181 protein-coding genes, 20 pseudogenes and 1 riboswitch (1 of these 202 cut by a window edge) are annotated in these 218,493 nt (G+C 68.6%); of the genes and pseudogenes, 84 read left to right on the top strand and 117 right to left on the bottom strand.

The window, feature by feature from the left end; genetic code table 11:
• Positions 1-185: pseudogene (locus AB0N66_RS16555) on the bottom strand (transposase); the annotation flags it as partial.
• A gap of 232 nt (positions 186-417) precedes the next feature.
• On the opposite strand from AB0N66_RS16555, the gene AB0N66_RS16550 reads away from it, so the two are divergent.
• Positions 418-1,029: an MBL fold metallo-hydrolase gene (locus tag AB0N66_RS16550; RefSeq protein ID WP_365434476.1), complete on the top strand. Its 612-nt coding sequence runs from the start codon at positions 418-420 to the stop codon at positions 1,027-1,029.
• Positions 1,029-1,598, top strand: a complete 570-nt coding sequence (locus tag AB0N66_RS16545) for a tyrosine protein phosphatase (protein ID WP_365434473.1) — start codon at positions 1,029-1,031, stop codon at positions 1,596-1,598. Before AB0N66_RS16550 ends, AB0N66_RS16545 begins: the two co-directional genes overlap by 1 nt.
• Before the next feature lie 221 nt (positions 1,599-1,819).
• Here AB0N66_RS16545 and AB0N66_RS16540 read toward each other — a convergent pair.
• The 6 genes and pseudogenes from AB0N66_RS16540 to AB0N66_RS16515 all read right to left on the bottom strand — a co-directional run.
• A pseudogene (locus AB0N66_RS16540) lies at positions 1,820-1,998 on the bottom strand (transposase); the annotation flags it as partial.
• A gap of 620 nt (positions 1,999-2,618) precedes the next feature.
• On the bottom strand, positions 2,619-3,539 hold the full coding sequence (locus AB0N66_RS16535; protein ID WP_365434471.1) for an alcohol dehydrogenase catalytic domain-containing protein: 921 nt from the start codon (positions 3,537-3,539) through the stop codon (positions 2,619-2,621).
• Between the two features lies 1 nt (position 3,540).
• The gene (locus tag AB0N66_RS16530; RefSeq protein ID WP_365434468.1) at positions 3,541-4,446 is read right to left on the bottom strand and encodes a BadF/BadG/BcrA/BcrD ATPase family protein; all 906 of its coding nucleotides are present in this window, start codon (positions 4,444-4,446) and stop codon (positions 3,541-3,543) included.
• Positions 4,447-4,507: 61 nt separating this feature from the next.
• Positions 4,508-5,542, bottom strand: a complete 1,035-nt coding sequence (locus AB0N66_RS16525) for an SIS domain-containing protein (RefSeq protein ID WP_365434465.1) — start codon at positions 5,540-5,542, stop codon at positions 4,508-4,510.
• Between the two features lie 250 nt (positions 5,543-5,792).
• Positions 5,793-6,563, bottom strand: a complete 771-nt coding sequence (locus AB0N66_RS16520; RefSeq protein WP_365434462.1) for a GntR family transcriptional regulator — start codon at positions 6,561-6,563, stop codon at positions 5,793-5,795.
• Between the two features lie 110 nt (positions 6,564-6,673).
• Positions 6,674-7,837 (bottom strand): NAD-dependent epimerase/dehydratase family protein, encoded by a 1,164-nt coding sequence (locus AB0N66_RS16515; RefSeq protein WP_365434459.1) that lies wholly within the window; start codon positions 7,835-7,837, stop codon positions 6,674-6,676.
• Positions 7,838-8,029: 192 nt separating this feature from the next.
• On the opposite strand from AB0N66_RS16515, the gene AB0N66_RS16510 reads away from it, so the two are divergent.
• Entirely contained in the window at positions 8,030-8,344 is a 315-nt protein-coding gene (locus tag AB0N66_RS16510; protein ID WP_365434457.1) for a hypothetical protein, read from the top strand.
• Positions 8,345-8,349: 5 nt separating this feature from the next.
• On the opposite strand, the gene AB0N66_RS16505 is transcribed toward AB0N66_RS16510, so the two are convergent.
• Genes AB0N66_RS16505 through AB0N66_RS16490 form a run of 4 tightly spaced genes read right to left on the bottom strand, consistent with a single transcriptional unit; the run spans position 8,350 to position 12,710 of the window.
• Entirely contained in the window at positions 8,350-9,090 is a 741-nt protein-coding gene (locus AB0N66_RS16505) for a ThuA domain-containing protein (RefSeq protein ID WP_365434454.1), read from the bottom strand.
• Positions 9,091-9,141: 51 nt separating this feature from the next.
• The gene (locus AB0N66_RS16500; RefSeq protein WP_365434451.1) at positions 9,142-10,791 is read right to left on the bottom strand and encodes an extracellular solute-binding protein; all 1,650 of its coding nucleotides are present in this window, start codon (positions 10,789-10,791) and stop codon (positions 9,142-9,144) included.
• 12 nt (positions 10,792-10,803) lie between these two features.
• Positions 10,804-11,700, bottom strand: coding sequence for a carbohydrate ABC transporter permease (locus AB0N66_RS16495; RefSeq protein WP_365434448.1), 897 nt, complete (start codon positions 11,698-11,700; stop codon positions 10,804-10,806).
• The gene (locus tag AB0N66_RS16490) at positions 11,697-12,710 is read right to left on the bottom strand and encodes an ABC transporter permease subunit (RefSeq protein ID WP_365434445.1); all 1,014 of its coding nucleotides are present in this window, start codon (positions 12,708-12,710) and stop codon (positions 11,697-11,699) included. The genes AB0N66_RS16495 and AB0N66_RS16490 overlap by 4 nt, the downstream gene beginning before the upstream one ends.
• Positions 12,711-12,813: 103 nt before the next feature.
• Here AB0N66_RS16490 and AB0N66_RS16485 point away from each other — a divergent pair, with 103 nt between their 5' ends.
• The 3 genes from AB0N66_RS16485 to AB0N66_RS16475 are packed head-to-tail and all read left to right on the top strand — an operon-like array spanning position 12,814 to position 16,852.
• Complete coding sequence (locus AB0N66_RS16485; RefSeq protein WP_365434442.1) at positions 12,814-14,490, top strand: beta-N-acetylhexosaminidase; 1,677 nt, start codon at positions 12,814-12,816, stop codon at positions 14,488-14,490.
• A 26-nt stretch (positions 14,491-14,516) separates the two neighbouring features.
• Complete coding sequence (locus tag AB0N66_RS16480; RefSeq protein WP_365434439.1) at positions 14,517-16,220, top strand: glycoside hydrolase family 9 protein; 1,704 nt, start codon at positions 14,517-14,519, stop codon at positions 16,218-16,220.
• Positions 16,217-16,852 carry a GNAT family N-acetyltransferase gene (locus tag AB0N66_RS16475; RefSeq protein ID WP_365434436.1) on the top strand — a complete coding sequence of 212 codons (636 nt, stop codon included), beginning with the start codon at positions 16,217-16,219 and terminating at the stop codon, positions 16,850-16,852. The genes AB0N66_RS16480 and AB0N66_RS16475 overlap by 4 nt, the downstream gene beginning before the upstream one ends.
• Positions 16,853-17,067: 215 nt before the next feature.
• On the opposite strand, the gene AB0N66_RS16470 is transcribed toward AB0N66_RS16475, so the two are convergent.
• Both AB0N66_RS16470 and AB0N66_RS16465 read right to left on the bottom strand, forming a co-directional pair.
• The gene (locus AB0N66_RS16470; RefSeq protein WP_365434433.1) at positions 17,068-18,996 is read right to left on the bottom strand and encodes a primary-amine oxidase; all 1,929 of its coding nucleotides are present in this window, start codon (positions 18,994-18,996) and stop codon (positions 17,068-17,070) included.
• Positions 18,997-19,033: 37 nt separating this feature from the next.
• Positions 19,034-20,443: an APC family permease gene (locus AB0N66_RS16465; RefSeq protein ID WP_365434430.1), complete on the bottom strand. Its 1,410-nt coding sequence runs from the start codon at positions 20,441-20,443 to the stop codon at positions 19,034-19,036.
• A gap of 229 nt (positions 20,444-20,672) precedes the next feature.
• Here AB0N66_RS16465 and AB0N66_RS16460 point away from each other — a divergent pair, with 229 nt between their 5' ends.
• The 4 genes and pseudogenes from AB0N66_RS16460 (at position 20,673) to AB0N66_RS16445 (ending at position 26,069) form a co-directional block, all read left to right on the top strand.
• A complete protein-coding gene (locus tag AB0N66_RS16460) occupies positions 20,673-22,076 on the top strand; it encodes an APC family permease (RefSeq protein ID WP_365434427.1) in 1,404 nt (467 codons plus the stop codon).
• Complete coding sequence (locus AB0N66_RS16455; RefSeq protein WP_365434423.1) at positions 22,073-22,699, top strand: helix-turn-helix domain-containing protein; 627 nt, start codon at positions 22,073-22,075, stop codon at positions 22,697-22,699. Before AB0N66_RS16460 ends, AB0N66_RS16455 begins: the two co-directional genes overlap by 4 nt.
• Before the next feature lie 701 nt (positions 22,700-23,400).
• Positions 23,401-24,279: pseudogene (locus AB0N66_RS16450) on the top strand (chitinase); the annotation flags it as partial.
• A 14-nt stretch (positions 24,280-24,293) separates the two neighbouring features.
• Positions 24,294-26,069: a coagulation factor 5/8 type domain-containing protein gene (locus AB0N66_RS16445; RefSeq protein WP_365434420.1), complete on the top strand. Its 1,776-nt coding sequence runs from the start codon at positions 24,294-24,296 to the stop codon at positions 26,067-26,069.
• Positions 26,070-26,252: 183 nt separating this feature from the next.
• Here AB0N66_RS16445 and AB0N66_RS16440 read toward each other — a convergent pair whose 3' ends face one another.
• Positions 26,253-26,645 (bottom strand): hypothetical protein, encoded by a 393-nt coding sequence (locus AB0N66_RS16440; protein WP_365434417.1) that lies wholly within the window; start codon positions 26,643-26,645, stop codon positions 26,253-26,255.
• Between AB0N66_RS16440 and AB0N66_RS16435 the strand changes: the two genes are divergently transcribed.
• Positions 26,571-26,729, top strand: a complete 159-nt coding sequence (locus tag AB0N66_RS16435; protein ID WP_365434414.1) for a DUF6082 family protein — start codon at positions 26,571-26,573, stop codon at positions 26,727-26,729. The genes AB0N66_RS16440 and AB0N66_RS16435 overlap by 75 nt on opposite strands.
• Before the next feature lie 177 nt (positions 26,730-26,906).
• Positions 26,907-27,512 (top strand): HD domain-containing protein, encoded by a 606-nt coding sequence (locus AB0N66_RS16430; protein WP_365434411.1) that lies wholly within the window; start codon positions 26,907-26,909, stop codon positions 27,510-27,512.
• 18 nt (positions 27,513-27,530) lie between these two features.
• Here AB0N66_RS16430 and AB0N66_RS16425 read toward each other — a convergent pair.
• Positions 27,531-27,791 (bottom strand): annotated as a pseudogene (locus AB0N66_RS16425) (IS630 family transposase); the annotation flags it as partial.
• Between AB0N66_RS16425 and AB0N66_RS16420 the strand changes: the two are divergent.
• From AB0N66_RS16420 to AB0N66_RS16400, 5 genes and pseudogenes are all read left to right on the top strand, one after another.
• A pseudogene (locus AB0N66_RS16420) lies at positions 27,788-27,956 on the top strand (HTH domain-containing protein); the annotation flags it as partial. The pseudogenes AB0N66_RS16425 and AB0N66_RS16420 overlap by 4 nt on opposite strands.
• Positions 27,957-28,319: 363 nt before the next feature.
• Complete coding sequence (locus AB0N66_RS16415) at positions 28,320-28,880, top strand: dienelactone hydrolase family protein (protein WP_365434408.1); 561 nt, start codon at positions 28,320-28,322, stop codon at positions 28,878-28,880.
• A gap of 275 nt (positions 28,881-29,155) precedes the next feature.
• Positions 29,156-29,326, top strand: a pseudogene (locus AB0N66_RS16410) (TetR/AcrR family transcriptional regulator); the annotation flags it as partial.
• 539 nt (positions 29,327-29,865) lie between these two features.
• A pseudogene (locus AB0N66_RS16405) lies at positions 29,866-30,275 on the top strand (carbohydrate binding domain-containing protein); the annotation flags it as partial.
• Between the two features lie 675 nt (positions 30,276-30,950).
• Positions 30,951-31,401 (top strand): annotated as a pseudogene (locus AB0N66_RS16400) (M24 family metallopeptidase); the annotation flags it as partial.
• A gap of 265 nt (positions 31,402-31,666) precedes the next feature.
• Here the strand turns inward: AB0N66_RS16400 and AB0N66_RS16395 are convergent.
• The 6 genes from AB0N66_RS16395 to AB0N66_RS16370 all read right to left on the bottom strand — a co-directional run bounded on the left by AB0N66_RS16395 (position 31,667) and on the right by AB0N66_RS16370 (position 34,329).
• A complete protein-coding gene (locus tag AB0N66_RS16395; protein WP_365434405.1) occupies positions 31,667-32,242 on the bottom strand; it encodes a hypothetical protein in 576 nt (191 codons plus the stop codon).
• 433 nt (positions 32,243-32,675) lie between these two features.
• Complete coding sequence (locus AB0N66_RS16390) at positions 32,676-33,035, bottom strand: MerR family transcriptional regulator (protein WP_365434517.1); 360 nt, start codon at positions 33,033-33,035, stop codon at positions 32,676-32,678.
• A gap of 132 nt (positions 33,036-33,167) precedes the next feature.
• On the bottom strand, positions 33,168-33,329 hold the full coding sequence (locus AB0N66_RS16385; RefSeq protein WP_365434402.1) for a hypothetical protein: 162 nt from the start codon (positions 33,327-33,329) through the stop codon (positions 33,168-33,170).
• A 144-nt stretch (positions 33,330-33,473) separates the two neighbouring features.
• A complete protein-coding gene (locus AB0N66_RS16380; protein ID WP_365434399.1) occupies positions 33,474-33,677 on the bottom strand; it encodes a hypothetical protein in 204 nt (67 codons plus the stop codon).
• 268 nt (positions 33,678-33,945) lie between these two features.
• Positions 33,946-34,125 carry a hypothetical protein gene (locus AB0N66_RS16375; RefSeq protein ID WP_365434396.1) on the bottom strand — a complete coding sequence of 60 codons (180 nt, stop codon included), beginning with the start codon at positions 34,123-34,125 and terminating at the stop codon, positions 33,946-33,948.
• 36 nt (positions 34,126-34,161) lie between these two features.
• Positions 34,162-34,329, bottom strand: coding sequence for a hypothetical protein (locus AB0N66_RS16370; RefSeq protein ID WP_365434393.1), 168 nt, complete (start codon positions 34,327-34,329; stop codon positions 34,162-34,164).
• A gap of 194 nt (positions 34,330-34,523) precedes the next feature.
• On the opposite strand from AB0N66_RS16370, the gene AB0N66_RS16365 reads away from it, so the two are divergent.
• Together AB0N66_RS16365 and AB0N66_RS16360 are read left to right on the top strand one after the other, a co-directional pair.
• A complete protein-coding gene (locus AB0N66_RS16365; protein WP_365434390.1) occupies positions 34,524-38,333 on the top strand; it encodes a hypothetical protein in 3,810 nt (1,269 codons plus the stop codon).
• A gap of 522 nt (positions 38,334-38,855) precedes the next feature.
• Positions 38,856-39,434, top strand: a complete 579-nt coding sequence (locus tag AB0N66_RS16360; RefSeq protein WP_365434387.1) for a hypothetical protein — start codon at positions 38,856-38,858, stop codon at positions 39,432-39,434.
• 436 nt (positions 39,435-39,870) lie between these two features.
• Here AB0N66_RS16360 and AB0N66_RS16355 read toward each other — a convergent pair whose 3' ends face one another.
• A complete protein-coding gene (locus tag AB0N66_RS16355; RefSeq protein ID WP_365434384.1) occupies positions 39,871-40,185 on the bottom strand; it encodes a transposase in 315 nt (104 codons plus the stop codon).
• A gap of 109 nt (positions 40,186-40,294) precedes the next feature.
• Here AB0N66_RS16355 and AB0N66_RS16350 point away from each other — a divergent pair, with 109 nt between their 5' ends.
• The 4 genes from AB0N66_RS16350 to AB0N66_RS16335 all read left to right on the top strand — a co-directional run bounded on the left by AB0N66_RS16350 (position 40,295) and on the right by AB0N66_RS16335 (position 44,004).
• Positions 40,295-41,188 (top strand): hypothetical protein, encoded by an 894-nt coding sequence (locus AB0N66_RS16350; protein ID WP_365434381.1) that lies wholly within the window; start codon positions 40,295-40,297, stop codon positions 41,186-41,188.
• Between the two features lie 376 nt (positions 41,189-41,564).
• Positions 41,565-41,990, top strand: coding sequence for a hypothetical protein (locus AB0N66_RS16345; RefSeq protein WP_365434378.1), 426 nt, complete (start codon positions 41,565-41,567; stop codon positions 41,988-41,990).
• 107 nt (positions 41,991-42,097) lie between these two features.
• Positions 42,098-43,612: an alpha/beta hydrolase gene (locus AB0N66_RS16340; RefSeq protein ID WP_365434375.1), complete on the top strand. Its 1,515-nt coding sequence runs from the start codon at positions 42,098-42,100 to the stop codon at positions 43,610-43,612.
• Positions 43,576-44,004: a hypothetical protein gene (locus tag AB0N66_RS16335; RefSeq protein WP_365434372.1), complete on the top strand. Its 429-nt coding sequence runs from the start codon at positions 43,576-43,578 to the stop codon at positions 44,002-44,004. The genes AB0N66_RS16340 and AB0N66_RS16335 overlap by 37 nt, the downstream gene beginning before the upstream one ends.
• Positions 44,005-44,100: 96 nt before the next feature.
• Here the strand turns inward: AB0N66_RS16335 and AB0N66_RS16330 are convergent, their stop codons facing one another.
• Positions 44,101-45,102, bottom strand: a complete 1,002-nt coding sequence (locus AB0N66_RS16330) for a LacI family DNA-binding transcriptional regulator (protein WP_365434369.1) — start codon at positions 45,100-45,102, stop codon at positions 44,101-44,103.
• 319 nt (positions 45,103-45,421) lie between these two features.
• On the opposite strand from AB0N66_RS16330, the gene AB0N66_RS16325 reads away from it, so the two are divergent.
• From AB0N66_RS16325 to AB0N66_RS16305, 5 genes are all read left to right on the top strand, one after another.
• Positions 45,422-46,759 (top strand): ABC transporter substrate-binding protein, encoded by a 1,338-nt coding sequence (locus AB0N66_RS16325; RefSeq protein WP_365434366.1) that lies wholly within the window; start codon positions 45,422-45,424, stop codon positions 46,757-46,759.
• A 7-nt stretch (positions 46,760-46,766) separates the two neighbouring features.
• On the top strand, positions 46,767-47,726 hold the full coding sequence (locus AB0N66_RS16320; RefSeq protein WP_365434363.1) for a sugar ABC transporter permease: 960 nt from the start codon (positions 46,767-46,769) through the stop codon (positions 47,724-47,726).
• Between the two features lie 47 nt (positions 47,727-47,773).
• A complete protein-coding gene (locus AB0N66_RS16315) occupies positions 47,774-48,580 on the top strand; it encodes a carbohydrate ABC transporter permease (protein WP_365434514.1) in 807 nt (268 codons plus the stop codon).
• A 41-nt stretch (positions 48,581-48,621) separates the two neighbouring features.
• Positions 48,622-51,405, top strand: coding sequence for an alpha-mannosidase (locus AB0N66_RS16310; RefSeq protein WP_365434360.1), 2,784 nt, complete (start codon positions 48,622-48,624; stop codon positions 51,403-51,405).
• 361 nt (positions 51,406-51,766) lie between these two features.
• A complete protein-coding gene (locus AB0N66_RS16305) occupies positions 51,767-54,754 on the top strand; it encodes a glycoside hydrolase family 2 TIM barrel-domain containing protein (RefSeq protein WP_365434357.1) in 2,988 nt (995 codons plus the stop codon).
• 382 nt (positions 54,755-55,136) lie between these two features.
• Here the strand turns inward: AB0N66_RS16305 and AB0N66_RS16300 are convergent, their stop codons facing one another.
• From AB0N66_RS16300 to AB0N66_RS16290, 3 genes and pseudogenes are all read right to left on the bottom strand, one after another.
• Complete coding sequence (locus AB0N66_RS16300) at positions 55,137-55,592, bottom strand: DUF6069 family protein (RefSeq protein ID WP_365434354.1); 456 nt, start codon at positions 55,590-55,592, stop codon at positions 55,137-55,139.
• A 295-nt stretch (positions 55,593-55,887) separates the two neighbouring features.
• A complete protein-coding gene (locus AB0N66_RS16295) occupies positions 55,888-56,886 on the bottom strand; it encodes an RNA polymerase subunit sigma-70 (protein WP_365434351.1) in 999 nt (332 codons plus the stop codon).
• A gap of 89 nt (positions 56,887-56,975) precedes the next feature.
• Positions 56,976-57,128: pseudogene (locus tag AB0N66_RS16290) on the bottom strand (IS982 family transposase); the annotation flags it as partial.
• Here AB0N66_RS16290 and AB0N66_RS16285 point away from each other — a divergent pair.
• From AB0N66_RS16285 to AB0N66_RS16270, 4 genes and pseudogenes are all read left to right on the top strand, one after another.
• Positions 57,118-57,299, top strand: a pseudogene (locus AB0N66_RS16285) (IS982 family transposase); the annotation flags it as partial. The pseudogenes AB0N66_RS16290 and AB0N66_RS16285 sit on opposite strands and share 11 nt — an antisense overlap.
• Positions 57,300-57,433: 134 nt before the next feature.
• Complete coding sequence (locus AB0N66_RS16280) at positions 57,434-58,756, top strand: MFS transporter (protein WP_365434348.1); 1,323 nt, start codon at positions 57,434-57,436, stop codon at positions 58,754-58,756.
• An 81-nt stretch (positions 58,757-58,837) separates the two neighbouring features.
• Positions 58,838-59,431 carry a TetR/AcrR family transcriptional regulator gene (locus tag AB0N66_RS16275; protein ID WP_365434345.1) on the top strand — a complete coding sequence of 198 codons (594 nt, stop codon included), beginning with the start codon at positions 58,838-58,840 and terminating at the stop codon, positions 59,429-59,431.
• 255 nt (positions 59,432-59,686) lie between these two features.
• Positions 59,687-60,599, top strand: a pseudogene (locus AB0N66_RS16270) (IS982 family transposase); the annotation flags it as partial.
• A gap of 110 nt (positions 60,600-60,709) precedes the next feature.
• Here AB0N66_RS16270 and AB0N66_RS16265 read toward each other — a convergent pair.
• The 4 genes and pseudogenes from AB0N66_RS16265 to AB0N66_RS16250 form a co-directional block, all read right to left on the bottom strand.
• A pseudogene (locus AB0N66_RS16265) lies at positions 60,710-61,104 on the bottom strand (transposase family protein); the annotation flags it as partial.
• A 615-nt stretch (positions 61,105-61,719) separates the two neighbouring features.
• A complete protein-coding gene (locus AB0N66_RS16260) occupies positions 61,720-62,283 on the bottom strand; it encodes a GNAT family N-acetyltransferase (RefSeq protein ID WP_365434511.1) in 564 nt (187 codons plus the stop codon).
• 373 nt (positions 62,284-62,656) lie between these two features.
• Positions 62,657-63,115: a hypothetical protein gene (locus AB0N66_RS16255; protein WP_365434342.1), complete on the bottom strand. Its 459-nt coding sequence runs from the start codon at positions 63,113-63,115 to the stop codon at positions 62,657-62,659.
• 97 nt (positions 63,116-63,212) lie between these two features.
• Positions 63,213-64,100, bottom strand: coding sequence for a bacteriocin fulvocin C-related protein (locus AB0N66_RS16250; protein ID WP_365434339.1), 888 nt, complete (start codon positions 64,098-64,100; stop codon positions 63,213-63,215).
• A gap of 639 nt (positions 64,101-64,739) precedes the next feature.
• Here AB0N66_RS16250 and AB0N66_RS16245 point away from each other — a divergent pair.
• From AB0N66_RS16245 to AB0N66_RS16230, 4 genes are all read left to right on the top strand, one after another.
• Positions 64,740-65,282 carry a pyridoxamine 5'-phosphate oxidase family protein gene (locus AB0N66_RS16245; protein ID WP_365434336.1) on the top strand — a complete coding sequence of 181 codons (543 nt, stop codon included), beginning with the start codon at positions 64,740-64,742 and terminating at the stop codon, positions 65,280-65,282.
• Positions 65,283-65,643: 361 nt separating this feature from the next.
• Entirely contained in the window at positions 65,644-67,212 is a 1,569-nt protein-coding gene (locus tag AB0N66_RS16240) for an FMN-binding glutamate synthase family protein (RefSeq protein ID WP_365434508.1), read from the top strand.
• Positions 67,213-67,247: 35 nt separating this feature from the next.
• The gene (locus AB0N66_RS16235; protein ID WP_365434333.1) at positions 67,248-68,999 is read left to right on the top strand and encodes a thiamine pyrophosphate-dependent enzyme; all 1,752 of its coding nucleotides are present in this window, start codon (positions 67,248-67,250) and stop codon (positions 68,997-68,999) included.
• Between the two features lie 161 nt (positions 69,000-69,160).
• Positions 69,161-69,373, top strand: a complete 213-nt coding sequence (locus AB0N66_RS16230; protein WP_365434330.1) for a hypothetical protein — start codon at positions 69,161-69,163, stop codon at positions 69,371-69,373.
• Positions 69,374-69,943: 570 nt separating this feature from the next.
• Here the strand turns inward: AB0N66_RS16230 and AB0N66_RS16225 are convergent.
• Complete coding sequence (locus AB0N66_RS16225; protein WP_365434327.1) at positions 69,944-70,315, bottom strand: winged helix-turn-helix domain-containing protein; 372 nt, start codon at positions 70,313-70,315, stop codon at positions 69,944-69,946.
• Between the two features lie 167 nt (positions 70,316-70,482).
• On the opposite strand from AB0N66_RS16225, the gene AB0N66_RS16220 reads away from it, so the two are divergent.
• A complete protein-coding gene (locus AB0N66_RS16220) occupies positions 70,483-71,238 on the top strand; it encodes an anti-sigma factor antagonist (RefSeq protein ID WP_365434505.1) in 756 nt (251 codons plus the stop codon).
• A 6-nt stretch (positions 71,239-71,244) separates the two neighbouring features.
• Here the strand turns inward: AB0N66_RS16220 and AB0N66_RS16215 are convergent, their stop codons facing one another.
• Both AB0N66_RS16215 and AB0N66_RS16210 read right to left on the bottom strand, forming a co-directional pair.
• A complete protein-coding gene (locus AB0N66_RS16215; RefSeq protein WP_365434324.1) occupies positions 71,245-71,406 on the bottom strand; it encodes a hypothetical protein in 162 nt (53 codons plus the stop codon).
• 345 nt (positions 71,407-71,751) lie between these two features.
• A complete protein-coding gene (locus AB0N66_RS16210) occupies positions 71,752-72,669 on the bottom strand; it encodes a zinc-binding dehydrogenase (protein ID WP_365434321.1) in 918 nt (305 codons plus the stop codon).
• Between the two features lie 275 nt (positions 72,670-72,944).
• Between AB0N66_RS16210 and AB0N66_RS16205 the strand changes: the two are divergent.
• Positions 72,945-73,090, top strand: a pseudogene (locus AB0N66_RS16205) (IS5/IS1182 family transposase); the annotation flags it as partial.
• Positions 73,091-73,164: 74 nt separating this feature from the next.
• Here AB0N66_RS16205 and AB0N66_RS16200 read toward each other — a convergent pair.
• The 4 genes and pseudogenes from AB0N66_RS16200 to AB0N66_RS16185 all read right to left on the bottom strand — a co-directional run bounded on the left by AB0N66_RS16200 (position 73,165) and on the right by AB0N66_RS16185 (position 76,872).
• Positions 73,165-73,353 (bottom strand): hypothetical protein, encoded by a 189-nt coding sequence (locus tag AB0N66_RS16200; protein WP_365434318.1) that lies wholly within the window; start codon positions 73,351-73,353, stop codon positions 73,165-73,167.
• 64 nt (positions 73,354-73,417) lie between these two features.
• Entirely contained in the window at positions 73,418-74,329 is a 912-nt protein-coding gene (locus AB0N66_RS16195) for a helix-turn-helix transcriptional regulator (protein ID WP_365434315.1), read from the bottom strand.
• Between the two features lie 302 nt (positions 74,330-74,631).
• Positions 74,632-74,781, bottom strand: a pseudogene (locus AB0N66_RS16190) (site-specific integrase); the annotation flags it as partial.
• A 267-nt stretch (positions 74,782-75,048) separates the two neighbouring features.
• Positions 75,049-76,872 (bottom strand): serine/threonine protein kinase, encoded by a 1,824-nt coding sequence (locus AB0N66_RS16185; RefSeq protein WP_365434312.1) that lies wholly within the window; start codon positions 76,870-76,872, stop codon positions 75,049-75,051.
• 852 nt (positions 76,873-77,724) lie between these two features.
• Between AB0N66_RS16185 and AB0N66_RS16180 the strand changes: the two genes are divergently transcribed.
• Positions 77,725-78,168 carry an SgcJ/EcaC family oxidoreductase gene (locus AB0N66_RS16180; RefSeq protein ID WP_365434309.1) on the top strand — a complete coding sequence of 148 codons (444 nt, stop codon included), beginning with the start codon at positions 77,725-77,727 and terminating at the stop codon, positions 78,166-78,168.
• A 15-nt stretch (positions 78,169-78,183) separates the two neighbouring features.
• On the opposite strand, the pseudogene AB0N66_RS16175 reads toward AB0N66_RS16180, so the two are convergent.
• The 4 genes and pseudogenes from AB0N66_RS16175 to AB0N66_RS16160 form a co-directional block, all read right to left on the bottom strand.
• Positions 78,184-78,582, bottom strand: a pseudogene (locus tag AB0N66_RS16175) (transposase); the annotation flags it as partial.
• 212 nt (positions 78,583-78,794) lie between these two features.
• Entirely contained in the window at positions 78,795-79,049 is a 255-nt protein-coding gene (locus AB0N66_RS16170) for a hypothetical protein (RefSeq protein WP_365434306.1), read from the bottom strand.
• 161 nt (positions 79,050-79,210) lie between these two features.
• On the bottom strand, positions 79,211-80,032 hold the full coding sequence (locus tag AB0N66_RS16165) for a hypothetical protein (protein ID WP_365434303.1): 822 nt from the start codon (positions 80,030-80,032) through the stop codon (positions 79,211-79,213).
• Between the two features lie 557 nt (positions 80,033-80,589).
• Positions 80,590-81,513 carry an AraC family transcriptional regulator gene (locus AB0N66_RS16160; protein WP_365434300.1) on the bottom strand — a complete coding sequence of 308 codons (924 nt, stop codon included), beginning with the start codon at positions 81,511-81,513 and terminating at the stop codon, positions 80,590-80,592.
• Between the two features lie 101 nt (positions 81,514-81,614).
• Here AB0N66_RS16160 and AB0N66_RS16155 point away from each other — a divergent pair, with 101 nt between their 5' ends.
• Positions 81,615-82,610, top strand: coding sequence for a zinc-dependent alcohol dehydrogenase family protein (locus tag AB0N66_RS16155; RefSeq protein ID WP_365434297.1), 996 nt, complete (start codon positions 81,615-81,617; stop codon positions 82,608-82,610).
• Between the two features lie 636 nt (positions 82,611-83,246).
• On the opposite strand, the gene AB0N66_RS16150 is transcribed toward AB0N66_RS16155, so the two are convergent.
• Positions 83,247-84,743, bottom strand: a complete 1,497-nt coding sequence (locus AB0N66_RS16150) for a HEAT repeat domain-containing protein (RefSeq protein WP_365434294.1) — start codon at positions 84,741-84,743, stop codon at positions 83,247-83,249.
• Positions 84,744-85,210: 467 nt separating this feature from the next.
• On the opposite strand from AB0N66_RS16150, the gene AB0N66_RS16145 reads away from it, so the two are divergent.
• Complete coding sequence (locus AB0N66_RS16145) at positions 85,211-86,353, top strand: hypothetical protein (RefSeq protein WP_365434291.1); 1,143 nt, start codon at positions 85,211-85,213, stop codon at positions 86,351-86,353.
• A gap of 239 nt (positions 86,354-86,592) precedes the next feature.
• On the opposite strand, the gene AB0N66_RS16140 is transcribed toward AB0N66_RS16145, so the two are convergent.
• Positions 86,593-87,768 (bottom strand): epoxide hydrolase family protein, encoded by a 1,176-nt coding sequence (locus tag AB0N66_RS16140; RefSeq protein WP_365434288.1) that lies wholly within the window; start codon positions 87,766-87,768, stop codon positions 86,593-86,595.
• A gap of 246 nt (positions 87,769-88,014) precedes the next feature.
• Positions 88,015-88,758 (bottom strand): thaumatin family protein, encoded by a 744-nt coding sequence (locus tag AB0N66_RS16135; protein ID WP_365434285.1) that lies wholly within the window; start codon positions 88,756-88,758, stop codon positions 88,015-88,017.
• On the opposite strand from AB0N66_RS16135, the gene AB0N66_RS16130 reads away from it, so the two are divergent.
• The 5 genes from AB0N66_RS16130 to AB0N66_RS16110 all read left to right on the top strand — a co-directional run bounded on the left by AB0N66_RS16130 (position 88,748) and on the right by AB0N66_RS16110 (position 94,639).
• Positions 88,748-88,924 carry a hypothetical protein gene (locus tag AB0N66_RS16130; RefSeq protein WP_365434282.1) on the top strand — a complete coding sequence of 59 codons (177 nt, stop codon included), beginning with the start codon at positions 88,748-88,750 and terminating at the stop codon, positions 88,922-88,924. The two genes, AB0N66_RS16135 and AB0N66_RS16130, sit on opposite strands and share 11 nt — an antisense overlap.
• Positions 88,925-89,240: 316 nt before the next feature.
• The gene (locus AB0N66_RS16125) at positions 89,241-91,187 is read left to right on the top strand and encodes a sigma-70 family RNA polymerase sigma factor (RefSeq protein ID WP_365434279.1); all 1,947 of its coding nucleotides are present in this window, start codon (positions 89,241-89,243) and stop codon (positions 91,185-91,187) included.
• 172 nt (positions 91,188-91,359) lie between these two features.
• Positions 91,360-92,061, top strand: coding sequence for a 2-phosphosulfolactate phosphatase (locus AB0N66_RS16120; RefSeq protein WP_365434276.1), 702 nt, complete (start codon positions 91,360-91,362; stop codon positions 92,059-92,061).
• Positions 92,062-92,935: 874 nt separating this feature from the next.
• On the top strand, positions 92,936-94,147 hold the full coding sequence (locus tag AB0N66_RS16115) for a DMT family transporter (RefSeq protein ID WP_365434272.1): 1,212 nt from the start codon (positions 92,936-92,938) through the stop codon (positions 94,145-94,147).
• A gap of 201 nt (positions 94,148-94,348) precedes the next feature.
• A complete protein-coding gene (locus AB0N66_RS16110) occupies positions 94,349-94,639 on the top strand; it encodes a hypothetical protein (protein WP_365434269.1) in 291 nt (96 codons plus the stop codon).
• 312 nt (positions 94,640-94,951) lie between these two features.
• On the opposite strand, the gene AB0N66_RS16105 is transcribed toward AB0N66_RS16110, so the two are convergent.
• Positions 94,952-95,647, bottom strand: a complete 696-nt coding sequence (locus tag AB0N66_RS16105) for a TetR/AcrR family transcriptional regulator (protein ID WP_365434266.1) — start codon at positions 95,645-95,647, stop codon at positions 94,952-94,954.
• A gap of 147 nt (positions 95,648-95,794) precedes the next feature.
• Here AB0N66_RS16105 and AB0N66_RS16100 point away from each other — a divergent pair, with 147 nt between their 5' ends.
• A complete protein-coding gene (locus AB0N66_RS16100) occupies positions 95,795-96,919 on the top strand; it encodes an NAD(P)/FAD-dependent oxidoreductase (RefSeq protein ID WP_365434263.1) in 1,125 nt (374 codons plus the stop codon).
• 138 nt (positions 96,920-97,057) lie between these two features.
• On the opposite strand, the pseudogene AB0N66_RS16095 reads toward AB0N66_RS16100, so the two are convergent.
• Positions 97,058-97,216 (bottom strand): annotated as a pseudogene (locus AB0N66_RS16095) (dehydrogenase); the annotation flags it as partial.
• Between the two features lie 178 nt (positions 97,217-97,394).
• On the opposite strand from AB0N66_RS16095, the gene AB0N66_RS16090 reads away from it, so the two are divergent.
• From AB0N66_RS16090 to AB0N66_RS16070, 5 genes and pseudogenes are all read left to right on the top strand, one after another.
• The gene (locus AB0N66_RS16090; protein ID WP_365434260.1) at positions 97,395-98,474 is read left to right on the top strand and encodes an LLM class flavin-dependent oxidoreductase; all 1,080 of its coding nucleotides are present in this window, start codon (positions 97,395-97,397) and stop codon (positions 98,472-98,474) included.
• A 242-nt stretch (positions 98,475-98,716) separates the two neighbouring features.
• On the top strand, positions 98,717-99,625 hold the full coding sequence (locus AB0N66_RS16085) for a class I SAM-dependent methyltransferase (protein ID WP_365434257.1): 909 nt from the start codon (positions 98,717-98,719) through the stop codon (positions 99,623-99,625).
• 258 nt (positions 99,626-99,883) lie between these two features.
• Entirely contained in the window at positions 99,884-100,171 is a 288-nt protein-coding gene (locus AB0N66_RS16080) for a hypothetical protein (protein ID WP_365434254.1), read from the top strand.
• Positions 100,172-100,252: 81 nt separating this feature from the next.
• Positions 100,253-101,256: pseudogene (locus AB0N66_RS16075) on the top strand (IS5 family transposase).
• A 156-nt stretch (positions 101,257-101,412) separates the two neighbouring features.
• On the top strand, positions 101,413-102,195 hold the full coding sequence (locus AB0N66_RS16070; protein ID WP_365434251.1) for an aminotransferase class IV: 783 nt from the start codon (positions 101,413-101,415) through the stop codon (positions 102,193-102,195).
• 12 nt (positions 102,196-102,207) lie between these two features.
• On the opposite strand, the gene AB0N66_RS16065 is transcribed toward AB0N66_RS16070, so the two are convergent.
• The 3 genes and pseudogenes from AB0N66_RS16065 to AB0N66_RS16055 form a co-directional block, all read right to left on the bottom strand.
• Positions 102,208-103,230, bottom strand: a complete 1,023-nt coding sequence (locus AB0N66_RS16065) for a transposase (RefSeq protein ID WP_365434248.1) — start codon at positions 103,228-103,230, stop codon at positions 102,208-102,210.
• Positions 103,128-103,391: pseudogene (locus AB0N66_RS16060) on the bottom strand (helix-turn-helix domain-containing protein); the annotation flags it as partial. The pseudogene AB0N66_RS16060 and the gene AB0N66_RS16065, both read right to left, overlap by 103 nt.
• A 55-nt stretch (positions 103,392-103,446) precedes the next feature.
• Positions 103,447-104,688, bottom strand: a complete 1,242-nt coding sequence (locus AB0N66_RS16055; RefSeq protein WP_365434245.1) for a hypothetical protein — start codon at positions 104,686-104,688, stop codon at positions 103,447-103,449.
• 787 nt (positions 104,689-105,475) lie between these two features.
• Between AB0N66_RS16055 and AB0N66_RS16050 the strand changes: the two genes are divergently transcribed.
• Positions 105,476-106,006, top strand: coding sequence for a hypothetical protein (locus tag AB0N66_RS16050; RefSeq protein WP_365434242.1), 531 nt, complete (start codon positions 105,476-105,478; stop codon positions 106,004-106,006).
• 169 nt (positions 106,007-106,175) lie between these two features.
• On the opposite strand, the gene AB0N66_RS16045 is transcribed toward AB0N66_RS16050, so the two are convergent.
• The 4 genes and pseudogenes from AB0N66_RS16045 to AB0N66_RS16030 all read right to left on the bottom strand — a co-directional run bounded on the left by AB0N66_RS16045 (position 106,176) and on the right by AB0N66_RS16030 (position 108,034).
• Positions 106,176-106,349 carry an IS3 family transposase gene (locus AB0N66_RS16045; protein WP_365434239.1) on the bottom strand — a complete coding sequence of 58 codons (174 nt, stop codon included), beginning with the start codon at positions 106,347-106,349 and terminating at the stop codon, positions 106,176-106,178.
• Between the two features lie 11 nt (positions 106,350-106,360).
• A pseudogene (locus AB0N66_RS16040) lies at positions 106,361-106,636 on the bottom strand (transposase); the annotation flags it as partial.
• A 157-nt stretch (positions 106,637-106,793) separates the two neighbouring features.
• Positions 106,794-107,486, bottom strand: coding sequence for a metal-dependent transcriptional regulator (locus tag AB0N66_RS16035; protein WP_365434236.1), 693 nt, complete (start codon positions 107,484-107,486; stop codon positions 106,794-106,796).
• 8 nt (positions 107,487-107,494) lie between these two features.
• The gene (locus tag AB0N66_RS16030; RefSeq protein WP_365434233.1) at positions 107,495-108,034 is read right to left on the bottom strand and encodes a YbhB/YbcL family Raf kinase inhibitor-like protein; all 540 of its coding nucleotides are present in this window, start codon (positions 108,032-108,034) and stop codon (positions 107,495-107,497) included.
• 160 nt (positions 108,035-108,194) lie between these two features.
• Here AB0N66_RS16030 and AB0N66_RS16025 point away from each other — a divergent pair, with 160 nt between their 5' ends.
• The 6 genes from AB0N66_RS16025 (at position 108,195) to AB0N66_RS16000 (ending at position 112,043) form a co-directional block, all read left to right on the top strand.
• Complete coding sequence (locus tag AB0N66_RS16025; protein ID WP_365434230.1) at positions 108,195-108,899, top strand: GntR family transcriptional regulator; 705 nt, start codon at positions 108,195-108,197, stop codon at positions 108,897-108,899.
• 338 nt (positions 108,900-109,237) lie between these two features.
• Positions 109,238-109,876, top strand: coding sequence for a PASTA domain-containing protein (locus AB0N66_RS16020; protein WP_365434227.1), 639 nt, complete (start codon positions 109,238-109,240; stop codon positions 109,874-109,876).
• Positions 109,877-110,220: 344 nt separating this feature from the next.
• Entirely contained in the window at positions 110,221-110,508 is a 288-nt protein-coding gene (locus tag AB0N66_RS16015) for a DUF6355 family natural product biosynthesis protein (protein ID WP_365434224.1), read from the top strand.
• Positions 110,509-110,548: 40 nt separating this feature from the next.
• On the top strand, positions 110,549-110,914 hold the full coding sequence (locus AB0N66_RS16010) for a hypothetical protein (protein WP_365434221.1): 366 nt from the start codon (positions 110,549-110,551) through the stop codon (positions 110,912-110,914).
• A 42-nt stretch (positions 110,915-110,956) separates the two neighbouring features.
• Entirely contained in the window at positions 110,957-111,520 is a 564-nt protein-coding gene (locus AB0N66_RS16005; RefSeq protein ID WP_365434218.1) for an isochorismatase family protein, read from the top strand.
• Between the two features lie 115 nt (positions 111,521-111,635).
• The gene (locus tag AB0N66_RS16000; protein WP_365434215.1) at positions 111,636-112,043 is read left to right on the top strand and encodes a nuclear transport factor 2 family protein; all 408 of its coding nucleotides are present in this window, start codon (positions 111,636-111,638) and stop codon (positions 112,041-112,043) included.
• A gap of 299 nt (positions 112,044-112,342) precedes the next feature.
• On the opposite strand, the gene map is transcribed toward AB0N66_RS16000, so the two are convergent.
• Positions 112,343-113,110 (bottom strand): type I methionyl aminopeptidase, encoded by a 768-nt coding sequence (gene map, locus AB0N66_RS15995; RefSeq protein WP_365434212.1) that lies wholly within the window; start codon positions 113,108-113,110, stop codon positions 112,343-112,345.
• Positions 113,111-113,172: 62 nt separating this feature from the next.
• Here map and AB0N66_RS15990 point away from each other — a divergent pair, with 62 nt between their 5' ends.
• Positions 113,173-113,448 carry a helix-turn-helix transcriptional regulator gene (locus tag AB0N66_RS15990; protein WP_365434209.1) on the top strand — a complete coding sequence of 92 codons (276 nt, stop codon included), beginning with the start codon at positions 113,173-113,175 and terminating at the stop codon, positions 113,446-113,448.
• A gap of 90 nt (positions 113,449-113,538) precedes the next feature.
• Here the strand turns inward: AB0N66_RS15990 and AB0N66_RS15985 are convergent, their stop codons facing one another.
• The gene (locus tag AB0N66_RS15985) at positions 113,539-114,009 is read right to left on the bottom strand and encodes an Lrp/AsnC family transcriptional regulator (protein ID WP_365434206.1); all 471 of its coding nucleotides are present in this window, start codon (positions 114,007-114,009) and stop codon (positions 113,539-113,541) included.
• A 136-nt stretch (positions 114,010-114,145) separates the two neighbouring features.
• Between AB0N66_RS15985 and AB0N66_RS15980 the strand changes: the two genes are divergently transcribed.
• Complete coding sequence (locus tag AB0N66_RS15980; RefSeq protein WP_365434203.1) at positions 114,146-115,354, top strand: MFS transporter; 1,209 nt, start codon at positions 114,146-114,148, stop codon at positions 115,352-115,354.
• 219 nt (positions 115,355-115,573) lie between these two features.
• Here AB0N66_RS15980 and AB0N66_RS15975 read toward each other — a convergent pair whose 3' ends face one another.
• On the bottom strand, positions 115,574-116,926 hold the full coding sequence (locus tag AB0N66_RS15975) for an MFS transporter (protein ID WP_365434200.1): 1,353 nt from the start codon (positions 116,924-116,926) through the stop codon (positions 115,574-115,576).
• Positions 116,927-117,304: 378 nt separating this feature from the next.
• Between AB0N66_RS15975 and AB0N66_RS15970 the strand changes: the two genes are divergently transcribed.
• Entirely contained in the window at positions 117,305-117,574 is a 270-nt protein-coding gene (locus AB0N66_RS15970; RefSeq protein WP_365434198.1) for a hypothetical protein, read from the top strand.
• A 100-nt stretch (positions 117,575-117,674) separates the two neighbouring features.
• Here the strand turns inward: AB0N66_RS15970 and AB0N66_RS15965 are convergent, their stop codons facing one another.
• The 6 genes from AB0N66_RS15965 to AB0N66_RS15940 form a co-directional block, all read right to left on the bottom strand.
• Positions 117,675-118,139: a hypothetical protein gene (locus tag AB0N66_RS15965; protein WP_365434195.1), complete on the bottom strand. Its 465-nt coding sequence runs from the start codon at positions 118,137-118,139 to the stop codon at positions 117,675-117,677.
• A 223-nt stretch (positions 118,140-118,362) separates the two neighbouring features.
• Positions 118,363-118,875: a hypothetical protein gene (locus tag AB0N66_RS15960; protein WP_365434192.1), complete on the bottom strand. Its 513-nt coding sequence runs from the start codon at positions 118,873-118,875 to the stop codon at positions 118,363-118,365.
• Positions 118,876-118,968: 93 nt separating this feature from the next.
• Positions 118,969-120,099 (bottom strand): hypothetical protein, encoded by a 1,131-nt coding sequence (locus tag AB0N66_RS15955; RefSeq protein ID WP_365434189.1) that lies wholly within the window; start codon positions 120,097-120,099, stop codon positions 118,969-118,971.
• A gap of 559 nt (positions 120,100-120,658) precedes the next feature.
• A complete protein-coding gene (locus AB0N66_RS15950) occupies positions 120,659-121,399 on the bottom strand; it encodes a hypothetical protein (protein ID WP_365434186.1) in 741 nt (246 codons plus the stop codon).
• Entirely contained in the window at positions 121,386-121,934 is a 549-nt protein-coding gene (locus AB0N66_RS15945; protein ID WP_365434183.1) for a sigma-70 family RNA polymerase sigma factor, read from the bottom strand. Before AB0N66_RS15945 ends, AB0N66_RS15950 begins: the two co-directional genes overlap by 14 nt.
• Before the next feature lie 253 nt (positions 121,935-122,187).
• Positions 122,188-123,393 carry a hypothetical protein gene (locus tag AB0N66_RS15940; protein WP_365434180.1) on the bottom strand — a complete coding sequence of 402 codons (1,206 nt, stop codon included), beginning with the start codon at positions 123,391-123,393 and terminating at the stop codon, positions 122,188-122,190.
• A 453-nt stretch (positions 123,394-123,846) separates the two neighbouring features.
• Here AB0N66_RS15940 and AB0N66_RS15935 point away from each other — a divergent pair, with 453 nt between their 5' ends.
• On the top strand, positions 123,847-124,743 hold the full coding sequence (locus tag AB0N66_RS15935; protein WP_365434177.1) for a S1 family peptidase: 897 nt from the start codon (positions 123,847-123,849) through the stop codon (positions 124,741-124,743).
• Positions 124,744-124,871: 128 nt separating this feature from the next.
• Here AB0N66_RS15935 and AB0N66_RS15930 read toward each other — a convergent pair whose 3' ends face one another.
• The 15 genes from AB0N66_RS15930 to AB0N66_RS15860 form a co-directional block, all read right to left on the bottom strand.
• Complete coding sequence (locus tag AB0N66_RS15930; RefSeq protein WP_365434175.1) at positions 124,872-125,732, bottom strand: peptidase; 861 nt, start codon at positions 125,730-125,732, stop codon at positions 124,872-124,874.
• A gap of 325 nt (positions 125,733-126,057) precedes the next feature.
• Positions 126,058-128,706 carry a hypothetical protein gene (locus AB0N66_RS15925; protein WP_365434172.1) on the bottom strand — a complete coding sequence of 883 codons (2,649 nt, stop codon included), beginning with the start codon at positions 128,704-128,706 and terminating at the stop codon, positions 126,058-126,060.
• Positions 128,703-130,238 carry a cytosine permease gene (locus AB0N66_RS15920; protein WP_365434169.1) on the bottom strand — a complete coding sequence of 512 codons (1,536 nt, stop codon included), beginning with the start codon at positions 130,236-130,238 and terminating at the stop codon, positions 128,703-128,705. Before AB0N66_RS15920 ends, AB0N66_RS15925 begins: the two co-directional genes overlap by 4 nt.
• Positions 130,239-131,024: 786 nt before the next feature.
• On the bottom strand, positions 131,025-132,299 hold the full coding sequence (locus AB0N66_RS15915; protein ID WP_365434166.1) for an XdhC/CoxI family protein: 1,275 nt from the start codon (positions 132,297-132,299) through the stop codon (positions 131,025-131,027).
• A 4-nt stretch (positions 132,300-132,303) separates the two neighbouring features.
• On the bottom strand, positions 132,304-133,074 hold the full coding sequence (locus AB0N66_RS15910) for an Asp/Glu racemase (RefSeq protein WP_365434163.1): 771 nt from the start codon (positions 133,072-133,074) through the stop codon (positions 132,304-132,306).
• Between the two features lie 73 nt (positions 133,075-133,147).
• Positions 133,148-133,630, bottom strand: a complete 483-nt coding sequence (locus tag AB0N66_RS15905) for a MarR family winged helix-turn-helix transcriptional regulator (RefSeq protein ID WP_365434160.1) — start codon at positions 133,628-133,630, stop codon at positions 133,148-133,150.
• Positions 133,631-133,708: 78 nt separating this feature from the next.
• A complete protein-coding gene (locus AB0N66_RS15900) occupies positions 133,709-134,563 on the bottom strand; it encodes an alpha/beta hydrolase (protein ID WP_365434157.1) in 855 nt (284 codons plus the stop codon).
• A gap of 68 nt (positions 134,564-134,631) precedes the next feature.
• A complete protein-coding gene (locus AB0N66_RS15895) occupies positions 134,632-135,294 on the bottom strand; it encodes an isochorismatase family protein (protein ID WP_365434154.1) in 663 nt (220 codons plus the stop codon).
• Positions 135,291-136,004, bottom strand: coding sequence for an SRPBCC family protein (locus AB0N66_RS15890; RefSeq protein ID WP_365434151.1), 714 nt, complete (start codon positions 136,002-136,004; stop codon positions 135,291-135,293). The genes AB0N66_RS15895 and AB0N66_RS15890 overlap by 4 nt, the downstream gene beginning before the upstream one ends.
• A 3-nt stretch (positions 136,005-136,007) precedes the next feature.
• Positions 136,008-136,541 (bottom strand): (2Fe-2S)-binding protein, encoded by a 534-nt coding sequence (locus AB0N66_RS15885; protein WP_365434148.1) that lies wholly within the window; start codon positions 136,539-136,541, stop codon positions 136,008-136,010.
• Entirely contained in the window at positions 136,538-138,889 is a 2,352-nt protein-coding gene (locus tag AB0N66_RS15880) for a xanthine dehydrogenase family protein molybdopterin-binding subunit (protein ID WP_365434145.1), read from the bottom strand. Before AB0N66_RS15880 ends, AB0N66_RS15885 begins: the two co-directional genes overlap by 4 nt.
• A complete protein-coding gene (locus tag AB0N66_RS15875; protein ID WP_365434142.1) occupies positions 138,886-139,734 on the bottom strand; it encodes an FAD binding domain-containing protein in 849 nt (282 codons plus the stop codon). The genes AB0N66_RS15880 and AB0N66_RS15875 overlap by 4 nt, the downstream gene beginning before the upstream one ends.
• A gap of 119 nt (positions 139,735-139,853) precedes the next feature.
• Complete coding sequence (locus AB0N66_RS15870; protein ID WP_365434139.1) at positions 139,854-141,125, bottom strand: FAD-dependent monooxygenase; 1,272 nt, start codon at positions 141,123-141,125, stop codon at positions 139,854-139,856.
• A gap of 68 nt (positions 141,126-141,193) precedes the next feature.
• A complete protein-coding gene (locus AB0N66_RS15865) occupies positions 141,194-142,225 on the bottom strand; it encodes a hypothetical protein (RefSeq protein ID WP_365434136.1) in 1,032 nt (343 codons plus the stop codon).
• Between the two features lie 607 nt (positions 142,226-142,832).
• Positions 142,833-143,111 (bottom strand): hypothetical protein, encoded by a 279-nt coding sequence (locus tag AB0N66_RS15860; protein WP_365434133.1) that lies wholly within the window; start codon positions 143,109-143,111, stop codon positions 142,833-142,835.
• Positions 143,112-143,238: 127 nt separating this feature from the next.
• Here AB0N66_RS15860 and AB0N66_RS15855 point away from each other — a divergent pair, with 127 nt between their 5' ends.
• The 5 genes from AB0N66_RS15855 to AB0N66_RS15835 all read left to right on the top strand — a co-directional run bounded on the left by AB0N66_RS15855 (position 143,239) and on the right by AB0N66_RS15835 (position 148,571).
• Entirely contained in the window at positions 143,239-144,048 is an 810-nt protein-coding gene (locus tag AB0N66_RS15855) for an ATP-binding cassette domain-containing protein (RefSeq protein ID WP_365434130.1), read from the top strand.
• Positions 144,045-145,049 (top strand): ABC transporter permease, encoded by a 1,005-nt coding sequence (locus AB0N66_RS15850; RefSeq protein ID WP_365434127.1) that lies wholly within the window; start codon positions 144,045-144,047, stop codon positions 145,047-145,049. Before AB0N66_RS15855 ends, AB0N66_RS15850 begins: the two co-directional genes overlap by 4 nt.
• On the top strand, positions 145,046-146,119 hold the full coding sequence (locus tag AB0N66_RS15845; protein WP_365434124.1) for an ABC transporter permease: 1,074 nt from the start codon (positions 145,046-145,048) through the stop codon (positions 146,117-146,119). Before AB0N66_RS15850 ends, AB0N66_RS15845 begins: the two co-directional genes overlap by 4 nt.
• A gap of 141 nt (positions 146,120-146,260) precedes the next feature.
• The gene (locus AB0N66_RS15840) at positions 146,261-147,028 is read left to right on the top strand and encodes an SDR family oxidoreductase (protein ID WP_365434121.1); all 768 of its coding nucleotides are present in this window, start codon (positions 146,261-146,263) and stop codon (positions 147,026-147,028) included.
• A 31-nt stretch (positions 147,029-147,059) separates the two neighbouring features.
• Positions 147,060-148,571 carry a mannitol dehydrogenase family protein gene (locus AB0N66_RS15835; RefSeq protein ID WP_365434118.1) on the top strand — a complete coding sequence of 504 codons (1,512 nt, stop codon included), beginning with the start codon at positions 147,060-147,062 and terminating at the stop codon, positions 148,569-148,571.
• 46 nt (positions 148,572-148,617) lie between these two features.
• On the opposite strand, the gene AB0N66_RS15830 is transcribed toward AB0N66_RS15835, so the two are convergent.
• Positions 148,618-149,844, bottom strand: a complete 1,227-nt coding sequence (locus AB0N66_RS15830; protein WP_365434115.1) for a glycoside hydrolase family 88 protein — start codon at positions 149,842-149,844, stop codon at positions 148,618-148,620.
• Between the two features lie 403 nt (positions 149,845-150,247).
• On the opposite strand from AB0N66_RS15830, the gene AB0N66_RS15825 reads away from it, so the two are divergent.
• Positions 150,248-151,960, top strand: a complete 1,713-nt coding sequence (locus tag AB0N66_RS15825) for a xylosidase (protein ID WP_365434112.1) — start codon at positions 150,248-150,250, stop codon at positions 151,958-151,960.
• Between the two features lie 180 nt (positions 151,961-152,140).
• On the top strand, positions 152,141-152,929 hold the full coding sequence (locus tag AB0N66_RS15820) for an SAM-dependent methyltransferase (RefSeq protein WP_365434109.1): 789 nt from the start codon (positions 152,141-152,143) through the stop codon (positions 152,927-152,929).
• 32 nt (positions 152,930-152,961) lie between these two features.
• Here AB0N66_RS15820 and AB0N66_RS15815 read toward each other — a convergent pair whose 3' ends face one another.
• Both AB0N66_RS15815 and AB0N66_RS15810 read right to left on the bottom strand, forming a co-directional pair.
• Positions 152,962-153,504, bottom strand: a complete 543-nt coding sequence (locus AB0N66_RS15815; protein ID WP_365434106.1) for an FABP family protein — start codon at positions 153,502-153,504, stop codon at positions 152,962-152,964.
• Between the two features lie 228 nt (positions 153,505-153,732).
• The gene (locus AB0N66_RS15810; protein WP_365434103.1) at positions 153,733-155,010 is read right to left on the bottom strand and encodes an MFS transporter; all 1,278 of its coding nucleotides are present in this window, start codon (positions 155,008-155,010) and stop codon (positions 153,733-153,735) included.
• A 115-nt stretch (positions 155,011-155,125) separates the two neighbouring features.
• Between AB0N66_RS15810 and AB0N66_RS15805 the strand changes: the two genes are divergently transcribed.
• Positions 155,126-156,043 (top strand): LysR family transcriptional regulator, encoded by a 918-nt coding sequence (locus tag AB0N66_RS15805; RefSeq protein ID WP_365434100.1) that lies wholly within the window; start codon positions 155,126-155,128, stop codon positions 156,041-156,043.
• Between the two features lie 119 nt (positions 156,044-156,162).
• On the opposite strand, the gene AB0N66_RS15800 is transcribed toward AB0N66_RS15805, so the two are convergent.
• The 5 genes from AB0N66_RS15800 to AB0N66_RS15780 are packed head-to-tail and all read right to left on the bottom strand — an operon-like array spanning position 156,163 to position 162,191.
• On the bottom strand, positions 156,163-157,161 hold the full coding sequence (locus AB0N66_RS15800) for a LacI family DNA-binding transcriptional regulator (RefSeq protein ID WP_365434097.1): 999 nt from the start codon (positions 157,159-157,161) through the stop codon (positions 156,163-156,165).
• A complete protein-coding gene (locus AB0N66_RS15795; protein WP_365434094.1) occupies positions 157,158-159,005 on the bottom strand; it encodes a glycoside hydrolase family 36 protein in 1,848 nt (615 codons plus the stop codon). Before AB0N66_RS15795 ends, AB0N66_RS15800 begins: the two co-directional genes overlap by 4 nt.
• An 8-nt stretch (positions 159,006-159,013) precedes the next feature.
• Positions 159,014-159,868: a carbohydrate ABC transporter permease gene (locus AB0N66_RS15790; protein WP_365434091.1), complete on the bottom strand. Its 855-nt coding sequence runs from the start codon at positions 159,866-159,868 to the stop codon at positions 159,014-159,016.
• The gene (locus tag AB0N66_RS15785) at positions 159,865-160,803 is read right to left on the bottom strand and encodes a sugar ABC transporter permease (protein ID WP_365434088.1); all 939 of its coding nucleotides are present in this window, start codon (positions 160,801-160,803) and stop codon (positions 159,865-159,867) included. Before AB0N66_RS15785 ends, AB0N66_RS15790 begins: the two co-directional genes overlap by 4 nt.
• Positions 160,800-162,191 (bottom strand): sugar ABC transporter substrate-binding protein, encoded by a 1,392-nt coding sequence (locus AB0N66_RS15780; protein ID WP_365434085.1) that lies wholly within the window; start codon positions 162,189-162,191, stop codon positions 160,800-160,802. Before AB0N66_RS15780 ends, AB0N66_RS15785 begins: the two co-directional genes overlap by 4 nt.
• 242 nt (positions 162,192-162,433) lie before the next feature.
• Here AB0N66_RS15780 and AB0N66_RS15775 point away from each other — a divergent pair, with 242 nt between their 5' ends.
• Positions 162,434-164,428 carry a hypothetical protein gene (locus AB0N66_RS15775; RefSeq protein ID WP_365434082.1) on the top strand — a complete coding sequence of 665 codons (1,995 nt, stop codon included), beginning with the start codon at positions 162,434-162,436 and terminating at the stop codon, positions 164,426-164,428.
• 88 nt (positions 164,429-164,516) lie between these two features.
• On the opposite strand, the gene AB0N66_RS15770 is transcribed toward AB0N66_RS15775, so the two are convergent.
• The 7 genes from AB0N66_RS15770 to AB0N66_RS15740 all read right to left on the bottom strand — a co-directional run bounded on the left by AB0N66_RS15770 (position 164,517) and on the right by AB0N66_RS15740 (position 174,872).
• A complete protein-coding gene (locus AB0N66_RS15770) occupies positions 164,517-167,786 on the bottom strand; it encodes a S8 family serine peptidase (RefSeq protein WP_365434079.1) in 3,270 nt (1,089 codons plus the stop codon).
• A gap of 341 nt (positions 167,787-168,127) precedes the next feature.
• Complete coding sequence (locus AB0N66_RS15765; RefSeq protein ID WP_365434076.1) at positions 168,128-168,802, bottom strand: hypothetical protein; 675 nt, start codon at positions 168,800-168,802, stop codon at positions 168,128-168,130.
• Positions 168,799-170,286, bottom strand: a complete 1,488-nt coding sequence (gene xylB, locus AB0N66_RS15760; RefSeq protein WP_365434073.1) for a xylulokinase — start codon at positions 170,284-170,286, stop codon at positions 168,799-168,801. Before xylB ends, AB0N66_RS15765 begins: the two co-directional genes overlap by 4 nt.
• A 70-nt stretch (positions 170,287-170,356) precedes the next feature.
• Positions 170,357-171,973 (bottom strand): sugar ABC transporter ATP-binding protein, encoded by a 1,617-nt coding sequence (locus AB0N66_RS15755; RefSeq protein ID WP_365434070.1) that lies wholly within the window; start codon positions 171,971-171,973, stop codon positions 170,357-170,359.
• A 43-nt stretch (positions 171,974-172,016) separates the two neighbouring features.
• Positions 172,017-173,018, bottom strand: a complete 1,002-nt coding sequence (locus tag AB0N66_RS15750; protein ID WP_365434067.1) for a substrate-binding domain-containing protein — start codon at positions 173,016-173,018, stop codon at positions 172,017-172,019.
• Positions 173,019-173,142: 124 nt separating this feature from the next.
• Positions 173,143-174,150 carry an ABC transporter permease gene (locus AB0N66_RS15745; RefSeq protein ID WP_365434064.1) on the bottom strand — a complete coding sequence of 336 codons (1,008 nt, stop codon included), beginning with the start codon at positions 174,148-174,150 and terminating at the stop codon, positions 173,143-173,145.
• Positions 174,151-174,218: 68 nt separating this feature from the next.
• Positions 174,219-174,872 (bottom strand): SIS domain-containing protein, encoded by a 654-nt coding sequence (locus tag AB0N66_RS15740; RefSeq protein WP_365434061.1) that lies wholly within the window; start codon positions 174,870-174,872, stop codon positions 174,219-174,221.
• A 246-nt stretch (positions 174,873-175,118) separates the two neighbouring features.
• On the opposite strand from AB0N66_RS15740, the gene AB0N66_RS15735 reads away from it, so the two are divergent.
• Positions 175,119-176,063 carry a sugar-binding domain-containing protein gene (locus AB0N66_RS15735; protein ID WP_365434058.1) on the top strand — a complete coding sequence of 315 codons (945 nt, stop codon included), beginning with the start codon at positions 175,119-175,121 and terminating at the stop codon, positions 176,061-176,063.
• A gap of 85 nt (positions 176,064-176,148) precedes the next feature.
• Here the strand turns inward: AB0N66_RS15735 and AB0N66_RS15730 are convergent, their stop codons facing one another.
• Positions 176,149-180,360 carry a hypothetical protein gene (locus AB0N66_RS15730; protein WP_365434055.1) on the bottom strand — a complete coding sequence of 1,404 codons (4,212 nt, stop codon included), beginning with the start codon at positions 180,358-180,360 and terminating at the stop codon, positions 176,149-176,151.
• Positions 180,361-180,522: 162 nt separating this feature from the next.
• Here AB0N66_RS15730 and AB0N66_RS15725 point away from each other — a divergent pair, with 162 nt between their 5' ends.
• The 5 genes from AB0N66_RS15725 to AB0N66_RS15705 all read left to right on the top strand — a co-directional run bounded on the left by AB0N66_RS15725 (position 180,523) and on the right by AB0N66_RS15705 (position 185,995).
• Positions 180,523-181,524 carry a helix-turn-helix domain-containing protein gene (locus AB0N66_RS15725; RefSeq protein WP_365434052.1) on the top strand — a complete coding sequence of 334 codons (1,002 nt, stop codon included), beginning with the start codon at positions 180,523-180,525 and terminating at the stop codon, positions 181,522-181,524.
• Between the two features lie 182 nt (positions 181,525-181,706).
• Positions 181,707-182,441, top strand: a complete 735-nt coding sequence (locus AB0N66_RS15720) for an acetoacetate decarboxylase (RefSeq protein WP_365434050.1) — start codon at positions 181,707-181,709, stop codon at positions 182,439-182,441.
• 68 nt (positions 182,442-182,509) lie between these two features.
• Complete coding sequence (locus tag AB0N66_RS15715; RefSeq protein WP_365434047.1) at positions 182,510-183,472, top strand: 3-hydroxyacyl-CoA dehydrogenase NAD-binding domain-containing protein; 963 nt, start codon at positions 182,510-182,512, stop codon at positions 183,470-183,472.
• Positions 183,473-183,567: 95 nt separating this feature from the next.
• A complete protein-coding gene (locus AB0N66_RS15710; RefSeq protein WP_365434044.1) occupies positions 183,568-185,070 on the top strand; it encodes a CoA transferase in 1,503 nt (500 codons plus the stop codon).
• Between the two features lie 94 nt (positions 185,071-185,164).
• Positions 185,165-185,995, top strand: a complete 831-nt coding sequence (locus AB0N66_RS15705; protein ID WP_365434041.1) for an aldo/keto reductase — start codon at positions 185,165-185,167, stop codon at positions 185,993-185,995.
• 26 nt (positions 185,996-186,021) lie between these two features.
• Here the strand turns inward: AB0N66_RS15705 and AB0N66_RS15700 are convergent, their stop codons facing one another.
• The 11 genes from AB0N66_RS15700 to AB0N66_RS15650 all read right to left on the bottom strand — a co-directional run bounded on the left by AB0N66_RS15700 (position 186,022) and on the right by AB0N66_RS15650 (position 197,635).
• A complete protein-coding gene (locus AB0N66_RS15700) occupies positions 186,022-186,879 on the bottom strand; it encodes a DMT family transporter (protein WP_365434038.1) in 858 nt (285 codons plus the stop codon).
• Between the two features lie 122 nt (positions 186,880-187,001).
• Positions 187,002-187,781: a GntR family transcriptional regulator gene (locus AB0N66_RS15695; RefSeq protein WP_365434035.1), complete on the bottom strand. Its 780-nt coding sequence runs from the start codon at positions 187,779-187,781 to the stop codon at positions 187,002-187,004.
• 122 nt (positions 187,782-187,903) lie between these two features.
• Complete coding sequence (locus tag AB0N66_RS15690) at positions 187,904-188,866, bottom strand: SIS domain-containing protein (RefSeq protein ID WP_365434032.1); 963 nt, start codon at positions 188,864-188,866, stop codon at positions 187,904-187,906.
• A 4-nt stretch (positions 188,867-188,870) separates the two neighbouring features.
• Positions 188,871-189,767, bottom strand: coding sequence for a PfkB family carbohydrate kinase (locus AB0N66_RS15685; protein WP_365434029.1), 897 nt, complete (start codon positions 189,765-189,767; stop codon positions 188,871-188,873).
• On the bottom strand, positions 189,764-190,216 hold the full coding sequence (locus AB0N66_RS15680) for a secondary thiamine-phosphate synthase enzyme YjbQ (RefSeq protein ID WP_365434026.1): 453 nt from the start codon (positions 190,214-190,216) through the stop codon (positions 189,764-189,766). The genes AB0N66_RS15685 and AB0N66_RS15680 overlap by 4 nt, the downstream gene beginning before the upstream one ends.
• A gap of 50 nt (positions 190,217-190,266) precedes the next feature.
• Positions 190,267-192,357, bottom strand: coding sequence for an ADP-ribosylglycohydrolase family protein (locus tag AB0N66_RS15675; protein WP_365434023.1), 2,091 nt, complete (start codon positions 192,355-192,357; stop codon positions 190,267-190,269).
• Position 192,358: 1 nt separating this feature from the next.
• Positions 192,359-193,183: a carbohydrate ABC transporter permease gene (locus tag AB0N66_RS15670; protein ID WP_365434020.1), complete on the bottom strand. Its 825-nt coding sequence runs from the start codon at positions 193,181-193,183 to the stop codon at positions 192,359-192,361.
• Positions 193,180-194,109 carry a sugar ABC transporter permease gene (locus AB0N66_RS15665; RefSeq protein ID WP_365434017.1) on the bottom strand — a complete coding sequence of 310 codons (930 nt, stop codon included), beginning with the start codon at positions 194,107-194,109 and terminating at the stop codon, positions 193,180-193,182. Before AB0N66_RS15665 ends, AB0N66_RS15670 begins: the two co-directional genes overlap by 4 nt.
• Before the next feature lie 79 nt (positions 194,110-194,188).
• On the bottom strand, positions 194,189-195,547 hold the full coding sequence (locus AB0N66_RS15660; RefSeq protein ID WP_365434014.1) for an extracellular solute-binding protein: 1,359 nt from the start codon (positions 195,545-195,547) through the stop codon (positions 194,189-194,191).
• Positions 195,548-195,660: 113 nt separating this feature from the next.
• Positions 195,661-196,584, bottom strand: a complete 924-nt coding sequence (locus tag AB0N66_RS15655; RefSeq protein WP_365434011.1) for a nucleoside phosphorylase — start codon at positions 196,582-196,584, stop codon at positions 195,661-195,663.
• 130 nt (positions 196,585-196,714) lie between these two features.
• Entirely contained in the window at positions 196,715-197,635 is a 921-nt protein-coding gene (locus AB0N66_RS15650) for a PfkB family carbohydrate kinase (RefSeq protein ID WP_365434008.1), read from the bottom strand.
• 158 nt (positions 197,636-197,793) lie between these two features.
• On the opposite strand from AB0N66_RS15650, the gene AB0N66_RS15645 reads away from it, so the two are divergent.
• Positions 197,794-198,753 carry a nucleoside hydrolase gene (locus tag AB0N66_RS15645; RefSeq protein ID WP_365434005.1) on the top strand — a complete coding sequence of 320 codons (960 nt, stop codon included), beginning with the start codon at positions 197,794-197,796 and terminating at the stop codon, positions 198,751-198,753.
• Between the two features lie 30 nt (positions 198,754-198,783).
• Here AB0N66_RS15645 and AB0N66_RS15640 read toward each other — a convergent pair whose 3' ends face one another.
• From AB0N66_RS15640 to AB0N66_RS15625, 4 genes are all read right to left on the bottom strand, one after another.
• Positions 198,784-199,461: a response regulator transcription factor gene (locus AB0N66_RS15640; protein ID WP_365434002.1), complete on the bottom strand. Its 678-nt coding sequence runs from the start codon at positions 199,459-199,461 to the stop codon at positions 198,784-198,786.
• Entirely contained in the window at positions 199,458-200,789 is a 1,332-nt protein-coding gene (locus AB0N66_RS15635) for a histidine kinase (protein ID WP_365433999.1), read from the bottom strand. The genes AB0N66_RS15640 and AB0N66_RS15635 overlap by 4 nt, the downstream gene beginning before the upstream one ends.
• A 146-nt stretch (positions 200,790-200,935) precedes the next feature.
• Positions 200,936-201,760, bottom strand: a complete 825-nt coding sequence (locus AB0N66_RS15630) for an ABC transporter permease (protein ID WP_365433996.1) — start codon at positions 201,758-201,760, stop codon at positions 200,936-200,938.
• Positions 201,757-202,692 carry an ATP-binding cassette domain-containing protein gene (locus AB0N66_RS15625; RefSeq protein WP_365433993.1) on the bottom strand — a complete coding sequence of 312 codons (936 nt, stop codon included), beginning with the start codon at positions 202,690-202,692 and terminating at the stop codon, positions 201,757-201,759. The genes AB0N66_RS15630 and AB0N66_RS15625 overlap by 4 nt, the downstream gene beginning before the upstream one ends.
• A gap of 356 nt (positions 202,693-203,048) precedes the next feature.
• On the opposite strand from AB0N66_RS15625, the gene AB0N66_RS15620 reads away from it, so the two are divergent.
• A complete protein-coding gene (locus AB0N66_RS15620) occupies positions 203,049-207,113 on the top strand; it encodes a discoidin domain-containing protein (protein ID WP_365433990.1) in 4,065 nt (1,354 codons plus the stop codon).
• A gap of 51 nt (positions 207,114-207,164) precedes the next feature.
• Here AB0N66_RS15620 and AB0N66_RS15615 read toward each other — a convergent pair whose 3' ends face one another.
• Entirely contained in the window at positions 207,165-208,178 is a 1,014-nt protein-coding gene (locus tag AB0N66_RS15615) for a LacI family DNA-binding transcriptional regulator (RefSeq protein WP_365433987.1), read from the bottom strand.
• A gap of 144 nt (positions 208,179-208,322) precedes the next feature.
• On the opposite strand from AB0N66_RS15615, the gene AB0N66_RS15610 reads away from it, so the two are divergent.
• Together AB0N66_RS15610 and AB0N66_RS15605 are read left to right on the top strand one after the other, a co-directional pair.
• Positions 208,323-209,225, top strand: a complete 903-nt coding sequence (locus AB0N66_RS15610; protein ID WP_365433984.1) for an amidohydrolase — start codon at positions 208,323-208,325, stop codon at positions 209,223-209,225.
• Complete coding sequence (locus AB0N66_RS15605) at positions 209,222-209,722, top strand: cysteine dioxygenase family protein (RefSeq protein ID WP_365433981.1); 501 nt, start codon at positions 209,222-209,224, stop codon at positions 209,720-209,722. The genes AB0N66_RS15610 and AB0N66_RS15605 overlap by 4 nt, the downstream gene beginning before the upstream one ends.
• A 102-nt stretch (positions 209,723-209,824) precedes the next feature.
• On the opposite strand, the gene AB0N66_RS15600 is transcribed toward AB0N66_RS15605, so the two are convergent.
• The 5 genes and pseudogenes from AB0N66_RS15600 to AB0N66_RS15580 form a co-directional block, all read right to left on the bottom strand.
• A complete protein-coding gene (locus tag AB0N66_RS15600) occupies positions 209,825-211,384 on the bottom strand; it encodes a DEAD/DEAH box helicase (RefSeq protein ID WP_365433978.1) in 1,560 nt (519 codons plus the stop codon).
• Between the two features lie 284 nt (positions 211,385-211,668).
• Positions 211,669-211,872 carry a cold-shock protein gene (locus AB0N66_RS15595; RefSeq protein ID WP_126388790.1) on the bottom strand — a complete coding sequence of 68 codons (204 nt, stop codon included), beginning with the start codon at positions 211,870-211,872 and terminating at the stop codon, positions 211,669-211,671.
• 347 nt (positions 211,873-212,219) lie between these two features.
• Complete coding sequence (locus tag AB0N66_RS15590; protein ID WP_365434502.1) at positions 212,220-212,837, bottom strand: DinB family protein; 618 nt, start codon at positions 212,835-212,837, stop codon at positions 212,220-212,222.
• A gap of 2 nt (positions 212,838-212,839) precedes the next feature.
• A pseudogene (locus AB0N66_RS15585) lies at positions 212,840-213,190 on the bottom strand (transcriptional regulator); the annotation flags it as partial.
• A gap of 98 nt (positions 213,191-213,288) precedes the next feature.
• A complete protein-coding gene (locus tag AB0N66_RS15580; protein ID WP_365433973.1) occupies positions 213,289-213,450 on the bottom strand; it encodes a hypothetical protein in 162 nt (53 codons plus the stop codon).
• Between the two features lie 495 nt (positions 213,451-213,945).
• Here AB0N66_RS15580 and AB0N66_RS15575 point away from each other — a divergent pair, with 495 nt between their 5' ends.
• Complete coding sequence (locus tag AB0N66_RS15575; protein WP_365433970.1) at positions 213,946-215,019, top strand: lipocalin-like domain-containing protein; 1,074 nt, start codon at positions 213,946-213,948, stop codon at positions 215,017-215,019.
• Between the two features lie 205 nt (positions 215,020-215,224).
• On the opposite strand, the gene AB0N66_RS15570 is transcribed toward AB0N66_RS15575, so the two are convergent.
• From AB0N66_RS15570 to AB0N66_RS15560, 3 genes are all read right to left on the bottom strand, one after another.
• Positions 215,225-215,821 carry a dihydrofolate reductase family protein gene (locus tag AB0N66_RS15570; protein WP_365433967.1) on the bottom strand — a complete coding sequence of 199 codons (597 nt, stop codon included), beginning with the start codon at positions 215,819-215,821 and terminating at the stop codon, positions 215,225-215,227.
• A gap of 30 nt (positions 215,822-215,851) precedes the next feature.
• Entirely contained in the window at positions 215,852-216,643 is a 792-nt protein-coding gene (locus AB0N66_RS15565; protein ID WP_365433964.1) for a class I SAM-dependent methyltransferase, read from the bottom strand.
• A gap of 150 nt (positions 216,644-216,793) precedes the next feature.
• Entirely contained in the window at positions 216,794-217,543 is a 750-nt protein-coding gene (locus AB0N66_RS15560; RefSeq protein WP_365433961.1) for a YoaK family protein, read from the bottom strand.
• Positions 217,544-218,006: 463 nt separating this feature from the next.
• A riboswitch (SAM riboswitch) is annotated at positions 218,007-218,116 on the top strand.
• 370 nt (positions 218,117-218,486) lie between these two features.
• Between AB0N66_RS15560 and AB0N66_RS15555 the strand changes: the two genes are divergently transcribed.
• Positions 218,487-218,493, top strand: the 5' end (the start) of a protein-coding gene (locus AB0N66_RS15555; protein ID WP_365433958.1) for an ABC transporter substrate-binding protein. The gene runs 1,616 nt beyond the window's last position; 7 of the gene's 1,623 nt are visible here — the first part of the coding sequence; the start codon lies at positions 218,487-218,489; its stop codon lies beyond the right edge, outside the window.

Here is a 218,493-nt window from a genome sequence, read left to right as displayed (position 1 = left end):
CGGCGGTGTTCACCCACCAGCGACAGCTGGGCCAGCGACCTCACCGGCCCGTCGCCGCACAGAACAGCATCAGCCAGCTCGAACAACGCGTCCGAACGAGCGGTCAGGCAGGAGTAGAACTCACCCCGGAAGCATGACAGTTGCGCCAATGCCCCCGATCGGGCGTCGTGATGCAGCAGACTCATTTTCACGGCCTTCGTGCTGGACGTGTGTGTTCCTTGGTCGGAGCACATGTTCAGACGAAGGCCGCCTCCATGTATGGCAGTTACCGAACCGAGTGATCAAGTTCGACGCACCATTCGACGACGCACGTTAAAGATCAAGCTAGATATCGCTGCTCACCCCGGAACATCCCAAGGGTGCAATCGAGCGGTATTTCCAGCCATTCCCCGAGGGAATTCGCGCGGCCTCCCAGCTATGCTCACGCGGGTGCGGATTACCAAGTACACCCATTCCTGTGTCCGGTTGGAAGCCGACGGCGGCGGCACGCTGCTCATCGATCCCGGCGTCTGGAGCGAGCCCGAGGCCCTCGTCGGCGCGGACGCGGTCCTGGTGACCCACGAACACGACGATCACGTCGACCTGTTGCGACTCAAGGGGTTGGGCGTGCCCGTCTACGCACCCAAGTCGGCACGGATCCCGGGCCTGGACTTCACCGGCGTCGTCGCCGGCGTGGAGTTCACCGCGGCCGGCTTCCGGGTGACCGCCCAGGGCGGGCGGCATGCGCGCATCTACGGCGGCCTCCCGGACTGCGCCAACCTCGGCTACCTGGTCGAGGACGGCCTCTACCACCCCGGGGACTCCCTGCACCGTCCCGACCAGCCGGTGGAGACCCTGCTGGTCCCCCTGCAGGGGTCGTGGATGAAGACGGACGAGGCCATCGACTTCGTGCGCGCCGTCGCGCCGGATCGGGCGTACGGCGTCCACGACGGGCAGATCAACGAGCGTGGGTTGGACAGCCTCAACGGCTGGCTCACTGACGAGTGCGGTGGCTGCTACCGCTGGCTCCCGCCGGGCTCGTCCGCCTGATGACCGAGGCGCCCGCCCCCGTCCTCTTCACCGTCACCGGTCCGGGGCGACCGGGACGCCTGAGCACCATGGTCCGGCCCCACGGTCACGCGAACCTGGCAGCCGACATGGCAGCCCTGCGCGGCGTCGGCGCCGACATCTTGGTCTGCGCCCTTCCCGACGCCGAGCGCGCCGAACTCGGTCTCACTGACGAGCCCGGCCTCGCTGAGGCCGCGGGGCTGCGGTTCATCCCCCTACCCATCCCCGACTTCACGGTCCCGCCGATCCCCGTCGTGCTGCCTGTGCTCCGGGAACTCGCCGCGGACCTGCGGGCCGGAGCCCATGTCGTCGCGCACTGCCGCTGCGCCATCGGACGGTCCTCCCTGATCGCGGTCTCCCTGCTGATCCTGGACGGCATCACGCCGGAGGCCGCCTGGGTGTCCATGGAACGGGCGCGGGGGGTGCCGGACACCGAGGAACAGCGCGCGTGGACGCTGGAGCTGTTCCGCGTTGTCTCTTCCGGCGGACAGCGCCCTGGACAGGATCGCGCGGTACAGCCCTCGGACCGTCAGCCTCCGTCGGCCCTGTGATCACCGGCCTCCTGGCCGCCCTCGGCCGTGGCCCCGCGCGCCTGTCCTGCCGGAGCCGCCGCCGCGCGGAAGAGCCCGCCCGGGGATGCCTCTGAGCACAGTGAGGTCAACAACATCCTGGCCGCGTCGTACGCAGCGCAGCCTTACGCAGGCACGCTGCACCTCCCTAAGAGGATGTTTTCTCCTGCTGTTTCATTCAGGTTTGCCAGATTGAGGGTGGTTCAGGTGCCGCGCCGGCTCGGGGTGGATTCCGCGGTCGGTCGACGCGTCATGAGGTTGATCATCGCGAGGTGGATCACACTTCGGAGCGGTGCGGGTGTGCTTCGTAGTCGCAGGCCAGGCGTCGGTGGTTCATGAGCCAGCCCAGCGTTCTTTCGACCGTCCAGCGACGTGACAGGACACACGGGAGCGGCACGCGGGACTGAGACGGCCGGTGCCGCGCGAGCGGCACTCCCGAAGACTCAGAGCCCCTGTCCGAGAGTCGTGAAGACGAAACCGGTATTGCAGTCGGGCCGTCGTGGACAAAGCGGCCGACGGTGCACGTCTCTTGGCGAGACGTGGCATGACCGTCTTGGGATCACCGTCGGCGGTTCCGCTGGAGCCCTCGTAGCCATTGGTTGACCGAGATGCTGTACGGCATCGACGCGCAAGCGACGCCGTATACGGGATTCAGGATCACACCAGCGCCTTCGGCACGCCGTACCCCTCCACGGCCCACTCGGCCACGATCCCGCCGAACAGCTGAGAGATCCCGACACTGCGCCCACGGGGGTGCGGGAGAACTGAACATCGCACGAGGCAGCACCTGGTGGCACCTGGTGGCACCAAGGCAGGATGAATCCCGACGGCGATCTCCCGCCACACCGCTCTCACATACTCGTATACGTCGCGATGGTCTCCGGGACATACGCGCTTCCTGGGGCGGCAGGGTGAAGCGAGCAACGGCCTTTCATACTTGGCCGGTTGGCGTGCGAGGGCTTCACCCGTGACCGCTCGACAACAAAGGAGTACCGATCTGCGCTAGGTTCGGGTTCCGGGCCGTACAACGCACTTCACGAACCCGGCCGGTCTCTCAGCGAGTTGGCGGAATCCCTCGTCGAGGTCGTCCAGTCGGGCCTCGTGGGTCAGCAGCGGCTCCAGGGTCAGCCGCCGGGCGGACATCAGGTCCAGGCCGTCGCGGAGCGCCTGGAGCTGGCGGTGGCGCTGTGGGGTGAAGCCGTTGACGATGGTGACGCCTCGGTACCAGAGCTCGATGTCCAGTGTGCGTGGGCCGCGATGGTGGTAGCCGGCGACGCACAACGTGCCGTGTTCCGCTGTGAGTTCGCCGGCTCGCCGCAGTCCTGCCGCCGAGCCCGTGAACTCGACGACGATGTCGTAAGAGCCCGGTTCGGCGTCGGACGGCGCACACGCCTCGTGCGCGCCGAGACCGGTCGCGAGGGCACGGGCCTCGGGCCGCCGATCGACGCCCACGAGATGAACCGGCGCGGCGGCCGCGGCCACTTGGATGGCGATCAGGCCCATGAAGCCCAGCCCGACGACGGCCACCCGTCGCCCCGCAGTCGGCCCGCACCTGGACAGCGCCTCGACCACACAGGCCACGGGCTCGCCGAGGACCGTGTTGGCGTTCAGGTTGAGCGGCAACGGGAGCAGGTCCTTGGCCGGGACGTGAACGGTCTCGGCGAAGGCTCCCGAGGCGAATCCGGTGACCTGTTCCCCGACGGTCCAACCGTGGACCCCGGGGCCGATCGCGCTGATCTCGCCCGACAGTTCGTGGCCCAGGCGCAGTGGCGTACTTCCGTCATGTCCCGTCCAGGCAGGCAGTTCGGAGGTGCACAGACCGGACAGCGCCGTACGTACGACGACTTCGCCGGGGCGGGGCGGGGCGTCGGGGCCCTCGACCGTCTCACTTGTGCGGGCGGAGACCACCTGGGACCAGCGCATGTCAGTGACCTCCGTGAAGTGCCAGGTTCAGGGCTCCGCGTGCCGGCGGGGCGTCGAGCAGGTGCGGTGCGGTTCCCGGCAGATCGTAGGCGAGGCGGTTGGTGACAGAGGTCCACAGGCGCTGCTGGCCGGTGATGACGCCTCCGGCGAAGACGACCGTGTCGGTGCGGGCGCCGCGCTCGGCCAGCCGTGTCACCAAGCCGGCCAGAGCGTTTCCCCCCTCCGCGATGACGCCGCGGGCCAGTGCCGAGCCCTCGTCCGCCGCGGTGAAGACCGCCTGGGTGTGGCGCCCCCAGGTCTCCACGCCGCCGTCCCAGCTCATCGCGGCGGCCAGCTCGGGCAGGTCCGCTGCGCCGTAGGAGCCGAGCAGCGCCTTCGTCAAGGGGTCCGCGGTGAGGTCGGTGCCGGTGTCGGCGTGGGTGAGGAGCGCGCGTGCGGCCTCGCGCACGAGAGCTGAGCCCGATCCCTCGTCGCCCAGGACCCAGCCCCAGCCTCCCGCGGACAGCCGGACGCCGGAGTCGCGATGGCGCCCGACAGCTATGGAGCCGGTCCCGGCGACGACTCCGATGCCGTGCTCGAACCCGGCTGCCGGGACAAGCAGTTCGGCGTCGTTGACAACGGTGACCGGGATGCCGCCCAGTGCGGTGCCCAGGGCCCCGGCGAGCAGCGAACACTGCGCGGCCGTCTCGCACCCGTGAGCGCCGACGGCGATGCGGACGAGCTCCGCGTCGTCGGCGATGGCGCGCAGCCGGGCGATGAGCCAGTCCGCCGCCCGGCGGAGGTCGCGGGTCTGCCAGTCGGTGCTCCGCAGAGTGACATCGTCGGTAACGGTGTGGGCGACTGCGTCGGCGAGGAGGACGTGGGTTTTGGTTCCGCCGATGTCGACGCCTGCTACGACGGGCCTCATGCCGCGCGCTCCTCGGTCTCGGTGCTCCCGGTGCGGGCCTTGAACGGAGTCGGGGTCGGGCTCATCCGACGGGCTCCTCCGTCTTGGTGTCGGCATGGTGGAAAACGAAGTCCTCGATGTCGACGCCACGTGCCTGGGCCAGCGCACCCGCGAGTCGCTGCACGACGCTCGTCTGCAGGACCGTGCGGACCGGGAGGGAGAGGTGACCGGGGATCGGGGCGACGTACAGCAAGCCGTCGCTGGTGAGGGGGACGGCGGTGAGGGCGAGGGTGGGGTGGCCCGCCTCGGCCAGCGTGCGGGCGAGGTCGAGTTCGCGGCCGTCTCCGACGGTGACGTGCAGGGTTCGACCCGCTGACTCCATGGCGCCGTGCAGGTAGTTGCGGGTGACCAGAGCGGTGGCAGGGACCCGGCAGACCTCGCGCAGCAGAAGCGCTCCGGCCTCCGTGACGGATCGTGCAGCTCCCGAGGCGACGAGGTCCGCGGCGACCGTGTCGGCGGCTCGTGCCGCGAACTCGTCGACCGTGGTGCTGATCGCCCGCTCCTGTTCCTCCATCAGCCTCGCGATGCCCGCCCATTCGGCGGTGATCTGCGTCGAGGATCGGCCGGCGAGGGCTCGGGCGATCATCGTCAGCGCGATGAGCGTGCCCGTGTAGCCGACGGTGGAGGCGTAGCTGTCGGGTTCGCTGCCGAGGTCGATGCGATGGGCCGCGCTCGCGGCGAGCGGGGAGGGGGCCGCGTTGACCAGGGCGGCGCGGTGTTCGGGTGCGACATACGCGAGCGCGTCGAGCGTCTCGGTGCTGCGGCCGGACTGGGACACCCCGATGACAAGGTCCGCATCGGCGAAGACCGTCTCGGGTACGAGGTCACCGGCGAGTGTGCGGCGGGCGGGCAGTCCGTGCTCCTCCAGCAGTCGTACGGGCAGAGCGAGCGCGGCATGGCTCGCGCCGATGCCTGTGAAGACGGGACGTCGTGCTGTCAACACGCCGCCCAGTTCGTCGAGTTGAGCGGCGACGTGGGGCACGATCCGTTCCAGGGCGGCGGGCTGAGCCGCTCGGCCCTGGGAGTACGGAATGGTCCCTTCGGGAGCTGCGGGCACGGGAGTTCCTTTCGTGGGGGACGCCGATATCGGCGCCGGGATGTGGCTGCGGACGGCGCCGGGGGCGCTCGAAGCGGCGGGGCGACTGGATGTGGGTACGAGACCTGCGGCCAGCGGTATGAGACGTACGAGGAAACGGACACGGGGGAAACAGCCGCCCCACGCCAGGCACACGGGTGCCCGGTGTTGGAACGGAATTTCAGCCCCTGCGCGGGACTCTCGCGCTCTCACATCCCAGGAGGGCGTCGCCTCAGGCCGACCCGCCCCGCGCGAACGATGTGCGCAGCCGGTACCGGTCGCCCCGGTAGGTGATGGTCGTGATCAGCACGACCCGCCCCTTGGCGTCGGTCATCGCCGACTCCATGACGAGCACCGGCTCACCGGGAGCCATGTCCAGGTGCGGAGCCAGGTCGGCGGGACAGCCGCGCGACTCGACCATCGACTCGGCGTTGAGGGGTTCGGATCCGACCGCGGTCAGCTCGTCCAGCATGGATGCGTGGGCGAAGTCGATCTCCCCCAGGCCGGGCGCCAGGTTCAGCGGGACCCGCGAGGAGTCGACACCGATGGGCAGCCCGTCGAGCAGCCGGACCCGGTCCAGACGGAAGAGTTCCGTCCCCGCGGCCACCCCGAACTCGTCGCCCTCGTCGAGCGTGGCCGGGCTGACGTCTGCGCTCAGCACCAGCGAGGAGGGCGTCAGCCCCTTGCGGCGCGCGGTTTCGCTGAACGACTCCAGGAAGTTGGGCCATTCCCGGTCGGTGCCGCCGCGTTCCGCGACATACCAGCCGCGTCCGTGCGAGGAGCTGAGGACCCCCTTCTCGACGAGCTCACGCAGTGCGCGCCGCAACGTGACGCGGCTGATGCCCAGTTGCCCGCACAGCTCACGCTCGGCGGGAAGTCGTCGCCCGGCCGGGAGCGAACCGTCCTTGACCCGCTGCTCGATCGCCGAGACGGCCTGGACCCACAGGGGTTCGTGGTGGTCCGCGGCGATGGGCGCCAAGGTGTCCTCAGGCGTCGTGTTCACCGTGTCCTGACCTTCCCTTTTTCCTGCTGCATTTCGTGCGGTGTCGATGTGCGAGTGGGTTCCGCCCCGTCGTCCGGTTCCAATCCATTGTTCCATTGGGATGCCCCGTTTCATCCGGTCAGTCGGTCGAAGGCCGCATCGAGTTCCTTGTCGGTGACACGGCGCCCGGGCTCGGCGTCGAACCGATCGACGATGCCGACGGCGCCCTTGCGGAAGGGCGTTGCCGACGTGAACTGCGGGAGCAGCCGGTGGAGTTTGCTGTTGTCGTAGATGAGGGAATGGCGGAAGTCCTCCGTGAGTACGGTCCCCATCCAGGGGATCTCGCGGCCGATGTCCTCGCTGGAGCGGTGCACGAGCAGCGGCTCGACGCCTGCGGCGCGGGCGAGCGACGTGTGGATGCCGTCCCAGGTGAGGATCTCGTCCGAGGTGATGTGCAGGGACTCTCCGGTGAGGCGGTCGTCGCCGAGCAGCCCGGTGAGGGCGTGGGCGAAGTCGCGGGCGTGCATGAGGTTCCACAGCGAGGTGCCGTCGCCGTGCACGACGGCGGGCCGTCCGCGCCGCCAGCGGTCGATGACCGTCCAGCCCGCGAGGAGGGGCAGCACGGTCTCGTCGTAGACGTGGGCGGGCCGGATGATCACTGCGGGGAACCCGTCGCGGCGGTAGGCGCGTTCCAGGACCTCCTCGCACTCCAGTTTCAACCGGGGGTAGTCGAAGTTCCCGGCACGGCGGGCCGAGGACTCGTCCACGGGTAGGCGGGGCGCGGGACGGGCGTAGACCGATCCGGTGGAGATGAAGACGTACTGCCCTGTCCTGCCGGTGAAGCGGGTGACGTCGGCGGCTATGTCCTCGGGGTGGTAGCCGATGAAGTTGACGACGACGTCGAAGAGTTGGGTCCCAGCGAGGGCAGCGCTCATCGCGTCGGTGTCGCGGACGTCCGCATGGAGGGCCCTGACGTTCGGCGGGACGGGTCGCAGCGTGTCTCGGCCGCGCGTGACGACCGTCAACTCCACGTCCTGCTGGGCGAGTTCAGATACGCAGGCGGCGCTGAGCACTCCGGTGCCGCCGAGGAAGAGGACGCGCATCGTGGGACTCACCTCTTTCCGCGGGCCAGTTCGCGCCCGACCAGGTGCGTGTAACTCCCGGCCGAGCAGTTCGTACATGTCGTGGTGGGACCGGTCCATCTCCACGATGTTCCAGCGCACGGCCGGGTTCGCGCGGGCGGCGGCCTCCACATCCACGACACCGTCGCCGAAGGGCACCATGTAGTCGTCCATGCCAAGCGCCGGCCCATCCTTGAGGTGGACGGAGACAAGGCGGTCGCCCAGCGACGCGGCGAGTGCTGGTCGTACGCGGTACGGCCGTCGAAGACGTTGCGGAATTCCGCGAAGTGGTTGTGGTACGCGATGGTCATGCCGTGTACGGCGGCATTCGCGGCAGCGCGGTTGACACGGTCGGCACCCAGATAGATGGCATCGACACTCGTGAACTCCTCGGGCTCCAGGCTCCAGGCTCCATACGAGGGTGTCAGCACCCAACTCCTCGTGCGCGTCGAGGACGTTGTCGGCGTCGTCGTCGACGGGGAAGGGTGCATGGGCGCTGCACAGTGCGAGGCCGAGAGCATCCAACTCGGCGCGCACGCGTGCCGGTTGGTGCCCGTACAGACTGATGGTCTCGACGGCCGGATAGCCGAGGGACGCGACCTTGGCCAGGACGCCGAGCAGGTCGTCGGCTGCCTCGCTGTGCAGCGACCACAGTTGCGCCGCGATCACGGGCGGAGGTGATGTCGTCATGTGCGGTCTCCGATTGTGCGCCCGTTGCCCAGCGGCCAGCGGGTGGACCAGCTCTCCACGGTGTCCACGTCGTCGAGCCCGGCGGCCCAGAGCGCGGCCTGGCGCACCAGCTGCCGGAAGCCCGGGTTGCCCCAGGCCCGCGGGTCGTGGCCGAGAGCGCTGTAGCAGACTCGGCCCGCGCCGTGCTCGCGTACGTACACGAGTGGTTCGGTATAGCCGTCAGGTCGCTCGCGGTCGGCGAGGACCCGTACGTCTTCGGCGTATTCGAGGACGTAGTACTCGTCGTCGATGGCGAAGTCGTCCACATGGCGGGTGACGGGGTGACCTTCGCGGATCCGGACGTCGAACCTGCCCTCGGAGCCCGCGTCGCCGTGCGAGAGGTACCGGGACCCGATGAGTTCGTACGCCGTGCGGTCCGCGTCCAGGCCGCCCTCGCCGAAGCCGAAGAGGTTGCTGGCGTGCAGCACGACGAGGCCCTTCCCGGCGGCCACCAGGTCGGCCAGTGCCTTCTGCTGGCGCGGATCGAAGACGGTCGACGAGCGGTAGAGGACGTACACGTCGGCTTCTGCGGTGGCGGGCATCGGGTCGGTGAAGCGGTCGAGGCCGACGGCGCGCGCCGTGGACAGTCCGGCTTCGGTGACGATCTCCTGGAGCGCCAGGGCGGCGCCGATGAGGTCGTGGTGGAGGTCGGTTCCTTCTACCACCACCAGGGCCGAGGCGGAGCCTCGCAGTTTCATCCGGGTCCTTCCTGGGGACGGCCGCGTGCGGGGCGCGGCCGTGCGGTGCGGTTACGCCTTCTGTGCGGACTCGGCGTACTCCTTGGCCATCCGGTCGCCGCCGTTCTGCTTCCAGGTGCGCACGGCGTCCTTGAGGCTGGAGGCGGGCGAACGGCCCAGGGTGACGGCCGTGATGGCGTCCCTCATCTGCTGTTCCAGGGCGGAGCCCTTGGTGTTGAACGTCTCGGAGTAGAGGTGGACGGCCGGGTTGGGCAGCAGCACCGGGGCGGCCTTGCTCTGCCACTCGTGGTACATGCGGTCGACGCCGGGCGCGCCCTGCGGGTCGCACAGGACCTGCGGTCCGCCCGCGATGTAGGCGAAGCCGAGGTCCTGTTCGCGCTGGCCACGCGTGGAGAGGACGGGGACCTCGTCCTTGACGGTGTAGTCGTTGTCGCTGCCCTCGACGCCGTAGGTGAGGACGAAGGACTCCTGCGAGCCGAAGGGGGCTGCGAGATAGTCGAGGACGCTCAGGAAGCGGTCGATCTTCTTCTTGTCAGTGGTCTTCTTCAGCATGGTGATGGCATACGCCCCGGCACCCTGCCAGTGGGTTGCCTTGCCGCCGTCCTTCTCGAACGGATCGATCATGCTGAACTTCAGGTCGTGGTCGTCCGAGACGATTCCGACACCGCGGTTGCCGTCCGCGATGACGGCGATCTTCCCGGAGCGGAAGAGCGCGTCTCTCTGCACCTTGCTCATGGTCGCGGTATCGGGGTGGAAGTAGCCCGCCTTCTTCAGGTCGGCGAGGGCGGCGACAGCGGGTATGAACTGCTCGTGCTCGTAGGAGGTGACGAAACTGCCGTCGCTCTTCTGCGTCCACCGGTTGGGCACACCGAAGATCATCATCATCGATTCGACAGTGAGCATGTCGCCGACGCCGCTACAGAACGCGTAGACGCCGGCGCGTTTGTCGGTGACCGCCTTCGCCATCTCCTTGAGTTCGGCGAGGGTTTTCGGTTGAGGGTTGGCGCCGGCCTGCTGGAGTACGTCGGTCTTGGCGTAGAGCTGGCTGGTGAACGGCGGGTCCGACTTCGGGACACCGTAGATGCGGCCGTTGAGATAGCCGTTGAGCCAGTTCGCCTGCTGGATGCCAGCGAGGTTGGGGTACTTCTTCACGGCGTCGCCCGACAAGTACTCGCTGAGGTCGGTGAACTGGGCCTGGGCAAGCTGGGGCAGGCGGGCCACGTTCATGCCGATCGGCACGGACACGACCTCGGGCAGGTCACCGCCGGCGACAAGTGCGGGGAACTTCGTGGCGAAGTCGGCGTACGGCACCCGTAGCGGCTTGAGCTGGAGGTTCAGCTCCTTGTTGAGCAGCTGCCAGTAGACGTTCTCGTCCAGCGGCGGGGCGGGCTGTCCATAGGTCATGACCAGGAACTCGAACTCCTTGCCGTCGCCGGGCGCCTCCTTGACCGTGCGCGCGCCGTTCAGCGGGAAGGACTCATAGACAGCCATGACGCCCTCGGCGGTGCCGGGCAGCTGGGGCTTCGGCGTGTTCACGGGCTCGACGTACGTGGGTACGGGAACCGCCTTGCCGGCGGGGGCGGAGCTCACCCCTGAACCGCCCGAACACGCGGTCAGCGCGGACAACGAAGTGGCGCTCAGCGCGGTGAAGGCGGCGCCCTTGAACAGGGTGCGGCGGCTGAACTGGGGGTTGATCGGCATTCTGTCTGTCTCCTAGCCCTTGATGGCCCCGGTGAGCATGCCTTTGGACATGTGCTTGCTGAGGAAGGGGTACGCGCACAGGATCGGAAGCGTGGCGATGACGACGAGGGCCATCTGCACGGACTGGGCCGGCGGCTGGTCCTGGACCACGGCGCTCGCCGAGGTCGAGGTGACATTGCTCGCCAGCACGAAGTTCCGCATGACCAGTTGGAGCGGCCACTTGTTCGAGTCGTTGAGGTAGAGCAGCGGACCGAAGTAGTTGTTCCAGTAGCCGACCGCGATGAAGAGGCCGACGACCGCGATCACCGCTTTCGACAGCGGCAGCACGATGGACGCGAAGATGCGCCACTCCCCCGCGCCGTCCATCCGCGCGGAGTCGAAGAGTTCCTGCGGGATGGCCTGGATGAAGCCCCGCACGATCACGATGTTGAAGGCGCTCACGGCGCCGGGGATGATCAGGGCCCAGTAGGTGTCGAGCATGCCGAGCTGCTTGACCATCAGATAGACGGGGATCATGCCGGGCGCGAACAGCAGCGTGATCAGTACGAAGGACAGCAGTCCGCGCTGGAAGAGCGCCCCTCTGCGGCTGAGGCCGTAGGCGGCGAGGACCGTGCACAGGAGGCTGAAGGCCGTGCCCACCACGGTGACTCCGACGCTCACCACGATAGACCGAGCGACACCCGTGCCGTCGAAGATCTGCCGGTAGGCGTCGAAGGAGACGCTGGTGGGCCACAGCACGTAGCCGCCGTTGGCGTCGATCTGCTGCTTGGTGGCCAGGCTGGTGGAGACGACCGTGAGGAAGGGGAAGATCACCACGGCGGCGATCAGGACCAGTGCGAGGCCCTTGAGGACGAGGGCGATCGGCTTCGGCTTGCCCTGCCATACAGGGCGGTGGACGGAGGTGGTCATCGCCGGTAGATCCCTTCCTCGCCGAAGCGGTGGGCGAGCTTGTTCGCCGCAAGGACGAGGGCGAGACTGACCACGCCCTTCAGGAGGCCCGCCGCGGTGGCCACGCCCCAGTTGCCGTCCTGAACTCCGTTGAAGTACACGAATGTGTCGAGGACTTCGGCCGCTCCGGGGCCGACGGCGTCGCGCTGTAGCAGGATCTGTTCGAAGCCGACGGTGAGGGCGTCGCCCAGCCTGAGGATCAGCATCAGGACGATGATGGGGCGCATGCCGGGCAGCGTGATGTGCCAGAACCTGCGCAGCGCACCGGCGCCGTCCATCGCGGCGGACTCGTACAACTGCGGATCGATGGCGGCGATGGCGGCGAGGAAGACGATGGTTCCCCAGCCGGCGTCCTTCCAGATGGCCTGCGAGGTCAGCAGCAGTTGGAAGGTGCCCGGGTCCGACATGATGTCGAGGCCGCTTTTCCCGTGGGTGACGAGAATGCGGCTGATGACCCCGCCGCCGCCGAGCATCTGCTGGAACAGCGCGACGATGATCACCCAGGACAGGAAGTGCGGCAGGTAGATCACCGACTGCACGAAGTTCCTCACCGCCGGCATCGCCACCGAGTTGAAGAGCACGGCGAGCAGGATCGGCACGGGGAAGAAGAGGAGCAGTTGAACGAAGGTGATCTCGAAGGTGTTGGTCAGGGCGCCCCAGAAGAGGTCGTCCTGGAAGAGGGCCGTGAAGTTGTCCCAGCCGACCCACTGGGACTGGGTGAAGCCGAGGAACGGCACGTAGTCCATGAACGCGACGACGCTGCCGAGCAACGGTATGTAGGTGAACAGCAGCAGGACCAGGACTGCGGGGGCCGTCATCAGCAGCAACGGCGAATCCTGCCGCAGGCGTGTGACGAAGGACTTGGCGCGAGCCGTGCCCGGCTTCTTCCCGGTCTGCTTGTGCGGTGGTGGGTGAACCGGCGGGTCCTGCAAGGACTCGGCCGGGCGTTGCTGCGCGGCATTGACGGTCATAGGGACCTCTCGACAGTGGGAACTGCGCAGGTACCAGAAGAGTTCGGGGAACGTACCACTTGAACCAAAGCAATACAACAAGTAGCGTCGCCGCGGGACTTGAGTGACGAACCCTCCACACCGTCGACAGTTGGGACCCGTCTTGGACGCCTTTCAAGCTCTTCTGCCCCGCCCCGGACGAGCCCAAGTCAGCTCTGGTCATTGCAGGTTGACCACCGACATGCCCATCGCCGGAGCCCACTCCCCGCTGGCCGGCGCCATGCTGCGAAGCCTTCTCTCCGAGCTGCTCAACGACCCAATACCGGGCATACCAAGCAATACCACTGAGGACACACGGGTATTGCTCACAGACGGGGCGGAGGGCCATGCCCCGGGCGCCTACACCCTGCGCGTCTCGCCCACCCAGGTCGAGATCACGGCGGGCGGCACCGAGGGGGTCGCGCACGCCCTCACCACACTGCGCCAACTGCTTCCGGACGCCGTCCACCGGCGGGCGGCCGGTCCGCCGCCCGAGGGGTGGCGGGTGCCGTGCGGGGTCGTCGAGGACGAACCCGTCTTCGCCTGGCGTGGCGCGATGCTCGACGTCACACGCCACTTCTTCCCCAAGCGGACGGTCCTGCGCTACGTCGATCTGCTGGCCGCCCATCGCTTCAACCGGCTGCACCTGCACCTGTCAGACGATCAGGGCTGGCGGGTGGAGAGCCGCCGCCACCCCGAGCTGCACACCACCGGCTCCTGGCGCACTTCCACCCGGCTCGGCCCCGGCGGCCCCGATGACGGAACCCCGCACGGCGGTTACTACACCCTCGACGACCTCGCGGAGATAGCAGGCTACGCCCGACTGCGCGGCATCACCCTCGTCCCCGAGATCGACGTACCCGGCCACACCTCAGCCCTGCGTGCGGCGGCTCCCCTGCTCGGCCGCCCCGGAGAGCCGCAGGCCGTTCTCGACACGGTGTGGGAGGGCGGCACCTCGGTCGCCCCGGTCGCGCGCACCGAGGCGTATCTGTGCGACGTGCTCGAAGAGATCATCGAGGCGACCGGTGCGCCGTACGTCCACCTCGGCGGGGACGAGTGCGCGATGGACTGGTGGGCCGAGGACCCTGAGGTGGCAGCGGCGATGGCGGCGGCCGGATGCACCGAACCACGCGAGATGCACGGGCACTTCCTGCGCTCGCTCGGCCGGTTCCTGGCCGGGCTCGGCGTACGGATGATCGTCTGGGACGAGGGCCATGTCACCGGAGGCGTGCTGCCGGACACGATCGTCATGGCCTGGCGGGGCGACGAGGCCTCGGGCCGTGCCGCGGCCACCCACGATGTCGTACGCTCCCCGCTGTTCCCGACCTACTTCAACTTCGACCAGTCGGACCTCGACGCCGAACGCCGGTCGGAGGGCGGCCCGATCACCCTGACCGACGTGGCACGCTTCGCACCCGCCCCGACCGCCTGGTCCGAGGAGCAGCGGGCCCACGTCCTTGGCGGGCAGTTCCAGATCTGGACGGAGTGGGTGCCCGACGAGCGGCACCTGGACTATCTGGCCTTCCCGCGAGCCTGCGCCCTCGCCGAGGTCCTGTGGTCGGGTGGTGTCCCGGACCCTGCCGACTTCGACGCCAGGCTCGTACGCCACCTGCGGCGGCTCGACGCGATGGGCGTGGAGTACCGGCCGCTCGCCGGTCCCCACCCGTGGCAGACCGGCGGCACCGGCGTATGGAAACGCTCCTCACCCGGCCGAATCGCGGAGACCCGCAAGTGGCTCGACTCGATCTCCAACCAGCCGTGAGCGACCACCAGCCCGGAGGGATCCCGGTGACGAAGATCCTTGTCAGCCACATCGGCTACAACACGGCCGCCTCCAAGAGTGCGATCGTGATGCTCAACTTCCCCCAGGAGAGAAGTGAGTTGGCCGCCACAGCCACACTGGTCGGCGAGGGCACCCGGCGGCAACTGCCGGTCGGTCCGGTGGAGCACGTCGACCGCTGGTCCGTCGGCTCCTTCCGCCGGATCGACTTCTCCGATCTGCGCACAGCGGGCGTGTACCGCATCGAGTACGGCACCGAGTGCTCCGCCGACTTCCGCGTCGACGCGGCCCTCCTCCAGCGGAGCACGCTCTCGGACGTCCTGTACTACTTCCGCTCGGTGCGCTCCAGCGGCGCCATCGACCGCAAGGACCGCCACACCCGCTTCTACGGGGACGACTCCGGCCGCACCGTCGACGCGCGCGGTGGATGGCTCGACGCCTCGGGCGACTTCAGCAAGTTCCTGAGCCACCTCAACTACACCCGCATGATGAACCCACAGCAACTCCCCTTCTGCGCCTGGGCGTTCATGGAGGTCAGCGACACTCTTGCGGACCGTCACCCGCGCCTGCACCGGGCACTGGGCGACCGCCTGCGTGACGAGGCGCTGTTCGGGGCCGACTTCCTGGTCCGCTTCCAGTCGCCGGAAGGCTACTTCTACACCGCGATCTTCGATGCCCTCACCAAGGACCTCGACGAGCGCGTCATCAACGCCCCGCTCCAGGAGTGCGTGCGCACCCAGCGCTGGCAGGCGGCCTACCGTCAGGGAGGCGGCCTCGCGATCGCCGCCCTGGCCCGCGCCGCCACTCTGAACGACCACGGTGACTTCGACAGCTCCGCGTACCTGACCGCCGCCCGCCGGGGATTCGAGCATCTTGAGCGGCACAACAAGGAGTACCTGTACGACGGCGAGGAGTCCGTCATCGACGACTACTGCGCGCTGCTCGCAGCCGTGGAGCTGCTGCGGGCCGACGCCGGGGAGCCCGATCCCGTCGTCCTGGCCGCCGCCGAGCGCCGTGCCGCCGCACTCACCGACCGCTACACCGAATCGGGCCACGGATTCGGTTACCTCCTGGGCGATGTGACAGGGCGTCCGTTCTTCCACGCCGCTGAATCCGGCCTCCCGGCCGTCGCCCTCCTGCGCTTCGCCGGCCTCTGCCCCGACTCCCCACTCGCCCCGACCGCCCGCAGGACCGCACTCTCCCTGATGCGCGACGCGGCCACTCTCGCGGACGAGGTGGCCAACCCCTTCGGCTGTGTACGCCAGTATGTGCAGCCGACGGATTCCGCCCCGCGCACCAGCTTCTTCTACCCGCACGACAACGAGACCGGCTACTGGTGGCAGGGCGAGAACGCCAACATCTGCTCGGTGGCCTATGCGGCTCAACTGGCTGCCGAACTCCCCGACTGCCCAACCGAGTTGCGTCCCCGACTGCTGCGCCTGGCGGAGGACCAAATGCACTGGGTGACCGGCCTCAACCCCTTCGACTCCTCCATGATCAAGGGGATCGGGCGCAACGCTGTCGAATACCACCCGGACTATCCCAACGTCCCCGGAGGCATCCTCAACGGGATCACCTCCGGCTTCGAGGACGAGCACGACATCGCATTCATGCCCGACCACCACAGGGACACCGGCAACAGCTGGCGCTGGACCGAACAATGGATCCCGCATTCGGCCTGGTTCCTGCTGGCCGCGGCGGCGGCCCGATGACCGCTGCCGTGCCCTCCTCCGGTCCAGCCGTCGTACGCCCTTTTCATCCGGCCGACCTGCCCGGCATGTACCGCGTATGTCTCAGGACCGGCGACTCGGGACGGGACGCGACACCGCTCTACCGCGACCCCGATCTGCTCGGCCACATCTATACCGCGCCCTATCCGGCCGCGGACCCCGCACTCACCTTTGTCGCCACCGACGAGCTGGGCACCCTCGGGTACGTCGTCGCCACCGCCGACACGTACTCCTTCGAGGTGTGGCAGGAGGAGAACTGGTGGCCCGGTCTGCGCGCTCGTTACCCTTCCGCACTCGCCGTGGACCCGGGGGACGGCACCCATGACTGGCGCCGCGTGGACCATCTCCACCGCACCCGGCCGCACCGTGACGACCTCTACGTCCGCCACCCGGCGCACCTGCACATCGACATTCTCCCCCGCGGTCAGGGCAGCGGACTCGGCCGCCGTCTGATGAGCGCGCTGACCGCGGCCCTGCGTGACAGTGGCGTACCAGGGCTGCACCTCGGCGTGGGCAGCGGGAACCCCGGGGCACGCGCCTTCTACCTGGCGGTCGGCTTCATCGAGCTCAGCCGCCAGGAGTGGGGCTCGCAGATGGTGATGACGCTGGATTGATGACCAGAGCCATGGCGCTGAGGGCGCTCGCGAGCACGGAGCGGCGGAGATTACTGCCCGGGCGCTTCGAGCGAGGCGCCGTTTCCCCGACAGAAGAACTCCCGACGAACCGGAGCTCCCTGGTGGGATCCGTCTCCGAGGCCGGGCGTCGGCCACGCGGCAGGCGCGCAGGCCACGCCGAGGAGTGGCATGGCCCACATAGGCCAGGGTGCGCCTCAGTGGCACGCGGGCCCCTCGCCGTGCCCGCGTCCCGCGCTGCTGCGCGGCACGTCCAGGGTGGGATTGCGGTCGAAGAAGCCGACCGGCTTGAGCGTGAAGCCCGTGTAGTCGACGGGCATGACGGGCCAGTCCTCGGGGCGCGGGAAGTGAGTGAGCCCGAAGGTGTGCCAGAGCACGATGTCCTCGCCGTCGACGCCGCGGTCGGCAGCCGTCCAGGACGGCAGACCGGCGCCGCCCGGGTGCTGGTTCACGAGGTCACCGGCCGGGTATCGCTCGTCGTCGGCATGCCGGGTGACCCAGAGGTGCTTGGTCGCGAAGGCCGCTCGCATCGTGACGGACGCCGAGTCGTCGGCGAGCAGGGTGGGCAGGCCTTCGGGCACAAGGGCGTAACCGACCGGCTGGCCCAGGCGGTTGGTGACGTCGGGGTTGACGATGTGCCATACCCGGCCCTTGCTGCCGTCCGCCTGGCGCTGGGCCTGGCTCTCTCCGGTGAGGCGGGTGACTTGGCGGGCGAAGGCGTTGCCGTACGGGTTCTTCTCGCTGATGGGGATACGGACGGCGTCGACCTCGTCGACCGCGTTGCGCTGCCCGTCGACCGCCATGTCGAGGCGGGCCGAGAAGAGGTGCTGGTGGAAGGGGGCGCCGAGGCCGGGGGCGATCTCGGTGGCGAACTCCCTTCCCTCCTCGGAGTATCCGGAGGTGAAGACGACGCCGGTCGCCTTGGCCTCGCACTCGATGGTGCCGTCCAGGTAGAGGTACCAGTAGAAGCCGTAGTCGTAGTTGCCGACGGTGGTGAAGAAGGAGATGACCATACGGCGCTGGCGACGGGTCTCATTGGAGCCCGCGAAGAGGTCGCTGTGCTTCCACAGCACCCCGTAGTCCTCCTCGTGCATGCAGATCGCGTTGCGGATGACGGAGGGCTCGCCGAGCTCGTCGGCGATGGTCACATCCGTGTAGTGGATCTCGCCCAGACAGTCGCAGCCCAGCTCCAGGGAGTTGGTGTAGCGGCCGAAGAGGTACTCACCCTGGTCGAAGTAGTTCTGCCAGAACCGGACGGGTGAGGCGTCGGCGTACGGGACCACCATCTCGGCGATCGAGGCACGGTGCACCACGGAGCGATCTCGCCCCAACTCCCTGTCGAAGAAGGAGATCTGGTGAAGCGTCAGTCCCTCGCGGACATTGAAGCCGATGCGCAGCGACCAGTTCTCCCACCGCAGCAGCCCGTCCTCGACCGTGAAGGACGCGCCCTCGGGCTGGGTGATCTCGATGGGCTTGAGGGTGGTGCGGGCGGGGCCGGTGTACTCCGGGTCCTGGAAGTTCCCCGACTCCCGCGGCACGGCGAGGAGTTCGTGGTCGATGATCTCCATGACGGTGCGCGCGGTGAGGTCGACGTACGCCACCAGCCCGTCCACGGGGTGGGCCCACGGGTGGTCCCGCTCATGGTCCTGGTGGAAGCCGAAGCTGCGGACGATCCGCCGGCCCGCCTCGCCCTCGTATCCGTAGTGGCCGGCCGAGAGCGGGCACGCACGTACGCTCTCAGGGACAAGCCCGCGCCGGGCGAGCGCCGCCCGCCACCCCTCGTCGGCGTCGAGGATCTCCTGACAGGTCTCGAACTCAGAGTCCAGGATGGGAAGTTGACCAGCGACAGACGTGTCGATCTTCTCGAAGGTGTCGATGGTCTCGCGGGTCACCGAAACGGTCACGTCGTACGAGTCGCCGTTCGCCCGGTCGAGCAACATCACCCGCAGCCGCCGGTCCACAGGGCCACCCGGGGCGAACCCCAGCAGCTCGGCCTTGGCCGGCTCCTCGGGGCCGACGAAGACGAACCGTATGTCGCCGCCGAGGTGTCCGGCCTCCTCCAGTACGGCGCGGGCGGTGCGTATCTCCTCGGCGGTGAGCATCGCGAGGGGGTGGGTGGGCGTCATGTGCGTACTCCTCGAACGGGGACCGGGAAACAGCGGATCAGGTGGACGCGGGCACACGGTGCCTGCGGGCCCAGCCGAGGACGAAAGCGGCAGGGAGCAGACCGAGCAGCAGCGTGGCGAGCGCCGCCGAACCACCAATCAGCAAAGGGAAGTTGAGTACGGTCAACACCAGCAGCATGATCAGTCCGAGGCCGCCGAACGCCGGCGCCCAGAGCGTCCGCCAGCGGTGGGTGTCGCCGGCAGAGCGCCGGAAGAAGACCAGGACGGCCGCGCAGGTCAGCAGCATCAGCACATCGACACCCGCGCTGGCGAGGCCGGCCATCCAGGTGAAGACCTCGGTGATCGGGTCCAGCCCTGCGAGGGCGAACACCGCGATCAGCACGGCCGCGCTTGCCGACTGGGCCAGGGACGCCACGTGCGGCGAGTGGTGGCGGGCGTGGGCACGGCCGAGGCGGGCGGGCAGCGCGCCGCGGTCGGCGAGCGAGAACACATAGCGGGCGATCACATGGTGGAAGGAGAGGACGCAGGCGAACAGGCTGGTCACGAAGAGCACTTGGGCGACATGTTCGGCGGACGAGCCGAGGTAGCGGTGCACGGTGGCCATCAGCATGTTCTCCGGATCGCGTCCCGCCTCGGCGACGGCCTCCTCGTCTCCCCAAGCAGAGATCAGCGCCCAGCTGGAGAGCGCGTAGAAGGCTCCGACGAGGACGAGGGCAAGATAGGTGGCGCGCGGGATGGTGCGGTCCGGGTCGCGGGCCTCGTCGCGGAAGACGGCGGTGGCCTCGAAGCCCAGGAACCCGGCGATGGCGAAGGTGACGGCGAGTCCCGGCGCTCCCGAGGTAAGCCGGTCGGGGCTGACCAGTGCGGTGGACAAGCCGTGGTCCCCGCCGCGCACCAAAACCGCCGCGTTGAGCACGAGGACGATACCGACCTCGCCGACCATCAGCACGCCGAGGACCTTCCCACTGAGGTCCACCTGGCGCCAGCCGAGCACACCGACCACCACTGCGACCGCTCCGGCCCAGGTCCACCAGGGCAGATGAGGGCCGCCATACGACTGGACGAGACTGTCGAGCGCCACCCCGATGTACCCGTACACAGCCGCCTGGATCGCGGTGTACGTGACCAGCGCGAGGTAGGCGGACCCGAGCCCCACGCGTCGGCCGAGGCCCTTGTCGACGTACGCGTAGAACGCTCCCGCTTCCTGGACGTACCGCGCCATCGCGCAGAAGCCGACAGCGAAGAGCAGCAGGACCACGCAGCAGACGACGAAGGCGGCGGGGAAGGCGGCGCCATTGCCGAGAGCGATGCCGAGCGGAACGCTGCCACCGACGACGGAGAGCGGGGCGGCGGCAGCAAGAACCATCAGCACGATGGAAGCCGTGCCGAGGGAGCCACGGAGGGTGGGCGGTGCGTTCGTGGTGGGCGGGCTCGCCGTGCTGGTCATCGCGGGCTCCTCTGCGATCGCGGTTGCCGGAAGCGGCCTGTGCCGCAGTCTCAACAGCGCGCATTGCCGAGCCGTCACGCGTCGGTGAAAGCCCCCGGCACGCCGAACGGGAGAGCCCCGCGCCCGCTTTCCCGTTCCGGAACACGCCCCGGCGATCTGCCGCTCATCCGGCCGAAACAGACCGGTCCTACCGTGCGGTTCGGCACCACGGGTATGGAAGGGGCGGTTGATGAGCGTCCAGGGCACGGCTCCTTCTCCCCTCCTGCGCGGCCACTCCCCCGTCGGCGGCCTCGACCGGCGTTCCCTCGGCCCGCTGCCCGTGCTCGCCCAATCTGTCTCCGCTGTCGCGCCGACCGCCGCGATGGCCACCACGCCAGGCCTGGTCAGGGCGGACACAGGGGTCTTCGCCGTGTGGTCGGTGGCTCTGGCGACGGTCCTTGCGCTGCTGGTGGCCGCGTGCGTACGGACCTTCTCGCGCCGGATGGCTGCGCCGGGCGCCCTCTACTCCTTCACCGCCAAGGGGCTCGGCCCGGCCGCCGCGTTCTGCTGCGGTTGTGCGCTTCTGATCGGGTACGGGGTCCTTGCCATGGGCGCGCTGACCGGCTCGGGCCTGTACGCAGAACAGTTCCTGGCCCGTCTGGACATCTCGCCCGGACCACCCCCACTCACAGTGGCGGCGGTGGTGCTGATAACGGGAACTCTCGTCGCGTACTTCCTCCTACGGGGGGTGCGGCTGTCCGCCGGGCTGACGCTCTGTCTGGAGGCGGCGTCGATCGTCCTGGCGCTGACGTTCTTCGTGGTACTGCTGGTGCGGCACGGCGCCCGTCCCGATATGCGGCAGCTCACCCCGCCGACCTCCGCGCTCGGTCCAGTGATGGCCGGTGCGCTGCCCGCCTTCGCCGCGTTCATCGGCTTCGAGAGCGCCGCCGCGCTCGGCGCCGAGACCCGGCGGCCCTTCCTGACGGTGGGGCGGGCAGTGCGGTGGACCGTGGTCTGCTCCGCCGCGCTGTTCCTGCTCGCCGTCTACGCCCAGGTCCTCCCCACTGCCGGGCACACCTCGGTCCGGCTGCCCGCCCTGCTCGATCTGGGCGTCTCCCTCTCCTTCTTCGCCTGCGCCCTGGCGTCGGGCACCGCGCTGGTGCGGCTGCTGTTCTCCATGGGACGCGAACGGATGACCCCGCACCGCCTGGGGCGAACCCACCCCACCCACCACACCCCGCACATCGCCATCGCCCTGGTGCTTCCGGTACTTGTCCTCGTCCCGCTGGCACTGATCGCGGCAGGGACAGCGCCGCACGTGCTGTTCGCGCGCCTGGTGAACCTCTGTGTGTACGGCTTCCTCACCGCGTACGCCCTGGTGTGCCTGGCCGCCCCTGTCTTCCTGCACCGCATCGGTGAGTTGACCCACGGTCCGGTGGTCGTCGCGGTGCTCTGCGTGCCGTCGCTGCTCGCCGTCCTGCTCGCGCATGCGGCAACCGGCGGTGCCTTCATCCCCTCGCTCTTCGTGGCGCTGATGGCGGCGGGGACGGCCTGGTTCCTGTGGATGAGCAGGCGCGATCCGGCGAGTGTCGGGGCGATCGGCGTCTACGACGAGACGAGCGCCGCCGACGTGTTCCCCGAGCCGCCACGGTGAGCGGAGAGACGCTGCCACTCAGCGGCCGCCAACCCCGCGCCGTACGCAACGCGCTTTCGGTGCTCCAGCAGGTGGCACAGGCCGGGCCCGGAGTCACCGCGAAGGAGATCTCGGCGGGGCTGCGACTCGCACCCGCCACGACGTACCGGCTGCTGAATGTGCTCGTCGAGGAGGAGTACTTGGTGCGGATGCCGGATCTACGGGGTTTCGCGCTGGGCCACAGGGTCTCAAGCCTGACCCCACCCCGCCCGGTACCCGAAGTCCCCGCCGCCGCGCATGCCGTGGTCGCCCGGCTACGGGAACGGGTGCGCTTCGGCGTCCACCTGGCAGGTCTCACGGATGGCCTGGTCCACCTCACCGACCCGGACCCGGACCATCCGCCGGCCGACGGCGGACTGCTGAGGGAGCTGGCGCGCATACGCGACGACGGAACGGCCGTGCGCCGCTTCGCGCTGGGCCCGCACCAGGCGTGTCTGGTTCGCCCGGTCCACAGCGCCGCGAACGGACGGCTGGCCGCCGCGCTCGCGGTGTGCGGGACGGCCGGCCGCATCGAAGCGCCCGACGACGGGCTGATCCACCAACTGAACTTGTCCGCAGAGGAGTTGACACTCCTCGTGGTGTGAATCCCCCAACGTCTCGTACGGGGCGACGGTCAGAAGTCGATCGGCATGACGACCCGCCCTGGTGTGGGTGCTGTTCGCCTCGTTCCCGGACGACGCCCGCTGCCTGCGGGCATCCGGCCTTTCGAGGAAAGGCACCGGAACTGCAATGATCAGCAAATTCTGGCGGAGCTTCTCCCGTGCCCGCAAAGGGAGTTGTAGCCGCTCGGCATGGCCGTCCCGCAGGAGGGCGCCTCCCTGCCCTGGACCTGGATGCCGAGAGCGGTCATGCCTTCACGAATCGAGCACAAGTACCCGTCTCGACAACCCCAATCCTTCACTCTCTGAAGATATCCAACTCCCTTGAGCCACAGCCATGTTCAATGGTGCAGACCTATTGACTGAACGCCTTCAAGTCCCGAAACATAGCGTCCTGAGACCGGCCGCGTCCTTCCGGCCGGAAGCTGCAGGTGCGGACTGCGGCGGCGCAAGGCCGACTGGCACACGCCGCCTGGGCCCGCCCACGTTTCAGGAAGGCATCCCCCCACATGAATCACCGTAAGCATCTGCTAATTCACCGCCCTGACGGACATACGGACACCCCACGTCACCGTATGCGCCACCGCGGTCGGTGGACGGCGCTCACCGTGGCGGTCGCGGCATCCGCGACCGGCATGACCGCCGCCGCCTGGGCCGACAGCACAGACGGGAGCCCAGCAGCCGCTGCGGCCCCCGCCGCGGTCGCCCCCTACCTGTACAACGGCTGGGGCAGTCCCCCTGACCCTGCCGAGGTCATGGACGCCACGGGCGTCAGCTGGTTCACGCTCGCCTTCGTCCTCGACGCCGGCGGCTGCTCCCCGCAATGGGACGGCAGCCGCCCCCTCACCGGCGGAGTCGACGAACAGACCGTGAACACGATCCGCGCCAAGGGCGGTGACGTCGTCCCGTCGTTCGGCGGTGCAAGCGGCGCCAAGCTGGAACAGTCCTGCGCCGACGCCACCGCGCTGGCGGGCGCGTACCAGAAGGTGATCGACGCCTACGGCCTCAAGGCGATCGACATCGACATCGAGGGCGACGCCTACAACGATCGGGCCATCCAGCAGAAGACCATCGACGCCTTGAAGCAGGTCAAGGCCGACAATCCGGGGTTCCTCACCTATGTCACCTTCCCCAGCGATCAGAGCGGCCCCGACGACAGCATGATCCAGCTCGCCGCCGACTCCGGTCTGGAAGTGGACGGTTGGACGATCATGCCGTTCGACTTCGGCGGCGCCGGGCAGGACATGGGCAGCCTGACCATCCAGGCCACCGACGGACTCAAGAACGCCGTCAAGACCGCCTACGGCTACAGCGACGACACCGCCTACCGGCACAGCGGCCTCTCCTCGATGAACGGCATCACCGACGTCAACGAGACCGTCAGCACAGGCGACTTCGAGACGATCCTCACCTACGCCTCCGAACACCACCTGGCACGGCTCGCCTTCTGGTCCGTCAACCGGGACCGTCCATGCCCGGGTGCCTACCCGAACGACGACACCTGCTCCGGAGTCGCCCAGGACCCCTGGCAGTTCACCGACATCTTCGCCCGGTTCACGGGATGAGGGGGAGTACGACGATGATCTTCGGCAGGAATCGCGGGCCTCGCACCGGACACCGTAGAGGCCGGCGCACCACGCGTTCCGCCCTCGCCCTGGCCGTCCTCGCGGGGGCGGGCACTGCGGTATTCGCCCTGCAGAGCGCCGGTGCGGCCGCGGCCGAACCCGACCTCGGCCCCAACGTCCAGATCTTCGACCCGTCGATGTCCAGCGGCGACATCCAGGGCAAGCTCGATTCGGTCTTCAGCCAGCAGGAGACCAACCAGTTCGGCGAGGCCCGGCAGGCGCTGCTCTTCAAACCCGGCTCGTACGACGTCGACGCCAATGTCGGCTTCTACACCCAGGTCGCGGGACTCGGCCTGTCCCCCGACGACGTCACAATCAACGGCGCCGTGCACGCGGAGGCCGACTGGTTCCAGGGCAACGCCACCCAGAACTTCTGGCGATCGGCGGAGAACCTCGCCGTCAACCCCACGGGCGGCGCGGACCGTTGGGCGGTCTCGCAGGCAGCCCCGTACCGCCGCATCCACCTGAAGGGAGACCTGCAGCTCGACGACGGCGGCTGGTCCAGCGGTGGTCTGCTCGCCGACACCAAGGTCGATGGACAGGTGAAGTCCGGCTCGCAGCAGCAGTGGCTGTCCCGCAACTCCGAGTGGGGCAGCTGGAGCGGCTCCAACTGGAACATGGTGTTCGTCGGCGACCAGAACGCCCCCGCGGGCAGCTTCCCCAGCCCGCCGTACACCACGGTCGACCAGACACCCGTCTCCCGGGAGAAGCCGTTCCTGTACATCGACGACCAGGGCGCCTACAAGGTGTTCGTGCCCGCGTTGCGCAAGGACTCCAGCGGCACGTCCTGGTCGTCCGGCACCCCCGAGGGTACGTCGATCACGCTGGACGACTTCTTCATCGCCAAACCGGGCGCGACGGCCGCCGAGATGAACGCGGCGCTGGACGCGGGCAAGCACCTCCTGATCACCCCGGGCGTCTATCATCTCGACGAGACACTGAAGGTGACGAAGCCCGACACCGTCGTCCTCGGTCTGGGCCTGGCAACCCTCATACCCGACAACGGAGTTACGGCGATGTCCGTGGCCGACGTCGACGGCGTCAATCTCGCCGGCCTGCTCGTCGACGCGGGCACGCAGAACTCCGCCACACTGATGGAGGTCGGCCCGCAGGGGGCGTCCGCCTCGCACTCCGCCGATCCGACGTCCTTGCACGACGTGTACTTCCGCGTGGGCGGCGCCGCCGTGGGCAAGGCGTCGCAGAGCCTGGTGGTCAACAGCTCCGACGTGATCGGCGACCACCTGTGGATCTGGCGGGCCGACCACGGCGACGGTGTCGGCTGGGACACCAACACGGCCGACACCGGACTGGTCGTCAACGGCGACGACGTCACCATGTACGGCCTGTTCGTCGAGCACTACCAGAAGAACCAGACCATCTGGAACGGCGAGAACGGCCGCACGTACTTCTACCAGAACGAAATGCCCTACGACCCACCCAACCAGGACGCCTGGATGAACGGCTCGGCCCAGGGCTACGCCGCCTACAAGGTCGCCGACTCCGTCCAGCACCACGAGGCATGGGGACTCGGCAGCTACTGCTTCTTCAGTGCCAACAACTCCGTAGCCGCCGAGCACGCCTTCGAGGTGCCACAGACGGCCGGGGTGACGTTCCACGACATGGTCACCGTCTCGCTCGGAGGCACCGGCACGATCCACCACGTCATCAATGACACAGGAGGCCCCTCGAACTCGTCGAGCAATGTCGCCAACCTCGTCAACTATCCCTGACGGAGGGTGAGTTGAAGCGGTAGCTCAGCGCCGGAGGGCGGGCAGGGCTCGGGTCACCCCGTCCCCGCCCGTCCTCTGCCGCGCGAGCACACCGATCGAGTGATGGTCACCCGGTAGTCAATCGGCATACGCCTGACCAGCAGGATCGGGAGGCCTCATGAAGAAGCGCGCTGTCCGCGTTGCTCAGCCGCCCAGACCGGTCACCGTGAGCGGGCGTACCGCCGGTTCGAGCAGCGACAATGTCCGCTGGCGCCCGTCGAGGGCGACGCGGGTGCCGACCGGCATCGGCAAATTCGGTCCAGCGTGTCCAACGTCGACGTTGCCCAGGACCGGGATGTCGCGGTCTCCGAGGACGTCGAGGACTATCTCTTGCAGGGTCGGGGACGCGTCGGGCGAGTCGAGTCCGTCGATCGCGGTCGGGATGCCCACGACCATGCCGGCGATTCGGTCGAGGATGCCGGCGTGCCGCAGTACCTGTAGATAGCTCCACACATACGACGCGTGAACGCCCTGTACGTCAAAGCGCTGTACTTCCATCGCATCGGAGCGCTCACCCTGCCGGAGTTGTACGGACACCTTCGGATGATCTGCCGAAACGCGACCTTCCGCCAGTACCGGCTGGCGACCCGCCACCACCGCGAGAGGCTGCCCGACGCCTAGAAAGAGGCCCGGCTGGGCAAAATGATGGACAGCCTCATCCAGGACATGGACGCGCTCGTGCGGGAACAGGTCAACGGCGACCTAGTGGTGTGGCCGCGGACGTTCACCGGGTTTGGCATCCAGTCCTGGCTAAGGTGCGCGTATCGGAATGATGTTCGGTTGTAAGGAGTCCGGCGGATGCTGATCGAGGTTGCAGGGGTACGCGTACCTGCGGGGCGGGCGACTGAGGCGGCGCGACTGGTCTGTGAGGAATACGCTGACGAGGCGCTGTACCACCACTCTGTGCGGTCATTTTTCTTCGGCGCGGCCTGGGCGGAGGCGCGTGGCCTCGACTTCGACCGTGAGCTGTTCTTCGTCTCGGCGTTGCTGCACGACTTGGGTCTCGTTCCGCCCTTCGACAGTCACACGCTCTCGTTTGAAGAGGCTGGTGGCCACCTGGCCCGGGTCTTCACGGCCGGTCTCGGCTGGCCGACTGAGCGACGCGACCGGGCGGCCGAGCTGATCGTGCTACATATGCGGGACGACGTTGCGCCGGAAGTAGACGTGGAGAGCCGACTGTTGCAGGTGGGGACGAGCGCGGATGTATCCGGGGCCGGCCTGGAAGCCTTCGACCCGTCTTTCACGGACACACTCGTTGGGGCATACCCCCGGCTGGGCTTCTCCAAGTCCTTCGTGCGCTTGTTCCAGGACCAGGCGGAGCGGAAGCCGGGGTGCGCGGCGGCGCAGTTGGTAGCGGGAAATTGGGCGGAACGGACTTTCTCCAATCCGCTCGATCAGAGCTGAGGGCCGGGAGACGGATCGTCACGGGGCTCCCATGACGGGGCGTCTACCCCAGCGGAAGCCTTTCTCACTGCGGATGCGGGCGCGTTCCTAGCGTTGGGCGGTCAGCACGTCGTGGTGGCGGGCGTTGGCGTTGCACCAGCGCAGGCAGACGTGCAGGGCCAGGGTCTGGACGGTGTGGTTCAGATGGTGGGAGTTGGCCAGAGTGACCTGCCGCAGCGGTCCGAAATGGGCCTCGATGGGGTTGGCCCAGGAGGCGTTGGTCGGGGTGAAGCACAGCTCCGCGCACGGTGCGCCGTGACATCGACCGCCTGCGCGAACTCGCCTCGACTACCCGATCACGACCGTCAAAGGACTGGCCGACGGCTACGACTGGAGGCCGGCACTCACCTGCCGCCTTTGCTGTTCGACGACGAGCAGGCCGTCGCCCTGGCCGTCGCACAGCGGTTGGTGATCCACCGCGCCATGGACGATGCGAGCCAGTCGGTATTGGACCGGTTGTGCGCACCGCGATGTCGAACCGTCCATTCGCGCACTGACTCGAACCGTCGTTCCAGCATGATCGAACCGTCACTCCGGCGCGCTATCGGAATCCATCGATGAAATCCGGCCGAAAAGCATGCCGGGATGACAGACCAGCCACGCCGGGCAGCGAACACCATGTCGCCGAGAACCGTAGAGCAAGGGCAGGATCGCGTCGGGCGATCAGGATCGCGCCTGCCGAAGGCATCACGTTTCCTGGTGCGAAATGTGCTGCTGAGTCACCGCTGCAGCGGGCAGTCTGGAGTCGCGGTACGGAACGATGACGCCATGGCTCATATCGCGTTGTTCCACTCAGTTCTCGGCCTGCGCCCAGCCGAACTTCTCGCCGCCGAGCGGCTACGTCGCGCCGGGCATGAGGTTGTTACGCCCGACCTCTTCGGCGGCGAGACCGCGGTCACCCTCGACCAGGGATTTCAGCTGGTCGACAGGGTCGGCTGGGCAGCGGTGGTCAAGCGCGCCCGGCAGGCCCTCAGGGGTATGCCGGACGCGACCGTGCTCGCCGGTGTTTCCATGGGCGTAGGTGTCGTCGCTCATCTCTGGCCCGAGCGCCCCGCTGCCGCCCGCGTTCTTCTGCTGCACGCCACTGCCGACCTTCCCGCATCCGTTCGTCCAGGTCTCAGGGTCCAGTTGCACGCCGCTGAACCGGACGAGTTCACGCCGCCCGAGCGCGTTGCCGCGCTCTGCCAAGCGGCACGGGAGAGGAGTGTCGACCTGGAGGTTTTCCGCTATCCGGGCGTCGGCCACTTCTACACCGACCGCGACCTTCCCGACCATGACCCGGCCGCAGCCGAGCTGACCTGGCGGCGGGTGCTGGACTTCCTCGACTGAGTCGTGCATCAAGAGAGGATCTTGACCATGCGATGATCTTGGTTCGTGCCGCGGGGAGATCTGACAGACAAGCAATGGGGCGGCATTTCCATGTGGATCGCCGTCGTTTTCGCCTTCGCCGGCTGGATCCTGGCAACCAGCGTGGCCGTCGGAGCCGAAGCCGTGCTCTTACGCCGCAACTGCCCCTCAAAGTCCCGCACCCGGCGGAACCGGGAGTCGGTACGCCCCCGGCGGTCACCGACGGTGAAACGCGGGCACTCAGGCCGGTTCCGCTGAGGGCCGCGCAGCTTGAGACTCAGGCGAGTGCACTGCGTGAGTCCGCCGGCACCGGCGCGGTGGCCGACAACCTCACCAGCGCGCTGACCACACTGTTCGGACCGATTGCGGTGGCGATCATCCCGCTCATCACCTTCCGGGACGAACTGCGCACACGGCTGCGGCAAGCCAGGCGGCGTCGGCTGAACTTCCGGAGCAGGTGTTGCGTATCAGTTCCAGAAGGACAGCTCAGGTCTCTGCAACGGGACGGAAGGAGAGCATCGTGCCCACACCGCCCGCGTCCGACTCACCGGACGACCGCCCCGCACTGGAGCCCATCCGCGTACTGCGCCCGCGCCGCACCGACGCGCTGGCCCAGCTGCTCGACGAGATACGCCAGGACAAGAACTACCGCAGCCACGAGAGCGTGGCCGCACCCGTCCCCCACCCCCGGACCGGCAGCGAGACACAGGAACTCCCGCCTGTCCCCGGCGGCAGGACGGAACAACCCCCCGCACCCGGCGGCGCCGCCCGCCGGCCGCGTCCCGCAGGCCGCCCGCGCCTCGGGCCCGGACAGCGCCGGGCGGCCGTGGTGATCGCAGTCGCCGCGGCGGCCGTCGCCGGCTTCGGCTGCTCCCTCCTGATCCCCAGTCTTACCGACGCCACCCCAGCCGCACCCTCGGCGAGCGCGTCCGCCGCCCCGACGCCGGCCGCCCCAGGCGCGGTCGGGGCCACCGACGTCCTGACCAACCCCGGCTTCGAGTCAGGCAGCCTCACTCCTTGGAGCTGCACCGGCAACCCGGGCTCGATCGTCTCCTCCCCCGCCCACGCAGGATCCAAGGCCCTCCAGGGGACGGTGAGTTCGAGCGACACCGCGCAGTGCAACCAGACCGTCGCGGTACGGCCGGACACCACCTACTCACTCAGCGGCTGGGTCCGCGGCGCCTACGTCTACCTGGGCGTGAACGGGGCGTGAACGGCGGTGCCTCCACCTGGACCGATTCCCCCTCCGGATACAGCCACCTGACCGTCTCCTTCACCACAGGCGCCTCCCAGACCAGCGCGACGATCTACGTCCACGGCTGGTACGCACAGGGCAGCTACAACGCCGACGACATCACCCTGGACGGGCCCGGTGGTAGCGGCGTCTAGGGTCTGTCCGGCGGATCAGGTCGGAGAAAATCGGCGGCGCCTCATTGACACAGGTGAGCGGGGCTTGGTGCGTCGAGGTACAAGGCGGAGGAGGGCGGCGCCGCGATGGGGGCCCCGCTCGAGCGAAGCCGAGAGCGGTGGGAGTCGGCAACCGACGACAACGCCGCAGACCGGCGTGCCAGGCCCCGCGTCTCCGGCAGGATCCGCCGGACAGGCCCTAGAGCTGGTCGTGAAGTGATCTTGCGTGTCGGGTCATGGTCGGTGATACGTCGCCATGAACTGTCCGATGCCGAGTGAGAGTTCGTCCGGCCACTGCTGCACGAGTCATCGCGGGACCGTAAGCGGCTGGACGGCCGGATGATCCTCAACGGGATCGTGTGGACGTTCCCTGCCGGGGCGGCCCGGCGGGACGTCCCCGAGCCGTGCGGCCCTGGGCCACACTGCACACCCCTCTCCGACCGCGGGCCAAGGACAGCACCAACGAGCGGACCCCTCCACACAGCGCACCCCGACCAGCACAACCACCAACTCACGGCCTGACCCACGGACTTCCCAGAGCCGGAGCTACACCCAACGCAATTCGCCGAGGTGAGATCTCACTCGCCGCGGTTATCCGACCTCTGGTCCGATCAAGAGATCTGGCGTCGCGCCTGAGTAGAGGCAAACCCACCGGCCCGGGTGATCGGCGCCGACGACATCGTGTTCGCCGACTTCGGGCCGATCTTCGAGGAGTGCGAGGCCGACTTCGGCCGGACCTTCGTCCTCGGCGACGACCCCGTCAAGCACCGCCTGCGGGAAGACCTGCCGAAGGTCTTCGCCGTCGGCACGCGACACTTCGCCGAGCACGACCACATCACCGGCAAGCAGTTCTTCGCCGAGGTGGAGCGGCTGGCTGTGATCTGGGGGGCCGGCACGCGGGGCACCTGGTGGGCGAGTTCCCGCACGAGAAGATCTACGGCGCCGACAAGGAGTCGCGCATCACCCCGGCCAACGACACCCCACTCCGTCGTACCGACAATGAGGGCCGTACCTGTCACTTGATCCTGGAGATCCATCTCGTCGACCGGAGCGGGAGTTCGGCGGCTTCTACGAGGAGCTGCTCATGCTCGCTTGAGAGGGGCTCCCAGGGGCCGGAACCGGCGTTCCCAGAAGCTGCCGCCCGGACCTCTGGATCTGCGTCGAACGCGTGGGCGAGACCTCCGCAGGCCCCGGAGGTACATCGAAGCTCCGGACGGTACAGGCGACTGATCAGGTCACCGGCATCATCCGGAGCTTCGTGGCGTATAGATCGAGCCCACCGGACATCGTCATATCGTCGTGAGCCTGCGCGCCTGTTCACTCGCCAGGACTACGCAACTGCCCTGAGCGGGTGCCTGCGGTCAGGAGACGCAGGTAAGACTCACATCGTCGATTCGGACGAACTGCTTGACTCCGTTGTTGTTCCCGTAGATCGCCTGGATGTACACGGTGCTGAGTCCGTTCAGGTTCAGCGGCGCGGTGGTGATCTGCTGATAGCTGCCGGCACTGATGCCCGGTGCGGTGCTGGTCAGTTTCACCCATCCGTTGGCCCCGTTGGGGTCCCAGACTTCAAGGCCGACTCCGGCGCCGTAGCTGACGGGGTTGGCCCAGATGCTTGCGGAGCAGTTGGATCGGTTTCCCCATGAACCGATCGTTACCGCGATCTTCTCGGCAGCCCAGCCGTTGCCGGTGTAGAGCCATCCGTTGTTCACGCCGCTGCGAGCGACGACCGGGTTCCCGTTGACGTCAGCGCCCGCAACACCGTCGCCGCTCGCGAGACCCTGCCAATCGTTCCAGGGGTTCCCCTCGAAGCTGTTGGCGAACGTGACGGTGGTACCCGGTGCCGCCTGCGCCGGCACCGCGATTCCGATTGCGGTCACTGCCACTGCCGCGGCGACAGCGATCAGCCGAAGCAGGCTGCGCGGATTCTTCATCATGCGTTCTCTCCCTGTTCTCCGTGCGGATTTCGACGTTGCACTGAGACCACGCGAAGCCGCTGACCTACCGCGTCCGGTGTGCTGTCTCATGCCTGTTGTCTACCGGGTTGCCGTTGTCCGGTTCCGGCGGCGGGACGCCGGACAAACAAACACCGGACAATGAGCGCGATCGCTGTCCGGTGTGGACGGGAAGCCGGTCGGCTCAGCGCAAGGATCCGGCGGTAGTCAACTGGTTCGCGAACAGGCCGAGTTCGATCGTCAGGCCGAACCCACCCCGGCCATCCAGGCCTTGGCCTGCTACCTCAAGATGGCGACCGCCGAGTGATGTGCCGATGCGCAGGAACTCGTTCGATGCCGGTCCACCCCGCTCCTCCGGATCGACAACACTCGCTCGGCGCCCGGTGAGGACTCGACCATGGCGGTGTCGAGCAGGTCACCTGGGCGGCGACCAAGATCCAGGAAGCCGCTCCATCGCGATGTACCGCTCTTCGACGCCGAGAACGCGCAGCCGGTCGAGGTAGTCCACGACGCTCTGCGGGAGCGTCGGGTGCTCTCCCGCGGCGAGCCGGGCGAGCCATCTGCGGTTGCCCTGCAGCCGCCGGATCTCGGCGCGCAGGTCCTTGTCCTTCTCCTGGACGCCATCGGCGAACTCCTCCGGACCGGCGCCGAGGAGTGTCTGCGCCCGGGCCGGCGGCACGCCGGCATCTGCCAGGGTGTGGATCCGGATCAGTCGCACGACCGCGGCGGCATCGTAGTTCCGGTAACCGGATCGGTCGCGTTCGGGCTCCGGCAGCAGCCCGATCTGGCGCTAGTGGCGTACCGCACGCACCGTCACCCCGGCGTACGCCGGAAGCTGCCTGATGGTGACCATGGGGCGCAGACTGGTTCAGGCGATCCTCCGACGACAGGCGGCCATCGCAAGGACCTACGCCCCGACAAGGATGCCGACGCACCACGCGAGGGCGGTCCAGATGTCGTCGCCGACCGGCTGCCGGGCGAGCATGTCGCGGACCGTATGGACGATCGACGTCGCCGGTTGGTGCTCGACGAAGGCGCGTGCCGGGCGAGGCATGGTCTGCGTGGCCACGAACGCCGAGCTGACCAACGGCAGGAAGATGAGCGGGTGGGCGAACGCACCCGCACGCTCCGACCGATGCCACGAAGTGCCGCTTCGCGACCTACTCGACCGTGGCGGGCGGGAACAGCCGCTCAAGGTCGGCGAGGGTGCCGTTCACGATGATCCGATCCCGGTGGAGTATCGCGATCCGGTCGGCCGACTGCTCGGCTCGTCCAGGTACTGCGTGGTGAACAGCACCGTCGTTCCGTAGCCGGCGAGCTCCTTGACCACATGCCAGACCTTGATGCACGCCTCGGGGTCGAGCTCGGCCATCGGCTCGTCCAGGAAGATCACCGGCGAGTTCCCGATTGGGCTCATCGCGATATCCGGCCGTCGGCGCATCCCGCCCGCATACGTCGACACTCGGCGCGTGCCCGCCTCGACAGCGAGAGGCGCCCCACCAGGTCGTCCGCGATCGCGCCCGGTCCTTGAGGTGGCGGATCTGGCGACGAGTACGAGGTTCTCCCGGCCGCTGAGGATCTCGTCGACGGCCGCGAACGCCCGGTGAGGCTGATGGAGCCCCGCAGGTTCACCGGTTGCGTGGCGACGTCGAAGCCATGGACGCCGGCCGTCCTCGCGTCGGCCTTCAGAAGCGTGGCGAGGATCCCACGGTCGTGGTCTTGTGCGGCCCGTTGGAACCGAGCAGGGCGAAGATGGTGCCCCGCGCCACGTCGAAGCCCACGCCGCACAGCACGTCGATCTTCCCGTACGACTCCTCCAGGCCCTGTACACGAATAGCTGGACCGGCGATCGATTGGGCCGCCACGGTCATCGGCCCCCTTTGCGGAGCTGTTCCAGGCGACTACGACGAAGCGCCTCCCGGAAGGGTGCAGGGTTGACCCAGCGTCAAGGTCAAGCCGACCCAGACCGCCGGATCCCGATACCCGGCGCCGGTGCGGGTCATCGCCGAGAGCGCGCCGCGGCGCAGCAGCGCTGCCACGACCGGCACTCCCACGATGATCTTCCGCATAGATGCTCTCCCTATTTCAGGAACGCTGAGTATCTGGATTACAGAGCCGGAAATTCGAATACCGCGGGAAATGAGCACCCCTTGACCGCCGGCCCCCATGTGGCATCCGGTCCGCTGAGCGGAACCGGGCATGGACAACAGGCAGCAGGTTACGGAGAATCCGTGCTGTCGCCATCTCAGGGGGGAAAGCCGGCATGCCACGCTCCGAGAGTCCGCTTGACCAGACGGATAGCCCGCTTGTCCGATTCGCGGTCGAGCTGAGGCAGTTGAGGAAGGCTGCGGGCATGCCTCCTTACCGGGAACTGGCCAAGTGCGCCCATTACTCGGCCACAACGCTCTCGGACGCGGCGGGAGGTCGCTCTCTGCCAAGCCTTGCGGTGACCTTGGCATATGCCGAGGCTTGCAACGGGGATCGCGAGGAATGGGAAGAGCGATGGCACGCCACCGTGGCCGATATCGCCTCGGTGAACGGCGGCATACGCCGAGCGGTTGATCCTGACGAATCCGCCGCGCCATATGTGGGGTTGGCTGCTTTTCAGCCTGATGACGCGTACCGGTTCTTCGGCCGGGACAGGCTCGTCGGTGAACTGGTGGCGAAGGTGAGCCGGCAACGACTGACGGCCGTTTTCGGCCCGTCGGGGTGCGGGAAATCCTCGTTATTGAGAGCAGGCCTTGTCGCCATGGCGAAAAAGACGGGACTGGGCGGCGCGCCCCTACCTGTCCTTCTGCTCTCGCCAGGCACCAACCCGCTGGAAGAGTGCGCCATCGGGCTGGCGGCACTCACCGGTGACTCCCCGGGCATGCTCAAGGCGGAGTTCCTCAACGATCCCGGCAATCTCCATCTGCGCATCCGGCAAGCTCTGGCCGACTGGACTGAAGAGGCCGACCTGCTGATCGTGGTCGATCAGTTCGAGGAGGTCTTCACCCTTTGCTCCAGCCGTGCCGAACGCGACCAGTTCATCACGGCTCTGCTCACCGCGGTCGGTACTGCGACCAGCCGCGCCCGAATCGTGCTCGGCGTCCGTGCCGATTTCTACGGCCACTGCGCCCAGAACCCCGCCCTGTCCGAAGCGTTGCGGGATGCGCAGGTCATGGTCGGGCCCATGAGCAGCGAGGAACTGCGCGAAGCCATCATGCGACCGGCGATCAGCGCGGGGTGCAGTGTGGAGGGCCCTCTGCTGGCGGCTGTGGTCGCCGACGCGACGGGCCAGTCCGGTGCGCTACCGCTCGTCTCGCACGCCATGGCCGAGACCTGGCGACGGCGCAGCGGCAACCGTCTCACCGTGGGCGGCTATCGAGCGGCCGGCGGCATTCGGCACGCGGTTGCGCACAGCGCCGAGGCGGCGTACACAGCGCTGTCCCCGGCCCAGCAGGACCTGGCACGCGGGATCTTCCTACGCCTGACCGCGCTGGGCGAGGGCACCGAGGACACCAAACGCCGTATCCACCGGCGCGAGCTGGACGCGCGTCCCGGCACCGATGCCGTTGTCGAAGCGCTGGCCGGGCGCCGGTTACTCACTATCGACCGGGACTGGATCGACATCACCCACGAAGCCCTCATCGGCAACTGGCCGCGGTTAAGGGACTGGCTCAACGAGGATCGTAACGGCTTGCGGATCCACCGCCGGCTCACCGACGCCACCGACACGTGGGAGGGCGGGGACCGCGACGAGCACAGTCTCTTGCGGGGCAGCCGGCTGGCGCTGGCAACGGAATGGGCCGACGCCCACCAGGGCTTGCTCACCGATCGCGAACGGCGTTTCCTGTCTGCGAGCCGCGCCGCCGAGGCCGCCGTCGAGGCCGCCGCCCGTCGTCGTACCCGCAGACTGTGGCAGCTCCTCGCGCTGCTCACGGCCGCGTTGCTGGTCGCCGTCACTTCCGCCGTGCTTGCGGTCCAGGCTCGGCAGGCCGCCACCGAGGAGCGCGATACGGCCGTCGCCCAGCGGGCGACAGCGGCAACAGCCGACATACGTGAGAACAATCCGGCGCTCGCGGCCCAACTAGGCCTGGCTGCTTATCAGTTGGCCCCGACCAAAGAGAGCCGTGACGGCCTGCTCAGCGCCTCGGCCACGCCGTACGCAGCCCCGCTGATCGGGCACACCAGTGACCTGGTCTCGCTGGCGTTCTCCCCGGACGGGCGGACACTCGCCACGGCCGGCTGGGACCGAACCGTACGGCTCTGGGACGTGCGGGACGCTCACCGTCCCCGTCAGTTGACCATCATTCGCCGGCCAGGTGCGTTTCACGCCGTGGCCTTCGATCGGACAGGCAATGTCCTCGCCACGGCCGACAGCAACGAGGTGGTGCTGTGGGACCTGACCGATATCCGGCACCCCGGCCTGCTCGCCACGATCACCCACCGGACCGGTGACGTCACATGGGTGGCACTCAGCCCGGACGGCCGGACCATGGCCACGGCCGACCAGGACAAGACAGCGGAGCTGTGGGACGTGAGCGATCCCCGCCGGCCGGAGCGGCTGGCCACACTGCGAGGGCATACCGGCAACCTCACGTCAGTGACGTTCAGTCCCGACGGCCGCATGCTGGCCACCACCGGTGACACCACCGCACGCCTGTGGGACGTCAGCGACCCGCATACCCCGAAGAAGCAAGGGGTGCTGACCGGACACACCCGCGCGGTCTGGTCGGCGGCGTTCAGCCCGGACGGACATACGGTCGCCACCGCCGGCTGGGACCACACAGTCCGAGTCTGGGACATCACCCGCCCGGCGGCACCCCGCGGCCTGGCTACCCTGACCGGGCACACCGCGCTGGTCTGGGCCGTGGCCTTCAGCCCGGACGGCCGCACGCTGGCCTCGACCGGCGGCGGCACCTTTCTCTGGGACATGTCCGAACCCCGGCATCCGAGCATGCTCACCAAGCTTCCGGAGGGGGTCTACGGCGCCGCGTTCAGCCCGGATGGGACCATCCTGGCAGCCGGTTCGGCACTGCACGATCTGCGGGAACTCCCCTTGTTCTTCCACAACGACGTCGTCGACGCGGTCGCGTTCAGCCCGGACGGCAAGGTCCTCGCCTCCGGAAGCTGGGACAGCACCGTACGGCTGTGGGACGTCGCCGTCGGACACCCCCGGCTCCTGCTGGCAACGCTGACCGGCCAGCGGGACTTCATCCGCTCGGTGGCGTTCAGCCCGGACGGACACACACTGACGACCGCCGGCAACGACGGCACGGTATGGCTGTGGGACGTGACGGACCCCCGCAACGCACGGCGCCTGACCGTGATCGAGCCGCATGCGGGCGAGGTGGCATCGGCGTCCTTCAGCCCGGACGGCCGGACCCTTGCCACCGCCGGGGTCCAGTCGGTGCGGCTTTGGGATGTGACCGACCGCAGCAACCCCAGAGCACTGGCTCGCCTCGGCGGGTACGTGGGAGACGCCGGAGTGGCTGTGTTCAGTCCGGACGGCCGCACACTGGCCACCGGCAGCAGCAAAAAGTCCATGCTGTGGGATGTCACCGACCCACGCCGGCCGAGCGCACTGGATTTCGCCTTCGCCTCCGACTCGGTCCCGGCCCATGCCTTCAGCCCCGACGGCCACATTCTGGCCACCGTGAACACCGCCGACAACACCGTACGTCTGCTGGACATGACCGACCTTCGCCATCCTCGACAACTGGCGCTGCTGACCGGGTACACCAACTCCGTTTACACGGTGGCATTCAGCCCGGACGGCCGCCGCCTCGCCACCAGCGATGCCGACAAGAAAGCCCGCGTGTGGGACGTGGGCAACCCCCGGCAGCCTAAAGAACTGGCCAACCTCACCGGGAACGAACTCGACGTTCCCACGGTCGTGTTCAGCCCCGACGGCCACACCCTCGCCACTGGCGGCAACGACCACACTCTGCGGCTGTGGGAAACCGACATCGACCGCGCCACCGCACGCGTCTGCACCCTCGCCCACCCGCCCATCACCCGCACCGAATGGGAGCAGTACCTCCCCGGAGTGGGCTACCGCCCGCCCTGCCCGGAGTTCTCGATCGGGTGATCGCAGCTGGCCGCAGGTATGAGAACGGCACGGGCCTTCACCCCGGACCCTGGACACTTGAGACGTGGATCTTGAGGATCCGAGGACGGACATCTCGTGGTCATGAAGCACTGCCCGCCGGAGTTCAAGGCAGACGGCGGTCGCGCCGTACCAGTCGCGTCCCGGAGCGGGATCAAGCAGGCCGCCGCCGATCTGGGCGTCAACCCGGAGAAGGTGCGGAACTGGGTACGAGCGGCCGGGGCGACCCTGCCGCAGGGCACCGGGCGTAGGTACCCGCCGAGCCGCCGACGCCGATGGAGCTGGAGAACGCAGCCTTGCGCAAGAAGGTCCGCGAGCTGCCGGATCATCTCCTGCGGCGGCCGCCCTAACGGCTGGCCGGCGTCCTCATGACAGTCGGCGGGACCGTCTCCCTGTGGCTCCCCCTGTGATAGGCGGCCCGAAGCCGGACAGCTCTTCCCGAAGCTGACTGTGCCGTGTGCTCTCCCGCGGAGGACTGTCAGTGGTCATACATAAGATCACGGCATGTCTGATGCCTTCACCGTCTTATGGACCCAGGACACCTGCCGTGCTCTGCGCGCGGCGGGCCGCGTGGGAGAGCGGCCGCCGGTCGCCTTCAGCGGCGTCCATTCCTCCCTGCCTGCCTGGTCTGGTGCGCACGTTGGCGACGAGGTGTACGCGTTGCACGTGAACCGGTGCGTCGTGTTCGTGGTGAGCCGGATGCGAGTGATCGACACGGAGAGGCGCGACTGCTGTGGTGCCGCCCCCCAGGCATGGCGTGACCCGGCGTTTCTTGGGCACGGCGACTGGTCCATGCTCGGTGCCAACGGCTGTGGCGCCGCGGCGGTGCACGTGGACGCGACGCCCGTACGCTTCGATGCACCTGTCTCCGGTGATCTCCTGGCGAGGCTTGCCTGGCGCAACCGCCGGGGCCAGACCCGCGGTCTGAAGTACGTGGTGGATGGCCGTCTCGAGCGCTCGGTCAGCCTCCAGGGGTTCTATCGTCTGACCTCGGAGTCGGCTGAGGAGTTGGCGGAGGCCGTCGGCAACACCGGTGGGGACGGTGCTCGCCCTCACGTTCCTGAGCCAGGCCGGAAACGCTAGACCGCACCCGCTACACACAAAGGTGAAACCGCCCAAAGGGCGAACAGTCCCTGCTCCCGGGCTGTCCCGTTTGCCAGTGGGATGCGGCTACGGCAGGAACGGTGGTGTGCCCGGGGGAAGCGGCGCGGTGCCGAAAAGGAATCCGGCGGCGGTGCGTGCCGGCGACGGCCGGGACCAACTGTGCCGGAGAGGACCTGCCCCAGCAGGCGGTGCAGGCAGGCGGCTTCGTCGGGTCCCCGGAGAGAAGCGTCGCCGCACTCGGTGACGAGGCGACTGTAGATCGGACCGTTTAGAGCCCCGGTGGACTCTGCCATGCCGGGCACCTTACGGCGCAGCAGCACTGACAGCGCGGAGCCTGGAGAGCCTGGCCGGCAGCAGGTAGGCAACCGTAGAGCTCACTATCGCTGCTCCGCGAAATTTCATTGATGGGTGTTGATCAGGCGGCCTTGAGTCGAGTGCCCTCGTAGGTCCAGCAGTAGGGATTGGCGGTCTCGTTGTGCCCGACCGCATACGCCTCCAGCTTGTCGATCAGGTCGTCGCGGCTGGCGAAGTCGCCGTGCCGCAGCACCCGGCGGGTCAGGGCGGAGAAGAACAGCCCGACCTGGTTGAGCCAGCAAGTGTGCGGCGGAGTCCAGCGAACGTGCCGGCGCGGGGGCGCGGCCGGCCAGGTCCTGGTGTGCCTGACGGTGTGTGAGGAGCCGTTGTCGAGCACGATGTGGATCTCCTTGCCGAAGCCTCTGCGGAGCAGCACTGGCTGGCCGGTAGCGGCCCTGACCTCTCGGTATGCCTTTGCGCAGGCGGCCGTCGTCCGGGAGGGGCTTCCAGTCGGACGCCCCCGGCGCCTCCCGTAGGCTCCGGACATGTCTTACGGGGTGGATGCGCGGGAGCTGTACGAGGCCCTGGCCTGGTACGAGGGGGCGGAGCCGTACGAGACGATCGTCGTGCCGTGGCTTGAACGGGCCCGCGACGGCTACCGCGCCTGGCTGGCCACAGCGGCCGAAGACGGCTCGTGGTGGGCCGCGAAGGGAACGGAACCCGGCGGCCAGGAACTCATCTGGGAGCTCTATGCCCTGCACCGGATCAGCGACCGGATGCTGCTCACCTTCCAGCCTCCCTCCGACGAGCCCGGCTCTCCGGACCCGCTGCCCTTGCTCTCGGAGCTCGAGTACCTCGACGTGTTCACCTCGCTGGGCATGACGCCGTTCGAGGACGGCGACGCATTCGATCCGTTCCTCCACGAGATCGTCGAGGTCGAACAGGCCGATGACCCGCATGCACCGATCGAGATCACCGAGGTCCTCTGGCCCGGCCTGATGCTGGGCCGGCTGCTGTTCAACCGGGCCGGCGTGCGGGTCGGCGCCGGCGTCGAGCACGCGCAGCGCGGCGTCGCGGACCGCTCGCCGCTGTACTGGACCTTCCAGCGCCGCCACCGGCCAGCGATAGACCTGTCCCAGGGCTGGGGCAGCAACTCTCAGTGGCGCACCGGCTTCCGCCTCGACTACCGGACCCCGGACGGCGATCGGCTCAACGTGGCGGGGGACCGCCCGATCGACGGCAGCGACGACCTGCAGCTCGACCACCTGAAGAATCTCACCCTCGAGGAGAGGCTCCTGACGCCCGGTGACCGGCGCGAGCTGTTGCGCCACCGCTGTCTCCTGCGCACGCCCGAGGCCGCCGACGCACTGACCGGATCGCCCGGCTGGGAGCGGGACCTGATGCCCTTCGACTGGCGGCTTCCGCACTCCGAGGCCTGACCCGGCGCGACGGGGACGGCAGGACCAACAATGCGGACCGTGCAGACTCCCGCTCTGAAGAAGGCAGTTCTCCTCGCGAGGCGGCTGCGGCTGGCCAACAACCCGCACGGCGATGCCCTTTGCACCTGGCTGTCGGCGGCACCGAGGAGACTGGTGTGACGACGGTGCTTCGGCAACTCGGCCGTGCATTCGAGGGAATCGTCAGCGACCAACTGCCCGCCGACCGCTCCCGGATTCCCGGTCATCCACATCAACGTGCCGCTGTCCCCAGCAAGCCGGACTGGTCTCCTTCGCCGACTTCGTCGGCCACCAGCACGCCAAGGATCCAGAGAGCGGTCAGCCCGGCACCGACATGACCGGTCCCATCTGCCACGCAATGAAGACGCGCGGCACCCGCCTGGTGCCCGTCGACGGCATCGACCGGCTGGAGAACTCCGAACTGAAGGCGGCCTGCGACTACTTCGGCTACCTCGCCTGCGAGTTCAGCATCTCCTCCGTCCGTTGCGGCCCCGGTGCCCGTGACTTCGTCAACGCCGCCGTCGCGGCAGGCGGGCCGAGGCGCCCGCAGACAGCGCAGTCGGCGTTCGAACTCTGGACAACCAGCCGGTGGGACGTTTCGACGACGATCCGATTCAGGGGATCTGACGCGCATGTCATCAGACCATCCGGTCGTTACGGCTCCGCGGACTTCCCCGCTACAGATTCCTGCCTGCCACGTCAGCCCCTCTTGCATCTGCCTTCTCGCGTCGCCCGCGCCGATCGGAGAGCATCCGACGTTCGCATGGGTTCACAGGAACCGTAAAGCAAGACGGAAACCGTTTTCATTTCAAAGGGATGGTCAAGATCCCCGGGCTGTCGCACTCCGCCTGGCAGAGTCGCCTCCACCCCCCATGGTGAGGAGATTCTCAGGTGAGACGATTGCTGACCGCTGTCGCCACAAGCACCTTCCTGCTGTTGACCGTACCGGCGGTTCCCTCTGCCGCCGCGACCCCCGCGCGGCCCGCCCCCACCATCGCCTGGAGCGCCTGCACGGATACCACGCTGGCCCAGGCCGGCGCCGAGTGCGGCACGCTCCAGGTCCCCCTCAACTACGCCCGGCCCGCCGGCACCCAGATCACCCTGGCGCTGTCGCGGATCCGGCACACCGTGCCGGACAGCGAGTACCAGGGCGTGGTGCTCGCCGCCCCCAACCCGCTGGGCGGCTCCGGGTACACCGACCCGCTGCAGGCTGCCCTGCTGCCCGAGAACGCGGGCGCCGCCTACGACTGGGTGGGATTCGCCCGGCGCGGCCTGTCCCCGAGCATCCCCGCGCTGTCCTGCGAACCCGGCTACTTCGGCTATGACCGGCCGACGTACGAGCCCGCGACGGCCGCGGAAGAGGAGGCGTGGCTGGACCGGACCGAGGGCTACGCCCAGGCGTGCGACACCGGCAGCCAGTCGGCGCTGCTCGACCACATGAAGGCCACCGACACCGCCGCGGACATGGAAACCATCCGCACCGCACTCGGGGCCGGGCAGCTCAACATTTACGCCCACTCCTACGGCACCTACATCGCCCAGGTCTACGCCACGCTGCACCCGCGGCAGGTCCGCCGGATGGTGCTCGACAGCAACGTCGATCCGACACGCGTCTGGTACGACGCCGCCAACTTCGACCAGAACGTCCAGATGCAGAACAACCTGGAGCTCTGGTTCGCCTGGCTCGCCTCGCACGACGACGTCTACCACCTCGGCGCCACGACCGAGGCGGTGACCCAGCAGTGGGACGACCAGCTCGCCGCGGTGACCACTGCGCCGGCCGGCGGCGCGATAGGCCCCGACGAGTGGATCGACATCTTCCTTGTGTCCCCCTACTTCCAGGCGAGCTGGCCGTTCCTCGGGTCGGCATTCTCCGGCTGGGTGCACGACGGCGACGGCGCGACCCTGAAGGCGCTTTTCGACCAGCTCATGCAGTACGGCAACGACAACACCTATGCGGCCTTGCTCGCCGAGGTGTGCACGGACGCGCCCTGGCCCTCGGACTGGGCCAAGTGGCAGGCCGACACCCGGGTCACCGCGGCACTGGCGCCGACCACCACCTGGGGCAACACCTGGTTCAACGCGCCCTGCCGGACCTGGGGAGCCGAGGCCGGCACCCCCGTGAAGGTGGACGGCTCGAAGGTGGCCGGCGCGCTGCTGATCGACGAGACGCTGGACGCGGCGACGCCGTTCGAGGGCAGCCTCGAAGTCCGGTCACTGTTCCCGCAGTCGTCGCTGGTCAGCGTCCCGGGCGGCACCAGCAACGGCGCCACGCCGGGCAGCAACACCTGCGTGGACGCGACGATCGCCGCCTACCTCACCGCCGGCACGCTGCCTACCCGCGTCTCAGGCCGCCAGGCGGATCGTGAGTGCGCGGCGCCGCCGCTGCCCACCCCGACCACTTGAGGTGCTCCCCGGACGCCGCCGGACGACTCACGGTAGCCACCGAGCAGGGCAAGGCGATCGACGGCACCTGGAGCACGACGAGTACCACCACCAACCATTACGGGTGCGACTGCGACAGTCCGGCCTGGACCAGCTCCTCGGGAGGAGTGAGCAGAAGGTGCCGCAGGTACCGGTGGTCATCGCTCCAGCGCTACGACGAGTACGACAACCCGCTCGACGGCACCGCGGGCACCACGTACGACTGGCTCGATTCCTACGAACGGGACAGCGGCACACTGAGCGGCGTCACACGGATGGGCGGGCGCCTCTACGATCCGTCAACCGCAAAGGGCGTCACAGCTCTCAGCACTCGAACACCCGGCGCGATCTACCCGACCTCCCGGGGACCTTAGGGAGGAGATAGGCACTGAGCTCCGGCGACGTCGGCCGCGGGACCCACCCCAGGTCCCGCGGCCGACGGAACCTGCCGCCGGCACGGCCGGCCGGCCCTACGCCGACTCCCGCAACCGCAGCTTTCCGTGGACCACCATCTCGTCCCGGCTGAGCCCGCCGCTGCGGGTCAGCAGCCGTGCCGCCTGTTCGACGGCGAGCGCGCCGAGCTCCCGGGTGTCGAGGGCGACGGTGGACAGCGGCGGTTCGACCAGGGATCCGAGCTGAAGGCCGTCGAAGCCGATCACGGCGAGGTCCTTGGGGACCTGGCGTCCGAGCCGGCGGGCGGCGCGCAGTGCGCCGATGGCGATGATGTCGTTGAACGTGAACACGGCGGTGACGTCGGGGTGCCGGGCGAGCAGGTCCTTCAGCGCGCCCTCCCCGCCCTCCACGCTCTGGTCGGCGCGGCACACCGCGTCGGAGTCGAGTCCGCAGGCGTCCATCGCGGCGGCGAACCAGTCGTGCCGGTTGCTCGGCTCGGACCGGCCCGCGTGATCGAGCATGCCGATCCGCCGGTGCCCCGACTGGGCCAGATGGCGGATCGCGGCGGCGACGCCCCGCTCTCCGTCGATCCGGATCGTGCTGAACCGCTCGGAGCGGTGCTCACGGTCGATGAGCACGACCGGCATCCCCCGGGTCAGCCCGTCGATCTCCTCCTCGGTCAGGCTCATGTACCCCACGACAGCGTCCACCTGCGAGGCCATCGCCTCCAGGGTGCCCCGCTCCTCCTCGACGCGATCACCGGTGTCGCACACGACGACATGCCAGCCGCGGGCCCGCGCCGCGTCCAGGGAGGCGGCGGCGACCTCGGTGAAGAAGGGGTTGAGCAGATCGGGGATCACGAGCCCGACGCTGATCGTGTCCTGACGGACGAGCCCCCGGGCGAACCGGCTCGGTCGGTATCCCAGCGCGAGGGCGGCATCGAGGACGCGCTGCTTGGTGGCGACACCGATCTCGTCCTTGTCGTTGAGCGCCCGGGACACGGTCTGCCGGGACACCCCGGCACTCCGCGCCACATCGTCGATCGTCACCCGGCGGGGTGCGGTCCCCGACGACGCCATCGTTCACCTCCGCCTGTTGTCGACGCGCGCGCGTCGCAAGGGACATTGAGTATGCCCCGGGCCGACATTGTGGTGCGACCACGTGTGCGAACGGTTGATGGTGCTCCCCTGGCTCAAGAGCCTTGACACTGGGCCCAACCGAAGCGCAAAATCCCAATCACTTCACGACAAGCCCTCCCGTGAGCGCTCCCGTTACCGCTCCCGTGAGCGCTCACGGTACCGCTCACGGAAACACATTCCAACCAGAAGGCATCCGCCTCCAGGTGTCAACGTCGACCCCGCCTAGCACCGTCGCTAGTCGTTCTCTGGAACGGAAGATATGAGCAGCACAGTCACACGTACTCGCCTCGTCATCGCAGCCGCGGCCGCCGGCATGGTCGTCCTCGCCGGGTGCTCGTCGTCCGACTCGTCGTCCGACAACGCGTCCGCCGCCTCCTGTGAGCCCTCCAAGGGCAAGGTCACCCTCCAGTACTGGAACACCGTCAACGGCATGGACAAGGTCGTCGACCTGTGGAACAAGGAACATCCCGACATCCAGGTCGAGTCGAAGAACATCTCCAACGACCAGTACGGCGCGATCGGCAACGCCCTCAAGGCCGGTACGGCGCCGGACCTCGCCCAGGTCGGCTACGACCAGTTGCCCACCCTGCGCTCCCAGGACGCCTTCGTTGACGCCTCGGCCTGCAAGACGGCCGCCGACGCCGAGTCGAAGTTCGTTCCGTGGACCTGGTCGCAGGCCAGCTTCGGCGGCGAAGGGGTGTACGCCCTTCCGCAGGACACGGGCCCGATGGCGATGTACGTACGCACCGACATCTTCAAGAAGTACAACGTCCCGATTCCGACGACCTGGGACGAGTACACCACCGCCGCGGAGAAGCTGCACAAGGCGGACCCGAAGCTCACCATGACGTTCTTCGACCCGAACAACGCCGAATGGTTCAACGGGCTCCTCTGGCAGAACAACGCGAACATGTACAGCTACTCCGACGACAAGTGGCACGTCACCGTGGAGTCGGACAAGAGCAAGCAGGTCGCCGACTACTGGCAGAAGCTGATCGACGACAAGCTCGTGCGCACCGACCTCGCCAACGGGTCGACGCAGATGTTCGCCGCCTACCAGAACGACCAGATGGCCACCCAGATCGGGGCGGCCTGGGGCTACACGGGGATGCGTGACAACCTGCCCGACCAGGCCGGCAAGTGGTCGATCGTCCCGATGCCGACGTGGGGTGCGGACGGCAACTCGGGCGACTGGGGCGGCTCGACCGTCGCGTTCATGAAGGGCGGCAAGCACCTCTACGAGGCTGCCGAGTTCAACACGTGGCTGAACACCGACCCCGAGGCGCTCGCGTTGGCGAACGAGGTGGGCGGCCTGTACCCGGCGTCCACGGACGGGCTGAAGCTTCCGGCGCTGTCCAAGGGTGTGCCGTACTACAACAACGAGAAGATCTTCGACGTCTTCGCCGAGTCGTCCAAGAAGGTCGACACCGACTTCAGCTGGGGCCCCACCCAGAAGTCGGTGAACCTGGCACTGCAGGACGCGATGTCCAAGGCGGTGGCCGGGGACGGCAAGCTGACCGACGCGCTCGCCGCTGCCCAGGCCTCCGCGCTGAAGTCGATGGACGACCTGGCGATCCCGGCTACGGCGGGTAAGTGACCTCAGAATGACCGACATCGTCACCCGCCCCACCGACGCGGTGTCACCACCGCCCCGGGGCCGCCGCCGCCGTCCGCGTCTGGACGTCGGCGGCCCCCGGGCCGGCACCATCGTCGCTTTCCTGACGCCCTTCTTCCTGCCGTTCGTCCTCTTCTACCTGGTGCCCATCGGCTACGCGCTCTGGCAGAGCTTCCGCGTGGTACGCCGCTCCGGCGGGCAGTACGGCACCTCGTACACGACGTTCGGCGGTTTCGAGCAGTACGTCGAGGTGTTCCAGAACGACGAGTTCTGGGCCAGCATCGGCCGTATCGGCCTGTTCGGCATCGTGCAGGTGCCCGTGATGCTGTTCACCGCGCTGGTCATGGCGCTGCTCCTTGACACTCACCTGCTGAAGCTCAAGGGGTTCTTCCGCACCGCCGCGTTCATGCCGTACGCGGTGCCCGGCGTCATCGCCGCGATCATGTGGTCGTATCTCTACTCGCCGCAACTCAGCCCGATCGTTGACCTGTTGAACGGCATCGGTCTGAAGCCGGACTTCCTGGGCCCGGGTGCCGTGCTGTGGTCGGCGGCGAACATCTCGACCTGGCTGTGGACCGGCTACAACATGCTGATCATGTTCTCGGCGCTTCAGTCCATCCCGCAGGAACTCTACGAGGCCGCGAGGATCGACGGGGCCAGTAACTGGGCCATCGCCTGGCGCATCAAGGTCCCGATCATCGCCCCGTCCATCGTCATGACCACGGTGTTCTCGATCATCGGCACACTCCAGCTCTACTCCGAGCCGGCCGTGCTGCGCCAGATCTCCTCGAACATCTCCAGCACGTTCACCCCGAACATGCTGGCGTACACCGTGGCCGTCGGGAACAACTACCAGCAGGCCGCGGCCATTTCGGTGGTCATCGCCGTCATCACGTTCGTCTTGAGCTTCGGGTTCATGCGACTGACCTCCAAGAGGGCGGGACTGTGAGCAAGCAACCCCGTGACCAGGAAAGCCGCGTGAGCCGCACGGCCGTCATGGCCCTGATGCTCGTGCTGGCGATCTACTTCCTGCTGCCGCTGTACTTCCTGATCGTCGCGGCGACCAAACCGCAGGGCGATCTCGCCTCCACCAGCGGCCTGACGTTCTCGAACTTCCAGCTGTTCGACAACCTGCACACCCTGTTCACCTTCAACGACGGCATCTTCGCCCGATGGATCGTCAACACGATCGTCTACGCGGTGCTGGGCGCGGCCGTGGGCACCCTGATCTCGGCACTGTGCGGCTACGCGCTCGCCAAGTTCCGCTTCCGCGGCCGGGAGTTCCTCTTCTCGGTGATTCTCGGCGGTGTACTGGTCCCCAGCACCGCGCTGGCGCTGCCGCTGTTCCTGCTGTTCTCCGAGGTCGGACTCGTCAACACCTACTTCGCGGTCTTCCTGCCCAGCATCGTCAGCCCGTTCGGCGTCTATCTCGCGAGGATCTTCGCGAACGCCGCCGTGCCCCAGGAACTCATCGAGTCCGCGCGCCTTGACGGTGCCGGCGAGTTCCGCACGTTCTTCTCGGTGTCGGTCAAGCTGATGTCGCCGGCGCTGGTGACCATCTTCCTGTTCCAGTTCGTCGGCATCTGGAACAACTTCTTCCTCCCGATGGTGATGCTCCAGAAGGAGGAGCTCTTCCCGATCACGCTCGGCCTCTTCACCTGGAACGGGCAAACCGCCCGCACCCCGCTCCTCCAGGAGTCCGTGATCATGGGCTCGCTGGTGTCGATCGTGCCCGTGATCATCCTGTTCATCGTCCTCCAGCGGTTCTGGCGCACCGGACTCGCAGCCGGCTCCCTCAAGTGACCGCTCCCGTCCCCCACTCCGCACAGAAGGTCCGCCCCGCCATGCCCAACTCCGCAGTATTCGTCCCCCACTTCCACTGGGACCGGGAGTGGTACGAGCCCTTCCAGGTCTTCCGGCACCGGCTGGTGACCGCCCTGGACACCGTGCTGGAGACGCTTGAGGCGAACCCGGACTTCCGGTTCACCGTCGACGGTCAGATGGCCGCGGTCGAGGACTACCTGGAGATGCGTCCGGAGAACCGCGAGCGGGTCGTGGCCCTGGTAAGCGAGGGCCGGCTAGCGATCGGACCGTGGCTGATCCTGCTCGACGAGTTCCTGTGTTCCGGCGAGACCATCGTGCGCAATCTCCAGATGGGATGGGCCGCGGCGGAGCGGCTCGGCGGCGCGATGCGCATCGGCTATCTGCCGGACATGTTCGGCCACGTCGCGCAGATGCCGCAGATCCTGGCACGCGCCGGGATCGAGCACGCGGCGCTGTGGCGCGGGGTGCCCGGCTCGGTCGAGGGGCACGCCTTCCGCTGGCGCGCCCCGGACGGCTCCGAGGTGCGCACAGAGTTCCTCTTCGACGGCTATGACAACGGTCTGGACGTCCTCCTCGTGCCCGACCAGCTCGGCCGCGCACTCGGCGAGTACGCGCAGATGACGGCCCAGCGGTGGGGCAGCGATCCGGTGCTGGCCATGGCGGGCACCGACCACAACGCGCCCGACCCGCAGCTGGCGGCCTGGCTGCGCAAGGCGTCCGGCGCGGAGCTGCCGATCACCGTCGCCACGCTCGACGAGTACATCCGGGAGCATGTCCGCGACGAGGTGACCTCCGTCGTCACCGGTGAGTTGCGCAGCCATGTGCGGGGCAACATCCTGCCGGGCGTGCTGTCCGTGCGGCTCGGGCTCAAGCAGCGGATGGCCCTCGCGGAGCGGACCGTCGACCACGCCGAGCGCGTGAACGCGCTGTGGTCGCGACGCGACGACTCGGCCTTCCTCTCCCTCGCCTGGCACAAGATCATCGAGTCGACCGCGCACGACTCCGTGGTCGGTTCCGGCACCGACGAGACCTGCGACCAGGTCGCGGCGCGGCTCGCCGAGGCCGCGCAGACCGCCCGTGCCGTGCGGGACGCGGCGCTCGCCGAGCCCGCCGCCCGGGTGCCCAGCGACGCCTACCTGGTGGCCAACCCGCTGCCGTCGCCGCGCGCGGCGCTGGTCGAGGTGGATGTCCTGGCCCCGGCTGCCGGGACCACGCTCGTCGCCACCGGCACCGACGGGTCGGCGCATCCCGTGCAGCTGATCTCCGAGGACCCGACCGTGCTCAGCGACGAGCGCATGGATGCCTCGCAGCTCGAACGCGTACTGCGCCGTATCCACCGTCGGGAACTGTTCGGACTGCTGATCGACCGCTACGAACTCACGCCGGGCTCACTGGTGTTCCATCTCGCCGAGGTGCCGGCCAGCGGGCCGTTCGACCTGCTGATCCTGCGTCGCGAGGTCGCCGCCGCGGCTGCCGCGCATCCGGGCGAGTGGCAGGTGCGGACGCTGGCCGAGGCACGGGCGACCGCGCTGGTGCCGGTGCACGTGCCCGCCTCCGGACTGACCGCTGTCCGGATCTCGGCGGCCGACGGGAACACCGTCCCGGCGCCACAATTCACGCCGGCCACGGCCACCGTGAAGCCGTCGGCGGACGCGCTGTCGAACGGCCTGGTCGAGGTGGTGGTGGCCGACGACGGCACCCTGGTCGTCACCGGCGCGGACGGCACAGTCCTGTCAGGGGTGGGCCGCCTGGTCGACGGCGGTGACCGCGGCGACAGCTACAACTACGCTCCCCCGGCCCGGGACCTGCTGGTGTCGGAGCCGACCTCGGTCAGCGTCGAGCTCGTCGAGAACGGGCCGCTGCGGTCCCGGCTGCGCGTCACCCGCGTCTACGAGTGGCCCGACGCGCTCACCGCCGACCGTGACGTGCGCGGCAAAACCACCGTCCCTACATCGGTGGAGATGCTGGTGGAACTGCGCACGGGCGAGCCGTTCGTGCGGATCTCGACCGCCTTCCTCAACCGGTCCGCCGATCACCGGCTGCGCTTCCACGTGCCGCTGCCCCGGCCCGTGACCACGTCCGCCTCCGCCGGCCAGTTCGCCGTCACCGAGCGTGGACTCACGGCGGAGGGCGGCTGGGGCGAGTACCCGCTCCCGACCTTCCCGGCGAGCACCTTCGTGTCGGCAGGGCCGGCCACCGTCCTCCTCGACCACTCCAGCGAGTACGAACTCGTCGACGACGGCTCGGAGCTGGCCCTCACGCTGCTGCGCGCGATCGGCTCGATCAGCGTCAACATCCACCCCCTGCGCGACGAGCCCGCGGCGAGCGAGATCCCCGCCCCGGGCGCACAGGACCTCGGCATGCGCATCGAGAACCGGCTCGCCGTCCTGCCCTCTGTCACCGGCTGGCAGGCCGCGGACGCGGTCGCCCTCGCCGAGGAGTTCCGCAACGATGTGCTCGTCACGCGCGGTACCGCGCCCGCTGGGGGCACCCTGCCGGCCGACGTGAGCGGCGTACGGGTCGACGGCAAGGACGTGTTCGTCTCCAGCATCCGCCGGGTCCCCGCCGACAGGGACGGGCACGAAGTCGGAAACGGCATCGAGGTCCGGCTCACCGCGCTGAGCGACACCGGATCGACCGCCCGTCTGACGGGTGACTTCACCGAGGCCACCACGGTCGACCTGCTCGGCCGGCCACTCTCCACCGCGCCGTCGCAGAACGGCCTCGAACTCGACCTCGCGCCCTGGGAGATCCGCACGATCGTGCTGAGGCAGCACCCCTCGGCCCCCACGAGCCGACCGTGACCGTCACCTGGTCCCGCAGCGGATCGTACGAACCGGCCACGACCGACACACGGTCCTGCCGCGGGCCGGACGAGCTGAGCGTGACCAACTCCGCTTCCCGCCGGCAGTCGTACGAACTGGAAACGACCGGCGCGGACACCCGGCACGGGCAGTACGAACCGGCCGCGACCGACACCTCTACCCGCCGGCAGCCGTACGCACCGACCACGGCCTGCTCCCAGGCCCGCCACCGGCCATACACACCGGCCACGACCGCCCCCACCCCCGCCACCAGCCGTACGAACCGGCCGTCACCGACCCCCACGCCCGCCACGGCACGGGCGACGTCCGCCGGGCCCCACACGAAGAAAGACGTGACCTCTTGCTCTCCGCGCTCTCCGCGTATGTTTCGGACCTGGCACCGGGGCGCGGCGCACTGCGCCCGGCGCGCTCGTGGCTGCACTCCGACGCCTCTTCCCTCTCCCTCAACGGGCCTTGGCGCTTCCGGCTGTCCCCCACGGCGTCGGTCGCGGCGGATTTCGTAGCCGCCGACTTCTCCGACGACGACTGGGGGACCTTGGCGGTGCCCGCGCACTGGGTGCTGGAGGGGGACGGCGCCTACGGCAGGCCCCTCTACACGAACATCCAGTTCCCGTTCCCGATCGATCCGCCCCATGTTCCGGACGAGAACCCCACGGGCGACTACCGACGCCACTTCGACCTTCCTGACGGCTGGTCGGGCGCCGAGCGGATCGTGCTGCGGTTCGACGGGGTCGAGTCGCTCTTCACGGTGTGGGTCAACGGCGTGGAGGCCGGCGGCGCCAGCGGCAGCCGGCTCGCCCACGAGTTCGATGTGACGGACGCCGTGCGTCCGGGTGACAACGTCGTCGCGGTGCGGGTGCACCAATGGTCCGCGGCCAGCTATGTCGAGGACCAGGACCAGTGGTGGCTGCCGGGGATCTTCCGCGACGTCACACTTCTCGCCCGGCCGGCCGGGGGCATCGAGGACGTCTGGCTCAGGACCGGTTACGCCGCCGGGCAGGGCCGGATCGACCCGGAGGTGACCGCCGACGCGTCGGCCTTCCCTGTCACCCTGCGGATCCCCGAGCTCGGCGTCGAGCGGGTCTGGGCGACGGCGGCCGAGGTGGCGCCACTGGACGTGGCCCGGGTGGATCCCTGGTCGGCGGAAGAGCCGCGCCTGTACGAGGCCACGGTCTCCTCGGCGGCGGAGAGCATCGGCCTTCGGGTGGGTTTCCGCACGGTCGAGATCCGCGGCGACCAATTCCTGGTCAACGGCCGCCGGGTGGTCTTCCACGGGGTGAACCGTCACGAGGCGCACCCCGAGCGCGGCCGGGTCTTCGACGAGCGGCACGCACGCGAGGACCTCGCCAGGATGAAGCGGTTCAACGTGAACGCCATCCGTACCAGCCACTACCCCCCGCACCCGCGGCTCCTCGACCTCGCCGACGAACTCGGGTTCTGGGTCGTCCTGGAGTGCGACCTGGAGACGCACGGCTTCGACAAGATCGGCTGGGTCGGCAACCCGAGCGACGACCCGGCGTGGCGCCCGGCCTACCTCGACCGCATCCAGCGGACCGTCGAGCGGGACAAGAACCATCCCAGCGTCGTCATCTGGTCGCTCGGCAACGAGGCGGGCACCGGCGCCAACCTCGCCGCGATGTCGGCATGGGTCCACGCCCGGGACGCCGAACGGCCGGTGCACTACGAGGGCGACCACACCGGCGAGTACACGGACGTCTACTCACTCATGTACCCGACGGTCCCGGAGACCGAGCGGGTCGGCACCGACGACGCGTCGTCCACGCTCCTGGACTGCACCCCCGCGCAGAGCGCCCGCCAGCGGGGCAAACCGTTCCTGCTGTGCGAGTACGCCCACTCGATGGGCAACGGGCCGGGCGCGTTCGACCAGTACGAGGCGCTCGTGCACGAGTATCCGCGGCTGCACGGCGGCTTCGTCTGGGAGTGGCGGGACCACGGTCTCCTGGCTACAGCCCCGGACGGAACGCCGTACTACGCCTACGGCGGCGACTTCGGCGAGGTCCTGCACGACGGCAACTTCGTCATGGACGGCATGCTGTTGAGCGACGACGTGCCCACGCCCAGCCTCCACGAGTTCAAGGCTGTCGTGCAGCCGCTCCGCTTCGCCTTCGACGGCGAGAAGGTCGCGGTCAGGAACCTGCGACACTCGGCCGACACGTCGGATCTGCAGTTCCGCTGGCGGGTCGAACACGACGGAGTGTCCGTGGACTCGGGCGAGCTGGATGTCCCCGTGGTCGCGGCTGGCGAGTCGGGCCGGGTGACGCTCCCCCGGGTCACGGTGTCCCCGGACGCCGAGACCTGGCTCACGATCGACGCGGTGCTGGCGACCGGCACCGCCTGGGCGGCCCAGGGGCATGTCGTAGCGACCGCCCAGTACGATCACTCGGTCCGGCGCCCTGTCCCCCGCGTCCGGCCGCGCACCGACTGGCGGCCCGGCGACGGCACCCTCACCCTCGGCATCGCCGAGTTCGCCGGCGGGTCGCTCACCCGTCTCGCCGGTCGCGCCGTGACCGGACCTCGTCTGGAACTGTTCCGCGCCCCGACCGACAACGACGAGGCCCCGGGGGACCGCCTCGAAGGCAGCGACGACAGTGTCGCCGGGGTGTCCAGCGCCGGCCTGTGGCGCCGGGACGGCCTGGACCGGCTCACCGCGCGGCGGGTCACCGTGGAGCATGCGAGGGACGCCCTGCGCACCGTCGACAAAGTCTCCGCCGCGGACTCCGCCCTGTCCGTGACGGTGGAGACCGTCTGGTCGGTCGAGGGGGACGAACTCGAACTGCGCGTGGAGATCGAACCGTCGAACGGCTGGCGGACGGTGTGGCCGAGGATCGGTGTGCACTTCGGCCTGCCCGACGGCACGACTTCCGTCGACGGTGCCGAGTGGTTCGGGCTGGGCCCGTTCGAGTCCTACCCTGACAGTCTCCACGCGGCACGCACGGGACTCTTCGCCGCCCCGATCGGCGACCTCTCGGTCGACTACGCGCGCCCCCAGGAGACCGGGCACCGCTCCCAGCTGCGGCACCTGACGCTGACCAGCGGTGCGGAGCGGGTGGTGCGCATCACCGCCCTGCCCGACACCCAGGGCCGGCGTCCCGGCTTCACCCTCAGCCGCCACACCCCTCAGCAGATCACCGAGGCCCGGCACCCCTTCGAGCTCCCCGGCTCGACGACCAGCCACCTCATCATCGACGCGGCCCAACACGGCCTCGGCTCCCGCGCCTGCGGCCCCGACGTATGGCCGGAGTTCTCGCTGCGCCCGGAGGCGCGCACCATCAGGCTCCGGATAGCGGGAGGCCGAACGACGACGTGAGGCCCACCCGGCCGGCGGCCGGCGGCTGGCCTCCGGGTGCGGGACAGCGGGTCGCGGGGGGCGATCGCGCAGGTCCTGCCGGCCCGCTACCCGCTGCTGCCTGCCTGCCTGCCTGCCGGACAGCGTGATCGACCACTTCTACCGCGCCCTGTTCAGCCGCTTCTCGGCAATCCCCCTCGCACACCGCCGGCTGGCGGACCGCAACAGTCATGAAGTCCCGTGTGCGTTCGCCGAAGAGTCCGGCACTCACTTACCCCGCAGCAGTACCCGCCGCCGTAGGAAGGTGAGCGTGAGGCTGCAACAAATGTGTTGGGCAAGGTGCCCTGCGCTTCTTCGCACACGTGACTCAGCTTGCGCCGCGCATTGTCCCGGTGCGGGAGCGTCAATCGGTCCGGGTGCGGAGGCTCCGCGCCAGGGTGGGGATCATCACCGTCGCAGGGACGAGGTGCAGCCCGAGGAGGACGACGGTGGTGGCGGTGTTTGCCCCGGAGAGGAGGGGCGGGACCAACGAGATCGCGGTCAGCGACACTGCCGTCCACACGAATCGCTCGGCGGGGCGAGCGCTCCAACGAAGAAGAGCGAGGGCGATGACGATGCCCACGACCGAGAAGAAGCCGGTCACCACGGCGAATCCGGACAACGGGATCGTCTCGCCACCATCGGGGACCTCGAAGTCGACGCCAACGGCCTGGGCAAGCGCCGCAGCGAGGGTCGTGACCACCACCGCCGCGAGCGCGGCGATGAAGCCGGTGCCGACGAGCCCTCGGAGTCGGTGGGTGTGGCTGGTCTGGCCAGAGGCCGGGCCTACGACGACCCCGGTGTCATTCATGCTGTTCATGTCGTCCCTCCATCATTCGGTAACTCGCGTGCGGGGTATTGACTGGCATGTGACGGTCCTGGCCCTGGGGTGACGATGCACACCCTCGCCGTGCGACGGCCGGGGTTCCGCAGGGCACGGACGCCGGTGCCTCGGAGCCAGAACCCGGCGTCGCGTCCGAGGACCGGCCGCGGCTCGCCGTCGTGGAGCTCCAGCTGCACCCGCCCGCGGGCGACGACGCCGAACGCGTCGCGCCACTCCGCCGCGACCACCGCTACACGCGCGCCGCCGCGCAGCGCGAGCGTCCGCACCGGGACTACTCCGTGCCGTCCGCCGACAGGCGCTCCGGCAGCCCGAGCCGCGGGAACTGGTCGTCGTGGAACGTGACGATCTCGGTGATCGCACCGCCGGTGACGCGCAGGACGTCGATCGTCAGCGGCAGGTACGCGTCCTCCCGCTTCTGCCAGAGGTAGAAGGCGATGGCGGGCTGCCGGTTCACGGAGGTGCGGACGGCGCGCAAGCCCTTCATGCCCTCGAAGCCGTTCTCGACCCAGTCGTTCACCACCGCGTCGCGGCCGACGTACAGGCCCGGCGTGGGCGGCATCGAGCAGCGGACATCGTCCCGCAGCAGTGCGGCAAGTGCGTCGACGTCCGTGGCCACGCTGGCGTCGGTATAGCGGCGCACGAGCTCGCGCGTCCCGGAGTCCTGTTCGCCGCCGGTCCAGTCCTGCCGCTCGGCGGGCAGGTGCTCCCGCATGCCGGCGCGGGCCCGCTGCAGCGCACTGTTCACGGAGTTGACGGAGTCCCCGAGGAGCTCTGCGACGGCCTTCGCCGGCCAGCCGAGCACGTCCCGCAGGATCAGCACGGCCCGCGGGCGCGGCGCGAGGTGCTGGACTGCGACCAGGTACGCCAGCTCGATCGTCTCCCGCGCGACGGCGACGGTCTCCGGCCCGTCCGCGTCGCCCGCGGGCAGCTCGTCGAGCAGGCGGTCCGGGTAGGGCTGCAACCACAGCACCTCGCCGCCGGTCGCAGGCTCCGGGCGGCACTTGGCGAGCAGGTCCAGGCAGGCGTTGGTGGCGATCCGGTACAGCCAGGCCCGGAACGTCGACCGCCCCTCGAAGGTCTCCCGCCGCCGCCAGGCACGGAGGAACGTTTCCTGCACAGTGTCCTCGGCGTCCTCGAACGACCCGAGCATCCGGTAGCAGTGCACGTGCAGCTCCCGCCGGTGCCGCTCCGCCAGCCCCGAGAACGCCGGCTCGTCGACCTCTCCCAGACCACTCACGCCCAGCTCCTCCAGCCGCGTGTCCGCACTCATCACGTCATCCTTCCGCCTCGTCGTGTCCCGTCGTAGGTGTGACGGGTGCGAGCGCGAAAACTCATCACTAGATGATCGATTCCAAGGGGTCAGTGGTCATAGGTGGTCAGTGAGCGCAGGACGGGCTGTCCTGCGTGGTCGTTGTGCCAGATCGCGGCGGTCAGTGCGAGGATGCGCTGCATGACGCGGGCGACGACACCGCCGGGCGTGCGCCCTCGGTGCTGTTCGAGATCGAGTCGGCCCGCCCAGACGCTGATCGGCGACAAGAACTACTTCGGCCGCGCTTCGAACACTAACTAGCCGAGCAGAACATCCGGCTGCTCCGGCCAGCACGCAAGGGCGAGCCGGAACGCCCCGGAGCACCACTGTTCAAGCCATTGCGGCAGATCATCGAGTCGGTCAAGGAAACCTTCAACGCGAGCGCGTGAACCCGTGAGCGCGCCCCGAGCGACGCTCGCCCCTCCCGCTTGACCTGAGTAGACCTGTCTGTCTAATATGACACGCGATTAGACAGACAGGTCTACTCATACTTCGGACGGGAATGGTCATGACGAATCTCTCGGTCGTCCCGGCGTCCAAACCGGCGCGCACCTCGGATGCGGCGCCCGCCGACGCCGGATCCGCTTCCGGATCCGACTCCGCTGCCGTATCCGCGCGGGGCCGGCGGCTGCCGCCGCACGTGGCGCTGTACGTACTCGCCTCGATCACCATCTCGTTCCTGGCGGCCTCGAGCGCGCCGACCCCGCTCTACGCGGTCTACCAGGCCGAATGGGGCTTCGACCCGATCACCACCACCGTGGTCTTCGGCGTCTACGCGGTGGCCGTGCTGCTCGGGCTGCTCACCATGGGCAAGCTCTCCGACCACGTCGGCAGGCGGCCGATACTGCTGGCTGCGCTGGCGGCGCAGGCCACCTCGATGGTCGTGTTCGCCACTGCCGACGGCGTGTCGGGGCTGATGGTCGCCCGGATCGTCCAGGGACTGTCGACCGGCGCCGCGCTCGGCGCGATCGGGGCGGGGATGATGGACATCGACCGGCCGCGCGGCACGATCACCAACGCGGTCGTCCCGGGCATCGGCACGGCAACCGGCGCGCTGGTCTCCGGCCTCGTCGTCCAGTTCCTGCCCGCCCCCACGCATCTGGTCTACCTCGGGCTGCTGGCGGTCTTCGTCCTCCAGGCCGTCGCCGTCGCGCTGATGGCGGAGACGGTGATCCGCAAGCCGGGGGCGCTGGCCAGCCTGGCGCCGGAGATCAAGCTGCCGCGCGCTGTACGCCACCCGATGCTGGTGGCCGCGCCGGTGCTGTTCGCCGTCTGGGCGCTGGCCGGGCTGTACGGGTCGCTAGGTCCGTCCCTCGCACGGCAGTTGACAGGTTCCAGGTCCGAAGTCCTAGGCGGGCTGAGCCTGTTCGTGCTCGCCGGGGTGGCCGCCGTCTCGGTGCTGGTCCTGCGGAAGGCGGCGACCCGGACGGTGATGCTCACCGGCATCCTCGCGCTGATCGCCGGGGTGACCCTCACCCTCATCTCGATCCGCGATTCCTCCCCCACCGGCTTCTTCGTCGGCACCGCCATCGCGGGCGTCGGCTTCGGCAGCGGGTTCCAGGGCGGCATCCGTACGGTGATGCCGCTGGCCCGGCCGCACGAGAGTTCCGGGGTGTTGTCGCTGCTCTTTATCATCTCCTACCTGGGCATGGGGGTGCCCGCCGTGATCGCCGGGTTCCTCGTCGTCCACGCGGGCGGACTGACCGCCACCACGCAGGAGTACGGCGTCGCCGTGATCGTCCTCGCGGCGTTCGCGCTGCTCGGGCTGCTGCGCGGCGGTCGGGACGGGGCGGCGGTCCTGCAGGGCGAGCGGGTCGGCGGCAACGCCTGAGGGGTGGCCTCCGGCCGGACTCGGCCGGAGGGGCGCGGCGAGCGCATAATGTAGACAGACCTGTCTGAAGGAGTGACCGTCGTGGCGAGTGTCCAGAGCACCGCGAAGCCGTCGGCGCGTGAGCGCCTGCTCGCCGCCGCGAACGAGCTGTTCTACGCCGAGGGCGTGCAGAGCGTCGGGATCGACCGGGTCATCGAGCACGCGGGCGTGGCCAAGGCATCGCTGTACAACACCTTCGGCGGCAAAGAGCAGCTCGTCCGGGCGTACCTCGACACCCGGCACGCGGGCACCGCCGACCGGATCACCCGGGCCGTCGCGGAGCGCGACACGCCCCGCGAGCAGATGCTGGCGGTCTTCGAGTCCCAGGGGCGGCAGTTCGACCGGCCCGACTTCCGCGGCTGCGCCTTCATCCGCGCCGGCGCCGAGGCCAGCCCCGGCGGGCTGGTCCAGGAAGCGGCAGACGCCTTCCGCGGCTGGATGCGCGAACTCTTCACCCGCCTCGCCGCCGAGGCCGGCGCCGCCGACCCCGACGCCCTGGGCCACCAGCTCCAACTCCTCTACGACGGCGCCGGCATCTCCGCCCTGATGGACCACGACTCCACGGTGGCCGCGACCTCACGCGCGGCGGCGACCGCCCTGATCGCGGCGGCGACGGGCGCATCCGCCGAGGCATGAGCGGCGCTCAGCGCGCACGCGGGCCGGGACCGCGAGCGTGAACCACGCGGTGCGCCAGGGCTACCGACGTGGCGTCGGTAGAGCTGCCTGGGCCGACGCACCGGGCCGCCGGCTCCGGTCAGGCCCGATCCGCGGACGGTGCGCCGCAGCCCGCTCGGCCGACGTCTGTCCGCTGGTGTCCCGAGGCAGCGCCACTAGATGATCGATTCAAGGGATCGGCTGCGCGCATGGGACGAGGGCGTCCAACGTCAGTGTGTGAAGACAGAGTTGGACATCCTCGCGACCGCACTCTATGCGAAGACAGATGACCTGCTGAAGGCGTCTCCGCATCTCACGCCCTGGCAGCCGGCCGTGGGGATCGCCCCGCAGCTTACCGACGCCGAACTGGTCACACTGGCAGTGATACAGGCCATGCTCGGCTTCACCTCGGAGGCCAGATGGCTCCGCCACGCCCGTTCCCACCTGCGGCATCCCTTCCCATACCTGCCTAAGCAGCCCGGCTACAACAAGCGGCTGCGCAAGAGCGCCGAACTGCTCCGCCGGGTCACCCGGCTGCTGGCCGCCGACACCTCGGTGTGGAGCGACGACGTGTGGATCGTCGACTCCACACCGGTCGAATGCGGCCGCTCCCTCGAGACCGTGAAACGCTCCGACCTGGCCGGGTGGGCCGAGTACGGGTACTGCGCCAGTCACAGCCGGTTCTTTTGGGGGCTGCGGCTGCACCTGGTGTGCACCCTCCAGGGGCTTCCCGTCGCGTTCGCGCTGACCGGCGCCAAGGCAGACGAGCGCGAGACTCTGCTCGACCTCCTGGCCGCCGAACCCGGCCTCGTTGCCGCACGTCCCGCCCAGACGCTGATCGGCGACAAGAACTACTTCGGCCGGGGCTTCGAACACGAACTAGCCGAGCAGGACATCTGGCTGCTCCGGCCAGCACGCAAGGGCGAGCCGGAACGGCCCGGAGCACCACTGTTCAAGCCATTGCGGGCAGATCATCGAGTCGGTCAACGAAACCTTCAAGGGTCAACTCGATCTCGAACAGCACCGAGGGCGCACGCCCGGCGGTGTCGTCACCCGCGTCATGCAGCGCATCCTCGCACTGACTACCGCGACCTGGCACAACGACCACACAGGACAGCCCGTCCTGCGCTCACTGACCACCTATGACCACCGACCCCTTGGAATCGATCAACTAGGGTCGGTCGACATGGCTGAGCGCTTCTCATCCTTGGCAGGTCGGGTTCTCCACGGGGTGGAGAACCTTCTGCCGACGCAACAGCCTCGGCGGTAGCGGTACCGCTTGAATGGGATACGCACTGAACCGCCGGTGCCTTGATACGCCGTGTCCGCGAAGGGCATCACGTCAGCGTCGGTCAACGCGGCGATCATGCTGTGGGTCACGCAGCAGTCAGGTCGTGTGCCGAGCCGGGAAGTGCCGCCGACGCCCAGACAAGGCGTCCGGCCGCATCTGCCATTACCTGCACGTTCATCCCGTGCCGTCGGTGTTTTCCGGAGTAGTACGTCTTCCGATCGTGCACGCGGTCGATCGGGATCAACGTGCCGCCGACGATGACGTAGGCCAGCAGCTGGATCCTGGTCATCGCCTGGTGCAGGTCGTTGGCGGCCGCGGCGAGCAAGGTGATCGCCGCGCGGATATAGCGCCAACCGGTGGCAACGGCGCGCCGTCGGCCGGGTCCGACTCGGTGACCGGACTAACGACGTAGTTGTGGAACCAGTCCAGTTGGGGATCAGCAGTGTACGGCGGCTGCCGGTACGTGGGAAAGCAGCGCAGGGTGTCCGAGCCGAGGCTGCTGGGCATGGTCGTGCCGGCCACGCACTGCGGGTCGGAGTAGTTGAACCAGGGGGTCGGGTTAGCGTGCCATCTTCCCTGGTCGACGCTCTCCAGCGCCGTCGTGAGGACGTCGACCTACTGAACCTGTCCGCGGAGCTGTCCGAACCTGCCGCGCTGTGCGAGGTGTTGGCCCGGCTTCCCGATCCACGACGGGTACGAGGCAGCCGCTACCGGCAGGGTCACCGCTCGCCCTGTACCTGCTCGCCGTGCGAGGCGCCACCACCACGCCGGCCGGCATCGCTGGCAGGTCGAGGCCCTGCACCCCACCACGTGGGAAACGTGACCTTCGCCGAGGACGCTTCCCGCGTCATGAACCGACCACACACTCCAACTACTCGGTCTTGAAGCCTGAGAACACATCAACCCTGCTGGTGCCACCTCCGCCGTCCACCTAACGGTTCCGGTGGGCGTGGATGCAGAACGGCCGTTCACGCAGTGGCTACTGCTGCTCCCACTGTTCCTTGGTGATCTCGTACCGCACGCCCCCGTGCTCGGAGCCCTCGATCATCTCCATGTCGGGGGGAGTGGGGATGGTGTCCGCGAGCGTCATTGCGAGCTTCTCCATGATGTTGCGCGAAGCGTGGTTCACGGCCATCGTCTCAGCCCAGACCATGCGCACACCGAGCCCTGTGAACGCCTTGCCCAGCAAAGCCCGCGAGCCCTCGGTGGCGTAACCCCTACCCCAGGCCGCCTGCCGCAGCCTGTAGCCGAGTTCGACCTCGTCCAGCGGGCCCTGCGGCTCGGGACGCAGGCAGAACCACCCGATGAACGCGCCGCCGTCCTTCTCGTGCGCGGCGAACAGCCCAAGATCGCCGCGCCACCTCTCGTAGCCGGCGATGATGTTTGGCAGGTGGCGTTCGCGGACAATCTCCGGGGCGGTCGGACTGCCTCCGGTCAGATAGCGCATCACCGCGGCGTCGCTGTCCAACTCGATGAGCAAGTCGGCGTCGTCGGTAGTGAAGCGGCGCAGAGTCAGGCGCTCGGTCTCCAGGTAGGTGTCCACAGAATTGATCATGCCTAGAGCAGGGCGGGCAGTTCAACGGCTTTTCTCGGATCCTGTCGGCGAACCGCGAAATGCTGCCGCGGAACCGCGCGGAGGCCGACACCGCAGTGGGGCGCTTGCGGACCTCGGCCGTGGTAGGCCCTTGACAGTCTCCCCAGCCCTCGGGGCCCGCCTTCGCCCCGCTTCTCGCCGAACACGTGCAGGACCACTGGTCGGTTGAGGCCCTGCACCATGTGCGAGACGTCACCTTCCGCGAGGACGCCTTCGGCGTTCGCATCGGCCCCGCGCCATGGCCACGCTGCGCAATCTGACCGTCGGGCTCATCCGCGAGGCCGGTTGGACCAACATCGCCGCCGCAACGGGCCACTACCGGTCACGCCCCGACCGCGCCACCGCACTTCTCGATCTCGCAGCCTGAGAACGCAACAGCCCTGCCCCTTTTGTCCAGCTCCTCGGCCTCGGCCTCACGCCCAAAACCACCAGCAGCGGCACCCTGCGCATCGACGAACTCACCTGGCTGGCTATCCACCGCGTGCGCCACCGCAGGTAGTCCTGGAGCTTCCGAGAGGACGGTGTGGTTGGGGCGTTCGGAGCCGCTCATGACGAAGTTGCGCAAGGGACCGAACGGGGCCTCGATCGGGTTCGCCCACGACGCGCTCGTCGTGGGCAGGCACAAAACTCGACCCTGTTCTTCTCCACCCAGGTCCGGATCGACGGCGTCGCGGTCGACACTGATGCGGACGAGGTAGCCGGTGACCGGGTCCGTAGCAGTGTTGCGGAGCAGGCGGTGCCTGGTCAGCCGGTAGGCCCTGCTGGCAAGACCCCCGACCATCCAGTCCTCCTCGTATCAACCGCCGCCTGGACCACCTTCGCCACCAACCTCGAGCAACCCCCGCCGCTCATACGGCGAGCTCCGAGCAGGGGTGGCTTCAGGGAGCGCAAACCCCGCTGCACGGTCCCAGCCACAGTGGACCGCAGCCGTAATCGGTCCAGTTGCACCACCACGGATGGGAGTAGCACACCATGTCGCAGCTTCCGGTACCCGCGCACTGGGAGTTGCAGTCCATGACCTGGATGTTCTGATCGCTCCGCGGCGCCACGCCTTGCGTGTCCGCAGGGCCCAGCGTCATGAGAATCGCCCGCGACTCACTCTCGCCGTACGCCGCCGCAGCCGCCGTCTCCAGCTCTTCGACGGCTGCTCCCTGTTGGCGCCCCGCGATGATCTGCGGAGCCAGCCGCGTCGCGTCGTCCAGAACGGCGGACTGCTCGGCCGACAGACCGGGATGTGTCTTCCGGTAGTTCGCGAAGTGCGCCACCCACAGGTCAGTCCGAGCCGAAGCGGACAGCGCGCCGTAAATGGCGCGCCGATAGTCCGCGGGGTAGGAAACGAATTCGGAGTAACCGGAGGGCAGCCGGTCGACGTTGGCCTTCACCCATCGCGACGCCTTACTGCCCTTGGCGCGGGTCACGGCCTGCGCGGGTGAGGCTGCCAGGCCGCCGGTGACCAGAAACGTCCCCAGGGCCAGCCCCGGCACGGCCTTGAGGATTCCTCGACGGCTCGGGGGCCGCAACACATCGAGGTCGCGGAGCGCACGCACCACACGCAGCGAGTCAGCCGGCCCCAACAGCCGCGCCAGACGGAGGGACAGCGCGGTTCCGGTCCAGGCCCGCACCTGGTCACCGTTGACCGCCAACAGGGTCGGGGCCCACGCGGCCCCTTCCCCCAGGGCACGCGCACGCAGACCGCGAATACGGGGTTCCGTGAGGCCCGCGGTGGTCAACTTGCCGTCGACGGAGACGCGAACCCGGTCCACCACTTCTGCACAGAATCGACAGTCGGCGTCGAATGCCAATATCCACTCGGCCACAAGATTCTCCCCACGTTTATGTGACAACGCGCCCCATGGTGCCCGCCCGGCGTGAGCTTTCACGCCGCTCCGTAGCGCGCCGTTCAGCACCCTTTCCCGCTTCGGGTCTACCTGAAGAGAAATAGTTTGCCGAAGCGTCTGGAAGCGTCAATCATTTCGACCAGGATCGAAACGTTTTACATTCACAGGCCATACTTACGGCGGGAGCAGACCCGTCGCCGATGCACCTAGCTATAGATCTCTAATGGATGGAATTACGGCGATTGGAGCGAGCAGTCTCACCGGCGGCCGATACTTCGCAAGTGCGGACTACTAGTGGCCCGTCTCAGTTTCCGCTGACCACTCGGTTGAGGGCGATCCTGGTGAGCTACCGATGGCCGGTACGCCGCACCCACCAAACGACTTGAGTAACACGCTCCCTATTGCCGTGCGCTCTGAGCGGCTGACGGCGCCACCCCCCGCGCCCTAACGCACAAGTGTCCGTTGGGGCGCGGGGAAGGTTCGGCAAGGATGTCGAGAACGGCGTGACGACTCCGTCCCAGGGGCAGGAGCGACCACCGTGGTCGCACGACCCTCAGGAGGCCCACCATGACGAACGACCAGGTCGCCGAGATCCTCAATCGCCCGCTGAGCCAGGAGATGCTGGCTCGTGACCTCTGCCGACTGGCCTACGTGGCCAAGGATGGGACACCGCGGAACATCCCGATCGCCTTCGCCTGGAACGGCAAGGAGGCAGTGATGTGCACGTCGAAGAACGCCCCGAAGCTGGCTTCGCTACGTCAGAACCCGGCCGTCGCCATCACGATCGACACCGAGGTGCACCCGCCCAAGATCCTGCTCGTCCGCGGCACTGTTGAACTCGACGAGGTCGACGGCATTCCCGAGGAGTACCTCGAGATGAACGGCTCCTACCAGATGACGGCCGAACAACGGGTCGAGTGGGAGGCCGAGGTCCGCTCGCTCTACGACGGCATGGTCCGCATCGTGATGACACCGACGTGGGCGAAGCTGATCGACTTCGAGACGACTTTGCCCAGCGCCGTCGAGGAACTCATCCAGCAGCGTGCGGAACGTCAGCGTCAGAGTGGCAACGGCGCGCGGCCCGACGAGCCAGGAACGTCGAAGTCATGACCATCCGGCGCCATGGAGCGAGCCACCCGACCTCGCCCGGAGAAGCCCCACCACCCGGCCGGAACCACTATGACCGCTACCAGCGCGAAGAGATCCGAACATGCGAAACCTCATTGTTCAGGAGCGGGTAGCCGTCGACAACATCGCCGCGCAGGAGGACGGCGGGCTCAGCTTCGCGTCAGGGGGCCCTGCTCCGAGACCACCAACCCTGCGTTCAAGGCAGAGGGTTCAGGCGCCTTGGAAAAGATGCCCTGCCGCCTCTGCCGGGGCCGGGAGACGACCACGTAGGGCCTGGTGGTTTGCGGTTGGTGCGCATGAGACGGGTCATGCGGGTTACTCGTGGATCGTGCTGAGAACCGGAATGATCGCGGTGGTCCTGGGCGCCGCCTTCGCAGTGGTTGGTGTGGCTGTGGTGGTGTCGCCATGGTGGTGGATGGCGGCGGTACCATTGGCCGCGCTCGGCGTGATCGGTGTGTGGGACCTGATTCAGCGACGGCACTCGGTGCTGCGCAACTATCCGGTGATCGGGCACGCCCGCTTCCTGCTGGAACGCATCCGTCCCGAACTGCAGCAGTACTTCGTAGAGCGGAACTTCGACGGGCGGCCCTTCGACCGGGACATCCGCAGCATCGTCTACGAGCGGGCCAAGGGCACCGCCGCGGAGGAGCCGTTCGGGACCGAACGCGACGTGTACCAGGCGGGTTACGAGTACCTGGTTCCCTCGATGGCGCCCCGCCCGGTGCCCGAGCATCCGCCGCGCGTACGGATAGGGGGCCCGGACTGCACCCAGCCGTACGACATGGCACTGCTGAACGTCTCCGCCATGAGCTTCGGCTCGCTGTCGGCCAATGCCGTTCTGGCGCTCAACCAGGGGGCCGCGGCAGGCGGTTTCGCACACGACACCGGTGAGGGCGGGCTGTCGGAGTACCACCTGCGCCCGGGCGGTGACCTGGTCTGGGAGATCGGTACCGGCTACTTCGGCTGCCGGACCCGGGACGGGGACTTCGACGCCGGGGAGTTCGCCGAGAAGGCGTCGGGCGAGAGCGTCAGGTGTGTGTCGCTCAAGCTGTCGCAGGGTGCCAAACCCGGTATCGGGGGTGTACTGCCCGGCGCCAAGGTGAACGCGGAGATCGCCCGGGTGCGGGACGTCCCCGAGGGACGGACGGTCATCTCACCGCCGTACCACCGGGCCTTCTCCACGCCTCGTGAACTCGTCCGATTCATCGCGCGGATGCGGGAGTTGTCCGGCGGCAAGCCGGCCGGCTTCAAGCTGTGCCCCGGTTCACGGCGCCAGTTCCTCGCCGTGTGCAAGGCGATGATCGAGGAGGGCACCACACCCGACTTCATCATCGTCGATGGCGCGGAGGGCGGCACAGGTGCCGCACCGCTCGAATTCGCCGACCACGTCGGCACACCGCTCACCGAGGGTCTGATGACCGTGCACAACGCCCTGGTCGGCGCGGGCCTGAGGGATCGGATCCGGATCGGCGCCAGCGGCAAGATCGCCACCGGGGCTGACCTCGTCAAACGCCTGATCCAGGGCGCCGACTACGGCAACGCGGCCCGCGCCATGTTGTTCGCGGTCGGCTGTATCCAGGCTCAGCGCTGCCACACCAACACCTGCCCTGTCGGAGTCACCACCCAGGACCCGCGTCGCGCCCGGGCGCTCGACGTCGGCGACAAAGCCGCGCGGGTACGGCGACTTCAGGAGGCCACCGTCGGCAGTGCACTGCAGATCATGGCTTCCATGGGAGTCACCGACCCCGCACAGCTGCGGCCGCACATGCTGCGGCGGCGCATCGACGCGCAGACCGTGCGCTCCTACGACGGGCTGTACGAGTGGCTGTCCCCCGGACAACTGCTGGTCGAGCCGCCCGCCGACTGGGCGGCCGACTGGAAAGCCGCAGACCCCGACCACTTCACCATCTGACCTGGATCTGATCTGGATCCAACCTGGAGGAATTCGTGGCACGAACCGTCGCCCGCGTCATCGTGGACGCCCTGAGCGAACTCGGCGTCCGCCAAGTGTTCGGCGTTGTGGGAGACGCGCTCAACCCCCTCACCGACGCCATCCGCACCACCGATGACGTGGAATGGGTGGGCTGCCGCCATGAGGAGGCGGCCGCCTTCGCCGCGAGCGCTCAGTCCCAGCTCACAGACCGTCTGGGGGTGTGCATGGGCACGGTCGGCCCCGGTTCCGTTCACCTGCTCAACGGCCTCTACGACGCGGCCAAGAGCCGTACGCCCGTACTGGCCATCGCCGGTCAGGTCCCCCTGTCCGAGCTGGGCAGCGACTACTTCCAGGAAGTCGACAACGACCTGCTCTTCCGTGACGTGGCGGTCTTCCGCGCCACCATCACCGATCCCGACCAACTGCCGCAGCTCCTTGAGACGGCGGTCCGCAACGCCCTGGGCCACAAGGGCGTCGCGGTCCTCACCGTGCCGGGCGACATCGGTGATCGGGAACTGCACGCCGACCGTCCGGCCCGCTTCTCCCTCACCACACCCACCACCCGCCCCGAAGCGTCCGCCGTACGCCGGGCCGCCGATCTCCTCGGCCACGCGGACCGGATCACCTTGCTGGTCGGGCAGGGCTCTCGCGCCGCCCGCGGAGACGTCCTCGCGCTGGCGGACCGCCTCGCGGCCCCGATGGTGCTGACGTTGAAGGCCAAGGAGGGCTTCGAGGGCGACAATCCCTTCCAGGTCGGCCAGACAGGTCTGATCGGGAACCCAGCGGCGGCGGGAGCCATGCAGTCCGCGGACACCCTGGTTCTGCTGGGCACCGACTTTCCCTATCGCGACTGGTATCCCGAGGGCCGCACGGTCATCCAGGTCGACACCGAACCGGCGCACATCGGACGCCGCGTCCCGGTGGACATCGGCCTCGTCGGCGATGTGGGTGCCACCGTTCGCGACCTGCTCGACCACCTGACCGCCGAGCTGGGCAGCACGCGCGACCGCGGGCACCTGGAGCAGGCACGGGAACGTTTCCTGAACTGGCGTGAGGGCCAGGCACGCCTCGCCGACCCCTCGCACGACAAGGGTCTGGTCGGCAGGGTCCGCTCCGCGCTGGACAACCGCGAGCACGGCATCCGCCCGGAGGCGCTGGCCGCCGCTGTGGACCGCAGCGCGGATGACGACGCGATCTTCACCTCGGACACCGGAATGGCCACCGTGTGGCTCTCACGGTTCGTCGAGATGCGCGGGACGCGTCGGCTGCTCGGCTCCTTCAACCTGGGCTCCATGGCCAACGCCATGCCGCAGGCGCTCGGCGCGCAGTACCTGGACCGGGACCGCCAGGTCGTCGCCTTCTGCGGCGACGGCGGCCTGAGCATGCTCCTCGGCGATCTCATCACCCTCAAGTCCTGCCGACTGCCGGTCAAACTCGTCGTCTTCGACAACCGCCGCCTCGGCATGGTCAAGCTGGAACAGGAACAAGCCGGTCTCCCCGAGTTCGGGACCGTCCTGGACAACCCCGACTTCGCCGCCGTCGCCGCCGCCATCGGCATCACCGGCATCCGCGTCACCGACCCCGCCAACCTCGACGACTCCGTACGCCGCGCCTTCGCCACCCCCGGCCCCGTGCTCCTCGATGTACTCACCAACCCGGACGAGATCGCCGTCCCCGCCAAACCCACCGTCGAACAGGGCTGGGGCTTCGCCGTCGCCAAGATGAAGGAACTGCTGCGCAGCCACGGCGACGAAACCCATCCCTGATCACGTGTCCCGTTCCGGCGATTCCTCATGCCGGGCCAAGCGGCGAGTGCCGCGAGCAGCACGACCTTGACACCGGTAGGGGGGCCAGTGCGCGTGGCTCGCTCGTCTTTCGGGCGAGATCCGAATTGGCGTATGAAGCCGTACGGCCACACGCTGGAGCCATGGCAGGGGTGCCGATAGTCGTGCACAGGCCGCTCAACACGGGCGGTCGTCCGGTCGTCGTGCGCAGTGAGATCGTCGGCCTGGCGCACTCCGACCACGACGTCGTGGAGTTCCTGCGCCGCGCCGGTCTGGCGTTCGGTGAGGACGTCCTCGACGATCCGGTGTGGGTGGAATGGAAAGGGGGTCGGGCACACCAGTACGAGGCCGCCTGACCTGGAAAGGCACACGTCGCCGGCGGCGCACGCGCAGTGATACGGCGGCGGAGAGGCGCCGGTGCCTGCGGAGACACGGCCCGCCGGATGCCGGGCGAGGGCGCCGGAACCTGCTGAGCCCTGGACACAAGTGGGCACGGGCTCGATGTACTGAGCAGGCCGCGCAGCCACCACAGCACCGGCACGAGGAGGACGGGGCAGCGGCGGCGCAGCATCATGACGACAGCCACGATGACAATGACGACGACCGCAGCGACGCTACGGCCGCGACGCGCCAGCTCGCATGCTCCGGTGAGACCCGCGAGCCTGCGCTGACCAGGCCACGTCGACGCTGATGTCGGTGTCCAGAGCTGGGACGGGGTCCCCGGGGTGCCCTGTCGATCCAGTACGAAGCTCAGTGCTCGTTCCAGAGGGCCGGGGGGTTGGGGGGCCGGGGGCCCGGGATCCCGAACACACTGGACGAAGCCCGGCAGTGATCGCAGGCGTCGGTCAACACGGCACACGACCGCCGAGCGGGCCCGCTCCCGACAGTTACGGGCGGCCTGGCCGGGGCGACACCACGGCCCTATGTCACCGGTCGCCTTCCGGGCTGCGAGGGCGAGGGGCCGTCGACTGCAAATCCTTCCGGCCCTCGCCGTGTTCCGCGTCGTGCGCGGCGAGGAGCGACAGCAGCTCCGCCACCGCCAACCCCCGGTCGGCGGGGTGCCGCAGCAGGGTCCCGTCCTCGATGCGGTAAGCGTTGGAGCGGCCTTGACGGGTGTGGGTGAGATAGCCGTCCATCTCAAGATCCGAAACGATCTTCTGGACAGCACGCTCGGTCAGCCTGCAACGCGCGGCGATGTCGCGGATGCGGGTGGTGGGATCCTCGGCGATCGCGGCCAGCACGCGGGCGTGGTTCGTGAGAAACGTCCAGCCGGTGTGTGATTCGGGTACTCCACGCATGACCTCAGGATAGGACATTTGATTCACGCATTCAAAAGGGCGAACTTTGTTTCCTGTATCTCTTGACGTGTGAGGGGCGCCGGACTGAGGCTTGAGCAGGCACAAAAGCACGGGATGTCAATGGAGTGGCCGCCATGCCAGAACGCGCACTTCCCACGCAGCTCACGGTGGCTAACGGAGTCCCCTCAGCTCCGCCGGACCTACCGTCGAGCGATCATCAGGGGCCACTGCTGGGGATCGAAACACACCCTGCGGGCGACTGGACACTCGTCGTGGTGTCCGGCGCGATCGACAACGTCACGGAGCAGGCACTGCACGACGGGCTGCGCCAAACCCTGGCCCGCTCGGCACGCGGCATCGACCTCGATCTGAGCGACGTCGACTTCTGCGACTGCTCCGGACTCAACGTCCTGCTGCGCCTCCGACGGCGCGCCCTGGACGAAGGCAAGACGATCGCCATCCAGGCGACCAGCACCGCGGTGCGCCGACTCTTCTCGGTTACCGGCACGCTGTCCCTGTTCGCAGTGGTGGGTGAAGCCGACGAAGCCGGTCGAGCCCTGAATAAACGTTCCGGATCGGCACACCGCGCAGGGGACGACACCACGTCGCTCGGCGAAGCGAACCAGGATCTGCGGATCGAACTGGTTCAGCTCCGGCGGGCCCTGCAGACGCGGCCCGTCATCGACCTCGCCCGTGGCGTTCTCATGGCCTCCTTCGGCCTGAGCGCTGAGGACTCCTGGAAGGTCCTGGTCTCGGTCTCCCAGAACACCAACACCAAACTTCACCATGTCGCCGACAACCTCGTCAGCGCCGTCACAGGTGAAGCGCTCCCGGAATTGTTCCAGTTGCAGGTCGCCGAGACTGTCGCCAAGCTCCAGACGGCGCCGCCGGTACCGGCAACTCCCCGCCGCAAGGAAGGTTGAGGCGGCTCAGTCCTCGCCCCGGATGATGTTGCTCTCCTGGTCGAGGCTCTCCAGTTCACTGCCGTCGGCACACTGCGGGTTCCGGGTGCCGGGTAGCGCGACCGGACCCTCCCCTGCCTTACGGCTCTCACGCGTCGGCTGGATGTCTGTGCTGGTGCCGGATTCCATGAGGGAGGCACCTCCTCTGAGGTCGGCCCTTCGAGTACCCGGCACACCCCGCTCAAACGGACGAGTGCCCGACACCCTCCCTGCTCACCCGAGTTGGCCCCAGGGAGACCCGGGTACCCGGAGCCATGTGCGTCGACGTTGATCACTTGCATGCGCCGGTACTCAAGCCCTCGCGGAGCACCGCGCGGAGAGTCGTGTCCGCTTCATTTCGCCCGGTCACGAACAGGCCCGGAGGGTTCGGCCGTATGGGAGGGGCTGCGCGACGCCGTCTTCCCTGGAGACCTCCTGATCTCCGGCGGCCTCGACGACCGGCGCGCCTGCGGCCGGGACCAGCGGCCAGCATCGCTAGTCGACGTTGAGGACGACCTTGCCGCCGACCCGGCGGCGGAGCAGGGCGTCGATTGCTTCGGCGATGGTGCGCCAAGAGTGTTCGAGTTCGATCTGGCAGTCGAGCCTGCCCTCCGCGACGAGGGTGCAGAGGCGGGTGAGGTCGCTTGTTCCGCTGTCGTGGGCGGCGGTCTCGTCGAAGCTGTTGAAGGTATAGATCCGCGCGCCAGGTGAGCGGTTGAAGCGGGACACCCGGAAGGTGACGGACTCCGCAGGGTCCAGTGTCGCGATGTTGACCAGGAGGCCACGTTTGGCCAGGTGCTCAATGGCCATGCCGAACGTGGCGCCGCCGACGCCTTCCACGATCACATCGAAGTCCTTGGTCAAAGCGTTCACAACCGCACTCGCACCCAGGCGCCGTAGCAACGATTCTGCCGCAAGGTCACGGACGAGCGCGGTGACGTGAGCACCGGAGAGGCTCGCCAGTTGTAGCGCCATCCGGCCGACTCCCCCGGTCGCGCCCGTGATCAGTACTCGCTTGGCCAGCAGCAGGCCGCCGATCTCCAGCGACCGCAACGCTGTCACGCCCGCAGTAGGCAATGTGGACGCCTCGGCGTATGACACACCGTCCGGTATCGGTGCCAGCCTGTTGGTGGGGATCGCCGCGAGTTCTGCCCAAGCGCCGACCCTGACCAGACCGACCACCCGAGTTCCCGCCGCCGGCCCACTGCCGTCCGCGGCGGCAGCCTCCACCAAGCCGGCTGCATCCCAGCCCGTGATGGAGCCTTCCCGGCGCGTTGGCAGGTCGAGGACTTCGCCGCGATTGAGCGAGAACGCCTTGACTCGGACGAGCGCTTGGTCAGGCAATGGCGTGGGGTCGGCGACTTCGGTCAGTGCAACATGAGGGGCAACGGGCACAACGGTCAACGCACGCATGACGCGGATCTTAGCCGGGGAGCGTTGCACCGAGGACGTGGAGCATCGGCGTGGCCGTCACGACGGTCTCGTCCTGATCGCCAGACCCTCGGCGGGCAGTGGCTGTTTCGGTTGAGCGCGCGGCAGGTGCGTCGCCGCTCCGCTTACCACCACGACAACAGCCCCCTGGTACTCCTCGGTTCGGTCCACGCCTCCGAGCCACCAGGGGGCTCTGCCTTTGCGTCGCGATCACCGGAGGACACCCGGCCTGAGTCCTCTCCGTACTCATCCTCGCGGGCCGCTCCGGCAGGCCCCGTCACCGGCCGCGGCAGCTGTTCGCCGACCGTGGCTACGACTACGACAAGTGCCGCCGCTACGGTGGAAACGCGGTATCAAGCCGGTCTTCGCCCGACGCGGAGTACCGCGAGGTTCCGGGCTCGGCACGGTTCCTGGGTGAACGCAAGCCGTATCCCAGCGACTTATCGGACGAGCAGTGGTCGTTGATCGGGCCGGTGATCACCGCGCGGCCCGCGCCACTGCCGGGGAGGTCGCCCGGCTGCGGGCTGCCGAGATCCGCACCTTGCGTAGCAGTGCCGGCTCGTCGCGGTCGTCGGCGCTCAGCCCGCCAGCCCTCGCGTCCTCCTGTTCGGAACGGCGCACCCACGTGTGCAACGTCTTCTGGTTCACGCCGAACTCGACCAGCACCGCGTCCGCCTCCGCACAGCATCGCTGAGGAGCAAGGACAGGTGAGACGAGTCGGCAGCCCGGATCACAGTCCTCCGTCGAGGTTGGCGATCTCTGAATCGGGACGGGCCGGACTGGTTCGTGGCAGATGACAGGCCGCACGTAGAGCATCCATCTTCTCTGCGTCGGTGGTCTCGGCCGCAGCCGCACACGTGAGGATCCTGAGGTCGGTGCCGGCAGGTATGAGGACATCGACGCCAACGGCGATGTCACCCACCAGTGGATGCTCGATGGTCTTGCGATCGCCGGTATAGGGGCCAGCCGTGCCGTTGAACCACAGACGGGCGAACGCCGGTTCCCGTCGAAGCATGCCTTCGATGAGTGAGGCAAGACGTACGTCATGGGGATGGGCTGCCGCTGTCCCACGCAGGTCGGCGACGAGGTCCTCCTCCTGCGCTTCGCTGCCTCTCCATGTCCGAATGGGCCATGCCGCAATCGGGTCCCGGTCTCGGCTGGCTCTCGTCTGGAACATCCCGGCGACGAGATTGCGCCCCTCCCAGCCATACGCGCGGGGATCGCCGACCGCGGCCGTCCACATCTTGTTCCAGCCGATGATGGTCCAGTCAGCGGCGAAGACCCCGGCGGGAATCTCTCCCAACTGGTGTACCAGTCGCTGCACACTCATAGGTATGTGCCTGGAGACGTTCCCGACGGAGGGCGGTGCAAGGTGGGCGCAGCGAAACAGATGGTCACGCTCGGACGGGTCGAGACGCAGTGCTCTGGCCAGGGCGGTGACCACTTGGGCAGAGGGGTTGCGGGCGCGGCCCTGTTCCAGCCGCATCACGTAGTCGACCGATATGCCCGCCAAACGGGCCAGTTCTTCGCGGCGCAGTCCAGGTATGCGTCGCTCCCCGTCGACCTCCAGCCCGCTGTCCTGCGGTGACATGCGCTCACGCCAGCCGCGCAGAGTCATGCCGAAGTGATTCATCGTTGCCATGCGGGTAATCGTCGTCCCGATGCCGCGGACGACACGAAGCTTGTGTTGCCGTACAACGGATTCGTTACACAGAGTCGAGTCCTGGCCTGAGGTGTTGGGTTGCTGTGCGCCTCCCGACAGAGCGTCGCCGACCGCTTCGGCGTAGCGGCTGACGCCTTGGATGCCGCCTGGGGCGCAGATCGTGAGTAGGGCAGCAGTGTTTGGAGGCGATCCGGCAGCGGTGGGGGACGTTCCGGGGGTGGTAGACGATGCCTCCCTCCGACAGTTCCATCTCCTGGTCGTCGCACCACAGCAGCGCACGGCGCCGAGACGAACTGCTCGAAGAGATCGGCGACCTTGCCGGGGTGCAGCCAGGAGCCCTCCTCCTGAGTGAAGACGAGGCCTGTCTGGACCCAGGCCCATCCCCATTCCTCGCGGTCCGCCTGCTGCTGCTTGCGGTGCCGCTCCTGGACGAACCTTGGGCGAGCACCTGGACTTCCGGAAGGTGAAGTACGTCGGTGAGATGGCGGCTGGCCGACTTGACGTAGGCGGGTCGGTGGCCGGGGCGTTGATCCAGCGGGTGGACTTTCCCATGAACCACTCGCACTACTCCGAACAGGTATGGGTCCACCAGCACCAGGACGGGACGCCAGAACGCGAAGACCGCCGGCCCGTAGCAATCGTCTCCCCGCCCGGCCAGTACTCCGCCGACGCAGCGAGCCGGGTGGAGGTGACGTGGGTCATCGAATCGTCCACGTCTGGTTGTCCCAGCCGCTGCATTCCCAAAGGACCACCACCGTTCCGCTCGTGCCCCCGAAAATGGTGACGCATTTCTGTGACTGGTCAGCCAGCAGTTCCGTACCGGAGAAGTGGAATTGCTGACTGGCGTCGCCGCTGCACCCGGTCAGTTGGATCTCGGTCCGGTCATCGCTCGCCCCTCCGGCCACGGTCATGCATTTCCCCAATGACCTGAAGGTCCCATCCGATCCGATGTGCCATTGCTGCCCCGCGGAGTCGTCGCACGTGGCATGGACCAGCTGTATCCCCTCGGTCCCCGCGCCGCTGCTCAGGCACTTCTCCGTGGCGGGGACCACCAGAGCATGGCCGGCCGGGGTGACCGATGAGTCAGGTCCGCCGTTCGTGGCCGGGTTCTCGTCTCCGGGTTCCGTGTCGGGATCCTCTTGTCCGGCCTTGGGCGTCGACGCCTGCGATGGGGTGTCCGCCGTCGGCGACGTGGCCCTGGAACTCGTAGAGCTCGATGGTGAGGAGGAGACGGAAGAGGCTGTCGGCGTACCCGCGGACGGCGACGTCGTGGTGCCGTCGACCGGGAGCGGGCCGGCCGGCTCTGTGGCGCTGCTGGTGTTCTTCTCCGTCGTCGCGTTGACCAGCAGCGCGATCGTGATCAGTACCGCTGTGGCGGCCACTGCGGCAAGCACGACCAGCTTCTTCGAACGGCTCGTGCGGCCAGAGGCCCGCCGCGCCTGTGGGTCGGTCGTGGCCGACTTCGGGCGTTCCGCTGCCGAGTCGGCAGCGGATGCCTCGCGTGTTCTGCGCCCCGAGTTCGGTTCCGGCTTCGAGTTCGAAGCCAGAGCCAGGTTCGGTTCCGGCTTCGAAATCGGGTCCGGCTGCGAACCCGGGTCTTGCTTCGAACTTGGTTCCGGCTTCGCCGCCGTAGCCGGAGCGTCGCCCGCCGCCGCACGGGCGGCGGGCGGAGTGGTGGAGTAGCCCACTCGGCGTATTCGTCGCGGGTCGGCGTCCGTTGTCCGCAGGAGGCGCTCGGCGTCCTCGGCCGACAGTCGCTCAGTCGGTTTGGCGATGAGCAAGCCCTGGATCAACGGGGCCAGTGGCCCGGCGCCCCGGACCTCGGGAGCCGGCTCCATGGCAATGGCATACATCGTCTCCGTCACGCTGTCCCGGAGAAATGGCGAGCGGCCCTCGATCGCCTGGAAGAGCGTTGCGCCCAGCGCCCACAGGTCGGCCTCCGGACCCGGCTTGGCGCCGACCAGGCGCTCGGGGGACATGAAGTCGACCGACCCCACAAGTTGGCCGGTACGGGTGAGAGCCGAGGTCTCGGCCGCCTGGGCGATGCCGAAGTCGGTGAGGACCACCCGGCCGTCCTCGGCGAGCAGCACGTTGGCCGGCTTCACGTCCCGGTGCAGGACCCCTGCCCTGTGCGCCGCCCGCAACGCGGCGATCACGCCACGGCCGATCCTGGCGACCTCTTCGAGCGGTACCGGGCCATGCGCCTTGATCAGATCGGCGAGGGTGGTGGAAGGCACGTACTCCATGACGATGATGGGCAGGCCCTCGTCGTCGACGACATCGTGCACGACAACGACATTGGGGTGGCTGATCCGGGCGGCGCTGCGGGCCTCGCGCCGTGCGCGCTCGAAGAGGGTGGCGAGTTCGTCGGCGTCGAGATGCGGCTGGGGATGGAGCTTCTTGACGGCGACCTCGCGGTCGAGGAGATCGTCGTGGGCGCGCCACACGGTGGCCATACCGCCTCGGCCGATCCGGTCGAGGACGCGGTAGCGGTCGGCGATCAGCCGTCCTTCGTCGGACACCGTGGTTTCCTTTTCTCTGTTTCAGAATCGATCGGGCCAGTGGCGCCACGAGGCTCCAGTGGCCAGCCACACTCCCAACGGCCCCTAACCTAAGGCTTGTTGAGGAGTGCGCTGCCAGTCGAAGGGGGCCTACGAGGAGGGCGGCGAGTCACCGGAGGTCGAATGGATGCCGGCAGCGCCTGGCACGGCTGAAGTGGTGCGTCGTCCGGCGCCGCGCCGAGTTCGGCGTCATCGGCCCGCCGTCGGACCCCGAAGCAGCCCCTGTCCAAGGCGCGCCGGGCTCGAGTGTCGCGTGCAGCCGACTCCAGGACCGTGGGTCGGTTCCATGAGGAGCGGGGCCGCCATTGGCGGGGGCCGCGATCGCTCGGCCAGGCCCAGATTCGGTTGTACAACGGCTTCTGACTGTCTCCGGATAGGGGTCTGCGGCGCTGCGGGGCCCGGCCACAAGCAGGGTGGCGCCGACATCTCACGTCATGAGGTCCGACGGTTGTGGTCAACGAACTCGCCGGATCCTTCGCCTGCCTGATCATCCTCTAGAAGACACGGTGGCTGCCAGCCGCGAGGGTAGGAACAGCAGTACTACCCCGGTCCTGGGCTCAACTGTGCGGGATCTCCTGATGTGGTTCGGGCCTGGCGCCGCAGCGGCGTCCTGCGGCGGCGAGGGCAGGGGGCGGCGATGGTTGGATCCGGAGCGCGCGATATTGTCCGGTTCGGGGTACCTCGGGCCGGAGCGCTGGTGGCCTCGGTCGGCGATCGGGTGGTGCCGGTGCGCCCGGTCGACCCGCCGGCTGGGAGGTGGTCGCGCCGGCTCCGGAGAGTCCGGCTCGAACCCACACGAGGAGTGAGTCAGCCATGAACAGCCAGGAAACCGTCGACTCCCGGATCGTCGACCCGGCCCGCCTGCCGTTCGCGTACGCGGACGCGCTCAACGCCGGGAACGCCGAGGCCGTCCTAGCGCTGTTCCACCAGGACGCGACGATGCGCACCTTCACCGGCGAAGTCCTCACCGACCGGGCGGCGCTGCGCGCTGAGACGGTCAACTCGATCGCGGCTCAGGCGCGTCTGACCAATAAGCCCAGGTTCACCCAGATCAGGGGCGACACGGCCCTGATCATCGTCGATTGGAACCTCGAGGCGACGTTGCCGGACGGCACCCGGATCTCGCCGACCGGAACGACGACGGCCGTCGCCCGCCGGTCGGCCGACGGGTCGTGGCGGTTCGCCATCCTCCACTGTCAAGGGACGGCTGGGTCTCCCGGTTGGCGGACAACAGAACTCCCCGCTGGTGGACGGTAGAAGCCCCCAGGCCGGTTATGCCGCGTTCGCCTCCTCGCGCTCGGCGAGGACGCCCTTCTCGAACCGGGTGCCGGCGCGCACGAGGGCGACCAGGTGGGGAGCGTCGATCGCGCGCCGGCGTTCCTGGGCGGACTCGATGAGCTTGAACGTCATGGCAAAAATGGGGGCGCGGGACCCGGCACCGCGGGTGACCTTGGTCCGCAGCCGAACCGTCGAGAAGGTGGACTCGATGGGATTTCTCGTGCGCAGCTGGATCCAACGCTCGGCCGGATAGTCGTAGAACGCCAGCAGCACGTCCTCATCGTCGACGACCTTCGCCACGGCCTTCGGGAACTTCGCAGAGTACTGCTTGGCGAATGCCTTGATCGTGGCGGCGGCGTACTCCTTGTCCTTAGCGTTGTAGATGTCGGCGATCGTGAACTGGCTTACCGCCGCAGCCGCAGGCTGACGGCAAACGTGCTCCGACCGCTCTTTGCCTGTCCCATCACCCTCGGCGACTGCTTGCGCCCGTCCTACCCATCGCAACACCTCGCCGGGTCGGATTGGGAGGAGTCCCCAGGACTGGTGCGCCGGCCTTCGCCGAGTTCCGTTCCGGGTGGAACCGCGCGTGCAGGTCCCGGCGGCGGTCAGTCGGATCGCGGCGGGGCGATGTAAACGCTGCCCTCCCCCGCGCGCTCGGGGGAACCTCGCGTCGTGAGCCGCTCAACTGCTTCGAGAACCTCGTGGGCGGCCAGGAAGTCCAAGGGCGGCTCACCGTCGTAGGAGGCATAGCGCCGCTCGATCGCGGTGGGTTCGGGAAGCCGGACGACCGGCGTGCACCGGGTGGCGAGCACCTCTGCGTCACTGCAGGTCAGGGCGAATTCCTCGGCCGGCAGTGACACGTCGCGTCGATGGCGTATCAGCGGCGGCGCAGCATCATGACGACGGCGACAACGACGATGATGAGGACGACAGTACCCAGGCCTATGTACACGGGTTTCTCTTTCCTTCGGCAGAGCGGCACCGGTGGGTGCCGAAGGCCGGGTACCCCCTTCGGAACCTTTCAGGCCGCCCGGGTGATCGCGGCGTTCCGTCCGGTGTCCTCGAACTGCGTTGCCTCAGACGCCGTTGCCGCAGGCGGTGAACCGTGGCGGGGGCACTGTCCAACGACCTTCGCTGCTTCCCGACATCGCTGGGCGAGGGGCACTTGGACCGCGGCGACGCCTCGGCTTTTGTCAGCAGTGGCCGCCGTAGAGACCGAGATCGCCGCCCATGCTGTCGGCTTAGCCGCGAGCCGAGGGGTTGAGAGTCGAGGGTTGAGACTGATAATCCCGCGTGTTCCGGTGTCGCTGATTCGCCTGACGGGCCGGGCGCCCTCGTCGTACGCGGGACGCACCCGGATGCCCCCGCCTGTCCGCGACTGCGGGGCGCGCTCCGCGAACACGGCCAGACGCAGCACAAGATAGCGGCCGATCCCGACGAGGGCGGTGGCCGACAGGTACACCGTCTGCTGCAGGACGAGTCCGGTGCCGGGGCGGAGCACAGCCAGCAAGCCGACCGCGGCGGACGTGGCCAGCCAGCCGGCAACGATGGTGGCCGCGCTCTTCAGGTGGCCCGCCAGGCCTGGCCGGCCGTGGCCGAACGAGACGCGGGCGTGCATCTCGGTCGCGGCCACGGTGGAGGCGACGGTCGTCAGCGCGTTCGCCGCCATCCACGGGATCCACTGCGAGAACAGGACCAGGGCCGCCGAGGCCGCCAAAGTGACCCCGCTGCCCAGCCCGGCGAAGCGCACGAAGGCCGGCGCGTGCCGGCGGATCAGTCGCAGGCCGTTCGTGGTGATCCCTCGCCGGGCCGCTGACCCACGCGGGGCTTTCGTCGTCGTCATGCTGCAGAGCGTGGCCGACCCCCCATTCATCGCGGTTTCAGAGCGTTTTCAGGGCTACCGGCGATAGTGAAACCGGTGCGGCGATATGCCCCCCGCTTCGACTCTCATCAGCTGCTCAACGGACTGGAGTTGGGGGAGCGCTCCGACCGCGACATACATAGCCCCTGCGGTCATTGGGATGCTGCCCTCATGGCGTCGGCGATCCCGCCGGGCCGTATCCGGCTCCGACTCTGGCGACGGCGCCCGCATCAGGAGATCGGAAGCAAGGCCCTTCCAGGAAAGACAGCACGGGCATGGGCGAGTCGTTCGACTTCAGCGATGCCCAACAGATGCGCCGACGACTGCCTCGGCTGGCTGAGCTGTACCTCGGTCCTGGACCAGGATGACTCCCGCCGGGCGGGCCGGCAGGTTCCAGAATCCTCGCGTTCAGGCGGCCGCGTCTGCCGGTATTTCACGGCAGACGCGGACTGTCTCAGCACGTCTCGCCGATGCTTACCAGGAGCTATGTGCCCACTGCGCACGCCAGGTCTGGGCTGAGGCTGAGGCTAGAACTCAAGCTAGGAGACCCCCTTGCGGTACTGCCCCGGCGCCACCCCGTACTCCCTCTTGAACGCCTTGGCGAAGGCGAACTCCGATGCGTAGCCGGTGCGTTGGGCTATCAGGCGCAGGGGTGTGTCGTCGGCCCTCAGGAGTCGGCCCGCGGTGGTCATGCGCCACCAGGTGAGGTACGTGAGCGGGGGCTCGCCCACCAGGGTGGTGAAGCGGCGGGCGAAGGCGGCGCGGGAGAGGCCGCCGCGGGCGCCCAGTTCCTGGACCGTCCAGGGGTGGGACGGGTCGCCGTGGATGGCGCGGAGGGCCGCCGCGACGCCGGGGTCGGCGAGGGCCGCGGACCAGCCCGTCGGATGACCTTGGCCGTGGCGCTCGCGTTGCCACCAGGCGCGCAGGATGTACAGGAGCAGCGTGTCGAGTAGCGACGTGACGATGGTGTCGGAGCCCGGCTGTGGCTCCTCCAGCTCCACGCCGAGGAGCTCGACCGCCGCCCGGAGCGTACGGTGCGCGCCGACCCGGGCGGGGAGGTGGACCACCTCCGGCAGCTCCGCGAGGAGGGGGTGAGCGCGGGCCCGGTCCAGCCAGTACGCGCCGCACAGCAACACCGTGGGGGTTCTCTTCAACGACCCCTGCACGGACGGTAGTTCGGTCAAGTCGGTGCCTTGATCCAGTCGTACCTCCTCCAGCGGTACGTCGATGTCGCTGGCCAGCGCGTGCCCGCGGCCGTGGGCGAGGAACACCACGTCACCCGGGCCCAGCGCCACCGGATCGCCGTCCGAAGGGATCAGCCACGCCGAGCCCTGGAGCACCACGTGGAACCCCGCCCCCGCCGAGGCGTCGAAACGTATGCCCCAGGGCGCGTACTTGTCCTGGCGTGAGGAGTGCGGCTGCCCGGTGCGCATCGCGGCGATGGCGTCGCTGAGTACGTCCATGTCCGTACGGTAGCGCGCAGCCGCCTGTGCGAGACGTACGGATATAGAAGGGAGACCAGCAGGCATGGATCGTCGCCAGCCTGCCTCATAGCGTCGCCCGTATGACATCAAGCAGCGCTCGTACGGTGCTCTTTCACGAACTCGGCGGCCCGGAAGTCCTGAAAACCGAGAACGTCGAGATTCCCGCGCCCGGCCCTGGCCAAGTCCTCATCAGGGCAGAGGCGTTGGGCCTCAACCGGGCCGAAGCCCTTTTCCGCGCAGGGACTTACTACTACCAGCCGACCCTTCCCGCCTCGCGCAACGGCTACGAGGCGGCGGGCACGGTCGAGGCGGTCGGCGAAGGGGTGACCGTCTTCGCCCCAGGCGACCCGGTGATGACAGCGGCCAACTTCGAACTGAGCGCTCACGGGGTCTACGGCGAACTGGTCCTGTTGGACGAGAGCGCAGTCGTCCCCCGGCCCGCCGGAGTCGACGCGGTCACCGCGGCGGCGGCCTGGCTCACCTACACCACCGCCTACGGTGCCCTGGTCCGCACGGCGGGCATAGAACCCGGCAACCAGGTGCTGATCACGGGCGCGTCCAGCGGTGTCGGAACCGCGGCGCTCCAGGTGGCCCGCCGTTCCGGAGCGGTCCCGATCGCCACCACCCGTACGGAGGCGAAGCGGCAGCGCCTCCTTGACCTGGGTGCGGAGCACGTCATCGTCACCGAGCATGAGGACGTGGTGAAGGAGGCCAGGCGGCTGACCGGCGGGCAGGGGGTCGACGTCGTCTTCGACGCGATCGGCGGCCCGGCGTTCCGCGCCCTGGGCGACGCCGTCGTACCGGGCGCCACGCTGGTCCTCTACGGCTGGCTCGACCGACGCCCCGTCGAGCTGTCCCGGAACTGGCCGCAGACCGTCCACGGCTACGCCAACCTGAACCTCACCAGCACCGCCGAGGGCCGTCGTCATGCTTCGCGCTACCTCAACTCGGGCCTGTCCGACGGCACCCTCCGCCCGGTCGTCGCCGAGGTCTTCGACGGTCTCGACCGCATGCGCGACGCCCACCGCCTGATGGAGAGCAACAGGCACACAGGCAAGATCGTGGTGAAGCCCTGACCTGCCGACTGCGGTCACGACCAGGAAACCAGCCGCCGCCGACGGCCCAGTAGAGCCGCATGGCCCGCCGGTACAACTCCAAGACCGCGTTCAGCGCCAGCGTCCGCATGACCACCGACGGCGTTGCCCACGACGTCCGGCATGCCGTACTCCGGCTCGGTGACCTGCCCACCCCGGGCCGGTGGCCAACCTCCTGCTCGACTACCTCCCGGTCCCGCCCGCCAGCCCCCTGCCATCAACCAGAACTCGCCCTGGCTCTCTCCCAGCCACGGCGCGATCTGATCGGTGCGGGAATCGAGATACGCCGTCGGCGATCCACGCGCTCGCGGTGCCCGCCGTACGGCCACCCCGTCGCGGAAGGTGTGGACGTCCTCTGCCAGTTGACACTCTCGTGGTCGAAGGAGGGCCTGTTCAGCCGCCACTCCCACCAGGTCTTCGACCTCGCCAACCGGGACCGCGTGCACCCACTCGCCCACCGGGACGACCCGACCAGCACGCAGGCCGAGCGGCGGGGGCTGGAGCGGCCCCTGGGCCTGGCGCTGTGGCTGGAGCTGTACGAGTCCGAGACTGTGTTGGGCTGGGCTGGGTGGTTTCGGCGTGCAGGGTGGGGGTGTTGCCGCTGTCGCCCCTGCCTCGTCAGTTGTTCCGGCAGTCGTCCAGGGCCCGCAGCGTCTTTGCCGCCGCCTCGCGTACGGAATCGAATGGGTCCGAGCCCAGGGCGGTGAGCCGGTCGCGCAGCTGCTCCTCGTCCGGGGGGAGCGTGCCCGTCTCCTCCACCCAGTGGGCGATCCCCTCCGCGGCGGCCTGGCGCACCCACGTATTCGCGTCGCCCAAGTGCCCTACGAAGAGCGGCAGATCGTGCGGGGTGCCGGCGTCCGTCGCATTGTGCGGGTCCAGGAGCGACAGCGCGGCGGCTCGGACAAGGGAGGAGGAGGTCCGGTCCACCAGTTCCCGCAGCCCGGGCAGGGCTTCCGTCAGGCCCGTGAGGACCCTCTCTGCCACCCCGACCAGGATGGGGTTGACATCGAGACGGGCCACCAGCGCCCGGGCGACCGCCGCGCGTTCCCAAGGCCGGAACCCGGTGTCCGCCATGGCGTCCAGGCCGCGGAGCGCACCTTCGTACACGTCGGGCGCGGCATGGTCCAGCAAGGGGAGCAGCAACCACACGGCGTCCCATCTCCCCACCTCGCCGTAGGCTTTGGCCGCTGCCGCGAGCGTGCGGGCGGCCGTTGTCGGGTCGGTGAGGAGCGCCCGCAGGAGCCTCGTGGCGGCCTTGCCGCCGACGGACCCCAGGGCAACGGCGGCCGACGGCCCCGCCCGCTCGTCGCTCAGCCAGCGCGTGGCCGGACCCAGCAGCCGTTCGTCACCCGATCGCCCGAGCCGGAACAGCAGTTGCAACGCCGTCTCCGGGTCCCGCTCCACCTCGAGAACCGCGAACAGCGCGGCCTGCGTCTCTGGGCGGTTCACCCGCGCCAGTCGAGCAGCCACGGTGCGGCGCACCTCAGTAGAAGGGTCGTCGGTCAGATCTCTCAGCAGCGATGGCAACAGTCGGTCGGTGGGCTTGTCCGGCAGCATCCATAGGGCGTGCAGGCGGGCGGCCTCCGCGCCCCACTGGGCCGTACGGACCAGCTCCGCCTCGACATCCGGGTCCTTCTCGAACTCGAAGACCATGGCCCGCGCCCGACCCCAGATGCCATATGCCGGATCCCCCAGCAGCCGGACGAGCGCGGGAACATCACCGGGCACGCCCAGCTCCCGCAACGCCTCCAAAGCGTTGATCCGCAGGTGATAGTCAGGATCGCCGAGCAGTCGCCCATAGGCCTCCACGACCTCGCGGTCGCGCAGCCCGAGCCGGATCGACGCCAGAGAGGCCTGCCTGCGCACCCACGGATCGTCGTCGTCCATCAGCGCGGGCAGGATCTCCGCCCCGGCCTCGGGGACCCCCAGCCTGCCCAGGCCCACCGCCGCGCCCTCCCGCACCTCGGGCGCGGGGTCGGTGGCCGCCCGGACGAGCACCGCGGCGTGCTCGGTGTCGCCGAGTTTGCCGAGCCCCTTCGCCGCTGCTGCCCGTCGCCAGGTGTCGCCCGTCTCCAGCTCCCTCAGGAAGAAGGCAACCTGATGTTCTGCCGTCATGTGCACCCCGGGAAGTAAGACTGCCGAACCGACGGGAGGTTGCGCCGACAGGCGCCTATGTCTTTCGTCCAAGGCGTGCAGATCTTTAACTCGCGGCTTTCTGCTCGGTGGTTCGTTGGTCTGGCATGAGCGCGCTGGAAGAGCAACGGGCAGTGCCGGCAGCCAAGTTCGGGCTGATCCTGCCGGGCCTTGACGAGCGGCAGCACCGGTGCTCCCCGCCGCCGAGCAGGTGGCCGGCCTGGAGTCCGATCAGCGTGCCCTTGGTGAAGGCGAGTTGACCGTCGTGGTGATCCAGGCCGGGCGGCGGTGAGGCGGGAGTGGATACGGTCCCGGGTCATCGTCCATGTGCCGCACGGCTGGTGGCACAACCGTCGGGCGGGGTGAACGGTCTCATGAGTGAGCAAGCGCAAACGGGGGCGACGTTGCGGGATCCACACGGCACCCCCGTTCGACAACGGGGAGCAGTCATGAAGACAGGCACGTACCTCAAGATCGCGATCGTCGCGGCGTTAACGGCGGCTACCGTGGCCGTCGCCCCGGCCGCGGGCGCAGTGGCAGACGGTGCGGCTCCCGCCGCCTCGGCGCCGGGCCAGGCCTCGGCTCCGGCCTGGCACACCTCCCTGGCGGGGACGCTCTCGGACAACTCTGCCCTCTTCGACATCGCGTCGGCCGGTCCGAACGCCGCCTGGGCGGTGGGAGTCCAGTACATCGACGGCATCAGCGAGGGCGTCATCCTGCACTGGAACGGCAGGACCTGGCAGCAGCAGTCCGCTCCCGGTGTGCCGGAGACCGGTGTGTGGCACGCCGTGGACGCGGTGTCGGCCAGCGACGTCTGGGCGTACGGCTGGGGCGACCAGAACGGCGAGATCCTGGCCCATTACGACGGGAAACGGTGGACGCAGGTGCCGCTGCCTGAGGAGAAGGGCTACGGCTTCGCGAAGCTCGCCGCCGTCCCCGGCAAGGTCTGGCTGGTGAGCGACACCGCGATCAACTCCTATGCCCACGGCGTCTGGCAGAGCACGCCCCTCCAGGACGGCGTCATCATCAGCGCCATCGAGGCACGGACCTCCCACGATGCCTGGGCGGTCGGGCAGTTCGCGTACGTCGGCCGGCCGAGCCGATCCGTGCTCCTGCGCTGGGACGGCAGTTCGTGGAAGGACGCCGCGCCGGCCGGCAGCGATCTCCGGATCACGGCCCTGTACCAGGAGTCCGCCCGCAGTGTCTGGGCCACCGCTCTCACCCCCTACGTCGAGAACCAACCGCAGCAGACCAAGGTTCTGCACTGGGACGGCCTCAGCTGGCACGACGTCACCGGCCCGGTCGGCGGGCTGTGGGCCAATGCCATCACCGGCGACGGCAAGGGCACCGTCTGGGTCTCGGGCGATCCCTACGGCTACGAGGGCACCGCCCTCTACTGGCGTTTGCGCGACGGCGTCTGGACCTCCGTCGCGGGCGACGCCGTTCCCGGCGGCCAAACCCAGTCGTACGACGTCGAGGCCCTCGCGCCCACCGGCCGCACCGGACAGTTCTGGTCCGTCGGCTCCTACGGACTCATCACCGGCGAGTCCACCTCCGCCCAGTACGAGCTGATCCAGCGCTCGACTCGCTGAACCCCGGGTGGGCACGGTAGCGATCACGTTGTCGCGGTGGCTGCTCAGGCACGTGCCGTACGTGCTGAGCAGACTGCTGTGGGGCATCTCGTTGGCGGACAGGCGTTGTCGGCGCACTCGCTCTCGACAACGCCTGCGGGCCAAGGGGCACTTGCCGAACCCAGGGTCTCCCAAGGCGGACACGTCGTAAGCACGACGTCTGCGGAGAAAACACAGCCGGCCGGCAAACGGCGGTGCCCTCAGCCCGCCGTCGCCGCCCGATAAGGGCGGAAAAACGCGCGCAGTTCCTCGGCGTAGAGTTCCGGCTCCTCGAACGGTGCGAAGTGACCGCCGCGCGCGGGCTCGGTCACGCGTACGGCGTTCGCCGTGCGTTCGAGCCACGCCCGCGGCGGGCGGACGATGTCGCCGCGGAAGATCGAGAACCCGGACGGCACCTCGACCCGGCGGGCGAGCTGGGCGGGCGGGATCGCGGCGTTCGCGTGGTACATGCGCATCGACGAGCCGATCGTGCCCGTGAGCCAGTAGAGCGTGACGTTCGTTAGGATCTCGTCCTTCGTGAAGCTCCGTTCGATGTCGCCGTCGCAGTCGCTCCACGCCTGTAGCTTCTCGACGATCCACGCGGCGAGCCCAGCCGGCGAGTCGGTGAGCCCGACGGCGGCGGTCTGGGGCTTTGTTCGGTGGATGGCGCCGTAGGCGCCCTCGCTCGCGCCCCAGGCCGCGACCTCCTTGAACCAGGCGCGCTCCTCGGGCGTGAGATCGGCCGGGTCGCCGGTGAAGACGGGCAAACCCCCGTCCGTGCGGTGGACGGCCACGACCCGGTCGGGGTGGTCGAGCGCGAGGTAGCGGCTCACGTGGCTGCCGATGTCCCCGCCCGCCGCACCGAACCGCTCGTAGCCGAGGACGCTCATGAGCTCGGCCCACAGGCCGGCGACGGCAATGGAGTTGAGCGGCGGGCCGGTGGGTCGGTCGGAGTACCCAAAACCCGGCACGTCGGGCACGACCACATCAAACGCGTCAGAGGGGTCGGCGCCGTGCGCGCCGGGATCGGTCAGGAGCGGGATGACCTTCGAGTAGCGCCAGAACGAGTCCGGCCAGCCGTGGCTGAGGACCAGCGGCAGGACGGGACCGGTCGGCGCGACAGCCCGGGCGTGTACGAAGTGGATCCCCAGGCCGCCGAGCCGGACGCGGAAGCGGGGCAGCCGGGCGAGCGCCGCCTCCTGCACCGGCCATTCGAACCCGTCCGCCCAGTAGGCGACGAGTTCCCGAAGGTAGGTGGTGTCGGTTCCGAGCGACCACCCTGCGTCCTCGGGCGTATCCGGCCAGCGCGTGGCGCGCAGCCGCGCGCGGAGATCCTCGAGCTCTGCGGGCCCGGTCTGCGAGATGAACGGCTCCAGGCGAGGCGGTACGTCCGACATGGAACGATGCTAACGCGGCGGAGACAACCGCCGAGCGGCATCCATATGCCCGACACACGCGGCACGGTTGGACGAATACGCGCACGCGATCGGCACAGGCGGCTGCGGCAGACCACCTGACCGACCATCGAACCTCCGGCGAAAGCGCCCTGCGAAAGCGGAGTTCTCCTGGGCGCTACCCGTCCCCACGGCCGGGCCGCCCGGGGGGTCGGCCTCTGGCCTTGCGTGGGTTGTGAGGACGCGGAGCTACCCGGTGATGCCGAAGGTGACGCGGTAGTAGCAGGCGCCCTTGCACGGCATCGTCGCCCCGTCATCGAAGGCGTACGAGTAGGCGTATGGTGCGGCCTTTTTGAACACCTGGGTGTAGTCGACCGGCCATTTCGAGGGGACACAGTTTTCGCGGCCCGCCCACCTGTCGAGGCAGCAGTATGTGTCGCCGCCGAACGCCGCGCACGGCGGTTTGCAGCCCACGACCTGGCCGTCGGAGGCCGCCTGCATCTGGCGGGGACAGTCGACCTCCGTCGTACAGACGCCCTTGTAGCAACCGTCCGGGCTGACCGGGTCTTTGGTGGTGGTGTGGGAGATGTTGATGTACATGGGCAGGTTCGAGCCGTCGACCATGCTCACGTCGTAGAAGTCCATGCCGGCGTACGCGTTGAAGGAGAACTCACCCAGGGTGGTGGGCGGGTTGGGGCCGTTGCAGACGCTGGTGCAGTCTCCGGTCGCGCAGAAACCCGCTGCCGTGGAGGTGCATCCCGTCCGGCCCCAGATGCGTCCACCCCAGTTGTTCGCCACGGTCACCGACATGCTCTGGCCCGGCTTCAGTTGGCGGCCTTCCGGGTAGACCGCGGTGTTGCTGGCGACTGCCCAGACCGTCTTGTCGGTGCGGTTGACGACCGTGATCAGGCGTTTGCCCGCCGGGGCGGTGGACGGCTGCTGCGTGAGCGTGCCGGCTCCGCCCGTTGCTTTGTTCCCACCGTTGGCTGACACGCTCGGCGTGGCGGAGGGAGAGGGACTGCGGCGCGGCGATGCCGACGGGGAGGGCGAGCTGCTTGGTGTACGCGACGGGGACCCGGAGGCCATGGGCGTTACGGCGGCGATACGGCGGTCCGCTGCGGGAGCGCCGTTGGTTCCCGACGGTGACCAGATGCTGTAGGTGATCAGGACCATGGCGGCCGTCGCGAGGGCTGCTGCCCCGGCGTACCACCAGCGGTGTCGCCTGGATCTCGCGGCGTGTCGACTGCGTCCTCGTGCCATTCTTGTGCCTTCCTCGTGCTCTTCGGGTTGCGTACGCACGTATCGGTGACCGTGTCGGCGGCACCCCGACAACACAAATCTCGAATCCTCCTGCCGAACTTTCTGTTGTCCGCGTCCGCTCCGGCGGTCTCCGTTCATAGGGAGCGTCCTCACGGTCCGGACCGCGGGCCGGGGAACTGCCTCAGCTGCACCCACACGCAGAGGAATGGACCCACATGCCCAAGATCCGCCGGAGTGGACCGGACACCGGGACGGTGATGGCGGCACGCGCCGGTGACCGACAGGCCCTGGATCATCTGGTGGCTCAGTGCCTGCCGCTGGTCTACAACATCGTCGGCAGGGCCCTGAACGGTCACGCCGATGTCGACGACGTCGTACAGGAGACGCTGTTGCGCACGGTGCGAGGACTATCGGAACTGCGGGATCCCGCCGCGTTCCGGTCCTGGCTGGTAGCCATCACGATCAGACAGGTACGAAACCGTGAACACGGCAGGATCGCGGCCCGAGACCGCAGTACACGCCTGGAAGACGCGGAGGCGATACCCGACCCTGCCCTGGACTTCGCGGGCCTGACCATCCTGCGCCTCGGACTGACCGAGCAGCGCCGGGAGATCGCCGAGGCCACACGCTGGCTCGACCCGGACGACCGGGAACTCCTGTCCCTGTGGTGGCTGAAGGAGACCGGCGAACTGGAGGCCACCGAGCTCGCCTCCGCCCTCGGACTGTCGACCCGTCACGCGGCCGTGCGGGTCGGGCGCATGAAGAAGCAGATGGAGGCATCGCGTCTTGTGGTGCGTGGCCTGGGAGCCGCTCCGCGCTGCACAGGGCTGGAGGAGATCGCCTCGACCTGGGACAACATCCCGGGCCCTTTGTGGCGCAAGCGGTTCGCACGTCATATCCGCGGCTGCCCGGTCTGCACAGGCGTGGAACAGGGGCTGTTCCCCATGGAACGACTGCTGCACGGCTTGCCCTTGCTGATCGTTCCGCCCAGTCTCGATACGGCCCACGTGCTCGCCGCCGTCAACGGAAGCGGTACGCCTTCCTCGGGCCCCGGCGCCGGCGGCTCCCCGGAGTCCGCGCGTGCGGAAGAAGTCGGCCGCGGCCATCGGGGCGGTCGCAGACGCCGGGCGCGTCGGCCCAGCCGTAACGGGGCGCGTACCGTCCCCAAGCCTGTCCTCGGCGGCGCGGCCGTGGCACTGATGGTGGTGGCCGTCCTGGTGGGGGCCCGTCTGACGCCGGATTCCGCTGCTCCGGCCGCGAAGACGGCGCTTCCAGCCTCGCCCACCCCGGCGGTCACCGCATCCCCGAGCCCTTCACCCTCGGTCGTCCGGTCCGCCTCCCCCACCACGACCCCGACGCGGACGGCGGAACCGACCTCCAGGCCGACGCGTACCGCCGAGGCCGCGGCTCCGGTGGAGATCGCCTCTTCCGCCAAGAAGGGGGTGGGCGTGTGGTCCTTCAACGGAGTGAGCCCAGCGCTCGCCGCGTCCGGGGCCGGCTGGTACTACACCTGGGCCACCCAGCATCCGGGTATCACGACACCGTCGTCGGCGACCTTCGTGCCGATGATCTGGGGAGCGGCCTCCGTCACCGACGCCTCCCTTGCCGAGGCCCGCGCCCAGGGCCCCTATCTGCTCGGGTTCAACGAACCCGACATGGGCGAGCAGTCGAACATGACGGTCGATCAGGCGCTGGGGTTGTGGCCGCGACTCATGGAAGCCGGCAAAATCCTGGGCAGCCCTGCGGTAGCGACAGGCGCGAATGTCCCCGGCGGCTGGCTGGACCGCTTCATGTCCGGCGCTGCGGCCAAGGGTTACCGGGTGGACTTCATCACGCTCCATTGGTACGGAGGGGACTTCCGCACTCCGCAGGCCGTCGACCAGCTGAAGTCGTACCTGGAGGCGGTCTACCAGCGCTACCACAAGCCGATCTGGCTCACCGAATACGCGCTGATCGACTTCTCCCAGGGGACCCGCTTCCCCTCCCCGACGGAGCAGGCCGCCTTCGTCACCGCGTCCACGAAGGCCCTTGACTCCCTTTCCTACCTCCAGCGCTATGCGTGGTTCGGGCTCGGCGCCGACCCGTCGAAACCGAACAGTGGCCTGTTCACGAACGGCACGACGACGACTGCGGCGGGCCGGGCCTTCCAGGCAGCACGCTGACCCGGGACACGACGGGCACCATCCTGGCCGGGGCGAAGTTTCCCCGGCCGGGAGGAAGAATCGATCTCCGTCCCGGCGAAGTCGACGCCGCCGGCAGTGACTGCAGCCACTGAGGAGTGATGCGTATCACTCTCCGAGTGCTTCGGGTCGGGCATGCGCGATCATGATCGGAATGGACGCTCGTTTCCTTGGCATCGCTGATCTGGTCGAACCCCCGTCCGTGGCGGTCGTGGTCGACGTCATGCGTGCTTTCACCGTGGCCGCCTGGGCCTTTGCCCAGGGGGCCGAAAAGATCGTTCTTGCTGAGTCGTTGGACGAAGCCCTGGCGCTCAAGACTTCGCATCCGGATTGGGTGGCGCTCAAAGACGGTCCGCCCGCGCCCGGGTTCGACATGGTCAACTCGCCGGGCCTGCTGCGATCCGTTGACCTTGACGGACGGACCGTTGTGCAGAAGACGACGGCAGGGACGGTCGGCGCCCTTGCGGTCAAGGAAGCGTCGCTGGTGCTGTGCGCCAGCTTCGTGGTGGCGGAGGCAACGGCTCGGCTCTTGCGGACGCGCAAGAGTGACAGCGTCACGTTCGTGGTCACTGGCGACGATGGGCAGGCCGATGAAGATCTGGCGTGTGCTCAACACATCGCTCGGCGGGCCACCGAGGCTACGACGGATGCGGCTGAGTTCCTCCGCCGCGCTGCCGAGTCGCGCGCCGCCGCCGAATTGGCGGAGGGTGTGCGCCAAGGAGTCCATCCTGATGACGTTGCACTCTGTCTTGAGCTCGACCGGTTCCCCTTTGCCATGACGGCGACCTTGGAAGGCTCGCTCATGGTCCTCCGTCCGTGCGCGGTGCCTTCGCAGTCCGACGATGCCCCGATCTGATCGCTGGTGAAGTCCGATCGTGGTCCGGTAGCCCTGCGGGAATTCGCAGTTCGCCCGCACCACTTTGGCAAGGAGCGGGCAGCCCGGGCCGCTGTCGACGCCGGAGACGAGCCAACGTTCCTGTCAGCCGCTCCCGGCAAGGACAGTAGCCAGTTGTATCGGATCCGGCCTCGGGTGCGCCCGGCCCGTTCTCCGCGACGACGGCAAGAAGCAGACTGAGTAGACCGCCCTCGACGCCACGCTCACCAGCCGCAGCCCGACCGCCTTGCCCCCGGGGCACCGGCATCGTCCTCGCGGGCATCATCGATGTCCCGCAGGGCCACTTCACCCGTCGGCGGCTCGCCAGCATCGCGCGGGGGAAGCAAGCGAAGAAGGACCGTCTGGGCCCGGATTCTCACCGACTTCGCGGCCGGATCCTCATCCAATTCGCGGCTGGTCAACCCCGCCGCACTCGTCGCGCGGTAACCCCCGCATCTTCTTTCGAACCGTTGAGCCGTAACTCCCGTTGTGGGGGTGCCTCATGGGACTCCTACCCCGTCCGTGTGCGGCAACCGCTCTCAGCTGTTCTCACCCCGCTCCGGCCGCCCACAGGTGGCCTGAACGACGGGGACACGCCGACGACGACCGGGTCTCACCTGCGCCCTCCAAACCCTCAGCCGCCCCCCTCCTCCCACGGCACAGAAACTGCGTACTCAATGATCAATGCTGGACAGACCGTTGACGGTTTAACCCCCGCGTTCGACACCTGCGGTCTCACCTCGCTCAGGCCCACACTCCCGAGGGATACCGCCCACCTGCATGGGAACGCCCACGACAGCCTCAAAGCCCCGGCGTCACACGTGGCCCGGCCCACCGCGAACGGCGGTGCGAACGCGTGAAATCCAAGGCCGACCCGCTGTCCGTGGTGGCGATGGCGGTCACCGTCGTCGCCATCTCGGCCACCGCGCCTCTCACCGCCGCCGCCACCGCCTCGCCGCTCGCCATGGCCTTCTGGCGCAACTGCCTGGGCTTCGCCGTACTCGGTCCTCTTCTTCTGCTGTTGAGGCGCCGCGAAGTCGTACGTGTCGTACGCGGCGAGCGCGGCATCCTGCGCCGGGAACAGTGGCGGCCTCTGGTCTTCGGCTTCCTCGCGGCCACCTCGCTCGCCCTCCACTTCGCGGCCTTCATGACCAGTACCCGGCTCACCTCGGTCGCCATGTCCACGGCACTCGTCGCCACCCAACCCGTCTGGCAGGCCCTCATCGCGGCGGGCCAGGGTGTACGGACCTCACGCAGGACCCGGGCGGGGCTCGCCCTCTCCGTCGTGGGAGCGGCCGCGGCAGCCGGTCTCGACATCAAGTCCGGCGGTACCGCGCTACTGGGCGACCTGCTCGCCCTCGCCGGGGCCATCGCCCAGGCCGGCTACACCGCACTGAGCGAAAAATCGCGAGCCGACGTGAGCACGCCGCTCTACTCGACGTTCACCTCTATGGTCTGCGGCCTGGAACTCCTCGCCGTCTGCTGGCTGGCCGACATCTCGCTGACCGGTTTCGACAGATCCACCCAACTGTCACTGCTCGGGCTGCTCCTGCTCCCTCAGATCCTGGGACTCGGCTCACTCAACTTCGTCCTCGGCAGGGTGTCAGCGACAACGATCAGCGTCCTCCTCCTGCTTGAGACACCTGTAGCCGCACTCGGGGCATGGTGGCTGATGGACCAGGGCATCGAGCCCGCAACCATCCCCGGACTCCTGCTGATCATCGTCGGCGTGACCGTCGTGGTGACAAGCAGCGGTCAGGAACAACCCGCGGCGCAACCGGGCAAGCATCGCAAGGATTCGCCGCCGTACCCGGCCTACGCCCCGTACATCCCTCAACCACCCCTCACACCACAACATCTGACATACCATCAGGACACCCCACACGATCCCCGAGTGGACTGGGCAAAACACCCCGAAATCGAGAGCCCGACCATCAGGTTCAGCTACCACGGCGCAGGCGCCTTCGACACCGTGCACCTCCGCAGACCACGCTTCGAGGAAGACGAACACCAGCCGACCTTCCACGAACCCACCGACGCACTGGCCGATCACGGCCCACAACGATGACCAGCCTCAACGCGCAGACCGCAACAGGGATCCGCTTCTCCGGTGACTAGAGCGTGATCTATCTGGTTCTCTGCGCTTCATGGGTGCCGTCATGGCAGGCGTCGCAGGTCGCAATGGTCTGCGGTCTGCGACGCCGGTCGAGCATGATGCGCGTCCAATCGGTCGGCGGCCATCGGGCAGGCAGGAGGAATAGGGCGACTCATGAAGAGTTCCGCGGACGACATCATCCGCGCGGTGGTGGATGCTCTGGAGCAACGCGCCTCGGCTCGGGGGCAAACCGTGCGGGCCCTCGGTTCAGTGCGTGGCCTTGTCGCGAACGATGAGGCCGAAATCGCCGTCGACTACCTCATCAACACGATCAACTCCTTCCGGCTCACGATGCGACAGGACGAATACGACCGGTTCATGTCGGCGGCCGTCCGGCTGGACTACGCGGACTGCGTGACCGACATCGATCCCCAGCTACTCGTCCCCGCCTCCGACGACGCCTGACGGGTCGGCGCCGCCCCGGTGCCGGCCAGGCGCCGCCCCGGTGCCGCCCAGGCGCCGCCCCGGTGCCGCCCAGGCGCCGCCCCGGTGCCGCCCAGGCGCCGCCCCGGTGCCGCCCAGGTGCCGCCCAGGCCAAGGCGGGTGAAGTCCTTGAACGGAGCTGTGCCGGCATGTTCTCAGGTCGCCGGTGCTTTGTGAGCGTTCGTGAGCGCAGGAGTCCGAAGGCTGCCCGGCCCGACCATCTGGCGCTTGAGCGGCTTGCTCGGGGCGATGTACCCGTCCATCAGCCAATGTCCCGAGGAGGCGCGAGGGCGGCTACGAAGGCGTCGGGTCAGTCGGCTTTGGGAGGGCGGTGATTCCGGTGAGGATGAGGTCGATGCCGGCGAGGAACTCTGTTCGGTCGTCGTGATCGCGTAGTTGGTCTGCGACGTTTCGGGTGAACGCGTACTCGTCGGGATCGAGGTTTGCCCATGCGGTCGAGGCGGTGTTGAGGAACTCGGTCCGGCTCACGTCCAGTTGGTGTTCGCGGGCGTTGGCTGCGTTCTGTCCGCCCACTCCGAGGATGTAGTTCAGTAGCGCGGACGCGGCGGTGAACTGGGCGGTGTGGGGTACTCCGAGCGCTTGGACCTGGCGTCCGATGCGTTCGAAGACCCGCAGCATCGGTGACTGCGCCGGGGTGCGGGCGAGTTGAGTGCCGATCCACGGGTGGGCGTCGATCGCGTCGAACACGCCGAGTGCGAGGGCGCGGATCGCTTCCTGCGGCGTCGTATCGGCGTTGTCCGCGGCCATGGTGCCGGCGACGACAGCGTCAGTGGCGGCATGGAGGAGTTCGTCCTTGCCCGTGACATGCCAGTAGATCGCACCGGGCCCAGTGGCGAGGCGCCCGGCCAGCGCGCGGAACGTGAGTCCGCCCTCGCCCGCCGTGTCGAGGAGCCCGATCGCGGCCTCGACGATGCGCTCCCGGGAGAGCGGTTGCTCGCGTCGCTCTGGACGACGCGTCCTGGTTGCCATGGATACATCCTGGCACACGCCTGGAACTCTGTTCCATCTTGACATCTCTGGAACAGCGCTCCAGGCTGGGCATTGGAACAACGTTCCAAAGATGACCTGCCGGGTATCCATCCGACAGCCGCGCGACACTACACGCAAGGAAGCACCATGACCTCTGACGTCACGATCATCGGCGCCGGCCTCGGCGGACTCACACTGGCCCGCGTCCTGCACGTCCACGGCATCGCGGCGACGGTCTACGAGGCGGAGCCCTCGCCGACCGCCCGCACGCAGGGCGGGATGCTCGACATCCACGACCACAACGGCCAACCGGCTCTCCAGGCGGCAGGCCTGCTCGACGAGTTCCGCGACCTCATCCTGGAGGGCCGCGAGGCGACGCGGGTCCTCGGCCGGGACGGGACCGTTCTGCTTGACGAACCCGACGACGGCACGGGTGGACGCCCCGAGGTGCAGCGCGGCGAGCTGCGGCAGATCCTGCTCGACTCACTACCCGTAGGCACCATCCGGTGGGGCTACAAGGTCAGCCATGTCCGTGCCCTCGGCGACAGCCGCCACGAGGTGACCTTCGCCGACGGCACCACCGTCGTCACGAGCCTGCTGGTCGGCGCGGACGGCGCGTGGTCACGAGTCCGGCCGCTGCTCTCCGACGCCACACCTGAGTACGTCGGCACGTCGTTGATCGAGACCTACCTGTTCGACTGCGACACCCGGCACCCGGTCGGCGCGAAAACGGTCGGCGGCGGGGCGCTGTTCGCACCCGCGCCGGGGAAGGGGATCCAAGCTCACCGGGAGAGCGGGGGGACCCTCCATATCTACGTAGCGCTCTCCAAGTCGCAGGACTGGTTCGCCGGCATCGATTTCACCGATCCCGCCGCGGCCACCGCGCGGATCGCGGATGAGTTCGACGGCTGGGCACCGGAGCTCACGGCGCTGCTCACCGACGGTGAGACCGCGCCGGCCCTGCGCCCCCTCAACACCTTGCCGATCGGACACCGGTGGGATCGGGTGCCGGGGGTGACCCTGCTCGGCGACGCCGCCCACCTCATGATCCCGTCCGGCGAAGGCGCCAACCTGGCCATGTACGACGGCGCCGAACTCGGCAGGGCCATCGCCGCGCACCCCGATGACGTCGAGGCCGCGCTCACCGCGTACGAGCAGACCATGTTTTCCCGCAGCGCCGCGGCCGCCACCGAAGCCGTCCGCATCCACGAGCTCTGCTTCGGCGAAAACGCACCCCAGGGCCTGATCGACATGTTCACCGGCCACGAGTAGCCCCAGTAGGGCATTCGCCGTCGTGTGGGCCTCGGCCGAAGGCCGTGGGTCATGGCTGCCCACAAACGCTGCTGAGACGCGTTGAGACGCAGCCACGCGTCGAGACACAGCCCAGCCGAGCTGGAACACATCAGCAAGTCACCATGGCACGACTCCATCGCCGTCGAACAGCTGGCCGGTAGGGCCGTCGTCAGGCAGAGCCGCCAACCGGATAGCAATCGCCGCGCCCTGCTCAGCGGTCTGAGTACCGCTGAACGCGTTGATGTCGGTGGCCACGTAGCCGGGGCAGGCGTTGTTGGCTCCTTTGCAGGCAGACGACTTGGGAAGGTCATCTGCATCAACGGGGTTTCGTTGCGTCCGGCACGGCCACCCTCGCCCTGCGACACCACAAGATCACGCGACTCCGCAGCGGCCCTGCGCCGGGACCTGCCATGCTGAGCGAGTTCGATTCGATCCTCACACCTTGGAGGTATTGATGCGTGCAGGTGTCGTTGTCGCCGCGCAGCCCGGTGTGGAGGAACTCGCCGTGCGGGCCGAGGAGTTGGGCTTGCACAGCTTCTGGGTCAACGACACCCCAATGGTCCACGGCGACCCCTTCGTCGCCTTGAGCCTGTGTGCGAAGGCCACCAGCCGCATCAGGCTCGGCATCGGCGTGACCTCACCGGCGCTGCGCTCGGCACCGGCCACCGCGAGCGGGCTCGCCAGTCTCAACGCACTGGCACCGGGCCGGATCATCTGCGGAGTCGGCACCGGAAACACGGCCCGGCGCACCCTGGGCATGCGGCCGACCACGGCGGCCAGGCTGGAGAACTTCACCGTCGCACTGCAGGACCTGTGCGCCGGACGTTCGACCGAGTACCGCGAAGGTGACCGGGTCCGCGACATCCGGTTCCTGCACGCCGGGGCGCACGTGAACACCGCCGACCCGATCGAGTTCGTCGTGGCCGCGCTGCTCGGACCGAAGGCCGCCGCCGTCGCCGGCCGCCGCGGCACCGGCCTCATCTCCTTCGGCCTGCTGGACCCCACCGCCTGGCACGCGCTGCACGACACCCGCCGCCACGCCGCCCAGGGCACACCCCGCGACCCCGACTCCCACACGGACTCCCGGGCAGACTCCTACGTCGTCACCTCGCTCCGCCTGCTCGACCAGGACGAGGACCCCTACGGCGACGCAGCCCGGGACGCGACGGGCCACCTCGTCCTGTCGCTGCTGGCCTTCGCCGCCGACACAGCCGCCGACACACCCGCCATCGCCGACCAACTCGGCCCCGAGGAACGCGAGGCGGTGCGGCGGCTCCTCGACCGGCGCGGCACTACCGCCACCGCGCCGGACCGGCACACCAAGCTCTACCCCAACTACCTCGGACGCATCGCACCACAGGACCGGGACCTGGTTCTGCCCTCGCTGATGAACAACCTGGCACTGGTCGGCACCCGCGACGACCTTCTCGCCCGCATCACCACCCTGGAACAGGCCGGCGTCGACGAACTCCTCATCCAGCCGGTGATCGACCCACCCACCGAGATGGCGGTGCTCGCGAAACTCCTCACCTGACCTGCCTGCCTGCCTGCCTGGATGATCGGCACCGCTGTCGATGACGCCCAGGAAGCGGCCCGTGCCCCGGCACGTCACTCACTCACTCACTCACTCACTCACTCACTCGACGAATCGCAGTCAGACCTGTCAGCGCCCAGTTCACAGCGCGTATTCATGATGTGCTCGATGAGTCGGGACAGCTTCCCGAAGCGCAGAAAACCGGTGGAGCAGTCGGCGGATGTGTCCGTACCGTCCATGGGGTGACCTATCTGAGCCCCCTGGGATATCTGCTGGGCATCGAGGGTGCCGCTTTGCTGCGCGGTTTCAGGGAGGGAAGCGCCGACCGGGCGTTCGTCGAAGCCCGGATCGCCGAGATCCGCACCCTGCTGGACAAGTCCACCCTCGCGCATGCCGCGGGGGTCATGGCGAGTTCGGGCACGATCAGCGCGGCCGACGTATACCAAGCCTGGGCACCGCACTATGACGCCCCTGGCAATCAGATGATCGACATTGAGCAGCCCGTTGTCCGACGCATCCTGGACAGCCTGCCCGCCGGCACGGCGCTGGACGCGGCCTGCGGCACTGGACGTCACACCACCTATCTGCATGAACTCGGCCATCATGTGATCGGCGTCGACGCCTCACCGGAAATGCTCGCCCAGGCCCGCAAGCGCCTGCCGGATGTCGACTTCCACGAGGCCGACCTGCACCAACTCCCGCTTCCCGACAACGCGGTCGACACTGTCGTGTGTGCGCTCGCCCTGACACACGTCCCCGATCTGGCCCCGGTACTGGCGGAGTTCGCTCGTGTCCTGCGCCCTGGCGGAAGCCTCGTGATCTCGGATGCCCACCTGCTGGTGTCCTACCTCCGGCCGACCCTGGCCCGCCGTCCCGGCCCGGACGGCCGTCCTTCCGTCCTCGCCGAGCACCACCGCCCGCTCAGCGCCTACCTCGCCGCGGCGCTCCCACTGGGCTTCCAGGTCCGGCAATGCGAGGAACCCCGCCGCCCGCGCCACTCCCTCGACCCCGACACCGCCCCGGACCCACTCCCGACCCATGTGTCCTGGGACCTGTTGCACTGGTACCCGGAAGCGTCGGCTGCGGCCTTGGACGATTCCCCGATCGCGGTCGTCTGGCACTTCCAACTCGACGACACCCGGAACTGCTGAGCAACCAACCGGACGCCGCGACCGACCGCACTAGATCCGTACAAGCCGGTGATACACCCTCAACTAGGTCCCGGCAGCACTGGGAGAACTGGGAGAACTGGCCAGGCTCCACGTGCTGGGCAACCTGGTGCACACCTTCCCTTGAATCAACGAGGACGGCCCTCGACCACGATGTCGCCTTCTAGGGCGCGTATCGAGTCGTGATCAAACTGTCTACCTCGCCCGCCGCCTGTGCGACTCGCGTGAGAGCATCCGTCCATGAGCAGCGACCTGGAAGTGAATGCTCTGGCGATCAACGTCACGATCCCGCAGGCGCTCCGCTGGACGGACACTCGACGTGGTGAAGAGTTCCAACTGACCACACTCAACATCCGGCTTCTCCCGGACGGTCGCCTCGCCGCGAAAGCCTATGGCCGACCAGTCGGCGGTGGTCGGGGCGCATATGTCTCGTTCCCGGTTCCCGACGAACCGGAACTGGCGGCTCTGGTTGTCGACGCGGCCAGCCGTGCCGGGACGTTGTGGGCCGCCCACCGCGGTCTCGGTTGAGCCTAGTTCGGTTCGAGGGCAGACGGTGGCAGTTCCGGACTCCGCTTTCGCGGCGGGGTCTGTTCCGGTAGATCTTCTTGCGTGACGCGAGTGCAACTGACGGACACAGAGTGGGAGTTCATCGGACCGTACCTGCCGATCGGCGGGTACGGCCCGTACCCCGAACGGCTCCGGCAGCAGTTCGAGGGTGTGATCTGGCGGTTCAGGACCGGCGGGCAGTGGCGGGAGATGCCGGAGGAGTTCGGCGCCTGGTCGACCGTGCACAACCGCTTCCGGCAGTGGCGTGACGCCGGCGTCTTCGAGGCCCTGCTGGAAGGCCTGATCGCGGAAGCGGCGAAGCGGGGCGAGGTGGACCTGTCCCTGGTCAGCATCGACTCCACCACCGTGCGGGCACACCACGATGCCGCCGGGATGCACCTGGGTGAGGACGTCATCACTGCACTGGAGAAGGCTGCTGCCGAGGAGGAGAAGGCCAGGTCAAAGGGGGCAGCCTCGAAGAACAAAGCGGGCAGGACGTCAAAGCAGATCCCGAGCGGGAGGAACGACGACGCATACGGCGTCGGCGAAGAGTCCGCCTGAAGGCCGCTCTTCTCGGACGCTCCAGGGGCGGGCAGACCAGCGAGGTCCATCTGGCCGCCGACCGCAAGTGCCGCCCGCTGGCGTTCGTGCTGACCGCGGGCCAGGCCGCGGACAGCCCGCAGTTCATCCCGGTGCTCAAGAAGTTACGGGTCCGCGGCCCCATCGGCCGCGCCCGCACCCGGCCGGACGCAGTCGCCGGGGACAAGGCCTACTCGTCCCGCGGCAACCGGGCCCACCTGCGTCAACGCGGCATCAAGGCAGTGATCCCGGAGAAGAAGGACCAGGCCGCCAACCGGAAGAAGAAGGGTTCCGGGGGCGGTCGACCTGTCAGCCACGACGCCGCCCTCTACAAGGAGAGGAACACCGTCGAGCGTCTGATCAACAAACTCAAGGCCTGGCGGGGCATCGCCACCCGATACGACAAGACCTCGGACAGCTACCTCGCTGGCCTCCACCTACGAGCCTCGATGATCTGGATCAAAGACCTCACCCGGACCACCAGTTGATCACGACTCAATACGCGCCCTAACCGGACACCCGGGATGGATGCCCGTCTTTCGGTCCTGCTTGATAACCGGATTCGGCCCATGGCAATGGAGCACCAGAGCGGGCGATAACCTCCACGAACATCGTCATGCAACTTCGCCGGGGGCATCGTGCGCGTGAACGGAAAGCCCGCCACCGCTGAAGACCTGGCACCCCTGGCGTTGTACGGGTACGGCTCATTCACCTCGCTCGTCGTCGAAGCAGGCCGTGTCCAGGGGCTCGACCTCCACCTGCAACGGCTGCGGCACGACGCCGGCACCCTGTTCGGGGCCGAAGTCGACGAGCCACAGGTACGGCAGTGGCTCCGCGAAGCGACCGCAGACGCGGCTGATCCGGTCTCGGCGCGGATCACCTTCTTCCGGCGTGACTTCGCCATGGGTAAGCCCACCGATGGCCCGCCCGACGTCCTGATCACCACGCGCCCGGCCCCGAGCGTGCCGCCCGCCCCGATGCGGGTGGCGACCGCTGTCTTCGTCCGCGATGTCTCCGAGGTCAAACACAGCGGCCTGTTCGCTCAGCTTTACCACCGGCGCGCCGCCCAGGCCCGCGGTTTCGACGACGTCCTCTTCCTCGACACTCACGACCACGTGAGCGAGGGCGCGACGTGGAACATCGCGTTTGCTGGCGCTGACGGCGAGATCCGGTGGCCCCAGGCCGACGTACTGCCCGGAGTGACCATGCGCCTGCTGCAGACCGCCCTGCCGGATCACGGCTACGCCGTCCAGTCGGTCCCTGTACACCGAGGCGACATGCACAACTTCCCGCACGCCTTCGCGACCAACGCCGTCGTCGGCATTCGCACGATCACTGCCATCGACGACCAACTCTTCACCCCGAACCGCGAGTTGGAGGCGGCACTGCGCGGCTGCTGGACGAGCGTCCCCGCACAGGAGCTGTGACCGCTACCCGGCTCAGGCCCCGTGATCGTCTGATCGTGCTACTTGCAGCGCGGGCCCAGTCCGTGCCGTCGTGGCGAAGTTCTTTGCTGATCCTCGGATCCGGTCTTGTCGCTGGGTCATGGCCCGGTCGACGGCCTCGCCGAGGGAGTCGACACTGGTGTGGGCGCACTGTGAGTGGTCCTCGTATTTTGCCTGCCGCCAGACCAGCTCGATGTCGTTCAACTCCGGGCTGTATCGCGGTAGATAGAACAGCTCCACTCCGATCTTCGCCAGTTGGCGGCGGCGACCCTTGAACGCGTTGGCCGTGTGGGCCGAGGCGTTATCCAGTTCGACCGTGCACGGCCTGCGCCGTTCCCAGACCGGCATGATGTCGAGGCCGAGGCCGTCGGCGGCCAGGTCCAACACGGCCGCGCCGCCGCCCAGGCCCGCCAGCCGCACGCAGACGAAGTCCAGCAGCATCTCCGCGTCGATCTTCCCGCTCGTGCGCCGCCAGAGAAGGCCCGGCTCACTGCCAATGATCTTCGCGCCGAGCACGTTGACCCGGCGATTGCGGGTGTCCTCCTTCGGTACCACCGCGCGCTGCCCGATCCTGGACCAGGTGTAGCCGGTGGGCATGGTGGGAGCGAAGCCGGACTCGTCCAGGAAGATCAGATCGCGGTCTCCCGCGTGTGCGGCCTGCCGCAAGGCCGCAAGTCCTCCAGCTGGGCTCGGGCGGGCCTGCTGAAGGACGGGGTCGGCCTTGTGCCGCACGCTGTCGCGGGTGCGCTTCCAGCGGAATCCCTCACGCCGCAGCAGCTCGCCCAGCCAGTCCGTGGAGATCTCCACCCCGCGCTCGACCCGCAGCCACTCACACAGGGCCGGGACACTCCAGGTGATCCCCTTGACTGCGGAGTCGTCCAGCAGCTCGGCCAGTGCGGCCTGGTCGCCGGCCCCAGGAGCCTCGCCGGCCGACCCGGGCGTGGGGCATTCGACAGCGCCCCGATCCCACCGTCCGTGAAGCGGTGGACCGCGGTGCGGACCGTGACCGGGTTGCACTCCAGCAGGTCGGCGACCTCGGGCACGGACTTGCCGCGGTTCATGAAGCGGATGCACTCGGCACGCTGCCGGGTATAGGCGGTTAAGTCCCTGCGGGCCAACAGCGCGTGCAGGTCACGGCGCTGATTGTCAGTCAACTCGACGCGGAGGCTCTTCGGCATGACGTCCCTCCTCCCTGGGACGCCTATCCAACGCAATCAACTTCACCGGATTCGCTTAGTCGGAGTGTGCCGGGGTCAGTCTGGTGCTGAGTTGTTCGCGCAAGGACTTAGCCTCCCGAACACCGCGGTGTCGAGCGGCGTGCTGGTCTAAGGTGCGCAGGCTGTCGGATATCAATGCGGAACGGATGGTGCCCGCAGTTTTCAGCGCAGCCTGCCCGATCATGGCTCCTTCGGCCGGATCTTCGGTGGCCAGGACCGCGGACGCGAGTTTTGCGTGGGCGATGGCGCGTGAACATGCGTAGTGGTCTCCGTGTCCGTAGTACGCGGCCTCGAACCGGATGCGAGTTTCGGCGGTCCGATAACCCGCGGCATTGAGGTACATGAAGGCTTCCGCGGTGTCACTGGAGTGCTGCGCGAGGTCGTAGAACCGCATCCATGGTGGATCGTTGTCGGGGTCGGCGCGGGAGAAGTCCTCGTCGGCGGTGCCGATAGTTCGCAGGGCTTCGCTGGTGCGCTGGGTCGCGGCCAGGGCCTTGGCTCGTGCGGTGCGCAACATCGCTTGTTCGGTCGCGGTGAGGCGGTCCACCTGCTCGAGTGCGTGCTCGGCGAGCAGGAGTCCTTCGTCGAAGCGGCCCGTCCAGGTGGCGTGGCGGGACATGGAAGCCAGGATGATGACCTGGGCGTGCCAGTCGGCGGCTTTGTCCGCGCAGGACAGCGCGAAGCGGAAAATGCGGCGGGTTTCGCAGTGGTCCCCGGTGTCGAAGGACATGAAACCGCAGATGTGAGCCAGGCTTGCGACAGCTCCGTACAGGGCACTGGCCAGGTGGTGTGGGACGTCGGCGCGGATCAGCTGCGCTGACCAGTGCATCTGCGCGAGCGCGGCCGCACGCATCGACCAGCCGCCGTGGACCTGAAAGCACCGGTGGAACATATCCGCCGCGCCGAGGATCTCCTGGACATGCCGTTCGTCGACAACCGTCGCGCCGTGCAGAGGGCTCTCGGGGTGCGTTGGCCCGCCGACGGGCTCCGGGAACGGTGGCACGAGGGCGCGGCGGGTGTTGCGGAAGCCCAACTCGGTGTCGGTGGAGGTCCGTAGAATCGTCCGGACCGCTTCGCGGTACTGGTCGCCGGGCCAGGTGATGACGCCCCGTTCGAGCTTGCCGATGTAGTTGGCGTCAAGCTCTGCTCGCACGGAGTGGCGCGTCCAGATGACGGCGTTGACCTGTTCGGCGAGTTCCTGGCGGGAGAGACAGAGGTACTCCCGTGCATGCCGGAGCTGTGTGTTCGGCGTTGTCACGACCAGCCTTCCCCCGGTGACATGGCCTCCACGACTTCGCTCACAGCCTGAATGGCTACTGCGCGTGGTGTCAACCGCGCCGTCGGGGGTTTCCTCCCCCCTTTCCTCCCTTCTGGTCGAGCGGAATACCCGGCAGAGTAAAGGACGAACCGCTGATCTGCAGATCGGCGACGCAGCCCTGCTCAGGTCGGGCGCGGTTTCTGGGGATCGACCGACAAGGAGGAAACTCTGGGGGCGCGGCCACTCGCGGTGATAAGCACGGCTGGTTTAACGGCCGCGCCCGCCGCGGCACAGGCAGCTCCGGCGGCGCAGTGCACCACCACGCGAGCGGTGTGTTTGTGGGCAGGCAGGGATTTCCTGCCCGCGAGCAGCTTGGCGCGTGGCCAGGTCCGGTGCGCAGCCTTCCCACGGTTCTGGACAAACAAGGTCAGTTCTGCGAAGAACCACTTGCCGGACGCTGTGCCGCTCCATCTCGAGCCGGGATGGGGTCGGGTGGTGATCTGTGTGCCCGTGGGCGGGGAGGTCAGGGATATGGATCTGCGGCCGTGGCACCCATGCAACGACGCGATCAGCTCGGTGGGGACGACGCTGGGACGTGCGCGGTGCTGAGCCGATGAGCTTGCTGGCCGGTTGGTCCACACGAACGACGGAGCCGCCGCCGAGCAACACGATCGGCTCTCCAAGGTGGTCCATACGGCCACGGCCGGGGGCGCAACCGCATCCCGCCCTCATAGCGACCACGCGACGGCGATTGTCGTCGCGCCAAAGAAAGGGAAAGGGAACAGTCATGAACGCGATGAAACTGTGGAGAACCATCGTCAGCATGACGGTCGCGGCGGCCGCCGTCCTCGTCCTGCCGGCCGCGGCCGAGGCGAGTGCGTCCACCGGCGATTACTGCGTCCAGGACCTCGCGGGTGGTCCGTCGGCGTGCTTCACGACCGAGCGGGCGCTTGAGTCCTACCAGGCGGAACTGTCGCTGAGCCCGTTGCTAACCGTGTACCGGAACACCGGCCAGCTCGGCGCGGGTGGATACCTGAACTTCGCCAGCGCTTACGGGCGCACCTACTGCGACGACGCTACGAACGTGAACGAGGCGTCGTCGGGCGCCCTCAGCGCGCTCAAATTCTCCACCGGCCAGACCGTGGACCTAGCCATCAGCTCGTACGTCATCGCGCCCAATTCCGGGTGTGTCGTCGTGTTCTTCGACCAGGCGAGCTTCAACGGCAACGCCGCCGGCTGGGGGGGAAACTGCTCCGCCATGGCCTCGTGCTTCGGCTCCTACTGGGACAACCGCGCACGTTCACTCGCCGTCACCTGAGCCCACCGCGATGCCGTGCCCCAGTCACCCCGGTGCACCACCGCCCAGGGCCAGCCCCCCGGAAATTGGTCTAAATCAACCACAAGGACCAGCTGGCTGGCCCATCACGCATCGGCACGGGCAGTACCTCGCTTGGTGCTCGACACCGAGCTGGTGCTCGCCCGAACGGTCATCGACGCGAAAAGGGGTACCCCAGGTTTGAACTGGGCCCCGAAAGTTGGACTGCGTAACTGAAGACTAGGCGGTGAGGGCCTGGGCTCGGTATTCGACCTTCGACCCGGCTCAGGCCCTTCAACGTGGTTGAGATGCGGCTGGTGTTGTACCAGTCGAGGTACTCGTCCAAGGCTACGCTGGCAGGTCCACCTCGCCCCGCCTCGCAGCCTCCGCGATCAGCCCTTCCATCAGAGCCTCGAACACACCCGCGTCACGCCACCGCCGGAAGCGGTTGGAAACGGTCGCCCAAGCACCGAACTCCTGCGGCATCTCCCGCCACTGCCCGCCTGTCTTGAACCGCCAGATCACACCCTCGAACTGCTGCCGCAGCCGCTCGGGGTACGGCCCGTACTCGCCGATCGGCAGGTATGGGCCGATGAACTCCCATTCCGCATCTGTCAGTTGCACTTGCGACACGCAAAATGATCTACGGATCGGGCCCCGCCGCGAAGGTAAATCCCGCAGATTGATCACGACCCGATACGCGCCCTAGTGGTCGAGGGCCATCCTTGTGCCTGCACGGGCCCCTTGTACCTATACGGGCCACAAAAGCGGGCCAGGGCCCGGGCTGGGCTCAGCAGTTGGCCACGAAGACGTGCGCGGCGGTCCGGGTGGGGAGTTCGGCGGCCTTGCCGCCGCTGCCGACCCTCACGCCGCCGGGCGACGACGTCACGCTCACGACCGTGCCGGGCTGCACCCCGGCACGCCGCAGGGTGTACATCAGCTGGGGGTCGGTCTGGATCAGCTCCCCGATGCGTCGTACGACCGCGCTCGCGCCGTTCGGCCCGGGCTCCAGGTCGCTGAGGCTGACCGTGGTCTCGTCGAGGAACGGATCCACGTTGCTCTTCCCGCCGAGCTCCTCCAGGCCCGGGATCGGGTTGCCGTAGGGCGACTTGGTCGGGTGCCGCAGCAGCTCCAGGACGCGGCGTTCGACGGCCTCGCTCATCACGTGCTCCCAGCGGCAGGCTTCGGCGTGTACCTCCTCCCACTTCAGCCCGATCAGGTCGACGAGCATGCACTCCGCGAGCCGGTGCTTGCGCATTACGCGCGTGGCGAGCCGCCGACCCTCCTGCGTCAGCTCCAGGTGCCGGTCACCGGCGACGTGCAGCAGACCGTTGCGCTCCATGCGGGCGACTGTCTGGCTGACGGTGGGGCCGCTCTGGTCAAGGCGCTCGACGATGCGGGCGCGCATGGGGACCGCGCCTTCCTCCTCGAGCTCCAGGATGGTGCGCAGATACATCTCCGTGGCGTCGATGAGCGTGGACATGCTGTTCGTCAGACAGGGGTTTCGGCGGTGGCGGTCAGGACCGCGCGGCCGAGGATGTGGCCGGCCATGGTGAAGCCTAGGACGGCCGGGGTGGCGTCGGCCGGGACACCGATGGACTCGACATCGAGGGCGTGCACCACGATGAAGTAGCGGTGAGGTCCGTGCCCGGCCGGCGGGGCGGCGCCGATGAAGCGGGCTGCGCGCGCGTCGTTGGGCAGCTGGTAGGCGCCCTCGGGCAGGCCCGAGCCGGTGTCGTCGCCGACGCCTTCGGGCAGCTGGGTGACGGTGCCGGGGATGTCGGCGACCGCCCAGTGCCAGAACCCGGACCCGGTGGGGGCGTCGGGGTCGTAGACGGTGACGGCGTAGCTCTTGGTGGCGTCCGGGGCGCCGCTCCAGGACAACTGAGGGGATACGTCCTTCCCACCGGAGACGCCGGAGATGCCGGAGAACTGCTCGGGCGACCAGGCGGCGCCGTCGGTGATGGTGGTGCTGGTAACGGTGAAGGAGGCCGCCTCGGGGAGGCGGGCGAAGGGGTTGTTGGCGCTCATCGCGTCGTTCCTTTCAGGCCGTGCTGTGGGGTGGCGGTGACGCGACCGGCGGAGGACCCGCAGAGCGTCGCGCAGAGGAACCGCCATCGTCTTTCGTTGATCTCTAAATCGACGATAACACAGATAATCGATTATCTATCGGATCGTCTATGATGACGGCATGACCCAGACGGCCCCCACCTCGACTCCGCCGGGCAAGCGGATGCTCTCCGAGCAGGTCTACACACACCTGCGGGACGCGATCATGCGCGGGGACTACGCCCCCGGCCACGCCCTCAGACCGCAGGACCTCGCCAAGGAACAGGGCGTGAGCCTGGCCGTCGTGCGCGAGGCTCTCGTGCGGGTGGTCGGCGAGGGCCTCGCCGACCGGCTGCCCAACCGCGGCTTCGCCGTCCCGGCCTTCTCCGACCGCCGCTGGCAGGAGATCACGGAAGCCCGCCGGACCATCGAACCGGTCGTGCTGCGTATGTCCGTCGAGCGTGGCGACGTCGACTGGGAGGCCCGCGTACGAGCCGCCCACCACCGTCTGGCCCGCACCCCGGCGTTCGTTCCCGAGGAGGGCGAGTACTACAGCGGCGCGTGGTCCGAGGCCCACCGGGTCTTCCACCGCACCCTGCTTGAGGGCTGCGGCAACCTCGTCCTGTTGGAGACCTTCGACCGGATGTGGACCGCGAGCGAGCTGGCTCGCCGCTGGTCGGCGTACCGCCGCCCCGACCGGGACCACGCGGGCGAGCACCGCCGACTGGAGGAGGCGGCGCTGGCCCGCGACGCCGACACCGCGGCCGAGGTACTGGCCCAGCACCTCACCCAGACCGCGGCCGGACTGACCGGATGCCCCCACCATGAACTCGCGAACGACGCGTGATGCGCCGCGCCAGCATGGCCGGACGACTGCACCGAACTCGACGGCCTTGGTGACCGGCAGCGACTCCCCAATGAGTCCCGACTCGTCGGCCTCGGCACCGGAGCCCTCCATCCAGACCTGGCCGCCGACCATCGACGTCTCGGTTGCCATGGAGACGGGGGTGCCGCACGGGATGCCGTCGGGGTCTACTGGAACGTCTCGCCCCTGTCGGCGAAGCGCGGGCCTTACGTATGTCCCATGCCGACACTCATCCGTGTCACGTAATGCCACTCGACCTACGTGATCTCCCCACGCGGCACATGATGCTCCCTCAGCAGTGAAACGTCCCAGGGGGAACCATGCGCATCAGGATCACCAGCGCCGCGCTCATCGCCACCAGCCTGCTCGCTCTCGTCGCCTGCCAGTCCAGCACCGACGAGAGCAGCAGCGGCAAGGCCGCCGACTCCACCGCTACCCCTACCGCTACCGGCAAGACCGACGCAGGCAGCGGAGGCGATGCCGAAACCGCGCAACTCCCGGACATGGCAGGCAAGGGCCTCCAGTCCGCCCAAGACCAGGCCCAAGCGGCAGGCTTCTACGGGCTCACCTCGCACGACGCTCTCGGTCGCGAACGTATGCAGGCCTTCGACAGGAACTGGAAGGTCTGCTCACAGAGCCCCAAAGCGGGCAAGCACCCGACAGACACGAAGGTCGACTTCGCCGCTGTCAAGCTCGAAGAGGACTGTCCCGCCAAGGACGCAGGTGAAGTGGAGCCGGCGGGCTCGACGATGCCCAACTTCAAGGGCAAGTCCGTTAAGGCCGCGCGCCAGGCCCTCGACAGTGGCACCAGCATCACAGTCAACGACGCCTCCAGGGAGGACCGCTTCGTTCTCGTGGAGTCGAACTGGCAGGTCTGTTCCCAAGAACCGGCCGCTGGGAGCAAGCTCAACGGACAGCCCGTGACGGTCAATGCGGTGAAGTTCGAGGAGTCCTGCTGATCCACCCCCACTCACCGGCCCGGCCGAACCCGTTCCCGGCCGGGCAGTCGAGCGTCTCCGGGTCGTCCAGATACTGCTGGGTGCGCTCCCGTCGCATGGCCCGAGGCGGCTGGTGGGACACAACAAGCCCAACCTGCAGGGATGCCAGCGAGGGGCCCGTACTCCGCTTGAGGGGGAGGGCTCGGCATTAGTCGAAGCTCCGTAATTGGCCTACGGGCCGGTGCTGGAACCCAATACTGCTGCTCGCCGCACCCTGACATCTGTCAGGAACAGCACAGTCATGGAGAGGCATAGCGTCACCGCGACCGCGCATCACAGCGCAGTCCTCACGGATATGGAGCGCCATGTCTTTCAAAACGCGCGTAACCGCACCTCTGCTGGGAGCGGCGTCCCTCATCAGCCTCTTTGCCCTGGCTCCCACAGCGCAGGCAGACTCCGCGCACTCGATGGCGTGCGGCTACTACGAAACGCAGACTGACGCCTACTACGGACACTGCGGCAACAGCTACGTGAAGGTCCAGGTCGACATCGACTGGTGGCCGACGGACATCCTGCGCTGCCTTCCTCCCGGCGAAACTCGCCTCGGTTCTACCAGCGAGGTCGACAACGCCTGGGCGATCGGCACCTGCTGACATCCTGTGCGACCACCGTCGGCGAAGGCGGTACGCGGTTGTGGCTGGGCCGAGGTCTCCAGCCCTCGGCCCAGCCTGGCTGTCCCTGACGGACGTCGACACTGTCGCCGGTAACGAACCCTTCGCGGCCCAGATCCTGGCCTGCTGCACCGAACTCGGGCTGGATCCCGAACGCATGAACCCGCACGGCGGCTCGATCGCCCTGGGCGAGCCCTACGACGCGGCCGGAGCCCGACCTGACCACAGTCGCCCTTGCCACCCTGCGCCACGACAACCTCAGCACCGCTCTGATCAGCGTCGTCGTCTCGGGCGGGCAAGGTATGGCCCTTCTCCTGGAACACACCTCGTAGGCCTACCAACCCACCACACCGACACCGCACCCGTCGCCGTTGTCAGCCCCGGCTGACAACCCCCGCTCGACCCATCCGCCCCCCATTACGGTGTCCTCATGCCGCATACACCCGCGCTCCTCATCCTTGATATGCAGAACGCCGCCGTGGCCATCTCTCACCGGCCGAAGGAGACCGTCGCCACGATCTCCTTGCTCCAGGAACGTGCCCGCGCCGCCAACGTGCCCGTCATTACGGTTCAGCACGACGGCCTTGGGCTGGAGCCCGGCACGGAAGCGTGGCGGATCGTGCCCCAACTGGCCCCTGGAGAGGGCGAGAAGACCGTACGGAAGGGCAGCGCCGACGCCTTTCTCGACAGCGACCTCGGCCCGTTCCTTACGGCACTCGGCGTCACCGAGGTGGTCGTCACCGGGTTCGCCACCGAGTTCTGCGTGGACACGACCGCGCGGCAGGCACTCAGCCGTGGGTACGACCTCGTGCTCGTCGCCGACGGCCACACCACCTCAGCCCGTCCGGACATTGACGGGTTCGTCGCGTCCGACCGGGCCGTCATGCACCACAACGCCATCTATCGGCACATCAATTTCCCAGGGCGCAGCATCCGTGTCCTGCCGGCCGCCGATGTGGACTTCACCGCACCCGGGGTTCCTGACCAGGCATGAATCCGCGAGCACCTGCCCTCACCAACACCAAGTGCGGAACGTGATCATTCACGGAAACCACATTCCCGCGAGCATCGCTGTGATGTTGTGGTCCTCCACGTCCAGGGAGGCCGCCGTGTCCAGAACGCCGAAGCAGATCTTCGAGAGCTATGTCTACGCCGGTGCCATGACCCGGAATGCCGATGCCCTTGCCGAGAGCTTCACCGAAGATGGCGTTTTTGAGGCACCGCTCATGCCTGCTGATGCCGTCTTCCCCAGGCGGTTGGCGGGCCGTGAGGAGATCCGTAGTGCAATGGCTGCGTATTACGAACGACAAGGGAAGGACGGCCGCCCGCCGAACCTTGAGAAGTCCGGGTACGTACTGCACACCACCTCCGACCCCGACGTGTTCATCGCCGAAATCGACACGGTCTTTGACGGGGACGGAGAGGACACGGCTGTCTCGTTGGTGCAGATCTTCCGCATACGGGACGGGAAGATCGCCCGACTGCGTGACTACTTCGCGCCGGAGCTGATGAGTTGAGGACGTCACCGTTCCCAAAGCCCGAATAGCGAACGCTTGCTCCGCGGTTGAGGCAGTCGCCGATGGCCTGGTGGAGGCGGCGGGAGAGTGTAGAAGTCGAGGATGTCAGGTGGGTCGGCGCAGCCAAGGCCGCACGTGGTCCCAAGTCGGCGGCCTATGGCCCAGTTCGGTGCCCTACCGACGCGACAGTCGGGCACTCCCCCGGCCTTCCGACGGCTCGTCGTTCTGAATGAGGACTTCGAGCGAGCCGTCGGTGCCATGGGCCAAACCCACACTGCCAGATGTGAGCGGATTCGAGGTCAGGGCAGGGTGAGGATGCGGGGGCCGTCCTCGGTGATGGCGATGGTGTGTTCGATGTGGGCGGCTCGGCTGCCGTCGATCGTGCGCAGGGTCCATCCGTCGGGGTCGGTGTGGTAGTCGTTGCGTCCTCCGGCCATGAACATGGGTTCGAGGGCGAGGGTGAGGCCGTGACGCAGGGGGAAGCCGCGGCCGGGTCGTCCGTGGTTGGGGACGTGGGGGTCTTCGTGCATCTGGCGGCCGATGCCGTGGCCGCCGAAGTCGGCCGGCATGCCGCAGGCGGTCTTGCGGGCGACCGTGCTGATGGCGTGCGAGATGTCTCCGATGCGGTGGCCGGTGGTGGCGGCGGCGATGCCGGCGTCCAGGGCCTGCTGGGTGGCGGCGATGAGTTCGAGGTCGGCGGGGCGAGGGGTGCCGACGATGAAGCTGATCGCGGCGTCACCGGTCCAGCCGTTGAGTTCGGCCCCGCAGTCGATGCTGACCAGGTCTCCGTCGCGCAGACGGTAGTCGCCGGGGATGCCGTGTGCGACGGCGTCGTTGACGGAGGCGCAGATCACGGCGGGGAAGGGGACGGGGGCGAAGGAGGGCTGGTAGCCAAGGAACGGAGAGCGTGCTCCGGCCTTGGTGAGAACGGTGCGGGCGGCTTCGTCGAGCTCGCGCAGGCGAACTCCCACCGCTGCCGCAGCACGGGCGGCCGCAAGCGCGTGCGCCACGACGCGTCCGGCTTCTCGCATCGTCTCCAGTGACGTGTCGGTCTTGATCTCCACCATGTGCCGTGACTCCCTGCCATGCGACGCTACCCAATACTTATACCGGTATTAGTATCACGGACATGGTGAGAGTTCCTTTGAGTCCGCAAGAGCGGCAACGTGGAGAGCGCTTCGGGACCCTGCTTCGGCAGGCCCGCGGTGACCGCAGCATGGTCGACGTGGCGGCAGCCGCCGGGGTGTCCGCCGAGACCCTCCGCAAGATCGAGACCGGCCGGGCCCCGACCCCGGCCTTCTTCACCGTGGCAGCCCTGGCCCACGCCCTGCACCTGTCGCTCGATGACCTGGCCTCCGCCTGCGCGCAAGACGCCGAAGGCGGCGAGCAGGCCATGTCGGCGTGACCGGAAATGCGCCGACCGACGGGGAGAGCGTGACCACCAACCCGTGCCACGAGCTGTCGAGCGGCACGCGCCGCTCAGCTGCCGGTGGGTTCATCCGTTCGCCAGGCGGTGCAGGAGGGACCGGGGTCGGTAGGGGATGACCTCGCCCAACGAGATGGCCGTGCTGGTCCGGTCGACTCCGTCGATGGCGAGGATCGCTTTAGTGATGCGGTGCAGGTCCGTGGTGTCTTTGGCGACGACATGCGCGAGGAGGTCGGCATCGCCGGTGGTGTAGTGGACCTCGACGACTTCGGGGAGATCCAGCAACCCCTCGTGGACACTTTCGGGCTCGGCCTGGCTCACCGCGAGCGACATGAACGCCACCAGGCCGTATCCGAGGCTGGCGGGGTCGACGCGCCGACTGAAGGGCTTGAGCAAGCCATCGGCGGCCATCCTCCGCAGCCGGGCGTGAACGGTGTTCCGGGCCACGCCCAGGGTCTGGGCCAGGGCGAGGATCGTGGCGTCCGGGTCGTCGTCCAGGGCCAGTACGATCCGGGCATCCAGGGAGTCCATCAGCGTCATGGTGTGCATTCTGCCACCTGGAAGCCGTGCCATTGCGCATCTGTCGCACTCGATAGGGACTGTATTGCGCGGATGCCCCGGCACGTGGTCAAGGTGGGGGCCGTTCCGCGCCCCGCCCTGATGAAGGACCGCCGCCATGGCCTTGAAGACGCACCCCACCGGCACTGGTAGCTCCTGGATCGTCATCGTGGCCGCAGGCGTCGCTGCCGGGCTGCAGGTCTGGAAGCTGCCGCCCGCCCTTCCGTACCTGCGGCACGACCTGTCGCTGACCCTGGTCCAGGCCGGGACCCTGCTGGGGATCATCCAACTGGCCGGGATGCTCGGCGGACTTGCCATCTCGCTCCTGGCCGAACTGATCGGCGAGCGACGCTGCCTGAGCGGGGGGCTGATCCTACTGTTCGTCGGCTCGGCCGGCGGTGGCTTCGCATGGTCGGCAGCCCCGCTGCTGGCCTCCCGGGCGGTCGAGGGCGCCGGTTTCATGCTGGTGGCGGTGACCGGCCCGGGGCTGATCCGCCGCAGTACCCCACCCGCCCGCTTCACCACGGCCATGGGCTTCTGGGGCGCCTACCAAGGCATCTCCACCTTCGCCGGGCTCATCACCGGTGCGCTGGTCCTGCAGGTGGTGCCGTGGCGGGTGTGGTGGTGGGCCATGGCCGTGCTCGCACTGGCACCGCTGCCCTGCGTCCTGGCCCGCGTTCCCCGCGACGCCTCAGGAGGTGCCCGCGGCGCGGCGGCCGCCCTCACCCGTATCGACCGCACCGTCCGGGCCCCTGGCCCCTGGGCTGCCGGCCTCGTCTTCGCCTGCTACACCCTCCCGTGGATGGCCGTGGTCGGGTTCCTGCCCACCATCTACCGCGACAGCGGGATGGCGGGCATCTGGCCGGGCGTCCTCAGCGCCGTGGTGGGCGCGGCGAACGCCATCGGCTCGATCACCACCGCGGCACTCATGAAACGCGGCCTGCCCGTTCGCGCCCTCCTCATCCCCGCATTCATCTTCATGGCCATCACATCCCTGCTGGCCTTCGTCACCCACTGGAATACAGTCCCCGCGGGCACCGCCTGGCAGTTCCTGTGTGTCGTGGCCTTCTCACTGACCGGCGGTGCGATACCAGCCATCTTGCTGCGCATGATCGGTGAACTGACGCCGACAGGCGGCTCCGCTCCTGCCACGATGGGCCTGCTCCAGCAGCTCTTCAACACCGGCAGCTTCATCGGCCCCACCATCGCCGCATGGCTGGCCACCCGCACCGGCGGCTGGCACTCCACTTGGTGGATGACCTGCGCCTGCGCAGCCGCGGGCATCGTCCTCAGCCTCCGCCTCAAAAACTGTCCGAGGCCGACGTGACAAGGCGAAGATCCCCTCGGTCGTGCAACCACGCTTCAATAGCCGACCACGAGTGGACGATGTCCCCGAACAGCACAGCGCCTCCCGGCAAGAGGGTTCCGGGCAACGGTAGTTGCGCACCTCAGGTGACAGCATCGTGAAGGGGCTCAAACCACTACAAGCCAGCGGTGGTCCGTCTGCTCGTCGGCCCCATGCGCCACTAGCAGCTGCCTCGGCGAGTCACGCTCCATCACATGTGTCGCCAAGTGCCGTCTCATCGGCTGCAGGGTCCGCGGCCGACTTAGGCGTGTCCCATCGGGCCGGAAGGGTCCGTCCCAGTCGGGCGAGCGGGGACATAGCCATCACTGCTGGAGACAGCATCATGCCTGCGGCCGTCACCAGGAGGCTGGTGCGCAACCCCCACTTCTCCGCGAGGAATCCGCCAAGCAGCGAGCCGAGCGGGGTAAGCCCCATTCCGACAAACGTGATCGTCGCGGCCACGCGGCCCTGCATCCCGTTCGGAGTGGCGGCCTGCCGCACCGCCATGACCGTGACATTCACCAACTGGCCGAAGGTCCCGAACACGAAGTTCACCGCTAGGAGCGCGGGAACCGTCACCGCCGAGGAGCCGTGCAGCGCAGGCACACACAACAACACGCCGTCGCCGAGTGCCGCCGCCGACACAAGCACCGCGCCATGACCGAACCGGCTCGGCAGACGGGCGGCCAGCAACGAGCCCAGGAGCGCGCCCGGTCCCGTCGCCGCGAGCGCCAGGCCGACGGCGGCGCCCGACAGATGCAGTTCCCGCGGCAGGAAGAGCAGATAGACGGTCATCATGGCCGCGAAGGAGAACTGGAAGATGGCCGAAGCGAGGCCCACAGTCCGCAGCGAGGTATCGCTGACGACAAAACGCAGGCCCTCGTGGATCCGCCGCCATATCCGAGGGGGACATTCCGAGGGCCCAGGGAGCGGTTCGATCCGACGGATGCGTCGGATCGACAGGAAGGACAGCGCGAAAAACAGCGCGCCGGAGGCAGCAGCGATGGGCGCCGACAGCAGTGACACCAACGCACCGCCGAGTGCGGGACCACCGATCTGCGCCGCCGACCGGCTGCCCTCCAGCGCGCTGTTGCCCCGCACCAGCTGATCTCGTTTCACCAGCCGTACGAGAGACGCCTGGTAGGCCACGTCGAAGAACACGGACAGAGCCCCGACGGCGAAGGCGACCACGAGCAGTGCCGGCAGGCCGAGCCAACCGAGAAGGCCGGCCGCGGCCACGGCGCCCAGTGCCAGGGTTCGGCCGACGTCCGTCAGCACCATCACCGTGCGAGTCCGCCACCTGTCCACCCACGCGCCGACGAACAGCGAGAGCAACAGGATCGGCGCCTGCCCCACCGCGCGGAGGACGCCCAACTGGCCGGCACCGGCGTTGAGCGTCAGCACGGCGAAGAGCGGCAGAACCACCAGACTTGCGTGCTCGCCGAGTTGGGAGGCCGTCTGGCCCACCCAGAGTCTGCGGAAGTCGCCGTCCCGCCACAAGCTTGACGGAACAGGTCGACCCGAATCGGATACAGCGGAGGAAGCGGACGGCACGGAGATCCCTTGGATTGCCGACGACAAGGACCGCCACCTGGCGCGCAATTGGCGCACTTTCGGTCAAGGCGGAGGAAGGCTCGCTGTGCCGCAACATCAAGGGCAGCACGCGATGACAGGCCGCTCGCGGCCTACAACGTCAACGCGCGCTCGGGCGACCGGGCATATCCTCAGCTCCTCGTCAGTCACTCACTGCCGAACGGTAGCCCCCGGCGAGCGGACAGTGCACTCCCTTAACCCCAGGTTGATGCCCCCGGTGCACCTGGCCGGCCCGGTGAAGATCGGCGGCTCACAAATCTCGGCCCGCCAGGCACGGTGCGGGCTACGGTGTATACGTCGACCAAGTCGCAATGCAGAGGCTGACGTTGGGGGCGTGGCATGGGACGGACACGGGGGATCGGCGCGGCGGTGGCCGCCGGGGCGGCCGTGCTGCTGCTCGCGGGGTGTGGCACCCCGACGGACTACAGCGAGATCGTCACGTTCACCGACGAGCACGGGCGCGCCTGCACCGCGGCGGTGGTCGTCGACCAGGAGCAGAACGAGGGCGACGACTACGAGATCAGCAGCATCGACTGCGACTACCCCCCAGAGGGCCGGACGCCGGGGCCCACCGGCTATCAGTCCCTGCCGGAGCGGGGATCAGACTGACGAACGTCCGCGGGGCCCAAGGGCGGAGACGGTTGCGTAGACCGTGACGGAGCACGGCGACGAGGGCACTGCGCGGGTCGGGTCGGTGAGGTGGACCCGCCTAAGCGCCCAGCAGCCGACGAATGCGCTCGTACTCAGCGGCCATCTGCGGTGTGGCGAGGAAGTCGTCGAGGTCTGCCGAGACCTCGTGGTCGACGTCCTCGATGGAGCGGATGGCCAACTCGTAGAGCTCACCGCGGCGGTTCTGCTCCAGGTAGCTCTTCCAGTGTGCGAGCGCCTGGATGACGGTGAGGACTCCAACGTCCAGATCGTCGTCGGCCAGAATGCCGTCATAGACGGTCGACAGCTCACGGCCGAGCTCAGCGGCACTGATCGTCAGAACGTTCTCGCGTGCGTTCGTGAGCGCCGCCCAGGCTTCCTCGGCAAGCTCATCCTCGGCGGCGTACCGGAGCAGCTCCGGCCGCACAAGGCGGGTGACCGTCGCCTCCCCGAAGGCGCGAACGCTCCCTTCGTCGGCCGCGACGATCAACTCAAGAATGTCCGCCTCAAGTTCCCTGTAGTTCACGGCTGCAGCCTAGAGGTCGGCCAGGAAACGTCGAGCCGTGAGTCGGCCTACGCCAACCGACTCGCGGCTCCCTTACACCACCGTCGATCAGGAACGAGCCAGGGAAACCGCGCCCCGGCTCCGGGGCCGGGGGCGACTGTATGGCCGTACGGAATGGTGGGCTGCCTGCTCTGCAGGTCGAAGGCAGCCCACCATGGCAACTACGCGCCGTGGGCCGTGCGGCTCAGGGACCGGATCGCTCGTCCACGACCTCGATCAGCTTGCCGGTGCGGGGATTGGTCGCCAGTTCGGAGAGGCGAACCCACTCCACCGTGATCGGGTGGATGGCGCCCCGGTTGACTGCGGCGGGATAGGGCGGGCTGGCCGCGTACGGGGCGGCCTTACGCATCGTCAAACCGTCGGCCAGCCGATGAAGTTCGAGCCGCAGCCGGCCGGGCGGGGTACCCCGGATCGCATCGAGGCCGGCGTCGACACCGGCAGCGGATGCGTGGGGAGTGAGGAAGTCCGGGGTGTAGCCGCTGTTCGGGATCAGGGACCCCAATCCCCTTATGATCCGGGCCAGTTGTCGTTGCTCGACCACATCGCCGGCCCGTCGTCGCCAGGCGCGGAAGGCGGGTGCGCCCCGCCGGGTACCGCGCAGTTGCTGCAGACCGAGCACCGTCTCCCATAACGGGTCGAGTTCCGTGGCCACCTGGACGCGTGCCAGGTCCTCGGCGGTGAAGTGCAGACGTAACAAAGCTTGATCCCCCCAAAGCGTGGCGTGATCACTGCCAAGCGCGTTCTCCGTGGCCGCATCCCCCGAAGGCGTCGCCCGGGCGACGCCACCCCGTCAGCAGAGGGGGACTCCCGGCAGCTGGTTGTCCGGTGACTGCACGTAGATGTTGGTGAGGTAGCCGCCGTACAGCGGCAGATAGGCCCACCAGTCGTTGGTGTAAGGCGGCACTTCGACCCGCTCGCCCTGCTTCTGGCAGCGGATCAGTACCTCCACGTCGGACGGAAGCTTGGTGAGCGCGGTCGAGGAGGTGGTCGTGTCGGCCCGGACGCTTACGTCCGTTCCCCAGGTGCCGCGCCAGGTGCCTGCCGGATCCACGCCCCCGGGCACGTTCAGCGACCGGACCAGCCGGTTGAGGTTGGTGTAGGCCGCGCCGAACGAGGTGCTCGTCGGCTGGAGGGTGTACACGGCGACGATCGAGCGGTCTCCGGTTCCGACCGTTCCTGTGGTGTGCAGCGCTCGCTGCGTCAGGTCCACGTCGTCCGCCCGGACGTCCGCAGCCGCCTCGCCCGCAGCTGACGCGGTGGTGCCGGACCGACTGCCCACGGTGGCCGCCGTGTTGGAGCAGCCGCCCGATTCACCGAAGCCTGACCAGCCCTGCTTCACCGCCCACGGTTGCTCGAACGATGCCGGGATGCCGAAACGCTGGTCGAATCCGTCCGTGCCGCAGCGCGTGGACTGCCGCAGGTTGCTCATCACCAGGGTGCGGACGGGGGCGGGGGCCGTGTCCAGGAGATAGCGGTAGATCCGTACGGTGTCGGCTGCCGAGAGCGCCGTGTAACCCCAGACACCCGGGTAGCCCGCCGGAGGGCCCGCGGTGTCGGCCAGACCGAGACGGGAGACCATCCGGTCGACGATCGCGCTGCCGCCGTTCTGCGACCAGTAGTACGAGGCGCTCGTGTCGTCGCTGGCACGCAGCATCGTGTCGAACCGGGTACGGTCATCCGTCGGCAGGGTGTAGGCAGGGCCGCGATTCCACAGGTGGTCGAGAGCGATGAGCAGCTTGACCACCGACGCGGACCGGAACCGCATCCGCGGATTGAGCTGTTCGGTGAAGGCGCCGGTCTGCCGGTCGAAGACCGCGACACCCGCGGTCACCTCGGGTGGTACCTCGACCGCGGTCACCGCGGTCGGTACGTCGCGTGGCAGGGCAGTCGGCTCGGTGGCGCGTGCGGGAGCCACAGCCACGCCGACCAGGACCGCCGCCAGGAGGCAGCACCTCAGAACTATCGCGAGGCTGTCTCGTACTGACGCATACATCTGGGATCCCCCGATCCTCGTGTGCCGGTTGAGACCGTTGGTACTGAGAACGGGCGTCGGCGCCCACGGAACGGCCCGCCACCCGTCGGGTGACGAGGCCGTGGTGGTGCAGGACGACCCCGCGCATGCGGGCTGACCCGCACTCTTTGTCAGCCCGCAGCAGCAGGCCTCCGGCCATCGACGATCGGAGGCCTGCTCGGGACTGCCGCCGGCAACCGGACCAGGACTCCGACGATGCCGAGCATCGCCTGTCTGACACGCATCGCTTGTTTCCCCCTGTGTGGAACGGCCTCGCGCAAGCCACCGCTGTCACCGTGCCAAAGCCACCGCGCGCTGATGTGCCTGTCGGATTTCCGCTCAGGAGCAGTGAAAGGCCCTGCCGCTCTCCCGTGAACCTCGGACATCAGAGGGTGGCGCTCGCGGATCCGGTGACGGCCGGAGGAGAACCGCCGCCGCTCGTCCTTCGCGGTGCCTGCGCGCTGCCGGTCTACGGCCAGTTGATGGGGGTGCCGGCTTCGTGGTCCCCGAGCCAGATCGTCCGGTCCGGTTCGTCGTAGTAGCTGATCTCCGCGCAGTCTCCTTCCGGTTCCTTGTCGGCGGTCTGGAAGTGGCCGCTCGACCAGCCGGTGAGGTCGTGCTTGGCCAGGAGTTGGACGACCGCCTTCCTGAACTCGGGGTAGGTGACGCAGGTGCGCTCGGTGAAGTGCGCCTTGATGTCCGTGCGGAAGAGTGCGAGATGGAGCTGCTCTTTGGTCGGCCCGAGGTAGGGGTCCGCGCGGTGGCGTCCGCACTGGTCCCGGCCCCCGGCGTAGACGGCGACGGAGCCCTGTTGAGAGCTGTCGACGCAGGCGGTGAGCGCCTCGGGCGCCGGCTCGCCGAACATCTCCTGCCATTGCTGTCGGCACTTGCGCACCGGATCCTCGGTGGCGGGGTCGAAATCGACGACGGCATCGCCCTGGTCGGGGCCGACGCACGTCAGTCCTGTCGAGTCGAGCGTGTGGCCCTTGCCGTCGCCGGCCACCCACGCATAGGTCCCCGCGGTGGCGCCGAACACGCTCAGAGCCACCACCGGGGCCAGGACCAGGATCCGCTTGTGCCGCTGTCGTGCGCGCCTGCGAACGCGCGCAAGGATCCTTGCGGCGGTCGGCGAGTCGGGGTCGGTCACCGACCCACCGGGACCCGGATCGCTTGCCCGCAGCATCCGGTCGAGTTCGTCATCGCTCAGCATGATCCTTCTCCCTCTTCGCGGCCGGATCTTGGCTGCGGCTCGCCGAGTCAAGACGTACGCGCAGGCGTTGTCTGGCTCGGTGCAGGCGGGTGTCGACGGCGCCGACGGAGATGCCGAGAACGGTCGCGATGTCCTGGCGGGACAGGTCGTCCCAGTAGGCCAGGCGCAGCAGTTCCCGGTCCGCGGCCGACGCTTGCGCCAGGGCTGCCGCCAGGTCCTCGCCCTCGTCGTGCTGGGGGTGGCCGGTGTGCGGTGGATCGGCACGTTGGGCAACCCGGAGGAGCAGCCGTGCCCAACGCCGGTGGCCACGGGCCTGGTTGGCCAGCACCCGACGGGCGATGCCCAGCAGCCACAGCACCGCTTCCTCGTCGTCCGAGGGCACATGCCGTCGTCGCCGCCAGGCCACCGCGTACACCTCGGCCACCACGTCGTGTGCTGCTGTCTCCCCGGTCCGGCGCAAGCAGTACGCCATCACCCGGCGGAAGGTCAGCCGGAACAGCCGTTCCAGCTCTTCACTCCGGTCATCCGCGTCCATGCTCAGCAATGTCCACCAGGGCGCGATGCCTTACGCCTCTCAGCCGCGGCTTTCTCGCTTGCGCGGGACGGCCCGATGCCCCAGCAGCATCGGACCGCCTGCGTGGCGGACACACCCAGCCGGTGACCACCTCCGCTGGTCGCTCGCCGGCTGCGGTTTCATCTGACGAGGCGATGAAGCCGTCATGCCCCGTTCGACTGACAGACGCACACCCCAAAAGAGGGCGTGAGGCGATGACCGCGCACTCGGCTGCTCAGCGCAAGGTGCGGACGAACACATCCCCGATCAGGTTCGTGTCATCGGCTACCAGACCCGGGTAGTAGGAGTCGAAGACCACGGTCGACTCGTCAGCACTCAGTGCCGCCCGCCCCACGGTGACGGGATTGCCGTCCTGTCCCGGCGCCATCAACTCCTCGTCGCCGGTGCTCAGATCGCGCAGGATCAGCCCCAGCGTCCTGCGGTCCGCGTCCGCCGTGTTCAGGAGCAGCTTCGAGCCGTTCGCCGACAGATCCGACACCAGGGTCAGGTCCGAGGGAGAGCGGCCGTCGTACCGCTGGAGTGTGCCAGTGGACAGATCACGGACGAAGGCGTTCCAGCCGTTGTTCGGATCGGCTTCCGGGACCAGGTCGGTGGCCTGCGAGTTGAAGCCGACCTTGGAACCGTCAGCGCTCAGCACCGGAGCGATAGCCGACTTGTCGGCCGGCGCCCCGTCATGCGTGGCATCGGCCTGCACGGTCTGCCCGGTCACCCGGTCGTACACCAAGATGTCGCCCTGGTCGTCGTCGGTGGGCCCGGAATAGCCCTCCAGATAGGCGACTTTGCGGCCGTTGGCGCTCATCGAGATCTGCTGGCACTGGTGGAAGTTCTTCGAGCCGTCCGAGGGCCGGCTCACCCGCTGCACCTGCTGCGTCAGGCGGTCCAGGAGCATGACCCGGCAGGCGAACGCGCCGTGCTCGTCGACGGTGGGCCGGGCGACGAAGGCGACGTACCGTCCACCCGCGCTGATCGGGGCGATGCCGTACGACACCTGGTAGTCCTCGTCCATCGCGGGCGCCAGGCGTTCGATGAGCCCGGTGTGCAGGTCCATGACGTGCACGGAGGACTTCGCGGTCGTGGCCGAGTACGAGTTGAAGGTCAGGTAGCGCCCTGACTCGGACAGCTGGGGCGTCGAGGTCGTCTCGCCCGGCACCACCACACGCTGAAGCGGTGCGCCGGGAGCCGTCCGGTAGAAGACGCTGTACGTCACGTCCGTGCCGGAGACCAGATTGGTCGCCCCCGACGCGAAAGCCACGACGCCTCCGTCCGCACTGACCACCGGTTCCACCGAGTGGTTGTTGCCGCCGATGCCGTCGGGGGCCACACTGATCCGTTCGGTGCGCGGGACCTGCTCGCCGCCCGCCGCCCCGGCGGGCCGGGCGAGGCAAATGACGGCCACCGCCAGAACGGCGGTCATGGACATGCGTAAGTAAGGTCTCATCAGGTGGCTCCCCCTTCGGCCGAGGACGGCCACAGCCGCCCTCGGCAACCCGTGCCCCGGCCCTGCGGAGAGGGCTCACAAGGATTCACGCGATGAAACCTCGCCGTTTGGCGACGGTCAATGGCTCCGCACCGGATCGTCCAATTCCCCGCCAGGTACGGCCAGTTGGCGCAGGCGTCCTGGAGGGACCGGGGTTCGGAGCCCAGTGCCCGGAGTGAGGTCACGTGTGATGTTGCGCGGGACCTGCGGCCGGAGGTGGCCTATCCCCGGCGTGGGCGGGCGGGCACAATGAGGCGTTGGCTGGCTGCCGTTGGGTCTTGGCAGACGCACCCCTCGTGGGCGCACGCACCAGCAGTACGGCACGGAAGTACGGCAGGCCCGGTGACCTGTGGGGCGTGCCTGAATCTGACCGACCGTCTTCGGGGAGATCTGCTGATGAAAGCACGCCCTACCACCTTCAGGCGTTCCCGGCTGATCGCCTCGGGGCTGAGCATGCTCGTCGCGGCCGCCCTGGCGGTATCCGGCACCAACGCGGCCGCAGCGCCCCCGGCCGGCGCCGCACCCTCCACCGCCACGGTCTCCGGCGTGGCTTCGGCCGTCGAATCCCTGGGTATCGCCGGGACGGCCTGGACGGTGGACGAGCGCACCGGGAAACTACGGGTCCTCGCCGACTCCACAATCACGGAGGCCGACCTGGCCAGACTGCGCCTCGCCGGCGGCCGTTCCGCCGGCGCCATGACCCTCGAACTCGCCGACGGCCGGCTGCGCACCCTTCTGTCGGGCGGCGACGGTATCTACGCCTCCGGCCGGCGCTGCTCGGCGGCAGTCAACGTGCGAAGCGGCTCCGCCTACTACTTCGTCACCGCCGGCCACTGCACCGACGGCTCGCCCACCTGGTACACGAGTTCCGCCCTGACCACGACGGTCGGCCCCACCACCGCCACCAGCTTCCCCGGCAACGACTTCGCCGTCGTCCGCTACGCCAATACGGCCGTGCCGCACCCCGGGACAGTCGGAGAGGTCGACGTCACCGGGACCGCGACCGCCTACGTCGGCCAGAGCGTCTGCCGCCGGGGCTCCACCACGGGTATCCGATGCGGCGTGGTCACCGCGCTCAACGTCACCGTCAACTACGCGGGCGGCGACATCGTCTACGGACTGATCCGGACGAACATCTGCGCCGAGCCCGGGGACAGCGGCGGCCCGCTCTACGCAGGCGACAAGATCATCGGCATCCTCTCCGGCGGTTCCGGGAACTGCACCTCAGGAGGAACCACCTACTACCAGCCGATCCAAGAAGCGCTGAACACCTACGGCCTGTCCGTCTACTGACGAGGTACCCAGCCGAGGGGGCCCGCTCCGGAAAGCGAGCGGGCCCCCTCGGCCTTGGACCAGAACCGGTTGAAACAGGGCTTCCCAGTTCGGCCCGCAAGCGGTCGTACGCTGCGCGGGCTGACTCGTCAGCTGTTCTGGGCCCCGTTCCAGACGTTGTACGCGGAGTTGCCGTACGCCGACGTGGCGGCAGCCGATCCGTAGCTGCCCGAGTAGGCGCCGGTCTGTATCGCGGAACCGTCGGGCTGGTAGTTCTCGATCCAGGCACCGCCGCTGGCACCACCGGACAGGCCGTTGCAGTTGTTCATCAGGCGCTGCCCGTCGGGTCCGGCGTAGCCCTGCCCCTCGCACCACACGGCATAGTCCTTGTCGGCCGGCAGACCGATGATGTGCGCGTAGTTGCTCGACCAGTTGAAGCCGAGCCCGGTGGAGCCCACGACGTCCTGCACGCGCCGGCCGCTCGGAGTGTCCAGGACGAGGAAGGCGCTGTCGTTCTCCTGACCGCCTCCCGTGACCCAGCCCGCGCTGCGCCAGCCCCACCAGCCGTAGGGCGCGTTGCCCGTGTTGTAGTTGGGAGCAAAGCGGTAGTTGGTGCCGCCCTCACCGAAGCCGCAGTGCCGTGCGGTGGCCAGCACGGAGCCGTTGTTACTCGTGACAACGTTGCCAGAGCAGATGTAGTCGCCCTTGCCCGGGATCGTGAAGTACAGGCGTCCCACGGTCCCCCACACGCTGGCCTGGGCCTCAACTCCCGAGCTCACCGCGGGTCTCGTCGCGGGGATGTGCACAGGCCTGTCGGTGGCTTCGGAAGCTGCGCCGGAGGAAGGCGGCACCTCGACGGCCTCGGGCGCCGGCATCGGCTCGGCCTGGCGGATCCGCTCCGGGGTCCAGTAGGCGTCGAGTTGAGCGCGTGACTTGGTGTTGACGGCCGCGCCGGTTCCGGCGGGGGTACCGGTCGGCCGGTCCTGCGCGACAGCGGATACCGGCGTCAACGCGACGCACAGACTCGCCGCAGCGGCAAAGGTGGTGAGGGCAGATCGACGTAAGCGCATGGGGGCCTTCCGGGTTCGGGAAGTGATCAAACGCGCTTACTGTCGCACGGGGTTCTATGGGAGATCAACGGTGCGTACCGAGGGGCTTTATTCGGTGGCTCGCCGGGAGCGCGAAGGGGAGGACGACGGCGCATCCCGCAAGGACGGAGGGCTCGTCAACCTACTGACTCGCCGCCTATACAACGCTGTTGGACATATGGGAAGGCGCGCCGATGTTGCCATGCACCGACGGCCGCCCTCTTCCCACTCCGCGACCAGACAGCTCCTAGACGGTTCCGGCACCTCGCTCCGGTTGGTCCGAGCGCCCGGCCATCCGCGGTCGCAGCCGGGGAGCGGCGGCGAGTCCGCTCGGATCAGCCGGTCCGGGTTGGTGGCGGGTACCGGCGTAGTAGTGGTTGGCCGCTGTGGAGGCGACGCGGATGCGCAGTTCGTTGCGTCCTCGACGTAGCTCGGACGAGGCGACGTCGCAGCGGAAGGGAGCCCATCCCCACCTGCCTACGGTTTGTCCGTTGATCTCGGCCTCGGCGCTCGTGTGCACGACGGGCAGGACGAGTTCCCAGTCGGGCCAGGCCAGGTCGTCGGCGGTGATGTCGAAGGTGTTCCGGTACTCGCCGACGCCCGAGTACTCCGCCCAACCCTGTTCTTCCCAGCCGCGATCGACGTCGATCGCCTGCTCGGCGGCCCCGAGGGTGAGCGCCCATCCTCGGTCCATGATGAGGGGGGCCGGCACCGTACGTGGACCGTGGGTCAGGTGCCAGCAGGCCAGTTCACCGGGAGCCAGGCTCAGGCGTAGTGAGCCCTCGATCTCGAAGGGCGCGTCGACCACGCCGGACTCGGGCCGCCACCGGGTGACCTGGGCCGGGAGTTGAGAAGGCCGCACGTGGACGGCGCGCTCGCAGTCGTCGTCGTTGAACAGCGCGATCCGGGTTCCGTCGGCGTCGAGTGCTCGGCGTGACCACACCGCGCCGTCGAAGTCGATGGCCAGGTGGCCTGCCAGCGAGCGGTCCAGATGGGGTTCGACGGCTGCGGGTGACGGGATGCCCGGCCAGTGGCAAGCCCGTGGGCCACTCAGCAGTTCCCGTATCCGTCGGCTCACCTGGTCATCGGTGCCCCGCGTCTGGGTCGCGCTCGGGACCGGGCCCGATGCCAGCAGTGCTCCCCCGCCGTGCGTGAACTCCGCGAGCGCGTCGACGGTGTTGTCGTCCTGGACGACGGACACCCCAGGCAGGACGAGGGTCCGATAGCGGCCCGCGACACGTCCCGCGCGCAGGTCCCGTTCGTCGACCAGATGAAAGTCGTGTCCCGTACGGGCCAGATACTCGGTCCAGAACGCCGTGTGCTCGCCGTAGGGATGGGTGGGGCCTTCCGCCCAGCTCGTCCTCAGGGGATACAGCACGGCGATCTCGTCCAGCGGCTGGGTTCCGTCGAGGAACTCCGACAGCCTGCCCGACTCCTCCGCGAACGCACGGTGATGGGCGAACCACGGCTCGAAGTTCACGCCGGGTGCGAAGTCGAACCGGGGATTGGTGAAGAGCTCATCGCCCTCGTGGCCATCGGTGAGCCAGAAGGCGTGCATCAACAACTGCCTCGCGCCGAACAGATGGTGACGAACAGTCTGGTCGCGCAACTGCCCCAGGGTGAGTTCCCAGCGGCCCGCGGCGAAGTGCGATCCGGTCTCGGTGCGGGCGAAGTACTGCTCGACCATGCAGCCGCTGCGACCGTTCGACCGGGCCACGGAATCGCCGAACTTGGCGCTGATCTGGGGGTGTTCGTTGCGTGCGTCGACGGCCGTGATGTCGCGCCAGCTGTCCAGACCGAAGTAGTCGGTGCCGAAGTTCGTCCGTGGGTCCTCGGTGATGATCGTGGCGGCGGGATTCCAGGAGGAGACGTAACCCAGTACCTCGTGGCCGGACAGGGCCACTCCGTGCTCCACGCACCACTTCGACAGCGTCCCGAAGAACGCGTCGATCCCGACGGCCGAGTAGCGCTCGAAGAAGTCGCACCGCCAGGCCGCCGTGAGTGGGCCGACCTCGCGCGCCAGGGACAACAGGACACGACGGTCGTCCGGCACGACGGTGGGGGCGTACATCAGCGACGAGTCGACGTGGGCGCGGCGCTGTCGCCAGTCGAAGAAGCACCCGTGCGGCTGGTCGAAGAAGACGTACCTCACGGTCGTGCCCAGGTGCTCGCCGAAGGCCTCCGCGTAGGGCTGGTAGCCGACTTCGAGAAAACGTTCCGCCGCCTCGGGAAGCAGGTAGTTGATCATGCGGCTCGACGCACACCGTGCGGCGACGAAGACGGTGACGGCCGACTGGCCGGCCAGTGCCTCGGCAGGTACGCGCACTCGGCATCCGGACTCACCGGATTCGATGAGCTGAGCGTGTTCCGTGACGTCCGTGATGGAGTCCTCGGAGTCGATGTCCCCGGCCGGATGCGCGAGGGCCGCGACGATCTCCCATTCGTCCCATCGCATGACTCCGCCCGAGAACACCCAGTTCTTTCCGGGCTCCAGCAGGTAGTCCACGTCCTTCGCGCGGATCTCGTCGACAACGCACTGGGCGTACTCTCCGTCGGGCTCCCCGGTGGTGCAGAACATGTGCCGTTCGCGCAGTTCATCGCGTCCCTCGACGGTACGTCCGCCCGCGTGCCCGGAAAGCCAGTTGTACTCGTCGTAGATGCCCAGCATCAGCCCCCGGCTCGCCGCTTCGTCGGCGGCGAGCCGGCATGCGGCGAGATACTCGGGCCCGAGATAGTCCTCGAGCGGGAACGACAGCCGGGTCTGGATCTGGAACGACTTGAACCCGGCGGCGGCAAGCGTGTCCAACTGCTCCCGGATCTCGTCGGCCGTCGGAATCCTGTGCCAGAACCAGTAGGTCGCGGGCGCGTGCCACTGATCGGGGCTTTCGAAGCTCATGAGGAAACCCTCGCGAGCTCCGGTTCACGCTGCACTGCGTAGGTGCCCTTCGGGTCGATCTTCAGCACGAAGGTGAGGAACGCGTACATCCCGGCGCCGACCACCATCGCGATCAGGACACCCATGTTGGTGCTGCCGACGACGCCCTTCTTCGCCGAGTCGGACAGCAGGAACCCGACCACCTTGGCGAGATTGGGGTCGGACGAGGTGACCAGGCCGAGACCGATCACGGTGGCGACGCCGAGGGACAGGAGCGCCGTCCACCGCCCGCTACGGCCGCCCTCCCCCGCACGCTTGGCGAGGTCGACGTTCCAGCCCAGTCGCCGCTGGCGGATGAAGTCGAGCAGCTGGATCGAGCCCATGGTTCCCATGACCACCGCGATGAGGGCCAGGAAGGCCTGGAAGGTGGCAAGGAACGAGTCGGAGAGGAAGAGCAGGTAGAAAGCGCCGGCGGAGATGATGACCATGTTGATGACCGTGGTTCCGGCCCGGGAGACAGGCACTCCCAGTGCCAGGAGCGCGAGTCCCGAGGAGTAGAGGCCGGTGATCGCCGCGGCGACCAGCGAGATCACGATGACGATCGTGAACGGGATGAAGAACCACAGGGGCAGCAGGTCGGTGAGTGCACCGATGGGATCGTTCGCGGCGGCGTTGCCGAGACCGGAATCGCCCGCGGCCAGCAGCACACCGAGCACGAGCAGCACGGCGACGGGCAGCACGATGCCGAAGGTGGTCCAGCCGATCACGCCGCCCGCCTTGGTGGAGCGCGGGAGGTAGCGGGCGAAGTCGCCGCCGTAGTGCAGGAATCCGATCCCGACCATCGTCATGGCCAGGATGACCCCGCCGACGAAGGTGGCCAGTGATCCGTTCGCCGCGCCGCCGATCCGGTCCCACTGGATATGGGGGACGACCATGCCGATGAACACCACCGTCATCACCCCGGTGAGCCAGGCGATCCACTTCTCCACCTTGAGGATCATCTGGTGACCGTAGACCGCGACCGTCACCGACACGGCGAGCACCACGATGTACCACAGCACGATCGCCGGAACGGTCGCCTCACCGTTGCCGTCGGCGAAGGGACCCGGCCACAGCCGGGCGAAGAGATTGGCCCCCGAGGTCGATGCCAGCGTGATCAGGGTGACCTTCCAGCCGACGTTGGACAGGTAGGCGAAGAAGGTGGGGAATTTGTTGCCGTGGAAACCGAAGGCGGACCGGGTCTGGGTGAGCGTCGGCAGACCCGTGCGAGGACCGCCGACCGCGAGGATGCCGACCAACGTCGAGGACAGCACGTACCCCAGGATCCCCGCCAGGATTGCCTGCCAGGCACTCAGGCCGACTCCGAACACGTAAATGCCCAGGCTGACCCCGAGGATCGACACGTTCCAGGAGAACCAGACGGGGAACAAGCCGCCTGGCGTGCCATGACGTTCCGCGTCCGGGACGGGGTTCACCCCGTTCTGTTCGACCGCCGAGACAACGGGTGGCGACACAGTGGCCGGCGACACAATGGGGGGCGAGATGTCAGTCATGATCTGTTCCCTTCGGGGAGGGCACCGCTGATGAGGTGGAGCAGGCGACAGCACGTCGTCGCCCAGCGCCCCGCAGTACGTCCTGCAGGAGCGTTCATGGAATGTGCTGCGGCCGGCTCGCCTGCGCCTCCTGCCTGACGGCGGGGGCGTCGGATGCGTCAGCCGGCAAGGGGCATGGCCGCCTTCACCAGAGCCGTCGGCTCGGCGCCGGGCCCCTCATAACGAGTCCTCGACGGCCCGGGCGAACCCGGCTGCACGGACACGGTCACGTGCCGCGGGAGCGACCGGGTGTGGCCCTTCGCTGATCACGTAGCTCACCGCCGCGCCTGATGTCCCCGCCAGCCGGCTGACGTCAGCCCGCGCCGGGGCTTTTCCACCATGCTGCATATCGGAGAAATCCGTTCTACTCGAGACGATCCTCGTCATGTCCTGCTGAGTCGACGGAGCAGTGGGAGGCCTCATGAGGGGGTGTCCCGAGGCAGGGGTGGAAGGGAGTACGTCGGCCGTTGGGATGGGGGCCGGCGCCTGCGATGACAGTCGCCCGTCGACCGCGCACAGGGTGTCGGTACGAACCTGGCCGGTCACGACGTCGTGCGGTTTCCGAGCGGTTCGCTCGACCCGTGCCGGATGTGACTGGTCGCGATCCATCCACATCCGCCACGCCGGAGAATTAGTCCGGATGCTGACTATCTCCCGATGGAGTCTCTCCGTCAAGGGTTGGCCGAACGCATCTCTTCACCGTCCCGGACGCACTCTCCCGGTCACCGCGCACAGCGCGAGGCCGCCTCACAGCCGCTGGGCGATGAAGGAGGCCGAGGCCCGAAGTGCGTGAATGGGAGCGAGGGTCTCGGTCAGACTCCGCCCTGTGCCGCCCTCACGGAGCGCGATGACCTCCGCCGCGATGGACACAGCGGTTTCCTCCGGGGTACGTCCGCCCAGGTCGAGCCCGATCGGCGAGCGCAGCCGTGCGAGGGCCCTCTCGTCGACGCCTGCCTCGCGGAGGCGAGACAGCCGGTCCTCGTGTGTGCGTCTGCTGCCCATGGCTCCGATGTAGCCGGCGTCCGTGTGCAGCGCGACCTCCAGCAGGGGGATGTCGAACTTCGGGTCGTGTGTAAGGACGCAGACGACGGTGCGCTCGTCGACCCTCGTACCGCTCAGCCACCGGTGCGGCCAGTCGACCACGACCTCGTGTGCATCCGGAAAGCGGGCAGCCGTGGCAAAGACAGGACGCGCGTCGCACACAGTGGCTCGATACCCCAGAAAGTTGCCGAGGCGTGCCAGGGCTCCGGCGTAGTCGATCGCTCCGAAGATCAGCAGGCGCGGGGGCTCCGCAAAGGATTCGAGGAGGAGACGGGTCCCGTCGGGCAGCGTCTCCCGCGTAACCCCGTTGTCCAGGAAGGCCGTTGCCGGAAGGTCCCGGGCCACGGCGCCGTCCGCGCCCATGGCTCGGCCGTCCGTGGCTCCCGCGCCGGCCGCGATGTCAGGCCAGTGCGCGCTCGACTCATCGGCCGACGCGGCCCATCCGCCGCCCGGGCACAGCTCCCCCAACGGGTCTGCCGGGCTGAGCCGTCGCATCCGCGCGAGGGCCTGTGCGTCCAGGTCAGGCCCTCCCAGCGAGCCGGCCTCCTCGCCGTCGTCCCCCACGAGCAGCCATGCTCCCGCCGACGCACCGGAAAGTACGGTTGCCGTCGCCGCCTCACGGCCCTCCCGGACCGCCGCGGCGAGGGCCGACCACTGGGCGAACTGCGCCTGCGCCACGGGACGTACGAAGATCTCCACCGTGCCCCCGCATGTCAGACCCACCGCGAACGCGTCGTCGTCGGCGACGCCGAATGTCTGCGTGACCGCCTCCCCGGTCTCCAGGGCCTGGCGCGCCAGTTCGTAGACCGCGGCCTCCACGCAGCCGCCCGATACGCTCCCCACCACCTCCCCGCGCTCGGACACGGCCATCGCCGCGCCCGGCTGCTTCGGGGACGAGGACCAGGTGGCGACGACGCTTGCGACAGCGAACCGGGTGCCCGTCGCGCACCAGCCGTCGAGGGTCTCCAGGATGTCCCTCATGGGCTCAGGCCGTGGCGGAGCTGGGGACGCGGCCGCTCAGCAGGCTGCCGGCGCCGGGCACGAGAGTGGGCAGGCCCAGTTCGGCGAGGATGCGGTACGCCGTGGCGGTGGCCGCGGAGAGCACCGGCAGGCCCGCCGCGTCCTCCACCGGCTGGATCGAGGCAAGCGAGGGCATCTGGACGCATGCGGACAGGACGAGGGCGTCGGCCCGGGAGAGGTCGAGACGCCGCCAGTGATCGCGCAGGTCCGCGGGGTCGAGGCGAGCCACCGCCAGATTGTCCGGCACCTCCAGGCTCAGCGCGTCCACCACCTCGGTGCCCGCGTCCTCGATGTAGTCGGCGACGACGCGGGTCAACGGCTTCATGTACGGGGTGATGATCGCGACCCGCCGTGCCCCCAGGGTCTTGATGCCGTCGAGCAGTGCCCCGGCACTGGAGATCACCGGCGCCTGTGCGTCCTGGTCACGGAGCACGGCGGTGATCTCGTCCTCCGCGGTGCAGTGGTACCCCGGTCCCTGCGCCATGATCGCCACCAGGCAGGCCGTGGCCACCACGTCGGGGCGGGCATCGGCGAGTTCCAGGGCCGCGCGCCCGGTCTGCGCGTTCATGGCGCGCAGCTGCTCGGGTGTGACGTGCTGCATGCGCATCCGGCTGCTGTGGAAGACGAACCGGTCCTCGGGAAGTACGGACTCGCGGTCCCGCAACATGCGCGGGAGCTCCGTTTCCATGGTCAGGTTCGAGCTGGGCACGATCAGGCCGATGTGGTGGTCGGTCATGGGGTCCTCCGGATATCTGGTGTCCGCATGGTCAGTGGCGACCCAGAACCCGTGGCGTGCCGCAGCGAGCGGGTTACGAGTTCTCGGTCAGTCCCTCCCAGTGGTCGGCGAGGGACGTGAGCAGGTGCATGATCTCTTCGCGCCGATCGGCTCCGAACGGCTCCAGGAGTCGTTGGTCGAGCTGGCGCGCACGGGTGTTCGCCTCGCGGAGGGTCTGCTCACCCTCCGCGGTCAGATAGAGCAGCTTGCGGCGGCCGTCGGCGGCGGCCGTTTTGCGTACGATCAGGCCCCGGCTCTCCAGCCGCCGGGCGACGTCCGCCATCGTCGACGTGTCCAGTGCCACCGCCGACGCCAGCGAGCGCTGATCGTGCCCCGGTGCCGCCTCCGCGGTCTGCAGCACCGCGAACTGCGGGCCCGTGAGCGTTGGGTCCACCGCGCGGATCCAGATCGCCAGGTACGCCTGGTAGAGGCGCCGGACCTGGTAGCCGGGCGCGGCCGTCAGCGCGACGGGAGGCCGGGGCGGAGTGGAGGTCGAGGTAGTGGTTTCGTCAGCCATGGAGCCACTTAAGCACGGCCTTTGATCGGTTCGGCACCCGGATCAGGACGGTCCGGAAACGAGAACCACTTGCGGCTGTCAGGTCAGCATCGGACGCAGTGACTCCCGCAGCGCGGCGAGCGCGGCGGGAGGGTTGTCCCAGAACAGCATGTGACCGGCGTCCGGGATCTCGCGGAACACGGCCGAGGGGTGCAACCGGGCCGCCTCCCGCGCGCCCTCGGCGGTGACGACGGGACTGTCCGCGCCGTACAGCAGCACCGTGGGGCCCGGCACCGACGGCCACCGCTGGAAGAAGTCCTCGCTCTCGAAGCCTCTATGGGTGGCCGCGATGGCGTCCTGCGAGCAGCTGGCCAGCCAGCGCGCCCGCAGTTCCTGCTCCGGGCGCGGCCAGCGCGGCCATGCGCGCGCCACCTCGTCGGCGTCCGTGCCACGCACCGCCTGCGCGAGCTGGCCCAGGAAGGCGTCCAGCGTTGTGGGATAGGGGCCGCGCCCCGGTCCGCTCATCGGTGGATCACCCAGCACCGTGCCGCGCAGGGCGGCCTTGCCCCGAACGGCGGTCACGGCCGCGATGCGCGCGCCCATCGAGTGTCCGAAGAGCACGGGCCGGTCGAGTCCGAGCCCCGTGATGACGGCTTCGGTGTCCTCGGCGTACTCCTCGAGGCTGTACGAACCACCCGCGTCGGACAGCCCTCGTCCGCGTACATCGACAACCAACGGCCTTACCAGGTCGGTCAGTTCACGCGCCACGAAGTCCATCGTGATCGCCGGGCTGGTGATGCCGGGCAGCACGACGAGCGGGACGCCCGGGCCGCCGTAGTCCAGGACGTGCAGGCGCGCGCTGCCCGAGCGCACCCAGCGGCTCGTGGCCGGCACATCGGCCAGATCGGCGAGCGCGGACTGCGGCAGGCAACGGGCGGGTGGAGCGGAAGTCATGGCGCCCTCCGGCGGTGAGGTCACGGGGAACACCGGCGATGGGGTCGTGGGGCGCTCCGGCGATGGGGTCACGGGGCGCTCCTCGGCAGGCCGTCGAGATAGGCGACGGCGTCCTTGAGGCCGATCACATCGCCGTACTTCGCCTGGATGTCGAAGAGGTTGGCCTCGTGCGGGCCGGACGCCCGGTCGCCGACGCAGTCGCGCGGAACCAGCACCGAGAACCCGGACTGCACGGCGTCCACGGCCGTCGCCCGCACACAGCCACTCGTCGTCGCCCCGCACACCAGAACCGTGTCGCGGCCGAGGCCGGTCAGCAGGGCGGCCAGCGAGGTGCCGAAGAAGGCGGAGGCTCCCTTCTTCACGATCAGGTGGTCCTGGGGCTCGCGGGGCAGCCGGGGATCGACCTCGACCTCCTCGCTGCCTTCGAGCAGGGTTCGCATGCCCTGCGCCTTGTGCAGCCAGACGACGGCGTCACCCGCCGCCTCGGCCGGCGTGTAGGTGATCGCGGTGAACACGACCGGTATCCCGGCCGGACGTGCCGCCTCGATCAGTTCGCCCGTGGCGCCGACGACCTCGGTCAGGTCCGCGCCCGAAGGGAAGGCCTCTTCGGTGAAGCCGCGCGTGAGGTCGACCACGACGATCGCGGGCCGGCTGCCACGCCGTACGGGAGCACCGAAGCCGGCACGCGCGTAGGTGCGTTCCGTCTCCTGGCCATACCGCGGGGTGCTCATGACGCCCTCCGCAGGGCCCGCAGTTCCCGCGCCTGGGAACCGAGCCGGCCCAGCAGCCAGCCCTCGAAGAGGCCGAACGCGAACACCCCGGCGATCAGGCCGTACTTGGCTGCCGCGGGACCGACCAGCATCGCCAGGCCGTCGAGTTCGGAGTCCTGCACGAGGGCGGGCTGCGAGGCGGGGGACGAGGTGGCGACCACGCCCGGGGAGGCAGCCGCGCCCGAGGAGGCAATCACGCCCGGGGAGGCAGCCACTCCCCCGGCCCGGTCCGCGTCCAGCAGGCTTCCCAGATTCTGCGCGAACTGCTGCAGAATCCGGTCCGACACGGTGCCGATCGCACCCTTGCCGAACTGGGCGATCTTGCCGCGGATCACCAGGTCCGTGGAGAGCTGGAGCAGCGCGCCCTCGGGCGCCGCCACCACATCCAGCGAGACCTCGGCCTCCGCGTCCCCGCTGCCGTGGGTGTCGGCTCCGCGGGCGTGGACCCGCAGCCGCCGACGCTCGGCGTCGACCTCCAGGAACCGGACCGTGCCCGCGTACGCGGCGCTGATCGGACCGACCTTGATCTTCACCCTGCCCTGCCAGACGTCGCCGTCCTGCCCGTCGAGCGCGGCGCCCGGCATGCAGGAGGCGACCCTTTCGACATCGTTCATCAGGGCGAAGACCTCGTCCGGCGAGGCCTTGACCGGAACCGTGTTGGTCAGCTGCATAGGTCATTTCTCCTTGCTGTCACAGAGGTTCGCGCAGGCCCCGCGCCGGGCCGTCGCGCACCCGTCGATCGCCTCGACGATGGTCTGGTAGCCGGTGCACCGGCACAGGTTGGCGGCGACGACCTCCCGGATCTCGTCCTTGGTCGCCTCGGGCCGCTCGGCGAGGAACCCCTCGGCGAGCATCAGGAAACCGGGCGTGCAGAACCCGCACTGCAACCCGTGATGCTCGCTGAACGCCCGCTGCAGATCACCGAGTTCGTCCCCGAGCGAAAGGGACTCGACCGTACGGATCCGGGCGCCCTCGGCCTGCGCGGCGAACATCAGGCAGGCGCGTACGGGCCGGTCGTCGACCAGCACGGTGCAGGCGCCGCAGATGCCGTGCTCGCAGCCGACATGCGTGCCGGTCAGCCGCAGCTCGTGCCGGAGCACGTCGACGAGGGTGCGGCGCGGCTCGGTGATCACCTCGTGCTGCTCGCCGTTGACGTCGAGAACGAGGAGCTGCAACTCCCGCTCGCTCAGAGCTGTTTCCTCGGTCATGAGGTGGCCTCCAGGTGCAGGGCGCGATGCACGGTCTCCGGGGTGATGGGTGTGTTGTCGAGTTCGACGCCGGTGGCGCGCAGGGCGTCGTTGACGGCGTTGAGGACGGCGGCGGGGGCGCCGATGGTGCCTCCCTCACCGGCACCCTTCGCGCCGGTCTCGGTGAACGCGGAGGGCGTCTCCAGGTGGTGGATCAGTACGTCGGGGATCTCGTGGGCGGTGGGCACCTTGTAGTCCATGAAGCTGGTCGCCGACGGTTCGCCCTGGTCGTCGTACGTCACCTGCTCGAACAGCGCACCGGCGATACCCTGCGCGATGCCGCCCCGGCACTGGCCCTCGACGACCTGCGGGTTGATGGCGACGCCGCAGTCCTCCACGCAGACGTACCGCAGGATCTCCACCTGTCCGGTGCCTTCGTGCAGTTCGACGACGACGCCGTGGGTGGCGTTGGAGAAGGTGCCGTCGTTGAAGACGTCGAAGGTGGCGGCGGCCGTCAGACCCGGTTCGATGTTCTTGGGCAGCAGATGCGCCTGGAGGTAGGCGATGTCGGCGATCTCCTCGTAGGTGAGGGCGTCGGAGGCGTCGTCCCGGCGACGGGCGACACCGTCTGTCAGCTCCACGTCGTCCGGGTCGATGTCCCAGCGCGCCGCCGCGATGGCGCGCAGTTTCTCGCCGAGCTTCGCCGCGGCCAGGCGCACCGCGCTGCCGCCGATGGTGATGGAGCGGCTGGCGAAGGTGCCGAAGCCGTAGGTGATGCGGTCGGTGTCGCCCTGATGGAGTCTCACCTTGGCGATGTCGAGGCCGAGTTCGTCGGCGACGATCTGCGCCATCGTCGTCTCGTGACTCTGCCCGTGGCTCATCGTGCCGGTGGTGACGGTCACCGCACCGCTGGTGTCCATCCGCACCTCGGAGATGTCGAAGCCCGGCACGACCTGCATCTTGCGCTGCGCGAAGGCGGTGGAACCGTATCCGGTGCGCTCGCTGAAGCACGAGTAGCCGATGCCGATGTGCCGTCCCTCGGCCGTCGCCGCGTCCTGTTTCCCGTACCAGCCCTCGTCCTTGACGAGTTGCTCGCAGAGATTGAGCGACTCCAGATAGGAACCGGGGTCGTAGGTGATGTTGTTGACGCCCGTGTAGGGGAAGTCGGTGATGACGTTGCGGCGGCGGATCTCGACCGCGTCCAGGCCGAGTTCGCGCGCGGCGCGTTCGAAGAGCCGCTCGACGACCATCACGTACTGCGGTCGACTCACCCCTCGGTAGGGGCCGGTGGGCGCCTTGTTGGTGGTGATGGCCCGGCCGCGCACCCGGTAGGCGGGCACTTTGTAGACGCCGGGCATCTCGGCGGATGCCATCAGCGGCTCGATGCCGGCGGTGAACGGATAGCAGGAGTAGGCGCCCATGTCACACACCACGTCGGCGTCGAGGCCGAGGATCCTGCCGTCCGCGTCGAAGGCGGCGCGCACCTGGTAGTGCTGTTCGCGGGCGAGGAACGACGCGGACAGGGCGTCCTTGCGGTCCTCGATCCATTTGACGGGACGGCGCAGACGCAGTGCGGCCGCGGCGGCCGCGATCTCCTCGCGCCCGACGACGCACTTCTGGCCGAAGCCGCCGCCCATGTCGGGCACCACGACCCGCACCGCGCGTTCGTCGAGGCGCAGGCTGCGTGATGCCACCGTCCTCACCTGGTGCGGGATCTGGGTACAGGTGTGCAGGACGAGCTGTTCCTCGCGGTCGTCCCAGTGCGCCACCGCGCCGCGGGTCTCCAGCGGCAACGCGTTCTGCCGGCCGGTCCTGGTCTCGACGTCGACGACACAGGGTGCGGACGCGAAGATCTCGTCGATGCCGTCCGTCGCGAAGAGGGAGACGTCGACGAGGGTGTTGTGGGCGGCTTCGGCGTGGACGAGCGGGGCGCCGGGCGCCAGCGCCACCTCTTCGGAGATGACCGGCGGCAGCGTCGTGTAGGTGACACGGGCCGCCTCCAGTCCGTCCTCCGCGGCGTAGGCGTCGCGGGCCACGACGATGGCCAGCGGCTCCCCCACGTAGCGAACCTTGTCGCGGGCGAGGACGGGCATCGCGGTGGGGACGAACTCCGAGAGAGGGCGCCCGAGTTGGGCCGTGATATCGCCAAGTTCAAGGTCGTCCGCCGTGAACGCGGCCACGACGCCCGGGACTTGGCGTACCGCCGAGAGATCCACGGAAGCGATCTCGCCGTGGGCGATCGTGCTGCGTACGAACTGGGCGTGCAGCATGCCGGGCAGCGCGATGTCGTCGACGAACCGGCCGCGCCCGGACAGCAGCCGCGGGTCCTCGCGGCGCGCGACCGACCTGCCCACCAGCTTCTGGCTCATCGGGCCATCGCCTCCTCACATGCGCGCCGGACCAGGGTCCGGACGAGTTCTTTGCGGTAGTGCGTGCTGCCGGAGGCGTCGGCGGGGGGCTCGACAGCCGCCGCGGCCGCTGCCGCGCAGTCGTCGAAGGAGCCGCCGCCGGCCAGCACGGCCTCCGCCTCGGGCACCCGTACCGCCGCGGCCGCCACTCCGCCGAGCGCCACCCGGCCGCCGCGTACGGCTCCTGCGTCGACGTCGAGGTCCACGGCGGCCGCCACGATCGCGAAGTCACCGCGCCGCTCGGCGAATTCGGTGAGAGCCGCGTGCGGAGCGGGTCGGGGGAAGACGATCTCGACGAGGAGCTCGTCCGGGTCGAGAGCGGTCGTGTAGTAGCCGAGGAAGAAGTCCGCGGCCGGGATCCTGCGCTCGCCGTGCGGGCCACGCGCCACCAACTCGGCGTCGAGGACCGACGCGAGCAGGCACCACTCGGCGGTGGCGTCGGCGTGCGCGATGCTGCCACCGACCGTGCCGCGCGTACGGATCGGCAGGTGCCCGATCCAGCTCATGGCGTCCCGCAGGACCTCGAAGCCCGCCCCGAGCATCCCCGCCGGGTCGGTCTCCACCGTGTGGTGGGTGGTGAGCGCCCCGATGCACAGTCCGCCGTCGACGTCCCGGTGCAACCGGTCGAGCTCCCTCATGCCGCCGATGTCGACGAGGTGCCGAGGGCGGGCCAGCCGGAAGTTCATCATCGCGACGAGGCTCTGTCCGCCGGCGATGATCTTTGCGTCGTCGCCGAGCTCGGTCAGCAGCCGAACGGCTGCGTCGACGTCGGGGGCCCGGTGATACCGGAACGGGGCGGGCTTCATGGTCCTCCTGCCGTACGTGGTGTGCTGTGGTGGGTCGGGCGGTCGCTCCACGGTGTTGTCGCATTGGGGATGGAATACGGCGGTTGCGGTCCCCGGAACCGAGGGTGAGGCGGGTGGCTTCAGCGCGCGAAGCGGTAGGAGAACGCGCCGAGATCGGGGTCGTTGAGCGGAGTGCCGCTCCACAGCCAGTCGTAGGAGAGGTCGGATTCACCGTCGAATCCGCGCCGGAGGCTTTCGTCCCTGGCCTGCTGTTCGGGGCCGTCGGGGAAGTGGTAGAAGGTCTTGTTCGCCAGCGAGGCGTCCTGGACCATCCCAGCATGCTTGGCGCGCCGGTCGACGTAGCGGCGCAGCGCCCCTTCGATGCCGTCTGCCGTGACCGCGCCGAGTTCCTCGGCGAGGACGGCGGCGTCCTCCATTGCCTGCGAGGCGCCCTGCGCCTGGTAGGGCAGCATCGCGTGGCAGGAATCGCCGAGGAGAGCGATGCGGCCGTCCGTCCACACCGGGTCGCGCCGCCGGTGGTAGAGCGCGAAGACGGAGACTTCCTCCTTCGCCTTGGAGAGCATCGCCGGCACTCGGTCGTCCCAGCCGGGGAAGGCGTCGACGAGATCTTGTGCCGTGGCGGGGACGGCCCACTTGTCACGGACCTCGTCCGTGCACGGCACGCACGCCACGACGTTGAGGTACTCGCCGCCGCGGATCATGTAGTGCACGAGGTGCCGGTCGGGGCCGTACCAGATGGTGCTCTGGTAGCGGTCCACGAGCCAGCGCGTGGCCGGGTCGGCTGCGATCAGGTCGCCGGGGATCAGCGCCCGGTAGGCCATCTCGCCGGAGAACAGCAGTGTGTCGGGCGCGCCCATCAGATCGCGTACCTGCGAGCGGACCCCGTCGGCGCCGATGAGCACGTCACAGGCATAGCGCTGTCCGTCCTCGGTGACCGCCACGGGACGTGCCGGGTCCGTGCGGTCCAGCTCGACGACCTTGCTCGCGGTGTGCACCTCCACGACGGGGCCCAATCCTGCGGGGTCGAGGCACGCGTCCAGCAGGATGCGGTGCAGGTCGGCCCGGTGGTAGTGCCAGTAGGGGGCGTTGAACTCGTCCTTGCAGCGCTGCCCCAGTGAGGTCAGAGCGACGATGCTGCCGTCCTTCCAGCGGCGCCGTACCTGGTCGAGCGGCTCCGTGTGGATGGCCTCCATCTGCCGGCGCAGCCCGAGTCCCATCAGGATCCGGCTGGCGTTCGGTGCGGTCTGGATGCCCGCGCCGACCTCGCCGAGCTGCGAGGCCTGCTCGAGGACGGTGACGCGCAGGCCGCGCTGCCGCAGCGCCAGGGCTGCGGTCAGCCCGCCGAGACCTCCCCCGACGACGGTGACTTCGTACGACTGGCTGGACGCCACTCTTCCTCCAACGCATGGGCGTGTACGGGTGGTTCGTGCGCGATGCGGTGAGCTCGCGGTCGGTGGGCTCAGCCGCCGGTGAGCTTCCCGCCGGTGACGACCTCGGTGCCGTCGACGGAGACGGTGCATCCGCGCATGGCGATGTCGAGGTGGGCGTACGACTCGCGGCCCAGTACCGGGTGGGGGCCGGTCGACCACAGGAAGTTGCCTGCGAAGGCGCGGGCGTCCATGCCCATCAGGTCGTCCTTGCCGTACATCGCCGTGGCGAACCAGTCGGCCGTGCGCATCAGACCCCAGCCCATGTGGGAGAGGCTGCGCGCCCACTGGTCCTGTGCGTCCTCGAAGAACGTCGACAGCAGCGCGGCCTCGGCGCCGCCCGACACCTTCTCGATGTGCCCGCCGACGATCTCCAGCGTGACGCGGTCGCGGACGTACTCCTTGAAGGGCAGCAGGATGTCGCCCTCCGCCAGCACGATCTGTCCGTCGGAGATCTCCGGCCAGCACAGCACCATCGTGCTCGGCCAGTGGTCCCAGCGGCCCGGATCGTCGGCGAACCCGCACTGGAACTCCGGCTTGGCGCCCGCGAGTTGAACCGTGAGGTCGGTGCCGGCGTCGGAGGTGACCTGCATGACGGAGGACCGCTTCAGGAGGTCGACGCCTTCTTGGACCTCCGCCTTGTCGCCCTCCTTGGGGAGATTGCGGATGAGCACGTCCGGGGCGTCACAGACGAAGATGATGCGGGTGCCGGCGCGCAGGATCTCCTGCTGGACCGGCGCGTGGATGAAGCCCTCGCGGGTCAGGTCGACGACCAGATCCGCCGACTTCAGCAGGTCCTGTGCGGTGGTGTCGTTGAGGACGGACACCAGGCCCGGACCGGCCCCGGTGTGGGTGCTCGGCATCGGAGCGGGGCTGCCGCCGGGCACGGTCGCGGCGATGACATGCGCGCCGCACGCCTTGGCCGCGCCGAAGGCGGCTTCCACATAGTCACCGCGGCTGCCGGGCTCGGAGAGCACGACGACATGCTCACCGCTGCGCACCTTGCACAGCCGCAACTCACGGATGAACGCATCGAGCAGATCGACGGACGAAAGATCGAACACGGGTTCCTCCAAGGACTCGCTCGTGGGTACCGGACACGGCCTCCGCACCAACGCGGGCATGCCGCGGCCACGCTCAGGGCGCGTCGTCGATACCGGGAGGGATGAGGGGGTCGAGACAGGACGGACCCACCCCGCCGTACAGGCGTCGAGCAACGGATTCAGGACGGTGGGGGGCCGCCCGACAGAGATAATCCGAACACGTACGATCCGGCTTGGCAAGGGGCTGCGATCGGAGTTAACACGGACGTGCGATGCCACTGAGACGCCGACGAGCCGCATGCACACGGGTCTGACCTAGGCCTTTTGCGCGTTCATTGCCCTTCGGACGCGTGCCAGGTCACGGAGGAAACTGCCGTCGGAGCGAACCGGGGCGGCTCGGCACCAGTGCGTCCGGCTCTGCGGCCTTGACGGACCAGGAAGGAGACCGGCCACTCGCCGAGGAGGACCTGCCAGCCGAGGGCGCGCGCCGTCCCGCGCCACCGAGCGGAGCGCTACGGCTGCCTGCGCGCGTCAAGGCCGGCCAGGTCTGCGCAGTGGCGAGCCGGCCACGACGCCAGAGCCGCGCCCGTACGGGTATCGGCGTGCCCGTAGCCGTACGGCGCCCGTTCTAGCCGCGCGAACTCAGTCTGGCGGCCAGATCGCCCAGCCCGGTCTCGCCTCGGAGAAGTGTCGTCGGGTCAGCCAGCCGGTCCGGCAGGTGGAGAACAGCGGCGATGTGGGCATCGGAGTCGTCGGCACCGACTCGTATCCCGAGCTGAACGATTCCGTAGGAATCAGTCAGCCGCACGACGCGCCCGCCGTCGTGGTCCAGGGCCGCGATCGCGGTCAGCGCGTCCTGGATGTTCTGCGGGGTGATTCCCTGGTGGTCGGCGTATTGCTCCACCAATTCACGAGCCGTCCTTTCGGGAACACTCCGCAGTACGGCCGCTGCGCCGGCGCTGTCGGTCATCGGCCTGGACTGCCCGGGGCGCGGCGTCAACGCGACGACGACGATCCGCGAAATCGCCCAGCTGATGGTCGGCAAGCAGGTCGTCAGGAGCGACCGGCGGCGCGAGACCGCATCCGGCGAGGCAGTGCTCAAGGTTGCCGGGCTCGGGTACCGCTCCGCGTTCCGCGATGTCACCTTCGATGTGTCGGCAGGCGAGATCGTCGCTGTCTACGGCCTGGTGGGCTCCGGGAACGACGAACTGGCCCAGAGCCTGTTCGGCATCCTGCCGCCGACCTCCGGCACTGTCACGGTGGACGGGCGCAGGACTCCGCTGCGCAGTCCGCGTGACGCACAGAACGCCGGCCTCGGGCTCGTCCCGGCGAACCGGAAACTGCAAGGCGTCTTCGGTGACAAGAGCATCGCCTTCAACCTCGGCCTGTCCAGCCTGGATCAGCTGAGTCGCTTCACCTGGGTGAAGCGACGCGGCGAGCGTCGACTCGCCGAGACATACATGGCGCGGCTCGCGGTGAAGGCGCCGGACTCCGCGACGCCCATCGCCTCCCTGTCCGGCGGCAACCAGCAGAAGGTCGTGATCGGCAGGCAGTTGGCGACACACCCCCGGGTGCTCGTCCTGCAGGAACCCACCCAGGGCGTCGATGTCGGCGCCAAGGCCGAGATCCACCGGCGGGTGTTCGACCTCGCAGCCGGCAGCGCCATCGTCGTCTCCTCGACCGACCTGGAAGAGGCACTGACGCTGGCGGACCGCCTGATCGTCATGCGGAACAGGACCGTGGCCGCGTCCTTCGAACGGGGCACACCGAGTGTGGACGTCCTGGCCGCCGCTGCCGGGGATCTCGACGGCGGCGCGACGGACGAAGTGGAGGAGGTGTCGTGACCGCGTTGAGTACGCCGCGGACAGTCGGCGCGCAGCGCTGGCGGACGGCGTTCGCCGCCGTCGAGGGACCTGAACTCGTGCTCCTCGGCGTGATCGCGTTGCTCTGGGTGGGTCTCGCTCTCGGAACGGACACCTTCCTGAGCGGAGTCAACGTTCAGAACATCCTGTCGTCGGTTGCCCCGGTCGCTCTGATCGGGATCGGAATGACGGCTGTGATCGTCACCGGCGGAATCGACGTCTCGGTGGGCAGCGCTGTCGCCGTGGTGATGGTGGTGGTCGGCAAGGCCATCACCACGCAGCACGTCGGCATCGGAACCGCCCTGCTCATAGCCGTGGTTGTCGGCGGTCTGCTGGGCGCTTTCAACGGTGCGATCATCGCGCTCACCGGGATCCATCCCATCGTGATGACCTTCGCCACGCTGAACCTCTTCCGCTTCCTGTCGCTGGAGATCTTCGGGGCGGGGAATCTCGACGGTGTCCCCGACACGTTGCGGCTCCTCGGCGGTGGTGGCAGTGGGCGACTGCTCGGTGTGCCGAACTCCTGGTGGTTGAGCATGCTGATCGGCGTGGCCGTGTGGGTCTACATGCGCCACCGGCCTTCGGGCCGGCACTGGTACGCGATCGGCGGTGACGCCAAAGCCGCGCGCCTGGCCGGCATCCGCGTCAGGCGCCGGGTGGTCGCCGCCTACGTCCTGGTCGGCGTGCTGACCGGCCTGGCCGGATGCGTACTGATCGGCAGCGGCGGCACCGTGCAGCAGAACAGCGGCACAGGGCTGGAGCTGAAGGTGATCGCGGCGGTGGTGATCGGTGGCACCAGCATCCTCGGCGGTCGCGGGACCGTTCTCGGTACTCTGCTGGGTGCCCTGCTCGTAGGCACCGTGACCAGTGCCGTCACGATCCTCAACTGGCCCTCGCAACTGGCCAACCTGTTCGTCGGGATCTTCATCGTGCTCGCCGTCGGGACGGACGTTCTGCGGGAGCGGCGCAGGAGGGCACTATGACCATCGACGAGGCCACCTCCGAACCAGTCGACATCGATCCCGTGCCCCCGGCCAAGGGCCGGGCCCGCCGCTCCGCGGCATTGCGGTGGCTGCTCACCGACCGGATCGCGCTGCTGATCGTCCTGCTGGTGGTACTGCTGGTCTGGTTCCACTTCCTCAGCGTCGGCGACTATCTGCTCGCTCCGTTCAGCACGAGCTACCTGGCCGGCTATCTCGCCTACTTCGTGCCGATATTCATGCTCGCCGTGGGCGAAACCTTCGTCATCATCGGAGGCCGGGGCGGTATCGATCTCTCCGTCGGCGGGACCGTCAGCCTGGTCAGCATCTTCTTCGGCTACGAATACGCCTTCTGGCACTGGCCGTTGTGGCTGGCGATCGTCGCGGCGATGGCCGGTGGCGCGGTGCTGGGCGCGGTCAACGGCCTGCTCATCGGCATCCTTCGCATACCCGCGCTGATCGCGACTCTGGCGACGAGCTACGCGTACAGCGCGCCGATCGCCACGACCGAAATCCAGGATCTGACGTCACTGACCCGGAGCGTCTCCCTGCCGAGCGGCGGTCCGCTGCCCGACATTCCGCTGCAGGTACTCACTGTCTTCCTGCCCACGGCGGTGGTCGCGTGGTTTGTGCTGCACCGCTCCACCTACGGCCGCCGGCTCTACGCACTGGGCACGAACGAGACGGCCGCTCGGTTCGCGGCGATCTCGGTCGGACGCGTGCGGTTCACCGCCTACGTATTGTCGGGAACGATCGCGGGATTGGTGGCGGTGGTGACCGTTGCTCAGTTCGCCTCGGCAACGACCGACGCCGGCACCTCGGGCGCGGGCATGACGCTTCCCGCCATCACGGTCGCCGTTCTGGGCGGCGTCGCCATATCGGGCGGCGTCGGTCGTGTCGGCGGGGTGGCACTCGCGGCGTTGCTGGTGACCTGGCTCAACGCGGGAATCCTGCTGCTGTTCAACAACGAACAGTCCAGCAAGCTGCAACTGTTCGCCCTCGGTGCCCTGTTGCTGCTCGCCGCACTGCTGAACGTCTTCATCAGCCGCTTCGCGCGGTGGATCCGCTCATGAGACCGGTGCACTGAGCCGCGGCCGAAGCAGCAGGCGACCGACGCCGCGGTCCACTCCGGGTCCAGCGGGCTGCCCTGCATCCGGTCCCCTGCACCCGCCGCTCCACTCGCACCTGTCCGGACAACTTTGGAGAGAACAACGATGTCCATACTCGACACCTTTTCCCTGGCAGGGAAGCGTGCTCTGGTCACCGGCGGGAATCGCGGCCTCGGGCTGGCGTTCGTCCGGGGGCTGGCCGAAGCAGGCGCCGATGTCGCGTTCGTGGCACGGGATGCCGAACGCAACGCGTCCGCCGTCGGCGCGCTGGCCGCCGCCGGCGTGAAGGCGCAGGCCTTCGAGGTCGATCTCGTCTCGGACGGCGGCCCCGCGCAAGCCGTGGCGGGAGCCGTGGAACGCCTGGGCGGACTCGACATCCTGGTCAACAACGCCGGTATCGCCGTTCACCGGCCCGCGCTGGAAATCCCCGACGCGGAGTGGGACTTCGTCCTTGATGTCAATCTGCGCGCGCTGTGGCGTATGTGCCGGGCGGCCGGCGCGCACATGAAGGACACCGGCGGCGGCAGCATCGTCAACATCGGATCGATCAGTTCGCTCATCGTGAACCGGCCGCAGTGGCAGCCTTCCTACAACGCGTCGAAGGCGGCCGTCCATCAGCTGACCAAGTCTCTGGCGGCTGAGTGGGCCGAGTACAACATCCGGGTCAACGCGCTCGCCCCCGGATACGTCAAAACGGAGATGGCCGCGGTCGACGAGCCGCAGTTCCGGCAGCGTTGGATCGAGGACGCGCCGATGAGGAGGTACGCGCTTCCGGAGGAGATCGCGCCGAGCGTCGTCTACTTGGCCTCGGACGCCTCATCGTTCATGACCGGGTCGGTTGTGGTCTTCGACGGCGGCTACGTCCTGCACTGAACGGGAACCGAGGACAATGAAGATCACACATTTGAACTCCGCATCGCTGGCCGATGTCGACGAGCGGGTCGCGACACCGACGTACGACCGCTCCCAAGTAGCCGTCGGCATCGCTCACTTCGGTGTCGGCGGATTCCACCGTTCACACCAGGCGATGTACCTCGATCGCCTGCTCAACAAGGGTGAGGGATTCGACTGGGGCATCTGCGGCATCGGCCTGATGCCTTCCGACCAGCTGATGTCCGACGTCCTCTCGCGACAGGACAACCTCTACACCCTCGTCACCCGAGCGACGAACGGGCAGCGGGAAGCACGGGTGATCGGATCGATCGTGCGCTGTCTCTACGCCCCCGACCAACCGGACGACGTGCTGGATGTCCTGGTCGACGAGCGCACCCGCATCGTCTCGCTCACCATCACCGAGGGCGGCTACAACCTCGACCCTGTCACCGGCCGCTTCGACCCCACCGCTCCTGACGTCGCCCAGGATCTCCGTCGCGAGCCCGGCCACGCACCACGCACCGTTTTCGGCTACGTCGTCGAGGCGCTGCGCCGACGCTGGGAAGCGGGACGTCCGCCATTCACGATCATGTCGTGCGACAACATCCAGTCCAACGGAGACGTCGCCCGGACGGCGTTCTCGGCGTTCGCCGCCCTCGTCGACGCCGAGTTGGGAGAGCGGGTCCGAACCGAGGTCGCCTTCCCCAGCTCGATGGTCGACCGCATCACGCCGATCACCACCCCGGACGACATCGCGGAACTCACCGAGGCCTACGGCATCGACGATGCCTGGCCAGTGGTCTGTGAGCCCTTCGAACAATGGGTGCTGGAGGACGTGTTCCCGGCCGGCCGGCCCCCGTGGGAAGCCGCCGGCGTCCAGCTCACCGACGACGTCGAACCCTACGAGCTGATGAAGCTGCGCCTCCTGAACGCCGGCCACCAGGCCATCGCGTACGCCGGGCGCCTGGCCGGCCACACCTTTGTGCACGAAGCCGCCCGCGACCCCGCGCTTGCCGAATTCCTCCTCGGTTACATGACCCACGAAGGCGCTCCCACCCTCAGGCCCGTTCCCGGAATCGAACTCGACGCCTACATCCACAGCCTCCTCGAACGCTTCGCCAACCCCTCCATCCGCGACACCATCGCCCGTCTGTGCGCCTTCACTTCCGACCGCATTCCGAAGTTCCTGCTGCCCGTCATCAACGACAACCTCGCCCATGGACGCGAATTCGCCAGGTCCGCGGCGGTCCTGGCTTGCTGGGCGCGCTACGCCGAAGCCATCGACGAGAACGGTGGGTCCATCGACGTACAGGACGCCCTGCGCGACGAGCTGATCGCCCGCGCCCGTCAGCAACGTGACAACCCGCTCGCCTTCATCGAGAACGAGTCGCTTTTCGGCGCGCTGTCCCGCAACCCGGACTTCGCCCGGAGATACCGGTCGACGCTGGAGTCACTCCACACGGTGGGAACGCGTCGAACGATCCAGGACCTCAACGCCTCGCTGACGGCGGACAGTGCTGACGCCCGGAGCGGCCAGTCCTAGCACCGGACCTGGCCGTCCCGACAGCGTTCACCACGCCTTGCTCGCGTCAGACTGTGGACAGGTCGATCGCCCGGTCGACGTCCTGCGGCTGCAGCACGCGCAGGATGCCTTCCAGCAGGTAGTAGTCGGCGTAGGGAAGCGAGACCTCGATCCCGTCCTCGGCCGGCCGGTTGCGGGTGCAGCGGGCTACGACCGCCTCGGCGCGGGACGACTTGTCCGTCAGGCAGGTCTGCGCCAGGGCGGTGAGTATCCGCAGCGCCACCGCACGGTATTCCTGTCTGCCTGTTGCGGCGGCCAGGTCGAGCAGACCGCAGGCCATGATCGCGCCGGCTGAGGCGTCCTTGATGTCGTGGGGGTGCTGCGGCGCGAGGTAGTCCCAGACCGGGACGTGGTCCGCGGTCAGCGCTCCGACCGCGAAGTCGGCGAGCTTGCGTGCGGTGGCCAGGAATTGCCGGTTGCCGGTGCGGCGGTACATGGTGGTGAACCCGTACAGTCCCCATGCCTGTCCCCGTGACCAGCATGAGGTGGGGCTGTAGCCCTGCACGGTGCCCGGGCCGATCGGCGTTCCGGTGGCCGGGTCGAAGTCGAATACGTGCGGGATCGATCCATCGGGTCGCGGGAACACCTGCTGAGCGGTCTTCGCGTGCTCCACGGCGATGTCGAGGTATTTCCCGTCGCCGGTCTGCTCGCCGGCGAATGCCAGCAGGTCGAGATTCATCATCGTGTCGATGATGACCCGGCCCGCGTTGTTCGGATCGTTCAGTGCGCCCCACGCCCGGAGGAAACGCCCGCGCGGGTTGTACCGCTGGATCAGCGAATCGGCTGCCTGCAGGGCACCGGCCCGCCAGGTGTCGTCGCCCGTCAGACGCCATGCGGTCACCCAGGACGGAGAGAACAGGAAGCCGAGGTCGTGGGTGGCGGTGTCGTACTGACGGGGAGCGAGCTTTTTCGCCGAGGCGAGCGCCAGTGTGCGGAATTTGTCGTCATCGCTGTAGAGCCACGCCATCCACAGCGTTCCCGGCCAGAATCCACCGACCCAGTCACCGTTCTGGGAGTAGGTCCACTTCTCGAACTTCGTCCCGACGGGAAAGGCGCTCACTCCTGGTGCGACGGCGCCGATCTTGTCCACCGCGTAGTCGGCCGCCGCGCGCAAGGTGCGCAGGGTCGCCGCCGGTGTCCGACCGGCTACCGCCTGGGCAACCTGCGGTGCGGAAGCGTACGCCGCCGTAGCACCGGCTGCCGTAGCCAGCACCGTTCGCCGGGAAATGCTCACAGTCGCCTGCCTCTCCAACTGGTCAACGTTGTAGGGAAGTTGAAGGAGTTTTACACGGCAGCCAGCTGGGCGTACACCCACCTGACATGAGTTCATCCATGTGAACAGCGCCCTGCCTCCGGGCACTGATTCGACATCGCACCGGGCCGCTGCCGCGCATAACAGAAATTCGGCCGATTGAGCTGCTTCCCACAACCGACCGACGCGCCTTGACCGGCGATCACTCGCACAAGTTGAATCCCTTCGAAGGCCGCGATCGCCGGTTCAACAGGACTGGCGCACGGTGCGCAGCCACGGGCTCGACGCACCTCTTTGGCCCGACCCCCGATGAATCCGCTGCTGCACGCAACGGACGGTAGCCGCCGGAGCCTGGCGCCCGATCTCCCCCACGGAGTACCACCCCATGTCTGAGTCCCACCGCAAGCAGTTCTGGTCCCGCCGCAAGGTCCTCACCACGGCGTTCGGCGGTACCGCGGCTGCCGCGGTCGGCGCCTTCGGGATCGCCCGGGTGGCCACGGCCGGTACCACGGCCAGCGCCGACGGCGATGTCGTCGGCAAGGTCAGTGTCGGTTACCAGGGCTGGTTCGCCACCGCCGGCGACGGCTCCCCGATGGACTCCTGGTGGCACTGGGCCGCCGACAAGGCTCAGGCGGCGGCGGCGTCCAACACCAACATCGTCTCCTGGCCGGACGTACGGGAGTACACCACCACGTACAAGTCGGACTACGCCGACCTCGGCAACGGCCAGCCGGCCGACCTGTTCTCCTCCTACGACCAACAGACGGTGGACACCCACTTCCTGTGGATGCAGCAGAACGACATCGACACCGCGGCTCTGCAGCGCTTCAACCCCACCGGCGGTGAGGGGCCGATCCGTGACGAGATGGCCACCAAGGTACGCAGCGCGGCGGAGTCGTACGGCCGGAAGTTCTACATCATGTACGACGTCACCGGCTGGACGGACATGCAGTCGGAGATCAAGACCGACTGGACCGAGAAGATGAAGGCGCACACCGCCTCTTCGGCGTACGCCACGCAGAACGGCAAGCCGGTGGTGTGCATCTGGGGCTTCGGCTTCAACGACTCCAAGCGGCCCTGGGAGCCCGAGCCCTGCCTCGACGTGGTCAACTGGTTCAAGTCGCAGGGCTGTTACGTCATCGGCGGCGTGCCCACCTGGTGGCGGACCAGCAGCAGCGACTCCCGTGCCGGGTTCAGCGACGTCTACCACGCCTTCAACATGATCTCACCGTGGCTGGTCGGCCGTATCGGCAACGTCAGCGACGCCGACAACTTCTACAACGTGGCGACCGTGCCCGATCTCGAGGACTGCGCGGAGCACGGCATCGACTACCAGCCGTGTGTCCTGCCCGGAGGACTCAACGAAGGCCAGCGCGCGCACGGCGACTTCATGTGGCGGCAGTTCTACAACATGGTCCGCGCCGGGGTGCAGGGCATCTACATCTCGATGTTCGACGAGTACAACGAGGGCAACCAGATCGCCAAGACCGCCGAGACACAGGACTGGGTGCCCACCGACGGGGGCTCCAAGATGCTGGCCCTCGACGAGGACGGCACCGCCTGCTCCGCCGACTACTATCTGCGGCTGACCGGTGACGGCGGGAAGATGCTCAAGGGCACGATCGCGTTGACGGAGACCCGTCCCACCAAGCCGGTGGTCTCCTCCACGGCCACCACCCCCACCACCGTCAACTCGTACGTGGGCAAGACGATCACCCTGCGTGCCAAGGCCAATGACGCCTATGTGACCGCCGACGACGGGGGCGCCGAATCGCTGGTCGCCAACCGTACGGCCGTCGGTCCCTGGGAGAAGTTCGACGTGCTCGACGCCGGTGACGGCAACATCGCGCTGCGCTCCAACGCCAACAACAAATTCGTCACCGCCGAGGACGCCGGCGCCGAACCTCTGATCGCCAACCGTACGGCGATCGGCTCGTACGAGACCTTCCAGCTGATCACCAACTCCAGCGGCACGGTCAGCCTGCGCGCGCGTATCAACGACAAGTACGTCACCGCGGAAGACGCCGGGACGGACCCGCTGGTCGCCAACCGCACGAAGATCGGCGCCTGGGAGCAGTTCGACATAGCCACCGTGTGAGGTCGGCGCGGGTCGGACCGGGCTCCCCCGGTCCGACCCGCGCCGGTTGTTCAGCCGTCGCGCCGCACTGTCCCAGGGACCGTCCAAAGCCGCCAACTCACCCCAACAATCAGGTGAGATGCTGTGCCAGACTACGGTGATCACAGCCATTGATGATCCCTGCTCACGCCGGAGCCCGCCATGACGACCGACACCCCCCGTCCTCCGCAGATCGACACCAGCACGGCGCATCCCGCGAGGGTCTACGACTGGCTCCTGGGCGGCAAGGACAACTACCCCGTCGACGAGGCCCTGGGTGAGAAGCTGCCGCCCGAAGCTCGTGACGCGGCCCGGCAGAACCGCCAGTTCATGCACCGCGCGGCCGCCTGGCTCGCCACGCAGGGCATCGACCAGTTCCTCGACATCGGCACGGGCATCCCCACTCAGCCGAATCTGCACCAGATCGTCCAGCAGATCGCGCCCGCCGCGAAGGTCGTCTACACCGACAACGACCCGATCGTGCTGCGGCATGCGGAAGCGCTGCTGATCAGCAGTTCCGAGGGGGCCACCGACTACATCCAGGCCGATGTGCGCAAGCCGGCCGCGATACTCGAACGCGCCCGTGCCGTACTGGACTTCGACCGCCCGATAGCGCTGTCCCTGATCGCTCTGATGCACTTCATCCCCGACGAGCAGGACGCACACGGCATCGTCCGCAATCTGGTCGCGACGCTGCCCTCGGGCAGCCATCTCGTGCTGTCACACGCCGCGTCCGACCTCTACCCGGAGTTGGCGGCACAGGTCACCGCCCAGTACGCCAAGGGCGGCATCACGCTCGGCTTCCGCACCCGCTCGGAGGTCAACCGCTTCTTCGACGGCCTGGACCTGGTCGATCCCGGTCTGACGACGGCCCCGGAATGGTTCAAGACGACGCCGGCACCCGAGCCCGAGGGCAGCGGTATCTACGCCGCGGTTGCGCGCATCCCGTAACAGACGGCCACCGCCCCTGAGGCGGTCGCCGTCTAACGGCTGCGTCGCAGCCGTGCCGAGAGATGGTGCTGCAACGGCTCACCGACCGCCGCCAGATCGTGGACGAACGTGAGCGTGTCGTCGTCGGTCAGTGTGTAGCGGCGCCGGGTGGCGTTGACCTCCTTCGCGGTGGGCGTCAGCGCCACCTCGTGTGTGGAGAGGTCGACCGTGCTGTCGGTCGCCCGGCCGACCGCGATCTCCGCGATTCCGGTGGGCTGGGTGATCAGCGCCTCCACCCGGCCGTCGGGCTGGAGCCGCCACCAGCCGCTCTCCCTGGCTGACGGACGCAGCGGTGCGTCGTCGGCGTCCAACAGCCAGGCCCGGGCCTCATAGCGCAGGAACGGCCGGCCGTCGTGGCTGAAGGTGACCTCCTGTGCATACGCGAAGTCCTCAACGAGCGTGGGGTACTCGCCGTGCCCCCGGCCGTGCCAGGTACCCAGGAGGCCGACTACGGGCAACAGCAGCGCGTGCGGGGCGGGCGCCTCGTCCGGTCGGTGGCTGTCGGGGTACGGGTGCTCCGGTGCGGGGTCGAACACGGTGCGCGCTCCTGGTCTCGGTCCGGGTCTGGTGTCGGGTCCCGGGCTGGTGTCGGGTCGAAGCCTAGGGTGTCGGTCCAGTCGGCGACGGGCGGGGCACGATGTGCCCGGCCCGTCGCCTTTGCGCGGAGCAGGTGCTTCGGCGGTGACACGGCTGGTGATCCGGACTTCGCCGGGCGAGGCCGGCGACACCGCCTGTGGCGGGAACGCGACGAACAGTCCAGGACCTCAGCGCTTCGCCGGCTCCCGGCCAGTTCGGGCAAGCTCTGCGACCACGACGCGGGTGCACAGCACTACGGCGATGGCGGCGATCACCACGAATACCAGCATGACCGTGCGTGCGGACACGTACTGCGTGGCGATGCCCAGGGCGACCACGGGAACCGAAAGTCCGATGTACGCGCCGAGAAAGAAGCCGGCGAGGACCTCGGCACGTGACTCGGGTGGGGCCGTTGACCCGGCGGCGCTCAGCGCGCCACGGAAGGCCAGACCTCCACCGGCGCCACTGAGCACTCCGCCGATCAGGAACATCGTCAGGCTGGGCAGCCACATCCCGCCCGCCAGGAGCGCGAGACCCGGGACGAGTATCAGCGGGCCGACGCGGAGAGTGCGCTGCAGCCCGGCTCGGCTCATCGCGATCTGGGCGAGAGCGCCCGCGGCGAACGCGGCGAACGCCACGGCGCCGGCCACCGCGTGCGAGTCCTGGTGCATCGTGCCGGCCAGGAACGACGGAGCCAGCGAGTTGAACACACCGAAGACCGCGAACGCGGCCATGCCCGCGGCGATGGCGGCGAAGAACGTCCGGCGAGCATGCCCCGGCACCGCGACACGCTGCGGCCGGTACCGCGGCGCGGGAACCGGGCGGTCGGCGGTCTCGGGTGAGACCGCGACCAGTACGGCCAGCACGGTCAGGACGACGGCGAACAGGATGTAGGGCAGCCGCAGCGGTTGCGGCGCGTACTGAGCCAGCACTCCGGAAATCAGCGGCCCGACGCCGATGCCGCCCAGGTTCGCTGCGGTGGCCACGACTTGGGCACGGCGGGGGGAGCCCTCATCGCCGCCGGACGCTCCGAGGTGCAGCTCGGCGAGGTAGGCGGTGGCCGTCGCGGTGGTCAGGCCGACGGATATCCCGCTGATGACCCGGGCCACAAGGAGTCCGGGCAGGCTGGGCTCGAACAGGAAGATCAGCGCGCTGACCACGTTGACGAGCAGCGCGGGCACGAACACGTTCTTGCGACCCACCCAGTCGGACACATGGCCGCCGAAGAACAGGCTGACGATCACCCCGACCGCGTACACCGCGTAGACGACCGTCAGCATGATCGTGGAGAAATGATCACGCTGCTGGTAGAGCACGTAAAGGGGGGTCGGTACTGCCGAGAATCCCATGTTCAACAGGAAGGCCACCGTGGCGGCCCAGAATCCGAACGAATGGTGCCGGCGTCGCCGCGCCTGCGCGGGGTGCCCCCCGTCCTGCTCGCGTCCGGCGGTGATCACTGAAGACATGAAGAGGTTCCTGTCGCATTGCCCGAAGGGGTGAGCACGGCATCGCCGCCGCGTCGTCCAATCAGCCTCCGCCCACCACGGTTATGCTGTCCAACGAAGACTGGGCATGATGGTTATGAATCAGGAGCATGACGTGGAGCTGCGGCACCTGGAGCACTTCGTCGCAGTCGCGGAGGAGCGCAGCTTCACCCGCGCCGCGGCACGCATTCACCTTGTTCAGTCGGCGCTGTCGGTGTCGATCCGGGCACTGGAACGCGAACTCGGCGGCCGGCTGTTCGACCGCACCACCCACTACGTCGAGCTCACCGACGCCGGCCGGGCACTGCTCGTCGAGGCGCGCAACGCACTGGCCGCTGTCGATGCCGCCCGGGACGCCGTCGCCGCCGTGCACGGCGGGCTCCGCGGCACCGTACGGGTCGGCATCATGCACTCGATGACGCTGATCGACCTGGCCGCCGTGCTGACCCGCTATCACCAGGAACGGCCGCAGGTGCAGATCGTCCCGAGCGCCGCCCAGGGCGGGTCCACCGAGTTGGCGGGCCAGGTGATCGACGGCAGGCTCGATCTGGCCTTCGCCGCCCTTCCCAGTGACTATCCGCCCGGTCTGACGGTGCACCCGCTGGCCTCCGAGCCGATGCTGCTGGCCTGTCCGGAGGGCCACCCGTTGGCCCGCCGCCGCGTCGTCCCGCTCAGCGAACTCGACGGCGAACGGTTCGTCGACTTCCCGCGGGGATGGGGCACTCGGCTCGCCGTCGACCAGCTGTTCCTGGCATCCGGGGTGCGACGGGAGGTCACCGTGGAGGTGGCCGACGTCCCCACGGTCGTGGAACTGGTCAGGGCGGGTTTCGGCTTCGCGTTCCTGAGCGAGTCGCTGGCCTCCGGCTCCCGTGCGGTCGCCCTCCGTCCGGTGCGACCGGAGCCAGCGTTCGTGATCTCCCTCGTCACGGCGGCCGACCGTCGCCCGTCCGCCGCCGCCCAGGCGCTCATCGACCTCATACTGGCCACGTTCACCGGCCCGCAACCGAACGTCTGATCAGGCCTGACCCCGCGGGGTCTGCGGCAACGTCACGCCGCCGTGCGCTGCCCCCCGACCCGCTGTGGCATCTCTGGAGGCCCTGCAACTCATCGCGGCTGCCACCCGCGCCCCCCCTCTCACTCCGCCCGAGGAGCCGCCGTACTCGCGCGGATCACCAGTTCGGGGTCGAAGAGGAGTTCGCCGACGGGGACGTCGCGGTTGCCGACCAGGGCGATGACGCTTCGGGCCACCTCCGAGGCCAGGCGGTCGGCCGGCTGACGGACCGTGGTGAGCGGGGGGTCGACGAAGTCCATGATCATGGCGCCGTCGTAGCCGACGACCGACACGTCGCGCGGGACGTCGTACCCCTGACGGCGCGCGCCGCGGATCGCACCCAGGGCCATGTAGTCGCTGGCGGCGACGATGGCCGTGGCGCCACGGCCAAGGAGTGAGATCGCGGCGGACTGGCCGCCCTCCACGGTGTAGGACTGCCGGACCACCCACTGGTCCGGGTCCTCGACACCGCGCTTGGCGAGCGAGGAGACGAAGCCACTGACCCGCCGGTCGGCCGGGCGGTTGCCGACCGGGCCCGATGCCATGCCGATGCGGCGGTGGCCGAGCCGGTGGAGGTGGTCGACGGCGAGTTCGGCGGCCAGCAGGTCGTCGGTGGAGAAGACCGGCGCCTCGCCCACGCCCTCGAACTGGCCGTTGACGCCGACGAACGGGATCCGGCGGGAGCGCAGGAGTTCGTACGCCTCCGGGTCGGCGCCCTCGATCGTGTTGCTGGCCGAGAGAAAGACGACGGCGGCGACGCCCCGGTCGGCGAGCGAGGTCACGAAGTCCAACTCCTGTACTCCGCCCGGGAAGCACGGGCAAAGGATGGTCTTGAGGCCGTGCGGGGCGAGCGTGGACTCGATCCGTTCGCAGACGTCGGCGAAGAACGGGTTGGAGACGAACTCGGTGATGACCGCGATGAGTTGACCCCGCGTCTGGCGCTCGTACCCGAGGTCAGCCATGGCCTGCTCGACGGCCTCGCGGGTCTTGCGGGACACGCCCTGGCGCCGGTTGATGACGCGGCTGACCGTGGCCTCGCTCACCTGTGCCCGGTCCGCGACCTCGGTGATGCCGACCTTCATGCGTTTCCCTCCGCCACCCGTAGTGCCACCAGCCCCGACCGAGGTACGGGCACGATGTGCGGCCCCGGTGCCGGCGACCGTTCGCAGTCGTCGATGATACGGCCACGCTCGTCACGGACGGTCATGCGCAACGGCCGTTGCCCGCCGCTCACCTCGATCACGAGGCGGTCCGAGGCCGTGCCGTTGACCAGGGTGATGTCGTCGTACGCGAGGGTGTCGACGGGCACGACGCGGTCGCTGTGCACGGTGGTGACGCAGGAGGTTCCGCGCACCGCGGTGACCAGGGTGTAGAGATCGTCGGGCCGGCCGGGCTCGACGTCTCCGTGCAGCAGCACCGGCCGCAGTCGCCGCCACTCGGCGAGCCAGAACGCCAGGGTCTCGCGGTGCTCGTGGGACAGGTCGGTCAGCCGTACGGAGATCTGCGGGACGCTGTGCAGGGAGCCGATGAGCTGCCGGGCCACCGCGTGCGCGGGCGCGTCGCGGTCCCACAGGAGCATGTCGCCGTGGACCGCGCCGCCGACGGCGAGCATCGCGGTGTCGAGCGTGCGTACCCGGTTGCCGGTGGCGTCGCCCGGGCAGTCGAAGGAGCGCAGCATGTTGCCGAAGGGGGCCATGCCGGGGCCGACGTAGGGCTGGCGCAGTTCCAGCAGCAACTCGCCGTCGGGGCGCAGTTCTTCGAGCGCGGTGCGCAGGTCGGTGAGCAGGACGGTCATGGCCTGGCCGACGTCGCTGATGTCAGTGCCTTCGGCGTGGGCGTGCGGGCCGTCGCCGCGGTACGCCATGGCCTCGTCCAGAAAGTCGATCTTGAGCCCGTCGAGGCCGTGGTCGGCGACCAGCCGGGTGCACAGGCGGATGACGTGGTCACGGACCTCGGGGCGGCGCGGGTCGAGGACGTGGGCGCCCGGGACGCCGGCGGGTGCGGGTGCGTAGGGGGCGAGCCGCTCGGCGCAGTCCGCGCCGGGGCCGAGCAGCAGCGGTGCGACCCACGCCAGATAGCGCATGCCCTGCGCGCGTACGGCGGACACGTGCTCGGTGAAGTCGGGGAACTTCACCGGATCCGGGCGCCAGTCGCCGCACCCGGCGTAGCCACGGCCGTTGCCGTACTCCTGCCAGCCGTCGTCGAGGATGAGCACCTCGCAGCCGAGTGTGGCGGCGACATCGGCCTCGGCCTCGACCGATGCGGCGTCCACGCGCTGGTTGAAGGCGTACCAGGTGGAGTAGACGGGCGCCCGGGCGCTGTCGGGGACCGGCATGGGGGCGCACTGCGGCTGAGCGCCGAACCACTCCCGCAGCCCGCGCAGGGCCGTGGCGACCGTGGGCGCCGAGCGGGCCAGCAGGATGCGGCGCGGGCCGCCGTCGGGCGCGGGGGCCAGGTGCAGGTGCACCACGTGGGTGTCGTTCTCCTCCGAGACCCCGAAGACGACGTCGGTCTCTGGGACCGGGTCGGCGACGGCGAAGGTGAGGCGTGTACGGCCGTCGTGGTCGTAGAGACAACCCGCGGCGGTGCCGTCGACGAGGCTGACGCGCGAGCGGCCCGCCCAGTCGGCGACGAGGGTGCGCTCCCAGCCCGCGCCCGGGTGCCAGTAGCCGGCCGCGTCGCCCAGCGGCACGCTCATCCGCACCTCCGTCGGAGCCGGAACGCCGTCCGTCCGGATCTCCAACAGCGCCTGCCCGTCGTCGAGTTCGGTCATCGTCCAGTGCGCGCCGACGCCCGTCGCGTGGGCGAGGACCGCGATACGGACGCCGTCGAGGAGTGGCTCGTAGCGCGCCGGGGGGAGTTCGGCCGTGGTGACCGGCTGGGTGGTCACGCCGGAGGTGACACGCTGGGTGGTGCTCAGGGTCATTGCGGGGATCATTCCTTCACGGCACCGGCGAGGAGCCCGGAGACGAAGTGGCGCTGGAGTGCGAGGAAGACGAGGGCCATCGGGATCGCGGCGAGGGCCGTGCCTGTGAGCAGGGCGCCGTAGTCGGTCTGGTCCAGGCCCTGGAGCGACGCGAGCGCGACGGGGATGGTGAACTCACTGGCGTCGCGCAGCACGACCAGCGGCCAGATGAAGTCGTTCCACTGGAAGAGGAACAGGAAGATGGCGAGGGCGGCGAGCGCCGGTTTCATCGGCGGCAGGACGATCTTGAGGAACAGCCTGAACTCCCCGCAGCCGTCCATCCGCGCGGAGTCGATGAGTTCGTCGGGCAGCGCGGCCATCGACTGCCGCATCAGGAAGATCCCGAACGGCAGGGCGAGGTTGGGCATGATGACGGCCTGATAAGTGCCCAGCCACTCCAGGTCGACCATCATCTTGAACAGCGGGATCAGCGTGACTTGCGTGGGGATGACGAGCCCGAGCATCAGCAGCCCGAACAGCGCGCCGCTGCCGCGGAATTGGAACTTGGCGAAGCCGTATCCGGCCAGCGTGCAGATCGCTCCCGCCGCGATCGTGTAAATGACCGTGATCAGCAGCGAGTTGACGATGACCTGGCTGAACTGCGCCGACGACTCCAGGGTGGAGAGGTTGTCCATCAGGTGCCCGCCGGGCAGCAGCGGCGGCGGGCTGTCGAAGATCTCCTTGGAACTGTGGGTGGCGGCGATGATCAGCCAGTAGAACGGCAGCAGGACGGCCGCCACGGCGATGCCCAGCGAGGAGGTCAGCAGGAGGGAGCGCGAACGGGGTGTGCGGCCGGACCGCGGCCGGGTGGCGGTGAGGGTCACGACTTCTCTCCCAGCAGGCGGAACTGCACGATGCCCAGGATGCCGATCAGGACGGTGAGGATGTACGCGACGGCCGAGGCGTAGCCGAAGTCGAAGTACTTGAAGGCGTTCTGGTAGAGGTACACGCCGATGGTGAGGGTGGCGTTGTCGGGCCCGCCGCCGGTCAGCACGTACGGCTCGTCGAAGAGTTGGAGGGTGCCGATGGTGGAGAGCACCGTCGTCAGCAGGAGCGCGGGCCGCAGCCCCGGCAGCGTGACATGGCGGAACGACTGCCAGGCGGAGGCGCCGTCGACGGCCGCCGCGTCGTACAACTCGGTGGGCAGCGACTGCAGTCGGGCGAGGAAGATCACCGCGTTGTAGCCGGTGTAGTGCCAGGTCAGTGCGAGGCCGAGGGAGATCCTGGCCCACAGCGGGTCGGTCAGCCAGGGCACCTCTCCGATGCCCACCAGGCCGAGCAGCCAGTTGACCAGTCCGTACTGGGTGTTGAGCAGGACGGCGAAGATGATGCCGTACGCGACGAGCCCGGTCACCGTCGGCAGGAAGAAGCCGAGCCGGAAGAAGGCGCGGCCGCGCAGGAGCGTGGAGTTGAGGGCGACCGCGATACCGACGGCCAGCGCCAGCATGACGGGCACCTGGACGACCAGGATGATCGCGGTGTTCTTCAGCGCGGTCCACAGCAGCGGATCGTCCAGTGCCCGCGTGTAGTTGCCCGCGCCCACGAACTCCTGGGTACCATTCACGTTCTCGTACAGGCTCATCAGGAACGACGAGCCGATCGGATACAGCTTGAAGACGGCGAAGAGGACGAGCGCGGGGAGGATGAAGAGGTACGGGACGGCTCGTCGGCGCAGGATCCGGGCGGTGGGGCGGGGCGCGGTTGCCGGGCGGGCGGCGCCCACGGTTTTCAGGACGCCGTCGGTGGTGGTCGTGGTCATGAGGCGAGCTTCCGTCCGGTCTGGCGGGCGAGCTGGTCGGCGGCGTTGCGCAGGGCCCGGGCCGGGTCGGCGCCCTTGAGGAGTACTTGGGTCTGCGCGTCGGCGACGGTCTTGAGCGCGCGGGCGTAGTCGGCGGAGTAGTTGACGGCGGGCGAGCGCGCCTTGAGGGCGCCCAGGAAGATCTCGCCCTTGTGCTGGCCGCTGAAGAACTTCGACGGCTCGTGGAAGACGGGTGCCTCGTACGCCTTGAGCAGGGCGGGGGCGATGCCGTTGCTGCGGTAGATGGCTTCCTGCGAGGCCGGCCTGGTCAGGACGTACTCGACGAACGCCCAGGCGGCGGCCTGGTGCATGCTGGAGCCCGCGACGGCGAGATGGGTGGAGTTGACGGTTGCGGCCGTGGTGCCGCCGGGCTTGACGGCCGGTGGGAGGCGGACCTTCCACTTGCCGGATTCCTTGGGGACCAGGCCCTCGATGATGCTGCCGAACCAGGTGGGCCAGGGCAGTACGGCCGCGGTGCCGGCCTTGATGGAGTTCTCCAGCGCGGTCCAGCCGCCCGCCAGATCGCTGACCAGTCCTGCGTCGTTCATCTCCTTGATGAGGGTCATCGCGGTGACGGCCTCGGGGGTACTGAGGGTGATCCGGCCCTCGGCGTCGAAGTAGAAGGTGCCCTGGAGCTGGAGCAGCATCTGGAAGAAGTTGGCGGCGTCCGGCTGGGAGGCGGGCTTGTCGATGCCCAGCAGGTGCACTCCGGTCTTCTTCTTGATCTTCTTCCCGGCGTTGATGGCGTCGTCCCACGTCGCCAGCGCCTCGCCGTCGACACCGGCGGCCTCGAAGATGTCGGCCCGGTAGTAGAACCCGGCCGAATTGGCCTCCCAGGGAAGGGCGTTGACCTTGCCCTTGCGGGTGACGGTCTGCCACATGCCGTCGGCGAAGGCGTCGCGGTAGCGGTCGGCGCCGAGCGGACCGAGGTCGGCGAGCCCGTCGGGGAACTTCTCGGTGTAGGCCGGGAGATAGTCGACGCCGATGTGCAGGACGTCCGCGAGACCCTGGCCGCCGGCCGCCATGGCCGTGGTGATCTTGTCCCAGATCGCCGGATTGCCGATGTCCTGAACGGTGACGTCGATCCCGGGATACTCCGCCTTGAAGGCGGGGACCAGCGCTTTAATCGCGGCGGCGGGACCCTGCCAGCTCCAGACGGTGACCGCCGCCTTGTCCGGGTCGCCGAGGCTCCCCGCCTTGGTCGCGCCGGTCACCGAACAGGCGCCGAGCAACGAGGTCCCGGCCCCGGTGGCGAGCAGCGAACCGCCCAGCGCGAGCAGGCGGCGCCGTTCCAGACCGAGTCGCGGAGGGTCGTCCGGCGGTGGCTGGTTGAGGGGCGAGGCGTCCATGGCTGCTCCGGGGTCCGGCGAGTGCGCGGCTCTTGTAGCGCGGCTGGAAGCTAGCAAGTGGCCGACTTGACTTGCAAGAGTTGAGTGAAAACTTTCTGCCATGTGATCTGCTAATCATGGCACTGGATCTGCATTTCTTGCGCGTTTCCTGTGCATGACCATTGAATCTCCCGTTCCGCTCCTGCTAGCTTGCCGCCACCGCTTGGCTGCCCGCCCGCCGTCACCGAAGACCGGGAGATCCGATGAAGCCTTCAAGGCTTGTGCTGCTCACCGCTGTTGCCCTGCTTACGCCGATGGCCCCCGCGCTGTCGGCGACGGCGGCGACGGGAGCCGACGGCGCCACCGCGTCGGACACCGCATCCGCCTCCCCGCCCCAACTCGCCCTGAACGACCCGGGCTTCGAGAACGGCGGCACGGGCTGGACCTTCGGCGCGGGCACGGGGGTCGGCACCGGCAACCATCACGGCGGCACCCACTTCCTCTACCTCGACGCCGGGGCCGGCAAGAGCGCGCGGCAGACCCTCGTCGCGCCCCGGAACGGCAGCTACGACTTCTCCGCATGGATCGGGAGCGCGGGCACCGGCGGCACTTACACGGTCCGCGTCAACGGCAGGACCGTCGAGACGATCACCCTGCCGGAGCGCCGCGCGTACTCCCGCTACACCATCAGCCGCGTCGAGTTGAAGGCCGGCGACCGGCTGGAGATCGCCTTCGGCTCCGGCACCGCCTGGGTCAACGCCGACGACCTGATGATCTCCCCCGCCGCGCCCGCCGACCCCAAGGTCACCTCGTCCGATCCCGAGGTCGTCGAGATGTTCGGCTGGGCCAAGAAGAAGGCCAACAGCTGGGTACAGCTGCCCGGTACGGTTGGCCCGATCAACGTCGACGAGTACCAGACCGGCGGCACCGGCACCGCGCCCTACGCGGCCTCCTACTGGGCCGGATACGCCAACCGCAGCGCCTACTACTCCCGCGACATGACCCACCAACTCGCCGGCGCCCACATCCTCGGCCTCGACGCCGAGAACAAGACGATGCTCCGCTCGTACGCGTCGTCGGCCACCGCCGAGCACAAGTACTTCCCGGTGTGGGCCCTGAACTTCGATGCCAAGACCTACCTGAGCATCGACTACAAGAGCCCGGACAACTTCGTGCGCGAGGTGCCGGCCGTCTTCGAACTCGTCGAGAAGGCAGGACAGGCGTACCTCTGGACCGGAGACAAGAGCTACGTCGACGACCCGGCACTGTGGGACTTCTACCGGCACTCCACCGAGGAGTTCATCGACCTGCACAACAGCGCCGTACCCAACGGCAAGGTCGAGGTAGCCGAGGGCACGGGCAACGGCATCTTCGCCGGCGCCGCCAGCTACAACGAGCAGGACGGCGACGGTCTCGCCGAGGCCGGTGACGGCATCGCCGCGCAGTACCAGGCGTACCTGGCGATGGCCACCCTCGCGCGCGGCAAGGGCGACACCGCGCTGGCCAGGACATACGACCGGCGCGCCGCCGACCTGAAGGAGTATTACAACGACGACTGGAGCGGCGGCGGAAGCGGCGCCGACATGGTCCGCGCGTACACCACGTCCGGCACCCCGGTCACCGGCTGGGGCAAGGAGAACAGCGTGTTCGTGCCGATGAAGCAGCTTCTCGATCCGGGCCCGCGCAACGACACCTACCTCGACTACATCCAGGCGCAGGAGTTGGGTCCTGAGGGATCGCCCAACATCGAGTCGACGACGTACCTGCCCGACATGTTCTTCAAGAACAACCGCAACGACACCGCCTGGACGTGGATGAAGAAGATCTACGACCAGCGGGAGCTCCAGCACGTCAACGCCAGCCAGGGCCCCAACGGTGATTACCCCGAGGTGTCGTTCTCCCTGGTCAGCCAGACCGTCGAAGGCCTGATGGGTATCGCACCGGACGCGGCGAACCACAAGGTGACCACGCAGTCGCGACTGCCGTCCGGCATGAAGTGGCTCCAGACCGCGGACGTGCCCATCGGCAAGAGCACGATCACCGTGCGGCACGACGGTGCGACGAAGTCCACGCTGACGAACAACGCGCGCAGCGGCGCCTACAGCTGGGAAGCCCGCTTCCAGGGCGTCCACAAGAAGATCACGGTCAACGGTGTCCCGCAGCGCGTGCGAACCAAGAAGGTCGATGGCGTGACGTACACCTACGCGACGCCGACCGTACGGGCAGGGGCGACGGCGGTGGTGCGGGTGACCGGCTGACGTGGTCCTCGCGGAGAGGTTCGCGGGTCGCAGTCGGCGCGCCTACGCCCGCACGGCCGGCTGACACCGGCCGTGCGGGCGCAAGGAATCACTTGGTGCGGTAGGCGTCAACGATCGTCTGAACGAAGGTGTTGCCCTTGTGGTCCGTCAGCCGGGCCCGGAAGGAGACCGAGCCTCCCGCGGCCGGGTTGCTCACCGTCACCGTGCCCTGTCGTACGACGAGCGGGCGCCAGCTCTCGCCGCTGTCGTAGGAGACGGACACCTGCAGCGCAGCCAGGCCGCGTCCGGCGGCCGAGCCCTGCACGGTGACCGCCACCGACTGCCTGGCACCGGCGGTGCCCGTGGAGTCGAGACCGAGGACCGGGGTGTAGCGAACCACGCTGGTCGGCAGCGCGACAGCTTTCGCTGTGTGGCCCGAGGTGAACTCGGCCTGCCAGGTGACCGTCGAACTGACCGACGCGACACCGGACTTGGCCCGCTCGACGGTGGTCACCACGCGGTACCGCGCCTTGTCCGCGGTCAGTTGGAAGCTGGCCGCGTCCAGTACGCCGGCCGCCGTCGCGTACTTCTTGCCGTTGCGATAGACCGTGGTCGATGCCGTGTCGTACGCGCTTCCTCCGTCGTGGCCCTCGCCGTCGGCGAAGGGCACGATGCTGCCGGTGAGGGTGTCGCCGTCCCGGATCAGTCCCAGGCCCTCGCCGAGAACCGGGCCGAAGACGCCGGTGTTGACGGTGGCGGTGTGACTGCTGCCGCTGGGGTACGTCTTGTCAGGAAGCCGGTACGCCGCCTGAACGGTGCCGTTGGTGGGTGAGACCTGCTGGAAGTACTCGCTCCAGCGGTAGTCGCCCTGCAGGTACACCGTCCTGGTGCCCGGCAGTTCCGAGTAGAACCCCACTGCGCCGAGCGGGAGATCGGGCGCGACAGTCCAGTTCACCCCCAGGGCACCAACTGTCGACGCTCCTTGCCGCAGCGTCAGCTTGGCCAGATCGTCCCAGGTCACATGCTGCGTGTGGCCGGTGTAGAAGGCATCCTCAAGGGTGTCCGCGATGTGGTATTCGGTGTCGCCGTTGTACCAGTGCGACCCGAAGTGAGAGGTCACCTCGCCCGGCGGCAGCGGGTCGCCGATCTGGGCGGTGCGGGTACCGGCCGGGTTCCCCGTCAGCCCGACCGTGGTGCTCGTCCCGGTTCCTTCGTCCTTGACGGTGGTGGACATGAACGAGGTGAAGCTCTCGGCCTTGGAGTCCGGCAGCGACACGTCGACCGGCTGCGTCTGCCGGGCGTCGATCTCGATGGTCATGTCGTGATCGACCGTCAGCTTCGGCGCGACGAGGTAGTCCAGGCCGAAACCGCCGGTGCCGCCCCTGGCGAAGGTCTTGCCCACGACCGTGTAGTCGCCGGCGGGCACACGTACCGTCCCCGTGCCGTTGCTTCCCTGGACCAGATCGAAGGTGTCCGTTCCGATACCGACAAGGTAGGCGGCCCAGTCGAAGAAGCCGGGCGTCGAGCCGTCCCTGCCGGTGGCCTTGAATGTGACATCGTGCGTCTGCGCCGCGCGGTCCAGACCGCCGATGCTCCGCACGGTCTGGCCGCTGCCGGTGGCGGTCACCGTGACGCTGTACGCGCCGTCGGCGTCTCCTCCGATCCGGGTGTCCGCGACCACGCTCACGCCGGCCGTGCCGCCTGCGGGCACGGTGACCTGGGGGGCGCCGAGGGTGAAGAACCCCTCGGGTGCGGCGGTGCCGGTCGGGCTCGTGCCGGTGGCGGCCAGGTCCAGGGTCACCGCCTGCTCGCCGTCATTGCGGTAGGTGATCGTCCTGGTCAGCGGCTCGTCGTCGGTGTGCGGCCATGCCACGGCACCGAAGTTGAGCGAGGTGGGTTCCGCCACGACGGTCTGCCCGGTCGCGCGGACCAGGTCGACCCGGCCGGTGCCCTGCTCGTACACGCTGTAGTCGCCCGGGGCGGTCGAGCCGACCAGTGCCGACTTGATCTGCTGCCCACTCCAGTCCGGGTGCTGCTGGGCAACAAGGGCCGCCGCGCCTGTGACGTGCGGGGTGGCCATCGAGGTGCCGCTGATCGTCACGTACTCCGGGGTGGGATGCGGAGCGTCGGGCAGGGTACCGGCGGCCGAGGCGGCGGTGATGTTCACGCCGGGAGCGGTGACGTCGGGCTTGACGCCCCCGTCCTCGAAGCGCGGGCCTCGGGAGGAGAAGGACGCGAGGACGTTCTGCTTGTCGACGGCGCCGACGGTCAGCGCGGACTCGGCGACGCCTGGAGTCCCGATGGTGCTCGCCGAAGGACCGGAGTTGCCCGCGGCGATCACGAACAACGCCCGGTCGGACAGCGCGTCGACGGTCTCTTCGAGCGGGTCGGTCCCCAGGCTGTCGGCGGCGCCCAGCGAGAGGTTCACGACGTCGGCGCCCTGCTCGACGGCCCACTCCATGCCGGCAACGATGTCGGAGGTGAGGCCGGATCCGGCGGAGTTGAGCACCTTTCCGTTGAGCAGCTCCGCGCCCGGCGCCACTCCCCGGTACTTGCCGTCCGAGGCCGCGCCGGTCCCGGCCGCGGTCGAGGCGACGTGTGTGCCGTGCCCGTTGTGGTCCTGGAAGTCCGCGTCGGTGCTGAAGTTCTGCTGGGCGATGACCTTGCCGGCCACGTCGGGGTGACTGGTGTCGATACCCGTGTCGAGGATGGCGATCTTCACGCCGGTACCGTCGTAACCCGCCTTCCACACCTCCGGCGCGCCGATCTGCGGGACACTCACGTCCAGCGAGGCCTTCACCACCTTGTCGAGGCTGATGGAGTCCACTCCCGGCGCCAGTTCACTCACCCCGTCCGAGGTGTCGGTGAGCGACGACCACGCGTCGGCGGTCTCCTGCGGGCTCAGGACGAGTGCCTCGCCGTCCACCGCGTCGAGCTCCCGGACGGCCGTACTGGTCTGCGCGTGCAGGCTCGTTCGTGCGGCGGGGTTCTCCCTGCTGTACTCGACGATCACGGGCGATCCGCCACCCGCCATGTCGGCGTACTCGGAGCGGCCCAACTCGGCCGCGTCGAACAGCTCACGGTCCAGTTTCCCCGAGGCGATCAGCGGTTCGGCATCGGAGGGGATCACATAGGTGTGTCCGCCGCTCTCGATGATCTGGACGGGAACAGCGGCCCGCCCCTCGGCCGGGGTGACTCCTGCGACCGTTCCGTCCTGGCCGAGCAGTACGTGGTCACCGGTGATCAGAGTGACCGTCCGGGACGCGGTCGTGGCTTTGGCGACCGCGGTGCTCCCGCCGTCCGCGGAGGCCGGTGGGGCGATGGTGAACCCCGTCGTCATGGCCGCCGCAAGGGTCAACGCCCCGGCTATGGCGGTCACGGAAGGTCTTTTGCGTCTCGCTCGCAGCACTGTTGTCCCTGTCCTTGATGGGGGTCAGCAGAGAACCGATGAATGCTCAGACTTACAAGCTTCAGCATTCTGTCAGGGGCTCATCAATGAGGCCACTGTCCCCTGCGGTGCTGGGGTGATGGGCGGTTTCAACTCCCTTTCACAGCAAACACATTGAGAACCATCGACCGCGACGCGGCAAGGAAGGCAGCAGGGCAGGGGAGTTGTCACACCATGTGCGACAACTCCCCTGCCCTGGCGGGATACTCGGGCTCCGGATAATTCATCCGATCTCTCCTGGCCGTTGCGCTACAGCCCGAGAGGTCGGTTCCCTACGACGCGAGGTGTCCAGGAGCCGGGGTGACAGAGAGCAGGGCGCGGCCGGAGACGACGTACTCCGCACCGGCCTGGAGACAGGCGCCGAGGTTGCGGGCGTCGACACCGCCGTCGACACCGGCCGGGAGTGAGGGTCGGGCCTGTCCCGCCTTGGTCGCCAGCGCCGGGTCAGCTGCGCCGGTGCTGCCGGGTTCGATCAGCATGACCAGGAGTCCGTCAAGCAGGTCGAAGCACGGCCGGACCGCGCTGAGTTCCGTTGCCGGTGCCACCGCGAGCCAGGCGGCGGCACCCGAGGCACGGATCCGTTCGGCGGTGTCGGCCACGGCCGTGTAGTCCGCACAGGACTCGAAGGGGAAGGTGACGCGGTCGACCTCCTGGGCACAGATCTCGTCGATCAGACCGTCGAGTTCCGGTGCGATGACGTGGATGTCGAGCGGTCCGATCCGGCGCTCGGCGAGCGTGCGCACAAGGGAGAGGTCGACGCCTCGATGCGTGCGGTCGTCGATGATGACATCGGCGTGAATCCACAGTCCTGCGCGTCCCAGGCGTTCGGCGGCGGCAAGCCGGTCCGCCTCGGCGACGGCGTAGATGCTGCCCGCGAGGGTTGCCCCGGGATGGCGGGCGATCTCGACAAGGATCTCCGGGTTCAGCCCCTGGTCCCGCGGCGTCACGTTGTCCTCCCGACGGGCCCGGCGCTGTCGGTGTCGAGCGCGTCCCAGCCGGCCAGTACCGTGTAGGCCGCTTCGCGCGCGCTTCGTGAGCCGGGGCGGGGAGCGGCGACGGGCCGGGTCACCGGCGCCCACTCGCGCAGGACATCACGTACCGCGCGGCCCGACGCGATGGCCGCCGCCTGCACACTGGCGCCGCGCGCCGACGCCTCGGGGGCGTCGGCGACGAGTACCTCACGGCCGGTGAGGTCGGCCAGGAGTTGGGTGTAGGCGGCGGAGCGCGCACCGCCGCCGGTGGCGATGAGACGTCCGCCGGTGGCGACCCCGGCGGCGTTGAGGTGCCGCTCGCCGGAGACCAGGCCGAGGATGACGCCCTCGAAGGCGGCCCGCGCGATGTCCTCGCGGCTCGTCGCGGAGGTCAGTCCGGCGAGGACGCCCTGGGCGCCGGGGCGGTTGGGCTTGCGTTCGCCGTCGAGGTAGGCGACGAGGACCGGTCCTGCGGTACTGAAGGCGGTGAGTGCCAGTTCGGCGAGACCCTGATGGTCGACCCCGAGGATGCGGGCGAAGGTGTCGGTGACGCGTGTGGCGTTCAGTGTCGAGACGAGGGGGAGATAGCCGTCGGTCATGTCGGCGACGCCGTCGACCATGCCGTCGAGGTCGAACACCGGGGTCTCGCTGGTGGTGAAGACAACGCCCGAGGTGCCGAAGGTGTACACCACGTCGCCGGGAACGATCCCCAGGCCGAGGGCCGCCGCGTGCTGGTCCCCGCCGCCGGGGCCCACCAAGGTGCGTGCCGGCAGGTCGAGTTCCGCGCGGGCCGCGTCTGTGACCGTTCCGACGGCCGTCGAGGCGTCCCTGACCTCGGGCAGGGCGTCCGCCCAGTCGCGTTCGGCGTCGATGTGGGCCAGGAGTTCGGGGAGGTATCGGGATTGCGCGGCGCTGTAGTAGCCGGTCCCCGATGCCTCGGAGCGGTCGGTGGCGTAGGTGCCCGAGAGTTTCCAGGTCAACCAGTCGTGCGGCAACAGGACGCGGCGCAGCTTTTGGTAGTTGGCGGGTTCGTTCTCGGCGAGCCAGGCGATCTTGCTGAGGGTGAAGGCGGCGGTCGGCAGGGAGCCGACGGCGCGGATCCATTCCGGCGCTCCGATCAGCCGCTTGAGTCGTTCGAGCTGTGGTGCGGAGGTGGTGTCGTTCCACAGCTTCGCCGGCCGTACGACCTGATCGGCGGCGTCCAGGGCGACCAGGCCGTGGCACTGGGCGTCGACCGCGATCGCGGCGATGTCTCCCGTGGACACACCGGCGTCGGTCCTGGCGGCGGCGAGCGCGGCTTTGAGCGCTGTCCACCAGGCGGCGGGGTCCTGTTCGCTGCTCGGCGGGAACGCGGGTGGGTGCGGTGCGCTTCCCGAGCCGAGCAGCTTGCCGTCGTACAGGTCGCGGATCTCGACCTTGCAGGACTGGGTCGAGGAGTCAACTCCAGCGACGACGGGCATGGTGGTTCTCCTAGGCGAGGTGCGATCGCGGCCGACGGTCGGAGCGGCGATCTTGGTCTTTCCACGTCAGTCAACGGGAGTTGTGCTCGGGAGTTACCCCCTTCACCGCTCCCTCCGGTGCGCCTGCGGGCTGGTGGCTGCTGGGCCAGGCGAGTTGGCGGAGGTCTCCCGGTGTGACCGTGTCCCGGGGGTACTTGATGCCGTCGCAGGAGCCGTCCTTGAAGACGCACACCGCGTCCGCGAGCCCGATCAGCTCCTCCTCCTCGGTGGACACCACGATCACGGCCACATCCCCGTCGGCGGCCATCGCACGGATCAGAGCATGGATCTCGGCCTTCGCACCGACGTCGACACCCTTGGTCGGTTCATCGAGCAGAAGCAGTCTGGGCTGTTGCAGGGCGGCCCGGGCGAACAGCACCTTCTGCTGGTTTCCGCCGGACAGGCGCGTGATCGGCTGCTCGGTGTCCCCGCGGACAGCGACCTTCTTGAGAGAATCGCGCGTCGCTCGGTCGATCCGCCTACGCTGGAGCCGCCCGCCCCGGCTGAACCTGTGCAGCACGGGCAGCGCGATGTTCTCCTTCGCACTCATCCCGGGAATGAACCCGTCGGCCTTGCGCTCCTCCGACAGGAAGGCGATCCCGGACCTGATTGCTTTGGCCGGGGTCCTCGGCCGGTACGGAGTGCCCGTCAGGGTCAAGGAACCGGCCGGCGGTCGCTCGACTCCGTACAGAGTGCGCAGGAAACGCGACCGCCCCGAGCCCACCAGTCCGTACAGGCCCAGTACCTCACCGGCCCTGACCTGGAGTGTCACGTCCTTGAGCCGGTCCGTGGACAGGTGTACGGCATCCAGCACGACCTTGGATCCCTGCCGCTCACCGTCTGTCAGGTCCGCGGTCGGACCGGCCTGCGACCCGTTCGCCGACGTCGTATACGCGGACGTCAGGGAGGACGCGGACTCGCCGACGATGGCGTGGACCACATCGTCATGACTCACCGTCTGTGCCGAACCGCTCAGCACCACGCGGCCGTTGGCCAGGGCGATGACATGGTCGGCGACCGAGAAGACCTCGTCGAGCTTGTGGTCCACCAGCAGAACTCCCATGTTCCGCTCACGCGAGATGCGCTTGACGGTGGCCAGCAGATGATCGATCTGCTGCGCCTCCAGGGCGGTCGTCGGTTCGTCGAGGAGGAGGTACCGCGCGTTGCGGTTGAGCGCGGCGACCACCTCGACCATCTGGCGCTGGGCGACGGACAGTTCGCCCGCGCGGTCGGTGGGAGAGGCCGTGACGCCGTACTCCCGGCACAGTTCGGCGGTACGCCGGTTCATCTCCGTCTGCGCGAGACGGCCGCGCCTGCTGGTCTCGTGGCCGAGGAAGACGTTCTGCGCGACGGTGAGCTGGTCCACCAGCCGAAGTTCCTGGTAGACGCAGGCCACACCGGCGGCCAGTGAGTCCGCGGGGGTGGAGAAGTGCTGGGGCACGCCGTCGATGAGTACGGAGCCCTCGTCCGGGCTCTCGGCGCCCGCGAGCATTTTCAGCAGGGTGGACTTGCCCGCGCCGTTGTGCCCGACGAGGGCCAGCACCTGACCGGGGATGAGCGTGACCGTCACCCCGTCGAGAGCGCGCGTCTGTCCGTAGCGCTTACTGATCGCGTTGACAGCCAAGTACTCCACAGCTGTTTCAGTCACGCTCGTACACCTCTCTCCGTTCCTGCTGTCGCGTACGTCCGGGTCAGCCGACTTCGCCCGGTCCCGGGGTGCCGCTCGTGAAGATCTTCAGCGGCTGGAGGATCTCAGCCGGCACCTTGTCCCCGCCGACGTACTTCTTGACGTTGTCCACGACGATCCGCGCGTAGTCGGCCGGTTCCTGGGCGGCGCACGCCTTGTAGGTGGAGTTCAGAGCCGTGTCGGCGGCGCAGAATCCGTAGAGCGCGACCTTGCCGGTCTTGCCGAGCTGGCTGATCGCCTGCAGTGCGCCGGTCGTACCGGGGCCGGTGTCGGCGAAGATCACGTTGATGTCGGGGTTGCCCTGGAGCATGTCGGTGGTGACCTGCAGACTGACGTTGGGGTCGACCTTGCTGTTGACGGTCGGACCGACCTTCGCGTTGGCGTTGGGCTTGAGCGCGGTCTTGAAGCCGGCGTCGCGCTGGTTGGTGGGGATCTGGTCGGGGTCTCCGACGATGCCGGCGTTGATCGTGGCGGTCGTGCCCATGTCCTTGATGAGCTGTTCGCCCATCGCCTTGCCGCCCTCGGTCTGGTCGGCGCCGACGTACTGGACGATGCTGGCGTTCTGGGTCTTGAGGTCGTCGGGCGAGATGATGACGTTGACCGAGAACACCGGGATCTTCGCCTGGTTCAGCGCCGCGACACTGGCCGCGCCCGGCCCGGAGTTCACCGCGTTGAGGGCGACCGCGCAGACCCCCTGCTGGATGAAGCTGTTGATCTGCGAGAGCTGGGTCGAGTCGCTGTCGTTGGCGATGGCGACCTTGACGTCGAACCCGTCCTTGGCGCCGGCGTCGAGGAAGCTCTGGCGCATGGAGACGTAGTAGGGGTTCACCGTGTTGGGCAGGGAGACTCCCAACACGGGCTTACCCGACGTGCAGCTGCTGGGCACGGCGCTGTCGGCGCCCGTCGCCGTCGTGCCGCTGGTGGCCTGGTTGCTGCAGGCAGCCGCCAGGAGTGCGATGGAGAAGGCGGCCGCCGCCGCGGTCAGCCCTCTGGTTCGGTTCGACATGCTCTCTCTCCTTGCTTGGAACGTTCGGCGCGGCTCGCCTGACGTGGGTGGAGATCTGTGTCGGCCGGCAGTCATGGAGCAGGAGCGCGGGCCGGGGCCGGAACGAACTGGGGTCGGCGGGGCGCTAGACCGCCGTGGGCTCCTTCTCCTTCTGCGGCTCTTTCCGGGACGTACTGGTGAGTGCGCTCAGGAGGGACTTGCCGCTCAGGCCTCGCCGGTAGGTGTCGAACGAGACGCCCAGCAGGATGATCAAGCCGATCACCAGCGACTGCCAGTAGCTGCTGACGTTCAGCACGTTCATGCCGTTGCTGACCGAGGCGATCAGGACGGCGCCGATCATGGCGCCGGCGACCGTGCCGATTCCACCGAACAGGCTCACTCCGCCGACCACCGCCGCCGCGATGGAGAAGAAGAGTTCGTTGCCCAGTCCGGTGGCAGGGAACCCGACCATCAGGCGCGAGGTGGCGATGAGCCCCGCGATTCCCCCGCACACGCCGCTGACGGCGTAGGCCAGGATGGTGACCACCCGGATGTCCACGCCGGCCAGCCGGGCCGCCGACTTGTTGCCGCCGGAGGCGTAGACGTGCACGCCCAGCCGCGTCCGGGTCAGGAACCAGCCCGCTGCGACAGCAGCGACCAGCAGCATGATCACGGGCAGCGGGACGCCCGCGACGCGGCCCTGGCCGATCCAGGAGAAGCCGGCCTGGCGCACCGAGATGGAGTTGGCGCCGGTGATGATGAGGGGGACGGCGGTCGCGACGCCCTGGGTGGAGAACGTGACGATGAAGGGTGGCACCTTCACGTAGTGGATGATCAGGCCGTTGATCACCCCGAGGACGAGCCCCGCTCCCACGGCCAGCAGGGAGGCCACCGGCCAGGGAAGGTGCTGCATGAGGACCGCGGCCAGCACGCCCGTCATGGCCACGTTGGCCCCGGTCGACAGGTCGATGCCACCGGTCAGCAGCACGAACGTCTGGCCGAGAGCGAGAAACGCGATCACCGCGCCGTTGAGGAGCAGCGTCAGACCGTTGTGCACGGTGCCGAACGACGGCGACAGGATGCTCAGGACAACGAGCACGACCAACAGGACCAGGAAGATTCCCGTCTCGTCGGGAAGGCGGAACTTTCTCATGGGAGTCTCCATGGTTCGTGGTTCATCGGCTCGGTCGAGAGCTCGGCTCCCGGTGCGGACGGCATGGGTCACTCCCTGCCATTCAGCGCGGAGGCGTCCAGCGGTGCCAGTTCTTCGGGGGTGTCGGTGATCTGTCCCACGGTGCCCGCGGGGTGCGCGGACAGCACCTGGGACCAGGAGTAGCCGCTCAGCCGCATCAGGGTGACCGCCAAGGCGTCACCCCAGGCCGAGACGGCGAGGGTGCTGCCCATCGCGATCACTCCCCCCGGGTCCGCCTGGCTTGCCGGGGCTATCTGCACACTCACGTCCGCGAGCCGGCCGAGCGCCGAATCCGCACGCGAGGTCAGCGACAGCACGCGAGCGCCGCGCTCCTGTGCCCCGCGGGCGAAGTCGTTGAGTTCGGCCGAACCGCCGCCCTTCGAGATGGCGATCACCACGTCCGCCTCCGACACCGCGCCCAGAGATCCGTGCAGTGCGTCCATGGGGTGGAGAAAGACAGCCGGGGTGCCGCAGACGGACAGGAGGTGCGCCATTCGGCGTGCCACCGTTCCCGATGTCCCCGAGCCGGCCACGACCACCTTGCCCTGGCATCCGAGCAGCAGCGAGACAGCCGACAGGAAGGACCCGTCGAGTTGCTCGGCGATGCCTGCGGTGGCTGCGCCTTCACGGCGGATCACCTCCCGGGCACCCTCAAGGATCTGGTCCTCAGCAAGGGAACTCACGACGACATACCTCCGGGGATGGTGCGGGATCGGGCACACGGCGCGAGTGCTCGGTCGGGGAACTTCATCGGCCCGCTCCTTCCGCACGCAGCACTTACATGTTCACGCCGTAAATGCCGCGTAACGACTGTGTGGCGCGGGGTGGGAATATCAGACATCCGGCCCGCCCATGCGTCAAGTAAGCTGCCCATATGGGCGGGCGCCGACTGGGTGGGCGCCGTTGAATCGTTCGCGAAGGAGAATCTGATGGGTCCAGCCGAACTCCAGCGAGCCACCACGGTCGCCCGCAGATATTTCGTGGAGGGCAAGGCGAAGACCGAGATCGCCGACGAGCTCGGCATCTCGCGCTACAAGGTGGCCCGCATTCTCGACGAATGCCGCGAGCAGGGCATCGTGCGGATCGAGATCGGCGTGCCCACCTCCGTGGACAGTGAGCTGTCGGAACAGCTGCGCGCCGCGTTCGGGCTCCAGCACGCGCTGGTCGTCAAGGTGACCGCACCGGATGTCATCACCCTGCGCCGCGAACTGGGCACCGCCGCCGCCGAACTGCTCACCGAGATCGTGACCGAGGACGACGTCCTCGGGGTGAGCTGGGGGCGAACGCTCGACGCGATGGCGCGCGCGCTCAACGCCCTGGCGCCGTGCAGCATCGTGCAGATGACGGGCGTGACCGGTGCGGTCGGCGCCAACAGCGCTGATCTGGTACGCCAGTTGGCAGCCGTGTCACACGGGCCCGCCTATCCGATCTACGCGCCGCTCGTGGTCTCCGACGAAAGAATGGCCAACGCGCTCTATTCGCAGCCGGGCATCGCCGCCGCCACCTCGCGGTTCCCCTCCATCACCAAGGCCGCCGTGGCGATCGGCAGTTGGGACCCCGAAGGCTCGCAGTTCCACGCGGCACTGCCCCCCGCGATGCTCGCCTCACTGCGCCACGAGGACATCGCGGCGGAGGTCTGTTCGATGCTGCTCACGGAGGACGGCACCCCGCTGGACGGAGACGTGAGCAGACTGACGATCAGCATCGGTGCCGATCAACTGCGGCGGATCCCGGAGGTCATCGCGGTGGCCGGAGGAGCGTCCAAGGCACGGGCCATCCACAGTGTGCTCCGTGGCGGACTGGTTCATTCCGTGGTGACCGACGAAAGGGCGGCACGACTGGTTCTTGATGCGCATGCGCAAATCGAGCAATGAAGGCCGGTCGTTCACAAGGCGCGGGGCGGGAAGCAGCCTGAGCCGCTTCCCGCCCCGCGCGCCAGGTGGTGGGGTCACCTGGTCATCAGTAGGAGAACTGCTGGATCTGGTTGCCGTCCGGACCGTAGGTCCAAGCGGTGCGGGTGGTCGGATCGAGCTGGATCGAGGGGTCCTGTACGCCGTGCAGGAGGAGGCCGCCCCGGCCTGTGACGCTCAAGCCGTTCAGGGTGCGGATCACCGTTCCTGTGGTGAGGTCGACGATGGCTATCTGGCTGGTCGCGTTGTTGTCGGACACGACGCCCTGCTGGGAACCGAAGTACACGGTGCCCTCCGGGGCCGCGAACGACACCAGGGCGATGTGGTGGACGCCGTCCACGGCGAGCGAGGTGGGCGTGCCCTTGCGCAGGGCGAACCCGGTACCGGTGGTCTGGGTGGCCTCGTCGTACGGCGTGAGAGTGGCGGTGGGCGCGATCTTGGTGCTGAGCGCGGTGGCGGACGCGCTGTAGAGGGTGCCCGCGCCGTCCGAGGCGATGCCGTGGCCACAGGCCGAGACGGACCCCGCCGTGGTCACGGTCTTGGTGTCGAGGTCCACCCGGGCCGGGGCGACACCGCCGAGGCAGATGATGTTCGTGGCGATCTTGCCGAGGAACACCTCACCGGTGGACTGGTCGATGTCCAGCAGGCTGTACGTCCCGGTCGGGATCTTGCCGTTGTCGTCGGCGTGGATCATGTCACCGGTGGTGCCGTTGGCCAGATCGACGGGGAGCACCGAGTCGGTGTTGCCCACCTTGGCGCGCAGCAGTACGGCGGCCCGGTCGCGTTCGGCGTCGACCCGTCCTGCGACCACCCAGTAGTCCGCGGCCCGCAGTGTCGAGCTGCCGACCAGGGTGCCGGTCGCGGTGTTCCAGGTCTCCAGCCGGACATCGCCGCCGGCCTCGCTCACGTGCCCGAGGAGCACCCGGTGCGCATCCGGGGCGACGCCGATCACCTGGTAGTCCGAACCGCTGGCGGAGTCCGAGGTCAGTACGGCTCCGTAGGCGCCGGTCGAGGTGGAGTAGTGCCGTACTTCGGTGCCGCCGGCGGTGGTGCGCAGGGCTGCGATGGAGTCCTTGCCCGCGGCGGTGAAGCTCAGCACCGTGCTGCCGTCGGGGGCCAGGCCGTCGTCAACAGCCAGGTTGGAGACGGATGACGCCTGCCCGATGACCTGCTGGTGGCCGTCGAGGGCGAGCACACGCACGCTGTAGGCCGCGGAGGTGGTCAGGCCCAGGGACAACGCGTCGAGACGGACGGTCCCGGAGGTGGCGGACAGCTTCTTACTGGCGGTGGAGGGAGTGTCCACTCCGTCGTTGTCCAGCGCCGAGCCGTTGGCGTTGCTGAAGGTGTTCAGCGAACCGAACAGCGTCGGGGCCGGGGCGGAGAACTCGACGATCGCGGACTTGGCGCCGGGGACGCCGCGTACGTCGTAGCGAAGGCGGAAGTCGGGGGCGGTGCGGGTGACTTCGGCGGTGTGCCCGTACGTCGTGCCTGTCCCGGTCGCGGCGATGGTCGGGGCGTCCGGCCGGGTGGCCGCGCTGCCGCCGGCGATCCGGATCGGGGCGAACTCGCCGTACTTGGTGAGGCTGGGGTTGCCGCCGAAGCCGGAGAGGGCGATGCCGATGCCGTAGATCCCGCCGCCGCCCTTGAAGGCGTCCGCGGGGATGGTGACGGTGCCCGTGGTCGCGGTCAGGGTCTGGTGCCAGGCGGCGGAGAAGACCGGGCCGAGGACCGGGTTCCAGTGGCCGACGGTGGACACGACCAGCTCGGGGGCGGTCGCCGTGGTGACGCCGGTGAGGTCGTAGGAGACGGTGACCGCTTTCCCGGCCTGGGCGGTGGCGGGGGCGAGCGGCGCGGTGGACTGGACGTAGCGGCCGTCACTCGGGCCGATGGCCAGGGTGCGGTGCACGGTGGCCTGCGTCCTGCCGCCGATCAGCACCTTGAAGGTGAGCTCGACGTCGCGGTCGGTGGTGGAGACGACCGGAAGCCCAGCCGCCGACAGCAACTGACGGGGCGTCACCCGGATCGCGGGGGTGTCGGAGGAGAAGGTGACCGGATGGTCGCCGGCGACGGTGAGCGTGTAGCGGGGCTTGGCGCCCTGCGGCAGGCCGGTGACGTCGGCGCCGAAGGTCACCGGGCCGACCAGTCCCTCGCCGTTGCCGCCGGAGGCCATGTCACCGAGGTCGATACGGTTCTGGTCGGTGGTCTCAAGGAAGGTGCCGCCGAGCGCGCCCACGGTGACCCGGTGGGCGACGGAGAACCGTACGACCGAAGGCCCGTCGCTCTTCAGCTTGCCGCCCAGCGCCTTCTCGGTCGCGGCGGTCACGTCGATCTGCGGTCCGACGTGCAGGGTCCGGTCGATCTGCGGCGGGCTCTCGACCGCGCGACCGGTCTTCTCCAGCAGGTCCCTCACCTGCTTGGGGCTCAGGTCGCGTCCGGCAAGCCGGCCGGCCTGGAGCACGACCGCGGCGGCCGCCGCTATCTCGGGCGCGGACGCCGACGTACCGCCGTTGAACACCGCGGTGACGGCCTGTGCGCTGCCGCCTCCCTTGTGCTGGAAGGCGATGATGTTGTCGCTGGGGGCGGACAGGTCCACCCGGCTGCCGAATCCGGAGGCGAAGGTGCCGAAGCCGCTGATCCGGGTCTCCGCGAAGGTGCCGGTGGCGGCGTAGGGGCTGCTGGAGTTCGCCGGTACGGCGAGTGTGTCGTCCAGGGTGGTGCCGCCCGCGGCGATGGCGCCGGTGTCGGGGACCTTGGACGGGGTGGTGGTCAGCGCGACGTCGTCGATGGTGGTGGCGGAGGCGGCGTTCGGGGCCGTGTCGGTGGGGGTGCTGCCGCCGTCGGGGCCGACCGCGGCGGGGGTGTAGAGCCGGGTGCCGTCGTTCGAGGAGATCGACACCACGATGCCGTCCTTCTGGACGATCGAGGCGACCACGGACCGGACGAAGGGGTCGTCCTCCAGATAGCGGCCCGGGAATCCGACCGAGTCCGTCCCGAAGCCGAGGCTCGCGGTGATGACGTCGGGGCGGGGCGACTGGTGGGCGGCGGCCAGCAGCGCGCCGGCTATCTGCTCGATCGTCGGCTCCTGGGGGACGACCAGCCGGTAGTCGGCCCCCGGGGCTATGCCCAGGAGGTCGGTGTAGCCGCTGCCGATGGCGTCCTCGCGCTGCTGGTCATGAGGAAGCGGGGCCATGACGCCGAAGTCGAGGAGCACTTCGCCGAGCGAGGGGTCCTGGTTCTTGGTCGAGCCGGACGGGTCGAGGGTGCCGTCGTTGCCGGCCACGTAGGTGGGGATCAGCGGCATCGAGGGCAGGTCGAGGTACCGTTTGCCGTGCTTCAGCACGGTGGTCGGGCCGTTGCCCTTGACGTAGTTGTCCCCGGCGTCCGCCATCGACTGGTCGGTGAGGTCGCCGATGGACACGTTGGTGATGGTCTGGCCGGTGCCGGGCAGTTGGCCGTAGCCGTCCTGGAGAGTGGAGAACGCGCCCATCGCGTTGACTCCCCCGGCGTTGAGGAACGCCTGGGCGGAAGACGACACGGCGTAGTTCGACGGCACGTCAGCGGGGTCGGCCCCGGCATCGGGCTTCGTCGTGGGGGCGTTCGCGGTGCCCACGGAGGTGGGGACCGGCTGGGCTCCGGCATTCATGGTGTTCACGTAGCGGTTGGGCTCGGCGTACGCGACTCCGGAAGCGCCCTGAAGGGCACTGGCGACGGCGGTGGAGTCCTGCTCCTTGACCTTGACCACGTAGGTACGCGACAAATCGGGCGCCTCTGCTCCCAGTTGACCGCGTGCCGACTCGGTCAGGGAACCGGTGTCGGCCGTGGACAGCGAAGGGAACAGCGGTTGCAGGGAGGTGGCGCCCACCGCGTGCAGCTTGGTGTCCAGCGCTTTGTCGCTGGTCTGCGGCGCACGGGCGTCGAGTTGGCGCTGGGCCTTGCCGGAAAGGGCGGGCCCGGTGACGGAGGTGTCCGGGTCCAGGGTGACCAGCACCTGGCCCGGCACCACTCCCTGGCGTTGCGAAGGCGGCTCGGCGGCACCCTTCACGGTGCCGTCCAACGGCGTTTTCCCGGTGGGCGGTTGCTCGGAACCGGAGGGCGCGGGGGAAGCAGCGGGTGCGGGGGAAGCTCCGCCCGGCGACGGGTCCGCGGACGCGGTGCCGGTGACCATGGCGGTGGCCAGTGCCGCCAGGGCGAGAGCCGCGGTGGTGTGCCGTCTGTATCGGGCATGCGCTTGGAGCACGGGCAGGCCTTTCCGGTTCAGCACGGCAGGCTGCCTGGCGGGACGCACTGCCGCTTACGGGGGTAGGCGACGCGCCGCCTTCTTACTGATGGAAGATGTCAACCGAGTCGGAAGTGACGCAAGGCAATCTTGGTGGCCGAAGTACGCCGGGTGGCGGACAGTCGCCACATGTACGGCGGAGGGTTCATGGGACTTAACGTGCTGGGACTTACGGAGGAAATAGAGCACGTCTACACCGCCCTGGTGGAGCATCCACGCTGCACCGCCTCCGAGTTGGCGAAGAGCTGCGGACTGTCCCCGGCCGGCGCCGGGCGGCTGCTGTCGGCGCTGGTCAAAGAAGGCCTGGCGACCCGGACCACCGGACGGCCGCCCCGCTTCTCCGCCACCGCCCCCGACGTCGCGGTCACCGCTCTGATCGATGAGCAGCAGCACCGCCTCGACGAAGCGCGTTCACTGGTGCACCAGTTGATGGAGACCTACCGGGAGGCGGCCCGGATCGCGCATCCCGAGATGGCCGTGGAACTGCTGACCGAGCGCGACGACATCAGCTCGGCGGTGAGCCGGCTGACGGCCGACGCCCGACAACAACTGCGCGCGTTCGACCGGCCGCCCTACGTCGACCGCCCGGGGAGCGGCCTGGACCGGCAGATCGAGCGGCAACGGCACGGTGTGGCCCACCGGGTGATCTACGACCGGGAGGCGGTGGCCTGGCCCGGCAGGATGCACAACGACATCGCACCCAGTATCAGAGCCGGCGAGAAAGCCCGGGTACGGCCCGAGTTGCCGCTGAAGCTGGTGATCAGCGACAGCCAGGCGGCCATCATCCCCTTCAGCCTCGCGGCCGGCGGTCAGTCGGCGGCCTACCTCATCCACCAGTCCCCCATGCTCGTCGCGCTGGAGTCCCTCTTCGAAGCCGAATGGGAGCGCGCCGTCGCCCTGCCGGATGCCGGAGAGCCTCCTGCCGACAACCCCACTCGGCAGCCCGGAGCCGTTCCTGTCCAGCCGGATCCGGACACCCGCTCCCTGTTGGCCCTGCTCGCCTCCGGCCTCACCGACGCGGCCATCGCCCGCTCACAGGGCTGGAGTGAGCGGACCACCCAGCGGCGAATCCACCGGCTGATGAGCGAACTGGGCGCCTCAACACGCTTCCAGGCCAGCCTCACAGCGGCCCGCCGCGGCTGGCTGTGACCCGCCTGGGTCTGTCCCGACTCCCCTGAGCGCGGGCTGCCATCAGACGTCAGTATGGATTTGCAGGAATACGTCACTCCGTTTTATCGTTGCACTTAACAACAAGTTGTATATAACAACTACTGGGATCTGGTCCGGCAGAGAGCTCCTGGCAGCTGAGAAGAGAGAGAAGGGCGACCCTGATGCACGCGGACGACGTCGTGCGGTCTCTGACCACTCCCCTGAACGCCCCTGCCTTCCCGGCAGGCCCCTACCGGTTCACCAACCGCGAGTACCTCAACATCACTTACCGCACCGACCCGCAGGCACTCGCCGCCGTCGTACCGGAACCGCTGCGTGTTCCCGAGCCCTTGGTGCGCTTCGAGGTGATGCGCATGCCCGACGTGACGGGCCTTGGCGACTACACCGAGTCCGGCCAGGTCGTGGCCGTCGAGCACGAAGGCGAGCGCGGCGAGTACAGCCTGGCCATGTACGTCGACAGCTTCCCGGCCATCGCCAGCGGCCGCGAGATCAGCGCCTTCCCCAAGAAACTGGGTGCGCCCCGGCTGTACGTCGACTCCGACACCCTGGTCGGCACCCTCGACTACGGAAGCCTGCGCGTCGCCACCGCCACCATGGGCTACAAGCACCGCCTTATGGACCCAGCCCAGGCCCGCGACGAAGTCACCTTGCCGACGTTCATGCTCAAGAAACTGCCGGGCTACGACGGCACGCCCCGCATCTGCGAACTGGTCCGCGCCCAGATCTCCGACGTGACCATCAAGGGCGCCTGGGCAGGGCCCGCGCGCCTGCAACTGTTCGCCCACGCGCTCGCGCCGCTGTCCGACCTGCCCGTACTCGAAGTCGTCTCCGCGAGCCACATCCTCGCCGACCTCACCCTGGGCCGCGCGGAACTCGTACACGACTACCTCGCCTGAGCCGTCGAACCCTCGCGTGCCGGGTCGGCCGCACTCACAAGAGCCCCTTCCTCGGAGAGGACCCCGCCATGACTGAACCCACCGACGCCGCCGGAATCCGCCGCGTCACGGTCGTGGGCGGAGGCGTGATCGGCGCCTCCTGGGCCGCACTGTTTCTCGCCCACGGCCTGGAGGTCACCCTCAGCGACCCACAGCCCGGCATCGACACCCAGGTACGCGAACTGATCGACGGCACCGTGCCCGTACTCCAGGGCCTGGGCATGAAGACAGCGGACCTCACCAAGCGCCTCAGCTTCGACCCCGACCTGGCCTCCGCCGTGCGCGAGGCCGATCTCGTACAGGAGAACGGCCCCGAACGGCTGAACGTCAAGCAGCAGATGTGGCGGACGATCGAGGAGAACGCCCCGGCCAACGCCCTGTTCGCCACCTCCACCTCCGGCATTCCCGCTACCGATATCGCCACCGTGCTGCGCCGACCGGAACGTCTGGTGGTGGGCCACCCCTTCAACCCGCCGCATCTCGTACCGCTCGTAGAAATCGTGCCCGGTGAGCGCACCAGCGAGGAGACGGTCGAGCGCGCCCGTGCCTTCTACACGGCGCTGGGCAAAAGCCCGCAGGTGCTCCGCAAGGAGGTTCCCGGCTTCGTGGCCAACCGCCTGCAATCGGCACTCTTCCGGGAATGCGTCCACCTGGTCGCCGACGGAGTCGTCACCGAACAGGAACTGGACGCCATCGTCACCTCCTCCATCGGCCTGCGCTGGGCGGTCGCGGGACCGTTCCAGACGTTCCACCTCGGCGGAGGACAAGGAGGCCTGGAGCACTTCGTCACGCACCTGGGCCCCGGCATGGAGAACCGCTGGGACCAGATGGCACGTGAACACGTCGCCTTCGACGACGCCACCGTGGGCACCCTGAGCGAACAGGCGCGGAACTTCGGTGCCGGGATCGACGAGCTGGCCGCCGAACGCGACCGCAAGCAGGTCGTCCTGATGCGGGCCCTCGCCGAGACCCCCGACGCGCATCAGGCGTAGGACCGCGATCGAGCGCAGCCCCTCGCGGCTCGGCCTCATCTCGCGTTCGCGGCTTGGTTTTATCCCCCGTTCCCCCTTTGTCGAGAGCCCCCACCATGAACTCGCTCACCGAAAAGATCTCCCAGGCCGTAGCCCATCCCCTCACCGGCGACGACGACTTCGACATCCACCACGCTCTGCACGACGTTCTGGCCGACATCGGCATGCGCCCCGAGGACAGCGGTGGCCCGATCACCTTCCTGGGAGCCGACCCGATCGTCCCCTCCACCCTCCGGCTGGGAGCCGTACCGGCGCTGGGCATGACCGCCAAGTCCGTGGCCCTCGCGTCGTTGTGGCGGCACCGCGGGGGTGAAGGGCAGGACATCACCATGGACCTGCGCAAGGCCCCGCATCGCCTGTGCCCCTTCTACGACAAGAAGTGGGAGAAGCTCAACGGCTTCAGCCCCGGCCGGCCTCATGACCCCGACAACCCTTTCAGCCTGCGGTTCTACGAGACCCGCGACAACCGCTGGGTCATGCCGCTCAACCTGTATCCGAAGATCAAGGACGCCACGCTCCGGCTGCTGGGGACCTATCCCGACGAAGCCGCCGTCGCGGAGACCATCCGTACGTGGGACGCGGCCGACCTGGAACAGGCCGGCGCGGACGCCGGTGTCGTGATGCCGATGCTGCGCACGACCGAGGAGTTCCTCGTCGAACCGCAGTACCGGGATCACCTCGCCCACGAGCCATTGATCAAGATCGAGAAGATCGGCGACAGCGAGCCCGAACCCCTGCCGCCGGGAGTTTCCCAGCCCCTTGACGGCCTGCGTGCGCTGGGAATGGGACACGTCATCGCGGGCGCGGGCATCGGCCGCGACCTCGCCCAGCACGGCGCGGACGTCCTGAACCTGTGGCGTCCCACCGAGTGGGAGAACGACGTGACGTACTACAGCGCGAACGTCGGAGCACGGTCGGCCACCGTCGACCCGTACTCCCCCGAAGGCCAGAGCCGCGTCCGCGATCTCCTGCGCGACGCCGACATCTTCTTCGCCAACCGCCGGCCCGGCTTCCTCGAGAAGATCGGTCTGTCTCCCGAGGAAGCCGCAGCGGTGCGTCCCGGCCTCGTCTACGCCACCGTCAGCCTGCACGGTGACAGCGGGCCTTGGGCCGACCGCGTCGGCTTCGACCAGACCGCCGGCTGCGTCAGCGGAGTCATGCTCCGGGAGGGAACTGCCGGGCGCCCGGCCCTGCCGCCCATCGGCGTCGTCAACGACTACGTCCTGTCCTGGCTGGCCACCACCGGAATCATCCGCGCTCTTGTCCTCCGGGCAACTCAGGGCGGCAGCTACCGGGTCAGCCTCAGCCTCAGCCGGGTCTCCGCCTGGATCCTCAGCCTCGGTGTCCTCGACCGTGACTACGCCCACGCAGTCGCCGGCACCGGCGGCCCCGACTCCCCCCACGCCTACCTCGCCCCCGACCAGTTCACCGCCCAGACCCCCTGCGGCCACTACACCGGCGTCACCGACCAGGTCGTCATGTCCGCCACCCCGGGCCGCTTCCGGACGGTCCTCGTCCCCCGGGGCAGCGGCGCCCCCACCTGGCTGCCACAGACCTGACCCGGCCCCTTCTCCCTGGAACACGACGGGCGCCCCACCACGGCCCTCAACGTGTCGACATACTGCATGCACCGCAACATGGGAAGGACCTACCGTGATCAGCATCCCCGTGCACACGCTCAACGACGGTTCCACGATCCCCGCTCTCGGCCTCGGCACCTATCCGATGGACGACGCGCAGGCGGAGCAATGCGTCGCGAACGCGCTGAACATCGGCTACCGCCTCGTCGACACGGCCACCAACTATCGCAACGAGACGGGAACCGGGCGCGGCGTCGCCCGCAGCGACGTCCCTCGCGAGGAGATCGTCGTCACGACGAAGCTGCCGGGCCGGCATCACGGGTACGAGGAGACCCTCGCGTCCTTCGAGGAGTCCCGCAGCCGTCTCGGTCTGGCGTACGTGGACCTCTATCTGATCCACTGGCCGCTCCCCCGCGTCGGCAAATACGTGGAGTCGTGGAAGGCGATGATCAAACTCCGCGCGGAGGGCCTCGTCCGCTCCATCGGCGTCTCGAACTTCACCCCGGAGCACATCACCCGGCTGGAGGAGGAGACCGGCGTCCTGCCCTCCGTGAACCAGGTCGAGTTGCATCCCTTCTTCCCGCAGGAGCAGTTGCGGGCCTTCCACTCCGACAAGGGCATCCTCACCGAGAGCTGGACCCCCTTGGCCCACGGCACCGACCTGCTGGACTCCCCCGCCGTCGTGAAGATCGCCGAGGCCCACGGCGTGACGCCGGGACAGGTCGTGCTGCGGTGGCACACACAGCTCGGCGCGATCCCCATTCCCAAGTCCGCGGACCCCGGTCGCCAGCGCGAGAACCTCGACATCTTCGGCTTCGAGCTGACGCCCGCCGAGTTGGCTGCCGTCTCCGACCAACCCTCACGGCGCATCGGCGGAGACCCCGAGGTACACGAAGAGTTCTGATCCCGGGCCGACCGGGAGGTGAGCGGCTACCCCGTGACCTGGCGAATGTGCGGCACCACACGGGTCAGCCGCAGCACGCCCCACAGAATCGCCGCGGTCCCGATCGCCTCGGGGAGCAGCCACCACCCGGTACGGACCGTCTCCCCGAACAGGGTGACGCCCAGCAGCAGGCTGACCATCGCGTCACCGATGGTCAGAGCGGGCTGCGAGGCCGCCAAGGCACCGGCCTGCAACGCGTTCTCCAGCAGCAGGATGGCGCTGACGCCGGTCACCGCGAACCCGTAGGTCTGCCACGCGCCGAGGAACGCGGCGAAACCATTGTCGGCGAGGGTGCCCGTAGCCGACTTCAGCAGCGCGGCGGTCAGGGCGTTGCCGACGGCGGACGCCGATCCCAGCACGGCGGCCCGGAACAGCGGCGGGTGCCCCGGACGGGCCACGGCGACCAGTGCGCCCATCGCCCCCAGGCACAGCACCAGCACCGGAATCCACCTCACCATGGCGGCCTGGTCGCCGGCCCCCGAGGGAGCGGCCGAGCCGAGGACCAGGGCGAGGCCGGCAACCACACCGGCGACGGCCCACCAGCCCGCACGGGGCAGGCGCCTGTGCAGCAGCGGAATGGCGATCAGCAGGGCCAGCGGCAGTTCCAGAATGAACAAGGGCTGCACCAGCGCCAGCGGCCCGTTCACCAGAGCCAGGGCCTGGAAAACCGCGGCCGCGACAACCCCGGCCATTCCGATCAGCCACGCCGGACGCCGAGCCAGATCGAACAACAGGCGCAGTCCACCGCCGCGCGCCACGGTGGACGCCGCCTTCCGCTGGAAAGCGGTACCGGCCGCATTACTGGCGGCCCCCATGACAGCGAACAGAACGGCCAGCACGATCACTCTTCCACCATGCCCGTAGAAGAGACATGAGGCCTTCCGGGACGCGCCGACCAGCGCTCGGCACGCGCCTCACGCCGGGTCCGGTTCTGCCTCAGCGGAGCCGGGGAATCATCAGGAAGCACTCAGGACGTGTAGTGGAAGCGCACCCTGCTCCCGAGCCACGCGGTCCGTGTGGTCTCCAGCAGTCGGCCGTCTTCCAGGCGGGCCACCGACCACACGACGAACAGCGGCGCGTCGAGGGTCGTGTTCAGCAGACGGGCCTCATGGGAATTGGCCGCGCCGACCTCGAGATAGTGGTTGGCGTCGGCGGGAACGAGCTCGAAGATCTCGCGAAGGGTCCGGGACAGGGAGCCGTCGACGAGAAGCCGATCGGACAGCCCGGGCGCCATGGGCTCGGGGACCCACGAGTCCGTGAGCCCGATGGCGCGGTCGTTGACCACGTGCAGCCGCTTGAGGTGCAGCCGCTTGGCGGAGGCTTCCTCCGGGGTGATGAGCTTGACCAGCTCGTGCGGCTCGGGTTCGGCGGGCTCGTCACGCAGTTGGACGGACTTCGCGGTCTGGCCCGCGGCGTGAAAGCGGTCCCGCCACGGCGTGGTGAGCGCGAAGTCGTGCTGGACAGGTTCCGGGATGTCGGCGACGAAGGTCCCGGCGCCCTGTCTGCGCTCGACGTAGCCGTCCGCCGCCAGAGCACCGAGCGCCTGTCGGATGGTGATGCGGCTGACGCCGTAGAGTTCGGAGAGTTCGCGCTCGGTCGGCAGCCGGTAGCCCGTCTGAAGTTCCTGGTCGATCTGCCGACGCAGATCACGCTGCACCTGAGCCCAGGCGGGCATGGGCGACCTGCGATCCACCGGGTGCACGGACATGCGCCCCCGGTCGGTCGTCGCACCATCGACGACGGACACCTACGGACTCCCCTCGGCCTTCGCGCGCCGCAGACCACGCCGCACAATTGGTCTCAATATTAACACCTATCGTGCGAGCCCAGTGGAGACAGCAGGTCGCGCGAAGGCGTACCGCGCGTGCGTCAGGAGTCGAGTTTGATGTGCTTCGCGTCCATGTTCACCGCTCCGCCGCGGAAGGGCGGACGACCCCATCGCAGCGCCGCACCATGGGCGACCCAGGCCCCGGCCACCGCCGTGGCGATGTCACGCAGAACGGCGGCGTCCGGCACATCGGGGTCCGTCAGCTCGCCGGCGTCGACCTGAACGACGGTCTGGCCGGTGGTACGCAGGGCCTCGGCCAGGCGGTCGAATCGCGGTCGGCCGTGCGGGCCGATCAGTTGGAGAGTGAGGTGCTGCTCGGGGCCGATGAAGTAGTCGACGTGCCCGCTCTCTTCCAGGGGCACGCTGCGTACCGCCAGTCCGCAGGCCTCGATCAGCTTCAGGACCCAGAAGTCGGCTCCGCTGCAAAGTTCCGGAAGTGACAGGACCGACATGGCGGTCGGCGCGGACTCGGGCAGCGCGCGCACCTGTGCCTCGACCGCCACGCGGATGCCGTCCAGGCTTTTCGCGAGGGCCAGGTTGAACGGCGAGGTGTCGACTCCGCAGACGGCGGCCACCCCTTGGGCGAGCATGACGTGTCCGGCGCAGGGGACTACTTCCTCCACCCTGAGCGCGGGCACCAACTGGACCTCGTCGGCGCTGTCCGCCAGCGGCGAGGACGCCTGCGAGGTGATGGCGACCGTCTTCAGCCCGGCGGTCCGGGCCATGCGCAAGGCCTGGACGGTGGCGCCGGAGGTTCCGGAGTGCGAGATGCCCACGAGGGTGTCGCAGGCGGCGGGCAGGCTCTCGCTCCAGGTGACATCGCCGGCCGACAGGGCGCGGTGGCCGAATCCGGTGGCGATCAGGCCGGAGGCCAGGGAGTCCCCCGAGCCGACGAAGACCGCGCGTCCCAGGTCCGGGACACTGCCGACGGTCACCGGGGACACGTCCAGCAGAGCGTCGCGCAGCGCGGCACTTTCGGTGGCGGGTACGGGTGTGGCGGGCATGGTTCTAGTGCTCCTTGCGGGTGGTGATGCCGGGGAAGGGTCGTGTGACGGGGGTCGCCGCTGCGAGGGTCTCGTGGCCCCAGCCGGCGAGGGCGGTGCGGGCGATGCTGGTGCCGAACAGGGCGGCGTCGACGGGGTCGGCGCCGGCGGCGAGGGCGGCCACGACGGCGCCCGCGCAGGCGTCACCTGCGCCGGTGGTCTCCACGACGGTGACCGCCTGGTCGCGTACGGACCAGACGCCGTCGGCGGTGACGACGTAACTGCCCTCGGCGTCGAGGCGGGCGATCACCGGCAGGCTCAGTTCGGCCGCCAGTGACCTGGCGGCGCGGCGTGGGTCGGAGTCCAGCAGGCTCAACTGGACGCGACTGGGCAGCAGTACGGTCATCGCGGAGACAACCCGACGCAGGTGGTCCAGTCCCTGTTCGGCGACCAGGGTCTGGTGCGGGTCGAGCCCGACCCGGGTCTTGGGGTCCGCCTCGGGCCGCTCGGTGGGGGACGAAGCGACCAGCCCGTCGAGGCCGTCCTGGAAACCGGCTGCCGGAGCTGGAAGCGAGTCCAGCGACCCCGGCCCGACCGGATCGGGTCCTTCGAGTTCAGTACGCGCTGTCGTGTCCTGAGTGACGATGCGCCGTCCGCGCGCGGAGTTCAGGATCCACAACCTCGGCACGGTCGACACCTGTCGGCAATGCCGCCGGTCGACGCCCAAGTCGTCGAAGAGCCGCGCGAACTCGGGGGCGTCCTCGGGCAGCGGACAGCTCACGCGGACATCGGTGCCGTAGACGAGCCGCGCGCCCAGTGCGGCGAACAGGGCGGGCCCGCCGGGGCACGAGAAGCGTGCCCCGGCAGGCTCGGTGACCAGATGGTCGACCGAGAGTCCCCCGTGGATGCCGACCAACGTCACTGCGAGAACCGGGAGAAGGCGTACTGGACGGTGCGGTCGCGCGGCCCGTCCAGCTCCAGGAGGTAGATGCCCTGGCTGTGTCCGATCCCCAACTGCCCCTCGACGACGGGCAGAGTCAGTGACTGGGCACCGAAGACGCACCGCACGTGCGCGGCCGCGTCCTGCGGTCCGTCGTGCAGGTGGACGAAGGGGCGACCCACGGGTATCTGCCCCTCGATGTACAGCCGGATGTCGTGCAACGTGGTGCCGTCGACACCGGAGTTGAGGATCAGCGTGCAGGTGGTGTGCGGGATGTAGACCGTGAGCGTCCCGTCGCCCAGCTGCGGCGGGACGGCGTCCCTGAGCCGCGGAGTGAGATCGGTGTAGCCGACGGGTGCGGCGTACCCGTCGGCGGGCTTGGTGTTCACGCTGAAGCGCTGCCACTTGCCGATCGTGGGGGGAGTGCTCATCGTTGTGCCTTTCGTTTTCGTTCCATGGGTCCTTCACCGCGCTGTACCGCTCAGGGCGCGGGAAGACGTGAGATGCGTACGCCGTCGGCCGCGACGGCGCCGCGCTCCACGATGAATCCGGTGCCGCCGCCGAGGGTGTCGGCGGTGGCGCCGGTGAGCTGGGTGCTGCCGTCGACGGACAGCTCGAGGTCCCTGCCTCGACAGCGCAGTTCGACCGCGTAGGGGCGGTCGCGTTCGTACGAGAACGGGGTCTCGGCCAGAATGCGGCGTTCGCCGTCGCGCTGGTGCAGCAGGCGCAGGCGGTCCCCACCACTGAAGACTCCGGCGTAGAAGCGGCGGTGGCCCCTGCTGCGGACCACCAGGCCTGCACTCTCGTGCAGGGAGAAGGCGAGCCGGCTGGCGACGGCGTAGTCGGTCCAGTCCCGGGTGCCGGTGGTGACAACGCCGAGGGTGTCCGGGTGGGACACGGAGTAGGTGACGGCGAAGTCGGCCTCGAAGTTCTTGGCCGAGCTCACCCAGGGCGCGAGTGCCTGGGGTTTGGTGTCCCAGATCGAGGAGAGCAGGACGCCGCTCTGCTCGAAGTGCTGCGGTGCGCCGCGCCAGTCGAGTTCGTGCAGGAACGCCTCGGTCCCGGTTCCGGTGAAGGCGAATCCGACCCGGAAGGGGACCCCGCCATCAGCGGGAGGGACCTGCCAGTTGACCGTACGAGGGGCAGGGCCCAGCAGGTGTGCCTCGCCGAGGAGGGTCCTGATCTGATCCCCGTCGGCGTACAGGCAATAGGGGCGGACGCTGGTGCCCTCGCGCGCGGCGGACAGGCGGGCGGTCAGCGTCTGGCCGGGGTAGAGCGTGGGGCTGGCGAGAGTGGAGAAGTTGCCGCTGGTCTCGGCGGGGTCGAGGAACGTGGGTGTGGACACGTGTCTTGTCACCGCCTCGGGGGAACCGCCGAGGTCGACGCGCAGACCGTTCCCTGTCCCGTGGACGTCGCCACCCGGGTGGTAGGGGCAGGCGGTGAAGCCCTGGACCGAGCCGCGGTAGGCGAAGGTGAACCGGGGCCGCGGCGGCAGGAGTTCACCTCCGGCGAGGGTGGTTGCGGAGGCCAGGATCCGGTCGGCCTCCCGGGTGGCGTCGCTGACGCACTCCCCTCCGTCGGAGGTGACGACAAGCAGCCGATCCGCCGCGGGAGTCCTCAGGTCGGGGCCCTCGCTCAGTGCGTCGAGACCGAGGCGTACGCCGTTGAGGCAGCCCACGGTCCCGGCGTTGCTGTCGGTGTCGAAGCCGACGGACGAGGCGATCATCACCGAGGCGGGGAAACTGTCGCCGGCGCCGAGCAGCGCGCCGAGTGACATCGCCAGGTTGGACAGCGCATGGCAGGGGCCGAGGTAGCGGGCGTACCCGTAGTGCCGGTCCACCCAGTCGCGGATGTCGCGCCAGTCTTGTCCGGCGGAGCAGTTGGCGCGGACGTCGTCCAGCAGGCGGCGTACCGCCGGAGAGCGTACGTACGCGGTGCCTGCGTCGAGGAGGCGGTCGAGGTCGGGCTCGTCGAAGGCCAGCGCGCGCATGGCGGCGAGCAGTCCGGCCGACTCCAGCGCGTCGCCGTCGTGGCTGACCGACGCGGCGGCCCTGGTCAGCGCGACGGCGCGGTCGGGGTCGCCGGGGAGCATCAGACCGAAGGCGTCGCTGAAGATCTGGGCGCCGATCTGCTCGGCGAGGGTGCGGCCGTTGACGGCGATGGATCCGCTGCGCGGGGCCGGTATGCCACGGCGCAGGTTGAGGTACGCGGTGTGCTCGGTGGACCGTCCCATGCCGCCCCACCACAGGATCGTGCGGTCCTCGATGACGTAGTTGAGCCAGGTGTCTCCGACATCGGACGCCTCGACCGTCCGGCCCGGGTTGTCGAGGACGACGCGGGCGAAGGCGAGGGTGCCGGAGATGTCGTCGTCGGCGACGATCAGCGGAACGCCCAGGTCGTCGTTGACGTACCGGCCGACCTCGCCGAACCGGTCGGCGATGTCCTCGTAGGCCCAGCCCTCGACTGGGCGGCCGAGATAGACACCGATGATCTTGCCGAGGACTCCGGCGTACACCTGCTCGGCGTACCGCTGATGCTCAACACGCTTCTGTCGTACGGGATATGTCGTCATGTCAGCCCTTGACCGCGCCGCCGGCCATGCCGTCCACGACGTAACGCTGCAGGGCGATGAAGACGCCGAGGACGGGGAGGATGAGGATCAGGGCACCCGCCATCATGGCCCCGAGCTGGGTGGAGAAGGTGCCGTTCATCGACAGGAAGCCGAGGGTGACGGTCTGGTCGGAGGGGTCGTGCAGGAAGGTCGAGGAGATGAGGAAGTCGTTCCAGGCGTTCAGGCCGACGATGATCCCCACGGTGATCAGACCGGGCCGTACGACGGGCAACAGGACGCGGTGGATCAACTGGAAGACGTTGACGCCGTCGACCAGTGCCGCCTCTTCGAGTTCCTTGGGGACGTTGAGGAAGAAGGTGCGCATCAGGAAGGTCGCGAACGGCATGTTGATCGCCGCGAGGATCACGCCGACGGCGAAAACGTTGTCGAGCAGCCCCAGGGCGGCGACACCGGCGTACAGCGGAAAGATGAACAGCTGGATCGGCACCGTCATGGCCATGGTCAGGTAGACCATGATGGCGGGCCACATGCGGATCTTCTGTCCGGCCAGGACGTAACCGGCCAGGGACGAACAGAGCAGTACGACGACGACCGTGGTCCCGGTGAGCAGGACGCTGTTGATGAATCCGGTGCCGAACGCGCCGTACTGCCAGGCGGTTTCGAAGTTGGACAGGGTGAACGACTTCGGGAGCGCGAAGGGGCTGCCGGTGACGCCCGCGTTGGTCTTGAAGCTGTTGAGCAGGACCAACAGGAGCGGGAAGAGGGCCGTGGCGGCGAACACCAGGAGCACGGTGTGAGCCAGGACGCCCTTGAGTCGGTTCCTCATGACGACAGTTGCCTCCGGCTCATCCAGGTGTAGACACACGAGGCGATCAGTCCGAAGAAGCTCATGATGAGCCCGACGGCGGCCGCCTTGCCGAACTCGAACGCCGAGAACGCGAAGGCGTATGCGTAGGTGCCGAGCACCTCGCTGCCGTGTGCGGGGCCGCCCTGCGTGAGCAGGTAGACGTAGTCGAAGGCGAGGAAGGAGAAGATGACCGTCATCACGCCCATGAGCAGCAACGTGGGGCGGATGCTGGGGAGATAGACATGCCGGAAGACCTGCCAGGAGCCCGCGCCGTCGACGATGGCCGCCTCCACCTGCTCGACCGGTGTCTGCCGCATGGCGCCGAAGTAGACGACGGTGAGGAAGCCCCAGTAGTGCCACATGTCGACCGCCGCGGCAGCGTAGATCGCCCCGTGCAGGCTCGACAGCGGTGACTCGATGTGCAGGACACCGGTGACTCCGCCGTTGGGGTTGTAGATGATGCTCAGCCACACCATCGCGTTGACCACCGGCGCCAGGACGTACGGCATGAGGTAGACGACCTGGTAGAAGGTGCGCGTGCGGCGTCTGCGGAGCAGGAGCCACGCGGTCAGCAGGCCGAAGACCGCGGGGAGGGTGAGGAAGAGGGCGAGCCATTTGATGTTGTTGCTCAGCGCGGTCGTGAAGACGGGGTCGGAGAAGATGTCGGTGAAGTTGCGCAGGCCGACGTAGTTCGCGTGGAAGCCGACGCCGGTCCAGTCCGTGAAGGCTGCCATCGCGGTCAGCACGCCGGGTACGACGACGACCAGGACCGACAGGAGCAGAGCCGGTGCGACCAGCAGGTGGTTGACCAGCGACCGGCGGCGTTGGTAGGAGCGGCGGGCCCGGTGGTCCGGTGCGGGGGCCTGGCCTTCCCGGTGGGGCGCCAGAGTTGCCGTAGCTGTCATGCTCGCATTCCTCCGAGCGTCGGATGCCGCGCCGTGGGCCCGCGGCATCCGACGGTTCTGAGTCGGTGGGGACGGACCGTTACCCGGCGGGTTCGGGCACCGGTGGCACCAGACCCTTGGCCTTCTCGTCGTCGAAGGTCGACTGAACCTTCTTCAGGAAATCGGTCGTACTCTCCGTGCCGAGCCAGACCCCGTCGATGTCGGTGAAGGCGGTGGCGGTGGCCGGCGGGAAGAAGGTGCCCGCGAAGAAGCCGTAGTCGCCCGTGTTGACCATGTCGACCGTGTCCTTGACCGACTGGACGAACTCCTTCGACAGACCGGTGTACGAGTCGGGGTCGAGGTCCCAGTTCTTCAGCGGGACGCCCCAGTACCCGGGCCAGGTCTTGTTCATCTCCTGCGCGAACTTGTCGCTCATCATGTAGTCGATCACCTCGGCCGCCCCGTCCTTGTTCGAGGAGTGGGCGTTGATGGACAGCGAGGCCGTGGTGCCGAGGGTCCCGCTGGGCGAGGGCAGGCCTGCGGTGACGTTCGGGAAGGGGGCGAAGCCGAGGTCCGAGGTGTTCCCGGCGGCGTCGTTGAAGTAGTCGCTGGCGAACTGGAAGGCCAGCGTGGGGCCGAAGAAGAAGGGTGACTTGCCCTGAGCCAGCAGCTGCATGGACTCCGTGAAGTTCAGATTCGCGTAGTCCTTACCGCCGAGGTAGCCCTTCTTGTAGAAGTCGGCGGAGTCGTCGACCGCCTTGACGATCTTCGGGTCGGTCCATTTGATCTTGCCCTGCAGCGCGTCGTAGACGGCCTTGCCGCCCGCCACATGGGTCAGGAACATCGAGATGTAGTTCTGGTTGACCGGCTTCCAGCCCTTGTTCCCGGTGACCGAGGGGTACATGCCCGCCTTGGCGGCCTTGTCCATGTCCGCGGTCAGCTCTGCGAAGGTGGTCGGGACCCCGACGCCCAGTTGATCCAGGACCTTCTTGTTGTAGAAGATGCCCAGGTTCTCCAGCGAGTTGGGCAGCGAGTAGAGCTTGCCGTTCACGGTTCCCGAGTCGTACATCGGCGTCAGGATCCGGTCCTTCCACCCGTACTTCTCCGCGTACGGGGTCATGTCGGCCAGCTTGCCCTGGACCGCGTAGGCCGCGGCGAACGACGGCCCTGATCCGTAGACGATGTCGGGGCCCTTGTTGGCGGAGAGCGCCACTTGGACGTTCTTGTCCACGGCGTTGTTGAAGGTGACTTCGAGGTTGTACTTGCTCTGCGACTTGTCGAACCCGTCGACGAGCACCGACTTCATGGTCTTCTGCTGCTCCGGCGACGCGCCCCAGAACCAAAGCTGGAGGGTCTGACGACCTCCGGCGGCTGAGGAACCGCCGCCGGAACACGCGGAGAGCACGACGGCCATCGCCGCCAGGCCCGCGCCGAGCACCCGGATTCCTGATCTGCTCATGTACCAAGCTCCTTCGCTACCGCACGCCGGCCCTTCCGGGTCCGCCAGGAGCACCACTAACCTCGTTGTTATTGGTACTGATCTCAGTACCATAGGACCACTGTTGTGTGGTGTCAACGAGTTTCGGACACGGCTTCGAAGGACGCCGGCACCCAGGGGCCACCGCCCGAAGCCGCCTTGGCCGCGTCGAGACGGGCGAGCTGGACCACTCCGCGCAACGCGACGTCGACGGCCGCCACATGACCGGCTCCGGCGACGAAAGGCCTGTTGGCGATGACATTGTCGGCGACGGAGCAGACCGAGCCGCCCCGCTTGCCGAACAGCCCGGCGAGCGTCACCACGGCGGCGGACTCCCGGTCCCCGTTGAGCACGCCCGCCCGGGCCCAGGTTTCGAGGATGTCGAGATGCCATGGCTGGAAATAGCCACCCACGCCAGGGCGGCCCACCCCGCAGAAATCGGAGTCACTCGACCTGGTGATGCCCTGATGGAAGGAGCAGCCGAGTTCGACGGCGGCCCGCGACATCGCCAGGACCACTTCATGGTGGGCGACCGCCGGATAGGACGCCGGAATGTAGGCGCGGGTCATCCCCTCGTCCCGCACGACCCCGGTGGTGACGACCACGTCTCCGGGCAACGCCCGGGGGTGGATGCCACCGGAGCCGCCGACCCGTACGAAGGTGTCCGCCTCGGTGAACTCCAGCAGCTCATGCATGATCAGCTCGGCCTCGGGGGAGCCGCTCCCGCCCGAGACGACGGTCACGGGCACGCCCTCGCAGCGCCCCGAGTAGGTCGTGAACATCCCCGAGTCGCCGATCCGCTCGGGCTCGTCGAGCCGCCGCGCGATCTGCTCGGCCGGATCCTCGTCGTACGCGCAGAGCGGATCGCGCACGGTCACCAGGACATAGCGGGCCACCCGGCTCGGATCGATCCCGGACAGCGCCGGCTTGCCGTCCCGGAGCAGCCCACGGCGGGGCAGGTGGCCGGCGAGGCCGTAGTCGTCGTAGATCCGGGCGGGGTTCCAACCCGGTCCCGGCATGTCGCTCGGGCCTGCGTCAGCGCCTGCCCCTGCTCCAGCGGCGACGCCCGCTTCAGCGTCTGTACCTGTTCCAGCGGCGACGCCCGCTTCAGCGTCTGTACCTGTTCCAGCGGCCATGTCTGCTCCTTCGTCACGTGGTGGTCGCGGACACCGTCACTTCGCGGACGGCGCGCCGGGTCTCGTCGCGCTCTCGGGGACCGACGGCCGGAGCGCCGTACTGCGCGATGGTGCGCGAGGCGGCGGCCGCGGCGGCCCGCGCCGAGGCGGGGATGTCGCCGGTCGAGGCGTAGGCGGCAAGGAAGGCTCCCGAGTAGGCGTTGCCGCCGCCGGTCGGGTCGACCACCGGGCCGGGCGCCGCCGCCACGTGCCAGGTCCTGCGTCCGTGCCGGACCAGCGACCCGGCGGCGCCGCACCGCAGGATCACCACGAGGCCGTTCCCAGGCAGTCGGGTCAACGCGTCGAGTGGGTCCGGCCGGCCGGTCAGGGCCGCGGCCTCGGCGGCGTTGAGCGACAGTACGTCGACGATCGCGGCCAGCTCAGCCACCCGGGCACGGCCGGCCGGGGTGCAGGCGTCGGCGGCGATCTCCCAGAGGACCGGGCCGCGCCACTGCGGCCGCAGCGCGGCGACCTCGTTCCAGTACCGCTCGTCGGTGCCGTGGAAGAGATAGGCGCCCGCCAACCGGTCCTGCCCGACCGGCCACCGGCTGGGGAAGGGGGTGTGCGCGGCGAAGTGGGCGTCCCCGAGCACGGACTCCTCCACGCGCTCCCCGTCGTCCCGATAGCGCACGCGGGTGACCGGGCTGCGCTCGCCGACCTCGAAGAGTCCCACAGGGTCGATCTCGCGCCTGCGGAACCACGCGCTCAGCCGCTGTCGATCCGACGCGCCGACGCCCGACACGATGGCCGTGCTCCAGGGCGCGGACACCAGGCTCGCCCCGACGGCCGCGTACGCTCCGGCTCCGCCGACCTCACGGGCCGACAGCGTGCCGTCAGCCGTGTAGACCTCGTCGGTCACCGCATGGGAGAACACCGCAACGAGCCGCTGGGACACTCTCGTTCCTCCGAGTTCCTGTGCGTTACCCCGAGTTTCGACATCCCCCATTGAATCTGCTTGTTGTTATACCTACCATACCTTTCAGTGTCCCGGCTCTCGGCGGAGTACTCCCCCGGACGCCCGGAGCCGGGACGCCGAATGCGAGAAAGGCACGTGTGAAAAACCTTCTGATCGACACCGACCCGGGCATGGACGACGCCCTCGCGATCATCCTCGCGCTGAAGTCGCACGAGCTGCGAACCCTCGCTGTCACCGCTGCGACGGGCAACCTGACCTCGGACAAGACCGCGGCGAACGCGCTGCGCGTCCTCGACCTGCTCGGCCGCGATGACATCCCGGTCGGCCAGGGGCCCCTGCTGCCACTGGACGGCGACTACCCGGTCGACCCCTTCTCGCACGGCAGCGACGGCCTCGCCGAATCCCGCTTCCCCACGTCGGCGCGCACCGTCGACCCGCGGTCGGCCCCGCAGCTGATCGTGGACACCGTCAACGCCCACGCCGGTGACATCAGCATCGCGGCACTCGCGCCGCTGACCAACATCGCCCTCGCCCTGGAGATCGACCCCCTGCTGCCCGAGAAGGTGAGCGAACTCGTCATCATCGGCGGCTCCTACGGACTCACCCCCTACGCCTGGTCCCAGGCCACCGGCGACAACGCGGTCAGCGAATGGAACATATTCGTCGACCCCGAAGCAGCCCACCGGGTCTTCCGGGCCGGGTTCGATCTCGTGGCCGTCGGACTCGACATCGCCACCCATCCCCGCATCAACTTCCGCGACAGCGACCTCGACCGGCTGCGCCGCGCGCGGACCCCGGAAGCCGCCCTCGCCGCCCGGGTGGTGGACTACGTCAAGGGGCGCGGCTACCAGTCGTACTGCTCCCTCATCGACAGCGTGGCCGTCGCCGCTCTCATCGACCCCACGCTCATCGAGTGTGTCGAGGTCCGCTGCGACGTGGAACGACGCGGGGAACTGACCCGTGGCATGACAGTCGTCGAGCGACGTGCGCACCACGGACGGGAGGACCTGCCCGTCATCCGGACCGTTTCCGAACTCGACTTCGACCGCTTCCTCGACCTGGTGACCACTGTGCTCAGCGACGATCAAGTCGCCTGACCAGGAAGCCACAAGGTTCAAGCTGCCGTGTCATCGGGGTCGGTCGTTCCCCACGATGCCTGCCTCGTAGGCGATGATGACGGCGTGGACACGGTCGCGAGCGCCGATCTTCGCGAGGACCTTGCCGACATGGGTCTTGATGGTGGAGGCCGACAACACCAACAGCTCCGCGATCTCGGTGTTGGTCAGCCCACGGGCCATGGCCAGCAGGACTTCCCGCTCACGTCCGGTGAGAGCGGCCAGCCGGGAATCGGCTTCCGCGCCACCGGCGTCGGCCGGTTCCGGTGACTTCTTCACGAAGGCGTCCAGCAGCCGTCGGGTCAGAGCCGGGGCCGCGACCGCGTCTCCGGCGGCGACCGCACGGATGCCGGCCAGCAGTTCGTCCGGCAGCGCGTCCTTGAGCAGGAAGCCGCTCGCCCCCGCGCGCAGCGCGCCATAGGCGTACTCGTCCAGATCGAATGTGGTGAGCACCAGCACCCGCGAGCGGCTCCCGGAAGCCACGATGCGGCGGGTGGCCTCGATGCCGTCCACACCGGGCATACGGATGTCCATGAGAACCACGTCCGGGCGCAGCGAGGCTGTCTGCCGGACGGCCTCGGCACCGTGTCCGGCCTCCCCGACCACGCTGGTGTCGGGATGGGCATCGAGCAGCATGCGAAAGCCGAGGCGTTGCAACGGCTGGTCGTCGACGATGAGCACCGTGGTCATGGCCGGTTCTCTCCAACGGCTGGGGGCGGGAGCAGGGGGAGGACGGCGTGCACGACCCAGCCACCACTGTCCGTCGGCCCGGCCTCGGCGCTGCCCCCCGCGAGGGCCGCGCGTTCGGAAATGCCGACGAGACCCTGCCCCATTTGACCTGTGTGACCTGTGTGACCTGTGGGTTCGGGCTTCGGTGAACCTTGGGGCGGTCCGCTGTCACGGACGCTCACGTCGACCGCTCGGTCGGTGACACGCAGTACGACCTGGACGGAGGTCTCAGGTCCTGCGTGCTTGAGGCTGTTGGTCAGCGCTTCCTGGACGATGCGGTAGACCGCTAGTTGTACGCCCGGGGTCATGGCGTCGTGCCGGCCCGCGGTGCGGTAGGAGATCCGTGGGCCGGCGGCCTGGGTACGCTCCAGCAGGCCGCCGAGGTCGGCGGTTCCCGGCTGTGGACTCAGGGCAACGGTGTCTTCCTGTTGATCGGGGCGTTCACGCAGGGCGCCGAGGGTGCGGCGCAGTTCACTCAGCGCCTGCCGGCCCGTGCCTGCGATGATCCGCAGGATCTGGGCGCTGCGGTCGGCATCCGGGGCGGCCGCAGCGCCGTCGGCGAGACCGATGATGACGGCGAGGTTGTGGCCGACGATGTCGTGCATCTCCCGGGAGACCCGGGTGCGCTCGGCGAAGACGGCGAGCTGCTCACGCTGCGCGCGTTCCACTTCCAGCTGTGTCGCCCGGTCGGCCAGCGCGCTGAGCTGGGCCTCGCGCACCCGGACGACCAACGCCACAGCGATCGCGGCAGTGGCCGAGGAGCACAGGAAGAAGAGGATGGTCAGGGACTGCTGATCGAACGGCTGGAAGCAGAAAGCGGCCACGGTGAGTGCCACCACCGTGCCGAGCGCCGCCCACGGAAGTCTCTTGATCCAGTCGTAGCGGGCCATCGAGTACAGGGCGATCATGAGGCTGCCGACGCCGCTGCGGAACTCGCCACCCTGGGACCACTGGAGCAGGCAGCTGAGCAGCACTGCCGCCAGGACGACGGACGGGGCCCGGCGCCGCCAGATCAGGGGAAGCGTTTGCCCGGCCATCGAAACCAGGAGCAGCACGGAGATGTCCGGACGGGCGTCCGGGTCATGCCTGCCATCGGGTACGAGCAGATCGACCAGGCTGTTCGCGAGCACCAGCAGGGCAAGGAGCGAGTCCAGCAGCACCGGGTGCTTACGGCCCAGCCTGCGCACCGCACTGGCCAGGCCAACGACCCGGCGCACCAGCCGGTTGCTCCACAGCACGTCCAGTTCCGGCGGGAACAGCTCGCCCCGCGGGAGGTTGCCGGATCGCACGGCGCTTCCACCTTCCCCTTCGGGTCCGCTCCACCCTGGTCGCAAGCCCCCGCGATCACTGTAGAGCGATCGCGGGGGCATGGACCGTCTACGCCTTTGCGCCCGTCGCGCGTCAGAGCGATTCAGCCGCCAGGCGACACCGCCCGTCACACGTCGGAGCGCTTCAACCGCCAGGCGGCACCGGCGACAGCCAGGGCGACCCAGCCGACGAGGACCGCCAGACCCGCTCCTGGGCTGAGGGTATTGCTCGCCTGATGGAGGGCGAACATCGAGCCTCCGGCGTTGCTGGGCAGGTAGGGGCTGATGTCGTCCTGCAGTGAGGTGGACAGCAGTCCGCTGAAGACCGGCAGCAGCATGAGGACGACGACCAGCAGTCCGATGCCACCGGCGACCGAGCGGAGCAGCGCACCCAGCGCCACACCCAGGACGCCCGCGAGCGCGAGGTACGCCCCGGCCCCGAGGAGACTGCGCACCACGCCCGAGTCCGAGATACCGAGCTCGATGTCGGAGCCGCTCAGCACACCTTGCGTCGCGAAGAAGGACACGAACACGGCGACCGTGGTGATAAGGAAGGCGATGCCGCCAAAAGCGACGATCTTGGACCACAATACGGGCAGGCGGGTCGGGACGGCCGCGAGGGTGGAGCGGATCATGCCGGTCGAGTACTCCCCGGCCATGACCAGGACGCCGAGCACGCCGAGGGCGAGTTGAGCGAAGTTGATCCCGCCGAGCGCGACGGCGATCCCGTCCTGCACATCCGACCCCGGCCCCCGGCCGTTGCCGCCCGACGAGTAGGCGGAGGCGAAGATCAGCCCGAACCCGACAAGGATCACCAGCGACAGGCCCAGAGTGATCCAAGTAGAGCGCAGCGACCAGAGCTTGGCCCATTCCGAGCGCAGCACGTGCACGCCGGTGACCCTGTACTCGGGACGGGTCCGGGCGGCGGTGGGTTCGGCGGTCAGGGTGCTCATACGGTGCTCCCGACGGGGGTGCTGGAAGTGGTCCCGTGATACTCGACGGCGTCACCGGTCATGGCCATGAACGCCTCTTCCAGGGAGACGGCCCGCGGGGTGAGCTCGTAGAGGGGAATGGAGTGCTCGAAGGCCGTCGCGCCGATCTGACGTGCGTCCAGGCCCGTGACGTGAAGCTCCTCGGAGCCCGTGGCACCGGTGATCTCCACGTCCGGTCCGAGCAATACCTCCCGCAGCCGGGCCGGATCCCCCGTCAGGACCTTCACGCTGTGGCCTCCGGCCTCCTGGATGAACCGTTCGACCGTGGTGTCGGCAAGGAGCCTGCCGCGCCCGACGACGACCAGGTTGGTGGCGGTCAACGCCATCTCACTCATCAGGTGCGAGGAGACGAAGACGGTACGTCCCTCCTCGGCGAGTCCGGTGAGAAGGCGACGGATCCACAACACGCCCTCCGGGTCGAGTCCGTTGACCGGCTCGTCCAGCATCACGGTCTGCGGATCACCGAGCAGTGCGGCGGCGATGCCCAGGCGCTGGCCCATACCCAGGGAGAACGCTCCCGCGCGCTTGCCGGCGACCTGGGTGAGACCGGTCATCTCGATGACTTCCTGCACCCGGCGGCGTGGGATGCCGTGGGTGAGTGCGAGGGCGTTCAGGTGGTTGAAGGCGGAGCGGCCGGGGTGGATCGACTTGGCTTCCAGCAGCGTACCCACCTCCTGCAGCGGCGCTCGATGCTCCTTGTAGCGGCGGCCGTTGACCGTCACCGAGCCACTGGTGGGCGCGTCCAGGCCGACGATCACACGCATCGTGGTGGACTTGCCGGCGCCGTTGGGGCCGAGGAATCCCGTGACCACACCCGGCTTCACGGTGAAGTCGAGTCCGTCGACGGCAATCTTCTCGCCGTACCTCTTGACCAGCCGGTTTATCTCGATCATGTTCCGTCCCTGCGTGAGCGTGGCGAGGCCGGTCCGTGCGCGGTGCCGCCGGGGGCCATGCTCCAACGATAGGAACGGGGAGGGTCGAAAACCCGGTACCGCGGGCTGGTTCCGGAGCGCGGACGGTACCGGGGTACCGCGCTCCTGTGATCCTCAAGGATGACTCCAATCCGGTCTTCCCCATCACCGAAGCCGCGGGGCGAGGGGCGGGACCTGAACTCGCCTCCTGTGGACGGACTGTGCGAGAAACCTTGACAAGGGATCGGAGCGGACGGAGTCTTTGGCAACGTTGTCATCACATCGGGCACAGAGGTCACTTGCTCCCCTCCGGGACCGTCAGGAATGGACCACCGCACATGTCGACTGAGCCGCCCCGTCCCTCCCGCCGCGCGGTCCTGGCCACCGGTTCAACTCTGCTCGCAGGCTTCGGCCTTGGAGTCACGCTCCCTCAAAACGGCTACGCGGCGACGCCTTTGAGGCCCACCGGAGCCCGGGGTGAACTCGCCGCCTATCGCCCGATCTCCGTGTCGTCCACCGACTACGCGCCCACGCCCGGCGAGTTCGTCGTGGACAAGCTCAACTCCGTGGGCGTGAAGGGCACCGGCTGGCGTGCCGCCGACGGTGACCCGCAGTGGATCTCGGTGGACCTGCAGGCGGACTGCGCGGTCGACTCCGTACGCCTCACCTTCGAGGCGACAGCCGACGACCCGGTCTTCGTACCCTCCACCGGCGGCAATCCCCGCGACCGCACGACCGGTCAGGAGATCCTCTCCAGTTGCGCGGTGGAGTTCGTCGTCGAGACCTCGCGGGACCACCACGCGTGGACCACGATCCACCGGACCACGTCCGGCAAGGGCGGAGTCGTGGAGATCACGCCGGCCAGGCCGGTCACCGCTCGCTGGGTGCGGATGACCGTGACCAAGCGCTCCAACGCCAACCCGCTGGGGCTCAACGGCTTCGAGGTCTACGGCTCGGAGCAGGGACACCGCCCGCAGGCGACCGGCTGGACCGACTGGGGCACCCACGACCACCGGGCTCCCGCGCTCAAGGCGGCCGCCGACGGCACGGTCCCGCTGGAGTCCGGTTGGACGCTCACCATGGACGACTGGGCCGGCGGGGAGGGCGCGGAGCTGTCCCGGCCGGACGTGGACACGAGCCGCTGGCTGCCCGCGACCGTCCCGGGGACGGTACTGGCCTCGCTGGTGGACCAAGGTCATCTCCCGGATCCGGTGGCGGGCTTCAACAACCTGCACATTCCGGAGGCCCTGTCACGGCACTCGTGGTGGTACCGGCGAGGCTTCGAGCTGCCGCGCGGCCTGCGCACCGGCTCAGGACGGCACATCTGGCTGGAGTTCGACGGCATCAACCACACCGCGGAGGTCTGGCTCAACGGACAGAAGGTGGGCGGTCTGACGTATCCCTTCGCCCGGTCCACCCACGACGTGACGAAGGTGCTCGGCGGGAACGGCGAACAGGCCCTGGCCGTCAGGATCACCCCCATGCCGTTCCCCGGCAGCCCGGGTGACAAGGGCCCGGCCGGACTCGCCTTCGTGGACGCAGGCGCCACCATGATGAACCAGAACTCACCGACGTACCTTGCTGCTTCGGGCTGGGACTGGATGCCGGCGGTGCGCGACCGGGTCTCCGGCATCTGGAACCACGTACGGCTGCGCTCGACCGGCCACGCGGTCATCGGCGACCCACACGTGGACACAAAACTCCCCGACCTGCCGGACACCTCCAGCGCGGAGGTGACGATCGTGGTCCCGGTGCGCAACGTGGACTCCGCGAGCAGACGGGTCACCGTCACGGCCGCCTTCGACGACGTACGGGTGTCTCAGACGGTGACGGTGGCCGGCGGCGAGAGCGTCGACGTGACCTTCGCGCCCTCCACGTACGCCTCGTTGCGGCTGCCCGATCCCAAGTTGTGGTGGCCCAACGGCTATGGCAGCCCCGACCTGCACGATCTGACGCTCACCGCCTCGGTCGACGGCCAGGAGAGCGACCGGCGCACCACGCGGTTCGGGATACGGCAGTTCGGCTATGAGTACGCGGTGCCGCTGCCGTTCAGCGGGAGCAGCAACCGCTACACCCAGCCGGTGCCTCTCGGGGCGCGAGAAGCGCGGTACGTGCGGATCAAGTGCCTGACTCGGGCCACGAGTTGGGGCTTCTCGCTGTGGGCCCTCTCGGTGTTCGACAGCACCTCGGCCGGTACCGACCTGGCCCTGCACAAGCCGGCCACCGCCGCCACCGAGGACTCAGGCAACGCGGCATCCAACGCGACCGACGGCGACCCGCGCTCCCGCTGGTCCTCGGCCTTCGAGGACGACCAGTGGATCCAGGTGGACCTCGGATCCGTCGTCGCCTTCGACCGGGTCGACCTGGCCTGGGAGCAGGCGTACGCCAAAACGTTCGTCGTACAGGTCTCGACCGACGGCTCGGCGTGGACCGACGCGGGGTCGGTGGACAACGGCGCGGTTCCCCTGCCGTTCAACAGCGGCGCCGCGAGCCTGCAGACGGTGGACTTCACCGCCCGCACCTCACGGTACGTACGGATCAACTGCGGTGCCCGAGCAACCAGTTGGGGCAACTCGTTGTGGACCCTTTCGGTGGTCGACAGTGCTTCCCCCGGTAACGACCTGGCTCTGCACAGGACAGCCACCGCCTCCACGGAGGACTCCGGCAACACCGCGTCCAACGCGACCGACGGCGATCCGGGCTCCCGTTGGGCCTCGGAGTACCAGGACGACCAGTGGATCCGGGTGGACCTGGGCTCGGCCGTCTCCTTCGACCGGGTCGTCATCGTGTGGGAGCAGGCGTACCCGAAGACGTATGTGATCCAGGTGTCCGACGACGGTGACACATGGACGGACGTCAAGTCCGTGGACAACACCCCGGACCCGCTGAAGATCAGCGTGAACGGTGTCCGGGTCTTCTGCCGCGGGGGCAACTGGGGCTGGGACGAGCTGCTGCGCCGGATGCCGGCGGCCCGGATGGACGCGGCCGTGCGCATGCACCGGGACATGAACTTCACGATGATCCGCAACTGGGTCGCGTCCAGCAACCGGGAGGAGTTCTTCGCCAGTTGCGACGAGCACGGCCTGCTGGTGTGGAACGACTTCCCCAACGCCTGGGCAATGGATCCGCCGGACCACACGGCCTACAACGACCTGGCGCGGGACACCGTACGGCGCTATCGGATCCATCCCAGCGTCGTCGTCTGGTGCGGTGCCAACGAGGGCAACCCGCCCGAGGCCATCGACACCGGCATGCGCGAGGCGGTCAGGGCCGAGGCGCCCGACATCCTCTACCAGAACAACTCGGCAGGCAGCATCGTCACCGGGGGCGGCCCCTACGGCTGGGTGGAGCCCGACCGCTACTTCTCCCCCGCCACCTACGGGAGCGGCAACTTCGGCTTCCACACCGAGATCGGCATGCCTGTGGTGTCCACCGCCGAGAGCGTGCGCAACCTCGTCGGCGACGAGCCTGAATGGCCGATCGGCGGCGCGTGGCTCTACCACGACTGGAGCACCCGGGGTAACCAGGCCCCGCAGAACTACCAAGCGGCCATCGAGGCCCGACTCGACACCGCCAAGGGGCTCGACGACTTCGCGCGCAAGGCGCAGTTCGTCAACTACGAGAACGCCCGCGCCATGTTCGAGGCGTGGAACCAGCACCTGTGGAAGGACGCCAGCGGCCTCATGCTGTGGATGTCCCACCCGGCCTGGCACAGCACGGTGTGGCAGACGTACGACTACGACTTCGACGTCAACGGCATGTACTACGGCTCCCGCACGGCATGTGAACCCGTCCACGTCCAGGCCGACCCCGTGAACTGGCAGGTCATCGCGGTCAATCACACCCCGCGCGCGCTCAACGACGTGACGGTCACGGCGCGCGCCTACGACCTGGGCGGGCGGCAGCTCGGCTCGACACGGCGCGCCACAGTGGATGTCGCCTCGTCCGCGACGGCCGAGGCGTTCACCGCCGCGTTCGCGAGCTCCCTGCCGGACTTCCACCTTCTGCGCCTCGGCCTTGAGGACGGCCGAGGTCGGCTCCTGTCGCAGAACACCTACTGGCGCTACCGCCAGGCGTCCGACATGCAGGCGCTCAACAAGGCCAAGGCGGTGAAGGTGTCCGCCGACATCGGACAGGTGACGCGCGTGGGATCACGGCGCGCGGCGAAAGCCAGGATCCACAACCGCGGCTCGGCCGTCGCGGCGATGGTGAGGCTGTCGCTGCTGGACAGCAGGACCGGCGCTCGCGCGCTGCCGACGCTGTACAGCGACAACTACGTGTGGCTGCTGCCCGACGAGTCGCGGGAGATCACCCTCTCCTGGCCCGCCGACACGCTCCCCTCGGGCCGGCCCGCGCTGCGGGTCGAGGGGTACAACGTGCCGCGGACGGAGGCCCGTTCATAGTCCGGCCGCGACCTTGGGACAGCGGGGCAAGCGGGGCCCGAAGGCGCAGGCTCAGGGCCCCTGCACCCGTACCGCCGACCCTCGCTCACTCATCCGCGGCGCGCAGAGAATCCGCTTCTTCCGGACTCGCTTCCCCTCGATCGCCGCGACGATCAGCCGGGCCGCCTCGTCGGCGATCCCGGCCAGTCCCCAGTCCACCGTGGTCAGTGGTGGGGTGAGAACCCGCGACACCGGGTGATCGTCGAAGCCGACCACGGAGACGTCCCGGCCGACTTCGAGTGAGGCCTCGGCCGCCGCCGCGTACACGCCGTACGCCAGGGAGTCGGAGAAGCAGAAGACCGCCGTCGCGGGCCGCGGGCCCTCCAGGAGGCGCCGCGCGACCGCCGTCGCCTCGCCCAACTCCTGCGGACAGGGCACCAGTTCGGCAAGCAGCCCGAGCCGCTCGGCGGCTTCGCGCGCATACACGTCGGCGGGCCGGTCCGGCGTGCTCGGCCGGGTCGGGGTCAGAACGGTCACCCGCCGGTGGCCGAGATCGTGCAGATACTCCAGTACGGCGTCGATGCCGGCCCGGTTGTCGAAGATGACCTCTCCGGCCGTACGGGCCGCGCTGAGCGAGTCCCCGACGGCCACCACCGGCAGCGCCTCGGCGATCGCCGCCCATCCCTCGGCCGCTGGGTTCACCGGCGACACCAGCAGCGCGTCGACGCGCTGGTCGCGCAGTTGCTTGGCGAGCACCAGCTCGCGGTCGGGATCGCCGCCTGCGTCCAGAATCAGCGCGTAGCGGTCGCCGGCGAGGAGTTCCCGGCCGATTGCCGCCATCAGCTGTTGCTGCCACAGGTCCTGGAGGTCGCCCGCGATGACGCCGACCATGCTGGTGCGGCCGCTGGCCAGCGCGCGGGCGATGGGGTCGGCCTCGTAGCCGAGCTCGGCGGCAACCTTGCGCACCCGCTCCTCTGTCTCCTTCGAGACGTGCTTGCCGCGCAGGGCATAGGAGACGGCTGCGGTGGAGAGACCCGTGGCCTCGGCCACCTCCCGGAGGGTGGTGCGCTTATTGGGCCTGGCCATACCGGAAGCCTACCGGGACCCGTCAGTCCTGCGGCGCACCCTTGACACATCACCTTGTTAAGCGCTTAAGTTAAGCGCATAAGTGAAGCGGTTAACCTCCTGCTCGAACCGACTCTCCACGGTGACTCTCCCAAGGACTGCCGCGTGCCCACCGATGTCCACCAGCACTTCTGGCCGCCCGAGTTCATCGAGGTGCTGCGCGCCCGTACCGCGCCGCCTCACCTCGACGGCTGGATCCTGCACCTGGCAGGTGAACCGCCCTACAAGGTCGACCCGGCCGACCACGACATCGCGGCGCGCACCGCACTCGCTCGGACCGACGGCCTCGACCTGGCCCTGGTCTCACTGTCGAGCCCGCTCGGCATCGAATACCTGCCGCCCACCGAGGCCACGCAACTGCTCACCGCGTTCCACGACGGCGCACTGGCCCTGCCTGACCCTTTCGGCGTCTGCGCCTCGCCCTGCCTGTCATCGCCGATCCCCGGGGCGGTCGAAGCAGTCGAACAGGAGCTCCGCCGTGGCTGCCGAGGCCTCCAACTCCCCGCCACCGCCCTGCTGAACGCGTCCGGCTGGGACCGCTGCGCACCCCTCCTCGACGTCCTCACCCATCACGACAAGCCGCTCTTCATCCATCCGGGCGCCACCCCGCCCACCCCCGACGTCCCGTCCTGGTGGCCTGCCCTGGTCCCCTACGTCGAGCAGATGCACGCGTCCTGGTTCGCCTTCCGCGCCTTCGGCCGCGCCCGGCACCCGCGCTTGCGTGTCTGCTTCGCCGCTCTCGCGGGCCTGGCCCCGCTGCATGGCGAGCGACTCGCGGCCCGCGGCGGCGGGCGCGGCGAGATCGATTTCGACGCCTTCTACGACACCTCGTCCTACGGAACACGCGCCGTGGACGCGCTTGTCCGGGCCGTCGGCATCGACGTGATCGTCAGCGGCAGCGACCGCCCCTACGCGCGCCTCACCATCCCCGACCTCGGCGCGGACGCCGCCGTCCACGCCCTACGCACCATCAACCCCGCCCGGTTGCTGAAGGGAGCCACCCCATGACGTATCAGGCCCTGCCGGACCGCACCCTCGACAAGCGCGAACTTCAGTCACTCGTCGACGAACTCGCCGACCGTCCCGACCTCTGGCGCGAACAGGTCGCGTTCTCGGACAAGGAGCGGCACTACGCGTCGTTGTATCGCGACGAGTACGTCGACGTCTGGCTGCTGTGCTGGACCCGGCAGAACGACACCGGCTGGCACGACCACGACATCTCCTCCGGAGCGGTCGCCGTCGTCCAGGGTGCGCTGAACGAGTCCAACCCACGTATAGGGGGCAGCCATCTGTCCGTCACGGTCGGCGCGGGCGACTCCTTCTGCTTCGGGCCCGAGCACATCCACCGCCTCACCGGCGCCACCGACGACGCGGTCTCCGTCCACGCGTACTCGCCACCGCTGTGGCGCCTTGGCCAGTACGACATCACCGACGACGGCCTGATGCGCCGTATCTCCGTCTCGTACGCGGACGAACTGCGGCCCCTGGACACCCCGGCGGCCTGATGTGCCGAGAGCAAGCCCGGTGGACCCGCTTGCTGGAGCAAGGCCGGACAACACTGATCGCCGCCCGGCCGGGCCGATGCACCCGGTCAGCCCGCGCTCGGACTACGCGCCCCGACGGACCCGAGCGGCCTTTCGCGCCTCGGCTGTCTGGCGGGCCTCGGCGGCCCTGCGGGACTCGCCACTGACGCGACCCGCCCTGCCCGGGAGGGTGCCCATGCCACGGAAGGGGGCTCCGCCGCGCTTGGGCCGCTCCGTGACCGTCCCGCTGCTGCCACTGCCGCTGCCGCTGCCACCGATGGGAACACCGGAGGGTGCCTGGGCACCGGTGATGCGGCTCAGCTCGGCTTCGCCTGAGCGGATCTGGGTGATCTGCGGCCTGATACCGGCGTCGGACATCACGCGGGTCATGTCACGTCGTTGGTTGGGCGTCACCAGGGTGACGACACTGCCGGACTCGCCGGCGCGCGCCGTACGGCCGCCGCGGTGCAGGTAGTCCTTGTGGTCGCTGGGCGGGTCGACGTTGACGACGAGATCGAGGTCGTCGACATGGATACCGCGAGCGGCGACGTTGGTGGCCACCAGCACCGTGACGTGGCCGGTCTTGAACTGTGCGAGTGTGCGGGTGCGTTGGGGCTGCGACTTACCACCGTGCAGTGCCGAGGCCTTTACGCCGCTGTGCAGCAGGTGCTTGGTGAACTGGTCGACGGCGTGCTTGGTGTCCAGGAACATGAGCACGCGGCCGTCGCGGGCGGCGATCTCGGTGGCGGTGGCGAACTTGTCGGCGCCGTGCACGTACAGGACGTGATGTTCCATCGTGGTGACCGCGCCCTCCGACGGGTCGACCGAGTGGACCACCGGGTCATGCAGGTACTTACGGACCAGAAGGTCGATGTTGCGGTCCAGCGTGGCCGAGAACAGCATGCGCTGGCCGCCGGGGCGTACCTGGTCGAGCAGTTCGGTGACCTGAGGCATGAAGCCCATGTCGGCCATCTGGTCGGCTTCGTCCAGGACGGTGATGCTCACCCGGTCCAGGCGGCAGTCCCTGCGCTCGATGAGATCCATGAGGCGGCCCGGAGTCGCGACGACGACCTCCGCCCCTGTACGCAGTGCCCCCGCCTGCCTGCCGATCGACATTCCGCCGACCACGGTGGCCATCCGCAGCTTCAGCAGCCGGGCGTACGGGGTGAGCGCATCGGTGACCTGCTGGGCGAGTTCGCGGGTGGGGACCAGGATCAGGGCCAGCGGCTTCTTGGCCTCGGCACGCTGTCCGGCCGTACGCACCAGGAGCCCAAGGCCGAAGGCGAGCGTCTTGCCCGATCCGGTACGCCCACGGCCCAGGACGTCGCGGCCTGCGAGGGAGTTCGGCAGGGTGGCGGCCTGGATCGGGAACGGTTCGTGCACTCCGAGGTCGGTGAGTGCCTTCAACAACTCGGCGGGCAGGTCCAGTTCGCTGAAAGCCGCAACCGCGGGGAGCCCCGGGGTGATGGTCACCGGCAGCGCGAACTCTCCCTGCGGCGCGGACGGACGGCGTCCGTTGCCACCTGAGCGGGCACCGGGGCGATCCTGGCCCTGCGGTCGGAGGCGGGCCCCTCGGTCGGAACCGGCGAAGCCGTCCTTACGGGTCTTGGAGTAACGGTCGTTCGTGCGAGCTGAGCGGTTCATGGAGAACCTTCCTCGATATGGCACGCATCGAGGAATTCCCGGCACTCATAGCCGAATGAATTGCAAGCACGAGCCGAATGTAAGACCAAAAAAATAGCCGGTCGCACCGGCACGGTAAGTAGCAGCCGCCGGAATCGGAGTTTCCCGAATCCACTGATCTCGACTTACCGGATCGCAGGGCCGCGAGCAAGCCAACACCGCATGTCCGGCAAACCCTGCAAAAAGCAACAAGCTGGGACCCCACCGCAAGGGTGGGGGTCCCAGCTGCCTCAGACGCTTCAGCGTCAGGCGGGAGTGATGTTCTCCGCCTGGGGGCCCTTCTGGCCCTGCGTGATGTCGAAGTTCACCTTCTGGCCTTCCTGGAGCTCGCGGAAGCCCTGGGCGGCGATGTTCGAGTAGTGGGCGAAGACGTCCGGGCCTCCGCCGTCCTGCTCAATGAAACCGAAACCCTTTTCCGCGTTGAACCACTTAACCGTACCGGTAGCCATGTCAAATCTCCTTCGAGGCCATGCCCAGGGGTTCGCACTGTGTGAACCCCCGCGTCGCCGAGATGAACCCCGTCCGATAAAAAGCACCGGAAATACAAAAATGCCCGACGAAATTAATTCGTCTAAGGCACTTGAAGTCAACGGGAACCACAACTGCAACTGGATCAAGCCTAGCACGATGCACCGGCCCGGGCACGGCACGCACTACTTTCCTGCCACGCCGCCAGGCCCGCGCGCTCCGCGGATTCCTGAACCTCCAGGTACGGAAATCGGCTCCGGCGGATCACGGCGCCCGGCCGTGACGCGGCGACGAGCGGCCTACGCGCCGCGTCCCTGCCCGGCCGGAGTCAGTGCTGTCGTGCGCGATGGAGGTCGCGGATCAGGGCGATCTCAGCTCCGTGGTGCAGCAGTTCCTGGTTGACCCACCAGACGATGTCGATGAACGGTTCGTCCGCGTCGCTGCCGTGTGGATACGTGCAGTGCCCCACGGTGTCGAGTGCGGCGTCGTCGGCGGTCAGCAGCGCCGTCCGCCAGGCGGTGGCGCCGGCGTCGAATGCTGCGACCGCGTCCACGACGTCCCCGTCGACGAGGTAGTCGTCCCGGGTCAGCACGTGGTCGCCGTTCGTGTGGTCGGCGCGCAGGGTCAGCATTTCGCTGAGGTGGCTCAGACGCCAGGCGATCGTGGTGAAGGGCGGCGGCCAGGGGTGCGGATAGGGTGCCGCGTCGCGTCCCCAGGCGCCGCTGCCTGCGAGGAGCGCCGCACGCGGCCCGGGTCCGTCGATATGCCGCCGCACCGACCAGCAACTCGGCACCGGCTCCCAGAAGAACTCCTCGCCGGTGAGGGGACCGACCTTGGTGTCCGTCCCATCACCACTGTCCATGACGGGTCCTGTCATACGGCCGAGGAGCCGCTCCTGAGCGAAGTCGAACTGTTCCAGCAACGGGGCCAGCCGGGGCGGGATCACGGTCACTGGACACTCCTTCGCGCGTCGGCGGCTGCCGGATCAGTGTCCCTGCCGACGGTGTAGGTGTCCTTGATCTTCACTTCGGAGACGCCGCGGCCCTCAGGGAAGACACTGCGCCAGTCTCCGCTCACATGCAGCTCGTCGGTGCCCATCGCGCGGACCACCATGAGCCCCTCGTCGTACGCCTTGTAGGCCTTCATCCAGAGGTTGGCGAAGGCCTGGGAGCGGATCAGGTGCATCCAGTCCGGGCGGTACAACTCCCGGTTGTAGTTCGACTCCCCCATCGTGGAGACGAACTTCGAGTACATCGCCTTCACGTACTCGACCGTCACCTCGTCCTCTTTCACGATCGCCCCGTCCCGAATTCCGACAGCCCGCGGATGCATAAGAGCACCAGCCACCCACCTCATCCCCCAAGGGGTCCATTCGCTCACTAAATCGGTGCAATCGGTCAGCTGCGGGGCTCGGAGCTCCAGGACTCCGGCCCGACGCCTCGCCAGTCGATGAGCGGCGACGCCGCGGCGGCCGCCGGGTCCATGTCCAGGCCCGCACGGCGCAGGAACTCGGAGAGGTCTTCAAGGCTGTACGCCACCCCTAGGCTCTCGCCGTTCACGCGAACTCGGCGACCGCCCTTCGGCGAGGGCGGAGCCACGGTCACAGGCAATGGTGCGGACATCGGCGCAGCCTCGTTCGTACGGTTTGGTCACGGTTCCGGATGATCGCGTCGGGCTCTGATCCGGGTGCTGGTTGCGGTCGGCACGCTCCCTCACTGCGGCGCGCGGCATCGAGCCTCCTTGGTGCGCCATGCCGTAATTCAATCATGTGTTCGATTTCTAGCGCACGTCAGCTGCGTCCGCCGTCGGGGGCGGGGGTGGGGAGTCGCAACACGGCGCCCTCATGCACCCCTGATACCTCTGTTTGTGGAGCCGTGATCGGTCGGACCGATCACCCTCTCCACCAGCGCCGACGCCTCAGGACTACGCCGAACGTGGACGGGCCACGGGAAAGGGTCATCGTCGGCATCGGATGAGCCGATACCAACCGTGAACTCGCAACACGACTGCAGAAGGAAAGGGAGGCGACGATGTCTCGCACCGAGGATTGCCGCATGGCGGATCGGCCGGCCGACTACCAGCGTCTGGGGCTCGCCAAGGACGAGATCGCGCCCTGGGAGGACGGCTTCCGCTCGCGCCCCGGGGGCCCAGGCACCTTCGAGTGGTGGTACTTCGACTGTGTCCTCGACGACGGATCCACCCTGGTGATCAACTTCATGATCAAGGACTTCCGGGTCGGCAAGGGCGTCAACCAGCCGCCCGCACCGGTGGTCACCATCGAGCTAGACCGGCCGGACGGCACCCACATCGAACGGACCTCGCCGGAGCATCCGGACGACCACGACTTCGCCACCGACCGGTGCGACGTCCGTATCGGCGACAACCGCATCACCGGCGACCTGCACACCTACCGCATCCACGCGGACATCGACGGCGTCGTCGCCGACATCACCCTCACCGGACAGGTCCCCTCCTGGCGGCCGGAGACCGGGCACATCACGTTCGGCGAGGAAAAGCAGAAATACTTCGCCTGGCTGCCCTCCGTCCCTCAGGGCCGGGTCGAGGCCACCCTCACCATCGACGGCACGACCGAGACCCGGACGGGCACCGGCTATCACGACCACAACTGGGGCGACGCCGAGATGGCCCGCCTCATGCACCACTGGTACTGGGCGCGCGCCGAGGCAGGCGACTACGCCGTGATCGCCTCCTACATCACCGCCGAGAAAAAGTACGGCTCCGCGGAAGTCCCCATCTTCATGCTCGCCAAGAACGGCAAGATCCTCGCCGACCAGGCCAACCTGGTCCGCTTCACCAAGTCAGACGAACACCCCGACCCCATCACCGGGAAGCCGGTCGCCAACACCATCGTGTTCGACTACGAGGCCACCCCCGAGAGCGGCGAAGGTTTCCGGGTCACCTTCCACCGCGAGAACACCATCGTTCAGAACCGCATGATCGAAACCCTCAAGGGGCCGAAGCGGCTCCTCGCCCGGCTCGCCGGATTCAACGGCGCCTACATGCGCTTCACCGGCCAAGTAACCGTCGAGCACTTCACAAACGGCGAGGCAGTAGACAGCGTAAGCGCACCGGCTCTGTGGGAACTCATGTACTTCGGAAAGCACTGAGGCGGGGTACTGCTGTCGGGTGCCGGGCTGGTTGGCGCGTTCCTCGTCGGTGTCCGGCCGCGCGCGCCGGACACCGCGGCCGAGCGATGCCCGGCGTACGGCTGGAGACGCGGCCGGCAGCAGACCGGCGGGGTCGACCCGTCCTCGGCCTGGAGTGTGACCCCTCTCCGGTGATGACGGTGATGACTACATGGCGCCTCCCGGCCTACCCCCTGACGACCGGGCGGTAGGTGCACACGTTCACGCCCGTGCCGCTGGTGACGGTCGAGACCAGTTCGAGCGTGCGCAGCACACCGTCGCCGGGGAAGATCGACTTACCTCCGCCGAGGATCACCGGCATGATCATGAGCCGGAGTTCGTCGACCAAGCCCTCGCGCAGGAGGGTGCGTACGAGTGTGGGACTCCCCATGACCAACAGGTCGCCGCTGTCCGTCTCGCGCAGCTTGCGGATGTGGGCGACGGCTTCATCGCCGGGGACGCGCCTGGTGTTGGTCCACGTCAGATCGTCATCACCCAGCGTTCGGGAAACCACGTACTTCGGGATGCCGTTCATCCGGTCGGCGAACGGATCGCCGCCACGTTCGGGCCACGCCGCGGCCATCGACTGCCACGTGCGGCGTCCGAACAACAGCGCGTCGGCCTTGTTCAGTGCGTCGGCGAAGGCGCCGCCCACCACCTCCGGATCGAAGAACGGGTGAGTCCAACCGCCGTGAGCGAAGCCACCCTCGATGTCCTCATCGGGTCCACCCGGTGCCTGTACTACGCCGTCCAGGCTCATGAATTCGCTGATCACTATGCGCACGGGACTCGCTCCTCTTCCTCACGCCAGGGGTTACGGCAGTGGAGACTGCCGCGCCGTTGGAAAGTCATCGCGCCCTTCCGCATCACCTGTCGCCTCCGCACGAGGGCTCTCCGAACGGGGGCGGTAGTACGACGCGACGGTCGGCTGGCCGGTGTAGTTGGGGCCGGCGTGGGGGTCGGCGCCGAGGTAGGTGAAGGGCAAGGCGATGCGGCGGCCGCCCCGCAGGCTGAGGCGGTGGTGACGGGCCGAGTAATGGAAACCGGCAGCACGCAGCGCGGCCAGGACCGGCCGGGAAGCGTCACCGCCGTCGGGCCGCCGCAGCGTCGAAGGGTCGAGGTGGGCGACCAGCAGGCCGGTGCCGGTGAGCCAGGAGGCGGCCCGTTCCAGGAGGGCGAGCCGGTCGCCGATGTAGTGCAGTCCGTGGACGCAGGTGACCAGGTCGTAGCGGCGCCCTGGGGACCAACGGCCGAGGTCCGCGGTGATGAGTTCGAGGCCGTCGGGCAGCGCTGTCCGCAGCCGCGGGCCCACCAGGTCCACGCCGGTCAACGCGGCTTGCGGGAGTCGCTGGGCTGCTTCGCGGAGGGCCAACCCTTCTCCGCTGCACAGGTCCAGCCAGGACGGCACGGAGCCATGGTCGCTGTCGCTGCCGTTCAGGAACTCTGTGGGGGCGAAGCCGAGTTCGCGGGTGTAGCTGTTGACGCCTGTCAGAACCCGTCCGCGGTTCATGGTGCTGTTGGCCACGACGGAATGGTCGGTCAGCTCGTCGTCCTTGATCAACCGGGGCGGCGGCTGGGCTGTTGTCCGCGAAGTGCCGTCGATCATCGCACCATTGTGCGGTACGGCCGACCGTTGCGGGCGGGCCCGGGGGAACGGGAAGTAGTCGGACCCCCGCCACCGTGCCGATCGGCCCGAGCCGGGACGGCCATCGCGTCGGCCGTATCGACACGGTGGAGGGGATCCGCTCGTCGGGCGCTATCGCGCGGGCTTCTGCTTCATCGCCACGGAGGCGATCACGATGACGAGTGCGATCACGACCACTGGCAGCACCGGCGCGTAGGTGTGCGCGTGGCTGAGCATCCAGTCTCCGACGAAGGCGCCGGCCACCATGCCCACCAGGACCCCGGTCAGGCGGCGCGCCGCGGCGGGCTTGAGAGTCCAGGTCGAGATACCGGAGATCCAGCTGATGAAGGTGGCCGTAGCCGCCGTGGTGGAGATGCCCGGCACATGGAGCGACCGAACGGCATTCATCTGCAGGCCCATCGCAAAGGCGTTGAGGGCGACCAGAATGTTGGACACAAGGCTCGACGGAGACGTCGCCATCCACACGACGAGGAAACCGACCTGCGCCACCGTCGCGACGCAGAGCGCGATGGAGACACGACGCGGCCATGCTTCGAAGACCTCGGAGTCCTCCATCTCTTGGTCGCCGTTGAACGCGGTCAGGATCCGAGTTGCCAGCGCGGCCCCCACGGCGAACGCGGCAAGTGAAATCACCACGCGAACGGGATCCGGGCCGGCAGGCGGCCTCGTGCCGGCTACTCCAAGGCCGAGAAACACCAGGTTTCCGGTCTGGAACGCCGTGAAGACCTTCCCGAAGGAGAGAAAGCAGATCGCTTCGAAGACGCCTGACGAGAACGCCAGAGCGACAAGCAGCCGGTCTCGAATCGCCAATAGTTCTGGCGCCGCGTAAGCGGCGGCCAGGTCCACACGCCGGTCATCCACGGGCTCGGCTCCCCTGTCGCCGCGGACCGGCAAAGTCGGGGGGACGGGTTGAATGTCCCGAGAACGTTCGAGTCGGGCCCGCCGGCCGTGGGTGTTTTGAAGGCTGCTCCATTGCATGCCTTTCCCTCCAAGCGCCCAGAGTCAGGAACTCGCCCCGACTAGTTGCTAGGTACACATTTATCTCCTGCGTTCAGGATGTGACCACATCTGGGGTAAAGCCACATATTTGGGCGAAACCATACCCAGATTTCAGGAAAAATCTAGGAAGGCCATCCGGATCGATAAAACAGCCAGTGCGGGCGACTTCTTGAGTCAGGGCGCCTCGGGCCCCGGCCGGCACCTGGTCAGGCGAGTTCGGCCAGCCGTTCCCGAGCCCTGCGCGGTTCGATCCGTCCTGCCGAGCGTTGTCCAACTCCCCTGTCGCCATTGACGGATCATGGCGACGCTCGTTAACGTTTCAAGCGGCATTGAGTGTTAGCGTCAAGCCCTGGCTCGCTGACCGGCAACCCTCCACCGCGGTGGGGTGCTCCAGGTGAAAGCCCGGCAGGGTCACCGACCCCGCAAGCGCGTGGCCCGTTGATCGGGCCTGAGATGGGGAGGACCAGCGTGCGGCACAGCAGTGATCTGAGTGCCTCGATCGCGGCCGCTGCGGTGTTCTCCGGTTTGTCGCGCCGTCGCCACATCGACCTGCAGCTCTTCACCAGCTGTCTGTGTCACGGCTGATTGCGTCCTTGCCTCCCGCCGTCCTGAGTGACGTTCGCCGACGGCTTTGACACCCGCAGGCAACTCCCCGCGGGCTCCCACAGCGCTGTCGGAGCCCGCGGCGCTGTCACGCCTTCGTCGGCACCCTTCCCCTTTGGCACCTTCCGAGCATTTCCGCCACGCATCGCCCTGGTCCGCACAGGCACGTGCGCGGTGACTTTGGAGTAGGAGAACCCATTCCGTGATAT

The organism is Streptomyces sp. NPDC093544 (assembly GCF_040683495.1).
In the GTDB taxonomy this organism is placed as follows: domain Bacteria; phylum Actinomycetota; class Actinomycetes; order Streptomycetales; family Streptomycetaceae; genus Streptomyces.
Note: the sequence above shows the minus strand (reverse complement) of the source record. Positions and strands in the feature narration are given on the sequence as shown.

Excerpts from the sequence above, each read along its gene's own strand:
- AB0N66_RS16550 (WP_365434476.1), top strand. The coding sequence starts at position 418 with ATGCTCACGCGGGTGCGGATTACCAAGTACACCCATTCCTGTGTCCGG.
- AB0N66_RS16545 (WP_365434473.1), top strand. The coding sequence starts at position 1,029 with ATGACCGAGGCGCCCGCCCCCGTCCTCTTCACCGTCACCGGTCCGGGG.
- AB0N66_RS16535 (WP_365434471.1), bottom strand. The coding sequence starts at position 3,539 with ATGCGCTGGTCCCAGGTGGTCTCCGCCCGCACAAGTGAGACGGTCGAG.
- AB0N66_RS16530 (WP_365434468.1), bottom strand. The coding sequence starts at position 4,446 with ATGAGGCCCGTCGTAGCAGGCGTCGACATCGGCGGAACCAAAACCCAC.
- AB0N66_RS16515 (WP_365434459.1), bottom strand. The coding sequence starts at position 7,837 with ATGGACGACTACATGGTGCCCTTCGGCGACGGTGTCGTGGATGTGGAG.
- AB0N66_RS16510 (WP_365434457.1), top strand. The coding sequence starts at position 8,030 with ATGGCATCGACACTCGTGAACTCCTCGGGCTCCAGGCTCCAGGCTCCA.
- AB0N66_RS16505 (WP_365434454.1), bottom strand. The coding sequence starts at position 9,090 with ATGAAACTGCGAGGCTCCGCCTCGGCCCTGGTGGTGGTAGAAGGAACC.
- AB0N66_RS16500 (WP_365434451.1), bottom strand. The coding sequence starts at position 10,791 with ATGCCGATCAACCCCCAGTTCAGCCGCCGCACCCTGTTCAAGGGCGCC.
- AB0N66_RS16495 (WP_365434448.1), bottom strand. The coding sequence starts at position 11,700 with ATGACCACCTCCGTCCACCGCCCTGTATGGCAGGGCAAGCCGAAGCCG.
- AB0N66_RS16490 (WP_365434445.1), bottom strand. The coding sequence starts at position 12,710 with ATGACCGTCAATGCCGCGCAGCAACGCCCGGCCGAGTCCTTGCAGGAC.
- AB0N66_RS16475 (WP_365434436.1), top strand. The coding sequence starts at position 16,217 with ATGACCGCTGCCGTGCCCTCCTCCGGTCCAGCCGTCGTACGCCCTTTT.
- AB0N66_RS16470 (WP_365434433.1), bottom strand. The coding sequence starts at position 18,996 with ATGACGCCCACCCACCCCCTCGCGATGCTCACCGCCGAGGAGATACGC.
- AB0N66_RS16465 (WP_365434430.1), bottom strand. The coding sequence starts at position 20,443 with ATGACCAGCACGGCGAGCCCGCCCACCACGAACGCACCGCCCACCCTC.
- AB0N66_RS16460 (WP_365434427.1), top strand. The coding sequence starts at position 20,673 with ATGAGCGTCCAGGGCACGGCTCCTTCTCCCCTCCTGCGCGGCCACTCC.
- AB0N66_RS16445 (WP_365434420.1), top strand. The coding sequence starts at position 24,294 with ATGATCTTCGGCAGGAATCGCGGGCCTCGCACCGGACACCGTAGAGGC.
- AB0N66_RS16430 (WP_365434411.1), top strand. The coding sequence starts at position 26,907 with ATGCTGATCGAGGTTGCAGGGGTACGCGTACCTGCGGGGCGGGCGACT.
- AB0N66_RS16415 (WP_365434408.1), top strand. The coding sequence starts at position 28,320 with ATGGCTCATATCGCGTTGTTCCACTCAGTTCTCGGCCTGCGCCCAGCC.
- AB0N66_RS16395 (WP_365434405.1), bottom strand. The coding sequence starts at position 32,242 with ATGATGAAGAATCCGCGCAGCCTGCTTCGGCTGATCGCTGTCGCCGCG.
- AB0N66_RS16380 (WP_365434399.1), bottom strand. The coding sequence starts at position 33,677 with ATGAGCCCAATCGGGAACTCGCCGGTGATCTTCCTGGACGAGCCGATG.
- AB0N66_RS16370 (WP_365434393.1), bottom strand. The coding sequence starts at position 34,329 with ATGCGGAAGATCATCGTGGGAGTGCCGGTCGTGGCAGCGCTGCTGCGC.
- AB0N66_RS16365 (WP_365434390.1), top strand. The coding sequence starts at position 34,524 with ATGCCACGCTCCGAGAGTCCGCTTGACCAGACGGATAGCCCGCTTGTC.
- AB0N66_RS16360 (WP_365434387.1), top strand. The coding sequence starts at position 38,856 with ATGTCTGATGCCTTCACCGTCTTATGGACCCAGGACACCTGCCGTGCT.
- AB0N66_RS16350 (WP_365434381.1), top strand. The coding sequence starts at position 40,295 with ATGTCTTACGGGGTGGATGCGCGGGAGCTGTACGAGGCCCTGGCCTGG.
- AB0N66_RS16345 (WP_365434378.1), top strand. The coding sequence starts at position 41,565 with ATGAAGACGCGCGGCACCCGCCTGGTGCCCGTCGACGGCATCGACCGG.
- AB0N66_RS16330 (WP_365434369.1), bottom strand. The coding sequence starts at position 45,102 with ATGGCGTCGTCGGGGACCGCACCCCGCCGGGTGACGATCGACGATGTG.
- AB0N66_RS16325 (WP_365434366.1), top strand. The coding sequence starts at position 45,422 with ATGAGCAGCACAGTCACACGTACTCGCCTCGTCATCGCAGCCGCGGCC.
- AB0N66_RS16320 (WP_365434363.1), top strand. The coding sequence starts at position 46,767 with ATGACCGACATCGTCACCCGCCCCACCGACGCGGTGTCACCACCGCCC.
- AB0N66_RS16315 (WP_365434514.1), top strand. The coding sequence starts at position 47,774 with ATGGCCCTGATGCTCGTGCTGGCGATCTACTTCCTGCTGCCGCTGTAC.
- AB0N66_RS16310 (WP_365434360.1), top strand. The coding sequence starts at position 48,622 with ATGCCCAACTCCGCAGTATTCGTCCCCCACTTCCACTGGGACCGGGAG.
- AB0N66_RS16300 (WP_365434354.1), bottom strand. The coding sequence starts at position 55,592 with ATGAACAGCATGAATGACACCGGGGTCGTCGTAGGCCCGGCCTCTGGC.
- AB0N66_RS16295 (WP_365434351.1), bottom strand. The coding sequence starts at position 56,886 with ATGAGTGCGGACACGCGGCTGGAGGAGCTGGGCGTGAGTGGTCTGGGA.
- AB0N66_RS16280 (WP_365434348.1), top strand. The coding sequence starts at position 57,434 with ATGACGAATCTCTCGGTCGTCCCGGCGTCCAAACCGGCGCGCACCTCG.
- AB0N66_RS16255 (WP_365434342.1), bottom strand. The coding sequence starts at position 63,115 with ATGGTCGGGGGTCTTGCCAGCAGGGCCTACCGGCTGACCAGGCACCGC.
- AB0N66_RS16245 (WP_365434336.1), top strand. The coding sequence starts at position 64,740 with ATGACGAACGACCAGGTCGCCGAGATCCTCAATCGCCCGCTGAGCCAG.
- AB0N66_RS16240 (WP_365434508.1), top strand. The coding sequence starts at position 65,644 with ATGATCGCGGTGGTCCTGGGCGCCGCCTTCGCAGTGGTTGGTGTGGCT.
- AB0N66_RS16230 (WP_365434330.1), top strand. The coding sequence starts at position 69,161 with ATGGCAGGGGTGCCGATAGTCGTGCACAGGCCGCTCAACACGGGCGGT.
- AB0N66_RS16225 (WP_365434327.1), bottom strand. The coding sequence starts at position 70,315 with ATGCGTGGAGTACCCGAATCACACACCGGCTGGACGTTTCTCACGAAC.
- AB0N66_RS16215 (WP_365434324.1), bottom strand. The coding sequence starts at position 71,406 with ATGGAATCCGGCACCAGCACAGACATCCAGCCGACGCGTGAGAGCCGT.
- AB0N66_RS16210 (WP_365434321.1), bottom strand. The coding sequence starts at position 72,669 with ATGCGTGCGTTGACCGTTGTGCCCGTTGCCCCTCATGTTGCACTGACC.
- AB0N66_RS16195 (WP_365434315.1), bottom strand. The coding sequence starts at position 74,329 with ATGGCAACGATGAATCACTTCGGCATGACTCTGCGCGGCTGGCGTGAG.
- AB0N66_RS16180 (WP_365434309.1), top strand. The coding sequence starts at position 77,725 with ATGAACAGCCAGGAAACCGTCGACTCCCGGATCGTCGACCCGGCCCGC.
- AB0N66_RS16165 (WP_365434303.1), bottom strand. The coding sequence starts at position 80,032 with ATGACGACGACGAAAGCCCCGCGTGGGTCAGCGGCCCGGCGAGGGATC.
- AB0N66_RS16160 (WP_365434300.1), bottom strand. The coding sequence starts at position 81,513 with ATGGACGTACTCAGCGACGCCATCGCCGCGATGCGCACCGGGCAGCCG.
- AB0N66_RS16155 (WP_365434297.1), top strand. The coding sequence starts at position 81,615 with ATGACATCAAGCAGCGCTCGTACGGTGCTCTTTCACGAACTCGGCGGC.
- AB0N66_RS16150 (WP_365434294.1), bottom strand. The coding sequence starts at position 84,743 with ATGACGGCAGAACATCAGGTTGCCTTCTTCCTGAGGGAGCTGGAGACG.
- AB0N66_RS16145 (WP_365434291.1), top strand. The coding sequence starts at position 85,211 with ATGAAGACAGGCACGTACCTCAAGATCGCGATCGTCGCGGCGTTAACG.
- AB0N66_RS16140 (WP_365434288.1), bottom strand. The coding sequence starts at position 87,768 with ATGTCGGACGTACCGCCTCGCCTGGAGCCGTTCATCTCGCAGACCGGG.
- AB0N66_RS16125 (WP_365434279.1), top strand. The coding sequence starts at position 89,241 with ATGCCCAAGATCCGCCGGAGTGGACCGGACACCGGGACGGTGATGGCG.
- AB0N66_RS16120 (WP_365434276.1), top strand. The coding sequence starts at position 91,360 with ATGGACGCTCGTTTCCTTGGCATCGCTGATCTGGTCGAACCCCCGTCC.
- AB0N66_RS16110 (WP_365434269.1), top strand. The coding sequence starts at position 94,349 with ATGAAGAGTTCCGCGGACGACATCATCCGCGCGGTGGTGGATGCTCTG.
- AB0N66_RS16105 (WP_365434266.1), bottom strand. The coding sequence starts at position 95,647 with ATGGCAACCAGGACGCGTCGTCCAGAGCGACGCGAGCAACCGCTCTCC.
- AB0N66_RS16100 (WP_365434263.1), top strand. The coding sequence starts at position 95,795 with ATGACCTCTGACGTCACGATCATCGGCGCCGGCCTCGGCGGACTCACA.
- AB0N66_RS16090 (WP_365434260.1), top strand. The coding sequence starts at position 97,395 with ATGCGTGCAGGTGTCGTTGTCGCCGCGCAGCCCGGTGTGGAGGAACTC.
- AB0N66_RS16080 (WP_365434254.1), top strand. The coding sequence starts at position 99,884 with ATGAGCAGCGACCTGGAAGTGAATGCTCTGGCGATCAACGTCACGATC.
- AB0N66_RS16050 (WP_365434242.1), top strand. The coding sequence starts at position 105,476 with ATGAACGCGATGAAACTGTGGAGAACCATCGTCAGCATGACGGTCGCG.
- AB0N66_RS16035 (WP_365434236.1), bottom strand. The coding sequence starts at position 107,486 with ATGTCCACGCTCATCGACGCCACGGAGATGTATCTGCGCACCATCCTG.
- AB0N66_RS16030 (WP_365434233.1), bottom strand. The coding sequence starts at position 108,034 with ATGAGCGCCAACAACCCCTTCGCCCGCCTCCCCGAGGCGGCCTCCTTC.
- AB0N66_RS16025 (WP_365434230.1), top strand. The coding sequence starts at position 108,195 with ATGACCCAGACGGCCCCCACCTCGACTCCGCCGGGCAAGCGGATGCTC.
- AB0N66_RS16020 (WP_365434227.1), top strand. The coding sequence starts at position 109,238 with ATGCGCATCAGGATCACCAGCGCCGCGCTCATCGCCACCAGCCTGCTC.
- AB0N66_RS16015 (WP_365434224.1), top strand. The coding sequence starts at position 110,221 with ATGTCTTTCAAAACGCGCGTAACCGCACCTCTGCTGGGAGCGGCGTCC.
- AB0N66_RS16005 (WP_365434218.1), top strand. The coding sequence starts at position 110,957 with ATGCCGCATACACCCGCGCTCCTCATCCTTGATATGCAGAACGCCGCC.
- map (WP_365434212.1), bottom strand. The coding sequence starts at position 113,110 with ATGGTGGAGATCAAGACCGACACGTCACTGGAGACGATGCGAGAAGCC.
- AB0N66_RS15990 (WP_365434209.1), top strand. The coding sequence starts at position 113,173 with ATGGTGAGAGTTCCTTTGAGTCCGCAAGAGCGGCAACGTGGAGAGCGC.
- AB0N66_RS15985 (WP_365434206.1), bottom strand. The coding sequence starts at position 114,009 with ATGACGCTGATGGACTCCCTGGATGCCCGGATCGTACTGGCCCTGGAC.
- AB0N66_RS15980 (WP_365434203.1), top strand. The coding sequence starts at position 114,146 with ATGGCCTTGAAGACGCACCCCACCGGCACTGGTAGCTCCTGGATCGTC.
- AB0N66_RS15970 (WP_365434198.1), top strand. The coding sequence starts at position 117,305 with ATGGGACGGACACGGGGGATCGGCGCGGCGGTGGCCGCCGGGGCGGCC.
- AB0N66_RS15950 (WP_365434186.1), bottom strand. The coding sequence starts at position 121,399 with ATGCTGAGCGATGACGAACTCGACCGGATGCTGCGGGCAAGCGATCCG.
- AB0N66_RS15945 (WP_365434183.1), bottom strand. The coding sequence starts at position 121,934 with ATGGACGCGGATGACCGGAGTGAAGAGCTGGAACGGCTGTTCCGGCTG.
- AB0N66_RS15940 (WP_365434180.1), bottom strand. The coding sequence starts at position 123,393 with ATGTCCATGACCGCCGTTCTGGCGGTGGCCGTCATTTGCCTCGCCCGG.
- AB0N66_RS15935 (WP_365434177.1), top strand. The coding sequence starts at position 123,847 with ATGAAAGCACGCCCTACCACCTTCAGGCGTTCCCGGCTGATCGCCTCG.
- AB0N66_RS15925 (WP_365434172.1), bottom strand. The coding sequence starts at position 128,706 with ATGAGCTTCGAAAGCCCCGATCAGTGGCACGCGCCCGCGACCTACTGG.
- AB0N66_RS15920 (WP_365434169.1), bottom strand. The coding sequence starts at position 130,238 with ATGACTGACATCTCGCCCCCCATTGTGTCGCCGGCCACTGTGTCGCCA.
- AB0N66_RS15915 (WP_365434166.1), bottom strand. The coding sequence starts at position 132,299 with ATGAGGGACATCCTGGAGACCCTCGACGGCTGGTGCGCGACGGGCACC.
- AB0N66_RS15910 (WP_365434163.1), bottom strand. The coding sequence starts at position 133,074 with ATGACCGACCACCACATCGGCCTGATCGTGCCCAGCTCGAACCTGACC.
- AB0N66_RS15905 (WP_365434160.1), bottom strand. The coding sequence starts at position 133,630 with ATGGCTGACGAAACCACTACCTCGACCTCCACTCCGCCCCGGCCTCCC.
- AB0N66_RS15900 (WP_365434157.1), bottom strand. The coding sequence starts at position 134,563 with ATGACTTCCGCTCCACCCGCCCGTTGCCTGCCGCAGTCCGCGCTCGCC.
- AB0N66_RS15895 (WP_365434154.1), bottom strand. The coding sequence starts at position 135,294 with ATGAGCACCCCGCGGTATGGCCAGGAGACGGAACGCACCTACGCGCGT.
- AB0N66_RS15890 (WP_365434151.1), bottom strand. The coding sequence starts at position 136,004 with ATGCAGCTGACCAACACGGTTCCGGTCAAGGCCTCGCCGGACGAGGTC.
- AB0N66_RS15885 (WP_365434148.1), bottom strand. The coding sequence starts at position 136,541 with ATGACCGAGGAAACAGCTCTGAGCGAGCGGGAGTTGCAGCTCCTCGTT.
- AB0N66_RS15880 (WP_365434145.1), bottom strand. The coding sequence starts at position 138,889 with ATGAGCCAGAAGCTGGTGGGCAGGTCGGTCGCGCGCCGCGAGGACCCG.
- AB0N66_RS15875 (WP_365434142.1), bottom strand. The coding sequence starts at position 139,734 with ATGAAGCCCGCCCCGTTCCGGTATCACCGGGCCCCCGACGTCGACGCA.
- AB0N66_RS15855 (WP_365434130.1), top strand. The coding sequence starts at position 143,239 with ATGGTCGGCAAGCAGGTCGTCAGGAGCGACCGGCGGCGCGAGACCGCA.
- AB0N66_RS15845 (WP_365434124.1), top strand. The coding sequence starts at position 145,046 with ATGACCATCGACGAGGCCACCTCCGAACCAGTCGACATCGATCCCGTG.
- AB0N66_RS15840 (WP_365434121.1), top strand. The coding sequence starts at position 146,261 with ATGTCCATACTCGACACCTTTTCCCTGGCAGGGAAGCGTGCTCTGGTC.
- AB0N66_RS15825 (WP_365434112.1), top strand. The coding sequence starts at position 150,248 with ATGTCTGAGTCCCACCGCAAGCAGTTCTGGTCCCGCCGCAAGGTCCTC.
- AB0N66_RS15820 (WP_365434109.1), top strand. The coding sequence starts at position 152,141 with ATGACGACCGACACCCCCCGTCCTCCGCAGATCGACACCAGCACGGCG.
- AB0N66_RS15810 (WP_365434103.1), bottom strand. The coding sequence starts at position 155,010 with ATGTCTTCAGTGATCACCGCCGGACGCGAGCAGGACGGGGGGCACCCC.
- AB0N66_RS15805 (WP_365434100.1), top strand. The coding sequence starts at position 155,126 with ATGAATCAGGAGCATGACGTGGAGCTGCGGCACCTGGAGCACTTCGTC.
- AB0N66_RS15800 (WP_365434097.1), bottom strand. The coding sequence starts at position 157,161 with ATGAAGGTCGGCATCACCGAGGTCGCGGACCGGGCACAGGTGAGCGAG.
- AB0N66_RS15795 (WP_365434094.1), bottom strand. The coding sequence starts at position 159,005 with ATGACCCTGAGCACCACCCAGCGTGTCACCTCCGGCGTGACCACCCAG.
- AB0N66_RS15785 (WP_365434088.1), bottom strand. The coding sequence starts at position 160,803 with ATGACCACGACCACCACCGACGGCGTCCTGAAAACCGTGGGCGCCGCC.
- AB0N66_RS15780 (WP_365434085.1), bottom strand. The coding sequence starts at position 162,191 with ATGGACGCCTCGCCCCTCAACCAGCCACCGCCGGACGACCCTCCGCGA.
- AB0N66_RS15775 (WP_365434082.1), top strand. The coding sequence starts at position 162,434 with ATGAAGCCTTCAAGGCTTGTGCTGCTCACCGCTGTTGCCCTGCTTACG.
- xylB (WP_365434073.1), bottom strand. The coding sequence starts at position 170,286 with ATGCCCGTCGTCGCTGGAGTTGACTCCTCGACCCAGTCCTGCAAGGTC.
- AB0N66_RS15750 (WP_365434067.1), bottom strand. The coding sequence starts at position 173,018 with ATGTCGAACCGAACCAGAGGGCTGACCGCGGCGGCGGCCGCCTTCTCC.
- AB0N66_RS15745 (WP_365434064.1), bottom strand. The coding sequence starts at position 174,150 with ATGAGAAAGTTCCGCCTTCCCGACGAGACGGGAATCTTCCTGGTCCTG.
- AB0N66_RS15735 (WP_365434058.1), top strand. The coding sequence starts at position 175,119 with ATGGGTCCAGCCGAACTCCAGCGAGCCACCACGGTCGCCCGCAGATAT.
- AB0N66_RS15725 (WP_365434052.1), top strand. The coding sequence starts at position 180,523 with ATGGGACTTAACGTGCTGGGACTTACGGAGGAAATAGAGCACGTCTAC.
- AB0N66_RS15720 (WP_365434050.1), top strand. The coding sequence starts at position 181,707 with ATGCACGCGGACGACGTCGTGCGGTCTCTGACCACTCCCCTGAACGCC.
- AB0N66_RS15715 (WP_365434047.1), top strand. The coding sequence starts at position 182,510 with ATGACTGAACCCACCGACGCCGCCGGAATCCGCCGCGTCACGGTCGTG.
- AB0N66_RS15710 (WP_365434044.1), top strand. The coding sequence starts at position 183,568 with ATGAACTCGCTCACCGAAAAGATCTCCCAGGCCGTAGCCCATCCCCTC.
- AB0N66_RS15690 (WP_365434032.1), bottom strand. The coding sequence starts at position 188,866 with ATGCCCGCCACACCCGTACCCGCCACCGAAAGTGCCGCGCTGCGCGAC.
- AB0N66_RS15680 (WP_365434026.1), bottom strand. The coding sequence starts at position 190,216 with ATGAGCACTCCCCCCACGATCGGCAAGTGGCAGCGCTTCAGCGTGAAC.
- AB0N66_RS15675 (WP_365434023.1), bottom strand. The coding sequence starts at position 192,357 with ATGACGACATATCCCGTACGACAGAAGCGTGTTGAGCATCAGCGGTAC.
- AB0N66_RS15670 (WP_365434020.1), bottom strand. The coding sequence starts at position 193,183 with ATGAGGAACCGACTCAAGGGCGTCCTGGCTCACACCGTGCTCCTGGTG.
- AB0N66_RS15665 (WP_365434017.1), bottom strand. The coding sequence starts at position 194,109 with ATGACAGCTACGGCAACTCTGGCGCCCCACCGGGAAGGCCAGGCCCCC.
- AB0N66_RS15660 (WP_365434014.1), bottom strand. The coding sequence starts at position 195,547 with ATGAGCAGATCAGGAATCCGGGTGCTCGGCGCGGGCCTGGCGGCGATG.
- AB0N66_RS15655 (WP_365434011.1), bottom strand. The coding sequence starts at position 196,584 with ATGCCGGGACCGGGTTGGAACCCCGCCCGGATCTACGACGACTACGGC.
- AB0N66_RS15640 (WP_365434002.1), bottom strand. The coding sequence starts at position 199,461 with ATGACCACGGTGCTCATCGTCGACGACCAGCCGTTGCAACGCCTCGGC.
- AB0N66_RS15630 (WP_365433996.1), bottom strand. The coding sequence starts at position 201,760 with ATGAGCACCCTGACCGCCGAACCCACCGCCGCCCGGACCCGTCCCGAG.
- AB0N66_RS15625 (WP_365433993.1), bottom strand. The coding sequence starts at position 202,692 with ATGATCGAGATAAACCGGCTGGTCAAGAGGTACGGCGAGAAGATTGCC.
- AB0N66_RS15620 (WP_365433990.1), top strand. The coding sequence starts at position 203,049 with ATGTCGACTGAGCCGCCCCGTCCCTCCCGCCGCGCGGTCCTGGCCACC.
- AB0N66_RS15615 (WP_365433987.1), bottom strand. The coding sequence starts at position 208,178 with ATGGCCAGGCCCAATAAGCGCACCACCCTCCGGGAGGTGGCCGAGGCC.
- AB0N66_RS15605 (WP_365433981.1), top strand. The coding sequence starts at position 209,222 with ATGACGTATCAGGCCCTGCCGGACCGCACCCTCGACAAGCGCGAACTT.
- AB0N66_RS15600 (WP_365433978.1), bottom strand. The coding sequence starts at position 211,384 with ATGAACCGCTCAGCTCGCACGAACGACCGTTACTCCAAGACCCGTAAG.
- AB0N66_RS15595 (WP_126388790.1), bottom strand. The coding sequence starts at position 211,872 with ATGGCTACCGGTACGGTTAAGTGGTTCAACGCGGAAAAGGGTTTCGGT.
- AB0N66_RS15575 (WP_365433970.1), top strand. The coding sequence starts at position 213,946 with ATGGCGGATCGGCCGGCCGACTACCAGCGTCTGGGGCTCGCCAAGGAC.
- AB0N66_RS15565 (WP_365433964.1), bottom strand. The coding sequence starts at position 216,643 with ATGATCGACGGCACTTCGCGGACAACAGCCCAGCCGCCGCCCCGGTTG.